Origin of the sequence: Stenotrophomonas sp. Pemsol, from assembly GCF_003586545.1 — a bacterium.
Lineage (GTDB): Bacteria > Pseudomonadota > Gammaproteobacteria > Xanthomonadales > Xanthomonadaceae > Stenotrophomonas > Stenotrophomonas sepilia.
Map to the genome: position 1 here is coordinate 2,477,552 of NZ_CP025780.1, position 173,394 is coordinate 2,650,945.

At 67.4% G+C, this 173,394-nt stretch carries 150 protein-coding genes, 1 tRNA gene and 2 pseudogenes; 65 read left to right on the forward strand and 88 right to left on the reverse strand.

The window, feature by feature from the left end; all coding sequences use genetic code 11:
• Positions 1–244 precede the first annotated feature (244 nt).
• Positions 245–1,222 carry a 2-oxoglutarate and iron-dependent oxygenase domain-containing protein gene (locus PEM_RS11580; RefSeq protein WP_049414703.1) on the reverse strand — a complete coding sequence of 326 codons (978 nt, stop codon included), beginning with the start codon at positions 1,220–1,222 and terminating at the stop codon, positions 245–247.
• A gap of 149 nt (positions 1,223–1,371) precedes the next feature.
• Between PEM_RS11580 and PEM_RS11585 the strand changes: the two genes are divergently transcribed.
• Genes PEM_RS11585 through PEM_RS11595 form a run of 3 tightly spaced genes read left to right on the forward strand, consistent with a single transcriptional unit; the run spans position 1,372 to position 5,265 of the window.
• The gene (locus tag PEM_RS11585) at positions 1,372–3,249 is read left to right on the forward strand and encodes a sulfatase-like hydrolase/transferase (protein ID WP_111126948.1); all 1,878 of its coding nucleotides are present in this window, start codon (positions 1,372–1,374) and stop codon (positions 3,247–3,249) included.
• 20 nt (positions 3,250–3,269) lie between these two features.
• On the forward strand, positions 3,270–4,415 hold the full coding sequence (locus PEM_RS11590) for a glycosyltransferase family 4 protein (protein ID WP_111126950.1): 1,146 nt from the start codon (positions 3,270–3,272) through the stop codon (positions 4,413–4,415).
• The gene (locus tag PEM_RS11595; protein WP_111126952.1) at positions 4,408–5,265 is read left to right on the forward strand and encodes a polysaccharide deacetylase family protein; all 858 of its coding nucleotides are present in this window, start codon (positions 4,408–4,410) and stop codon (positions 5,263–5,265) included. The genes PEM_RS11590 and PEM_RS11595 overlap by 8 nt, the downstream gene beginning before the upstream one ends.
• Positions 5,266–5,343: 78 nt before the next feature.
• On the opposite strand, the gene glmM is transcribed toward PEM_RS11595, so the two are convergent.
• The 5 genes from glmM to trpB form a co-directional block, all read right to left on the reverse strand.
• Positions 5,344–6,705 (reverse strand): phosphoglucosamine mutase, encoded by a 1,362-nt coding sequence (gene glmM, locus PEM_RS11600; RefSeq protein WP_053500704.1) that lies wholly within the window; start codon positions 6,703–6,705, stop codon positions 5,344–5,346.
• The gene (gene accD / locus PEM_RS11605) at positions 6,705–7,580 is read right to left on the reverse strand and encodes an acetyl-CoA carboxylase, carboxyltransferase subunit beta (RefSeq protein WP_005417947.1); all 876 of its coding nucleotides are present in this window, start codon (positions 7,578–7,580) and stop codon (positions 6,705–6,707) included. The genes glmM and accD overlap by 1 nt, the downstream gene beginning before the upstream one ends.
• Before the next feature lie 215 nt (positions 7,581–7,795).
• Positions 7,796–8,605 carry a tryptophan synthase subunit alpha gene (gene trpA, locus PEM_RS11610; protein ID WP_005417949.1) on the reverse strand — a complete coding sequence of 270 codons (810 nt, stop codon included), beginning with the start codon at positions 8,603–8,605 and terminating at the stop codon, positions 7,796–7,798.
• A gap of 1 nt (position 8,606) precedes the next feature.
• Entirely contained in the window at positions 8,607–9,287 is a 681-nt protein-coding gene (locus PEM_RS11615) for a hypothetical protein (RefSeq protein WP_005417951.1), read from the reverse strand.
• Entirely contained in the window at positions 9,284–10,501 is a 1,218-nt protein-coding gene (gene trpB / locus PEM_RS11620; RefSeq protein ID WP_005417953.1) for a tryptophan synthase subunit beta, read from the reverse strand. Before trpB ends, PEM_RS11615 begins: the two co-directional genes overlap by 4 nt.
• 97 nt (positions 10,502–10,598) lie before the next feature.
• Between trpB and PEM_RS11625 the strand changes: the two genes are divergently transcribed.
• Positions 10,599–11,486, forward strand: coding sequence for a LysR family transcriptional regulator (locus PEM_RS11625; RefSeq protein ID WP_005417955.1), 888 nt, complete (start codon positions 10,599–10,601; stop codon positions 11,484–11,486).
• A gap of 71 nt (positions 11,487–11,557) precedes the next feature.
• Here the strand turns inward: PEM_RS11625 and PEM_RS11630 are convergent, their stop codons facing one another.
• From PEM_RS11630 to prmB, 13 genes are all read right to left on the reverse strand, one after another.
• Positions 11,558–12,667, reverse strand: coding sequence for a toxic anion resistance protein (locus PEM_RS11630; protein WP_005417957.1), 1,110 nt, complete (start codon positions 12,665–12,667; stop codon positions 11,558–11,560).
• Positions 12,668–12,711: 44 nt separating this feature from the next.
• The gene (locus tag PEM_RS11635; RefSeq protein ID WP_005417958.1) at positions 12,712–13,419 is read right to left on the reverse strand and encodes a hypothetical protein; all 708 of its coding nucleotides are present in this window, start codon (positions 13,417–13,419) and stop codon (positions 12,712–12,714) included.
• Entirely contained in the window at positions 13,416–18,803 is a 5,388-nt protein-coding gene (locus tag PEM_RS11640) for a DNA repair ATPase (RefSeq protein WP_119706105.1), read from the reverse strand. Before PEM_RS11640 ends, PEM_RS11635 begins: the two co-directional genes overlap by 4 nt.
• Before the next feature lie 82 nt (positions 18,804–18,885).
• Positions 18,886–20,904: a hypothetical protein gene (locus PEM_RS11645; protein ID WP_005417967.1), complete on the reverse strand. Its 2,019-nt coding sequence runs from the start codon at positions 20,902–20,904 to the stop codon at positions 18,886–18,888.
• Positions 20,904–21,578: an OB-fold-containig protein gene (locus tag PEM_RS11650; RefSeq protein WP_065179159.1), complete on the reverse strand. Its 675-nt coding sequence runs from the start codon at positions 21,576–21,578 to the stop codon at positions 20,904–20,906. The genes PEM_RS11645 and PEM_RS11650 overlap by 1 nt, the downstream gene beginning before the upstream one ends.
• A gap of 168 nt (positions 21,579–21,746) precedes the next feature.
• Entirely contained in the window at positions 21,747–22,403 is a 657-nt protein-coding gene (locus PEM_RS11655; protein ID WP_053500245.1) for a phosphoribosylanthranilate isomerase, read from the reverse strand.
• Positions 22,400–23,170, reverse strand: coding sequence for a tRNA pseudouridine(38-40) synthase TruA (truA, locus tag PEM_RS11660; protein WP_049414719.1), 771 nt, complete (start codon positions 23,168–23,170; stop codon positions 22,400–22,402). Before truA ends, PEM_RS11655 begins: the two co-directional genes overlap by 4 nt.
• Positions 23,171–23,203: 33 nt before the next feature.
• Positions 23,204–23,566, reverse strand: coding sequence for a VOC family protein (locus tag PEM_RS11665; protein WP_005417973.1), 363 nt, complete (start codon positions 23,564–23,566; stop codon positions 23,204–23,206).
• Between the two features lie 26 nt (positions 23,567–23,592).
• Positions 23,593–25,623, reverse strand: a complete 2,031-nt coding sequence (locus PEM_RS11670; RefSeq protein WP_111126956.1) for a FimV/HubP family polar landmark protein — start codon at positions 25,621–25,623, stop codon at positions 23,593–23,595.
• A gap of 144 nt (positions 25,624–25,767) precedes the next feature.
• Complete coding sequence (locus tag PEM_RS11675) at positions 25,768–26,796, reverse strand: aspartate-semialdehyde dehydrogenase (RefSeq protein WP_005417977.1); 1,029 nt, start codon at positions 26,794–26,796, stop codon at positions 25,768–25,770.
• 89 nt (positions 26,797–26,885) lie between these two features.
• The gene (locus tag PEM_RS11680; protein ID WP_005417979.1) at positions 26,886–27,923 is read right to left on the reverse strand and encodes a D-glycerate dehydrogenase; all 1,038 of its coding nucleotides are present in this window, start codon (positions 27,921–27,923) and stop codon (positions 26,886–26,888) included.
• Positions 27,916–29,019: a chorismate synthase gene (aroC, locus tag PEM_RS11685; protein ID WP_005417989.1), complete on the reverse strand. Its 1,104-nt coding sequence runs from the start codon at positions 29,017–29,019 to the stop codon at positions 27,916–27,918. The genes PEM_RS11680 and aroC overlap by 8 nt, the downstream gene beginning before the upstream one ends.
• Positions 29,016–29,945 (reverse strand): 50S ribosomal protein L3 N(5)-glutamine methyltransferase, encoded by a 930-nt coding sequence (gene prmB / locus PEM_RS11690; protein WP_005417990.1) that lies wholly within the window; start codon positions 29,943–29,945, stop codon positions 29,016–29,018. Before prmB ends, aroC begins: the two co-directional genes overlap by 4 nt.
• 122 nt (positions 29,946–30,067) lie before the next feature.
• On the opposite strand from prmB, the gene PEM_RS11695 reads away from it, so the two are divergent.
• A complete protein-coding gene (locus PEM_RS11695; RefSeq protein ID WP_005417991.1) occupies positions 30,068–30,718 on the forward strand; it encodes an SCO family protein in 651 nt (216 codons plus the stop codon).
• Complete coding sequence (asd, locus tag PEM_RS11700) at positions 30,715–31,557, forward strand: archaetidylserine decarboxylase (RefSeq protein ID WP_053501139.1); 843 nt, start codon at positions 30,715–30,717, stop codon at positions 31,555–31,557. Before PEM_RS11695 ends, asd begins: the two co-directional genes overlap by 4 nt.
• A gap of 109 nt (positions 31,558–31,666) precedes the next feature.
• On the opposite strand, the gene PEM_RS11705 is transcribed toward asd, so the two are convergent.
• The gene (locus PEM_RS11705; protein ID WP_005417993.1) at positions 31,667–32,014 is read right to left on the reverse strand and encodes a ribonuclease E inhibitor RraB; all 348 of its coding nucleotides are present in this window, start codon (positions 32,012–32,014) and stop codon (positions 31,667–31,669) included.
• Between the two features lie 23 nt (positions 32,015–32,037).
• Entirely contained in the window at positions 32,038–33,648 is a 1,611-nt protein-coding gene (locus tag PEM_RS11710) for a transglycosylase SLT domain-containing protein (protein WP_111126958.1), read from the reverse strand.
• Between the two features lie 121 nt (positions 33,649–33,769).
• On the opposite strand from PEM_RS11710, the gene PEM_RS11715 reads away from it, so the two are divergent.
• Entirely contained in the window at positions 33,770–35,275 is a 1,506-nt protein-coding gene (locus PEM_RS11715) for a helicase HerA-like domain-containing protein (RefSeq protein ID WP_111126960.1), read from the forward strand.
• Positions 35,276–35,363: 88 nt separating this feature from the next.
• Positions 35,364–35,870, forward strand: a complete 507-nt coding sequence (greB, locus tag PEM_RS11720) for a transcription elongation factor GreB (RefSeq protein ID WP_005418006.1) — start codon at positions 35,364–35,366, stop codon at positions 35,868–35,870.
• 86 nt (positions 35,871–35,956) lie between these two features.
• On the opposite strand, the gene PEM_RS11725 is transcribed toward greB, so the two are convergent.
• Both PEM_RS11725 and rimO read right to left on the reverse strand, forming a co-directional pair.
• The gene (locus PEM_RS11725; RefSeq protein WP_111126962.1) at positions 35,957–36,781 is read right to left on the reverse strand and encodes a DUF3025 domain-containing protein; all 825 of its coding nucleotides are present in this window, start codon (positions 36,779–36,781) and stop codon (positions 35,957–35,959) included.
• Positions 36,778–38,139 (reverse strand): 30S ribosomal protein S12 methylthiotransferase RimO, encoded by a 1,362-nt coding sequence (rimO, locus tag PEM_RS11730; RefSeq protein WP_111126964.1) that lies wholly within the window; start codon positions 38,137–38,139, stop codon positions 36,778–36,780. Before rimO ends, PEM_RS11725 begins: the two co-directional genes overlap by 4 nt.
• Positions 38,140–38,342: 203 nt before the next feature.
• Between rimO and PEM_RS11735 the strand changes: the two genes are divergently transcribed.
• The 3 genes from PEM_RS11735 to PEM_RS20295 are packed head-to-tail and all read left to right on the forward strand — an operon-like array spanning position 38,343 to position 39,616.
• Entirely contained in the window at positions 38,343–39,014 is a 672-nt protein-coding gene (locus PEM_RS11735) for a dienelactone hydrolase family protein (RefSeq protein ID WP_111126966.1), read from the forward strand.
• Positions 39,011–39,433 carry an HIT family protein gene (locus tag PEM_RS11740; protein ID WP_005418010.1) on the forward strand — a complete coding sequence of 141 codons (423 nt, stop codon included), beginning with the start codon at positions 39,011–39,013 and terminating at the stop codon, positions 39,431–39,433. The genes PEM_RS11735 and PEM_RS11740 overlap by 4 nt, the downstream gene beginning before the upstream one ends.
• A gap of 15 nt (positions 39,434–39,448) precedes the next feature.
• On the forward strand, positions 39,449–39,616 hold the full coding sequence (locus PEM_RS20295) for a DUF5668 domain-containing protein (RefSeq protein ID WP_005418011.1): 168 nt from the start codon (positions 39,449–39,451) through the stop codon (positions 39,614–39,616).
• A 106-nt stretch (positions 39,617–39,722) separates the two neighbouring features.
• Here the strand turns inward: PEM_RS20295 and dcd are convergent, their stop codons facing one another.
• Together dcd and apbC are read right to left on the reverse strand one after the other, a co-directional pair.
• A complete protein-coding gene (dcd, locus tag PEM_RS11745; protein ID WP_005418012.1) occupies positions 39,723–40,295 on the reverse strand; it encodes a dCTP deaminase in 573 nt (190 codons plus the stop codon).
• A gap of 78 nt (positions 40,296–40,373) precedes the next feature.
• Complete coding sequence (apbC, locus tag PEM_RS11750) at positions 40,374–41,228, reverse strand: iron-sulfur cluster carrier protein ApbC (protein ID WP_005418013.1); 855 nt, start codon at positions 41,226–41,228, stop codon at positions 40,374–40,376.
• A 214-nt stretch (positions 41,229–41,442) separates the two neighbouring features.
• Between apbC and PEM_RS11755 the strand changes: the two genes are divergently transcribed.
• From PEM_RS11755 to PEM_RS11785, 7 genes are all read left to right on the forward strand, one after another.
• The gene (locus tag PEM_RS11755; protein ID WP_072168514.1) at positions 41,443–44,232 is read left to right on the forward strand and encodes a TonB-dependent receptor; all 2,790 of its coding nucleotides are present in this window, start codon (positions 41,443–41,445) and stop codon (positions 44,230–44,232) included.
• A gap of 386 nt (positions 44,233–44,618) precedes the next feature.
• Entirely contained in the window at positions 44,619–47,594 is a 2,976-nt protein-coding gene (locus tag PEM_RS11760) for a TonB-dependent receptor (protein WP_005418015.1), read from the forward strand.
• Positions 47,595–47,688: 94 nt separating this feature from the next.
• Positions 47,689–49,716 carry a prolyl oligopeptidase family serine peptidase gene (locus PEM_RS11765; RefSeq protein WP_057495920.1) on the forward strand — a complete coding sequence of 676 codons (2,028 nt, stop codon included), beginning with the start codon at positions 47,689–47,691 and terminating at the stop codon, positions 49,714–49,716.
• Between the two features lie 169 nt (positions 49,717–49,885).
• Positions 49,886–51,988: a M13-type metalloendopeptidase gene (locus PEM_RS11770; RefSeq protein ID WP_111127003.1), complete on the forward strand. Its 2,103-nt coding sequence runs from the start codon at positions 49,886–49,888 to the stop codon at positions 51,986–51,988.
• 216 nt (positions 51,989–52,204) lie between these two features.
• Complete coding sequence (locus tag PEM_RS11775; RefSeq protein ID WP_005418018.1) at positions 52,205–54,214, forward strand: M13 family metallopeptidase; 2,010 nt, start codon at positions 52,205–52,207, stop codon at positions 54,212–54,214.
• Positions 54,215–54,337: 123 nt separating this feature from the next.
• Positions 54,338–54,832 (forward strand): VOC family protein, encoded by a 495-nt coding sequence (locus PEM_RS11780; RefSeq protein ID WP_111126968.1) that lies wholly within the window; start codon positions 54,338–54,340, stop codon positions 54,830–54,832.
• A gap of 73 nt (positions 54,833–54,905) precedes the next feature.
• A complete protein-coding gene (locus tag PEM_RS11785) occupies positions 54,906–56,489 on the forward strand; it encodes an NAD(P)/FAD-dependent oxidoreductase (RefSeq protein ID WP_111127005.1) in 1,584 nt (527 codons plus the stop codon).
• A 91-nt stretch (positions 56,490–56,580) separates the two neighbouring features.
• On the opposite strand, the gene PEM_RS11790 is transcribed toward PEM_RS11785, so the two are convergent.
• From PEM_RS11790 to PEM_RS11820, 7 genes and pseudogenes are all read right to left on the reverse strand, one after another.
• Positions 56,581–57,255 (reverse strand): rhomboid family intramembrane serine protease, encoded by a 675-nt coding sequence (locus tag PEM_RS11790; RefSeq protein WP_065179176.1) that lies wholly within the window; start codon positions 57,253–57,255, stop codon positions 56,581–56,583.
• A gap of 93 nt (positions 57,256–57,348) precedes the next feature.
• Positions 57,349–57,687 (reverse strand): MGMT family protein, encoded by a 339-nt coding sequence (locus tag PEM_RS11795; protein WP_231109047.1) that lies wholly within the window; start codon positions 57,685–57,687, stop codon positions 57,349–57,351.
• Positions 57,684–58,604, reverse strand: coding sequence for a DMT family transporter (locus tag PEM_RS11800; protein ID WP_005418025.1), 921 nt, complete (start codon positions 58,602–58,604; stop codon positions 57,684–57,686). The genes PEM_RS11795 and PEM_RS11800 overlap by 4 nt, the downstream gene beginning before the upstream one ends.
• 159 nt (positions 58,605–58,763) lie before the next feature.
• Entirely contained in the window at positions 58,764–60,122 is a 1,359-nt protein-coding gene (gorA, locus tag PEM_RS11805; protein WP_111126970.1) for a glutathione-disulfide reductase, read from the reverse strand.
• Positions 60,119–60,280, reverse strand: a pseudogene (locus PEM_RS11810) (amino acid dehydrogenase); the annotation flags it as partial. The gene gorA and the pseudogene PEM_RS11810, both read right to left, overlap by 4 nt.
• A 26-nt stretch (positions 60,281–60,306) precedes the next feature.
• Positions 60,307–61,551, reverse strand: coding sequence for a DUF418 domain-containing protein (locus tag PEM_RS11815; protein ID WP_005418032.1), 1,245 nt, complete (start codon positions 61,549–61,551; stop codon positions 60,307–60,309).
• Positions 61,552–61,650: 99 nt separating this feature from the next.
• Positions 61,651–62,133 (reverse strand): peptidylprolyl isomerase, encoded by a 483-nt coding sequence (locus PEM_RS11820; protein WP_005418041.1) that lies wholly within the window; start codon positions 62,131–62,133, stop codon positions 61,651–61,653.
• Between the two features lie 111 nt (positions 62,134–62,244).
• Between PEM_RS11820 and PEM_RS11825 the strand changes: the two genes are divergently transcribed.
• Complete coding sequence (locus PEM_RS11825) at positions 62,245–62,784, forward strand: C40 family peptidase (RefSeq protein ID WP_111127007.1); 540 nt, start codon at positions 62,245–62,247, stop codon at positions 62,782–62,784.
• 197 nt (positions 62,785–62,981) lie between these two features.
• Positions 62,982–63,689 carry a C40 family peptidase gene (locus PEM_RS11830; RefSeq protein WP_227836959.1) on the forward strand — a complete coding sequence of 236 codons (708 nt, stop codon included), beginning with the start codon at positions 62,982–62,984 and terminating at the stop codon, positions 63,687–63,689.
• Positions 63,690–63,942: 253 nt separating this feature from the next.
• Here PEM_RS11830 and PEM_RS11835 read toward each other — a convergent pair whose 3' ends face one another.
• Positions 63,943–65,277, reverse strand: a complete 1,335-nt coding sequence (locus PEM_RS11835; RefSeq protein WP_065179181.1) for a dicarboxylate/amino acid:cation symporter — start codon at positions 65,275–65,277, stop codon at positions 63,943–63,945.
• A gap of 154 nt (positions 65,278–65,431) precedes the next feature.
• On the opposite strand from PEM_RS11835, the gene PEM_RS11840 reads away from it, so the two are divergent.
• From PEM_RS11840 to PEM_RS11860, 5 genes are all read left to right on the forward strand, one after another.
• Positions 65,432–67,138 carry an alkaline phosphatase gene (locus tag PEM_RS11840; protein WP_032954372.1) on the forward strand — a complete coding sequence of 569 codons (1,707 nt, stop codon included), beginning with the start codon at positions 65,432–65,434 and terminating at the stop codon, positions 67,136–67,138.
• Positions 67,135–67,680, forward strand: a complete 546-nt coding sequence (locus tag PEM_RS11845) for a WG repeat-containing protein (RefSeq protein WP_111126972.1) — start codon at positions 67,135–67,137, stop codon at positions 67,678–67,680. Before PEM_RS11840 ends, PEM_RS11845 begins: the two co-directional genes overlap by 4 nt.
• Before the next feature lie 546 nt (positions 67,681–68,226).
• A complete protein-coding gene (gene tilS, locus PEM_RS11850) occupies positions 68,227–69,513 on the forward strand; it encodes a tRNA lysidine(34) synthetase TilS (RefSeq protein WP_162911593.1) in 1,287 nt (428 codons plus the stop codon).
• A gap of 36 nt (positions 69,514–69,549) precedes the next feature.
• Complete coding sequence (locus tag PEM_RS11855) at positions 69,550–69,810, forward strand: exodeoxyribonuclease VII small subunit (RefSeq protein ID WP_111126999.1); 261 nt, start codon at positions 69,550–69,552, stop codon at positions 69,808–69,810.
• Positions 69,800–70,678 carry a farnesyl diphosphate synthase gene (locus tag PEM_RS11860; RefSeq protein WP_119706106.1) on the forward strand — a complete coding sequence of 293 codons (879 nt, stop codon included), beginning with the start codon at positions 69,800–69,802 and terminating at the stop codon, positions 70,676–70,678. The genes PEM_RS11855 and PEM_RS11860 overlap by 11 nt, the downstream gene beginning before the upstream one ends.
• A gap of 75 nt (positions 70,679–70,753) precedes the next feature.
• Here the strand turns inward: PEM_RS11860 and PEM_RS11865 are convergent, their stop codons facing one another.
• Complete coding sequence (locus tag PEM_RS11865) at positions 70,754–71,125, reverse strand: DUF4870 domain-containing protein (RefSeq protein ID WP_065179227.1); 372 nt, start codon at positions 71,123–71,125, stop codon at positions 70,754–70,756.
• An 87-nt stretch (positions 71,126–71,212) separates the two neighbouring features.
• Complete coding sequence (gene pmbA / locus PEM_RS11870) at positions 71,213–72,580, reverse strand: metalloprotease PmbA (RefSeq protein WP_111126995.1); 1,368 nt, start codon at positions 72,578–72,580, stop codon at positions 71,213–71,215.
• Between the two features lie 68 nt (positions 72,581–72,648).
• Here pmbA and yjgA point away from each other — a divergent pair, with 68 nt between their 5' ends.
• Positions 72,649–73,236, forward strand: coding sequence for a ribosome biogenesis factor YjgA (gene yjgA / locus PEM_RS11875; RefSeq protein ID WP_111126993.1), 588 nt, complete (start codon positions 72,649–72,651; stop codon positions 73,234–73,236).
• 41 nt (positions 73,237–73,277) lie between these two features.
• On the opposite strand, the gene tldD is transcribed toward yjgA, so the two are convergent.
• The 4 genes from tldD to PEM_RS11895 are packed head-to-tail and all read right to left on the reverse strand — an operon-like array spanning position 73,278 to position 80,758.
• Positions 73,278–74,723 (reverse strand): metalloprotease TldD, encoded by a 1,446-nt coding sequence (gene tldD / locus PEM_RS11880; RefSeq protein ID WP_005418077.1) that lies wholly within the window; start codon positions 74,721–74,723, stop codon positions 73,278–73,280.
• Between the two features lie 58 nt (positions 74,724–74,781).
• Positions 74,782–78,639, reverse strand: coding sequence for a YhdP family protein (locus PEM_RS11885; protein ID WP_111126991.1), 3,858 nt, complete (start codon positions 78,637–78,639; stop codon positions 74,782–74,784).
• Positions 78,640–78,669: 30 nt separating this feature from the next.
• Positions 78,670–80,157 (reverse strand): ribonuclease G, encoded by a 1,488-nt coding sequence (rng, locus tag PEM_RS11890; protein WP_005418079.1) that lies wholly within the window; start codon positions 80,155–80,157, stop codon positions 78,670–78,672.
• Complete coding sequence (locus PEM_RS11895; protein ID WP_065179231.1) at positions 80,150–80,758, reverse strand: Maf family nucleotide pyrophosphatase; 609 nt, start codon at positions 80,756–80,758, stop codon at positions 80,150–80,152. The genes rng and PEM_RS11895 overlap by 8 nt, the downstream gene beginning before the upstream one ends.
• A gap of 130 nt (positions 80,759–80,888) precedes the next feature.
• Between PEM_RS11895 and PEM_RS11900 the strand changes: the two genes are divergently transcribed.
• The 3 genes from PEM_RS11900 to PEM_RS11910 all read left to right on the forward strand — a co-directional run bounded on the left by PEM_RS11900 (position 80,889) and on the right by PEM_RS11910 (position 85,477).
• Entirely contained in the window at positions 80,889–81,626 is a 738-nt protein-coding gene (locus PEM_RS11900; RefSeq protein WP_111126989.1) for an SIMPL domain-containing protein, read from the forward strand.
• 215 nt (positions 81,627–81,841) lie between these two features.
• Positions 81,842–82,492, forward strand: coding sequence for an energy transducer TonB (locus PEM_RS11905; RefSeq protein ID WP_111126987.1), 651 nt, complete (start codon positions 81,842–81,844; stop codon positions 82,490–82,492).
• Positions 82,493–82,681: 189 nt separating this feature from the next.
• The gene (locus tag PEM_RS11910) at positions 82,682–85,477 is read left to right on the forward strand and encodes a TonB-dependent receptor (RefSeq protein WP_005418098.1); all 2,796 of its coding nucleotides are present in this window, start codon (positions 82,682–82,684) and stop codon (positions 85,475–85,477) included.
• A gap of 85 nt (positions 85,478–85,562) precedes the next feature.
• On the opposite strand, the gene PEM_RS11915 is transcribed toward PEM_RS11910, so the two are convergent.
• A complete protein-coding gene (locus PEM_RS11915; protein WP_146256547.1) occupies positions 85,563–86,615 on the reverse strand; it encodes a hypothetical protein in 1,053 nt (350 codons plus the stop codon).
• Between the two features lie 140 nt (positions 86,616–86,755).
• Here PEM_RS11915 and PEM_RS11920 point away from each other — a divergent pair, with 140 nt between their 5' ends.
• Positions 86,756–88,177: a basic amino acid/polyamine antiporter gene (locus PEM_RS11920; protein ID WP_095377648.1), complete on the forward strand. Its 1,422-nt coding sequence runs from the start codon at positions 86,756–86,758 to the stop codon at positions 88,175–88,177.
• Between the two features lie 101 nt (positions 88,178–88,278).
• Here PEM_RS11920 and PEM_RS11925 read toward each other — a convergent pair.
• The 9 genes and pseudogenes from PEM_RS11925 to PEM_RS20300 form a co-directional block, all read right to left on the reverse strand.
• A tRNA-Asn gene (locus PEM_RS11925) sits at positions 88,279–88,355 on the reverse strand.
• Between the two features lie 22 nt (positions 88,356–88,377).
• Complete coding sequence (rlmH, locus tag PEM_RS11930) at positions 88,378–88,848, reverse strand: 23S rRNA (pseudouridine(1915)-N(3))-methyltransferase RlmH (RefSeq protein ID WP_005418108.1); 471 nt, start codon at positions 88,846–88,848, stop codon at positions 88,378–88,380.
• A 64-nt stretch (positions 88,849–88,912) separates the two neighbouring features.
• Complete coding sequence (gene rsfS, locus PEM_RS11935) at positions 88,913–89,323, reverse strand: ribosome silencing factor (protein WP_005418109.1); 411 nt, start codon at positions 89,321–89,323, stop codon at positions 88,913–88,915.
• Positions 89,324–89,381: 58 nt separating this feature from the next.
• Positions 89,382–90,047: a nicotinate-nucleotide adenylyltransferase gene (gene nadD / locus PEM_RS11940; protein ID WP_005418110.1), complete on the reverse strand. Its 666-nt coding sequence runs from the start codon at positions 90,045–90,047 to the stop codon at positions 89,382–89,384.
• A gap of 3 nt (positions 90,048–90,050) precedes the next feature.
• Complete coding sequence (holA, locus tag PEM_RS11945; RefSeq protein WP_111126983.1) at positions 90,051–91,088, reverse strand: DNA polymerase III subunit delta; 1,038 nt, start codon at positions 91,086–91,088, stop codon at positions 90,051–90,053.
• Between the two features lie 90 nt (positions 91,089–91,178).
• Positions 91,179–91,685: pseudogene (lptE, locus tag PEM_RS11950) on the reverse strand (LPS assembly lipoprotein LptE); the annotation flags it as partial.
• 137 nt (positions 91,686–91,822) lie between these two features.
• A complete protein-coding gene (gene leuS / locus PEM_RS11955) occupies positions 91,823–94,465 on the reverse strand; it encodes a leucine--tRNA ligase (protein WP_005418117.1) in 2,643 nt (880 codons plus the stop codon).
• 106 nt (positions 94,466–94,571) lie between these two features.
• Complete coding sequence (locus PEM_RS11960) at positions 94,572–95,171, reverse strand: DUF998 domain-containing protein (protein WP_111126981.1); 600 nt, start codon at positions 95,169–95,171, stop codon at positions 94,572–94,574.
• Positions 95,172–95,199: 28 nt separating this feature from the next.
• Positions 95,200–95,379 (reverse strand): hypothetical protein, encoded by a 180-nt coding sequence (locus PEM_RS20300; RefSeq protein WP_134956368.1) that lies wholly within the window; start codon positions 95,377–95,379, stop codon positions 95,200–95,202.
• A 49-nt stretch (positions 95,380–95,428) separates the two neighbouring features.
• Here PEM_RS20300 and trxA point away from each other — a divergent pair, with 49 nt between their 5' ends.
• From trxA to PEM_RS11980, 4 genes are all read left to right on the forward strand, one after another.
• Positions 95,429–96,286, forward strand: coding sequence for a thioredoxin (trxA, locus tag PEM_RS11965; RefSeq protein WP_111126979.1), 858 nt, complete (start codon positions 95,429–95,431; stop codon positions 96,284–96,286).
• Positions 96,287–96,393: 107 nt separating this feature from the next.
• Positions 96,394–98,094 (forward strand): FecR domain-containing protein, encoded by a 1,701-nt coding sequence (locus tag PEM_RS11970; RefSeq protein ID WP_111174791.1) that lies wholly within the window; start codon positions 96,394–96,396, stop codon positions 98,092–98,094.
• Positions 98,091–99,713 (forward strand): CHASE2 domain-containing protein, encoded by a 1,623-nt coding sequence (locus PEM_RS11975; protein ID WP_065179242.1) that lies wholly within the window; start codon positions 98,091–98,093, stop codon positions 99,711–99,713. The genes PEM_RS11970 and PEM_RS11975 overlap by 4 nt, the downstream gene beginning before the upstream one ends.
• 97 nt (positions 99,714–99,810) lie before the next feature.
• On the forward strand, positions 99,811–100,263 hold the full coding sequence (locus tag PEM_RS11980) for a DUF4442 domain-containing protein (RefSeq protein ID WP_061479664.1): 453 nt from the start codon (positions 99,811–99,813) through the stop codon (positions 100,261–100,263).
• Positions 100,264–100,398: 135 nt separating this feature from the next.
• Here PEM_RS11980 and PEM_RS11985 read toward each other — a convergent pair whose 3' ends face one another.
• Positions 100,399–101,715, reverse strand: a complete 1,317-nt coding sequence (locus PEM_RS11985) for a hypothetical protein (protein WP_111126974.1) — start codon at positions 101,713–101,715, stop codon at positions 100,399–100,401.
• A gap of 76 nt (positions 101,716–101,791) precedes the next feature.
• Here PEM_RS11985 and PEM_RS11990 point away from each other — a divergent pair, with 76 nt between their 5' ends.
• The 5 genes from PEM_RS11990 to PEM_RS12010 all read left to right on the forward strand — a co-directional run bounded on the left by PEM_RS11990 (position 101,792) and on the right by PEM_RS12010 (position 106,783).
• On the forward strand, positions 101,792–102,475 hold the full coding sequence (locus tag PEM_RS11990; RefSeq protein WP_005418129.1) for a DUF502 domain-containing protein: 684 nt from the start codon (positions 101,792–101,794) through the stop codon (positions 102,473–102,475).
• Positions 102,472–103,260 (forward strand): queuosine precursor transporter, encoded by a 789-nt coding sequence (locus PEM_RS11995; RefSeq protein ID WP_065185485.1) that lies wholly within the window; start codon positions 102,472–102,474, stop codon positions 103,258–103,260. The genes PEM_RS11990 and PEM_RS11995 overlap by 4 nt, the downstream gene beginning before the upstream one ends.
• 94 nt (positions 103,261–103,354) lie before the next feature.
• A complete protein-coding gene (locus PEM_RS12000; protein ID WP_065196955.1) occupies positions 103,355–105,295 on the forward strand; it encodes a DUF885 family protein in 1,941 nt (646 codons plus the stop codon).
• A 16-nt stretch (positions 105,296–105,311) separates the two neighbouring features.
• Complete coding sequence (locus tag PEM_RS12005; protein ID WP_053498963.1) at positions 105,312–106,382, forward strand: serine hydrolase domain-containing protein; 1,071 nt, start codon at positions 105,312–105,314, stop codon at positions 106,380–106,382.
• Positions 106,379–106,783, forward strand: a complete 405-nt coding sequence (locus tag PEM_RS12010; protein ID WP_053498965.1) for a VOC family protein — start codon at positions 106,379–106,381, stop codon at positions 106,781–106,783. The genes PEM_RS12005 and PEM_RS12010 overlap by 4 nt, the downstream gene beginning before the upstream one ends.
• Before the next feature lie 342 nt (positions 106,784–107,125).
• Here the strand turns inward: PEM_RS12010 and PEM_RS12020 are convergent, their stop codons facing one another.
• Positions 107,126–108,109 carry a LysR family transcriptional regulator gene (locus PEM_RS12020; RefSeq protein ID WP_111128035.1) on the reverse strand — a complete coding sequence of 328 codons (984 nt, stop codon included), beginning with the start codon at positions 108,107–108,109 and terminating at the stop codon, positions 107,126–107,128.
• Positions 108,110–108,318: 209 nt separating this feature from the next.
• Here PEM_RS12020 and cysK point away from each other — a divergent pair, with 209 nt between their 5' ends.
• Entirely contained in the window at positions 108,319–109,278 is a 960-nt protein-coding gene (gene cysK / locus PEM_RS12025) for a cysteine synthase A (RefSeq protein WP_061479314.1), read from the forward strand.
• A 210-nt stretch (positions 109,279–109,488) separates the two neighbouring features.
• Complete coding sequence (locus tag PEM_RS12030; protein WP_111128037.1) at positions 109,489–110,088, forward strand: O-acetyl-ADP-ribose deacetylase; 600 nt, start codon at positions 109,489–109,491, stop codon at positions 110,086–110,088.
• Positions 110,089–110,180: 92 nt separating this feature from the next.
• Here the strand turns inward: PEM_RS12030 and PEM_RS12035 are convergent, their stop codons facing one another.
• The 5 genes from PEM_RS12035 to PEM_RS12055 form a co-directional block, all read right to left on the reverse strand.
• The gene (locus tag PEM_RS12035; RefSeq protein ID WP_005418859.1) at positions 110,181–111,323 is read right to left on the reverse strand and encodes a hypothetical protein; all 1,143 of its coding nucleotides are present in this window, start codon (positions 111,321–111,323) and stop codon (positions 110,181–110,183) included.
• Between the two features lie 129 nt (positions 111,324–111,452).
• Positions 111,453–112,457, reverse strand: a complete 1,005-nt coding sequence (locus PEM_RS12040; protein WP_019660018.1) for a class I fructose-bisphosphate aldolase — start codon at positions 112,455–112,457, stop codon at positions 111,453–111,455.
• Between the two features lie 224 nt (positions 112,458–112,681).
• The gene (gene pyk, locus PEM_RS12045; RefSeq protein ID WP_005418863.1) at positions 112,682–114,148 is read right to left on the reverse strand and encodes a pyruvate kinase; all 1,467 of its coding nucleotides are present in this window, start codon (positions 114,146–114,148) and stop codon (positions 112,682–112,684) included.
• 178 nt (positions 114,149–114,326) lie between these two features.
• The gene (locus PEM_RS12050; protein ID WP_065179512.1) at positions 114,327–114,980 is read right to left on the reverse strand and encodes an HAD hydrolase-like protein; all 654 of its coding nucleotides are present in this window, start codon (positions 114,978–114,980) and stop codon (positions 114,327–114,329) included.
• A complete protein-coding gene (locus PEM_RS12055) occupies positions 114,977–116,152 on the reverse strand; it encodes a phosphoglycerate kinase (protein ID WP_111128039.1) in 1,176 nt (391 codons plus the stop codon). The genes PEM_RS12050 and PEM_RS12055 overlap by 4 nt, the downstream gene beginning before the upstream one ends.
• Before the next feature lie 763 nt (positions 116,153–116,915).
• On the opposite strand from PEM_RS12055, the gene PEM_RS12065 reads away from it, so the two are divergent.
• The 4 genes from PEM_RS12065 to rnfB all read left to right on the forward strand — a co-directional run bounded on the left by PEM_RS12065 (position 116,916) and on the right by rnfB (position 120,638).
• The gene (locus PEM_RS12065; RefSeq protein ID WP_065179246.1) at positions 116,916–117,359 is read left to right on the forward strand and encodes a DUF2147 domain-containing protein; all 444 of its coding nucleotides are present in this window, start codon (positions 116,916–116,918) and stop codon (positions 117,357–117,359) included.
• Positions 117,360–117,458: 99 nt separating this feature from the next.
• A complete protein-coding gene (metG, locus tag PEM_RS12070) occupies positions 117,459–119,531 on the forward strand; it encodes a methionine--tRNA ligase (RefSeq protein ID WP_065179247.1) in 2,073 nt (690 codons plus the stop codon).
• A gap of 78 nt (positions 119,532–119,609) precedes the next feature.
• Positions 119,610–120,200, forward strand: a complete 591-nt coding sequence (locus tag PEM_RS12075; protein ID WP_005418147.1) for an HAD family hydrolase — start codon at positions 119,610–119,612, stop codon at positions 120,198–120,200.
• Positions 120,201–120,224: 24 nt separating this feature from the next.
• Positions 120,225–120,638, forward strand: coding sequence for an Rnf electron transport complex subunit RnfB (rnfB, locus tag PEM_RS12080; RefSeq protein WP_005418154.1), 414 nt, complete (start codon positions 120,225–120,227; stop codon positions 120,636–120,638).
• 50 nt (positions 120,639–120,688) lie between these two features.
• Here the strand turns inward: rnfB and PEM_RS12085 are convergent, their stop codons facing one another.
• Positions 120,689–121,036 carry a RidA family protein gene (locus PEM_RS12085; RefSeq protein ID WP_005418155.1) on the reverse strand — a complete coding sequence of 116 codons (348 nt, stop codon included), beginning with the start codon at positions 121,034–121,036 and terminating at the stop codon, positions 120,689–120,691.
• A 193-nt stretch (positions 121,037–121,229) separates the two neighbouring features.
• On the opposite strand from PEM_RS12085, the gene mprF reads away from it, so the two are divergent.
• Complete coding sequence (gene mprF, locus PEM_RS12090; protein ID WP_005418156.1) at positions 121,230–123,794, forward strand: bifunctional lysylphosphatidylglycerol flippase/synthetase MprF; 2,565 nt, start codon at positions 121,230–121,232, stop codon at positions 123,792–123,794.
• Between the two features lie 71 nt (positions 123,795–123,865).
• Here mprF and PEM_RS12095 read toward each other — a convergent pair whose 3' ends face one another.
• The 4 genes from PEM_RS12095 to PEM_RS12110 all read right to left on the reverse strand — a co-directional run bounded on the left by PEM_RS12095 (position 123,866) and on the right by PEM_RS12110 (position 126,730).
• Positions 123,866–125,212 carry an AcvB/VirJ family lysyl-phosphatidylglycerol hydrolase gene (locus PEM_RS12095; protein ID WP_069139619.1) on the reverse strand — a complete coding sequence of 449 codons (1,347 nt, stop codon included), beginning with the start codon at positions 125,210–125,212 and terminating at the stop codon, positions 123,866–123,868.
• A 78-nt stretch (positions 125,213–125,290) separates the two neighbouring features.
• On the reverse strand, positions 125,291–125,908 hold the full coding sequence (locus tag PEM_RS12100) for a DUF998 domain-containing protein (protein WP_005418159.1): 618 nt from the start codon (positions 125,906–125,908) through the stop codon (positions 125,291–125,293).
• Positions 125,905–126,078 (reverse strand): oxidoreductase-like domain-containing protein, encoded by a 174-nt coding sequence (locus PEM_RS12105; protein ID WP_049415754.1) that lies wholly within the window; start codon positions 126,076–126,078, stop codon positions 125,905–125,907. Before PEM_RS12105 ends, PEM_RS12100 begins: the two co-directional genes overlap by 4 nt.
• Positions 126,079–126,127: 49 nt before the next feature.
• Positions 126,128–126,730 carry a hypothetical protein gene (locus PEM_RS12110; RefSeq protein WP_005418163.1) on the reverse strand — a complete coding sequence of 201 codons (603 nt, stop codon included), beginning with the start codon at positions 126,728–126,730 and terminating at the stop codon, positions 126,128–126,130.
• Between the two features lie 229 nt (positions 126,731–126,959).
• Between PEM_RS12110 and PEM_RS12115 the strand changes: the two genes are divergently transcribed.
• Positions 126,960–128,111, forward strand: coding sequence for a transglutaminase-like domain-containing protein (locus PEM_RS12115; RefSeq protein WP_065179251.1), 1,152 nt, complete (start codon positions 126,960–126,962; stop codon positions 128,109–128,111).
• A 7-nt stretch (positions 128,112–128,118) separates the two neighbouring features.
• Here the strand turns inward: PEM_RS12115 and PEM_RS12120 are convergent, their stop codons facing one another.
• Positions 128,119–128,454 (reverse strand): zinc ribbon domain-containing protein YjdM, encoded by a 336-nt coding sequence (locus PEM_RS12120; RefSeq protein WP_010482882.1) that lies wholly within the window; start codon positions 128,452–128,454, stop codon positions 128,119–128,121.
• Between the two features lie 179 nt (positions 128,455–128,633).
• On the opposite strand from PEM_RS12120, the gene PEM_RS12125 reads away from it, so the two are divergent.
• The 3 genes from PEM_RS12125 (at position 128,634) to PEM_RS12135 (ending at position 130,712) form a co-directional block, all read left to right on the forward strand.
• Complete coding sequence (locus tag PEM_RS12125; RefSeq protein WP_111129550.1) at positions 128,634–129,995, forward strand: Hsp70 family protein; 1,362 nt, start codon at positions 128,634–128,636, stop codon at positions 129,993–129,995.
• Positions 129,996–130,224: 229 nt separating this feature from the next.
• The gene (locus PEM_RS12130; RefSeq protein ID WP_080104338.1) at positions 130,225–130,518 is read left to right on the forward strand and encodes a YkgJ family cysteine cluster protein; all 294 of its coding nucleotides are present in this window, start codon (positions 130,225–130,227) and stop codon (positions 130,516–130,518) included.
• An 11-nt stretch (positions 130,519–130,529) separates the two neighbouring features.
• Positions 130,530–130,712, forward strand: a complete 183-nt coding sequence (locus tag PEM_RS12135) for a hypothetical protein (RefSeq protein ID WP_005410566.1) — start codon at positions 130,530–130,532, stop codon at positions 130,710–130,712.
• 49 nt (positions 130,713–130,761) lie between these two features.
• Here PEM_RS12135 and PEM_RS12140 read toward each other — a convergent pair whose 3' ends face one another.
• The 3 genes from PEM_RS12140 to PEM_RS12150 are packed head-to-tail and all read right to left on the reverse strand — an operon-like array spanning position 130,762 to position 132,763.
• Positions 130,762–131,643, reverse strand: coding sequence for a DUF4097 family beta strand repeat-containing protein (locus PEM_RS12140; protein ID WP_111129552.1), 882 nt, complete (start codon positions 131,641–131,643; stop codon positions 130,762–130,764).
• Between the two features lie 11 nt (positions 131,644–131,654).
• Entirely contained in the window at positions 131,655–132,188 is a 534-nt protein-coding gene (locus PEM_RS12145) for a hypothetical protein (protein ID WP_111129554.1), read from the reverse strand.
• Positions 132,185–132,763, reverse strand: a complete 579-nt coding sequence (locus PEM_RS12150; RefSeq protein WP_005418173.1) for a sigma-70 family RNA polymerase sigma factor — start codon at positions 132,761–132,763, stop codon at positions 132,185–132,187. The genes PEM_RS12145 and PEM_RS12150 overlap by 4 nt, the downstream gene beginning before the upstream one ends.
• Before the next feature lie 126 nt (positions 132,764–132,889).
• Between PEM_RS12150 and PEM_RS12155 the strand changes: the two genes are divergently transcribed.
• Both PEM_RS12155 and PEM_RS12160 read left to right on the forward strand, forming a co-directional pair.
• A complete protein-coding gene (locus PEM_RS12155) occupies positions 132,890–133,069 on the forward strand; it encodes a hypothetical protein (protein ID WP_005418175.1) in 180 nt (59 codons plus the stop codon).
• 35 nt (positions 133,070–133,104) lie between these two features.
• A complete protein-coding gene (locus PEM_RS12160) occupies positions 133,105–133,698 on the forward strand; it encodes a mechanosensitive ion channel family protein (RefSeq protein ID WP_005418176.1) in 594 nt (197 codons plus the stop codon).
• A 417-nt stretch (positions 133,699–134,115) separates the two neighbouring features.
• On the opposite strand, the gene PEM_RS12165 is transcribed toward PEM_RS12160, so the two are convergent.
• Positions 134,116–134,382: a DksA/TraR family C4-type zinc finger protein gene (locus PEM_RS12165; protein ID WP_065197353.1), complete on the reverse strand. Its 267-nt coding sequence runs from the start codon at positions 134,380–134,382 to the stop codon at positions 134,116–134,118.
• 170 nt (positions 134,383–134,552) lie between these two features.
• Positions 134,553–135,110, reverse strand: coding sequence for a DUF2058 domain-containing protein (locus tag PEM_RS12170; RefSeq protein ID WP_005418186.1), 558 nt, complete (start codon positions 135,108–135,110; stop codon positions 134,553–134,555).
• Between the two features lie 63 nt (positions 135,111–135,173).
• On the opposite strand from PEM_RS12170, the gene PEM_RS12175 reads away from it, so the two are divergent.
• The 3 genes from PEM_RS12175 (at position 135,174) to PEM_RS12185 (ending at position 138,142) form a co-directional block, all read left to right on the forward strand.
• The gene (locus PEM_RS12175; protein ID WP_111126902.1) at positions 135,174–135,674 is read left to right on the forward strand and encodes a M48 family metallopeptidase; all 501 of its coding nucleotides are present in this window, start codon (positions 135,174–135,176) and stop codon (positions 135,672–135,674) included.
• Between the two features lie 47 nt (positions 135,675–135,721).
• On the forward strand, positions 135,722–136,420 hold the full coding sequence (locus PEM_RS12180; RefSeq protein WP_111126900.1) for an RNA pseudouridine synthase: 699 nt from the start codon (positions 135,722–135,724) through the stop codon (positions 136,418–136,420).
• Between the two features lie 165 nt (positions 136,421–136,585).
• Complete coding sequence (locus tag PEM_RS12185; RefSeq protein WP_240431546.1) at positions 136,586–138,142, forward strand: phospholipase D family protein; 1,557 nt, start codon at positions 136,586–136,588, stop codon at positions 138,140–138,142.
• 3 nt (positions 138,143–138,145) lie between these two features.
• Here PEM_RS12185 and PEM_RS12190 read toward each other — a convergent pair whose 3' ends face one another.
• Complete coding sequence (locus PEM_RS12190; protein ID WP_111126896.1) at positions 138,146–139,222, reverse strand: HDOD domain-containing protein; 1,077 nt, start codon at positions 139,220–139,222, stop codon at positions 138,146–138,148.
• 277 nt (positions 139,223–139,499) lie between these two features.
• Here PEM_RS12190 and PEM_RS12195 point away from each other — a divergent pair, with 277 nt between their 5' ends.
• A complete protein-coding gene (locus PEM_RS12195; RefSeq protein WP_004153019.1) occupies positions 139,500–140,597 on the forward strand; it encodes a Glu/Leu/Phe/Val dehydrogenase dimerization domain-containing protein in 1,098 nt (365 codons plus the stop codon).
• Between the two features lie 47 nt (positions 140,598–140,644).
• On the opposite strand, the gene PEM_RS12200 is transcribed toward PEM_RS12195, so the two are convergent.
• Positions 140,645–143,488: an autotransporter serine protease gene (locus PEM_RS12200; protein ID WP_119706109.1), complete on the reverse strand. Its 2,844-nt coding sequence runs from the start codon at positions 143,486–143,488 to the stop codon at positions 140,645–140,647.
• A 182-nt stretch (positions 143,489–143,670) separates the two neighbouring features.
• Here PEM_RS12200 and PEM_RS12205 point away from each other — a divergent pair, with 182 nt between their 5' ends.
• The 3 genes from PEM_RS12205 to PEM_RS12215 all read left to right on the forward strand — a co-directional run bounded on the left by PEM_RS12205 (position 143,671) and on the right by PEM_RS12215 (position 145,877).
• Entirely contained in the window at positions 143,671–144,846 is a 1,176-nt protein-coding gene (locus PEM_RS12205; RefSeq protein ID WP_119706110.1) for a thiolase family protein, read from the forward strand.
• Between the two features lie 124 nt (positions 144,847–144,970).
• Positions 144,971–145,312 carry a hypothetical protein gene (locus tag PEM_RS12210; protein ID WP_005418203.1) on the forward strand — a complete coding sequence of 114 codons (342 nt, stop codon included), beginning with the start codon at positions 144,971–144,973 and terminating at the stop codon, positions 145,310–145,312.
• Between the two features lie 154 nt (positions 145,313–145,466).
• Positions 145,467–145,877 (forward strand): hypothetical protein, encoded by a 411-nt coding sequence (locus PEM_RS12215; protein ID WP_111129624.1) that lies wholly within the window; start codon positions 145,467–145,469, stop codon positions 145,875–145,877.
• A gap of 180 nt (positions 145,878–146,057) precedes the next feature.
• Here the strand turns inward: PEM_RS12215 and PEM_RS12220 are convergent, their stop codons facing one another.
• Positions 146,058–147,695, reverse strand: a complete 1,638-nt coding sequence (locus tag PEM_RS12220) for an acyl-CoA dehydrogenase family protein (protein ID WP_111129623.1) — start codon at positions 147,693–147,695, stop codon at positions 146,058–146,060.
• 113 nt (positions 147,696–147,808) lie between these two features.
• Here PEM_RS12220 and PEM_RS12225 point away from each other — a divergent pair, with 113 nt between their 5' ends.
• Genes PEM_RS12225 through pdeM form a run of 4 tightly spaced genes read left to right on the forward strand, consistent with a single transcriptional unit; the run spans position 147,809 to position 153,498 of the window.
• The gene (locus tag PEM_RS12225; protein WP_005418210.1) at positions 147,809–148,807 is read left to right on the forward strand and encodes a ligase-associated DNA damage response exonuclease; all 999 of its coding nucleotides are present in this window, start codon (positions 147,809–147,811) and stop codon (positions 148,805–148,807) included.
• Entirely contained in the window at positions 148,804–150,411 is a 1,608-nt protein-coding gene (locus PEM_RS12230; RefSeq protein WP_111129622.1) for an ATP-dependent DNA ligase, read from the forward strand. The genes PEM_RS12225 and PEM_RS12230 overlap by 4 nt, the downstream gene beginning before the upstream one ends.
• Positions 150,408–152,867, forward strand: coding sequence for a ligase-associated DNA damage response DEXH box helicase (locus PEM_RS12235; RefSeq protein WP_053500353.1), 2,460 nt, complete (start codon positions 150,408–150,410; stop codon positions 152,865–152,867). The genes PEM_RS12230 and PEM_RS12235 overlap by 4 nt, the downstream gene beginning before the upstream one ends.
• Positions 152,857–153,498, forward strand: coding sequence for a ligase-associated DNA damage response endonuclease PdeM (gene pdeM / locus PEM_RS12240; RefSeq protein WP_111126867.1), 642 nt, complete (start codon positions 152,857–152,859; stop codon positions 153,496–153,498). The genes PEM_RS12235 and pdeM overlap by 11 nt, the downstream gene beginning before the upstream one ends.
• Position 153,499: 1 nt before the next feature.
• Here the strand turns inward: pdeM and PEM_RS12245 are convergent, their stop codons facing one another.
• From PEM_RS12245 to rlmD, 9 genes are all read right to left on the reverse strand, one after another.
• Positions 153,500–153,769 carry a hypothetical protein gene (locus tag PEM_RS12245; RefSeq protein ID WP_005418216.1) on the reverse strand — a complete coding sequence of 90 codons (270 nt, stop codon included), beginning with the start codon at positions 153,767–153,769 and terminating at the stop codon, positions 153,500–153,502.
• 180 nt (positions 153,770–153,949) lie between these two features.
• On the reverse strand, positions 153,950–155,218 hold the full coding sequence (locus PEM_RS12250; RefSeq protein WP_111126865.1) for an NAD(P)/FAD-dependent oxidoreductase: 1,269 nt from the start codon (positions 155,216–155,218) through the stop codon (positions 153,950–153,952).
• Between the two features lie 125 nt (positions 155,219–155,343).
• Positions 155,344–155,550, reverse strand: coding sequence for a cold-shock protein (locus PEM_RS12255; RefSeq protein WP_005410590.1), 207 nt, complete (start codon positions 155,548–155,550; stop codon positions 155,344–155,346).
• Between the two features lie 88 nt (positions 155,551–155,638).
• Positions 155,639–156,385, reverse strand: coding sequence for an S-methyl-5'-thioinosine phosphorylase (locus tag PEM_RS12260; protein ID WP_005418222.1), 747 nt, complete (start codon positions 156,383–156,385; stop codon positions 155,639–155,641).
• Between the two features lie 81 nt (positions 156,386–156,466).
• Complete coding sequence (locus PEM_RS12265; RefSeq protein ID WP_005418223.1) at positions 156,467–157,021, reverse strand: hypoxanthine-guanine phosphoribosyltransferase; 555 nt, start codon at positions 157,019–157,021, stop codon at positions 156,467–156,469.
• A complete protein-coding gene (gene nagZ / locus PEM_RS12270) occupies positions 157,021–158,028 on the reverse strand; it encodes a beta-N-acetylhexosaminidase (RefSeq protein ID WP_005418224.1) in 1,008 nt (335 codons plus the stop codon). Before nagZ ends, PEM_RS12265 begins: the two co-directional genes overlap by 1 nt.
• 164 nt (positions 158,029–158,192) lie before the next feature.
• Positions 158,193–158,888: a DsbA family oxidoreductase gene (locus tag PEM_RS12275; RefSeq protein ID WP_111126863.1), complete on the reverse strand. Its 696-nt coding sequence runs from the start codon at positions 158,886–158,888 to the stop codon at positions 158,193–158,195.
• Between the two features lie 113 nt (positions 158,889–159,001).
• Positions 159,002–159,487, reverse strand: coding sequence for a CYTH domain-containing protein (locus PEM_RS12280; RefSeq protein ID WP_111126861.1), 486 nt, complete (start codon positions 159,485–159,487; stop codon positions 159,002–159,004).
• Between the two features lie 34 nt (positions 159,488–159,521).
• Entirely contained in the window at positions 159,522–160,856 is a 1,335-nt protein-coding gene (gene rlmD, locus PEM_RS12285; protein WP_065179469.1) for a 23S rRNA (uracil(1939)-C(5))-methyltransferase RlmD, read from the reverse strand.
• Positions 160,857–160,983: 127 nt separating this feature from the next.
• On the opposite strand from rlmD, the gene PEM_RS12290 reads away from it, so the two are divergent.
• The gene (locus tag PEM_RS12290; RefSeq protein ID WP_005418228.1) at positions 160,984–161,712 is read left to right on the forward strand and encodes a response regulator; all 729 of its coding nucleotides are present in this window, start codon (positions 160,984–160,986) and stop codon (positions 161,710–161,712) included.
• A gap of 539 nt (positions 161,713–162,251) precedes the next feature.
• Here PEM_RS12290 and recO read toward each other — a convergent pair.
• From recO to rpoE, 9 genes are all read right to left on the reverse strand, one after another.
• A complete protein-coding gene (recO, locus tag PEM_RS12295) occupies positions 162,252–162,971 on the reverse strand; it encodes a DNA repair protein RecO (protein WP_049447075.1) in 720 nt (239 codons plus the stop codon).
• Between the two features lie 18 nt (positions 162,972–162,989).
• Positions 162,990–163,886 carry a GTPase Era gene (era, locus tag PEM_RS12300; RefSeq protein ID WP_005410599.1) on the reverse strand — a complete coding sequence of 299 codons (897 nt, stop codon included), beginning with the start codon at positions 163,884–163,886 and terminating at the stop codon, positions 162,990–162,992.
• Complete coding sequence (rnc, locus tag PEM_RS12305) at positions 163,883–164,563, reverse strand: ribonuclease III (RefSeq protein WP_005418230.1); 681 nt, start codon at positions 164,561–164,563, stop codon at positions 163,883–163,885. The genes era and rnc overlap by 4 nt, the downstream gene beginning before the upstream one ends.
• The gene (locus PEM_RS12310; protein WP_032954392.1) at positions 164,553–164,936 is read right to left on the reverse strand and encodes a DUF4845 domain-containing protein; all 384 of its coding nucleotides are present in this window, start codon (positions 164,934–164,936) and stop codon (positions 164,553–164,555) included. Before PEM_RS12310 ends, rnc begins: the two co-directional genes overlap by 11 nt.
• Positions 164,937–164,973: 37 nt before the next feature.
• Positions 164,974–165,768: a signal peptidase I gene (lepB, locus tag PEM_RS12315; protein WP_005418234.1), complete on the reverse strand. Its 795-nt coding sequence runs from the start codon at positions 165,766–165,768 to the stop codon at positions 164,974–164,976.
• A 54-nt stretch (positions 165,769–165,822) separates the two neighbouring features.
• Positions 165,823–167,616 carry a translation elongation factor 4 gene (gene lepA, locus PEM_RS12320; protein ID WP_005418237.1) on the reverse strand — a complete coding sequence of 598 codons (1,794 nt, stop codon included), beginning with the start codon at positions 167,614–167,616 and terminating at the stop codon, positions 165,823–165,825.
• Positions 167,617–167,796: 180 nt separating this feature from the next.
• On the reverse strand, positions 167,797–169,329 hold the full coding sequence (locus tag PEM_RS12325) for a DegQ family serine endoprotease (RefSeq protein WP_065185459.1): 1,533 nt from the start codon (positions 169,327–169,329) through the stop codon (positions 167,797–167,799).
• A 74-nt stretch (positions 169,330–169,403) separates the two neighbouring features.
• Positions 169,404–170,285, reverse strand: a complete 882-nt coding sequence (locus PEM_RS12330) for a sigma-E factor negative regulatory protein (protein WP_065179471.1) — start codon at positions 170,283–170,285, stop codon at positions 169,404–169,406.
• Complete coding sequence (rpoE, locus tag PEM_RS12335) at positions 170,282–170,902, reverse strand: RNA polymerase sigma factor RpoE (protein ID WP_005418256.1); 621 nt, start codon at positions 170,900–170,902, stop codon at positions 170,282–170,284. The genes PEM_RS12330 and rpoE overlap by 4 nt, the downstream gene beginning before the upstream one ends.
• Before the next feature lie 235 nt (positions 170,903–171,137).
• Between rpoE and PEM_RS12340 the strand changes: the two genes are divergently transcribed.
• Positions 171,138–173,201, forward strand: coding sequence for a 3-hydroxyacyl-CoA dehydrogenase NAD-binding domain-containing protein (locus PEM_RS12340; RefSeq protein ID WP_005418265.1), 2,064 nt, complete (start codon positions 171,138–171,140; stop codon positions 173,199–173,201).
• Positions 173,202–173,394 lie beyond the last annotated feature (193 nt).

The window sequence follows — 173,394 nt, forward strand, 5'->3', positions numbered from 1 at the left end:
CATGGGTGAGGGCGCTTTGCTTGCGAAGCACTGCTTCGCAAGCGCCCGAACGCACAGCCGCCAGCGGCTGGGCCGGTCTGGGGGTTTACGGCGTGTCCTGCCAACCCACACCGCCCCGCCCAACACGCAGAAACCCAGAGCCGCTTTGGCTTTGGCTTTGGCTTTGGCTTTGGCATTGGCCTCTGCGGGTGCAGGGCGCAGCCCTGCAAAGAAAAAGGCCGCCTTTCGGCGGCCTCACTTTTCTTTACTTCAGCTTGATCTCGCGCAGGCGCTCCTCGAGGAAGCCGTGGGCGGTGATCGGCTCCGGGTACCGGCTCGGGTTCTCCGGGGTGATGCACGAGGGCAGCACGTCGATCAGGAAGTCCGGGTTCGGGTGCAGGAAGAACGGCACCGAGTAGCGCGGCTGGCGCGCCAGCTCGCCCGGAGGATTGACCACGCGGTGGATGGTCGACGGATAAACATGGTTGGTCAGGCGCTGCAGCATGTCGCCGATGTTGACCACGATCGTGTCCGCGTCCGAGGTGAACGGCACCCACTCACCGTCGTGCGACTGCACTTCCAGGCCCGCGGCACTGGCACCCACCAGCAGGGTGATGAAGTTGATGTCGCCATGGGCACCGGCACGAACGTTCGGGATGTCGTCGGTGGTGATCGGCGGGTAGTGGATCGGGCGCAGGATCGAATTGCCGAAGTTGGTCTTGTCGGCGAAGAAATTCTCCGGCAGGCCGATGTGCAGGGCGAGCGCCGACAGCACGCGCGACCCCAGGTTGTCCAGCGCCTGGTACAGGCCGTACCCCCGCTCGCGGAAGCCCTCGACTTCGGTCGGCCACAGGTTCGGCGCCATCACGTCACGGTACTTGGAGTCGTCGGCGATCTCGCGGCCGATGTGCCAGAACTCCTTCAGGTCGAAGTGCTTGGAGCCCTTGGCGGTCTCCACGCCGAAGGGGGTATAGCCACGGGCGCCGCCGCTGCCAGGCACGTGGTACTTGCGCTTGACCTCTTCCGGCAGGGCGAAGAAGGCCTTGAAGGCATCGTAGGCCGCGTCGATGTCGGCCTGCGGGATGCCGTGGTTGCGGATGCCCGCGAATCCCCATTGGCGATAGGCCGCGCCCAGCTCGGCCACGAAGGCCTCGCGGTCGCTGTCGAAACGGGTGATGTCGAGGGTGGGGATCTGGCTCACAGCGGTTCCTGGCTTGTCATTGGGTCTGGGGGGCCAGCGCATTCATGGCCCGCCTGAACATTGTGACAGATCGCCCGGGGGACGCCACTCGATACGAAGAAACAAACCGATACAATGCGCGACCCGCGCGCGGATTAACGCTTCCGTCACGTTGGGCCCGCCCCTTTGCCGCTCCCTGAATCCGCACCGCCATGTCCGCAGCCGCCCCTGCCGCACCCGCCCTTGAAGGTTCCACCCGGCGTTGGCGCCGGCTGGCCTGGTGGTCGCTGTTCGTCGCCGGCAATGCGGCCCTGGCTGCGGCGATCGCACTGGGCAACGTGCCGCTGCGGGACAATCCAGGCGGCAGCGCGGGCCTGGCCTACCTCGCCATCGCCCTGCCCGGCCACCTGCTCGCGTTCGGTGCGCTGGCCGGCCTGCTGCCGTTGCTGCTGGGGCTATGGCCACGCACTGCCCGTACGCTGAGCATCAGCGCCGTTCTCCTGCAGGGCCTGTGGCTGTGCCTGCTGCTGGTCGACGCCAAGGTGTTCACCCTGTACCGCTTCCACCTCAACGCCATGGTCGTGAACATGGTGTTCGGCGGCGCCCTGCAGGACCAGGTCGCCCTGTCCTGGAAGACCTGGCTGCAGGTCGCGCTGCTGGTCGCCGCGGTCTTCGCCGCCGAAGGCCTGCTGGCCTGGGCGTGCTGGAAGCTGTTGCCGGCAGCGCCGCGCCGGCGACGGGTGCTGCAGGCGTGGGCAGCGGTCGCGCTTCTGATGGCCGGCGGCCAGGTCGCCACCGCCTACTACGACGCCCGTGGCGACCGCGATGTGATCGCGCAGTGGAACTACCTGCCGTGGGCGCAACCGATCACCGCCAAGAGCTTCATGCGGCGCTTGGGCGTGGTCAGCCAGCAGCAGGCCGGCCTGCCCGACCCGCGCCATGCGCAGCTGCAGTACCCACTGCACCCGCTGCGCTGCCAGAACCCGCATCGCCCCAATGTGCTGATGGTGGTGCTGGAATCGCTGCGCCAGGACGTGCTGACACCGCAGCTGATGCCCAACACGTCGGCGCTGGCGCAGGACGCGCGCGTGTTCGACCAGCACTTCAGCACCGGCAATGCCACCCGCTACGGCCTGTTCGGGCTGCTGTACGGCCTGCCCGGTGGCTACTGGCCAAGCATGCTCGACGAGCAGCGCGGCTCGCAGCTGTTCCAGGTGCTGGGCCAGCAGGGCTACGACCTGCACCTGTACGGCAGTGCGCCGTTGTACAGCCCGGAGTTCGATCGCACGGCTTTCGCCGATGTGCGCGACCAGCTGCACCAGGGCCCATCGGCACTGAAGTCCGACGGCCGCGACCGCGCGATCATCAGTGCACTGCAGCAGGACATCCGCGCCAGCCAGGCGGCGCAGCGCCCGTGGTTCGGCTTCGTGTTCCTCGACTCCACCCACGCGCCCTATTACATGCCCGATGGTTACCCGCCCGTGGCGACGCCGATGGCTGCGGACATCGACTTCCTCAAATTCGGCCCGGAGCACGACCCGACGCCGGAACTCAACCGCTACCGCACCGCCGTGCACTACGCAGACAGCCTGATCGGCTCGCTGCTGGACGACCTGCGCGCACAGGGCCTGGCCGAGGACACCATCGTGCTGGTCACCGGCGACCATGCCGAAGAGTTCAACGACCTCAAGCTGAACTATTGGGGCCACAACGGCAACTTCTCCGACTACCAGCTGCAGGTCCCGTTCGTGCTGCATTGGCCAGGCAGGGCCGCTGGCCGCGACGCCCGCACCAGCTCGCACGAAGACTGGGTACCTACACTGATGCGCCACGCGCTGGGTTGCGAGAACGCACTGACCGATTACAGCACCGGCCAGGACCTGCTGGCCGAACCGCAGGGCCCGCGTGCGCTGGTGGTCGAAAGCTGGTCGCAGCGCGCGATACGCCATGGCGATGCCATCTACGTGTTCGACAAGTTCGGCAACGCCACCGCTCTGGACCTGCGCTACCGGCCGCTGTCACAGCAGGCGCCCGACGCGGCCGCCGTACGCACTGCATGGGAAGCGCTGACCCGCTTCCGCAACCGCTGACCCTCAAGGATCGATCCTGCATGAACCGTCCGCTGCGCATCCTGCACACCGAAGCCGCCAAGGGAATGGGTGGGCAGGAGATCTACATCTTCCGCCACATGCAGGTGATGCGCGCGCGTGGCCACGAGGTGGCGCTGCTGTGCCAGCCCGAAGCGCGACTGGCCAAGCTGGCACGCGACGACGGTTTCACCGTGCACACCCTGCGCATGGGCGGCCTGCTGCGCCTGCTCCGCGGCATCTGGTCGGTCTCGCGCCTGGTGCGCCGCGAACGCTATGACGTGGTCAACACCACCAGCCGCCGTGACGCGCTGATCGCCGCCGCCGGCGCACGCCTGGGCGGCACGCCGCTGGTTGTGCGCTCGCGCCACCTGATGAGCCCGGTCAACTCGCTGCTGACCTATACCGGCCTGCCGCACCGGGTGCTGACCGTCAGCAGCTTCGTCAAGCAGTTGCTGGCCGAGCGCGGCATTCCGGCCGAACACATCGGTATCGTGCCGCCCATCGCGGTCCCGCCGCGCTGGAGCGAGATCCGCAAGGACGACCCCTGGCAATGCCTGCAGGAGGTACGCGCGGAAGTGCGCGCCGAGCTCGGCTTCGGCGAACAGGACATCGTGGTCGGTTGCGTGGCGGTGCTGCGCGAACCCAAGGGCCACGCCGACCTGCTGCAGGCGATGGTGCCGCTGTGCAGGACGCACCCGAACCTGCACCTGGTGGTGGTCGGCGATGGCCAGCCGGTCATGGATCGACTGCAGGCGCTGCGCGACGAGCACGGGCTGCAGCAGCAGGTCCACCTGCTCGGCTATCGTGACGGCGCGTGCCGGCTGATGGCCGGCTTCGACATCTTCGCGCTGGCTTCGCACAAGGAAGCGGCCGGTACCGTGTTCCTGGAGGCCGCCTATGTCGGGGTGCCGATCGTGGCCACGCGCGTGGGTGGCGTGCCGGAAATGGTGGTCGATGGCAGCAATGCCATCCTCACCCGATTGGGCGACAATGCAGCCCTGACAGGCGCCCTGCGCCTGCTGGTGGACGATCCGGAACGGCGGCGGCAGATGGGCCGCGCCGGGTGGGACTGGATGCACGGCGCGCACCGGTTCACCCCCGATGGCCACGGTGAGACCACCGAACACTACTACCGCCAGTGGCTGAAGGAGCTGGGACATGGCTGATGCCCGAACCGTACCGGTACTCATGCACCACCACGTCAGTCCGTCGCCGGGCATGATCACCGTGTCACCGGAGAATTTCGAAAGCCAGATCGCTTGGTTGGCCGGCAACGGCTGGACTTCGCTGACACTGGACCAGTACGCCGGCTTCCTGGCCGGCAGGCCGGTGCCGCGCAAGTCGATCGTGATCACCTTCGACGATGGCTACCTGGACAACTGGGTGTATGCGCACCCGATCCTGCAGAAGTACGGCATGCACGCAGTGGTGTTCGTGGTCACCGGCTGGATGGGCGAAGGCCCGGAGCGGCCCCATGCGGGGCTTGCCGGGGCAGTGCTGCCTGCCACGCCGGACCATCGCGGCTGCGAAGCGGCGATCTACGAGCAGAACCGCAGCGACGACGTGATGATGCGCTGGAGCGAAGCGCGCGCGGCCATCGCCGCCGGCACCTTCGAAGTGCATTGCCACACCCATACCCACACCCGCTGGCTGCGCCGCGACGACCTGGACCGCGCACAGCGCCGTGCCGGCCTGAGCCACGATCTGGCAGTCTCGCGCGAAGTCCTGCGGGACAAGCTCGGCGAGGTGTCCGATACGCTGTGCTGGCCTTACGGCGATTTCGACCAGGACCACATCGAGGTGGCGCGCGAGCACGGCTTCCGCTACCTGCACACCACCCACCCGTTCGGCCGCAACGTGGTCGGCGGCGATCCGGAACGCATCTACCGCTTCGCGATCCGCAACCGCCCGGCGAGCTGGTTGCGCAAGCGCATCGCCCAGAGCTACACCCCCCTGATCGCGCCGCTGTTCAATGGCTTCAAGGCACGCCAGAAGAAGATGGTGCCGGGGCCGTAGGCGGCCCAACGCCCTGCCCCTTCAACGAAAACGCCCCGGCATTCCGGGGCGTTTTCGTTGGGCGGATGTGCAGCGGCCTCAGGCGGCGGCTTCACGTACCGCCGCGGACAGTCGATCCAGCGTGTCCTGCATCAGCGTCGCATCATCGGCCTCGACCGTGACCCGCACCACCGGCTCGGTACCGGACGGGCGCAGGAACGCACGGCCACGGCCGGCCACCGACTGCTGCGCGTCGGCCAGCGCGGCCTGCACACTGTCGGCCTGCACCGTTGCCTTGGCCGAGACATTGCCCAGCCGCACGTTGACCGTCTTCTGCGGCACCCGCACCAGTCCCTTCAATGCCTGGCGCAGGGTCTGCCCGCTGTTGCGCAACGCCACCAGCACCTGCAGCGCACTGACGATGCCGTCACCGGTGGTGGCCCGATCCAGGCACAGCAGGTGGCCGGAGGCTTCGCCGCCGAGCACCCCACCGCCTTCGATCAGCGCCTGGTGCACATAGCGATCACCGACGTTGCTGCGCACGAACGGAATCTGCAGATCGGCGAAGGCCTTCTCCACGCCGTAGTTGCTCATCAGCGTGCCGACCACCGGGCCGCGCAGGCGGCCTTCGGCTTTCCATGCGCGGGCCAGGATGTAAAGCAGGTCATCGCCGTCGACCGGGTTGCCCTGGTCGTCGGCCATCAGCACGCGGTCGCCGTCGCCGTCGAAGGCAATGCCGAGATCAGCGCGGGTTTCGCGGACCTTGGCCGCGAGATTGTCGATATGGGTGGAGCCCACGCCGGCGTTGATGTTGACGCCGTTGGGCTCGGCGCCAATGCCGATCACCTCGGCACCCAGCTCGCGGAACAGCAGCGGTGCGATCTGGTAGGTGGCGCCGTGCGCGCAGTCCAGCACCAGGCGTACGCCACGCAGGTCGAACGCGCGCGGCACGCTGGCCTTGCAGAACTCGATGTAGCGGCCGACCGCCTCGCGGCCACGCGATGCCTTGCCCAGCTTCTCCGATTCGGCGGTGGTGAACGGAACGTCCAGCGCCGCTTCGAGGGCAAGCTCGGTGGCATCGTCGAGCTTCTCGCCCTGGGCGGAGAAGAACTTGATGCCGTTGTCGTAGTGCGGGTTGTGCGAGGCGCTGATGACGATGCCGGCATCCACGCCCAGCGTACGGGTCAGGAACGCCACCGCCGGAGTCGGCATCGGCCCCAGCAGCTGCACGTCGGCACCGGCGGCCACCAGGCCGGCTTCCAGTGCCGCCTCGAACATGTAGCCGGAAATGCGGGTGTCCTTGCCGATCACCACAATCGGCCGGCGCCCGTCCTGGCCGCGCTGGGCGACCAGTACACGGCCCAGGGCGTTGCCCAGGCGCAGCACGAAGTCGGCCGAGATCACGCCCTGGCCGACCCGGCCACGGATGCCATCAGTACCGAAGTACTTGCGGCCTCCCATCATGCCACCTCCGGCGCCGGCTGACGGCCCAGCATCGCCAGCAGGTCGGACAGGCGGTCACGCAGCTCGCGGCGGTCGCAGATCTGGTCGATGGCACCGTGCTCCAGCAGGAACTCCGAGCGCTGGAAGCCTTCCGGCAGCTTCTCGCGCACGGTCTGCTCGATCACGCGCGGGCCGGCGAAGCCGATCAGCGCCTGCGGTTCGGCGATGTTGATGTCGCCCAGCATCGCAAAGGAGGCCGAGACACCACCGGTGGTCGGATGGGTCAGCACCGAGATGTACGGCAGCCCGGCTTCACGCAGCTTGCCCAGCGCGGCCGAGGTCTTGGCCATCTGCATCAGCGAGAACAGGCCTTCCTGCATGCGGGCGCCACCGCTCTGCGAGAAGCACACGTAGGGCGCACCGATCTCGACCGCGGTTTCTGCGGCCAGTGCGAAGCGCTCGCCGACCACCGAGCCCATCGAGCCGCCCATGAAGGCGAAGTCGAAGGACGATGCCACCAGCGCACGGCCCTTGAGCAGGCCGCGCATGGCGATCAGCGCGTCGTACTCGCCGGTGTTCTTCTGCGCGATCTTGATGCGCTCGCTGTACTTCTTCTGGTCCTTGAACTTGAGCAGGTCGGTCGGCCCCAGGCGCGCACCGATCTCGGTGGTGCTGTCGGCGTCGAACAGGGCGGCCAGGCGCGCGCGCGCGCGGATCGCCATGTGATGGCCGCACTTCGGGCAGACTTCCAGGTTCTCTTCCAGTTCCGGACGGTACAACGCGCTGCCGCAGTTGCTGCACTTTTCCCACAGGCCCTCGGGGACACTGCGCTTCTTGCTGGGGGTGTTGTCGGTGCGGATGCCGGACGGCATCAACTTGCTGAGCCAACTCATGCGGGAGGACACTTCCGTTCAGGGCGGCCCAGGGGCCGCAAAGGCGGACAGTCTAGCTCCGCTTTCCCCGCCCGTGCACCCCCTTCCCAGCTGCGGGGCAGCCGGAAAAAACCATGCTGGGACGTACGTTTAGGTGCTGGGCGGTACCCGCCGCTGGCCGGCAGCCCTTGCACGCGAGCCATCAGGAGGAGGCCGGCCAGCGGCCGGCAGTCCTGTTACGCGTCCAGCGCCTGCCGCAGCGGGGCGAGGAAGGCCCGGGCGCGCTGCACCGCGTCTTCCGCCGAGCCCGCTTCTGCCAGCGCCGCCACCAGCGCGCTTCCGACCACCACGCCATCGGCCTGGCGGGCCATGGCCGCGGCACTGGCGGCATCCTTGATACCGAAGCCCGCCACCACCGGCACCGATGCGCGCGCGCGCAACGCCTGCAGTCGGGTACTGGCGGCATCGCTGTCCAGGCGCTCGGACGCGCCGGTGACACCGGCAAAGCTGACGTAGTAGAGATAGCCACGGGCCAGCGCCAGCAGCTTGTCGGCTCGCGCCTCGCTGGTGGTCGGCGACGCCAGCAGGACCAGCGCAAGGCCGGCTGCGTCGAACGCCTGCTGGGCGTCGCCCGCTTCTTCCGGCGGCAGGTCGACCAGCAGCACGCCGTCCACGCCGGCGTCGACGGCGGCCTTGGCGAAGGCCGCGTAGCCATGGATCTCCACCGGGTTGAGGTAGCCCATCAGCACCACGGGGGTCTGCGCATCGCGTTCGCGGAACTGCGCCACGGCCTGCAGGACGTAGCGGCTGCCGGCGCCGCGCGCCAGCGCGCGCTCGGAGCTGCGCTGGATGGTCGGGCCATCGGCCATCGGGTCGGAAAACGGCACGCCCAGTTCGATCACGTCGGCGCCGGCCTCGACCAGTGCGTGCATGACCGGCACGGTCGCCTCCAGCGAGGGATCACCGGCGGTGACGAAGGGAATCAGCGCCTTGCGCTGCTGTTCGCGCAGACGCAGGAAACAGGCATCGAGTCGGGATACGGGCATTTCAGGCACATCCTTCAATCAGTTCAATCGCATCGCTGGTTCCCCAGTACATCCGGGTGACCTTCCCTTCAAACAGTTCCAGGCGGATACCCAGGTCCGAACCCGGGTCCTGCCAGGTGAGGTACTCGCCCTGGTCACCGTCGTAGGCATGCGGGCTGGATACCGGCGGCTTCGGGAACTGCGCCATGGCCTGGGCACGGGTCATGCCGATGCGCAGGCCGAATGGACCGGGCTGTTCAACCGGCAGCTCCGGGTCGTCGCCCGGCTTCAGATCAAAACGGACCACGCGGTCGTCGTCGGTCATCATCGACACGCCCGGCGGCAACCCCCTGCCGTCGTAGTACTCGCAGTCGCCTTCGAAGAACTCTTTCGCGCCCTGTGCCTTCCAGGGCCCCAGTGACTTCAGGTCCCCCATGTGCTGGCCGACCAGCACTTCGCCGGCATGGTCCAGTGCCACCGAGGCGACGGCGGGGGCGTTGTCGCCGTTGCTCTCTTCCGCAGACGGCGGATCGACGATCGGCGTACGCGCCATCGGGTCGAGGTCATCGTTGGCGGCCGGCTGCTGTGCGGGCTGCGCGGTGGCTTTGGCAGCCGGCGCAAGCACTGGCGGTTCCGGCGGCTGGCACGCGGCCAGGCCCAGCACCAGCAGAAGCACCCCGCTGTTCCGCAGCAGCGCGCTCACAGCACCAGCCCTTCGCGCGCGGCGATGGTGTGCACGTCCTTGTCGCCACGGCCGGACAGGTTGCACAGCACGATCTGGTCACGCGGACGCTCACGCGCCAGCTTGATCGCCTGTGCCAGTGCGTGGCTGGACTCCAGTGCCGGCAGGATACCCTCGGTATGCGCCAGCAGGTGGAAGGCCTGCAGCGCTTCTTCATCGGTGATGCCGAGGTAGCGCGCACGGCCGGTATCGGCCAGGAAAGCATGCTCCGGGCCGACGCCCGGATAGTCCAGGCCGGCCGACACCGAGTGGGTCTCGATGATTTGGCCGTCGTCGTCGCACAGCACATAGGTGCGGTTGCCATGCAGCACGCCCGGCCGACCGGCGGCGATCGATGCGGCGTGGCGGCCGGTGCCGATGCCGTCGCCGGCGGCTTCGGCGCCGACGATCTCGACCTGGCGATCGTTGAGGAAGGCGTGGAACAGGCCGATGGCGTTGCTGCCGCCGCCAACGCAGGCGGTGATCGCATCGGGCAGGCGGCCATACTCGGCCAGCATCTGCTCGCGCGCCTCGCGGCCAACGATGGCGTTGAAGTCACGGACCATGCGCGGATACGGATCCGGGCCGGCCACGGTGCCGATGATGTAGAAGGTGTCCTGCACGTTGGTCACCCAGTCGCGCATCGCTTCGTTGAGCGCGTCCTTCAGGGTGGCCGAGCCGGAGGTGACCGGCACCACCGTCGCGCCCAGCAGCTTCATGCGGTAGACGTTGATCTTCTGCCGCTCGATGTCGGTGGCGCCCATGTACACCACGCATTCCAGGCCCAGGCGGGCGGCAACGGTGGCACTGGCAACACCGTGCTGGCCGGCACCGGTCTCGGCGATGATGCGCTTCTTGCCCATCCGCGCGGCCAGCAGCGCCTGGCCGATGGTGTTGTTGATCTTGTGCGCGCCGGTGTGGTTCAGGTCTTCACGCTTGAGCAGGATCTGCGCGCCGCCGACATGGTCGCTCAGGCGCTGGGCGTGGTAGATCGGGCTCGGCCGGCCCACGTAATGGGCCAGGTCGCGGTCGTAGGCAGCCTGGAATGCCGGGTCCTGACGGGCCTGGTCATAGGCCTGGGCCAGTTCCTGCAGCGGACCCACCAGGGTTTCGGCAACAAAGCTGCCGCCGTAGCGGCCGAAATGGCCCTGGGCATCCGGGAAGGCGTGGTAGTCGGCAATGGGGGAGGCAGACATGGAAGCGACCGCTGGTTCGAGACAGGTGGATACTGTAGCGCACGGGTCTTGACCGGAAAATGGATATTATCTGGCGCATATCGTCAGGAAATCTCACATGAGCCGTTCCCTGCTGCCGCCGCTCAATGCGCTGCGTGCGTTCGAGGCCACCGCCCGTCTCGGCGGCGTTGGCCGCGCCGCACACGACCTGCATGTCACCCATGGTGCGGTCAGCCGGCAGCTGAAGCTGCTGGAAGACCATCTCGGCCTGGCGCTGTTCCAGCGTGCCGGTCGCGGCCTGCGCCTGACCGCTGCGGGCACGCGGCTGCAGGCAGCGTGCAGCGAGGCCTTCGGCGGCATCGAAGACTGCGTGCGCGAACTGCGGCGGCCGGCGGCGGCCCCGGCGCTGGTACTGGGCTGTAGCGGCAGCGTGCTGGCGCGCTGGATGATCCCGCGCCTGCCTGCGCTGCAGGCCGCCCTGCCCGGCGTGCGCCTGCAATGGTCAGCGCTGGATGGCAGCTTCACCGAGGCACAGGCGGCACTGGATGCGGTATTGCTGCTGGCGCAGGGGCCGTGGCCCCGCGGCTGGCAGGTGCGTGAGCTGGCCCCGGAACGGGTCGGCGTGGTGGTGGCCCCCTCGCATCCGGCCGCGCAGCGACTGCGGCATGTACCGCCCTCGGCGCTGCTGCAGGAAACGCTGCTGCACACCAGCTCACGGCCGCAGGCGTGGCCGGCGTGGGCGCAGGCGCACGCTCTGGACCCCGCGAAGCTGCAGCTGGGTACGGCCTTCGAGCATCTGTACTACCTGCTGGAGGCAGCGGTGGCCGGGCTGGGCCCGGCGATCGCACCCGAGCCACTGGTGGCCGAGGACCTGGCCGCCGGGCGACTGGTCGCGCCGTGGGGGTTTGCCGCCACCGGTGGTTTCTGGGTGCTGGCGCGACCGGACGGACCACCTGATGCGCGCGTGGATGCGCTCGCCGACTGGCTGGGCCAGCAACTCCGCTGACAACAAAAAGGGGACGGAGGGAATTAAGTCGCAAGTGGCACAAACGACTTAATTCCCTCCGTCCCCTTTTTTCAGCTGGCGGTCGGTGTGGCCAGGCGCTGCTGCAGGTCTTCGCGCAGGCGCGACAGCTCGACTTCGGCCTGCTGCCGCTGCTGCATCCCTTCGCGATGGATGCTGCGCACTTCTTCCACCGTGGCGATCAGCTGGTCGTGCACATGGCGCAGCGTGGCCACGTCGATCACGCCGCGCTGGTTGCTGCGCGCGGTATCCACCGAGGCCTGACGCAGCAGGTCGGCATTGCGACGCATCAGTTCGTTGGTGGCGTCATCGATGGCCGTGGACAGTTCGACCGCAGCCTTCTGTTCGCCCAGCGAGAGCTGGATGGCGAACTGGCGCTTCCACGACGGAATGGTGATGTCGCGGACGGTGTTGAACTTCTCGATCAGCTGCAGTGCGTTGGCCTGGATCAGGCGGATCATCGGCAGCGACTGGTCGGCGGCGTGCTGCATCAGCTGCAGGTCGGACACGCGCTTCTCGATCAACCGGATCGCATTGTCGATCTCGCCCTGGCGGATGCGCTGCTGGGGGTCCTCGCTGCCCTGCCCGGCCAGCTGTTCGGCCTGCAGTTCGGCCAGCCGCTGCTTGCCCGCTGCCGCATACAGTCCGAGCGCACGACGTTCTTCGCGGACGATATCGTGCATGCGGTCGAACTCCCCCACGCGCTTTCCCATCAACGCCTGCTGCACGCCGACGTCGGCCAGCAGCTGTTCGATCTGCGCATTGGTGTCGCTGAACTTCTGCACCAGCTCGCCCTTGGAGGCGCGCATGCGATCAATCAGGCCACCGATCACCGGCACCTTCGATCGCTGCGCGAAGCCATCCAGCTTCAGGCTGCGCGCGATGCGCACCACTTCGCCCAGCTTTTCGCCACTGGCATCCAGGTCACGATTGCGCACCTGGTCCAGCAACTGGCTGGAGAACGCTGCGGTGCGCGTGGCCGCTTCGCGGCCGAACACCTGCAGGTTGCCCGGGCGCAGATCGTCCAGTTCCAGACGGATCTCGGCGATGCGCGGCAGATCCTCGCGTACCAGTCCCAGCGCCTGCAGCGCACCTTCATCGAGCGCAGTGGCGGTGGTCGTGCCGGGTACGAGGGCACCGGGGGTCTGGCTGTCCTGGGTCATCGGGCAGTCTCCTTGCAGTTGGGTAAGCGGCAGCGGCGGCCGGCTCAAGGCAGTCTAGCCTGAGCCGCGGCCACCTCGTCATCGATCTGTGCGTGCAACGTGGCAGCCTTGCCAGCCAACGCAGCGCCCGCAGCGGCCTGGCCCGCCAGTACAGCCTGCCGCCAGGCCGGCAGCAGCACGTCATGGATGCGCGCGAAGCGTTGCAGCAGCATGTTGTCCTGGTCCTGCAGCAGCTGCCATTGACCGGCTTCCAGGCGGCGCAGCGAGGCCAGCCGGCGAAGATGGTCCAGCCGATGCGACAGCGCGGCCTGACCGGCGCTATCCAGCGTCGTCAGCCGCGACGCAGCCAGTTCGGCCCAGCCGTCCAGCGCCGCGGCCGCCGCGGAATGCTCAACGATGGCCATGGCCCGCAGCTGCATGTGCTGCTGCAGGTGCTGGGCCTGCTCACGCGCCTGCAGGGCCAGTACGCCCAGCTGCGACTGCAGCGCGTGCCCTTCTGCTTCGCGAGCGACATCGCGCCCCAGCAGCCGTCCCCACCAGCCTTCCTGCTGCCGGATCTGCGCCGGGTTGCCGGCCTGCAGGGCCAGCGCGATGCGCGCAAGCGCAGCCACCAGGCGCTCGCCCGCATCCGGTGGCAACGGCGTTTCGCGCCGCGCCAGCGCCTGCAGCAACGGCGCACCATAGTCGGCCAGCGCAGCGACATCGACCGTATCCGGCAGCATCGGTGGCGGCAGTGGCACGCGCGTGGTCACGGCAGCGGCGGCGGCTTCGGCGTGGATGCCGGCATGCCATCGCCGTCTTCCGGTGGCAATGACTCGCCGTAGAAGTGGCGCATCAGCGCCTCATCCAGCGCCCGCTCCTCCGGCGTCGCGGCGCGGCGCACGCGCGCGCGCTGCGCCACCACAGCGCTCGGCGTGCCCCGCTCGACCTGCTGTCGCGCCCAGCCGGCGAACGCGGCCAGGGTCTGCGACACCTGCACCTGCTGCGCCTGCGATGCCGCCAGCAGCTCCACCAGCGGCGCCAGGCCCGCCTGCAGGTCTTCGGCCAGGGCCGTGGCCGGCACGCTGGGGGCTGCCACGACCGGCGCCGGCGCGGCGGCGGGACGCGCCTCTGAAAGGCGATGCAGGGCCTCCAGCAGCGCCGGCCACGGCGCCGGGTCCGCAACGGGGATCGCTTCCGGCGCGGGCGATGGCAGCTGCAGCGCGGTGGCGATATCGGCCAGCTGCGCCACCACGCGCCCGCCGACATCGCTGTCGTCGGCACCCATGGCCTTGTTGCGCAGGAAGTCGCGCTTGATCTGCGCCCAGCGCTGCGCCTGCGTGTCATCCAGTACGCCGCGCAGTTCGGCCAGCTTCAACAGGTTCTCTTCGGCGCCGGTGGTCAGCAGCTGCGCCTCGCCCAGGTAGTGGTCGGAGATCAACTGCTGCAGTTCGTCCTCGTTCATCACCGGGGAGATCTTCTCGGCCAGCTTGTTCATGTTGCGGTAGCTGCCCTGCAGGCGGAACGGCGGCTCGGTGCGGTAGCGGTCGTCCTGTGCGGCGCTGGCGATGTACTGCTGGTTGACCCGGTAGACCACGTCGCGCACACGCAGCATGCGCTGCAGGGTGGCAGTGATCTCGTTGATCTCCGCGCTGCTGTAGGCGTGGCTGAGGCTGTTGGTCGAGACCTCCTTGCCCATCGCGCGGTCGACCAGCACATACAGGTCGGCCATGTCGCGCGTGGCCAGCGGCGCCAGCACCGGATTGGAGGTCAGGCTGTTCTCGATGTAGCTGAGGGTGAAGGCGGCCTCCATGCCACCGAGCACGTCACCGAGGTTGTAGATGTCGGCACGGTTGGCCAGCATGTCCGGAATCTTGAACACCTCGCCGGACTCGGTGTACGGGTTGCCGGCCATCACCACGCAGAACTTCTTGCCGCGCATGTCGTAGGTGCGTGTGCGACCGCGCCACACACCCTCGATACGGCGGGTGCCATCGCACAGCGAGATGAACTTCTGCAGGAACTCGGGATGGGTGTGCTGGATGTCGTCCACATACAGCATGGTGTTGTTGCCCATTTCCAGCGCCAGGTTGAGCTTCTCCAGCTCCTGCCGCGAGGTCGCGTCCGGTGCCTGGGCCGGGTCCAGCGAGCGCACCTCGTGGCCCAGCGCCGGGCCGTTGATCTTCATGAAGACCAGGCCCAGCCGGTGCGCCACGTATTCCATCAGCGTGGTCTTGCCATAGCCCGGGGGCGAAATCATCATCAGCAGGCCCATCAGATCGCTGCGCTTGTTCTCGCCGACCGTGCCCATCTGCTTGGCCAGGTTGTCACCGATCACGCCCAGGTAGACATCGTTGATCAACTTGTTGCGTACGAACGAGGACAGCGGCCGCGCCTTGAACTCGGAAAGCCGTAGGGTCTCGCGCTCGCGACCGATGATGCCCTGGCGCAGCGCCTGGTAGGCATGGAACGCTGGCACGAAATGACGCAGGTGCTGCTGCAGGCGCGCCAGGAAATCATCCAGCGATACCACCAGCGTGCCATTGCTGATGCGTGCGTGTTCACCCAGCAGGCCATTGACCTCCGCCTGCAGTGCGGCATCGCTGGTACGGGTGCGCAACTGGCGCTGCACCAGCAGCAACGCGGCGGCTTCGTCGACATAGCCGGCATGCTGGGCATGCGCCGGCATCCGCGCCACTGCGCGCAGCCAATGCCCAGCCAATGACCAACGCGTAGCCAGTGGATCCTGGCCGCGCTGCAGGGCACGCTCGACCGCCTCACGCTGCCCCGCCTGCTCCAGCTGCTGGGCCAATGCCTCCAGCAGCGCCACCGCGTGGCGGCTGCTGCTGAACACCGGATCGCCCGCCGCCAGTTCTTCGCCCAGATAGGCGGATGCAGCCTCCGCGGCATCGGCATCGAACGGCAACGCGTGGGACTGCGCATACGCCAGCAGCGTCTCGGCCATTTCTGTGCGCAACGCCAGACGCCCTTCGTCGGACCCCAGCAGGCGTGCCAGCGCCTCGGCGCCCACCTGCCGCGCCGGCCATTGCGCCACCGCTTCGCGCCGCTGCTCGGCGGCCCAGAACAGCAACGCCAGCGCACGCACCCGCGGTGCATGGCGCAGGCTGCCGGCCGCCTGCTGCAAAGGCAGTAGCGCACGCAGGATCAGTGCCGCATCGTGGTCATGGATGCCGCGCTCGTAGCCTTCGCGATAGCGTGGTGCGGCAAACGCACGCACGCGCTGATCCAGCGCTTCCGGGTTCGCGACGTCGTGCTGCAGCGCAGCCAGATCGAGGCCGTCGCGCCCCTCCTGCGCGGCCAGCAGCAGGCTGCCGGCCAGGTACTCGCCGCGATACAGCGTGGGCGATTCCGAGTCCAGGGTGACCGGCCAGAACGGCTTGAGTGCGTCCAGCTCCGGGTCGTGCAGGGTCTCCAGGAAGTCGGTGCCGGTCAGATGGATGGCCAACGTATCGCCACGCGGCAACAGGGTCAGGTCCAGTGCCTGCGTATTGACGCTGAAGCGATGGCGCGGGCCCAGCCGCACCACGTTGCCGCCGGCTTCGTACAGGTCACTGCGGTCACGCAGCTGGCGCACCGCCTGGTCACGCACGCCCTTCAGCCGCGCCTCGATGTCGTCGGCCTTGACGTTGTCGTGCAGCGTGCGCAGGCGCTCGGCCAGCTCACGCAGCTTGAGGATCAGCGGATCGCCGGCAAAGAACGCGTTGAGCTCATCGGCGTTGGCGAAGCGCTCGGTGCGCCTGGCCAGGCCGTCGAGGATCCGATTGGCCGCATCCAGTACCGAACGCGCCTTGCGCTGGCGGTCATCCAGCAAGGCCTGCTTGTGCGTTTCGAAGGCCTCGACCAGCTCTTCGCGCTTGCTCAGGATGTCGCCGAGGAACTGCTCGTGTTCGCCGAACTGGCTCTCCAGTTCTTCCAGCTGGACCAGCAGGCGCGACAACTGCTCGTCGGCACGTTCGGGGTCGGTGGCCAGCGCCAGCGCGCTGGTGATCGACTGCGAGAACAGCGCGAACTGGGCGGCGAACTGCGCCACGGCCTCGGCCGAACCGAGTGACCTGCGGCGCTGGTCAGCACGCGCGCGCGCCTGGTTGAGGCGACCGTACAGCACCGAGATCGACTCGACCACGCGGGTGCGGGCAGTGGCATCGTCCACCTTCAGGCCGGCCATCAGCTCGGACAGCATGTCCAGGTCGGACGCCATGCCAAGCAGGCCTTCCAACTGCTCGTCCAGCTGGCGCGCCGTCTGTGCCTGCTGCGCGGCATCGTCCAGCGCCTGCAGGCGCGTGGCCAGCGGCGCCAGCGCCTCCTCGCCGGCGAGGAAGTCACCGGTGGCGGCGCCAACACGGTCCTGTGCCTCCACCAGTTCGACGGTCATCGTCTCGATGCGCGCGGTGTCGATGTAGCGCAGCTCGCGGAGGGTCAGCAGCCGCCCGCGCAATGCGGTGATCGCGTTGAGGGCCTCGACGAAGGCCTGCACCTCGCTCCAGTTCTGCGGTTGCAGCCGGCCCAGCAGCGCCTTGTGCGCGGCCTCGGCCTCCAGCATCGCCTGCGCCGATTGCTGACGGATCGACTGCACCTTCTCGTACTCGTCCAGCACCGATTCGCCGGTCGCGCTGATCTGCCGCAGCAGCGCCTCGGCGCCATCGCAGGCCGCGTCACCCAGCCAGTGGTGCGCATCGAACAGGCGCCGCGTATCGGCCACCAGGCGCTGGTAGCGCTGTACCGACACGTCCTGGCCATCGATCTCGCGCGCCAGGTTGAACAGGTTGGAAATGCCGCGCACCAGCTCGGCGTTGCCGATGCGGCCCATGAAGGTGTTGCCGGGCGGTCGGCTGGCGGCAAACTCGTCACTGCTGAACGGCGTCTGCCAGACCTGCATCGGATGGATGCGGGTCGGTTCGCTGCCCTCGGCATGGAACAGCACCATGCGCCCGTCCTGCATCAAGGCGTAGCCATGGCCGAACACCGGGTTCTGCAGCACGCGCTGGATGGTGTTGTAGACGAACAGCGCCGAGCGCCCGCCTTCGCGCTCGTAGAAGATGTACAGCACGTCCTCGCCGTTTGGCGAACGGATGCTGCGCTTGAACTGCATGCCGGCCATCGAGGCATCAAATGCCTTGTGCTCGCCGCCCTGCAGGTAATAGCCACCCGGGAAGATCACGCCATGGTCTTCGGGCAGCTGCACGCAGGCCTGCACGATCGCATCATTGCGCACGATGCCGCCGGTCAGCGTGTTGTAGATCAGGCCGCGCCATTCGGTCTCGCGGTACGGCAGCACCTTCAGCAATACCAGCGAGCCGACCCGGGCGAACTCGAACTGGGCGTCGTCCAGCGACTGCGTGCTGTCCTCCACGGGTTCACTGTAGATGCCCTGTCCGGTTTCGGTGTTGTTTTCGACCTTGATGGTGAGGTCGCCACCGGTGGTCTCAACGAACAGGGTGTCGAGGATGTTCAGGTGCGAGTGGCGGCCGTTGACCGCGAGGTCGCGGGTCGCCCGGGTCCATTCGAAGTCGAACGGCGGCGGCAGTGCGATATCGCGTTCACCGCGCGCATCCAGGTAAGTCAGCTCGCCCTCGCGCGACAGCGCCCAGCGGAACACGCGCACGTCGCTGCTGCGCTCGCCGATCTGGAACGAGGCCAGCAGCTTGTCGCCGACCACGATCAGCTGCAGCAGGCGCGCGTGCTTGTAGTAGGCATACAGCTCGTTGAAATCGTGCACGAAGCCGGGCTGGTCGAGGAAGCTGCCCTTCAGCTCGAGCGCAGCGACGTCGTAGCCGTCGCTGCCCTGCACCAGCCGGTACAGGCCGAACACATCTTCGATGCGGGTCTGGGTCTTCAGCCCGATGAACACGTTGTAGCCGAACAGCAGGCGGTCCGGGCCCACCTGCACGATGTCACGGCCGACGCAGTTGTTCTCGCTGCGGATGCGGAAGCGCCCGACCACCTCCAGGCGGCTGTCGCCGAACTCGGCCAGGCGCTGGCGGTTGAGCGTTTCGGCCAGGCCCTGCAGGCGCTGGCCCTGCTCGGCCAGGCGGCGGCGCAGGACTTCGTAGGCGCCGCCCTGAGCGACAGCCTGGTCGACGGTGCTACCGCCGGCCTCCGGCGCAGTGGATTCGGCGGACGGATGGGTTTCAGACATCAGCAGGTTTCCGGCTCACGGGCGGACGGCCGCGGTTGCGGCCGGCGCGGGCGGGCGATGGCGGCGGCCATCGCCCGATGCATCAACGGGCGCTGTCGACCACGGTAGCCGACACGGTCGGTACCGCTTCGGCATCCTCGGCGATCTGGCGCGGCGCCGGTTCGGCCACGGCCACGCCCAGGTAGCGCTGCATCAGCTCCTGCACGATCGGGCTCTTGCCGGCGAAGCCTTCGATCGACTTGCCCAGCGACACCGCCTTGACCAGGTTCTCGAACATGCCGCCGTCGCCACCGACCAGGTCGATATCGGCGTTGCGCAGCGCGCTGGCGATGACATTGGCGTTCTCGCGCGAGACTTCCTTGCCGGCTTCGATCGAGGCCAGCGCCTGCTTCAGGCTGTTGTCCAGCATCATGCGGAACTCTTCATGGCCACGTGCCTGGTCACTCAGCGAGGCGATGGCTTCGAACTTGCGCACCAGGCCCTCGGCCTCGGCCAGCAGCTTCTTCTGCACCACGCCGGCTTCGGCATTGCCCAGCGACTCGGTGGCGGTGGCACGGGCCAGGCCCATCTTTTCCTCGCCCTGTGCCTGCGCCTGCAGGGTCTCGGCCAGCACGCGGGCTTCGTTGCTGCCCTGCTTCAGGCTGGCTTCGGCCTTGGCTTCGATCACGCGGGCCTCGGCAATGCCGACCTTCTCGATGGCCAGCGCCGAAGCTTCACGCACCTGCGCTTCGGCCAGGCCCGGCGCTGCCTGTTCGGCACGCAGGGCATCGGCCAACAGGCGCTTGGCTTCGGCCTGCTTGCCGGCCGCTTCATGCTCGGCCTGGGCCAGCGTGGTCAGTTCCACCGCGCGATGCTTTGAAGCGGTCTCGCGCGCCTGCGCTTCCTTGACTTCGCGCACCAGCGCTTCCTGCGCCTTGGCCTCGGCTTCCAGGATCAGCACCTGCTTCTGGCGGTCGGCCTCGGAGACTTCGCGCACTTCCTTGATGCGCTCCTCTTCCTGCGCCACGGTCTTGTCGATGGAGATGCGTTCACGGGTGATGTTGGCCACGTCCATCTTGCCCTGCTCGACCACCTTGTCACGCTCCACGCCCTGCAGCTGCACTTCACGATCGGTGGTGACCTGCTCCAGCTGGCGTGCGCGCTCCACGCGCTCGGCCTCGATGGCCACGGCACGCTGGCGGTTCTGCTCGGCCACTTCCACTTCGCGCAGGCGGTTCTGGTCGCGGATCTCGATCAGCTGCTGCGCTTCGATGCGGGCGTTCTCGGACAGCTGGCGCTGCTCCTCCTGCACCTTGGCGGTCTCGGCCTCCTCGCGTGCACGGATGGTCTCGATCTCACGCTTCTGCCGCGCTTCGGCTTCGGCCTGCTGGCGTTCCAGGGCCAGCAGCGCTTCGCGCGCTTCCACGTTCTTCTTGGTGATGGCGAGCTTCTCGTTCTGCTCCAGCTCGTTGGTCACCACGTTCTGCGCGGCGGTCAATTCGGTGATCTTGCGGATGCCCTGCGCATCGAGAATGTTGAACTGGTCCAGCAGCGATTTCGGGGTCTGCTCCAGGTAGTCGATCGCCACGTCCTCAAGGACGTAGCCGTTCAGATCATTGCCGATCACCGCGATGATCTCGTCGCGGAACTCCTGGCGCTTCTCGAACAGTTCGGTGAAGTCGAACTTCTTGCCGACCGTCTTCAGCGCTTCGGAGAACTTGGCGTTGAACAGCTCGTCGACGGCATGCTTGTCCGATGCACGGTCGGCACCGATGGCCTTGGCCACCCGCAGCACGTCGGCCTGGGTCTCGTTGACCCGCAGGTAGAACGCCACGGCGATATCGGCACGCATGTTGTCGCGGCAGATCAGGCCTTCCTTGCCGCGGCGGTCGATCTGCAGCGTGATCAGGCTGATCCGCATCAGCTCGGCGCGGTACAGCACCGGGATGATCAGCGCACCGGTGAAGTGCACCTTGGGCGTGGAGCTCATGTCGTTGACGATCAGGGCCACGCCCTGGTCGACCTTGCGGTAGAAGGCCTTGAACAGGCCGGCCAGGCCGAGCAGTGCGACCAGCAGCACGGCTACGCCGATCAGGAAGGGGGCCATGGTTGCCAACGTCATCAGTGATTCTCCTTGTTGCCCGGAAGCAGGTTGTCCTGGAAGTCGAGGGCGACCGCGTCGGCGCGGACCACCCGGTAATGGTGTTGATCAGCCACGTGTTCGACCAGCACGATGCGCTCGCCACGCTGCAGTTCGATCTCGCTGCGCACCTGCAGCACCAGTCCGGCGCCGCCATCGTCGAAGGTGGCGTGACCGCTGCGGGCATCCACCTTCGGCGAGGCAACCACGCCGGTACGCCCCAGCAGCGAGGCCTGCGCCACCGGGCGCAGGCGCAGCAGGAACCTGCGGACGGGGCGCAGCAGCAGCGCGGTGAACGGCACCGCCGGCAACGGCGCCAGAAGGGCCACGACCGCACCGATCGCCCAGCGCAGCAGGTCCGGCAGCGGCAACAGCACGAACAGATGGACGAAATAGGTGACGATCCAGGCGAAGAAACCCAGCAGCGTCACCACAAGCATGAGGGGAACCCCACCCAGGCCCCAGCGCGCCAGCAGCGCGGACAGTCCCTGCAGCTCATGTGGGTCGCCATGCAGCGCCCCATCGGCGCCGGCATCGCCAAACCCGTCGTCGACCAGGCCGAAGGCCGCCAGTGCCCAATACAGCACCGCCACCGCCAGCACGATGCTGTACGGCAGGGTCGGGAAACCGAACACGACGGTGAGGAACTCCTGCATCGCTTGCCTTCCTGGGCTGTGGGCGGCGGCCGCCCGTTCGGGGCGCGCCATGCACGTCCCGTCGATCCCCGCGCCGGCCCTCATGGCAGGCGCGCTTGGGTCCATCCTATGTGAAGAGTGCGTGCAGGCTCAAATCCAGGTCCAGATCACGGCAAATAGTGACGCCAATCACTCAAGAACCGTGCAATCGGCGCGGCGCACTTCCTCGACGAAAGTACGCATCCTGTAGCCGTCCTTGATGCCCGGCTCCAGTTCGATGCCGCTGGAGACATCCACGCCCCACGGCAGGGTGGCCAGCACGGCGTCGTAGACGTTTTCCGGGTTCAGGCCGCCGGCCAGCAGGAACGGGCGATGCAGGCCGGTCGGGATCCGGCCCCAGTCGAAGGCCACGCCGGTGCCGCCACCGCCGCCCGGGGCATGGCTGTCGAACAGGAAACCGGCGGCGCTGGGATAGCGCAGCTGCAGGGTGCGGGCGTTGATCTCTTCACGCCCGCCCATGGCGATCGCCTTCAGGTAGGGCATGTTGAAGCTGCGGCAGAAGCCCTCGTCTTCCTCGCCGTGGAACTGCAGCAGGGTCGGTCGTACCGTGCGCAGCACCTCGCGCACCTCTTCCTTGCTGTTGTTGCGGAACAGCGCCACCACGTCGACCATGGGCGCGATCGCCTGGCGCATCGCGCGCGCTTCGGCCGGAGCGACCCGGCGGCTGCTTTCACGGGCAAAGATGAAACCCACCGCGTCCACGCCCAGCTCACCGGCCAGGCGGACGTCGCCGGCCCGGGTCATGCCACAGAACTTGATGCGTGTGCGGTAGTAGGAGCGGCTCATAGCGTGACCTCGGCGGGCAGGTGCCAGTTGTCGGGGTACAGGGGCCCAAGGAACACCAGGCCCTGCGGCGGTGCGGTGGGACCGGCTACGGTGCGATCGCGCCCGGCCAGCAGTTCGGCGATCCATTCCACCGGCTTCTCGCCACTGCCCACCAGGATCAGCGATCCGACGATATTGCGGACCATGTGATGAAGGAATGCATTGCCCTGCACGGCAACCTCGATCACCTCGCCCTGGCGGCTGACCTGCAGTGACTGCAGCTCACGCCGGGCGTGCAGCGCCTGGCACTGCACCGAACGGAACGCACTGAAGTCGTTCTCACCGAGCAGGGCCTGCCCGGCGGCGTGCATCAGGGTCTCGTCCAGCGCGCGGCGCTCCCAGCTCAAGGTCTGCCGGTCCAGCGCGGGCCGCACTTCGCGGTTGAGCAGGCGGTAGCGGTAGCGGCGTGCGCGCGCGGAGAAACGCGCGTGGAAATCCTCGGCCACCGGCACGCACCAGCGCACTGCGATCGAGCGCGGCAGGCGGGTGGTAGTGCCCAGCATCCACGCGCGCGGATCGCGCACCACGTCGGTATCGAAATGCACGACCTGGCACTGGCCGTGCACGCCGGCATCGGTGCGGCCGGCACAGACCACCTGCAGCGGCGAATCGGCCACCGACGACAGGGCCTGCTCAAGGCTGGCCTGCACGCTCGGGCCGCCCTCGCCCAGGTTCTGCCAGCCCCTGAAATCGCTGCCGTCGTACTCGACGCCAAGCGCGTAACGCATGTGCTACCTCAGATATTGCGGGAGGGGCGGCGCTCAGGCCGGATCGCGTTCGGACCACACCGCCAGTTCGTTGCCACCGGGCTCGACGAACTGGAAACGGCTGCCGCCGGGGAAGGAAAACACCGGCCGCACGATCTCACCGCCAGCGTCAAGCACCGCCGTTTCGATCGGTGCCAGCTGGTCAGCGTACAGCACCAGCAGTGGCGCACCGGCATCGCTGGCCCGCAGCGGCTGGCCGCGGAAGAAGCCGCCCTGCAGGCGGCCGTCGTCGAACGCGGTGTAGTCGCTGCCATAGTCTACGAACGACCAGCCGAACGCCTTCTCGAAGAAGGCGCGGCTGGCCGCAGGATCCGTGGAAGCGAATTCAACGTAGTCGATGCGGCGCTCGCGGCTCATGACGGGGTCCTTGTCGGCAGGGTCGATCACGGCAGGCGGGCCAGCAGTTCGCGGGCCTGGGCCTGGCAGTGCAGGTCGCCGCCCTCGGCCACTTCCTGCAGCAACGTACGCGCGGTCTGGGCATCGCCCAGGTCGAGGTAGGCGATGGCCAGCTCAAGGCGCTCCTGCCCGGCGCGCGGCGCCCAGCCGGCATCGCCGGCCGGCGCCGCAGTACCGTCTTCATGCGGCGCTGCGGCCAGCGCGTCGTGCGGCGCTGCGCCTGAAGCCTCGCCGTCAGGGTGCTCGGCCGGCAGGTCGAACACGCCGCGGAACTGCGGCTGCTGTTCGGCATGCAGCGCGTAGTCCGGCACTGCCACCTCGCCGGGGGCCGCCTGAGCGAGCGGCTCATCCTGCGCTGCGGCGGCCGGCGTGGGATCATCCTCCTGCGTGGGCACCGGCTCGTCCCAGCGCGGCAGGTCGGTCACTGCCTCGGGCAGCTCCACCACTTCGTCATCGCGCAGCGTCTGCGCCTGCCAGTCAGCCTGGGCGGCGACGTCGGCGACCGGTTCGGCAGCCACGTCATCCTGCCCCCCGGCTTCGCTCGCCCAAGCCGGCATCGCCGGCTCCTGGCGGCCCGCTTCGGGCACCACCGACGACCACGAGGACTGCTCGGCCAGGGTATCCAGCGCCGCGCCCGCCGGTACCGCAGCGGTCAGACCGGCGGCATCGTCTTCGTCGCGCAGCGGCGGCAGCGGCGATGGCTTGCGACGACGCAGCAGCCAGGCTGCACCGGCCGCCAGCAGCAGCACCGGCAGCCCCAGCCAGTACCACGGCGTTGCCGCATCGCGGGTATCCGGTACCTGTGCCAGGCGCTGCTGCGCGGCGGCCAGGTCGTTGTCCTTCATCGCGATCAGCGACTGCTGCTGTTCCTTGAGTTTTTCCAGGTCGGCGACGCGCTGCTTCAGCTCGCCAATCTCGGCATCGCGGGTCGCGATGTCCTCGCGTGCCTGGCGCAGTTGTTCGTTGCCCAGCATGTCACCCTCGCTGCCGGCTCCAGTGCCGGTGGTTGTGCCCGCGCGCGCGGCGTCGGAAGCCAGCGCCGGGGCGATTTCAAGTCGTGCCCCATTGGCCGCGGCCGGGGAAGAAGCGTTCGTGGTTGCCGCCGCGGCCACCGGGGCGACGGTACCCGCCGGTTGCGGCACGGTGCGCGCCTGCCGCCACTGCGCTGCATGCTCGCGCACCAGCGCTGCGGCCTCGGCGGCATCGACCGCCGCCAGTGCATCGCTGCCGGGCATGCGCAGTACGGCGCCTTGCTTGAGCAGGTTGACGTTGCCGCGGATGAAGGCCTCCGGGTTGGCCCGCAGCAGGGCGATCATCGCGCGGTCGCGGCTGACCTGGTTGCCGCGGGCCACCGCGCTGGCGATCTGCGACAGGGTCTGCCCACGCTGGACGATGACGCTGCCATCGGCTGCCTGCGCGGCAGCGGGTGCAGCCCCTGCACGCGGGCGAGCCGATGCAGGTGCCGGCGCTGCCGCAGTGGACGGCGCAGGTGCGCTTGCGCTCTCCGCAGCGGCCGGCGCCGGTGCAACGTCACGGACGATGGTGTTGGAGAGGGTACCGGCCGGCGCGACGATTTCCGGTTCGGCCACCGCCAGTGCGCTGGAGGGCGCATCGACCAGCGCCGAGTATTCGCGCACCAGGCGGCCCTGGCCCCAGTCGGCCTCGATCAGGAAGCTCAGCGACGGGGTTTCGACCGGCGTCTGCGAGGTCACCCGCACCACCGCCCTGCCCTGCGCATTGCGGGTCAGTTCGAACTGCAGCTCACTGACCAGCCCGGCCGGCCGCTGCAGGCCAACGCGTTCGAAGGTGACCGCAGAGGCCAGCGCGACGCGCAGGTTCTCCAGTTCGGATGGATCGGCCGAGACTACCGGGATTTCGGCCAGCAGGGGCTGGCCTGGCTTGGACAGGACACGGATGTCACCCAAGCCCAGGGCAAGCGCCGAACTGCTGGCCAGGGCCAGCAGCGCGGTGGAAAGATAGAGGAGCGGGCGCTTTGCGCCCCTGGCCCGTTTATTCATGGGCGACACTATAAAGCGTGCGCACCGGGGTCCGCACCCACCGAGGGGACCTTCGGTAGCGCCGGCCACTGGCCGGCAGCACCACATGCCCATCACGGCAATGCCGGCCAGCGGCCGGCACTACCGGTCAGGCAACCACGGTGATCAACGCTGTTCGGCGGCGACCAGCTCGGCCAGCTGCACGGCGTTCAGGGCAGCGCCCTTGCGCACGTTGTCCGACACGATCCACAGGTTCAGGCCACGCGGGTGCGACAGGTCCTCGCGGATGCGGCCGACGTACACCGCGTCCGTGCCCGAGGCGTGGGTGACCGGGGTTGGGTAACCACCGGCCTCGTGACGATCCACCACTTCGATGCCCGGCGACTGCTCCAGCAGCGCGCGCGCTTCAGCGACGGTGACCTTGTCGCGGGTCTCGATCGCCACCGACTCGGAGTGGCCGTAGAACACCGGCACGCGCACCGCGGTCGGGTTCACCAGGATGCTGTCGTCACCCAGGATCTTGCGGGTTTCCCAGATCAGCTTCATCTCTTCCTTGGTGAAGCCGTTGTCCTGGAAGTCATCGATGTGTGGGATCAGGTTGAAGGCGATCTGCACCGGGAAGCGCTGCGGATCGATCTCCTGGAAGCTGAGCAGCTGGCCGGTCTGCTTGCCCAGTTCCTCCATCGCCGAGCGGCCACCGCCGGACACCGACTGGTAGGTGGACACATTGATGCGCTCGATACCGTACTTGCGGTGCAGCGGCGCCAGCGCCACCAGCATCTGCATGGTCGAGCAGTTCGGGTTGGCGATGATGCCGCGCGGACGGTTGGCGACCTGTTCCGGGTTGACCTCGGACACCACCAGCGGCACGTCATCGTCGTAACGGAAGGCCGAGGAGTTGTCGATCACCACCGCACCGGCGGCGGCGAACCTCGGTGCGTATTCCTTGGACACGCTGCCGCCAGCCGAGAACAGCGCGATCTCGACACCGGTCGGATCGAAGGTGGCCAGGTCCTGGACCTTGACCTTCTGGCCGTTGAATTCAATCTCGCCACCGGCCGAACGCTCGGAGGCGAGGACGCTCAGGGTGCCGACCGGGAAATCACGCTCGGCCAGGATCGACAACATGGTCTCGCCAACGGCGCCGGTGGCACCGACGACGGCGACGTGGAAACTGCGCTGTGCATTGCTCATGGGGAACTCTCACGAAAACGGGAATGGGGGAAAACACGCACGACAGCTGGGTTCGGGGAACCTCCTCAAGCGGGGCGCGCGGAGGTTCCCTATCGTTTCCCGGTTTTTTTGCCCAGCATCACGCGCGCGGCCATCGCCACGTCAGCGTTGATCGAGCTCGGCATGCGCGACGGGCCGCCGTCCAGGCCGAGCCCGGCAGCCAGATTATCCACGGCCAGCTGTACCATCGCCGTGCGCGTGGCCAGCGAGGCGCTGCCGATATGCGGCGTGAGCACCACGTTGCGCAGCGCCAGCAGCTCCGGGCGCACCTTCGGCTCGCCCTCGTACACATCCAGGCCAGCGGCCGCCAGGTGGCCGTTGGCCAGTGCGTCGGCCAGCGCCAGTTCGTCGACGATGCCGCCGCGGGCGATGTTCACCAGGGTTGCCGTCGGCTTCATCTTCGCCAGCGCAGCTGCGTCGATGATGTGATGCGAGGCCGGCGTGTAGGGCAGCACCGTTACCAGATGGTCGGACTGTGCCAGCAGTGTATCCAGGTCCACGTAGGTCGCGCGGAGCGACGCCTCGGTGTCGGCCGGCAACCGTGAACGGTTGTGGTACAGCACCTTCATGCCGAAACCGTGCGCGCCGCGGCGGGCGATGCCCTGGCCGATGCGGCCCATGCCAAGGATGCCCAGCGTGCTGCCATGGACATCCGCGCCCAGCATGGTCTGGAACGACCACTGCTGCCACTGCCCTTCACGCAGCCAGCGCTCGGACTCGGTGATCCGGCGCGCGGTTGCCATCAGCAGCGCGAAACCGAGATCGGCGGTGGTTTCGGTCAACACGTCCGGCGTGTTGCTGGCCAGGATGCCGGCCGCGCTGAGCGCGTCGACATCCAGGTTGTTGTAGCCGACGCCGACATTGGCGATCACCTTCAGCTGCGTGGCATCGGCCACCTGCGCCGCACCGATGCGCTCGTTGAGGGTGATGATCGCGCCGTCGGCGCTGGCCAGCTGTGCAGCGATCTGGTCCGGCGACCAGGCGGTGACAGTGTCGGTGCTGCGCAGCTGCACGCGATCGCGCAGCGGCGCGATGGCCGCCTCGATCAGCGGCTGGCTCACCCACACGGTCGGCCGCGTGTCAGCCATCGATCTGCCCGGGAATGCGCGGGGTGATCGTGCCGACATCGCCGCACTGCGCGCGATGACGCAGCGCCTGGTCCATCAGCACCAGCGCCACCATCGCCTCGGCGATGGGCGTGGCGCGGATGCCGACGCAGGGATCGTGGCGGCCGGTGGTGACCACCTCGACCACGTTGCCGGCCGTATCCAGCGACGGGCCCGGCAGGCGCAGGCTGGACGTCGGCTTCAGGGCGATCGACGCGACGACCGGCTGGCCGGTGGAGATGCCACCGAGGATGCCGCCGGCATGGTTGCTGGCGAAGCCCTGCGGCGTCAGCAGGTCACGGTGCTCGGTGCCCTTCTGCGCGGCGCTGGCGAATCCGTCGCCGATCTCCACGCCCTTCACCGCATTGATGCTCATCAGCGCAGCGGCCAGTTCGCCGTCAAGCTTGCCGTAGATCGGCTCGCCCCAGCCCGGCGGCACGTTGTCGGCGACCACGTCCACGCGCGCACCGACCGAGTCGCCAGACTTGCGCAGCGCATCCATGTACGCCTCCAGCTCCGGCACCTGTGCGGCGTGCGGCCAGAAGAACGGATTGTCTTCCACCGCCGACCAGTCGAAACCGGCCGGGGTGATGTCGCCCAGCTGCGACAGGTAGCCACGCACGGTAACGCCGAAACGCTCGGCCAGCCACTTCTTGGCGACCACGCCGGCGGCCACGCGCATGGTGGTCTCGCGTGCCGAGGAACGGCCACCGCCACGCGGATCGCGGATGCCGTACTTGTGCCAGTAACTGTAGTCAGCATGGCCCGGGCGGAACTGCTGGCCGATATTGGCGTAATCCTTGCTGCGCTGGTCGGTGTTGCGGATCAGCAGCGCGATCGGGGTGCCGGTGGTCAGGCCCTCGTATACGCCGGACAGGATCTCGACCTCGTCGGCCTCGCGCCGCGCGGAAGTGTGCCGGCTCTTGCCAGTCGCACGGCGCTGCAGGTCGTGGGCGAATTCGGTCGCGTCCAGCGCCAGCCCCGGAGGGCAGCCATCAATCACGCAGCCGATGGCCGGCCCGTGCGACTCGCCGAACGTGGTGACGGTGAACAGCTTGCCGAACGAATTGGAGCTCACGGGCGCTGCGCCGCCAGTTCGGTGATGCGTGCGCTGTGGGCGATCAGCTCGCGGCATTCGACCGCGAAGATGCCCATCTGGCCGACCTTGAACTCGATCCAGGAAAAATCGACTTCCGGCAGCAGCTTGACCAGATGCTGTTCGGACTCACCCACTTCACAGATCAGCAGACCGTCTTCGCTCAGGTGCAGCGGGGCATCGCGCAGGATCTTCAGCACCAGGTCCAGGCCATCCTCACCGGCACGCAGGCCCATTTCCGGCTCGTAGGAATACTCCTGCGGGAGGGCATCAGTCTCGTCGTTGGTGACGTACGGCGGGTTGGTGACGATCAGGTCGTAGTGGCGGCCGGTCAGGCCATTGAACAGGTCCGACTTGATCAGGGTGACGTTGTGCGCCTGCAGGCGCTCCTTGTTCTCCTCGGCCAGCGACAGTGCGTCGTCACTCAGGTCGACGCCGTCCACCTCCCAGTTCGGGTAGTAGTGGCCCATGGCGATGGCGATGCAGCCCGAACCGGTGCAAAGATCCAGCGCGCGGCTGACATCGCGGCCGGCCAGCCACGGTTCGAAACCACATTCGATCAGTTCGGCGATCGGCGAGCGCGGCACCAGCGCGCGCGTGTCACTCTTGAAGCTCAGGCCGGCGAACCAGGCCTCACCGGTCAGGTAGGCAGCGGGGATGCGTTCGTCGATGCGACGCTGGAACAGTTCCAGCACGCGCAGCTTTTCGGCCCGCAGCAGGCGTGCCTGGCCGTAGGCCGGGCCGAGGTCGTGCGGCAGGTGCAGGCTGTGCAGCACCAGCTGGGTTGCCTCGTCCAGCGCATTGTCGTAGCTGTGCCCGAAGGTCAGCCCGGCTTCGTTGAAACGGCTGGTGCCGTAGCGGATCAGATCGATGATCGTGTGGAGTTCGGCGGCCGTTTCAGCGGTCATGGCGGTACTGCGGGCAAAGTGGCCCCCGATTATAGGGGCTGGCGCCCGCGGCAGCATCCGTTGCGGCGGAAACGATCGGGCCGCAGCCGGTATGATGGAGCCCATTTCGCGTGGGAGCCCCCATGTTCAATCGCAATGCCGGCATCATCCTGCTGATCGCCCTGGCGGCGGGGCTTGGCCTGCTCGCCGCCCAGCAGGTGTTCGCGCCGAAGCCGCCGGCCAACGCCCCGGCCACCGAAGCGATCACCCTGTACCCGCAGCCGCGTGAACTGCCCGACTTCAACCTGGCCCAGTCCGACGGCACCCGCCTGATCCCGGGCGAACTGAAGGGCCACTGGACCCTGGTGTTCCTGGGCTTCACCTTCTGCCCGGACGTCTGCCCGACCACCCTGGCCGAGCTGGCCGGCGCGCAGAACCAGTGGGAGGCCCTGCCCGATGGCCTGCGCCCGCGCGTGCTGTTCATCTCGGTCGACCCGGACCGCGACAGCGCCACCCGCCTGGGCGAGTACGTGCACGGCTTCCACAAGGACACCCTGGCCGCCACCGCCGATATCCCCTCGCTGGAGCGCTTCGCCACCTCGCTGGGTTTCGTGTTCCAGAAAGTGCCGGGCAAGCATTTCGACGAAAACCCCGAGGATTACACCGTCGAGCATTCGGCCAGCCTGGCCGTGCTCGACCCGCAGGGCCGCCTTGCCGGCCTGGTGCGCCCCCCGTTCAATGCGCCGGCGATCGCCCGCGACCTGCAGAAGCTGACCGAGAAAACCGCCCCATGAGCCTCACCACCGCCCTGACGTACGCCCTGCCCCATCGCCTGCTGTCCTCGATGGCACGCTCGCTGGCGTACTCGGACGATCCGCGCGTGTCGCGCTGGCTGATCGACACCGTCACCCGCAAGTTCAACGTCAACCTGGACGAAGCGGCCAACCCGGACCCGCGCAGCTATGCGACCTTCAACCAGTTCTTCACCCGCGCGCTGAAGCCGGGCGCGCGCGTGGCCGATGCCGATCCGCGCAGCCTGGTGATGCCGGCCGACGGCCGCATCAGCCAGCTGGGGAAGATCGAGGCCGGCCGCATCTTCCAGGCCAAGGGCCAGTCGTTCACCGCCGCCGAGCTGCTGGGCAGCGACGAGGATGCCAAGCCGTACAACGACGGTCTGTACGCCACCGTGTACCTGTCACCGCGCGACTACCACCGCGTGCATATGCCGTGGACCGGCACCCTGCGTGAAACCGTGCACGTGCCAGGACGCCTGTTCAGTGTCGGTCCTGCGGCCGTCAACGGGGTGCCGCGCCTGTTCGCCCGCAACGAGCGCCTGGTCTGCCACTTCGACACCAGCTTCGGCCCGATGGTCAGCGTGATGGTTGGCGCGCTGCTGGTGTCCGGCGTGGAAACCGTGTGGAGCGGCGAGGAGATCCCGGCCTACGGCGATCGCATCACCCGCAAGGACTACCGCGGCCAGGGCATCAAGCTGGAGCGTTTCGCCGAGATGGCACGCTTCAATTACGGCTCGACCGTGGTGGTGCTGCTGCCGCCGGGCGTAGCCGAATTCGCCCCGCAGCTGGGCGCCGAAAGCCCTGTGCAGCTGGGCCAGGCCCTGGCAAAGCTGCGCTGACCGTAGATCCACGCGACGCGTGGATGGATTCAACGGAATGCCGGCCAGCGGCCGGCACTACCGGGTCTGTAGAGCCGAGCACGGGCTCGGCTCTACAGTCAGAAGCGGATTACTGCAGGACCGGTGCTGGGCCGACGTCCATGCCGTCGTAGTCTTCCACTCCGTGCTCCGCGGCCAGCGCCGCGAATTCCTGGTTGCGGCCGTCCAGCGAGGCTTCGTCGTGGATTTCCACGCGCTCCACGTGCAGCACGTGGAACGGCGCGTCGCCCTCTTCCGGTTCCTGCTCGAAGAGTTCCACGAAGGTGTAGCCCTGTGCCTGCAGGTGCTGGGCCAGCGCCTGCAGCGGCTCGGCACTGGCGTGGACGAAGAAATACCCCCACAGCAACGGGCCGTTGATGTCCCAGTCGGTGTTCTCGCGGAGGTTGGCGAACAGGTTGCGGGTGGCTTCGAGGTCCATACGGATTCCAGTGGTCTTGGGAATTACTTGTCGCAGCCCTGCAGCTTCAGCGTCTGGCCCTGGCGCAGGCTGTAGGCCGGCGGCTTCAGGCCGTTGGCGCGGGCCAGGGTCGGCAGGTCGCACTGGAACTTCGCGGCGATGGCGCCCAGGGTCTCCCCCCGACCCACCTTGTGGCTGCGCGCCGGCTTCGGCCGGGCGGCCGGCGCCGGGCGCGGTGCCGCCACTGCAGCCACCGGTGCGGTCGGCACGCTGGTGGATGCAGCCGCGTCGGCCACCGGCACCACACCACCCACCGCCACGCTGCCGGTATAGCTCGCCGCGGTCGGGCGCTTGATCGCCGCGTTGAGATCAGCGGTGATCAGCGTGCGGGCGAGGTCGGCACGCGGACCACTGACACAGTTGCGCTGGTACAGGCCGGCGATGCGGGTGGTGGCGTTGATCAGCGTACCGGCCGGAATCCAGCCATCGGCCTCATAGCGCGGGTTGAGGTTGCGCAGCGCACGCATGTAGCCATCGCGGGTACCGTGGCTGCCCAGGCAGATGGTCAATTCATAGATTGTGGTGGACTTTGCCAGCCGCAGCGTGGCCGGCTGCGCGCTGATCTTCGGGAACTCCACGCCGTACTGCTGCGGGTGCAGGAAGATCCAGGCCGCGGCAATCACCATCGGCACGTAGTCCTTGGTCTCGCCCGGGAACTGGTTGTAGACACTGTCGGTCCAGAAGCTCTGGCCGGCGCTCTGCTTGAACACGCGCGCGGCACGGCCTTCGCCACCGTTGTAGGCGGCCACCGACATTTCCACGTTGTTGTTCAGTTCGCGCAGGCGCTCGTTGAGGTAGCTGGCGCTGGCTTCAGCGGCGCTGCGCGCGTCGAAGCGGGTATCGAAGCCGGTGCCGTCCGGGCCCAGGCCGAAACGGCGGCCGGTGGCCGGCATGAACTGCATCAGGCCGGCGGCGCCGGCGCGCGAGGAAGCATGCACACGGCCGTTGGATTCCTTGGCCATGATCCCGAACAGCAGCGCCTCGGGCAGGCCGCGCTTTTCCCACTCCGGCCACATCACCGCGCGCAGGTTCTGGTAATTCTCGTAGCTGGTCAGCAGCGCCGGTCGCATGTCGGTCAGCCAGCGACGGATGCCGGCCTGCACCGCCGGGTTGTACTCGACCATGCTGTCGAAGGCGTGCCGTTTGTCGTTCAACAGCGCGGCAGCGCGCGCGGCCTCGGGCACGTCGGCGGTGAGGGGGCCGATGTGGTCCGGGTCGGCTTCCAGACGGTCACCGCCCTCATCGGCCACGTCATCGCTGGCGGCGGCATCGGCGTCGTGCTTGAGCAGGCGCTTGTAGCTGGCCAGCAGGGTCCCCATCTGGCAGCCCTTCTGCTTGACGCAGTCGTTGAGGACATCTTCCATGTCCTCCAGCGCGGCATCGGCTTCGTTGCTGCCCTTGGGATCGGCGTTGGCGACCAGCAGCAGGGCATCGCCGTAGCGCTTTTCGGCGGCGGTCATGCGCTGCTGCAGCGCATCCACCTTCACCTTGTCCCGGGCCGAAACCCGCTGTGCGTGGGCGTCGGGCGCCAGGGAAACCAGGCCGGCCAGGGCCAGCAGCGGCCAACCGCGGGAAATCAGGACAGGAACGGGCATTGATGGCACTGTGTGCGAAACAGGCAGGCAGAGTAGCGGCGCCGCCAAGGTCCGGGCAAGCCGACCTTCGGACCGTCACTGCCGGCGTTAACATTGGGCTATTCATCACAAGGGCTGGACCATGGATCCGATTCTGCTCGGCAAAGGCATTACCGACGATGTTGCCGTCACCCTGCTGCCGAAACTCGGCAACCGCCACGGCCTGGTGGCCGGCGCCACCGGTACCGGCAAGACCGTGACCCTGATGACCCTGGCCGAGGGCTTCTCGCGACGGGGCGTGCCGGTGTTCCTGGCCGATGTGAAGGGCGATGTCTCCGGCCTGGCCGTGCCCGGCACCGGCGCAGAAAACCTGCTCCAGCGTGCTGCCGAGATCGGCGTGGCCGACTATGCGCCGGCCGCCAGCCCCACCATCTTCTGGGACCTGTACGGCAAACTGGGCCACCCGGTGCGCACCACGGTCAGCGAGATGGGCCCGACCCTGCTGTCGCGCATCCTCGAATTGAACGACACCCAGGCCGGGGTACTCGACATCGTATTCAAGCTGGCCGACGACCGCGGCCTGCTGCTGCTGGACATGGACGACCTGCGCGCCCTGCTCGGCCTGGTTGCCGAGGAGCGCAAGGACATTTCCACCGAGTACGGCCTGGTCAGTGCGCAGTCGATCGCGGCGATCCAGCGTTCGGTGCTGCGCCTGGCGCAGGACGGTGGCGAGAATTTCTTCGGCGAACCGGCACTTGAACTGGCCGACATCATGCGGGTCAACCACGACGGCCGCGGCATGATCGGCATCCTCGCCGCCGACCAGCTGGTGCTCAAGCCCAAGCTCTATTCCACCTTCCTGCTGTGGCTGCTGTCGGAACTGTTCGAGCAGCTGCCGGAAGTGGGCGACCTGGACAAGCCGAAGCTGGTCTTCATCTTCGACGAGGCGCACCTGCTGTTCGATGATGCACCGCCGTCGCTGGTGCAGCGCATCGAGCAGGTGGTGCGCCTGATCCGTTCCAAGGGCGTGGGCGTGTACTTCTGCTCGCAGTTCCCCGACGACGTGCCGGGCAACATTCTCGGCCAGCTGGGCAATCGCGTTCAGCACGCACTGCGTGCGTTCACCCCGCGCGACCAGAAGGCGGTGAAAACCGCGGCCGAGACGTTCGTGCCGAATCCGAAGCTGGACGTGGCCAAGGTGCTGGGCCAGCTCGGCACCGGCGAGGCACTGGTATCCACGCTGCAGGACAAGGGCGTGCCGATGCCCGTGCAGCAGACGTTGATCGCGCCGCCGCGCTGCCGGATGGGACCGATCACCGAGGCCGAGCGTGCACAGGTACGCGCCGGCAGCCCGGTCGGCAGCCGCTACGACACCGCGATCAACCGCGAATCGGCCGCCGAACTGCTGGCCCAGCGCGCGCAGAAGAGCATCGAGCAGGCACAGGCGCCGGCCGCGCGCAGCCGCGAGCAGGACGAAGCTCAGGAAGGGGGTTTCGGCCAGGCCATCAAGGACGCGATCTTCGGCACCAAGCGCCGCCAGGGCATGATCGAAACCATGGCCAAGCAGACCACGCGCACTGTCGGCACCAAACTGGGCAACCAGATCGTGCGCGGCATCCTCGGTGGCATCTTCGGCGGCAAGCGCTAGCTGCCCCTGCTGGGGTCAGAGCCCTTTCCGCTGGAAAGGGATCTGACCCTGCTCTCTCATTCGTCATCCAGAAAAGAAGTCGTATTGCATGTCCCGTTGGCGTCCCCCCGCAGAAAAAAGCACCGCCCTGATCACCGCTTCCGGGCATGCGCGACTGAAGGCCGAGCTGGATGAGCTATGGCGCGTGCGCCGCCCGGAAGTGGTGAAAGCGCTCGCCGCCGCTGCAGCAGAAGGCGACCGTTCCGAGAACGCCGAGTACACCTACCGCAAGAAGCAACTGGGCGAGATCGACCGCCGCGTGCGCTACCTGACCAAGCGGCTGGAATCGCTGCGCGTGGTCGATACGACGCCAACCGATCCGCTCGCAGTGTTCTTCGGCGCGTGGGTGGAACTGGAGAACGTGGACAGCGGCGACACCAGCCGCTATCGCATTGTCGGCCCGGATGAGACCGATGCGGGCCTGGGCTGGATCAGCATCGATTCCCCCCTGGCGCGTGCGCTGCTGAAGAAGCGGCTGGATGATGAGTTCTCGGTGGAGCTGCCCGGCGGGCAGTTCACCTTTGCAGTGATCGGCGTGGAGTACGAGCCTGTGTAGCGTCGAGCCATGCCCGACCTCGCCGCCGTTGTAGAGCCGAGCCCATGCTCGGCTGATGGGCAACGCAGCCGAGCATGGGCTCGGCTCTACAACGGTGGCGGGTACGTGCGTCCTGCGCGCAGCGGGCGGAAATAGTCGGCATTGCGGTAGAAGGCGGAATCCTGCACGTCGTGCCAGCCTGGGATTCCAGCCAACGGCAGCGGACGCAGCTGCAGCGGATCGGTCACTGCCCTGCCCTCGGCAATGGCAGCGCTCACCACGTCGATACAGGCGGCTTCGACATCGCCCTGCACCACCACGCACTTGCCGACCAGCAATCGCCCCGGCAGCAGTGCCTGTTCCATCAGCGCATGCCCGAATACCACAGTGATGGCGATGTCACCGGTCTGCCAGTTCACCGGCTCAAACAACGCGGGCCAGTCGTGTGCATCCCAGGCAGCCAGCAGTGAGTCATCGCGCACACGCACGATCACGCCGGTTTCGTCGAACTGGGTCAAGGCGGCCTGCGCGCGGTTGCGCTGGCCGGGTGGCATCGCCTCGATATGCAGGCACTGCCGCACGTTGAGCGCGCGCTTCAGCTGCGGCTGTGAGGCCCACACCAGCGCATTGAACAGGTCGTGCCAGTTGCCGGCACGGGTGGCGATGCGTCCCTGCGCGATACGCGCCTCATAATGCAGGCCATCGGCCAGCAGCGCGGCGTCCTGTTCAACCAGGCGCTTGCCAGGCACGGCCAGACGTGCATCGAGCGCCGCGATGGTCGGCCACGCGGTGCCGTCCAGCAGGTCACGGAAGTCCTGAAGTCCGGCAAACAGCGGATGCTCGAACTGCCGTGCAGCTACCGCCGCACGTGGCGGCGGTACGAAGCGTCGTGAACCGCCGCCGTTGCCAGTGGCGGCCGTCGCTGCGGTCACAGCACCTTGAGGTCGAACGCCGGACGGGGGGCGGCCGCCAGCGCGTCACCGTACAGGTCATGCTCGTCGCTCTCGGTGATCTCCACCTCGACGAATTCGCCCACGCGCAGCGGCACCTGGTCGGCATTCTGGATGTGCACCAGGCCGTCGATCTCCGGGGCATCGGCCTTGGAGCGGGCCACGGCGATGTCGCCTTCGATGGCGTCGACCAGGCACTGCTGCACGGTGCCGATCTTGGCCTCAAGGCGTGCAGCGGAAATCTGCGCCTGCTTCTCCATGAAGCGGGCCAGACGCTCCTGCTTCACTTCCTCCGGCACAGCATCGGGCAGATCGTTGGCGGTCGCGCCTTCAACCGGCGAATAGGCGAACGCACCCACGCGATCCAGCTGCGCTTCGTCAAGGAACGACAGCAGTTCCTCGAACTCGGCTTCGGTCTCGCCCGGGAAGCCGACGATGAAGGTCGAACGCACAGTGATGTCCGGCGCGATACGGCGCCAGTTCTGCACGCGCTCCAGGGTCTTCTCCACCGCGCCGGGGCGCTTCATCAGGCGCAGGATGCGGGGGCTGGCGTGCTGGAACGGAATGTCCAGGTACGGCAGGATGCGGTTTTCGGCCATCAGCGGCACCACCTCGTCCACGTGCGGGTACGGGTAGACGTAATGCATGCGCACCCATGCATCCAGCTCCGACAGGCCTTCGCACAGCGCCTTCAGGCGGGTCTGGTAGGCCTTGTTGCGCCACATCTTCTCGGCGTACTTCACGTCCACGCCGTAAGCCGAGGTGTCCTGCGACACCACCAGCAGCTCACGCACGCCGCCACGCACCAGGCGCTCGGCTTCACGCAGCACCTCGTCCACCGGGCGCGAAACCAGCTTGCCGCGCATCGACGGAATGATGCAGAAGCTGCATTTGTGGTTGCAGCCTTCGGAAATCTTCAGGTACGCGTAGTGGCGCGGGGTCAGCTTGATACCGTAGTCGGGCACCAGGTCCACGAACGGATCGTGCTTGGGCGGCAGTGCTTCATGCACCGCTTCCATCACGCTCTGGTAATCCTGCGGGCCGGACACCGCCAGCACGTTGGGGTACGCCTCGCGGATCTGCTCCGGGCGCTTGCCCAGGCAGCCGGTGACGATGACCTTGCCGTTCTGGTTCATCGCTTCGCCAATCGCGTCCAGCGACTCGGTCACCGCAGAATCGATGAAGCCGCAGGTGTTGACCACCACCACGTCGGCCGAATCGTAGGACGGGACGATGTCGTAGCCTTCCGAACGGAGCTGGGTGAGGATGCGCTCGGAATCGACGAGGGCCTTCGGGCAGCCAAGGCTGACGAAGCCGACTTTGGGGTTCAGCTGGGACATGGAATCGCGGGACTCTGGGGGCCTGGGCCCCTGCCGTCGTGGCAGGGGTTCCTGGGGGCCGGGGCCTGAAAGGGCGCCAGTATACCGGGGTTGGCGGCCGCGCTCTGAATGGCCAGCCGCCCGATCCCGCACAGCCGCTGACATCGCGCTAACCCATGCAGCACCGACAATGCCGTTCTGTTCCCCACAACGAGATGGAAACGATGGCCGAGTGGATCACCCTGGATACGCATCACGGCCCGGTACGGGCCTGGCAGGCCCTGCCGGAGGGTACCGCGCGCGGCGGCCTGGTGGTGGTGCAGGAAATCTTCGGCGCCAATCCGCATATTCGCAGCGTGGCCGAACGCTTCGCGGCGGAAGGCTATGCGGTGCTGGCGCCCTCGTTCTTTGACCTGCTCGATGGCCCCGACGCCGATCCGGACGCGCTGCCCTACGACGCCGAAGGCGTGAAGCAGGGCCTGGAACGGGTCGGCGCGCTGGGCATGGAGCGTGCGCTGGAAGTGGTCCGCGCGGCGGCGACCCGGCTGGCCCCCTACGGCAAGGTCGGCACCGTCGGCTACTGCTGGGGCGGTACGGTGGCGATGCTGTCCGCAGTGCGCCTGGGGCTGCCGTCGGTCAGTTACTACGGCGCCCGCAACGTCCAGTTCCTCGATGAGCCACCCAAGGCGCCGGTGATCTTCCACTTCGGCGCCCAGGACCGCAGCATCCCGCCAGAAGCCGTGCAGGCCCACCGCGAAAAGCTGCCGCAGATGGCCACCTACGTCTATCCGGCCGATCATGCCTTCAACCGGGAGGTCGGACATGCGTATGATCCAGACAGCGCCGCCCTGGCGCTGCAACGCACCCTGGACTTCTTCTCGGAGCATCTTGGATGAGCGAATTCGAACTCGATTCACGCCTGGCCGCCGATAGCGTGCTGGTGGCGGAAGGACCGTTGTCGCAAGTGCGGCTGATGAACGACGAACGATTCCCCTGGCTGGTGCTGGTACCGCGCCTGGCCGGGGTCACCGAGTGGATCGAGCTGGACGGCGAGCAGCAGGACAAGCTGCGCACCGAGCTCAACCGCGCCTGCAAGGCCCTGAAGGGCTCCGACGGGGTGGAAAAGATCAACATCGGGGCGCTGGGCAATATCGTGCGCCAGCTGCACTTCCATGTGATCGGCCGCCATGACGGTGATCCGGCCTGGCCGGGCCCGGTCTGGGGCAGCGGCCCGGCGCACCGCTACGAGCCGGCGGCGCTGGACCAGCATGTCGCCTACTGGAAGGAACGGCTAGGATATCCGGCCCTGTCCTGAGCCTTCGCCGACCCGATGCGATTCAACCTCGTTGCCGCCGTCCTGCTGATCCTGATCGGCCTGTTCATGCTCGCCAGCAATCTCGGCTGGACGCACCTGAACCTGTCCAAGCTGCTGCTGACCTGGTGGCCGGTGGCCCTGGTGGGTGTCGGCATCGCGATGCTGTTCGGTCGCGGCAAATAAGGAAGGCGGCGCATTGCGCCGCCTTCCTTCATGTGGAGCCGGGCCATGCTCGGCTGCCCTGCCTTGAAGCCGAGCATGGCTCGGCTCTACAGATCGCCTGCAATCTTCAGGTCCGCGGCAGGGTCACGCCGGTCTGGCCCTGGTACTTGCCGCCACGGTCGCGGTACGACGTCTCGCAGATGTCATCGGCGGCCGCCTGGAAGAACAGCATCTGCGCCACGCCTTCGTTGGCGTAGATGCGCGCCGGCAGCGGCGTGGTGTTGCTGAATTCCAGGGTGACGTGGCCTTCCCATTCCGGCTCCAGCGGCGTCACGTTGACGATGATGCCGCAGCGCGCGTAGGTGCTCTTGCCCAGGCACACCACCAGGGTATCGCGCGGAATGCGGAAGTATTCCACGGTACGCGCCAGCGCGAAGCTGTTCGGCGGGATGATGCACTCATCGCCGACGATATCCACGAAGCTGCCCGGATCGAAGTGCTTGGGATCGACGATCGTCGAGTTGATGTTGGTGAACACCTTGAACTCGCGCGAGCAGCGCACGTCATAGCCATAGCTGGACGTGCCATAGCTGACGATGCGCTGGCCGTTGGCCTGCTTGACCTGCCCGGCCTCGAACGGCTCGATCATGCCGTGCTGCTCGGACATGCGGCGGATCCAACGGTCACTCTTGATGCTCATGCTTTGTCCTGGGGGTACGAGGGGGCGCGAGGATTCTAGCAGGGGGCCGGCCTGCGCCGGCGGCCCCTGCCCCGGCACTTACAGCAGCGAGGACAGGATCGGGATCGAGGCCCGCGGGCGCTTGCCGACTTCCTCGATCAGGCGCTGCGCGGCATGGCGGTAGGCCTGGGCCGGTGCCGAATCCGGCTGGGCCACGGTGATCGGCGTGCCTGCATCGCCCTGCTCGCGGATGCCGATCTGCAGCGGCAGCGACCCCAGCAGCGGCACGCCGTACTGCGCGGCCATGCGCTCGCCGCCACCCTCGCCGAACAGGTGCTCGATGTGCCCGCAGCTGCTGCACGTGTGCACCGCCATGTTCTCGACGATGCCCAGCACCGGCACCTCGACCTTCTCGAACATCTTCAGCGCCTTCTTCGCATCCAGCGTGGCGATGTCCTGCGGCGTGGTGACGATCACTGCACCGGCCAGCGGAATCTTCTGGGTCAGGGTCAGCTGGATGTCACCCGTGCCGGGCGGCAGGTCGATCAGCAGGAAATCCAGGTCGTCCCACAGGGTATCGTTGAACAGCTGGGTCATCGCCGAGGTGGCCATCGGGCCGCGCCAGATCATCGGGGTGTCTTCTTCGATCAGGTAGCCGATCGACATGGTGTCCACGCCGAACGCACGCAGCGGCTCGATGCTCTTGTTGTCCGGGCTTTCCGGGCGGCCGGACAGCCCCAGCATGGCCGGCACGCTGGGGCCGTAGATGTCGGCGTCGAGCACGCCCACCCGCGCACCGAGCTGCTGCAGCGCCACGGCCAGGTTCACCGAGGTGGTGGACTTGCCGACGCCGCCCTTGCCCGAACCGACCGCGATGACATTGCGGATGCGGGCATGCGGCGTAAGTCCCTTCTGGACCTGGCTGGCATGGGGACGGCGGGGAGAACTGTTCACAACGAGCACCGGCGGAGTCAGGGGGATAACCCAACATCATACAAGCTGGACGTAACCTGACTGAAATTCAGGATTGCGACGGATTCGTGCACAGATTGTTAAGTTCATGTTACGTTCGATCAGCACTGTTTTGAGCTGCGGAGCCCGCTGTTCCGGCCCGCGCGATGGCGCATGCGCAGTGCCGTTTTTGTTTTTTGCTCTCCATTGGAACTACATGAAACACGTCAGCAATACCGCACGTCGCAACACGCTCGCCGTCGCCCTGATTTCCGCTCTGATGGCCGCCGCCCCGGCAATGGCCCAGGACAAGGCGACCAACCTGGACAAGATCACCGTCACCGGTTCGCTGATCCCGCAGACCCAGGTCGAAACCCAGACCCCGGTGATGTCCATCACCGCCGAAGACATCCAGACCCGCGGCTTCAGCAGTGTTGCTGAAGTGCTGCAGCAGTCATCGCTGACCACCGGCGGCCTGCAGGGTGGCCAGACCTCGGGTGCGTTCACCCAAGGCGCCGAAGCCGCCGGCATGTTCGGCCTGAATCCGGGCTACACCAAGTACCTGATCAACGGCCGCCCGATGCTCTCGTATCCGGCGCTGTACAACGGCAGCGAGTCGTTCAACAACATCAGCGGCATTCCGATCGACATCGTCGAGCGCATCGAAGTCCTGCCGGGCGGCCAGTCGTCGCTGTATGGCTCGGACGCGATCGCCGGCGTGGTCAACATCATCCTGAAGGAACGCATGGACGGCGGCACGATGTCGATCCGTGGCGGTACCTACACCGAAGGTGGTGGCAGCAACATCCGCTTCAGCGCCGCCAAGGGCTTCAACGCGTTCGACGACCGCTTCCACGCCCTGGTCAACGTGCAGATCGAAAACGGCAGCCCGATCTGGGGCTACCAGCGTGACATCACCAAGCAGAACAACCCTGTCGGTTACACCGCGCAGCTGCCGTCGAACGACTTTGCTGTCATCGGCAACGCCGACAACAAGCTGTACATGATGGACCCGACCCGCTGCGCCAACGTGGCAGGCCTGTACGACGGCACCACCACCGTCGGCAAGCGTGCATCGGGCGAATCGTGCGGCTCGGTGTACAGCGCCGGCTACAAGACCCTGAAGAACGGCAAGAACAGCGGCCAGTTCTACTCGTCGATGACCTTCGACGTGAACGACAACTTCCAGCTGTTCGCCGACGTGCTGTACAGCAAGGAAAAGACCGAATTCACCTCCGGCTCCAGCGCCCTGTGGTGGGGCACCAAGTCGGTGATGGGCGGCTTCTACGACCAGGGCCTGGGCAAGGTCGTGAACCTGCAGCGCGCCTTCGCGCCGGAAGAAATCGGCCCGGGCCACTACAACAACATCCTGAACTCCGATGAGAGCCGTTCCTACCAGGTCACCCTGGGCGGCAAGGGCATGGTCGGCGACTGGGACTACAGCGCCAGCTTCACCCGCGGCGAATACCGTCTGGACCAGAACCGCTTCGCGCGCTGGAAGGACAAGATCGAAGGCTTCTTCGGCGACACCGTGCTGGGCCCGCGCCTGGGCACCACCGCTGATGGCTTCGGCATCTACAACCCGAACTACACCGCCTTCTACTCGCCGATCACCCCGGACCAGTTCGCCAGCTTCACCGGCTATGGCACCCACCGCAGCAAGACCTGGCAGAACCTCGGTCGCGTGCAGGTGACCAACGGTTCGCTGTTCTCCCTGCCGGGCGGCGACGCCGGCCTGGCCGTCGTGCTGGAAGGCGGCAGCGAGGGTTGGGATTACTCGCCCGACCAGGCCTTCGTCGATGGCAACGCGTGGGGCGCCAGCGCCGTGGCCGGTGCCGGCCACCGCAGCAACTACGCGGTGACCAGCGAACTGCGCATGCCGGTGTTCGAGTCGCTGACCATCAGCGCCTCGGGCCGCTATGACGCCTTCAAGATCGCCGACAAGACCGTCGACAAGGCCACCTACAGCATCGGCCTGGAATACCGTCCGGTGGAAAGCCTGCTGCTGCGCGGCAAGTACGGCACCGCGTTCCGCGCGCCGACCCTGTCCGATGCCTTCCAGGGCATGAGCGGCTCGTTCGCCTCCGGCCAGAACGACTACTACCGCTGCAGCCAGATGGGTTACGCGCTGCGTGACGAAGCCTGCTCGTTCTACAAGACCACCTCGGTGTACAGCGAAAAGTCCGGCAACCCGGACCTGAAGCCGATCACCGCCGACGTGTGGAGCGCAGGCGTGGTGTGGGCCCCGGTGAGCAACTTCTCGCTGTCGGTCGACTACTACAACTGGAAGATCAAGAACGAGGTCAAGACCCTGAGCACCGACCAGCTGCTGCTGGCCGAGTACCAGTGCCACAACGGCCTGCCGAACAACACCTCGGCCAGCTGCCAGAACGTGACCGACTGGGTGACCCGCGACGCCGGTGGCAACCTGACCCGCGTGTACACCCCGAAGCTCAACGTGGCCAGCCAGAACCTGGAAGCGGTGACCGTCGGTGCCAAGTACCAGCAGGACCTGGGCCGCTTCGGTTCGCTGATGTTCTCCGGCAACTACACCAACATGCTCAAGCGTGAAGTGGTGGCCCTGCCGGGTGCGCAGAAGCTGGACCTGCTGAGCGATCCGTACAACATGTGGTACTACGACAACTTCGCCAAGGTACGCGGCGACGTGTCGGTGGGCTGGGCCATCTCCAAGTTCACCACCACCGTGTACGCGAACTACGTCGGCAGCACCCCGAACTACCTGGCCTACACCGGCCGCAGCTACGACTACGTCCACTCCTCCGGCGCCAAGGCCGGCAAGTGGGGCTCGTACACCACGTACAACATGAGCCTGAACTACCAGGCACAGGACGATCTGACCCTGTCGCTGATGGTCAACAACGTGTTCAACAAGCTGCCGGAAGGCCAGCGCTACAACTACCCGGGCAACGAATCGACCCCGTTCAACGACGGCTTCTACAGCGTCTACGGCCGTCAGATCTCGGCCCAGGTCAAGTACGACTTCTAATCCCGTCGTATTCCGGACCGCGTGTCTGGACCAGGCCCCGCTTCGGCGGGGCCTTTTTTTTTCCTACGATCAGGCCGAACCGTCCCATTCAGGAAAAAGTCACTTTCGAACGGAATGGTGACAATGCGATACAGATCAAACAGATACGTTGATTTCGACGCGCGTTCTCGCAGTCAGCGCCGCTGACGAATCACACCTCCATGACTGCATCATGAATGCTTGACAGCCTTGGTTAATGTGATGTTAATCTCGAGTCATCGGCACGTGAAGCCGGTACCAGCGCCGGGCGGCGGCACGCTGCCGACACTGGGCAAGGGACACACGGAGACGTCGACAAGGACCAGTCCCGGTGTACGACGCAATCATTCGATTCAAGGGGATTTCAGATGATCAATCGCAAGTCGCTCAGCAAGCATCCGCTGAGCTTCGCCCTCGCCTCTGCCGTGCTGCTCGCCGCAGCCGCCCCGGCGATCGCCCAGGACGCCTCCAGCACGACGCAGACTGAGGAAGCGCCCAAGTCGAAGGCCACCAACCTGGACACGGTGACCGTCACCGGTTCGCGCATCAGCCGCGACGTGTTCAACTCGGTTTCGCCGGTGCAGGTCGTCACCCGTGAAGAAACCACCCTGGCCGGCTTCAACTCGACCACCGCCGCCCTGCAGAGCACGGCGGTCACCGCCGGTGCGGCACAGATCAACAACGCCTACGGCGGCTACGTCACCGACGGCGGCCCGGGCGCCAACACCCTGGGCCTGCGCGGCCTCGGCCCGACCCGCACCCTGATCCTGCTCAACGGCCGCCGCGTATCGCCGGCCGGTACCCGCGGCTCGGTCGGCTCGACCGACCTGAACGTGCTGCCGAACTCGATCGTCGACCGCGTCGAGATCCTGAAGGACGGCGCCTCGTCCATCTACGGCTCCGACGCCGTGGCCGGCGTGATCAACATCATCACCAAGACCAAGGTCGACGGTGTCACCTTCGAAGCGCAGCACAACGCCACCGACGGTGGCGGCGGTGAAGAGCGCCGTTACTCGATCATGTTCGGTTCCACCGGCGAGCGCTCGCACTTCTCCGGTTCGTATGAGTACTACACCCGCAACGAACTGACCCTGGCCGACCGCAGTTGGGCAGGCGGCTGCCCGACCGACATGTACCGTGACATCGAGGCCGGCGACTCCTGGGGCAGCGGTGACTTCATCGATCCGCTGACCGGCAAGCCCAAGTGCTGGTCGCTCGATGCCGGCGGCACCACCCTGAACACCATCGGCACCAACACCCGTACCGGTGTGGCCGCTCCGGGCGGCGTCGGCACCCGCTTCAACCGCTGGCGCCCGAACGCGGCGATCACCACCGGCCTGGTCGGCTACGAAGGCGTGGACCTGAACACCCGCGACACCTTCGACCCGGCGATGCGCAACGAGTCGCTGATCTCGCCGACCAAGACCCACACCCTGTACTTCCAAGGCGGCTTCGACCTCAATGCACTGGGTGATGCCGAGCTGTACTACGAGTTCCTGGGCAACAAGCGCAAGTCGACCCAGACCGGTTACCGCCAGCTGACCCTGGACTACGCCGTGGGCAGCCCGCTGATCCCGGCCAACCTGCGTGACAGCGTAGCCGGCGCCCCGACCGACCAGACCAGCGGCAGGAACCTGGGCGTGCGTGCGTTCATCGGCTTCGGCAACGACACCAACAAGCAGAACGTCGACTTCCTGCGCTTCAATGCCGGCCTGCGTGGCCACCTGAGCTCGGAGTGGAACTATGACTTCAACGTCATGCACGCCCGCAGCGACGCCGACTACACCTTTGAAAGCTTCCTGACCAGCCGCCTGCGCCAGAGCCTGGACGTGGTCTCCAACGGTGCCGGTGGCTATGTCTGCCGCGACGCTTCCAACGGCTGCATCGCCGCGCCGGCGCTGAACACCAACACCATCGGCGGCAAGCTGCCGCAAGACTGGAAGGACTGGGTGTTCGTGCCGGTCACCGGCAACACGCTGTACAAGGAAACCACGGTCAACTTCAACGTCAACGGCCCGCTGTTCGACATGCCCTACGGCTCGGCCGGCGGCGCGTTCGGCGTCGAGTACCGCAAGGCACGGATCGACGACACCCCGTCGCCGTACTCGATCAATGCCGACCTGTACAACCTGACCAACGCCACCCCGACCCGCGGTTCGGACTCGGTGCTCGAGGCCTACGGCGAACTGGAACTGCCGCTGCTGTCCGGCGTCACCGCTGCCGAGGAACTGACGGTCAACCTGTCCGGCCGCTACACCGACTACAAGTCCTACGGCTCGGATGAGACCTACAAGATCGGCGCGCTGTGGACGCCGGTGAAGTGGCTGTCGTTCCGTGCTTCGTACGGCACCTCCTACCGCGCACCGGCGCTGTTCGAACAGTTCCTGGGCGGCACCACCGGCTTCCTGAGCAGCAGTGCCGACCCCTGCAACGAGTATGGTGATCGCAACCCGAGCTCGCCGCGCTACCAGAACTGCGCATCGCTGGGCCTGGCACCGGACTACCTAGCCACCCAGGGCGTGACCGTGGTCACCCAGGGTGGTGCCGAGGCCGGCCTGGAAGCCGAAACCTCCAAGGCCAAGACCCTGGGCGTGGTGATCCAGCCAGAATTCGGCAGCGGCTTCGGTGACCTGTCCTTCGCCGCCGACTACTTCGACATCGAAGTGAAGAACGGCGTCGACAGCGCGGGCGGCGCGAACATCCTGTCGCGCTGCTATGACAGCGGCAGTGCCGACTTCTCCTCCGGTTCGGGTCTGTGCCGCCTGGTGGCCCGCAACCCGGTCAACAACCAGCTGGTGGTGACCAACGGCTTCATCAACCTGTCCACCGACAAGGTCCGTGGCCTGGACTTCACCACCCGCTATGTCCGCGAAATCGGCCCGGGCACCCTGCGCACCACGCTGCAGTTCACCCACTACCTGGAACAGGCCAGCAAGGTCTTCTCCGACGACCCGCTGGTGGACTACAACGGCATGCTGTCGCGTCCGGAAAACACCGCCTCGCTGGACCTGAGCTACAAGTGGAAGAACTGGCAGGTGCGTTATGGCCTGGACTGGATCGACAAGATGGACAGCTACGCGTACTACGAGGAGCGCAACCCGGGTGACTTCGATCCGGCTACCTCGGCGTACAAGCTGTACACCCCGAACTACTTCCTGCAGGCCATCTCGGTGAAGTATGAAGCGGATAAGTGGTCGGTCACCGGTGGCGTGCGCAACTTCGCCGACCGCAAGCCGCCGACCATCTCCCAGGGTGTCTACAGCACCGTCGGCAACGCGCTGTTGTACAGCGGCTTTGACTACTTCGGTCGCAGCTACTTCCTGAACATCACGCGTTCGTTCTGATCCTGCTCCCTGCAACCGCCGCCCTTCGGGGCGGCGGTTCCATTTCAGGCACTGCCTTTTCCACAGGCAGCTGCCACTGCATTCCGAGGTTGCAATGAAGCGAACCCTGTTGCTGGCGGCCCTGGCCAGTGTTTCCCCGTCCCTGCACGCCAAGCCCGAAGCTCCGACCATTGAGCAGATGGCGGCCTTCCCCGCCATCTCCAGCCTGTCGCTATCGCCGGATGGCCAGCACATCGCCGGCCTGCGCGCCAATGGCGAAGAGCGCGTGATCGTGGTGTGGCGCACCGATGCACTGGACAAGCCGCCAACGGTGATCGGCGCCAACCGCATGAAGTTCCAGAGCGTGTCGTTCATCAAGAACGGGCAGCTGGCGGTGGTGCTGTGGCAGCCCTACGACCTGCGCGCGGACCGGGTGACCAAGACCTTCGTCAGCAAGTTCTTCATCACCGACATCGAAGGCAAGCAATGGAAGGAGCCGATCACGCCGCCACGTGCCAGCAGCCGCAGCGAGGAGCTCGAGCAGGCCCTGGCCAACGCCACGGTACTGGACACCCTGCCCAACGATCCGGACCACATCCTGGTGGTCAACGGCAGTGGCAGCAGCTCCGGTGACGTCTACAAGGTCGACCTGCGCAACTTCACCTCGCAGCGCATCCAGAAGACCGAAGAGCGCGTGGCCGGCTACATCACCGACCTCGACAGCGAGCTGCGCGCACGCCTGCGCCAGGATGTCGACGGCACCGGTGCCTACGTCGCCACCGAGTTCCGGTCGCCCGCCACCGGTACCTGGGAAGAGCACTTTCGCTCCTATGTGAAGAACCGCGACGTCAACCAGGTGATCGGCTTTGCCGACGACCCGAACATCGCCTTCGTGCTCAGCAATGTCGGCCGCGACAAGGCGATCGTGTATGAGTACGACATCAGCGCGCGCAAGCAGAAGGAAGTGCTGTTCGAGCACAAGCTGTTCAACGCCGGTTCGATGCTGATCAACCGCTTCCGCAAGGGTGCGGTGCCGTTCGGCGAGATCATGGGCATCGGCTACGCCGGTCCGCGCGGTGACGACATGCAGTGGACCTCGCCGCGCATGAAGGCGCTGGACCAGGGCCTGCGCCAGGCCCTGGGCATCACCCAGGAACCGCTGGCGATGGTCGATACCGCCAACGGCCAGCGCTTCACCGCCAACTACGATACCGGCGTGAGCCTGCGCATCGTCGACTACACGGCGGACCTTTCCAACGTGCTGGTCGTTACCTCCGGGCCTTCCAATCCGCCCGAATACCACCTGCTGCACAACGGCAAGCTGACCCTGCTGGCGAAGACCTACCCGCAGATCCAGCCTGCCGCGCTGGGCCAGACCCGGCTGGTCTACTACAAGGCACGCGACGGGCTGGACATTCCTGCATTCCTCACCACGCCCAGCACCGAGCTGTGCGGCGCCGGCCCCTGGAAGGCGGTCGTGCATCCGCACGGCGGGCCCTGGGCGCGCGATGGCATGGACTTCGATGGCTCGATGTGGGTCCCGCTGATGGCATCGCGCTGCATGGCGGTGCTGCGCCCGCAGTTCCGTGGCTCGGCCGACTGGGGCCGCAAGCTGTGGATGGCCGGTGACGCCGAGTGGGGCCAGAAGATGCAGGATGACAAGGACGACGGCGCGCAGTGGATGATCGACCAGAAGATCGCCCGCCCCGGCCACATCGCCATGTTCGGCTTCTCCTATGGCGGCTATTCGGCGTTTGCGGCCTCGGTCCGCCCCAACGGACTGTACAAATGCGCCATTGCCGGCGCCGGCGTCTCGGATATCAAGAAGATCTGGTCGCGCTTCTATACCAACCCATTCTTCCGCCAGGCCCAGGCCCCCACGGTGGCCGGCCTGAACCCGGTGGACAAGGCCGGCGAGATGAAGATCCCGTTGATGGTCTACCACGGCGATCGCGACCGCACGGTGCCGATCGAACAGTCGGAGTGGTTCGTGAACAAGGCGAAAGGTTCCGGCCAGCCGGTCGAGTTCCACGCCATCGCCGACTACGCCCACGGGCCGGCCTGGACGCGCCGCATCATGGCCGACCAGTTGCAGCTGATAGACGACTACCTGGGCAAAGGCTGCGGCGGCGGCGGCCTGTAAGCGTTACCGGCCTACAGCAGGGGCGCCCGGCGGGCGCCCTTGCACGTTCTGGCCCTTGCGCAGGGACATGACCTTCGACACCCTTGCAGGTCTGGCCAGCGGCGTATCGTTCGGCCCACGGTCGCACCTGCGGCCACTCCCTGACTCACTCGGCCTGGAGGCCATTCAAGTGACCCGTACTCCCAAGATCGTGCTGCTGACCCTGGCCGTTTCGGCCGCGCTGGTCGGCTGCGGCAAGACTGAAACCCCGGCCAAGGACGCCGCCGCCTCCGCCCCGGCCACCGCCGAAGCCACCACCTATAAGCTGGACGAGAGCAAGCTGCCGGCCTACAACGCCTTCCAGCCGAGCGACCTGGACACTACCAAGGACGCCTGCACCGCCTTTGGCGACTACGTCAACAGCAAGTGGCTGGCCGCCAACGAAATCCCGGGCGACCGCACCAGCTGGGGCGCGTTCACCATCCTCGACGAGCGTTCGGTGGCCGTGCAGCACCAGCTGGCCGAACAGGTCGCGCAGGTCAAGAATCCGAACCACATCGAGAAGATCGTCGGCGACCTGTGGGCCACTGGCATGGACGAAGCCAAGATCAACGCACAGGGCATCGAGCCGCTGAAGGCCGACCTGGCGGCGATCGACGGCCTGCAGGACAAGGCGGCGATCGCCAACTACCTGCGCACCAGCGCCGCCAAGGGTGACAACGTCCTGTTCGGCTTCGGTGCCGAAGCCGACTTCAAGAACTCGGCCATGAACATGGCCTACGCCAGCCAGGGCGGCCTGGGCCTGCCGGATACCACCTATTACACCGATGCCAAGAACGCCGACAAGCTGAAGGCCTACCAGGCGCACGTGGCCAAGGTGCTGGAGCTGTCCGGCGTCGCCGCGGCCGACGCGGCCAAGCAGGCCGAAGACGTGGTCAAGTTCGAAACCCGCCTGGCCAAGGCCTCCAAGTCGCGCGTCGAGCTGTCGCGCAACGTCGAGCTGTACTACAACCCGGTCACCCTGGCCGACGCCGACAAGCTGACTCCGAACTTCAGCTGGACCGAGTTCTTCAAGTCGCAGGGCGTGGCCGCGCCGGAGAAGTTCTCGCTGGCCATGCCGGCCTTCCATGAAGAAGTGAGCAAGGCGCTGGGCGATACCGACCCGTCGGTGTGGCGCGCCTACCTGCGCTTCCACACCGTGGACAGCGCCTCGCCGTACCTGGCTGACGCCTTCGTGCAGGAGAACTACGAGTTCTACGGCAAGACCCTCAACGGCCAGAAGGAACAGAAGCCGCGCTGGAAGCGCGTGCTGGGCACCATCGAGAACGATGCCGGTGAAGCCTTCGGCCAGCTGTACGTGAAGGTTGCCTTCTCGCCGGAAGCCAAGGCGAAGATGGAAGAGCTGGTGAAGAACCTGGCCGCCGCGCTGAAGGAACGCATCCAGGGCCTGAGCTGGATGAGCGAGGAAACCAAGGCCAAGGCCATCGCCAAGTGGGAGACCTTCACCCCGAAGATCGGTTACCCGGACAAGTGGCGCGACTGGTCGGGCCTGCAGACCCAGCGCGACAGCTTCCTCGGCAACGTGCGCGCGGCCAACGAGTTCAACTACAAGTTCAACCTGTCCAAGATCGGCAAGCCGGTGGACAAGACCGAGTGGGGCATGACCCCGCAGACCGTCAACGCCTACTACAACCCGCTGCAGAACGAGATCGTGTTCCCGGCCGCCATCCTGCAGCCGCCGTTCTTCGATCCGAAGGCCGACGATGCGCTGAACTACGGCGGCATCGGTGCGGTGATCGGCCATGAAATGACCCACGGTTACGACGACCAGGGTGCACGCTTCGGGCCGACCGGCAACATGGAAGACTGGTGGACCCCGGCCGACAAGAAGAACTTCGAAGGCCTCACCGGCAAGCTGGTCAAGCAGTTCGACCAGTACAAGGTCGACGGCCAGGCGGTGAACGGCCACCTGACCCTGGGCGAGAACATCGCCGACCTGGGCGGCCTGGCCACCGCCTACGACGCGCTGCAGAAGGCCACCGCCGGCAAGGAAGATGCGAAGGTCGATGGCTTCACCCGAGACCAGCGCTTCTTCTTCAACTGGGCCACCGTGTGGCGCACCAAGTACACCCCGGAAAACGCCAAGGTCCGCCTGGCCACCGACCCGCACGCCCCGGCGCAGTTCCGCGCCATGGGTGCGCCGTCGAACCTGCCGACCTTCGCCGCCGCGTTCCAGTGCAAGGCCGGTTCGCCGATGGCCCGCAGCGGCGAGCAGCAGGTGGTGATCTGGTAACCCACGGCTGACGTTGCGGCGTACCTGCAGAGGCCCGGGAATTCCCGGGCCTTTGTTGTTCACAGCGCCCGTCATCCACGCATGGCCCACGCCGTTGGTAGATGCCGACCTTGGTCGGCGCACGGCTCGGCGGAGCCACCGTGATGCGTGCATGCCGCGCCCATGCCCGGCTTGCTATAGTGCGCGCGCCCTCAATCCATCACGGATTCGTTCCACATGCCCAACTTCCGTCCGCTTGCCATCGCCCTGGGCATCAGCCTGGCGACTCTGGTCCCGACCCACGATGCGTTTGCCGCCGCCAAGAAGAAGGCCGCACGCGCCCCGGCCGTCAGCGCCCAGTGCAGCGACTTCTACGACGCCACCAATGCAGGCTGGCTGAAGGCCAACCCGGTGCCGCAGACCGGTGCCACTACCGCGCTCGGCCAGCTGGTCGACCGCAGCCGCCAGCAGCAGCGCGACCTGCTCGACGCCGCGATGAAGTCGCCGCAGGGCAATGTGCAGAAGCTGCTGGGTGACTTCTGGGCCAGTGGCCTTGACGAAGCCGCCGTGGAGGCGGACGGTTCCAATCCGATCGCCCCGCTGCTGACCCGCATCAACGCCATCAAGAAGGCCAAGGATGTGCCGGCGTCGATCGCCGCGCTGCACCAGGTGGGCATCCCGGTCGCCTTCAACTTCGGCCCCGACGTCGACCTGAAGGCACTGGACCGCCACATCGGTTACTTCATGCAGGGCGGCATGGGCCTGCCGGATCCTGCGTTCTATACCCGCACCGACGCCGACACCGTGGCGCTGATGGGCCGCTACCGCAACTACGTCAAGCAGATCCTGGCGCTGACCGGCACCCCGGCGGCCAAGCTGGATGCCGAATCGCAGGCGGTAATCGCGCTGGAGACCGAGCTGGCGCGCAACGCGCAGTCGCTGGCCGGCATCAACAACCCGTTCAACAACTACGCGCCGATCTCCACCAAGGAGCTCAACAGCCGCTACCGCAATCTGCAGCTGGACGCTTTCCTGAAGGCACAGGGCGTGGATGACGACCTGGTCTCGCTGGCCGATCCGGGGCTGTTCAAGCAGCTCGATGGCATGGTCACCAAGCTCAAGCCGGACCAGTGGAAGGCCTACCTGCGCTGGCGCGTGGGCGATTCGATGGCGCCGTACCTGTCCAAGGCCTACCGCGACGCCGAGTTCGAATTCCGTGGCCGCGTGCTGCGCGGCGAAACCCTGCCACCGCAGCGCTGGGAAAGCGTGCTCGATGCGATCAACGTGGCCGCCGGCCCGATGGTCGGCCGCGAATATGCCGCGCGCTACCTGTCCGCCGAAGATCGTCGCCAGGCGGCGTGGATCGTCGACAAGCTGCGCGAAGTGCAGATCGAAGCGGTCAAGAACAACAGCTGGATGAGCGCCGAAGCCAAGGCTGAAGCGCAAGCCAAGCTGGCTGCGCTGAAGATCGAGATCGGCACGCCGCTGCGCGACCTGGACTACAGCGTGCAGCCGATGGGGCGCGGCTCGTTTGGTGGCAACATGCTGATTGCTTCGACCTGGCGCCACCGCGAGGAAATGAAGCGCATCGGCAAGGGCAATGCCGACCGCCGCTGGGACGTGCTGCCGCAGCAGCCGTCGCTGGCCTACGACCTGGCGCAGAACCGCCTGATCGTCACCGCCGCGATCCTGCAGGGCCCGGTGTTCAACGCCAAGGCCGACGCCGCCGACAAGTTCGGCAGCTTCGGTGGCCTGGTCGGCCATGAGCTGACCCGTGCGATCGATGCCAAGGGCGCGCTGGTCGATGCCAAGGGTGAGCTGCGCAGCTGGTGGACACCGGCCGACAAGACCGCCTGGACCCTGCTCGGCAATCGCGTGGCCGCGCAGTACAGTGCCTACGACTTCCCGGGCGTAAAGGGTGCCAAGGTCAACGGCACGCTCACCCAGGAAGAAAACCTGGCCGACATCGCCGGCCTGGAACTGGCATGGGCGGCGTATGCCGCGCAGGAGCCCAAGGCCAAGCAGGCACAGCAGCAGGGCTTCTTCCGCGCCTGGTCGACGCTGTGGGCACAGCAGCTGTCGCCGAACGAGGCCGCACGCCGCCTGACCGCCGACATCCGCGCACCGGGCCTGTGGCGCAGCAACGGCACGCTGGCCAACCTGCCGGCGTTCGGTGCCACCTTCAGTTGCAAGGCCGGGCAGCCGATGCAGCGCAGCGAAGCCGACCAGATCAAGGTCTGGCGCTGAGCCCGCTGCCGCACTGGTAGTGCAAAGGGCGCCTTCGGGCGCCCTTTTTTTGCGGGTGCAGCACGATCCGGGGTTAACACCGGGCGTGCTATCGCTGCGGCTTCGTCCAACGTGGAGCCGGACATGGCACACAAGAACACGATCTGTATCTGGTACGACAACGGCGCGCTCGAGGCCGCCACCTTCTATGCCAGCCTCCTGCCCGACAGTGCGGTGACTGCGGTGCATCACGCACCCGGCGACTACCCCGACGGCAAGGAAGGCAACGTACTGACGGTCGAATTCACGGTCTGCGGCATCCCCTGCGTCGGCCTCAACGGCGGCACCGCGTTCAAGCACAGCGAAGCCTTCTCCTTCCAGATCCAGACCGAGGACCAGGCCGAGACTGACCGCTTGTGGGACGCCATCGTCAGCAACGGCGGACAGGAGAGCCAGTGCGGTTGGTGCAGGGACCGATGGGGCATTTCCTGGCAGATCAGCCCACGCATGTTGATCGAAGCGGTGACCAGCCAGGACAAGGCACTGGCCAAGCGCGCCTTCAATGCGATGATGCCGATGAAGAAGATCGACATCGCCACCATCGAAGCGGCAATCCAAAAAGGGGACGGAGGGGATTAAGTCGTTTCTTCCCCCCTGTGCGCAGATGCGGATTGCGACTTAGTTCCCTCCGTCCCCTTTTTTCGAGGTGCTGATGTCCTGGGATGCGATCATCATCGGTGGCGGCCACAACGGCCTGGTCTGCGCGGCCTATCTCGCACGCGCTGGCAAGAAGGTGCTGGTGCTGGAACGTCGTGGCGTTCTCGGCGGCGCGGCGGTCACCGAGGAATTCCACCCCGGGTTTCGCAACTCGGTGGCGTCCTACACGGTGTCATTGCTGCAGCCGAAGGTGATCGACGACCTGCAGCTGCATGCGCATGGGCTGCGCATCATCAATCGCCCGGCCAACAACTTCCTGCCATTGCCGGACGGCCGCTACCTGCTGTCCGCACCGGGCCGCACCCAGGCCGAGGTCGCGAAGTTTTCCGAGCGGGATGCGCAGCGGCTACCCGAATACGAAGCGCGCCTGGAGATCTTCGCTGATGTGCTGCGCGCCTGGGCCCTGCGCGCGCCCCCGGACTTGGGCGTGGCGGGTGGTTGGCGTGCGCTGCCCGCACTATGGCAGATGGGGAAGCTCGGCCGCGAACTGGCAACGCTGGACGCGCCGCATCGCCAGGAACTGCTGGACCTGTTCACGCTGTCGGCCGCCGAGTACCTGGACCGCTGGTTCGAAAGCGAGCCGATCAAGGCGCTGTTCGGCTTCGATGGCATCGTCGGCAACTACGCAAGCCCCTATACACCGGGCAGTGCCTACGTACTGCTGCACCACGTGTTCGGCCAGTGCAATGGCATGAAAGGTGCGTGGGGCCATGCGATCGGTGGCATGGGCGCGATCAGCCAGGCCATCGCCACTGCAGCGCGGGAGGCCGGGGCTGAGCTGCGCGTGGATGCCGGTGTGCAACGCCTGCTGATCGAGCAGGGTCGTGTCGTGGGCGTGGCGCTGGCCAACGGCGAAATCCTGCGCGCACGCGCGATGATCGCCAACGTCAATCCAAAGCTGCTGTACGAGCAGATGCTGGCACCGGAGCAGGTACCGGACGCAACGCGCGAACGCATGGCGAACTGGCGCTGCGGTTCGGGCACGTTCCGGATGAATGTCGCGCTGTCGCAGCTGCCGGACTTCCGCGCTCTGCCCGGTCCCGGCGATCACCTCAGCGCCGGGATCATCATGGCCCCCAGCCTGGATTACATGGACCGTGCCTGGCTGGATGCGCGTCGCAATGGCTGGTCACGCGAACCGATCGTGGAAATGCTCATTCCCAGCACGCTGGACGATTCGCTGGCGCCGCCCGGGCAGCATGTGGCCAGCCTGTTCTGCCAGCACGTGGCGCCCGTGCTTCCCGGTGGGCGTCACTGGGATGATCATCGTGAAACGGTGGCCGATCTGATGATCGCCACCGTTGAACGGTATGCGCCGGGTTTCGCTGGCAGCGTACTGGGCCGCCAGGTGCTGTCACCGCTGGATCTGGAGCGCACCTTCGGCTTGATCGGCGGCGACATCTTCCACGGAGCGCTCAGTGCCAACCAGTTGTTCTCGGCACGGCCGATGGTTGGCCAGGCTGGCTATCGTGGTGCCCTGCCCGGCCTGTATCTGTGCGGGTCGGGAACACATCCCGGGGGCGGCGTGACCGGCGCGCCAGGTCACAATGCGGCGCAGGTGGTGTTGCAGGATCTCTGAAGGCGTGCCACCCAAGGTTGGCACCTACCCCGCGTGGGAGAAGGCGTGCCGACCAACGGTCGGCACCTACAGCGTCAAATGATCCTTCGGATCATTTGACGCTGCGCAGATGGTTCGGGCGCTTCGGTGGGCCGGGCGGTCGGCGCTTGTTGAACGGCGGCTGCCCTCGCCAGTAACGGATCAGCAACCAGCCGAACAGCATGCCGCCGAGGTGCGCGAAGTGGGCCACGCCCGGCTGCAAGCCGGTCATGCCCAGCACCAGTTCGCCCACGCCGAACAGGATCACGAAGGTACGCGCCTTCATCGGGATCGGCGGGAACAGCAGCATCACCCGCTGGTTCGGGAACAGCATGCCGTAGGCCAGCAGCAGGCCGAACACGCCGCCAGAGGCCCCCAGCACCGTGGCCGGGTTCTCCAGCAGCGTACCCACCAGCAGCTGGCAGACACCGGCACCGGCCACGCAGACCAGGTAATACAGCAGGAAGCGCTTTTCGCCCCAGGTCTGCTCCAGCGGCGCGCCGAACATGAAGACCGCCAGCATGTTGAAGAACAGATGCATGAAGCTGCCATGCAGGAAACCGTAAGTCAGCAGCTGCCAAGGCTGGAAGTTGCCGCCCGGCGAGAACGCATCGAAGCCTTGCTGCAGCGGTTGCAGCATGAACGGCTCGAAGGTCTGCATGCCGAGCAGGAACGGCTGCTGCAGCAGGAACAGGATCGCGTTGGCGATCAGCAGGGCCTTGGTGACGGTTGGCAGACGCGGGAACATGGGAGCACCGGCATGGAACGGCCTCCATCATAGCCGCAGCACCGCGCCTTGTTGGCGACCGGCAGGTCCGGCCTGTTCAGTCGCCAGCGATGCTCAGCCCGGGCCCCAAACGGCAGCATCCAGCACAACCGCCGGATCGGTCGTGGGCATCCGCACCCGGCCGTTCTCAACCACCACGCCCTCGGCACGCAGCCGCTGCGACTGCTCGCGCCAGCCCGCCGACCCTTCTTCCATGGCGATGCGCCCATCCGAGCGCAGCACGCGGTGCCAGGGCAGGTCCGGGTCGTCGTTCTGGCCCAGGATGCGCGCGGTCAGGCGCGCACGCCCGGGCAGGCCCGCGCGCATCGCCACCTGGCCGTAGCCCATCACCTGCCCCGCCGGGATCGCGCGGATCACCGCCAGGATGCGCGCACGCGCCTGCTCCGGCGTCAGCGCCGCAGGCGGGTCACCAGCAGAACGCCGATCAGCACCAGCACGGTGCCGGCGATCTGTGCCGGCCCCATCGGTTCGTCGAGCAGCCATAGGCTCATCACGATGGTGGAAACAGGGCCCAGCATACCGACCTGCGCGGCCAGCGACGAACCCACGCGCTGCACCGCCAGCATGATCGCCAGCACCGGCAGCACCGTGCACACGGTGGCATTGACCAACGACAGCCACTGCACCGGTGCCGGTGCCTGCCACAGCAGTGGCAGCGGATGGGTCACCGCGAAGTGCAGCAGCACCAGCACGCTGGCCACGCAGCTGGCGTAGGCGGTCAACCGCACCGCGCCGATGCGTGCCACCACCTGCCCGCTGCCGAACAGGTACAGCGCGTAGCTGAGCGCACTGCCCAGCACCAGCAGGCTGCCGACGATGATCTGCCCACCTTCGCGCTGCAGATCGTGGCCAAAGGCCAGCAGCACGCCCAGATAGCTCAGCACCAGCGCGCCGATCTGCCAGCGGCCCGGCCGCTGCCGTGCCAGCAGCACGTTGATCAGCAACACCAGGGTCGGGTTCAAGTAAAGAATCAGCCGCTCCAGGGTCACGCTGATGTACTGCAGGCCCTGGAAATCGAGCAGGCTGGACAGGTAGTAGCCGGTGAAGCCCAGCCACAGCACGCGGGCGCGGTCGGCCCAGGACAGCGGCTCTGCCCGGCGCGCAGCCCACAGTGCCATCAGCACGAACAGCGGCAGCGCCATCAGCATGCGCAGGGCGAGCAGCGAGGTGGCATCGACGCCATGACGCAGGCCGAGCTTGACGATGATGGCCTTGCCGGAGGCGGCGATGGCGCCGATCGCGGCCAGGCCGATACCCCCCAGCGCGATGCGCGGGGAAGCCGTAGCGATGCGGGAAGCGGGAGTGGACATCAGGACGACGGCGGGCCGCGCAGAGCGCCCCGGTAAGGCGTGGGGGCGACCATTGTCGCACGGGCGCCCCCGGTGCCCTGTAGAGCCGAGCCTGCGCTCGGCTTCGCCAAGCCTGGGCGAAAAGGAGCCGAGCGTGGGCTCGGCTCTACAACTGCGGGCTCAGCGCATCAGCACCACTTCCTCGGCCGAGGTCGGGTGGATCGCCACGGTGTCGTCGAACTGGGCCTTGGTCGCGCCCATCTTCACCGCCACCGCGAAGCCCTGCAGGATCTCGTCGGCCGCTTCGCCCAGCAGATGGATGCCAACAACCCGTTCTTCCTGGCCCGCGCACACCATCTTGAACAGGCTGCGCTGGGTGCCGTTGGCCAGCGCCTGCAGCATCGGGCGGAAACGGCTGTGGTAAACGCTCACCTGGTCAAAACGCGCGCGCGCTTCTTCTTCGCTCATGCCCACTGCACCCAGCGGCGGGTGCGAGAACACCACGCTGGCCACGTTCTCGTAATCCATCTTCGATTGCGGACGTCCACCGAACAGGCGGTCCATCAGCCGCCGTGAAGCGGCCACCGCCACCGGCGTCAGGCCGACCTTGCCAGCGATGTCGCCCACCGCGTGCACGCTCGGCACAGAGGTGGTCTGCCATTCGTCCACCTCCACCTGCTGGTGCTCGCCGATGCCGATGCCGAGCGCTTCCAGGCCCAGGTCGCGACTGTTGCCGCGCCGGCCGGTGGCGAAGAACACTGCATCGAACACGCTGTCGAGCGGGCCATCATGACCGAACGCACGTACGCGTTCGCCATCGCGCTGCAGTTCGCGCAGGCGATAGCCGAAATGGATGCGCACGCCCTGCTGCTTCAGGTTCTCGGCCAGCTGATCGGTCAGCTCGTAATCGAAGCGATCCAGCAGCCGCTGGCCGCGCACCAGCAGGCTGACCTTGCTGCCCAGTGCCTGCAGCAGGCCGGCCAGCTCCACCGCGATGTAACCGCCACCGATGATCGCCACCTCGGCCGGTGCCGCACGCAGATCGAAGAAGTCATCGGAAACCAGGCCCAGTTCAGCGCCGGGAATATCCGGGCGCAGCGGATGCGCGCCGGTGGCGATCAGGATGTGCTCGGCGCTGTAATGCACGCCGTCACTGCAGGCCACGGTATGCGCATCGAGCAGACGTCCGCGCGCAGGGATGCGCACCACGCCGGTTTCATCCAGGCGCTTGCGGTAGCTGGTGTGGATGTTGGTGATGTAGGCCTGGCGATGGATCACCAGCTCCTTCCACGACAGCGCCGGGCGTGCCTCGACATCGAAGCCCATCGCATTGGCCAGGCCGATGCGCTCGTGCAGGTCGGCCGCCAGCCACATCGCCTTCTTCGGCACGCAGCCAACATTGACACAGGTTCCGCCCAGTTCGCCCGGTTCCAGCATCGCCACGCGCTTGCCATGCTGTGCTGCGCGGATGGCGCCGGCCAGGCCGGCGGAGCCGCCGCCAAGGACGATCAGGTCGTAATCATAAGGTGCAGTGCTCATCGGAATCGCTCGGGTCGGTAAGGGGCAGGATCGATCGCTGGCGTGCGGCCGCAGACGAGATCGGCGATCAGCTGGCCGGTGCCGGCGCTCATGCTGATGCCGAGCATGCCATGCCCCGCTGCAAGCCAGACGTGAGGGTGCGCGGGCGCGCGGCCGATCGGCACAGCGCATGCGTGCCCATCGCTCACCCCTGCTCCGTCCCGCGCCGCATCGATGGCCACTGCCGATAGGTCATCGCACGCCATATCCACTCGATCGGGCCGAAGCGGAAATGGCGCAGCCACAGGTGCGAGAAGACCACCTGCGCGGCAAACAGCAGCAGCGCGAACAACAGCTGCACGCTGCGCGGCATCGTCTCGAACCTGCCCAGGCCATACTGGTAGAAGGTCCAGGTACACAGCAGCGACTGGCCAAGATAGTGGGTCAGCGCCATGCGCCCGACCGGTGCCAGCCAGGCCAACCGCGCACGCCAATGCACGATCCACGCGAGGTAACCCAGGCACATCGGCAGGCCACCGATCGTCACCAGCGCCATCGCCGCCGTCGCCGGCAGGCCGTAGGCACCCGGCGCCAGATAGGGCTTCCAGGCAACACCCAGCAGCGTGACCACAAGGCCCAGCGGCAGTGCCCCCCAACGCAGCACTGCGTACAGCCGCGGAAAGCGCTCCGGCGTCGCCAACGCGCCACTGCCGGCGAACCAGCTGCCGATCAGGAACATGCCCAGCACTTCCGGGCCGGTGATCAGCAGCGCGCCCATCGAGGTGCCGAACTCGCTCAGGCGCTGCACAGTGGCCTGCGCCCAGCTGCCCTGCCCGTACACCTGCCGCTGCAGGTCGATGCTCTGCTGCGCCTCGGCAAGCATGCCCCGCACCTCTTCGGTCGAAGCCATCGACACCATCGCGCCCACCAGCAGCATCAGCGCAACGCCGCCCAGATAGACGGTCACGCCCATCCACGGCAGCCAGCTGCGCGGCGCCTCCCGGCAGGCCAGCAACGGCAACGAGACCAACGCGTACATCACAAGGATGTCGCCGGACCAGACCAGCAGCGCGTGGCACAGGCCGATCAGCAGCAAGCCAGCGCTGCGGCGCAGATAGAACGGGGTGAAGTCGCGCCCGGCGGCCTCAGCGCGCTGCGCCATCACCGCGAAGCCGGCGCCGAACAGCAGCGAGAACAGGGTGAAGAACTTGCCCTGCACGAACACGTACACAAAGGCATCGGCCCAGTAGTCGATGCCCTGCCAATGCACGTCGATGCCGGTGAAGGCCAGGTCCAGCGGTCCGCTGAAGGCCTCGATGTTCATCAGCAGGATGCCCAGCAGCGCGGCACCGCGCAGCACGTCCAGCACGGCGATGCGTTCGCCGGAAGCGACCGGCTGCAGGGAAGGAGAAGCGGCGTTCACGGGGCGTCCGTCAGGCAGGTCCGCCATTATGCCGCCGGCCCGTACGCCATGGATGGCCGCGCCGTGTTCCAGAAACGCAACGGCCCGCCGAAGCGGGCCGCTGCATCCATCACGATCGCGCTGCGATCAGTGCTGGTGACCACCGTCGCCGTGGACGTGGCCGTGGTCGATCTCTTCCTTGCCGGCTTCGCGCACGTCGACGATCTCGACGTCGAAGTGCAGGTCCTTGCCGGCCATCGGGTGGTTCAGGTCGACGTCGACGACGCTCATGCCGACCTTCTGCACGGTCACCGCACGCGGGCCGAAGTTGGTCTGCAGCACCACCTGCTGGCCCGGGGCCAGCTTGGTGTTGCCGAAGTGCTTCTTCGGCACGCGCTGGGACAGGCCTTCACGACGCTCGCCGTAGGCATCGGCCGCCTTGACGTCGACGTTGAAGGTCGCGCCGGCTTCCTTGTCCATCATGGCGTTTTCCAGGCCCGGGATGATGTTGCCGTGGCCGATCAGGATCGCCAGCGGCTCGCCGCGGTCCTTGGACGACTCGATCGGCTCCTGGCCGACTTCGGAAACGGTGTAGTGGAAGCGGACAACGCGGTCTTTTTCGATCTTCATGCGCAACTCTGTCTGGATCTGCCGGAGGCAGGCGGGTTGGGGCGGGTTGTCGCCCGGCGGGGACGCCGCCATCATGACGGCCAATCCAAGGTGGCGCATTATCCGGAGATCATGCACATCACGCCAGTTTCGTCCGGCCCGCGCCGGTTCCTCGCCCCGGCCCTGTTGCTGGCCCTGCCCGTGTTGATGACCGCCTGTGGAGGCAGCAAGTCCACCCGCCCGGCGCCGCCGCCGCCGACGGCGAACTGGCCGAAGACCGTGCCGGACAACCCCGAGGCCGCCAACTCGGTGCTGATGCGGGCCATCAGCCTGGTCGGCACGCCCTACCGCTATGGCGGCAATACCCCGGATTCGGGCTTCGACTGCAGCGGCCTGGTCGCCTATGTCTATCGGGAAATGCTGGACCTGCGACTGCCGCGCACCTCGCGCGACCTGGCCGCGGTACAGGGCCCGAAGATCGATCCGCAGCGCCTGGCCACCGGCGATCTGGTGTTCTTCGGCAGCCGCGGCAGCGTCACCCATGTCGGCATCTATGTAGGTGAGGGGCGTTTCGTGCACGCGCCGAGTACCGGCGGAACGGTACGCCTCGACTCGCTCAGCGGCCCCTACTGGAAAGACCACTACACGGGGGCGAAACGCGTCCTTCGCTAAAATGAACAGGCGATATGTTCAAAAATGTGACGAAAATCACTACCGCAATAACGTTTTACTAACGGAATTTTTAACTTATCGGCGCTTTTACAGGGCATGATGCCCCATCGTTTTTTTCCTGTGACCGACGCGTGACGACTGACGACCTGAAAAGCGAAGGCCAGACTTCCGTATCTTCACGCAGTGCCCGCCCGTTGTTGCTTGGCCTGGCACTGTGCCTGACCAGCCTTCCGGCCTGGTCGCAGACCGCTCCGAACCGTTCCGATGTGCCCCCGGCCCCGGTGGCCGAGAGCGCCGCCCGACCGGCCGCCAAGGCCGAGGCTGCCGCTCCGCAGCGCAGCCGCGTCGATGCCGCCGCCAGTGCCACACTGGCCGCCCTGCTGCCGCACCTGGCCGCCAACGACACCATTCCGCTGATGGACCGCTCGGCCGTGGTGGCCGGCGACCTCAGCCGCCTGCTCGCCAATTACGACACCAGCAGCGCCGCCAATGGCAGCGTTGTCGGTACCGCCGCCGACAACGGCAAGGTGCAGTCGCTGCTGCGCCGCGCGATGACCCTGCTGGGCACCCCGTACCGTTGGGGTGGCAGCAACCCGGACAGCGGTTTCGACTGCAGCGGCCTGGTCGGTTATGTGTTCCGTTCGGCCCTGGGCATCGAGCTGCCGCGCGTCTCGCGCGAGATGGCCCACGATGACAACGCCGAACTGATCAACGATCGCACCGCGCTGGCCGCAGGTGACCTGGTCTTCTTCGGCCGCAAGGGCCGCGTCGACCACGTCGGCATCTATGTCGGCGACGGCCGCTTCCTGCACGCACCGAGCTCCGGCAAGGACGTCCGCGTGGACACCCTGCTCAGTGGCTACTGGGGCAACAAGTTCATGCAGGCCCGCCGGGTCGACCTCTGACCCGCTGGCGCTACGGCGCCGCCTGATGCGAGAAGCCGCTGCCCCGCAGCGGCTTTTTTGTTTGCGCCCCCGGTAGGTGCCGACCTTGGTCGGCATCGCGCCGCCTGCCCTGGTGGGTGCCGACCGTTGGTCGGCACTGCCTCCATCCACGCATGGCGTGGATCTACCAGGACCCGCCTTGGCCGCCACCGCGCCAACCAGCTCCCAAACAAAAGGCCCGCCGGTCAGGCGGGCCTTTCATCTCCACGCAACCTCAGCTGCGTGGCGGGGTCGGGTCAGGATCGTCCACGCCCACATTGCTGGACGGATTGTCATACACCGCCTGGTCGAGCAACCCGGTCTCCTTGGCCACGAGCACCGGCACCAGCATCTGGCCGGTCACATTCGTCATCGTGCGCATCATGTCCAGGATGCGGTCGATGGCATACAGGTAGCCGATGGTCTCCAGCGGCAGATTGGCTGCGCTCAGCACCACCGTGGCCATGATCACCGCAGTACCCGGCACGCCGGCGGTGCCGAAGCTGCCCAGCACCGAGGCGATCAGCACCACCACGTACTGCTCCGGGGTCAGCGGCACGCCGCTGTACTGCGAAATGAACACCGCGCACAGCGCCGGATAGATCGCGCCGCAGCCGTCCATCTTGATGCTGGCGCCCAGCGGCACCGCGAACGAACCGTAGTCCTTGTTCACGCCCAGGTTGTGAGTGATCGAACGCAGCGCCACCGGCATCGCAGCGAAGCTGGACGAGCTGACGAACGCAACCTGCATGCCCGGTGCGGCGCCACGGAAGAACTTCAGCGGGTTCAGGCCATGCGCCAGCAGCAGCGCGCTGTAGACCACCACGATGTGCAGCGCACAGGCCACGTACAACGCCAGCACGAAATGGCCCAGCGGCAGCAGCTTCTCGAACCCATAGCTGCCGACCAGGCCTGCGATCAGGCCGAAGGTGCCGATCGGGGTGACTTCCAGCACGAAGCGGGTCACCTGGATCATGATGTCGCTCATCTGGCCAACCAGCTTGCGCGCCTCGGTCACCTTCTCGCCCAGCTTGACGATGGCAAAGCCCACCAGGCCGGCGAAGAAGATCACCGGCAGGATCGAGCCGCGACCCGCAGCCAGCACGGTCTCACCGGCCGCGTTGACCTTGGTGCCGATGCCGGACAGCGCATAGAAGACATTGGCAGGCACCACGTCCAGCAGCACCTGCACCACGCTGGGCACTTCGCGCGGCACGTAGTTGCTGGCCATCGACAACTGCAGGCCACCCGCGCCGGGCTGCAGCACCGTACCCACGGCCAGGCCGACACACACTGCCAGCGCAGCGGTAATCACGAACCACAGGAAGGTGCGCCCACTGAGCGCGGCCACGGACTTCTGCCCGTGCAGCGACGAGATCGCGTTGATGACCGCGAAGAACACCAGCGGCACGGCGATCATCTTGATCAGGGTGACGTACAGCTCACCGAGCGGGCCAAACCACGTTTCCGCGGCCGGGCCGAGCGCCCAGCCGGCCAGCGCGCCGAGCACGAAGCCACCGACCACGCGCTGCCAGAACGGAATCCGCAGCCAGGCAGAGACCAGCTTCATAGGCAATCCAGAGGGGAAGGAAGGGATGCTGGCACGATAGCCCAAGGCAGCCCGCAGAACGACCGCCCGGCCGGCAAATCAGTGTGTCATCGGCGTGCCTTGCTGGGGCGGGCATAATGAATGTCCCGTTACAGTTTGTGAGATCCCAGCGTCCATGCGTCGTTCCGTCTCCCTGTTGGCCGCCTGCGCCACCACCTTTCTGCTGGGCGCCTGCGCCAGCTCCGCCCCCGCGTCCGCCCCGGCCGGCCTGAAGGTCGCCGTCGATCCCGTCGCCCATCCGGCCGGCGAGACCCCGCAGTGGTGGTACCGCAGCGGGGCCGCCCAGGCTGCGGCCAATGGTGCGATGTCCGGCAAGGCCAAGAACGTCATCCTGTTCCTCGGTGACGGCATGAGCCTGACCACTGTGGCCGCCTCGCGCATCTACGAGGGCCAGCGCAAGGGCGGCTCCGGCGAGGAGAACCTGCTGTCCTGGGAACGCTTCCCGGCCACGGCGTTCAGCAAGACCTACAACACCGATTCGCAGACGCCTGATTCGGCCGGCACCATGACCGCCATCACCACCGGCGTGAAGACCCACATGGGCGCGATCGGCGTCAGTGCCGGAAGCCGCACCGACTGTGCCGACAGCCTGTCCAAGGGCCTGCTGACCTGGCTGCAGCTGGCCGACAGCGCCGGCCTGGCCACCGGCGTGGTCTCCACCGCACGCCTGACCCATGCCACCCCGGCTGCCACCTACGCGCACTCGCCCGAGCGCAACTGGGAAAACGACACCGACCTGACTGAAGCGGCCAAGGCGGCCGGCTGCAAGGACATCGCCCAGCAGCTGCTGTCGACCTCGCGCTATGGGCGCGGCCCGCTTGTCGCCCTTGGTGGCGGCCGTGGTGAGTTCACCACCGTGGAAGAGCGCGACCCGGAATACGACGACAAGGTTGGCCAGCGCCTGGACGGCCGCAGCCTGGTCCAGGAATGGCAGCAGGCGCATCCGCAGGGTGCCTATGTCTGGAACAGCAAGCAGCTGGCCGCGGCCGCCAATGCGCCGGCCATCCTTGGCCTGTTCGAACCGGACCACATGCGCTACGAGTACGAGCGCCCGCAGGATCCGGGCGGTGAGCCGAGCCTGGCCGAACTGACGGCTGCAGCGATCAAGAACCTTTCCAGGCACCCGGAAGGCTACGTGCTGATGATCGAAGGCGCGCGCATCGACCACGCCAACCACAGCGGCAATGCCTACCGTGCACTGACCGAGACCGTGGCGCTGTCCGATGCGGTGCGCGTGGCCAACGAGCTGACCTCGGCCGACGACACCCTGATCATCGTCACCGCCGACCACTCGCACACGCTGAACTTCGTCGGCTACCCGGCACGCGGCAACCCGATCCTGGGCAAGGTGAAGGACAAGGGCGGCGAAGACGGCGCCGGCAAGCTGGACTACGCCCTGGACGGCACCGGCCAGCCGTACACCACGCTGAGCTACGCCAACGGCCCAGGCCACACCGGCAGCAGCAACCAGCAGCCGGCCGGGCCGAAGCGCTACCCGCACAACCCAAGCAGCTTCGAACCGGCCAACGGTCGCCCGAACCTGCGCGAGGTCGACACCGAGCATCCGGACTACATGCAGGAAGCGCTGGTGCCGATGAAGTCCGAATCGCATGGTGGTGAGGACGTCGGCATCTGGGCACGTGGCCCGGGCAGCAAGGCGATCCGCGGCACGCTGGAACAGAACGCGATCTACCACATGATCGTGCAGGCCACCCCGGCCCTGCGCGAGCGCCTGTGCCAGGCCGGCACCTGCGATGACAAGGGCGTCCCTGTGCAGTTGCCGGCACCGACGGCCTTCGAACGCAAGGCCGAGGCCAAGTGATCGCGCGGCAGGCCCGCCCTGCCCCTGCCAGCGGCCGCTTTGCGCGGTCGCTGGCAATGCTTGGCGTGCTGGTCAGTGCCAATGCACAGGCACAGGCACCGGCATGCAAGCTGCTGACCGACGAACACGGGTTGTGGCCGCTCCCCAACTGCGAGGTGGTCGATCACCGGCTGAAGATCAGCGCCGATACGCTGAAGGACCTGAACTACGACGACCACGGCCTGGCCGTGGTGTATGCCGACCAGGGCTTCCACTACGTCGACCGCACGGGCCACAGCCTGCCGGTGCTTACCTGGGACAACGGCCCGGAAACTCCGCAGGAAGGCCTGCTGCGCGCACGCGTCGGCCACCGCGTGGGCTACTTCGACCTGAAGTTCCGCCAGGTGGTGCCCGGCACCTTCGATTTCGGGTGGCCGTTCCAGGACGGCGTGGCCGAGGTCTGCAACGGCTGCCGTCGCGGCACGCCGGATGCCGATGGCCACACGCCGATGGAAGGCGGAGAGCGGTTCCGCATCGACCGCTCGGGCCGCCGGGTGAAGTAGGGTTTCGGCAGGGCTGCGCCCTGCACCTGCCGAAGCCGAAGCCGAAGCCAAATCAAGATCAAAAGCGGCTCTGGTTTTCTGTGAGTTGGGCGGGGCGGTGTGGCTGGTCAGGACACGCCGTAAACCCGTCCTTGGGGGCTCGATGGCGCCATCCATGGCGCCAACGGTCCTGCCCACCCACACCGCCCCACCCCCGACAGATTTCCGGTGACGGTTGGACCGTCCACGCCATGCATGGATCAGATCTGTCAGATATCGAATTGAATCCGGGGGTCAGATCCGTTTTCCTGCGGAAAACGGATCTGACCCCATCAACATGTCCAACAGACCGCAGGAAACTGTCGAAGGCGGGGTGGGTCCGGTTGCGGGGGCGTGAGCCGCATGGATGCGGCGACCGAGCTACATGGACGTACTTGCAGCGTCCCCCGCAACCGGACCCACCCCGCCATCCCTCAGCAGACCAGCTGTTGCTGTTGCTGTTGCTCTGGCTCGTAGCGGGTGCAGGGCGCAGCCCTGCCAAGCAAACCCCACCCTATACTTGCCGCCGTGACTGCCTTCCCTGCCCTCGTTCCGCTGGATGCGCCGCTGCTGGTGGGTTACAGCGGCGGTGTCGACTCGACCGTGCTGCTGCACTGGCTGTGGCGCTGCGCACAGGCCTCCGGCACGGCGCTGCGTGCGGTGCACGTACACCATGGCCTGCAGGCCGATGCGGACGCCTGGGTGCTGCATTGCCAGCAGCAATGCGCGGCACTGGGCATTGAACTGGCCGTGCATCACGTGCAGGTCGACAAGCGCGCGGGCCTCGGTCTTGAAGGCGCGGCGCGGCAGGCACGACGTGCAGCGTTCGCCGCCGAACTGCGCGACGGCGAAACGCTGGCACTGGCGCAGCACCAGGACGATCAGGCCGAGACCTTCCTGCTTCGTGCCCTGCGCGGATCCGGCGTCGATGGCCTTGCCGCGATGTCCGCACACAGCCGCCTTGGCGAACAGCCTCTATGGCGGCCGCTGCTGGCGGTGCCACGCAGCGCACTGCTCGACTACGCGCGGCAGCACGCGCTGCGTTGGATCGAAGACCCCAGCAATGGCCACGACCACGCCGATCGCAACTTCCTGCGCCTGCAGGTGCTGCCGTTGCTGCGCCAGCGCTGGCCGCATGCGGCTGCGGCATTGGCGGGCAGCGCAATGCACTGCGGGCAGACCCGTGCTCTGCTGGACGAGGAAGACGCCGAGCTGATCGCGCACCTGGAAGTGGCACCACGCGTGCTTTCGCTGCAGCTGCTGCGCCAGGTGTCACCGGGGCGTGCCGCGCGCGTGCTGCGCGCCTGGGTGATCGGCCACGGTGCCGCCCCACTGCCGGCCACGGTACTGCAGCAGGGTCTGCACGAACTGCTGCCGGCCAGCAACGATCGCCAGGCGCGGCTGCGCTGGCACGAGCATGCCATCCAGCAATGGCGCGAGCACGCCTATCTGCTGCCCGCGCAGCTGCCATCGCTGCCCCGCGGATGGCAGGCCGAATGGGATGGGCGTGCCCCCCTGCCGCTGCCCGATGGTGGCCAACTGCGCCTGCAGGGCGCCGTGGCCTTCGAACGCCCGCTTCAGGTCCGTGCGCGCGTGGGCGGCGAGCGCATCGTGCTGCCCGGTCGCCCGCATTCGCATGCACTGAAGGACTGCCTGCAACGCGAGCACCTGGCCCCCTGGCGGCGCGCCCAGCTGCCGCTGATCTTCGATGGGCCACAGTTGCTCGCTGCCGGCGACGTGGTCATTGCGGCCCCTCTGCAAGCCTGGTTGCAGGCCCAGAATGCTCAGCTGCAGTGGCGTCCCGGCGGCTGGTGAATTGACCCCCGCGCGCAGCCCGTCCACACTTGCCGCATGGCCAAGAAGTCCCCCGAAAACGCCTCCCCGGTCGCCCAGTTCGAGCAGTCGCTCGAATCGCTGGAACAGCTGGTGGAGCAGATGGAAACCGGCGAGCTGAGCCTGGAAGCCTCGCTCAGTGCTTACGAACGCGGCGTCGGTCTGTACCGCCAGTGCCAGCAGGCGCTGGAACGGGCCGAACTGCGCGTGCGCCTGCTCAGCGATCCGGCGCAGCCGGAAGCATCCGAGCCTTTCGATCCGCCCAGCCATGACGGCTGAGGTTCTGTTCGCGCGCTGGCGCGACCGTATCGAAAGCCAGCTCGACGCCGCCCTGCCCTCGCCCGCCGAAGCACCGCAGCGCCTGCACCAGGCCATGCGCTATTCGGTGCTGGGCGGTGGCAAACGCATGCGACCGCTGCTTGTGTACGCCAGTGGTCATCTGTTTGGCGCGCAGCCTGAACGCCTTGACGCAGCGGCGATGGCCGTCGAGCTCATCCACGCCTATTCGCTGGTGCACGACGACCTGCCGGCCATGGACGACGACGCGCTGCGCCGCGGCAAGCCGACCACCCACATCGCCTTCGACGAAGCCACCGCGATCCTGGCCGGCGACGCCCTGCAGACCCGTGCCTTCGGCCTGCTGGCCGATGCGCCGCTGCCGGCCACGCTGCGCGTGGCCTGCCTGCAGACCCTGGCCCACGCCTCCGGTGCCTCCGGCATGTGCGGCGGCCAGGCGCTGGACATCGATGCCACCGGCCAGCAGCAGACGCTGGCGGCACTGACCCGCATGCATGCGCTGAAAACCGGCGCGCTGATCCGCGCAGCGGTGCGCATGGGGGCGCTGTGCGGCCAGGCCCACGAACCACAGCTGGCCCAGCTGGACGGCTTCGCCGACGCGCTCGGCCTGGCCTTCCAGGTCCGCGATGACATCCTCGATGTCGAAGCCAGTTCCGAACAGCTGGGCAAGACCGCCGGCAAGGACCAGGCGCAGGACAAGAGCACCTTCCCCGCGCTGCTCGGCATGGACGGTGCGAAGGCGCAGCTGCGCGAACTGGCCGCACGCATGCAGGCTACGTTGGCCGGCCATGGCGAAGAGGCCGACGCGCTGCGCGCGCTGGCCACGCTGGCGGTGGAACGCGATCACTGATCGCTGGCGTGATGCTGCCGCCAAACAGGAACGCCCGGCAATGCCGGGCGTTCCTGTTTGCGCGTGCGGCCGGAATTACTTGATCAGGCGCAGCGCGAACGGGTAGCGGTAGGCTTCGCCGTTGTTGGCCTTCACGGCGGCGATGATGCAGAACACCAGGTTCAGGATGCCGACGATCGGCGCCAGGATGCCGCCGATGATCACGATGGTCAGCACGATGCAGATCAGCATCGCGATGGTGATGGTGATCTGGAAGTTCAGCGCTTCCTTGGCCTGGTCTGTCACGAAGGACTTGCTGGCGTCATCCTTGTTGATCAGCCAGATGATCAGCGGGCCGATGAACCAGGTGAAGATGCCCAGCAGGTGCGCGGCCAGCGCCATGGTGCGCTGGTCGGCCGGGGCATTGGTGGTTGCCGGCGGCGGTGGGACGTTATCGAATTCACTCACGACAAAACTCCTTTTCATTGGGTGGTCTTGACCCACCAGCACCAAGCTGGTTGCGTCAGGCGGGCATAGCTTACGCCATCGACGCCATCAATCATTACCGGCAATGGTCATCCGCCCCAGCAGGATCGAGCCGGTCCGGATGTGCGAGCGCGGGTCGACGTCGCTGCCGACCGCCTCGATGCTGCTGAACATCTCGCGCAGGTTGCCGGCGATGGTGACGCCGTCCACCGGGTACTGGATCTCGCCGTTCTCGACACGGAAGCCGCCGGCGCCGCGCGAATAGTCGCCGGTCACCCCGTTCACACCCTGCCCCATCAGCTCGGTCACCAGCAGGCCGTCACCCATCTGTCGGGCGATCTCTTCGAGCGAGCCGGCATTGGCCGCCAGCTGCAGGTTGTGCACACCGCCAGCATTGGCGGTGGTCTGCAGGCCCAGCTTGCGCGCCGAATAGCTGCCCAGCACATAGCGCTGCAGCACGCCGTCACGGACCAGCGCCGAAGCACGGGTGGCCACGCCGTCGCCGTCGAAGGCGGCCGAGCGCAGGCCGCGGCGCAGGTGCGGCAGTTCGTCAATCTGCATCCATTCCGGGAACAGGCGCTGGCCGACGCTGTCCAGCAGGAAACTGGCCTGGCGGTACAACGCGCCGCCGGACACTGCCGACAGCAGGTGGCCGACCAGGCTGCGCGCCACTTCCGGGGCGAACAGCACCGGCATGCTGCCAGTGGCCAACGAACGCGGCTGCAGGCGGGCCACGGTGCGTTCGGCGGCGCGGCGGCCGACCAGACCCACGTCTTCCAGGTCCCCCTGCGCCAGCGCGCTGGTATACCAGCCATCGCGCTGCATGCCGTCGCCCTGCCCGGCGATCAGCGCGCAGCCGACCGAATGGTGGGTGCCTCGCTCACGACCGAAGAAGCCATGCGAATTGGCGTACACCGACAGGCTCTGCATGCTCGATACGGAAGCGCCATCGGAATTGCGGATCTGCGCATCGGCCTCGCGGCCAGCGGCCTCGCAGGCCAGGGCCAGGTCCACCGCCTCATCGGCCTGCAGCGCCCACGGGTGCCAGCCATCCAGGTCCGGGAACTCGGTGGCCATCAGCGCGGCCTCGGCCAGGCCGGCGGCCGGGTCATCCTCGGTATGCCGGGCAATCGCGCAGGCCTGCTCGACCGTAGCGGCCAGGCTGGCCTCGTTCAGGTCGCCAGTGCTGGCACTGCCCTTGCGCTGCCCGAAATAGACGGTCACGGCGATGCCACGGTCACGGGTGGACTGCACAGTCTCGACCTCGCCGAGGCGGACATTGACCTCCAGGCCCCGCTCCTCGCTGCAGCTGACCTCGGCCTGGCTGGCGCCCAGCGCGCGGGCGCGGTCGAGCAGCTGCTGGGAGAGGTCGGCCAGCCGTTCCAGCCGGGCCAGGCTGTCGTCGCCGACGGCCACTTCAGGGGCGATCACGTTCAATGCTTTATCCTGTACGGGTTGGGCCCGGCATCACGCCGGGCGACTTTTTTTGAAATCAGGTAGGGACGATGCGCGGACGCGACGAAGAAACCGGTGAATTCCACGACAAGAGCCGCAGCCAGAACCGGCGCGATGCACTCGACGTGCTGGCCCTGGGTGAGAAGCTGGTGTCGCTGACCCCGGCCCAGCTGGCGCGCCTGCCGATTCCGGAAGACCTGCTGCCGCACATCGCCGAGTGCAAGCGCATCACCGCCCACATCGCCCACAAGCGCCAACTGGCGTTCCTGGCCAAGCACATGCGCCGCGAAGAAGAGGCCACGCTGGATGCGATCCGCGATGCGCTGGACGCCAACAGCGAAACCGGCCGCCGCGAAGTGGCGATGATGCACCGCGTGGAAGACTGGCGCGACCGCCTGCTGGCCGACGGTGACAAGGCGCTGGCCGCCCTGCTCGATGACTATCCGCAGGCGGACCGCCAGCAGCTGCGCACCCTGGTACGCAACGCGCAGGCCGAAAAGGCGAAGAACAAGCCGCCGCGCGCCTACCGCGAGATCTTCCAGGTGCTGCGCGCGCTGATGCTGCCGGCGGCGCTGGGCCTGAAGGCCGGCGCCGAAGACACCGACCACATCGGGACCGGCGAAGCCGACGAGGACTGAGTCCGCGTCGGCCCGGGCGGTTGCTGTGGCCATCGCCACGCTCAGGCCTGGGTACCGCCGACGGTGATGCCCTCGATCAACAGCGAGGGCTGGCCGACACCCACGGGCACGCTCTGCCCGTCCTTGCCGCAGATGCCCACGCCCTCGTCCAGGGCCAGGTCATTGCCGACCATGCGCACCTTCTGCATGGTTTCCGGGCCGTTGCCGATCAGGGTCGCGCCCTTCACCGGCGTGGTGATGCGGCCGTCCTCGATCAGGTAGGCCTCGGTGGCCGAGAACACGTACTTGCCACTGGTGATGTCGACCTGGCCACCGCCGAAGTTGACCGCGTACAGGCCCTTCTTCACCGAACGGATCATCTCCTGCGGATCGTGCTCGCCGGCGCGCATGTAGGTGTTGGTCATGCGTGGCATGGTCAGGTGCGCGAACGATTCACGGCGCCCGTTGCCGGTCGGGGCCATGCCCATCAGCCGCGCATTGAGGCTGTCCTGCATGTAGCCGACCAGGATGCCGTCCTCGATCAGCGTGGTGCACTGGCTGGGGTGGCCTTCATCGTCGATGTTCAACGAACCGCGGCGGCCGTCGAGGGTGCCGTCGTCGACGATGGTCACCCCCGGTGCCGCCACACGCTCGCCGATGCGGCCGGCGTAGACGCTGGTGCCCTTGCGGTTGAAGTCGCCTTCCAGGCCGTGGCCGACCGCTTCGTGCAGCAGCACGCCCGGCCAACCCGGGCCGAGCACCACCGGCATCATGCCGGCCGGCGCCGGCACTGCTTCCAGGTTCACCAGCGCCTGGCGCAGCGCTTCCTGGGCGAGGGCTTCGGGGCGGCCGCTGGCAAACAGGTCTTCGTAGCCATAACGGCCACCGCCACCGGCATAGCCGGACTCGCGACGGCCGTTGTGCTCGACGATCACCTGCACATTCAGGCGTACCAGCGGACGCACATCGGCCGCCAGCACACCGTCGCTGCGGGCGATCAGCACCGTATCGACGCCGCCGGACAGGCTCACCATCACCTGCCTCACGCGCGGGTCGGCGGCACGCAGGTAACCATCCAGGCGCTTGAGCACCTCGACCTTGGCTTCGTTGCCGATACCATCGATCGGGTCCAGCGCCGGGTACAGTGCGCGCGCATTGCCGCGCAGCAGCGATCGCCCGGACTGCGCACCGCCCTCACGCGAGATCGCGCGCGCCGACTGCGCCGCCGCCAGCAGCGCGTCGGCATGGATGTCATCGGAGTACGCAAATCCGGTCTTCTCGCCGGAAATCGCACGTACGCCCACCCCCTGCTCGATGGAATGGGCACCGTCCTTGACGATGCCGTCTTCCACGCTCCAGCTCTCGCGGCGGGCGTGCTGGAAATAAAGGTCGCCGAAGTCGACACCGGGGCCGAGCAACTGGCCGAAGGTGCGCTCCAGGCCAGCGGTATCCAGGCCGCCGGGGCGAAGCAGGCGGTCTTGGGCAAGCGTCAGGGCGATATCAGTCATGGTTTCGATCTGGGGGTGCGGGGGCGCTCAGGCAAGCCCCGTGAACAGGGAACCGCGCTCAGCGCGAGCGCGGCAGGTCGGTGACGGTCGGCGGAATGGCCGGTGCAGACGCCGGCTCGGGCGGTGATGGGGACTTGTCGCGGCTGCGCTCGATCACTTCCACCTTCGGCTCCTTCCATGGACCGGTCACCTTGTAGGTTCGGGCGCCAATCTCGCCCAGCGGCTTGGACAATACCGCATTGGTGGCCGCGCCCAGCGCGGCCCCCACCGGGCCGCCGGCCACCGCACCGACCACGGTCAGCAGGTTGCCCGCGCGCGGGTTGACGTCGATGGTCTGGTCGAACCGCTGGTTGCGCAGGTCGGCCTGGCCACGGATGGTGATGTTGGCCGCCGGGCCTTCGATCAGCACCTTGTCGGTGCGCGCCATGCCCTGGCCGAACTGCATGCTGCCGTCGATCTGGTTGAACGCGAAGCCCTTGGAGAAAAAGTCGCGGAAGTCGAACATCAGGCGCCGCGGCAGCTGCGCGACGCTGAGCAGGCCCAGCACGCGGCCGGCGCCTGGCTCCAGCTCCAGCAGCTGGCCATTGCGCGCGTGCAAGTCGAGGCTGCCCTGCAGGTTGCCCAGCTGGAAGTCCGACGGGCCTCCGCTCCACGAGGCCTGCAACTGCGCCTGGCCGGAACCGCCGCGCAACTGGCCGCCGTAATCAAGATTCTGCATCAACCCACCCAGATCCTCGCTGCGCACCTGTGCGGTCAACTCGGTACGGGCACCACCGGTCCGGCCCAGCCAGCGACCGCTGATGTCGATCTCCTGGTCCGGCGCACGGAAACGCAGCGCATCCACGTTCAGGCCATTGGCCAACGGTCGCGTGCGCAGCACCGCCTGGCCCAGCACCACCTTGCCGAACTTCAGGTCGGCAATGTCCAGCGCGAACGGCGGCAGCTTGGCCGGGTCCATGTCGTTGGCACCGGCCTGTACCCGCGCCGGTGCAACCGGCGCGCCCGGTGCCGCCGGCAGTGACTGCCAGTGCACGCGGTCAAGCTGGCCACTGATCGTGCCACCGTCCGCATTGGGGACAGTCAGGCGTCCGGCCAGCGACGGGCCGTCCAGCCGCACATCCAGTGCCTGTGAGCCCGGGTGCAGCTGCAGCCGGGTCTGCTCGAACACGCCGCCGATCAGCTTCAACTGGCCAACCTGCACGTCCACCGCTCGCAGCGGCATCGCATCGTCGTCCCCGCCACCCCGCGCCAGGCCGATCCACTCCAGCGCGTCCAGCGTCGCGCTGCGGCCATTGACCGTCAGCCCGCTCGGCGGCGGCTCACGATCAACATGATCACTGCCCAGCGTGACCTGCACGCCGGTCTGGTTGTTGTGGCTGCGTGCGGCCAGGGCCAGGCGCTGGCCGAAGGCCACATCGATGCGGCCGGCGCCCATCGGCAGCTGCGCGGCCACCGTGGTCGCCAGCGGCTCGGCGGCCGGCTTGTCCAGCGGTGCCGGCAGGTCCAGCCGGGTGCCGACCAGGTCCGAACTCAACCGCAGTTCACTCGGCGGCGCGGGCGCGCCCGGGGCCACCTTGGGCAGGTTGACCGCGATGGTCCACGCAGAAGTGCCGGTGATGTAGGGCTTGAGCCAGGTCATTTCCGGTGCGCGGTCGATCAGCACGCCGGCATCAAGGCGGGCCGTCAGCTGCGATTCGAAGGCGCGCGTGCTGTCGTGCACGTAACCGCCGGCACGCAGGCTCAGCCGTCCTTCCTGGCCGAGGTGGCGCACCGCCAGGTCCTCGGCACCGAAACCGCCATTGCTGTAGCGCGCCTGCCCGTGCATGTTGTCAAAGGCCAGCTGGAAGCGCTTGTCGACCAGCTTCACGCCGGCCAGATCGACCGTGCCCTGCAGGTGGCCCTCGCCCTCGTCCTGATGCAGCGGCTGCAGCAGATCGAAAGTCACATGCGCCGGACCACTGGCGACCAGGTTGTCCAGCGTATCGCCGTAATCCTTGTGCAACGGGCTCTGGCGCAGCATCGCCAGCAGCTTGCCGGCCTCGCTCGGCGCGTCGGCGCGCACGTACAGCGGCTGATGGCCGAAGTCCGGAATGCCCGCTTCGAATTTCTGTACCGCCACGCCGGCAAGATCACCCCGTCCACGCATGTCGAAGCCAGGGCCGATGAAGGCGATGTCGGCGTCGACCTGGCTCATCAGCGGCCAGTCGTGCTGGAAGCGGATGTCGCCATTGGTGATGTGGCCGGTGGCCTCGAAGCGGCCATCATTGTTGTCGAACGGCCAGTCGTCCAGGTCACCGGTGACCAGGCCGACACCACCACGCACCTGGCCGCCGGCCAGTGCCATGTCCAGCCAGTCGGTGGCGCCCTTGCTCATCTTGGAGTGGATCCAGAAGCGCTTGGCCGCCGTCATCGGCACGTCGTCCAGCTTCGCGGCCAGCTGCAGCCACGGCCGCGTACCGTCGCCCTGGAACCAGACGCCGCCGCGCACGTCGGCCGCGTAGTCGGTGCCTTCCACGCGCATCGCCGGCGTTCCGATCCGCCAACCGCCGCCCTCGTCGCGCCACCCCACGACCTGTCCGGCCAGATGCAGGTCATGCCGCACGCCAAAGCCGGTCGGCCAATCGAACTGCAGCTGCCGTTGCGGCTGCAGCTGCAGGCTGAAGCCATCGGCGTCGCCTTCAAAGCGCCCGCCCAGGCCGCGCAGGCCGGGCGAGTTGCCCACGCTGGCGAAACCCAGCGACTGCAGTTCACCCTGCGCCCACAGGGGGCCATCGTGTTCGCCCGACAGCTGCAACGCGCGCACGTCCAGCTGCGGCCTGGACAGGAACAGCCAGCGCCGCAGACCCGGTTCAAGGAGATTGCTCAGGGCCAGCCCTCGCAGCGCGGTGCCGGCCTGCACCGCACCGGCGTTCACCCGCAGCTGCTTGCCGATCTGCAGCTGCAGGCCATCGAGCTGCTGTTCGCCATCTCCGGTCTTCAGGCGCAGGCGCGGCACCTGCAACGCCCAGCCATCGGCCTGGCGCTGCCAGCGCAGGCGGGCCTGCAGCCGCTGCAGCTGCAGCTGCGGCGCTGCCACGCCGGGCATCGGTGCACCGTCGACGCGCACGTCCCGCAGGTCCGAATCGGTGATCAGCGCGACCGGCGCGAAATCACGCAGGGTCAGCCACAGGTTCAGCTCGCCCTTGCCCTCGCGCAGGCGCACGCCGCCGGCCGCCAGCAAGGGCGACCAGGCATGGAAATCGACCGGGTCGGCGCCGAGCCAGGCCTGGCCGTTGCCACGCGCACGGTCCACGTCCAGTACCGCGGTCAACGGCAGCGCTTGTGCATCGGCCCAGGCGCGTACACCCACGCGCAGGCGATCACCATTGACCCGCATGCGCAGGTCGATGCGCGGCAGCGTGGTGTCGATGCCGATCCCCGGCGCGTGCATGCCCAGGCGGCCGCCGATCACCTGCAGCTCGCCGAGCCGGCGCAACGCATCCAGCGGATCCCCCCCGTTGTCGGATTGCGGCAACCCGCGCACCGACCAGCGTCCGTCTTCGCCCTGCTGCAGGTCCAGGGCCAGGCCACGCAGGCGCAATTCGGTCAGCGAGCGCCCGGGCAGCAGCCCGCTGTACATCGATACCAGCACCTCGGCCTCGCCGATCGCCAGGCCCTGCCCGGCACCGATGCGCAGGCCCTTCAGCTGCAGCAGCGGGCCACGACGGGTCCAGGTCGTCTGCAGCTGCTCGAAACGCACTGGCTGGCCGGCCCGCTCACTCAGCCAGGCGGCGATCCTGTCGGGATGACGCTCGGCCAGCGGCAGCAGCTGGCTGAAGGTACCCACCAGCAGTGCAAGCCCGACCAGGCCCACCGCACAGGCGGCAATGAAATGACGGCGGATCCTTCGCAGTCGCAGGCGCGGCGGCGCGCTCATCGGCCACCGCCGGCCTGCAGCCGGCGAGGATCAGAGCAGAACGACATCGAATTGCTCCTGCAGGTACTGCTCGTCCGCCTGGAAGCGGATGCTCTTGCCGAGGAACTCTTCCAGCTCGGCCACCGCCGAGGATTCCTCATCGGTGATGCGCGCGACCACCTTGGTCGATGCGATCACCAGCAGGCGCGCGGCATCGAACTGGCGCACGGCACGGGTGATCTCGCGGAAGATCTCGTAGGTCACCGTCTCGGTGGTCTTGATGCTGCCGCGGCCACTGCACTGCGGGCAGGTCTCCGACAGCTGGCGCTCCAGGCTTTCCACCGTGCGCTTGCGGGTCATTTCCACCAGGCCCAGCGGCGAGAAGTCGTACACCGTGGTCTTGGCATGGTCGCGGGCCAGCGCCTTTTCCAGCGTGCGCAGCACCTGACGGCGATGCTCTGCATCATCCATATCGATGAAGTCGATGATGATGATGCCGCCCAGGTTGCGCAGCCGCAGCTGACGCGCCACTGCCTGCGCCGCTTCCAGGTTGGTGCGGAACACCGTCTCTTCCAGGTTGCGCTGGCCGAGGAACGAGCCGGTATTGACGTCGATGGTGGTCATCGCCTCGGTCTGGTCGATCACCAGGTAGCCACCGGACTTGAGCGGCACCTGCTTGTCCAGCGCGCGGCCGATCTCGTCTTCCACGCCGAACATGTCGAAGATCGGGCGGTCGCCGGAATACAGCTCCAGCTTTTCGGCCAGCACCGGCATGTACTTGGCGACGAAAGCCTGCAACTGGCCGAACGTCTCCTTCGAGTCCACCTTCACCTTGTCCACGTCCTTGCGGATCAGGTCGCGCACGGACCGCAGCGGCAGGCTCAGGTCTTCATAGATGATGCTGCACGACGGCGCTTCGCGGCCGCGGCGCTCGACCACGTTCCACACGCGCGACAGGTAGGCGATGTCCTCGGCGATGGCCTCGGCCGGCTGCCCTTCGGCGTTGGTCCGCACGATGTAACCGTAGCCACCATGCTGCGCCGACAGTTCGGTCACCAGCGCCTTCAGGCGGGCGCGCTCGGTTTCGTCCTCGATGCGCGCCGACACGCCCACTACCTTGGACTGCGGCAGCAGCACCATGTAGCGCGAGGGAATGCTGATCTGCGTGGTCAGGCGGGCGCCCTTGGTGCCGATCGGGTCCTTCACCACCTGCACCACGATGTCCTGGCCGTCACGCAGCAGCTCGACGATCGGCACGCTGGCCGGCGGCGGCAGGGTGGTGTTCTCGGTGTCGGCGCTGGCCACCGGTGCCGGGCGCACCACGTCGTTGGCGTGCAGGAACGCGGCGCGCTCCAGGCCGACTTCGACGAAGGCGGCCTGCATGCCGGGCATGACCCGCTGCACCTTGCCCTTGTAGATGTTGCCGACCACGCCACGGCGCCAACCGCGCTCGATGTGCAGTTCCTGCAGCATGCCGTTTTCGATCACCGCGACCCGGGTCTCGCGCGGGGTCACATTGACCAGGATTTCCTCAGACATCGGCAGCCTCCCTGGCGGCATCGGCAGTGGGGACCGGCACGCCACAGCGCGCCAGCAGACGATCGGTATGCAGCAGCGGCAGCCCCATCACGCCGGAGTAGCTGCCGGAAAGATGTTCGATCCAGCGTTCGGCCCCGCCCTGGATGGCGTAGGCACCGGCCTTGTCCAGCGGCTCGCCGGTGGCGACATAGGCGGCGATGTCGGCGGCGTCGATCGGGGCGAAGGTCACTTCGGAAATGACCAGCTCGCTGTCCAGGCCGCCCGCACCGACCACCACCACGGCGGTCATCACCTGGTGGGTGCGCCCGGCCAGCCGCGCCAGCATCGCCCGCGCGTCAGCGGCATCGACCGGCTTGCCGAAGACCTCGCCATCCAGCACGACCTCGGTATCCGAACCAAGCACCCGCGCCTGCGGGTCGTCGGCCAGCACCCGGGCCAGCCCGGCGCGCGCCTTGTCGGCGGCGACCCGGCATACATACTGTTCGGCGCTTTCAGTGGCCGCGCGCTGCTCGACGACCTCCAGGTCAAGGGCCTGGAAGGGGCGTCCGAGTCGGGCCAGCAGCTGGTTGCGTCGGGGGGAGCGGGAAGCAAGATAGAGCATCGGCACAGCATAACCTGAGGCCGCCACCTGAATCGTCGGCAACCCGTTACGGAACGCGTACAACCCCGATCAGGCTCACAGCGCGTTCATCGCTACGACACCACCCTCACCGGCACAACAAGGAGATCCCATGCGCCTGACCGCCACCCCGCTGCTGCTTGCCCTGTCCCTCGCCCTTGGAACCTCGATGACTGCTCATGCCGCTCCGTCGTCGCCGTCGATCGCCGCCGCGGCCGAAGGCACCCTGCTGAACATCTCGGCCAATGCCGAGGCCACCCGCGTGCCGGACGTTGCCACCCTGTCGGCCGGTGTGGTCACCCAGGCAGCCGACGGCAACAGCGCCATGCGCCAGAACGCCCAGCAGATGGACAAGGTGCTGGCCGCGATCAAGGCCGCCGGCATCGCCGAGCGCGACGTGCAGACCAGCGGCGTCAGCCTCAACCCGCAGTACCGCTATGCCGACAATGAGGCACCGAAGATCACCGGCTACCAGGCCAGCAACACGGTCAGCCTGAAGGTCCGCGACATCGCCAAGCTCGGCAAGGTGCTCGACGCGCTGGCCGCGCAGGGGGCCAACCAGATCAACGGTCCGCAGTTTGAGATCGACCAGCCCGAACCGGTCTATGACGAAGCCCGCCTGGCCGCCCTGAAGAAGGCCCAGGCCCGCGCCCAGACCTATGCCAGGTCGCTGGGCCTGCAGGTGCGCCGCATCGTCAGCATTTCCGAGAACAGCAACGGCGGTTTCCGCCCGATGCCGATGATGCGCACCATGGCCGCCGGCGCGGCGATGGACAAGGCCACCCCGGTCGCACCGGGTGAATCGACCGTCTCGGTCAACCTGGAGGTGGTGTTCGAACTGGGCCGCTGATCGCGCCCGGCACGGCCGACACAGGCGGGTCCCGCAGGGGCCCGCCTTTTTCGTGTATTCCGGCGGCGTTGGCTGAAGGCCAGCCCAACGCGCATGCCCCTGCCTCTAGGCAGTGGCCGCCATGCCGCGCTACTGATGAACTGCCAGCCGCGTGCGGCAACCCCGCCACGGACCCTGGTGCGTTGAGGACTTCGTCACTGGCATGGAGGTGGATCATGGTTCGTACCTATCCCGTTGCATCCCCGCACTTCGACCCCGCCCGCGTCGCCGCCTGGAGTGCAGCGATCGCCCTGCACCTGCTGGCCTTCCTGTTGCTGCTCATCCCTGCGACCTACCAGGCCGTGCAGGCCCCGCGTGAAAAGACTCCGGTGCGGCTGATCGAGAAGATCCCGCCACCGCCGACGCCGCCGGCTCCAGTCCCGCCAAAAGAGATCGTCCAGGTGGTACCGAAGCCCCGGACGCAGCCGGTGGTACCGCCACTGCCCGCACCCACCGCGACCGTGGAAGAGACCCAGGGCATCGCATTGCCGGCCGCCGAACCGGCTCCGCCGCAGCTGGCGCCCAGCATCGACACTTCCACCGCGTTGGCCGGCGCCCAGCTGCAGTACCGCAGCGCTCCGCCGCCGACCTATCCGATCCAGTCCCTGCGCAACCACGAACAGGGCACGGTGCTGTTGCGGGTGGAAGTGGACACCCGTGGCCAGCCGGTCGCGGTCAGCGTCGAGCGCAGCAGCGGCTCGCGCAACCTGGACCAGGCCGCCCGCCAGCAGGTGCTCAAGCACTGGCGCTTCGAGCCTGCCCAGCGTGACGGCGTGGCGGTTCCGGCCATCGGCATGGTGCCGGTGCAGTTCTCGCTGCCGGACTGAGCGTCCCACCGGCCCGGCCTTGCGCCGGGCCGGCCACTGCCCGGCAAATGCGGACATGCCAGGGGCAAGCGTTACTGATTAAGCAAAAATTCACGACTTCGTCACCTGCTGGAAACCTAGATTGGCGCGTCCCGGTATCGATCCGGCGACAGCCCTCAACGCTACGGTTTTCCAGTTAGGAGAGAAGCTGTGAAACACCCGATCCAACGGCCCGCCAGCCGCCGCCGCACCACCCTGGCATCGTCCATCACCCACATCCTCACCGGCGGCGCCCTGCTGCTGGCCGGCGCCGTCGCTTCCTCCTCCGCCTTCGCGCAGGAAAAAGCCACCAACCTCGACCGCATCACGGTCACCGGCTCCAACATCCCCCGCACCAACACCGAGACGCCGTCCCCGGTGCAGGTGGTGAGCCGCCAGGAGATCGACCGCAGTGGCAAGGCCACGCTGGCCGAGTACCTGCAGACGATCACCGCCGATGGCGCCGGCTCCATTCCCAAGACCTTCGGCAACGGCTTCGCCGGTGGCGGCGCCGGCATCTCGCTGCGCGGCCTCGGTGCGGGCTCGACGCTGGTGCTGTTGAATGGCCGCCGCATGGCGACCTACGGCCTGGCCGACGACGGCCAGAAGGTGTTCACCGACCTCAGCACCATTCCGCTCGATGCCGTCGAGCGCGTGGAAGTGCTCAAGGACGGCGCATCGGCGATCTACGGCTCCGATGCCATCGCCGGCGTGGTGAACATCATTCTGCGCAGCGACTTCGAAGGTGCGATCCTGCGTGCGTCCTACGGCCTGTCCGGTGACAGCGACGGCGATACCAAGAAGGCCACCCTGACCGCCGGTACCGGCGACCTGTCCAAGGATGGCTGGAACGCATTCTTCAGCCTGGATGTCGGCAAGTCCGACGCGATCAAGATCAGCGACCGCAAGAACCGCAAGTGGATCGGTACCGGCGACACGCGCCAGTGGGGCTATGACGCTACCGACGCACAGTTCCTCGGCGGCGCCTACCTCAGCGGCCGTACCAACGGCGGCGTTGGCCCGAACGGCTCGGTGTTCAACAATGATGCGCCGTCGCCGCATCTGGTCGCCCTGCCGGGCTGCGCCAACCTGAGCTCCATTCCGGGCCAGACCGAGGCCTCTTCGGCGGCCCAGGGCTGCCTGTGGGATCCGGCCCAGCAGTTCCGTGACCTGACCCCCGAAGAGAAGTACATCAACGTATTCGGCCGTGCGAGCTTCGCCTTCGGTGAAGGCGGCGAGGTCTACACCGAGATCGGCTACTCGAAGAAGGAAACCATCTTCAGCAATACCCCGTCGGGTGTTTCCGGCGGCTGGGGCTTCCCCGGCGGCCCGAAGAACGCCAGCAGCGGTGACGGCGCGACGATGCTCTATGCCGGCCATCCGGACAACCCGCTGCCGTATGCGGCGCGCCTGCGCTACAGCGCGTGGGACGTCGGCCCGCGCGTGACCAACAATACCAACGAGTTCAACCGCTTCCTGGTCGGCGTCAAGGGCAACTGGGGCGACTGGAGCTATGACACCGCCTACCTGCATTCGGGCACCGATCTGGTCAACAAGCGCACCGGCTTCCTGCGTTACAGCTCGGTGCTGTGCGCGCTGGGCAACCCGAACTGCGCCGGTGGTACCTGGCGCATCGGCGACAACGCCAACCTGAACTCGCAGGCACTGTACGACTACATCTCGCCGACCATCAGCGCGCGTGCCAAGTCGAGCCTGGACATGTTCGACTTCACCGTGTCGCGCAGCCTGGCCGACCTCAAGGGGGGGCCGCTGGGCCTGGCGATCGGTACCGAGTGGCGCAAGACCAGCAACAGCCTGACCCCGCAGACCTACACCGACCAGGGTGACATCATCGGCCTGGGCTATTCGGCCTACGACGGCACCCAGAACGTGTACGCCGGCTACGTCGAACTGTCGGCACCAGTGCTGGAACAGCTGGAACTGTCCGGCGCCGTGCGTTACGACAAGTACGAAAGCGGTGAAGGCAAGGCCACGCCAAAGCTGGGCGTGAAGTGGACCCCGGCCGACTGGATCGCACTGCGCGCCAGCTACGCCGAAGGCTTCCGTGCGCCGAACCCGGCCGAGAACGGTGACGGTGGTCTGGCCGCTTTCTCCAACGCACGTGATCCGGTGCGTTGCGCCATCGATGCCGACGAGTGCACACCGCGCTCGATCGCGATCATCACCCGCCCGAACAAGGACCTGAAGCCGGAAGAGTCCAAGAGCTACTCGGTGGGCCTGGTGCTGCAGCCGACCTCGACCACCTCGATGACCGTCGATGCCTGGCAGATCAAGCGCACCAACGAGATCGTGCAGGGCAACACCGCAGCTGCCATTCTGGCCGGCAACGTGCTGCGTGACTCCAACAACATCGGTGGCGTGCCCAACTCGGGCAGCATCCTGGCCGTCAACACCGGCTACGTGAACGCCAGTTCGTCGCGAGTCCGCGGTATCGACACCGATATCCGCCAGACCTTCGATATCGGCCCGGGCCAGCTCGAACTGGACCTGCAGTGGAGCCACATCCTGAAGTTCGAGCGCACCGAAGGCGATGAGACCGTCGACTATGCCGGCACGCACGGCAACTGCGACGTGACCAACTGCATCGGTACGCCGAAGGACAAGATCAACTTCGGCACCACCTGGAAGCAGGGTGCGTGGAGCGTGAGCGGTGTTGCCAACTACATCAGCAAGATGGACAACACCGACAAGCGTGGCGGCGACTACCAGGCGTTCTACGAGGATGGCACGCCGGTGACGAAGATCTCTTCGTTCACCACCTTCGACCTGTCCGGCCGCTGGAACATCACCGACGCCTTCGAGCTCAATGCCTCGGTGGCCAACGTATTCGACCGCATCGCACCGCTCGATCCGACCACCTACGGCGGCGTGAACTACAACCCGATGCACTTCTCCGGCGCACTGGGCCGTTACTTCACCGTGGGCGCCAAGTACACGTTCAAGTAATCCTGCAGCAGCGTCACCTGCAAAGGCCCGGGCCAACACCCGGGCCTTTGCTTTTTCAATGCCACCCGGCATTGTGGAGCCAGCGTCAGCCGAACAACCATAGCCAGATCATCCAGCAGATCAGCAGAACCGCAGCGGCGATGAGGCCCCAGAAGCAACATTGGTACAGACGCCGTTCGGCGACCTCCGAATTGAGATCATCACGAGCGGACTGCAGCCCCTTCTGCAACGTCACCTTCTCCTTCCTCAGATCAGCAGCGACCCTCTGTACGCCGGCAAGCAGCTCCTCGCTCTGCTTCAGCTGGGCAGCTAGCCTGCCGTGGCTCTCTTCCAGTGCAAGACTGCGTGCACTCGCCCCTGCCACCTCGGACTGCAGCAAGGCTTCCCGCTCGCTCAACACCTGCAGTTCCTCTCGCTGGCTGCGCACCAGCGCCTCCAGATAATCGTTGCTGCTGGGATTGCTGAGGACCATCGCCTGCAGGAATCCACGCTCGCTTTCCAGCAAGCGCTTGATCCTGTCGAGGTATCGTGCTTCCTCCACATCACTGGTTTCGTCCTCGGGAATGGTGTAGCCGTAGATCGGCACCCTGCCGATATCCACTTCGATCACTGCAATGCCCAGTTGCCGGAGGCCATCCTGTTTTGCAGCATCCACAGCATGTGATCGCCTGACCTCAAGCAGGAACTTCCCGTCCCACTTGGAACCCAGATCATCCTCGCTGGTGAACTCGACATACAGATCTGCCCGATAATCCCCCCTTCCCGGCACCTGCCACTCCTGCTCCACCCGGGAGATCGAGATTCTCGATTCACGCCAGCGACGAGGCCCTTTTCCGGTAGGAAGCGAAAGAACCAGCTGCACATGGTCCAGCCGACTGAAAGCCTCCTTGAACAACAGATGCTGCAGCGATTCGCCTCCCGCTGCCGCTCCGCCCTTCACGCCGTCGATATATGCGAAGTACCACGACCGCCCCTTCATCACGTGCTTCACTGGGCGACGATGACCTGCACGATGCGTTGAGAAATAGCGATCTCCCGTGGGTTCTCCACCATAATCCCTGTTGCGACGGTGGCCCACGGCCTGCGCCGTAACGTACTCGGTTCCATCGGGAGTGAGAAAGGCCCGCGATTTGGTCATGGGGTGCGCGCTCATAAAGGGAAGCCCACTATGCCAACCTTCCATCGCACTCGATGAGATGGATAAGATCGATGACGCGAATGCAACTGCTGCAACCCCCGGCCGAAAGGCCGATGGGATGACCGCAAGGGAACCAAAGCATGCCCTCGTCCAACCAACGTCTCGGCCTGCCCGCGTTGACTGCACTGGTAGTCGGCTCGATGGTCGGCGCCGGCATCTTCTCATTGCCGCAGAACGTTGCCCGCAGTGCCGGCCCGGCCGCCGCGATGATCGGCTGGGCGCTGAGCGGTGCGGGCATGCTGATGCTGGCCTTCGTGTTCCAGGCCCTGGCCAACCGCCGCCCGGACCTGGACACCGGCATCTACGCATATGCACGCGAAGGCTTCGGCAACTACATCGGCTTCTCCGCGGCGTGGGGCTACTGGGTCGCTTCGGTACTGGGCAATGCCAGCTTCTTCGTGCTGATCTTCAGCGGCCTGGGCCATTTCATGCCGGTGTTCGGCGAAGGCAACACGCCAGCCGCCGTGGCCGCTTCGTCCGTACTGTTGTGGACCGTCCACCTGCTGGTGCTGCGCGGCCTGCGCACGGCAGCCATCGTCAACGGCCTGGTGACGGTGGCCAAGCTGCTGCCCATCGCACTGTTCCTGGTGCTGGCCGCCGGCGCGTTCCGCATGGAGGTGTTCCGCGCCGACTTCTTCGGCACGCCTGCGCTCGGCGACCTCGGCCAGCAACTGCGCGGCATGATGCTGGTCACCGTGTGGGTGTTCATCGGCATCGAAGGCGCCAGCATCTATTCGCGGCGTGCCGTGCGCCGTGCCGACGTCGGCCGTGCCACGGTGATAGGTTTCCTGGGGGTCTGGCTGCTGCTGGTCCTGGTCAGCCTGCTGTCGATGGGCGTGCTGTCGCAGGCCGAACTGGCCGGGCTGCCCAACCCGTCGATGGCCTACGTGCTGCGCGCCATCGTCGGCGAATGGGGCGCGACGGTGATCATCGCCGGTTCGATCATTTCGGTGCTGGGCGCGCTGCTGGCCTGGGTGCTGCTGTGTGCCGAAGTGCTGTATGCCGCCGCTGGCGACGGCACGATGCCCGCCTTCCTGGGACGCGAGAATGCGCGTGGCGTGCCGGCCAATGCGTTGTGGTTGAGCAACGGGCTGATCCAGCTGTTCCTGCTGCTGGTGCTGTTCAATGCGGGCAGCTACACCGGCCTGGTGCTGCTGGCCGCATCGATGAGCCTGGTGCCCTACTTCCTGTCCACCGCGTTCGGCGTGCAACTGGCCTGGCGCGGACAGTCCTACGCGGGTGAGCCACGCGTGCGCTGGCGCGATTTCGTGGTCGCGCTGCTGGCCAGCGCCTACGCGCTGTGGCTGGTGTATGCCGGCGGCCTGAACAACCTGCTGCTGTCGGTGCTGCTGTACGTGCCCGGCGTTATTCTGTTTGCGCAGACCCGGCGCCAGCGCGGCGAGCCGGTTTTCACGCGCTGGGAGTGGGCGCTGTTCGGCGCGATCCTGGCAGTAGCAATTGCCACACTGGTAGCGTTCTGGAAGGGCCGGATCACGCTGTAGCGGCGAGCGCGTGCCCGGCTTGGAGGATGCAGCCGAGCATGGGCTCGCCGCCACAACACGGCAAAAAAAAACCTGCATCTCGCGATGCAGGTTTCTCAAGGTGGCGCCCGAAGTTGGACTCGAACCAACGACCCCCTGATTAACAGTCAAGTGCTCTAACCGGCTGAGCTATTCGGGCAGACGACTAGTATAACCACTCTTCACGCGCGATGGTAGGGGTGATTGGCAATCATTGCGGCAGCCCGATACAGCTGCTCGGCCACCACCAGACGCACCAGCATGTGCGGCAGCGTCAGCGGTCCGATCGACCACTTTTCGTCGGCCAGCGCAGAGACCTCTGGCGAATGCCCTTCCGGGCCACCGATCAGGAACGCCAGGTCCCGGCCCTGCCCGCGCCAATGCTCCAGGCGTTGCGCCAGCTGCTCGGAACTCAACTGCCGCCCCGGCACGTCCAGTGCCACCACGTAAGCGTTCTTCGGTAGCGCGGCGATGACCCGCTTGCCTTCATCCTCGGTGGCACGGCGCGGATCGCGCCCCTTGCCGCGCAGGCCGGGTTCGATTTCCACCAGCTCGAACGGCAGCCAATGCGACAGCCGCTTCTGGTATTCGGCGAACCCCTGCGCGACCCAGCTGGGCGCGCGTTCACCGGTGGCGATCAGGCGGGCTTTCATCAATGGTCCTCCAAAACGTCGACGGCGCCATCGGCGCCGTCGAAGGGATGCATCAACGTGCGGCTCAGGCCACTTCGTCGTCGCTGGACGGCGGCTGGTCGCCGACGGTCCACAGGCGCTCGAGCGCGTAGAACTCACGCACGCGCGGCAGCATCACGTGGACGATCACGTCGCCCAGATCGACCAGCACCCACTCCGCTTCGCGCTCGCCTTCAACACCCAGCGGCATCACGTCGATGTTCTTGGCGAAGCGCACGACTTCATCGGCAATCGACTTGACGTGGCGGGTCGAGGTGCCCGAAACGACGATCATGTAGTCGGCAACGCTGGACCGGCCGCGCACGTCGATCTCGACCAGGTCCTTGGCCTTCAGGTCTTCGGTGGCTTGGCGGACGCTGGCCAGCAGTTCCGGCACGGACGGCGGCGGGCTGGGCAGATCGACCTTGATGGTCTGGGGCTGGGTCTGGTTGCTCAAAGTGGATCGACTCGATAAACGTGGGGGCGATTATACGGGGATGGCGCGGCCGCGCCATTCACGCCGTGGCCGGGCGGTACAGCCCGTGTGCAGCGACATAGTCGGCCACGGCCGGGGGCAGCAGTGCGCGCCAGGGACCGCCAGCGGCAATCTGCGAGCGCACTGCGCTGGCCGATTCCCCGCGTAGTGGGTGGTGCAGGCGCAGGATGCGCCCGGCCGGGCTGGCGAACAGGGCCTGCTCATTGTCGGCCCAGCGCCCTTGCAGGGCACGCCCCAGCTCGCCATCGATCGACGCCTGCAACGGACTGCCCGGCCGTTCGGCCACCACGAAGTGGGCCAGATCGAACAGGGCCTCCCATTCGTGCCAGCCGGACAGCCCCAGCAGGCTGTCGGCGCCCACCAGCCAAGCCAGCGGCCGGCTCGGGCCCAGCTCGCCACGCAGCTCGCGCAGGGTGTCGACGGTGTACGACGGGCGACCGGGGCAGCGGGTGGCACGATCCAGTTCGCGACGGTCCAGCAGCAGCCCCGGCTCGTCGCCGATGGCCAGCGACAACATCGTGCAGCGCTGCTCAGCGGTGGCGCCGGGCACCGCGCGGTGCGGCGGATCGGCGGCCGGCAGCATGCGCACGGCGACCTGCAGTTCATCACGGGCCGCGCGCGCGATCGCCAAGTGCCCGAGGTGCACCGGATCGAAGGTGCCCCCGTAGTAGATCCGCAGGCTCATCACTCAGGCCCGCGCCAGCAGGCGCACGGCACGCGGTTCGGCCACGGCCACCAGCAGGCGTTCCAGCGCCAGCCAGGCGTCGCCGTCAGCGCGCCCCTTGGCAATGCGGTCGACCAGCCCCGCCTCGGCCACGAAGCGCTCCCAGCGCTTGCCTTCCGGGTGCCGCTGCAGCGCGCGCTTGTAAGGCGCCTGCCGCGATTCCCAGATGCCGCGCGATTTCATTTCAGCGGCCAGGTTGCCACCACGCGCCTGCACGCGGGCCAGGCCTGCGCCCGCCAGCAGTTCGCGGATCACGATCGGCATCAATGCGGCCACCGCCTCCCCTTCACCGCGCAGGCCGGCCAGCATGCGCAGCACCGCCGGCGGCTGGCCGGAGAACGTCGCCTCCACCAACCGGAACACGTCGTAGCGGGCAGCGTCAGCCACCAGCGACTCCATCCGTTCCACATCCAACGGCTGGCCGTCGGCCAATAGCGCCAGCTTGTCGATTTCCTGGGCGGCGGCCAGCAGATTGCCCTCCATCCGCTCAGCCAGGCGCTGCACGGCAGCCGGGTCGGCACGCAGGCCCTTGCCGCGCAGGCGGCGCTCGATCCAGTCCGGCAGTTCGTGCGGCTTGATCGCCCATGCCACCGACAGCACGCCGATGCGGCTGACCGCCTCGGCCCACTTGCCCTGGTGGGCCTTGCTCCATTCATTGGCGGTGATCATCAACACCACGTCCGGCGCCGGGTTGGCGCAGAACTGAGTGATGACCTCGGCGCCCTCCTTGCCCGGCTTGCCGCTGGGCAGGCGCACCTCGACCAGGCGGCGGGCGCTGAACAGGCTTGGCGCATTGAAGCTGGCGTCAAGCTGGTTCCAGTCGAAATCACGCCCGTCGGCATCGAACACTTCGCGTTCGCCGATGCCCGAGGCGCGCGCACGCGCGCGGATGGCATCTGCGGCCTCCAGTACGCGCAGTGTTTCCGGGCCTGCGATCAGGTACACCGGCGCCAACGCGGTGTCAGCGCCCTGGCTGGCCAGCTGCTCCGGACGCAGTTCCATCGTCGCTGCCGCTCAGTGCTTGACGGCGGCGGCAGGCTCTGCCGGCACCGCGCCCTCGATCGGCTTGGCCTTCGGCGCGGACAGGCTGCCCCCCTTCTCGATCTCGGCGCGGACCACGCTGTCGATACGGCGGATGATCGAGGCGGACATTTCCCGGCGCAGCTCCGTGGCCAGGATTTCGCGTTCGGTGGTGGTACCGGTGGCGTCGGTCGGCGGCGACACGTAGTCGCGCGACAGTTCGATCACCTGCTGCGGCACCAGTTCGCTGCCATCCTCGCGGCGGAAGATGAAGATCACCGCATAGCGCAGGCTGTACTCCTGCGCACGACCCTGCGAGTCGATGGCGATCGGGAGGTCACCCCAGCGCTCGGACAACACCTGCAGCTGGGTACTGGGTTCCTTGCTGTCCTCATCGGCCAGCCTGGCACCAGAGGCCAGCAGGCTGCGATTGAGCAGCTTGACCAGTTCACTGTACGGGGCGGTGGATACCACCTTCACCGGGGCGGTGTCGGTCGGCAGCATCAGCTTGTTGCGCAGATGGAAGCCGCAGCCGGCGAGGCCGAGGACAAGAACGAGGGCAAGCAGGATTCGGGTCATGGAGACAGTCTGGCGGAGCCGGGCGATCACGGCAACACACAGCGTGCCCGAAGCCGCGTGAATGCAGGGCCATCAAGCACCCGGCCCTGCTTCTGGAAAGGCATCGGCCACCGCGCGGGTGGCCGGTGCGAGGTACATCAGGCGGCGACGATGTTCACGATCTTGCCCGGGACGATGATGATCTTGCGCACCGTCAGGCCTTCCATGAACCTGGCCGCGTTGGGCTCGGCCAGCGCCAGCGCCTCGACCTGCTCGCGCGCGGCATCGGCCGCCACCTCGATGGTGCCGCGCAGCTTGCCGTTGACCTGCACCGCCAGGGTCAGGGCATCGCGTACCAGCGCACTGCTGTCGGCCTGCGGGAACGGCTGGTCTTCCAGCAGCGTCTCGCCATGGCCCAGCACCTGCCAGAGCGCGTGGCTGGCATGCGGCGTGATCGGGTTCAGCAGCAGCACGACGGCCTGCAGCGCTTCCTGGCGCACCGCGCGGCCCTGCTCGCTGTCGTCCTCGAACCTGGCCAGCGCGTTCATCAGCTCCATCACCGCTGCGATGGCGGTATTGAAGCTGTGGCGGCGACCGTAGTCGTCACCGACCTTGCCGATGGTTTCATGGGTCTTGCGGCGCAGCGCCTTCTGGTTGGCATCCAGTGCTGCAACGTCCAGCGCCGGGGCGGCACCGTCGGCAGCATGCTTCTGCACCTGGGCCCACAGGCGGCGCAGGAAGCGCGCCATGCCGTCCACGCCGGCCTCGTTCCACTCCAGCGACTGCTCCGGCGGCGCGGCGAACATCGAGAACAGGCGCACGGTGTCGGCGCCGTACTTGCCGACCATCGCCTGCGGGTCCACGCCGTTGTTCTTCGACTTGGACATCTTCTCGGTGCCACCGACCACCACCGGCTGGCCGTCGGCAATCAGGGTGGCGCCGGTGATGCGGCCGCGCTCGTCACGCTGCACTTCCACATCGGCCGGGTTGATCCAGTCCTTCGAACCGTCCGGATTCGGGCGGTAGTAGGTCTCGGCGATCACCATGCCCTGGCACAGCAGGTTGCGCGCCGGCTCGTTGCTGTCCACCATCCGCGCGTCGCGCAGCAGCTTGTGGTAGAAGCGGAAATACATCAGGTGCAGGATCGCGTGCTCGATGCCACCGATGTACTGATCGACCGGCAGCCAGTAGTTGCCGCGCTTGTCGACAGCGTCACGGGCACCGGGCGAGGTGTAGCGGGCGTAGTACCAGCTCGACTCCATGAAGGTGTCGAAGGTGTCGGTCTCGCGCTCGGCGGCGCCACCGCATTCCGGGCAGGTGGTCTTGCGCCATTCCGGGTCGGTCTTGATCGGCGAACCGGTCCCGGAGAACGCCACGTCCTCCGGCAGTACCACCGGCAGCTGCTCCTCCGGCACCGGCACCGCACCGCACTTGTCGCAGTAGATCACCGGAATCGGGCAGCCCCAGTAGCGCTGGCGGCTCACGCCCCAGTCGCGCAGGCGGTAGTTGACGCGGCGCTGGCCCTGGGCCTTGCGCTCGAAACGTTCGGCCAGGGCTTCGAAGGCCCCCTGGAAATCCAGGCCGTCGAACTCGGCCGAGTTCACCAGCTCGAACGCACGGCTCTTGTCGCTGTACCAGTCCTGCCAGCGGCTACCGTCCCAGTTGCGCTCTTCGTCGGTGCGCGCATCCTTCAGCGCGATCACCTGCTTGATCGGCAGGCCGTACTTGTTGGCCACTTCGTTGTCGCGCTGGTCATGGCCCGGAACGGCCATCACCGCGCCGGTGCCGTAGCCCATCAGCACGAAGTTGGCGACCCACACCGGCACCGGCTCGCCGGTGACAGGATGCAGCGCGCGCAGGCCGGTATCCATGCCGCGCTTTTCCTGGGTTTCCAGTTCAGCCTCGGATACACCGCCCTGCTTCAGGTCGGCCAGCATCGCGGCCAGTTCCGGGTTGTTCTTCGCTGCGTGCAGCGCCAGCGGGTGTTCGGCGGCGATCGACACGAAGGTCACGCCCATCACCGTGTCCGGGCGGGTGGTGAACACGCGCAGCGGATCCAGCACGCCACCATCGACGTCGCGCACGTCGAACTGGATTTCCAGGCCCTCCGAGCGGCCGATCCAGTTGCGTTGCATGGTCTTGACCGATTCCGGCCAGCCATCCAGCTCGTCCAGGCCATCCAGCAGTTCCTGGGCGTAGTCGGTGATGCGCAGGAACCACTGCGGGATCTCACGCTTCTCCACCAGCGCACCGGAGCGCCAGCCGCGGCCGTCGATGACCTGCTCGTTGGCCAGCACGGTCTGGTCGACCGGGTCCCAGTTCACCACCGCGTTGCGGCGATAGGCCAGGCCCTTGCGCATCAGGCGGGTGAACATGCGCTGCTCGTGGACGTAATAGTCCGGACGGCAGGTGGCGAACTCGCGCGACCAGTCGATGGCATAGCCCAGCGATTTCAGCTGGCTGCGCATGTGGTCGATGTTCTTGTAGGTCCACGCTGCCGGCGCGGTCTTGTTCTTGATCGCGGCGTTCTCCGCCGGCAGGCCGAACGCGTCCCAGCCCATCGGCTGCAGCACGTTGTGGCCGGTCATGCGCTTGTAGCGGCTGATCACGTCGCCAATCGTGTAATTGCGCACGTGGCCCATATGCAGCGCACCGGACGGGTACGGAAGCATCGACAGGCAGTAGTACTTCGGCTTGTCCGAGGTCTCGTCGACCTCGAAGGCACGGGTGGCGTCCCAGTACTGCTGGGCGGCGGATTCAACCTGCTGCGGGTCGTAGGCGTTGGTTTCAGCGCTGGTCATGGAACACGCGGATGCGGCGGCAAAGCGGTACAGCGTACCGCAGTGCGGCAAACGTCTCCAATCCTGCCTGCTTGGGGGTGGGCGCCGCGATGCCCCGGGAGCCGTCTCAGCGTTGGCGCGACAGCGGCAGTGCGGCGGCCAGCCAGGCCACCCAGCAGGCGAACGCCAGCCGTTGTGCCAGCGGCGCCGGCAGGACGCCCTGCAGGGCAAACGCGGCCACCGCAGCCAGCACGCCGCAGCCCAGGGCCAAGGCGCCCAGGGCGCGGCCATGCGCCTGACGCAGCTGTGTCGTGCCCAGCAACAGGGTTCCGGCGACGAAGCCCAGCACCCAGATCATCCAGGCACTGGCATGCAGCTGGCTGGCGGGCCCATGCAGATCGTCCACGTCCAGCGGCAGCAAGCCCATCGCGGCAAAGCCCAGGCCAGCCAGCAGCAGCATCTGGCTGCCGACCCTCGGTGCCCAGCCGGCAGTGGCGGGCAGGCTGCGGCGCAGGCGCTCAGGCACCACCGCAGCGAGCACGCCGGGCAGCACGAAGCCAAGCAGATTGAAGGCCAGCGCATGCGGTACGCCCCGCGCCCCCAGCAGCGCCACCGGGTGGCGGGCCTGTGCATAGCCCTCCAGGCCGGCACCGAAGCCAGACACAGCCAGGACGAACACGACTGCAGCAAGCAGTCCCAACCAACGATCAAGCCGGACCATGGACATTGCGCGCAGTCACCCGGAAAAGAATGGATCAGCGCATTGTCGCGGCAGTGACGCAGTGCGCCAAGCGCGCGGCCGAGGCCGGGTGCTTCCGGCGCACCTCGGCCAGCACGCCGGTCAGCTCCGGAAAGCGGGTGATCCACGGGCTGTGCTGCGTGCCACGCCCCCGAGGCCGTCGCGCGCGATGTGACGGCAGGGTTGAGACGGACATCGATCGTCACCATAGAATCGGTCTCCAGATGCCAAGCGATGCTTTCCCCATGACCGAGACGACCTACGTATTCGACGCCACCACTGCGACCTTCGAGGCCGAAGTCCTGCAGAAGTCGCTGCAGACGCCGGTGCTGGTTGACTTCTGGGCCACCTGGTGCGGGCCGTGCAAGACCCTGGGCCCGATGCTGGAAAAGCTGGCTGCCGAGTACAACGGTGCGTTCGAGCTGGCCAAGGTCGATGTCGACAAGGAACAGCAGATCGCTGCGGCCTTCCAGATCCGCTCGGTGCCGACCGTGTTCCTGGTCAAGGGCGGCCAGCTGGTGGACGGCTTCCCCGGCGCCATTCCGGAAGGCCAGCTGCGTGAGTTCCTGGCCCAGCACGGCATCGTACCGGCCGATGTGGGCGATGCTGCCCCCGAAGATGACACCCCGCTGGATCCGCAGGCGCAGGTCGATGTGCTGCGTGCGCAGATCGCCGCCGAGCCGGACAAGGATGAACTGAAGCTCGACCTGGCCCTGGCCCTGCTGCAGATCGGTGGCGTGGACGAGGCAGGCACCCTGATCGACGGCCTGCCTGCCAATCTGGCCACCGACGACCGTGCCGTGCGTGCCCGCGCCCGCCTGGCCTTCGCCGCCGCGCTGAAAGATGCCCCGGCCGCCGAGGTGCTGGAGGCACGCATCGCCGCTGACGGCAAGGACCTCAAGGCCCGCCACCTGCGTGGCGTGCAACTGCTGCTCGGCGGTCATGACGAGGCCGCGCTGGCCCAGTTCCTGGAAATGCTGCGGATCGACCGCGGATTCGAGGAAGGCCTGCCGCGCAAGGCCCTGATCGACGCCTTCAATGTGATCTCCGACGAGGACCTGGTCGGCCAGTACCGCCGCAGGATGGCGTCGCTGCTGTTCTGAACGGGAACCCGCTCCGTTCAGAATTCCTGCACTGAACGCGGGCAATAATGCCCGCGCTGGTGGCCACGCGGTCGCCACGATCCGTTCGGGGGGATGAGGTCGGGGCCATGGGGTCTTGCAGCTGCACCCCCGCATTGCCGGGATTGCAAACTGTGACCGTCGTCCGCTCTCTGTCGTTCGCCATGCATTTAACGGGCGCTCTGCTCTGCGCCCTCTTCCTGATGCCCGCCATTGCCGGCGCCCAGGACTGGAACTATCGGGTCCGGCCCGGCGATACCCTGTGGGATCTGGGCGGGCTCTACCTGAAGCCCTCGGTACGCTGGCAGCAGCTGCAGCAGCACAACCGCATCGACAACCCTTACCAGTTGCCGCCGGGCCAGCTGCTGCGCTTCCCGATCAGCTGGCTGCGCACCGAACCGGCGCCGGCCCGGGTGCTGTCCGTGCGCGGCAAGGTCGCGCTGGCAGGCGCCGATGGCACGGCGACCCGCGCGCTCCAGGCCGGCGAACAGCTGCATATCGGTGACACCGTGGAGACCGAAGGCGACTCCAGCATCACCCTGGAATTCGCCGATGCCTCGCGCCTGCAGCTGCGCGAGTACTCGCGCCTGCGCCTGGATCAGCTGAGCCGTTACGGCCACACCGGCATGGTCGACACCCGACTGCGCCTGCAGCAGGGGCGAGCCAGCAACCGGGTGACGCCGGCGCGCGGTCCCGCCTCGCGTTACATCATCGATGCGCCCACCGCGACCAGCAGCGTGCGCGGCACGGTGTTCCGGGTCAGCGCCGGGGATGACGGGCACGTCGGTGCCACCGAGGTCCTGCAGGGCAAGGTGCAGGTCGGCAACTCCCATGGCCAGCGCCTGGTCCGGCCGGGCCAGGCCACCCGCAGCAGCAGTGCCGATGCGGCGCCCGCTGCGGTCTCTGCACTGCTGCCGGCGCCGGCGCTGCGCAATGACGCGCTGCGCCTGGCGCCGCTGCCGACCCTGCTTGCCTGGGAACCGGTCAATGGCGCCGATCATTACCGGGTGGAAGTGGTGCAGGCGGCAACGCCGGAGATCCTCCTGTTCGCCGCCACCACCGCCGACACCCGGCTGGCGATCGGCGACCTGCCGCCTGGCCAGCTGCGCATCCTGTTGCGCGCGGTCGACGCCCAGGGGGTCGAAGGCCTGGATGCCAGCGCCGATTTCGAGCTCGGTGACCAGCCACCGCCGCCGCTGACCGTATCGCCGCTGCATGGGCAGACGATCAACAGCGACCGCCCGCGTTTCCGCTGGAGCCAGGCCCCCGGTGCGCGCAGCAGCGTCCTGCAGATCGCCACCGAACCCAGCTTCCTGCAGCCCCTGCAGGAGCAGGCCACCCATGCGACCGACCTGCGCCTGGCGCAACCGCTGCCGCCCGGCCGGTACTACTGGCGCGTGGCCTCGCGCGATGGCGAAGGCCGACAGGGCCGCTATGGCCAGGCGTTGCCGCTGCAACTGAGCAATGAACCGGTGGACCCGGCCCTGCAACCACCCGAGGCCGCACACGGCGAGTTGACGCTGCGCTGGCAGGCCGGCAGCGAGGGCCAGCGCTACCGGGTGCAGGTGGATCGCCGCGGCGACTTCAAGGCACCGCTGGTCGACGAAACCGTGGACCAGCCGCAGGTGAGCTTCAAGCGCCCGTGGAGCGGCACCCTGCATGTACGCGTGCAGTACATCGACGATGACGGCCACGCCAGCGCGTTCTCGCCTGCCCAGCAGGTCCCGCTGCCGTGCCGCCTGTGCTACGGCGCGGGTGGCGGCGCCCTGCTGCTCTGGTTGTTGTTGTGAGGCGCTCGCCGCTGCCATGGTCGAAGCGGATCCTGCTGGCCCTGCTGGCCGGCGTGCTGACCATCGTGGCCAGCCAGGGACAGTGGCTGTGGCGGCAGGACGAGGCGGCCTATGACGCGCTGGTCGGCAACTGGGAGTACCGCCCCGATCCCAGCGTGCTGATCGTCGCCATCGACGAAGGCAGCCTGCAGCGCATCGGCCAGTGGCCCTGGCCACGCTCGGTGCATGCACGCCTGCTTGACCGCCTGACCGATGCCGGCGCCGAACGCGTCGCGCTGGACCTGATGCTGTCCGAACCGGATCGCCGTGACAGCCGACAGGATGATCAACTGGCGGCCGCCATCCGACGCAATGGCCGGGTGGTGCTGCCGGTGCTGGCCGCACCGGCGGCCGGCGACCGCATGGCCGAGGAAATGCTGCCGATCCCACAGATCGCTGCCAGTGCGGCCGCCATTGGCCACACCGATGTCGAGGTGGATGGCGACGGCGTCGCCCGTGGCGTCTATCTGCACGCAGGTATCGGCCAGCCGCACTGGCCGGCACTGGGCCTGGCACTGGCCGACCTGCCTGCCGGTGCCGTACGCGGCCTGCCCGATCCCGACCCGGAACTGGGCTCGCCCTATCAATGGCGTCGCGACGATTACGTTCGCGTGCGCTACGCCGGCCCCCCCGAGCGGCTGCCACAGGTGTCCTATGCGGACGTTCTCGATGGCCACGTGGACATGGCGATGCTGCATGGCCGCCGCATCGTAGTTGGCATGACGGCCAGCGGCATCGCGCCCCGCCTGCTGACCCCGACCACCCGCGAGTTCTGGATGAGCGGCAGCGAGTACCAGGCCAACATCACCTCGATGCTGCTGCAGCACAAGCAGATCGATGTTCTACCGCATGCCTGGCAGCACGCCATCAGCGGTGTGCTGGTGGCGCTGTGCGTGATCCTGCTCGGCCTGCGCCTGCCCTGGCTGGTCGCGCTGTGTTCGTTGCCGATGCCTGCCCTGCTGAGCTGGCTGCTGCTGCGCACGAGCGACCTGTGGTGGGCGCCGGCCAGCGCGATGCTGGGCGTGACGCTGGCACTGCTGGTCTGGGCGGTGTGGCGGATCTCGGCCTGGCACCGCCAGGCCAACCGCGACGCCCTTACCGGCCTGGGCAACCGCCTCCGCTTCGAGCAGTCGCTGCAGCAGGAATGCGATGCAGCGCGGCGCAGCGGCAAGCCATTGAGCCTGGCGTTGATCGACGTCGACCACTTCAAGCGCCATAACGATCGCCACGGGCACCAGGTGGGCGACCGCGTGCTGCGTGATGTCGCCCGCCTGATCGGCGCCCATGCGCGCCGCCCGCGCGACATGGCGGCACGCTACGGTGGCGACGAATTCGCGCTGGTGCTGCCGGATACACCGGCCGAGGGCGCACGCCAGGTGATTGAGGACCTGATTGCCTGCGTGCGCGCATTGCCGGCGCCGGGCGATGGCAGCGACGATACCGTCACGCTCACCATCGGCGTATTCACCCGCGTGCCCGACGGCGAACTGCAGCCCCACCATTTCGTGGAAGGCGCCGACACCGCCCTTTATCAGGCCAAGGCCAACGGCCGCGACGGGTACATGATCGACGGCCCATGAGGCAGGACATGCACGCCGCCGTTGGACACACGCCCGGGGTGCAACATACGCATGCGAATGGCTAGACTGGGCACCTCGCCTCGCGCCCCGGACCCGCATGAACGCCCGCCTGTTCCGCTTCGGCATCAACCTGTGGCCACCGTTCCTGTTCACCGGCATCCATGTCACCCGCATCACGCCCGATTACCGGCAGATCGACGTCGAGCTGCGGCTGCGGCCGTGGAACCGCAACTACGTCGGCACGCATTTCGGCGGCAGCCTGTTCGCGATGACCGACCCGTTCTGGATGCTGGGCCTGCTGCACATCCTCGGCCGTGACTACTACGTGTGGGACCGGGCCGGTGCGATCGATTTCCTCAAGCCTGGCCGGGGCACGGTGCGCACCTCGTTCCGCATCGACGATGCGCTGCTGGCCGAACTGCGTGCCGAAGCGGCGGGCGGCGAGAAAGTGCTGCGCTGGTTCAGCAACGACGTCGTCGACGAAAGCGGCGAGGTGGTCGCCCAGGTGCGCAAGCAGGTCTATCTGCGGTTGAAGCCACACGCGCGCTGATCCGGCGCGGGCGCTGTCCTCTGCTGCCCTGGCAGGGAGGCTCCGATGCGCGCGTATGCGCGTGCACCTGCGGTGCGACGCGGAGCGAAGGCAGCCGCGAGGATGACGAGGACAGCGCGCACTGGCCGCCGCTGCTCAGTCGCGCGCGGCGGCGGCCGGGGCGTCCCCTGCCACCAGCGATACCGACAACCATGGGCTCTCGTCGGTGCTGCGCGGCGCTGTGCGCCGCGGTACCTGCAGGCGGCGGCCATCGGCCGACAACTGCGGTGTCCGCACCTGCGAGCGGAACTGGGCAGGCAAGCGCTTCAGCGCATCCACAGGGTCCTCGGCCTGCTGTCGCAGCCAGCGTTGCGCACCGATCAGCCGCACCATCGCGGCGGCATCCTGGGGCCGTGACGAATACGCGGGATAGGCCGGGCCCGCGATATCGGCCAGCACGCACCCCATGACGTTCGACAGGCAGCCGAAGTCATGCTGCGGCGGTGCCGGCACCGGCAGCGGGCGATCCGCCTCCAGCGCGGTCATCGCCGCCGCGCCACAGGCCCAGCCCAGGTTGCCCGCCACTCGCGCCAGGGTGCTGCTGCGATCGAGTACCAGCACGCCACCGAACTCCTGCGCCGAGGTTTCGATCGCAGCCCTGCTCATCGCATACTCGCCCTGCATCGCACGGCACAGGCTCTGTTCGGCGGCCCGCATCGGCTTCATCGCCTGCTCGCATTCCGCTGGCAGCGGTTGGTCGGCCGGCAGTTCGACCAGCATGTCGGCCAGCAGCTGGGCATTGGCCTGCACCAGGCTGGCACCGATGATGCTCTCCACCAGGTAGTTGCCGCCCGTCACCAGCCGGCGGCCCAGCTGCAGCCCCCGGCAACTGCCACGCAGCGCACCGTCGATATCACCCTGCACATACGCCAGCGCGCGTGCGCTGGTGGCGTCGATCACCAAACCATAGGCCGGCATCGGCACCAGGATGCCTTCCCCTTTTGGCCGGAACGGCGACACGAAGTGATCCGCATCGGCCAGCTGGTCCAGGCGCGCATGCAGCTGCTGGTGGCCAGCGTGGGCATCGACGAAGCGCTGCGGGTCCGCACGCACCTGGCCGAGGCAGTCACTGGCGGTCGGTCCGCAGCTGGCCGAAGGCCGTGAATGCAGCTCGACGTGGTCTTCTGCCAGCTGCGGACGGGCGCCGCCATTGCCGCGCGGATCCGCCTCCCAGCGCTGTACATCCCGGGCCAACGCCTGATCGCGCTGGTCCGGGTCGAGATCGTCGAACGCGAGTGTCCACAGCAGCGCAAAGCCGTTGCGGCCATCAGCGGGCAGGCGGGCCTGCAACCGCTGCTGGGCCTGCAGCCGTGATTCCGGCACCGGCCACATGCGCGAGGCGCACCACACCACGATGGCCAGCACCAGCAGTCCTGCCAGGGCCCAGCCCAGTCCGCGCAGAATCTTCAACACAGCTTCCCTTCCATGCATCGTTGCCGCAGTCGATCCCCCAGCGTAATCGACCGGCCGTGGCCGCTACAATGCGCGCATGTCGCTCGAAGCCCCCGCCCTGGTCCCCCGCCCCTCCCTGCAGCGCCTGTTCCTGACCGGCCTGCTGACCCTGCTGCCGATCTGGCTGACCTGGGTCGTGGTCAAGTTCGTGTTCGTGCTGCTTTCGGGCATTTCCAGCCCATTGGTGGTGCCGCTTTCCGAGCAGATCGCGACAAGCTTCCCGCATTACCTCGGTTGGGTCCGTGCCGAGTGGATCCAGAACACCATCGCCCTGCTGGCCACCCTGCTGGTGATCCTGGCGGTGGGCGTGGCCAGCCGCCGTGTGCTCGGCCAGCGCCTGCTGCGCTGGGTCGGCGCGGTGATCAAGCGCATTCCGTTGGCCAGCATCATCTACGACAGCGCCAAGAAGCTGCTGGACATGTTGCAGACCGAACCGGGCAGCACCCAGCGCGTGGTGCTGATCGACTTCCCGCACCGCGACATGAAGTCGGTCGGGCTGGTCACCCGCGTGATCAAGGAGCACGGCACCGACCGTGAACTGGCCGCGGTGTACGTGCCAACCACACCGAACCCGACCTCGGGTTACCTGGAGATCGTGCCGGTGGAGCTGCTGACCCCGACCGACTGGACCGTCGACCAGGCCATGAGCTTCATCATTTCCGGCGGTGCCGTCGCACCGTCCAGCGTTCCGTTCACGCGCGCAGGCGAACGCAGCGAATGACAACCGCGGCGCCGATCGAGCGCCCGCTGCAGGACCGCGCGGTCCTGCTGTTCATCGTGCTGGCCGCGTTCTTCTGCGGCAACGCCGTGCTGGCCGAACTGATCGGGGTGAAGATCTTCGCGCTGGAAGACACCCTCGGCATCGATCCGCTGAACTGGAACCTGTTTGGCCAGACCGGTTCGCTCAGCTTCACCGCCGGTACCCTGCTGTGGCCGGTGGTGTTCATCATGACCGACACGATCAACGAGTTTTTCGGCAAGCGCGGCGTGCGCTTCATCTCGTGGTTGGCCGTGGTGCTGATCGCCTATGGCTTCCTGTTCGCCTTCGCAGCGATCTCGCTGGCTCCGGCCAGCTGGTGGGTCACCTCGATGGACGGCCACGGCGTGCCGGACTACCAGGCGGCATTCGCCGCGGTGTTCGGCCAGGGCATGTGGACCATCGCCGGTTCGCTGGTGGCCTTCCTGCTCGGCCAGCTGATCGACGTGGCCGTGTTCCATCGCATCCGCCAGGCCACCGGCGAGCGCCACGTGTGGCTGCGTGCGACCGGATCCACCGCGATCTCCCAGGTGGTGGACAGCTTCGTGGTGATCTGGATCGCCTTCGTGCTCGGCCCGCAGCACTGGCCGACGTCGCTGTTCCTGGCCGTCAGCAGCGTCAACTACATCTACAAGATGGGCTTTGCGATCGCATTGATCCCGTTGCTGTACCTGATGCGGCGCGCGATCACCCGCTACCTGGGCGCCGACAGGGCCGCCGCCCTGCGCGCCGCGGCCGCGGCTGACTGAAGCCCCAGCGGCAAAAAGCTGACTGCGCCTTCACGCTGGCCGTACGCGGCCGGATCGTGCAAGCTCCACGGTCTGTGTTCCACGGAAGCTCCTGATGCCGCATCCCACCCGCGCCCTGGCCGCCGCCATTGCCGCGTTGTTCCTGTTCAGTGCCATGCCGTCGGCCGAAGCAGCGAAGAAAAAGGCCAGCCGCCCTGCCGCTGCGCAGACCCGCCAGGCTGCCAAGCCCAAGGCCAGGCCCGCCCGCGCCACCGCGCCGGCGCGTGGCAGCTCGGCGCGCCGCGCCGCGCCCCGCCCGGTCGCCCCGGCCCGGGCCGTACCCAAGCAGGTGCAGCTGGAGCGCCTGTACGACGAATACTGGGATGCCTCGATGCGGTTGAATCCACTGCAGGCGACCTTCCAGGGCGAGGCCCGCTACAACGACCAGCTGCCCAACATCCTGTCCGCCGCCTGGCGCCAGCAGTCGCACGACTTCACCACGCAATGGCTGGGCAAGGTCGAGAAGCTCGGCAGTGACGGCCTGCAGGGCCAGGACCTGCTCAGCTACGAGATCTTCGTGCGCGACGCGCGCGCATCGCTGGCCGCCGAGCGCTACCCGAGCTGGATGATGCCGATCAGCCAGTACTACAACATCGGCAGCATCATGGCGATCCTCGGCTCCGGTGCGGGCGCGCAGCCATTCAACACCGTGCAGGACTACGACACCTGGTCACGCCGTTCGCTGGGCATTCCCGAGCTGTTCGACCAGGCCATCGACAACATGCGCCAGGGCATGAAGGCCGGCGTGGTGCAACCACGCGACCTGATGGAAAAAGTGCTGCCGCAGCTGGATGCGGTGATCAAGCCGACCGCCGAGGAGAGCATTTTCTGGTCGCCGATCCGCACCATGCCGAACACCATCCCGGCTGAGGACAAGGCGCGCATCAGCGCCGAATACAAGCGCATGATCGAGCTGCGCATCATGCCGGCCTACCGCGCCCTGCGCGGCTTCATCGCCACCGAATACCTGCCGGCCACACGCACCAGCAGCGGCCTGGGCGCATTGCCCGATGGCCAGGCCTGGTACGCCAACCTGATCGTGCAGACCACCGCCAGCGACCAGACCGCCGCACAACTGCATGCGCTGGGCGAACAGCGCGTGCAGGAACTGCAGGCGCAGATCGCCACGGTGATGAAGGACGCCAAGCTGCGCGGCTCTCCCACCAAGCTGCTGCGCAGCATGCGCAACGACCGCCAGTTCCAGTACGGCGACGCCAACACGCTGATCAACCGCTACCGCCAGGTGCAGCAGCAGGTCAGCGCACGCCTGCCGCAGGTGCTGGATACCTTGCCGAAGGCACCGCTGGAGGTCCGTGCGGTGGAGCCGGAGCGCGCACTGACCGCCGCCGCTGCCGCCTATCAGCCGTCGGCGGCCGGGCAACCGGGCGTGCTGTACATCAACACCCGCGACCTGCCCAGCCGCAAGCGCTGGAACGTGCCGGTGCAGTACCTGCATGAAGGGATCCCGGGCCACCACGTCCAGCTGGGCCTGCAGCAGGAGCTGGCCAAGCTGCCACGCTTCCGCCGCCTCGGTGGCGATCTCGCCTTCGTCGAAGGCTGGGGCCTGTACGCCGAAACGCTGGGCGAGGACCTGGGCATCTACACCGATCCCTACGACCGCATCGGCTACCTGTACTCGCGCCTGCTGCGCGCCGCCCGCGTGGTAGCCGATACCGGCGTGAACGCCCAGGGCTGGAGCAAGCAGCAGGCCGTCAGCTACCTGCAGAAGACCGTGGACATGAGCAGTGACGACGCCAACGCCGAGGTGGAGCGGATCATGGCCCAGCCCGGCCAGGCACTATCGAACGTCGCCGGCCTGACCACCATCGTTGCCCTGCGCGACAAGGCCAAGGCGCGCCAGGGCGCCGCCTTCGACCTGCGCCGCTTCCACGCCGAACTGCTGAAGGACGGCTCGATGCCGCTGGACGTGCTTGACCGCAAGATGGAACGCTGGATGGTGCAGCCGGCCAGCACTACGCCCACGCCTTCACCTTGACCCCTCCGGAGCCGTCATGCGCCCTGCCGTCGCCCTGTTCGCCGTCGTGCTGGGCCTGCTGCCTTCCACGGGTATCGCCGCACCGGTGCTGAAACCACCGGATGCGGGCATCGACGGCCTGATGCAGGCCTACGACGGCCAGGTACCCGGCGCTGCAGTCCTGGTGCTGCACGACGGGCAAGCGGTGTTCCGCCGTGGCTACGGCCTGGCGGTGGTGGAGGACGGCACCGCCGTCACCCCGGCCAGCAACTTCCGGCTGGCCTCGGTCAGCAAGCAGTTCACCGCTGCGGCGGTGCTGCTGCTGGTGGAGGATGGCCGGCTTGGGCTGGATCAACCTGCCCGGCAGTGGCTGCCCGAACTGCCCCCGGCTGCCGCGGCCATCACGATCCGCCAGCTGCTATCGCACACCGGCGGCCTGCTCGACTACGAAGACCTGATGGATCCGGCTGACACTCGGCAGGTGCATGACGCCGATGTGCTGACCCTGCTGTCGCGCCAGGACCGGCTGAACTTCGCGCCGGGCACGCAGTACCACTACAGCAACAGCGGCTATGCGCTGCTGGCACTGATCGTCGGCCGCGCCTCCGGCCTGGATTTCGCAGCCTTCCTGCAACAGCGCATCTTCCGCCCGCTAGGCATGGCCCACACCGTGGCCCATCAGGACGGCATCGATACCATCGCCGCACGCGCCTATGGCTACAGCTGGATCGATGGCCGCTGGCAGCGCACCGACCAGAGCGCCACCAGTGCCGTGCTCGGCGATGGCGGGATCTACTCCTCGCTGGACGACCTCGCCCGCTGGGATGCGGCGCTGTACGACGACCGCCTGCTGTCGAAGGCCTCGCGCCGCGCGATGTTCAGCCCGGCCACATCGACATCCGAACCGGATGTGCCGCACTACGGCTTCGGATGGCGCCTGAACGGCCCGGTGCAATGGCACAGCGGCGAAAGCATCGGCTTCCGAAATGTGATCGTGCGATACCCGGAAAAGCACTTGACCGTGATCGTGCTGACCAATCGCAACGATCCCGAACCGTACCCGCTGGCGCAGAAGATCGCCCAGCGCTGGCTGGACACCCTGCAATGAACACCGGTTCCGACGCCCTGCTGGGCATCCACCACGCGGCACTGATCTGCAGCGATTATGCGTGTTCAAAAGACTTCTACGTCCGTATCCTCGGCCTGCGCGTACTGGCCGAGAACCACCGCGCCGCGCGAGACTCCTGGAAGCTGGATCTGGCCCTGCCCGACGGCAGCCAGCTGGAACTGTTCTCGTTCCCCTCGCCACCGCCCCGCCCCAGCCGCCCGGAGGCCCAGGGCCTGCGCCACCTCGCGTTCCGGGTCGCTGCGCTGGAGCCGTTCATCGAACGTCTGGCCAGCCACGGCGTGGACTGCGAACCGATCCGCGTGGACGAATACACCGGCCGCCGCTTCACCTTCTTCGCCGACCCGGATGGCCTGCCGCTGGAGCTGTACGAAGTCGGTTGAGGCCCCGGGGGTCAGATCCCTTTTCCGACGGAAAAGGGATCTGACCCCATCGCCGACCCATCGCCGCCACCGGAAACATCATCCACGCATGGCGTGGATCTACCGTGTCGACCAAGGTCGACACCTACCAACAGCCGAAGGAATTTGTCAGAGGTGGGGCGGTGTGGGTGGGCAGGACCGTTGGCGCCATGGATGGCGCCATCGAGCCCCCAGGGATGGGTTTACGGCGTGTCCTGCCTGCCCACACCGCCCCGCCGCCCCACGGAAGCCAGCAGTTGCTGTTGCTTCGGCTTTTGCCTTTGATTCGGCAGGTGCAGGGCTGCACGCCCTGCTCGACCCACCTCACACCGTGATGGTCTGGGTCAGCGACTCCCAGGTCGGTGGCACCGGCCACGCTGCGGCCTGGTTGCCATCCAGCACCCGCCGCAGGTCGCGCGGATCAATCTGTGGGGCCAGCACGTGCACCAGCTCCAGCGCGTAATCACGCAGCACGCGGTCGCGCGGCAACACCGCCCAGGCGATGCACTCGCTGATCGGATCCGGCGCCGGCCACGACCTCAGGTCTTCGTCATTGGAACTGACCGCCATCTCGGCCAGCAGGCCTACGCCCAGGCCGGTGCGCACGTAGGTCTTGATCAGGTCGGCATCGAGCGCGGTCAGCGCCAGGTCGGGCACCAGCCCATTGGCGGCGAAGGCGCGTTGCAGGGAAGAGTTCGGTCGGGTCGAGGATTCGTAGCTGATCAAAGGCTGGCGGGCCAGCGCGGCCAGGTCCGGTGCGCGGCCGGTGCGGTCCAACGGGTGGCCCTTGGGTACCACCACCAGGCGCCGCCAGCGGAACAGCGGCACTGCGATGCCGTCGGTTGGCTCACCGCCTGCGGTGCTGATGATGGCGATATCGGCGTCACCCTGGTTCAAGCGGTCCAGCGCGTCGGTTTCACCGGCCTGCTGCAGGTGCACGCTGACCTGCGGATAGGCCTGCTTGATCGCCGCCACCGCCGGCGGCAACACGAAGCGCGCCTGGGTGTGCGTGGTGGTCAGGATCAGCTGGCCCTGGCTTTCGCGCCGCTGGTTTGCCGCGTACGTACGGATGTTGTTGGCTTCGGCCAGCACTGCGCGGGCACGCGCGATGACTTCGGTTCCGGCCGGGGTAACCGACTCCAGGCTGCGCCCCTTGCGCACGAACAGCAGGAAGCCGAGCTCGTCCTCCAGCTGCTTGAGCTGCTTGGACAGGCCGGGCTGGGTGGCGTGCACGCGCGAGGCGGCCAGCGTGATGTTCAGCTCGGCGTCGGCGATGGCTACCAGGTAGCGCAGCTGGGTCAGCGTCATGGGCAGGCAGGTGGCATGGGGCGGAAGTCCACTCTAGGGTCAATTGCCGTCACCAGCTTATAACCAAAGGTTGTTTAAGAAAGGTATCTGGTCATTTCCGGGCGTCATATGCCGGCGCTACGGTCAGCCGGCAGCCGCTGGCCTGAACGGCCAGCCCTCCCCCCTTCGCCCGCCGTGACCCGTCGCGGCCCCGTTTCCGGAGCGCTCCCATGGCCCTGTACGACTCCATCCTCGATACCGTCGGCAACACCCCCATCGTCAGGCTGCAGCGCCTGGCGCCGCCACAGGTCAGCGTCTACGCCAAGGTCGAGTCGTTCAACCCGGGCGGCTCGGTGAAGGACCGCCTGGCGCTGGCGATCATCCTCGATGCCGAAGCACGCGGCCTGCTCAAGCCGGGCGACACGATCGTGGAGGCCACCTCGGGCAACACCGGCGTGGCACTGGCGATGGTCGCCGCCGCGCGCGGCTACAAGTTCGTGGCCACCATGGTCGAAACCTTCTCGGTCGAGCGCCGCAAGCTGATGCGTGCCTACGGCGCCAAGGTGATCCTGACGCCGGCCGCCGAGCGCGGCAGCGGCATGGTGCGCAGGGCGGCCGAGCTGGCCGAGCAGCACGGCTGGTTCCTGGCCAGCCAGTTCGCCAATCCGGCCAACCCGGCGTATCACCGCAACACCACCGCTGCCGAGATCCTGCGCGACTTCGCCGGCAAGCGGCTCGACTACTTCGTCAGCGGCTGGGGCACCGGCGGCACGCTCACTGGCGTAGGCGAAGTGCTGAAGGTGGCACGCCCGCAGACCCGCATCATCGCCACCGAACCGGCCGGCGCCGCCCTGCTCAAGGGGGATGACTGGAAGCCGCACAAGATCCAGGGCTGGACCCCGGACTTCGTGCCGGACGTGCTCAACCGCGACGTGGTGGATGAACTGGTCTCGGTCGAAGACGATCGTGCGATCGCCACCGCGCGTCGCCTGGCCGCCGAGGAAGGCATCTTCGTCGGCATCTCCGCCGGCGCCACCGTGGCCAGCGCGCTGGACATCGCTGCCCGCGCTGAACCGGGCTCGGTGATCCTTGCGATGCTGCCGGACACCGGTGAACGTTACTTCTCCACGCCGCTGTTCGCCGATGTGAACGAAGGATCCGACGACGACTGGCTGGCCGGCCTGCCGTAACAGCAGGGGTCAGAGCCTTTTCCGTGCGGAAAAGGATCCGCCCCCTTCCCGCTTCAGCCTGCGTGAAGGCGTCGCCCGCCATCGTGCGCGAAGGCCGTTGGATCGCAGCGCGTGAGACGGTCATGACGCAGCATCGATGCCCTGTCCCCTACCGTGGGAACAGCCGGCGCAGATGCTGCGCGGATCACCTCACAGGCAGGAGACGGACGCATGAAGATCGAGGTTTGGCAGGGCGACATCACGACCCTGGCGGTGGATGCGATCGTCAACGCGGCCAATGAAACGCTGCTCGGTGGCGGCGGTGTCGACGGCGCGATCCATCGTGCGGCCGGCCCCGCCTTGCGGGCAGAGTGCGAGCGGTTGCCGGAGCTGCGCCCGGGCGTGCGTTGCCCGACGGGTGAAGTGCGCGCCACCGGTGCCCATGCGTTGCCGGCGCGCCATGTACTGCACACGGTAGGCCCGGTCTGGCACGACGGCCAGCGCGATGAACCGGCGTTGCTGGCCAACTGCTACTGGAAGTCACTGCAGCTGGCCGAATCACTGGGCGTGCACTCCATCGCCTTCCCGGCGATCAGCTGCGGCGTGTATGGCTATCCGTTGTACCAGGCCGCGCAGATCGCTGTCACCGAAACACTGGCCTGGCAGCGCAGCCATGCGCAACCGATGCGCATCGTGCTGGTGGCGTTCAATACCGCGACGGCCAAGGCCTACCAGCAGGCGTTGAGCGCCGCCGGGCAAAGCGCGGACAGCGAACCGCGCGGGTCGCTGCTGCCGCCGCTGGGGGATGCGGGCCTTGCCGCCGCGCACTGAACCGTGGTGCTTCAGGTAAAAGAAAAGGCCGGGCATTGCCCGGCCTTTTCCGTTGCAGCGTAGTGCTCTTCCACGCACGGCGTGGATCACACTCAGCGACTGGAGGCTTCCACCGCGGCGGCATCATCGGCCACGGCGGCTGCGTCGGCTGCGGCACGTGCCGCCGAGGCTGCGGCCCCGTCGGCGCTCGCGCCATCCACCTGCACGCGCACTTCCACCATGCCTGCGCCATTGTTCAGGCTGGACACATCGACGGTGTAGTGACCGGCCGGCAGGGTTTCTTCCAGGCGTGAATTGGTACCGTTGCCGCCGTCGTCGTCGGTCAGCTCGACATCGCCGCCAACCACGCGCAGCAGGGTATCGACCTGGCTGGAGATCGCATCCAGGCGCACATCGGCCGGGCGGTCCAGGGACAGCAGGAAGCGGCGGCGGCCATCGTTGTCGAGCATCGTGTACACGCTCCCCGACTTCGGCAGCGCCGTACCATCGCGCTCGACCAGATTGCCGGGCAGCTCGATGCGGGTGGCCGACAGGGTGAACATGCCGCTGACGCCGTCGCCCAGGCCACGCGCGGTCAGGGTGTACTTGCCCGGCTTCAGCGACAGGGTCAGGCGCGAGTTGGTGCTGTCACCGCCGTCGTCATTCTCGGCATCCACGCCCTGGCCCGACAGCTTCAGCACAGGATCGAAGACCTCCGACACCAGGCGGATCTCGTACAGGCCGGCCTTGTCCACCTGCAGGGTGTAGTCCTGGGAACCACCGGCCAGCATGTCGACGATCTCGCCGCTGCCCGCCAGCGGCTTGCCGTCGTACGGCACCAGCTTCTCGGCACGCAGGCGGTACGGACCATAGTCGGTCGAGCCGTTGGCGTTGACCGCCACCTGGTAGATGCCGCCACCGTTGGCACGGAAGGCCAGCGAGACGTCGCCTTCGCGCTCGTAGCCGGTGTTGCTGCTGGCCACCAGGCTGCCGTTGTTGAACACGGCAATCGAGCCACTCAACGAACCGGTCAGCTTCAGTCCGACCAGTTGCTTGTCTTCCAGCTTGATCTGGTAGAGCTGGTGGTGGCTGCCGTCGTTGTAGTTGATGCCGCTGCGCGAGGTGATCTCGCCGGATACCGGCTTGTCGAAATCGAGCGACGCGGCCTTGCCCGCATCCGCGCCGCCGCCGATGCGGTTGCAACCGCCGGCGACCAGGACCGTGGCTACGGCCAGTGTGATTGCTGCCAAACGCATGTTGTTTCTCCTTGGCCTTCCATGTGGTTCCCACGCACCGGCCAGGCGCATGGGGGCGGAAAAGATACCCGCAAAAGCAAACGCCGGCGTGATGCCGGCGCTGCCTTGTTCATCCAGCGATGGGACGGATCAACCGTTCCACTTGCCCAGCGCCGCCAGGCCGTTGTCCCTGGCGCGCTCGTACACGGTCTTCTGGGCAGCAGCGTAGTTGCCCTTCATGTCCTTGGCCCACAGCTTCAACGCGGCCTGCTGCATGGCGCGGCCGTAGGAGAAGCTCAGCGGCCACGGCAGGTTGCCCAGCTGGTTCATCGCGTTCAGGTGCTCGGTGGACTGCTCGTCGCTCTGGCCACCGGACAGGAACACGACGCCCGGCAGGATCGCCGGCACGGTGCTCTTCAGGCACATCACGGTCGACTCGGCCACTTCCTCGACATCGGCCTGCTCTTCACAGTCCTTGCCGGAGATGACCATCGACGCCTTCAGGATGGTGCCTTCCAGCAGCACGTTCTGCTGGTACAGGGCGTCGAACAGCGAACGCAGGGTGGCTTCGGTGACTTCGTAGCAGGTCTCGATGTCATGATCGCCGTCCATGATCACTTCCGGCTCGACCATCGGCACCAGGCCGCATTCCTGGCACAGCGCTGCATAGCGGGCCAGCGCATGGGCGTTGGATTCGATGCAGGTACCCGACGGGATGCTCTCGCCGATGTTGATGACGGCACGCCACTTGGCGAAGCGCGCGCCCAGCTTGTAGTACTCCTGCAGTCGCTCACGCAGGCCATCGAGGCCTTCGGTCACCAGCTCGCCCGGGCAGCCGGCCAGCGGGTGCGCCCCCTTGTCCACCTTGATGCCCGGAATCATGCCGTGGTCGGCCATGTACTTGGCGAACGGCACGCCGTCCTTGGTCGACTGGCGGATGGTTTCGTCAAACAGGATGGCGCCGGAAATGTGCTCGTTGAGCTTCGGCGTGGTCAGCAGCAGCTCGCGGTAGGCGCGACGGTTCTCCTCGGTGTTCTCGATACCGACGCCGGCGAAACGCTTGGCGATGGTAGCGGTGGATTCGTCGATCGCGATGATGCCCTTGCCCGGGGCGACCATGGCCTGGGCGGTTTCAGCCAGCTGTTCGATGCTCATGTATTTCCTGTGGCGGGTGCGGGAAAAACACAAGTATAGCCCCGCGGCCCGTTGCCTCGCCGTGGAGGACAGGATGGAAACGCTTCCACGTCTACGCAGGACAAAGGATGTCCTGCGGCATGGGGTCAGAGCCCCCTCGGGGATCTGACCCCTGGTCAGTACGGGGTCAGATCCCCGCAGGGGCTCTGACCCCAGATCGGCAGCGCCGACCCGACCGTCAAGGCTTACAGGTCGCCCAGGCCGATGGCGCGGCCGTCCTCACCCACTTCCAGCAGGCGCAGGGTATTGGTGGCACCGTGGGTTTCCATGTGCTCGCCACTGGTGAACACGACGCGATCACCGGCCTGCAGCAGTTCCGATTCCACCAGCAGGCGGATGCTGCCGCGCGCGGCTTCACGCGGGGTCAGGCCGCGGCTGTCGAAGTTGATCGGGAACACATCGCGCATCAGCGCCATCTGCCGGCGCGCACCGTCATGGCGGGTCACCGCGAACACCGGCGCCTTGGCCCTGAAACGCGACAGGTAACGTGCGGTGCCACCGGATTCGGTCATCGCCACGATCGCGCGCACGCCCACGTGCTGCGACAGGAACATGGTGGCCATGGCAATCGCCTGGTCGGCACGTTCCAGGTTGCGCGGCGACGCGTTGAAGTCGGTCTCGGTCTGGAACTGGCGCTCGGCACCCAGGCAGATGCGTGCCATCGCCTCCACGGCCTTGACCGGGTAGGCGCCAGCGGCAGTTTCCGCCGACAGCATCACTGCGTCGGTGCCGTCGATGACCGAGTTGGCCACGTCCAGTACTTCGGCGCGGGTCGGGATCGGGCTTTCCACCATCGACTGCAGCATCTGCGTGGCGGTGATCACCACCTTGTTCTGCGCCAGCGACGCCTTGATGATCTTCTTCTGCAGGCCCGGCAGCTCGGCATCGCCGATTTCCACGCCCAGGTCGCCACGGGCGACCATCACCACGTCGCTGGCCTCGACGATTTCTTCCAGGTTCTCGATTGCCTCGGTGCGCTCGATCTTCGACACCAGCGCGGCATCACAGCCGTGCGAACGGGCGATGTCGCGCGCATCGTTCATGTCCTGCGCATTGCGGCAGAACGACACGGCGATGAAGTCCACGCCAATCTTGGCAACGATGCCGATCAGCTCCTTGTCGCGCTCGGTCAGCGCACCCAGCGAGAGGCCGCCGCCCTGCTTGTTCAGGCCCTTGCGGTCGGACAACACACCATCGTTGAGCACGGTGTTGACGATACGGTCGCCCTGTACTTCCACCACCTGCAACTGCATCAGGCCGTCGTCGAGCAGCAGCACATCACCCGGGCCGACGTCCTGCGGCAGGCCGAGGTAGCTCACGCCCACCTCGCTGGCAGTGCCCGGGCCGGCGTTCTCGCTGGCGATCAGGTCGAAGCGGTCGCCCGCCTTCAGCTGCACCTTGCCTTCGGCGAAGCGCTCGATGCGGATCTTCGGGCCCGGCAGGTCGGCCAGGATGCCCACTTCCACGCCCACGCGGGCCGCAGCGGCACGCACTTCGGCGGCACGCTTGGCCTGGCCGGACGGATCGCCATGGCTGAAGTTCAGGCGCACCACGTTGACGCCGGCGCGGAACAGATCCTCCAGCACGCCCGGCGGGTCAGTGGCCGGACCGAGGGTGGCAAGGATCTTGGTGCGACGCTGACGCTCGAACATGGTGGATGGGCCTCTCCCGATAAAGAACGGAAATTAGCACATCCTTCACGCCGCATGTATACGGTTACAGCCTTGTGCCGCCTGACTTCGCGGGTCATGGAATGGACATCATCCGGACATACGCTGGCGCAGGGGGGCGGTTCTGTGGAGCCGAGCATGGGCTCGGCTCCACAGGAAGCTAGGCCAGCAGCGCTTCCAGCTGCGCCGGCTCACGTGCCAGTTGGCTGGCACCGGCTTCGGTCAATTCCGCCTCTCCGCCAAAGCCCCACAGCACGCCGACACTACGCAGGCCGTGGTGGCGCGCGCCTTCGATGTCCATGCGCCGGTCGCCGATCATCCAGCACTGTGCAGGCTGCACCTGCAGCCGGCGCAGTGCCTCGCCGACCAGTTCCGGCTTGTGGCTGCGCGAGCCATCCAGGGTTGAACCGACGATCTCCTCGAACAGCCCACCGAACGGCAGGTGGGCGAGGATGCGGCGCGCGTGCGGCTCGTTCTTGGCAGTGACCACCGCCAGCCGGTGTCCACGGCCATGCAGCGTGCGCAGCGTGCCTTCCACCTGCGGGTACACCGTGTGCTCGCGCCAGCCTTCGACGTCGAAGCGCTCCCGGTAGTAGCCCACGGCCTGTTCCACCCGCGCCGGTTCGACGAACAACGGCGCGAAGGTGGTGCGCAGCGAAGGACCGATCCAGCCCAGCAGGGTTTCCTGCGGCGGCACCGGATGGTCCATCTTCTGCAGCGCATAGGCGATGCAGGCGGTGATGCCCACCTGCGAATCGATCAGCGTGCCGTCGAGATCGAAGAACAGCACATCCTTGCCGCGCTCGGCGCTCATGCGCCGCGCGCGTCGAGTGCCGCCACTGCCGGCAGGGTCTTGCCTTCCAGGAACTCCAGGAACGCACCACCACCAGTGGAGATGTAGCTGACGTCGCCGGCGATATCGAACTTGTCGACTGCGGCCAGGGTGTCGCCACCGCCGGCGATGGAGAACGCCTTCGAGCTGGCGATCGCGCGGGCCAGCGCTTCGGTACCCTTGCTGAAGGACTCGAACTCGAACACGCCGACCGGGCCGTTCCAGACCACGGTGCCGGCCTTCTCGATCAGCTGCGCGTACTGCGCGGCGGTCTGCGGGCCGATGTCCAGGATCAGGTCGTCTTCGGCAACGGCATCGACCGCCTTCACTTCCGCGGCAGCGTCGGGCAGGAACTGCTTGGCGGTGACCACGTCAACCGGCAGCGGAATGTCGGCGCCGCGTGCCTTGGCATCGGCCACGATCTTCTTCGCGGTATCCAGCAGGTCCGGCTCGTACAGGGACTTGCCGACGTTGTAGCCAGCTGCGGCGATGAAGGTGTTGGCGATGCCGCCACCGACGATCAGCTGGTCGACCTTGCCAACCAGATTGGCCAGCAACTCCAGCTTGGTGCTGACCTTGCTGCCGGCGACGATGGCCAGCAGCGGCTTGGCCGGTGCATCCAGCGCCTGCGCCAGCGCGTCCAGCTCGGCCATCAGCAGCGGGCCACCGGCCGCGACCGGTGCGAAGCGGATGACACCATGGGTGGAGGCCTGCGCACGGTGCGCGGTACCGAAGGCATCCATCACGAACACGTCGCACAGGGCGGCGTACTTCTTCGACAGGGCCTCGGCATCCTTGCCCTCGCCGACGTTCATGCGGCAGTTTTCCAGCAGCACCAGCTGGCCCGGCTGCACGTCGACGCCGTCGACCCAGTCGCGCACCAGCGGAACGTCGCGGCCCAGCAGTTCGGACAGGCGCTGGGCGACCGGTGCCAGCGAATCGGCCTCGCTCCACACGCCTTCCTTCGGGCGCCCCAGGTGCGAGGTGACCATCACCGCCGCGCCCTGCTCCAGCGCGCGCTTGAGCGTCGGCAACGAAGCGGTGATGCGCTGTTCGGAGGTGATGCGGCCATTCTCGATCGGCACGTTCAGATCCTGGCGGATCAGCACGCGCTTGCCGGAGAGGTCGAGGTCGGTCATGCGGACAATGGACATGGGCAACTCTTTGGCTCGGGGACGGGATGCCGGTCTGCGGCAGACGGCCATTGTATCGGGTGCGGCTGGTGGGAGGGCCGATGCCTGCGGCAGGCAGAGGCGCGGGGCAAATGCAACAGCAACGGCAACGGCCAAAGCGCTGGCGCTTCGTGGTGCTGTGAGTGGGCCGGGGTGGTGTGGGCTGGCAGGGGACGCCGTGAATCCATCCCTGGAGGCTTGGCAGCCGCATCCATGCGGCTGACACCCCTGCCAGCCCACACCGCCCCGGCCTCGACAGGCACCTGAGGTGATGCAGATGGCAAAGGCAAAAGCGGTTTCTGGTGTCGGAGAAAAATGTAGAGCCGAGCCCGTGCTCGGCTGGGTCTATCGCGAACAGCAGCCGAGCATGGGTTCGGCTCTACAAAGAGCGCCCTGCCAAGCAGCTTTTGCTCTTCTTTTTTTCTTTCCGTGGGTGGACGCACACGGAAATTGTCAGAGGCCGGGCGGGTAGGCGGGGCAGGGGTATCTGATCTGGCCCCCCGTCAGCGGACGCCAAGAAGCGATACTTTGATCGCACTTGGAGGTCCCTTATGTCCCGTATCACCCGCCACCCACACCGCCCCGCCATCCCAAGGAATCCCGCCGTTGAGGTTGCCGGCCAGCGGCCGGCACTACCGCGGGTGCAGGGCGCAACCCTGCAACGCCCCCTTCCCCATACTCCGCCGAATGGGTATACAGTCGACCCATGCCGGCACCGTGCCGGAATGAACCCTGGGAGGGGACCATGCGCAAGACCTTCAAGACCCTGCTGCTGGCATTGCCGATGTGCCTGGCCGCACTCTCGGCGCAGGCCGCCGACGGCGCCGCCGGCCGCTGGAAGACCATCGACGACAAGACCGGCAAGGTGAAGTCGATCGTCGAGATCACCCAGGCCCCCAACGGCACGCTGACCGGCAAGGTGGTCGACATCCTGCACTCGGACAAGGGCCCGAACCCGGTCTGTGACGGCTGTGAAGGCGCCAACAGGAACAAGCCGGTGAAGGGCATGACCATCCTCTGGAACCTGAAGGCCGACGGCGCCAACAAGTGGTCCGGCGGCACCATCCTCGACCCGGCCAACGGCAAGACCTACAAGTCGAAGATGGAACTGCAGCCCGGCGGCACCCGGCTGGACGTGTCCGGCTGCATCGCCTTCATCTGCCGCGCGCAGACCTGGCAGCGCGAATAAGCGCCCCGCACCTCCGTCAACCCGTGACCCGGCCCCGGCCGGGTCACGTCGTTGCGGGCATGCGATAATCTGCGGTTCCCCTCGGATCCACCCGCGACCATGACCCGTACCGCGCTCGTCACCACCGCCCTGCCCTACGCCAACGGCCCGCTGCACCTGGGCCACCTGGTCGGCTACATCCAGGCTGACATCTGGGTACGTGCGCGGCGAATGAGCGGCGGCAGGACCTGGTTCGTCTGCGCCGATGACACCCACGGCACACCGATCATGCTGGCCGCGGAAAAGGCCGGGGTCACCCCGGAAACCTTCATCGCCAACATCCAGGCCAGCCACGAACGTGACTTCGCCGCCTTCGGCGTGGCCTTCGACCACTACGACTCGACCAATTCGGCGGCCAACAAGGCGTTGACCGAGCAGTTCTACCTGAAGCTGGAAGCGGCCGGCCACATCAGCCGCCGTTCGGTCGCGCAGTTCTACGACCCGGCCAAGGGCATGTTCCTGCCCGACCGCTACGTCAAGGGCATCTGTCCGAACTGCGGCAGTCCCGACCAGTACGGCGACAACTGCGAAGTCTGCGGCGCGACCTACGCACCGACCGACCTGAAGGAACCGCGTTCGGTCATCTCCGGTGCCACGCCGGAAATGCGCGATTCGGAGCACTTCTTCTTCGAGGTGGGTCACTTCGATGCGTTCCTGCGCGAATGGCTGGCCGGCGATGTCGCCCTGCCGGGCGTGAAGGCCAAGCTGGGCGAGTGGCTCAATGCCGAGGGTGGCCTGCGCGCGTGGGACATCTCGCGCGATGCGCCGTACTTCGGCTTCCAGATTCCCGGCCAGCCGGGCAAGTACTTCTATGTCTGGCTGGATGCACCGATCGGCTACCTGTCCAGCTTCCAGACCCTGTGCGGCAGGATCGGTGAGGACTTCGAAGCGCACCTGCGTGCCGGCACCGCCACCGAACTGCACCACTTCATCGGCAAGGACATCGTCAACTTCCATGGCCTGTTCTGGCCGGCGGTACTGCACGGAACCGGCCACCGCGCGCCGACCCGCCTGCACGTCAACGGCTACCTGACCGTGGACGGCGCCAAGATGAGCAAGTCGCGCGGCACCTTCGTGATGGCCCGTACCTTCCTCGATGCCGGCCTGGAGCCGGAAGCGCTGCGCTACTACTACGCCGCCAAGTCCGGCGGTGGCGTCGACGATCTCGACCTGAACCTGGGCGACTTCATCGCCCGCGTCAACGCCGACCTGGTCGGCAAGTTCGTCAACCTGGCCAGCCGCTGCGCCGGCTTCATCAGCAAGCGCTTCGACGGCCAGCTGGCCGCGCAGCTGCCCGACGCGGCGCAGTACCAGCGCTTCGTCGATGGGCTGGCGCCGATCCGTGAAGCCTACGAGCGCAACGACCCGGCTGCGGCGATCCGCTTGACCATGACCCTGGCCGACGAAGCCAACCGCTACATCGACGACGTCAAGCCGTGGGTCATCGCCAAGCAGGAAGGCGCCGATGCGCAGCTGCAGGCCGTGTGCAGCCAGGGCCTGAACCTGTTCCGCGTGCTGGTCACCGCCCTGAAGCCGGTGCTGCCGGCCACCGCCGCGCAGGCCGAGGCCTTCCTGGCCGCGCCGGTGAACGACTGGACCGAGCTGGCGCAACCGCTGCTGGGACACCGCATCACCGAGTACACCCCGCTGTTCACCCGTATTGACCCGAAGAAGATTGACGCCATGATCGACGCCTCCAAGGACACCCTGCAGCCGGCGGCTGCCGCTGCCCCCGCTGCCAAGCCGGCCGCCCCGGCCCCGGCCCCGGCCAAGGACGAAGCAAAGAGCGCCGACGCGCCGGCCTACATCGGCATCGACGATTTCGCCAAGCTCGACCTGCGCATCGGCAAGGTGCTGGTCTGCGAGTTCGTGGAAGGTTCGGACAAGCTGCTGCGCTTCGAACTGGACGCCGGCGAGCTGGGCAAGCGTCAGATCTTCTCCGGCATCCGTGGCAGCTACGGCGAACCGGAGAAGCTGGTGGGTCGCAGCGTGGTATTCATCGCCAACCTGGCCCCGCGCAAGATGCGCTTCGGCCTGAGCGAAGGCATGATCCTGTCGGCCGGCTTCGACGGTGGCGCACTGGCGCTGCTGGACGCCGACAGCGGCGCGCAGCCGGGCATGCCGGTTCGCTGATGTCTGCAGCGGGCGTGGTTACGGCCGCGCCCGTCGGCAGCTCCGGCCCCGGGAGGCAACGCGATGGGAAGCAACGCAATGGAACTGGCGCTGTTCGACTTCGACCACACCGTGACCACCTGCGATACCTATGGCCGCTTCCTGCGCCGCGTGGCCACCGCCGAACAGCTGGCACAGGCATGGTGGAAAGTCGGGCCGTGGCTGGCCGCGTACAGGTTGAAGCTGATCTCGGCCGAACGCATCCGTGCACGCGTCACCCGCCTGACCTTCAGTGACCGCCACAGCGATGACATCGCCACGCTGGCCGCAGGCTTCTCGCGCGAGTTCCTGCCCGACGTGGTGCGCCCGGAAATGCTGGAGCAGATCCGTTGGCACAAGGAACAGCAGCACACCGTCGTGATCGTGTCCGGCTCGCTGGACCTGTACCTGCGGCCGTGGTGCGAGCAGCTGGGCCTGCAGCTGATCTGCAACCGGCTGGAAAGCCAGGACGGCCGCCTGACCGGCCGTTACGCTGGTGGCGACTGCGGCCCGCGCAAGGTCGAGCACATCCGCCGCCAGTTCGATCTGTCGCGCTACGTGCGCATCCATGCCTATGGTGACAGTTCCGAAGACAAGCCGATGCTGGCGCTGGCCCACGAGCGCTGGTTCCGCGGCAAGCCCCTGAAATAACCCAACGCGCAGCCTTCGCCACGCATGAGCCTGATCCCGCCCCTGACCGAACGCCTCGACCGCCTGCTGCCGCAGACCCAATGCGGGCAATGCGGCTATGACGGCTGCCGCCCGTACGCGCAGGCAATGGCACGTGGCGAGGCCGGTGTGGACCGCTGCCCGCCGGGTGGCGACGCCGGTGCACGGGCGCTGGCACAGGTGCTCGGCGTACCGGCGATTCCGTTCGATCGTTCGCGCGGCGAGCACAAGGCGGCCCAGGTGGCGTTGATCGTCGAAGCCGACTGCATCGGCTGCACCAAGTGCATCCAGGCCTGCCCGGTGGACGCCATCGTCGGCGGCGCCAAATACATGCACACGGTCATTGCCGACCTGTGCACCGGCTGCGAGCTGTGCATCCCCCCGTGCCCGGTGGATTGCATCGAGCTGGTGCGCCTGTAACAGGGGTCAGATCCCTTTCCGCAGGAAAGGGATCTGACCCCATCCCGCAGTTACGGCACCGCTGCCGTCACCACGATCTCGACCTTCCACTCGGCGTGGGCGAGCTTGGCTTCGAAGGTTGCGCGGGCCGGAGTCGCGCCCTCGACCACCCACTCGTCCCACGCCTTGTTCATGCCGTCGAAGTCGGCGATGTCGGCCAGGAACACTTCCGCACGCAGCACGTGCTGGCGATCACTGGCGACCAGCGCCAGCAGCTTGTCGATCTCCGCCAGCACCTGCCGGGTCTGGCCGGTGATGTCCTGGCTGGTGTCTTCCGGAATCTGGCCGGAGAGGTAGGCGACCTTGTTGTACACGGTCATTTCGGACATGCGCGGTCCGACGTCGTAACGCTCCATCATGGGCGTGGCTCCTGCGGGTGATCAGGCCCGCATTGTCCTCCAATCCGGTCAACGGTGGGTGCACGGGTCCCCCGCGCGACGCGTCACTACCGGGCTCCGACACATCTGCTGGTCAAATGGCGGCGACAGGCGCACGATGCGCCACGCCCCGCGTTGACACCGCACTCGCCCCTCCTGACGCACCCTTGCGCCGATGACCGCAGCCACCAACCCCGCCGCCGCTTCCTCCACCCCGGCATGGAAGCGGGTCCTCACCATTGTCGTTCCCCTGCTGATCCTCTCGCTGGCCCTGCATGGCCTGGCCAGTGAATTCGATGAGCACGGCTACCGCGCCATCCGCCAGGCGTTCCGCCAGCTCAGTGGCCTGCAGATCACGCTCACCGTGATGCTCGGCCTGGCCAGCTACGCCTGCCTGATCGGCTTCGATGCCATCGGCCTGCGCCGCAGCGGCATCCGCGTGCATCCGGCACGCATCGGCATTACCGCCTTCCTTGCGCATACGCTGGGCCAGACGGTGGGCTTTGCCGCGTTGACCGGTGGCGCAGTGCGCCTGCGTGGCTACCGCAGCGCCGGCCTGGACCTGGCGCAGATCGGCCAGGTGGTGCTGATGAGCACGCTCGGTTTCGTGTTCGGTGCGTGGCTGTTGATCAGCGTGGCGCTCTGCATGGAACCGGCGGCAGCGGCGTTGGCATTGCCACTGAATCCCGATGCCGTGCGCATCGTCGGCATCGTCGCCCTGCTCGCCTATCTGGGTACCGTGCTGCTGGTCGGTCGCGATGGACGGCAGTTCAGCGTGTTCGGCCATGCGTTGTGGCTACCCGACCGCCGCACCATGCTCGGCGTCACCGTGCTCAGCGTGATCGAGCTGGTGCTGGCCAGCGCCGCGTTCTATGTGCTGCTGCCGGACTCGACGCCCACCGGCCTGCCCGGCTTCGTCGGCCTGTACCTCGTCGCGGTACTGGCCGGCCTGGTCTCGACCGTGCCGGCCGGCCTGGGCGTGTTCGAATGGAGCCTGTTGAAGCTGTTGCCCCAGGTGGCACCGGCGGCGGTGCTGGCGGCCGCCTTGATCTACCGCGTGACCTATTACGTACTACCGCTGGTGCTGGCCACGTTGCTCGCCCTTGCGCCCGCGCTGCGCCAGCCGCTGCAGGCCAGTGCCGGGGCAACCCGCGCTGGCTGGAACGCACTGCGCCCATGGTTGCCGCAGATCATCGCGCTGGCGGTGTTCAGCATCGGCGCCGCGCTGGTCATCGACGGCACGCTGCCCACGCCACGCCGGCACCTGGTGAATGCCTCGCTGCCGATCCTGGAAACCTCGCACCTGATCGGCAGCCTCAGTGGTGTCGCGCTGCTGCTGATCGGGCAGGGCCTGGCCCGGCGCAGCCACGCGGCGTGGATGCTGGCGATGGCGGTGTGCGTGGTCACCCCGCTGCCGCTGTGGCTGCGCGGTGGCCAACCGTTGATCGCCGTCTCGGCGGTGCTGGTGGCGATGGCGCTGTGGGCCGCGCGCCGCGAGTTCTACCGCCAGGGTGCGCTGCTGGATGAAGCCTGGTCCTGGCCGTGGCTGCGCAACCTGGGCCTGGTGCTGGTGGCGGTGACCTGGCTGCTGTTCTTCACCTACAGCCATGTCGAATACCAGAACGAGCTGTGGTGGCAGTTCGCGGTCTCCGGCAACGCACCGCGCGCGTTGCGCGCGTTGCTGGTGGTGGCCATCGCGCTGGTGATGTTCGGCCTGGCGCGGCTGCTGCACAGCACGCGTAGCCCGCTGCCCGCCGCCGATGAAGCGACGCTGCAATCGCTGGCGCCGGTCCTGGCCGGTGCCACCGACACCCAGGCCTGCCTGGTGCTGACCGCTGACAAGGCAGTGCTGCGCGATGAAGCGAAACTCGGCTTCGTGATGATGCAGCGCTATGGGGGTTCGCTGATCGCGATGGGCGACCCGGTCGGCCCGCCGGACGTCGCCCGCGCATTGATCTGGCGCTTCCGCGAGGAAGCCGACCGCCTCGGCCTGCGCCCCGTCTTCTACCAGGTCGGCGAGACTTACTGGCAGACCTATCTCGACCTTGGCCTGGGGCTGGTCAAGCTGGGCGAAGAAGCGATGGTGCCGCTGCATGATTTCGGCCTGGAAGGGCGCGAGCGCGCCGACCTGCGCCAGGCCTGGAACCGGGGCAAGCGGGGTGGCCTGTCCTTCCGCGTGGCGCCCGTGGAGGAAATTCCCAGCCTGCTGCCGCGCCTGCACGCGATCTCCAACGCATGGCTGGAAGACAAGGCCGGCGACGAAAAGGGCTTCTCGCTCGGCAGCTACGACCCGGATTACCTGGTGCGCTTCCCGGTGGCGCTGGTCGAGGCCGAAGGCCAGATCGTGGCCTTCGCCAATCTTTGGCAGGCACCGGCCGGCGCCGAGCTGTCGGTGGACCTGATGCGCCACGTCAGCGAAGCACCGAAGGGCACGATGGACTTCCTCTTCATCGAGCTGTTCCTGTGGGGCCGCGCACAGGGCTATGCACGTTTCTCGCTGGGCATGGCGCCGCTTTCCGGGCTGGCACAGCATCGTCTGGCTGGCCGCTGGAACCGGCTGGCCGGCCTGCTGGCGCGGCATGGCGAACGTTTCTACGGGTTCAGTGGCCTGCGCCGCTTCAAGTCGAAGTTCGATCCGCAGTGGCGGCCGCGCTATCTCGCCGCGCCCGGCGGCATGCACCTGCCGGCGGCGCTGCTGGACGCCACGCGCCTGATCTCTCTGGACCCGCGGCGCAACTGACGACCCGCGCCACCCGGCAGGTGTCGACCTTGGTCGACACGGCGGCGACAGTGGTCGGGCATGGCTTGACGCTACGCCCCGCCCTTGAGGATCACCTCGGCCAGCCGATCATAGTCACCGCCGAAATGGTGGTCGCCCGGCAGCTTCACCCGCTTCACGCCGTCATTGGCCGGCAGGTCCGGGCACAGTGCGTCCTCGTCCTTGTCGCCATATACGCACAGGGTTCTTTCCGCCGGCAGCCTGGCCACTTCCGGAGCGATCGGCAGGCCATCGCCGCCACCGCCCAGCCAGTTGCTGACGTGGAATTCAAAGTCGGCCTTCCTGCCTACCGACAGCAGCACGATACGATCCAGCGCTGCGCGGGTATCGGCATCGAGCTGGTTGATGGTCGCCGGCAGCACGTCGGCGCCCTGCGAGAAACCGATCAGCATCACCTTGTCGCGGTGCCACTGCTGGCGGTAGTGGTCGATGATCTTCTGCAGGTCAGCGGCGAAGCCCTTCGGCGTGCGCTCGCTCCAGAAGTAGCGCAACGAGTCGATGCCGACCACGGCCACGCCGTGCTCGTTGAGCGACGACGCCACGTCCTTGTCCAGGCCGGCCCAGCCACCATCGCCGGAAACGAATACCGCCAGCGTATCGCCGCTACCGGTCGCCGGTACTTCCACCACCGGCAGGCCTTTCAGCGCGGCCGGCGGCGGTGCCAGACTGACCCCGGCCTGCGCGCCGATCACCCGCGCCGCGGCCACCAGACCGGGTGAGGCATCACCGCGCGCGGTTCGCTTGAATTCGCGTGCCATGGCGACCTGCTGAACGAACCGACTGGCCTCGCCCACCTTGCAGCCGTGATCGCCAGCGGCACTCAACCACGGAAAATTCAGTTCGGCGGGCTGCAGCGTGTTGTGCTTCACACCATCGCCGCAGACCATGCGCTCATGGTTGTGGTCCGGGCAGAAGCCGGTGGTCAGCAGGCCGGCAAACACCTGGGTGTCGGCCTGCGCCGCGAGCGAATAGGCCATCTCGGCACCCTCGCCGTCACCGCCGACCAGCGGCAGGTGGTAGCCGGGCAGATGCAGGGACGCCTGCAGCCAGCGCGAGAAGTTCTCGACGTCACCGGCGCCGAACGAGCAGGTCGGATCACCCTCGCGCTTGAGCACCCCGCGCAGGTGCGCGATGTCCACAGCGGCAACGATGGCGCCGTCGGCACGCAGGGCTTCGATCGGCAGGCGGCTGGTGTCACCCCCTGGGGTGGGCTCGTGGAACCAGATCACCACCCGCTGCGGCGTGCCGGCCGGCATGTGCACCGGAATCTGCTCGAACCGCCCGTGGCTGAACTGCTGCACGTTGGCCGCCGCCATTGCCGGCAGCGCCGCCAGCGCCAGAACCACACCCATTGCCCTGCCCAGCCCTGCACGCTTCATATCGCATCCCCGATGGAATGCGCACACGATACGCCGCCACCGCGTGCACGGCACGTACCGGTGCAGGCCGTTGGCGATTCAGTCGGCCGTGGTACGCCGACTGCGCCGGTACAGTGCCAGCGCCAGGTACAGCAGCCAGCCTACGATCACCACGATCACGACCTTCTGGCCCAGCCCGCGCGGCGGACCGGCGCGCCACAACACATGCAGCCACAACAGTACGAACGCCAGCCAGGCCCAGCCCCAGAGCAGGCTCGCGGCGGACTGCCAACCCGGTTCGCGGCGCAGGTACCAGGCCTGCAGCAGCATGCCGACGCTGGCACACAGGAACGCCGTGTTGGCCGCCAGCCCATGGATGAACGGTGCCAGCAGCGGCGTCGCTTCCGGCAGCCAGCTGTCACCGATGGCGACCGTGGCCAGGCCCAGTGCCGAGACAGTGAACAGCAGCGGCGCCGCCGCGCTGCGCCGCGGGCCGACGCTGCCCCGGTAGAGGCTGATGCCGAGCAGGGCGATCGCCAATGCCAGCAGGCAGTAGGCCGCGCGCAATGCCAGCCCCCACGGCCCGTGCAGATAGAGGCTGAGCGTGGCCCGCACCCAGTCCAGATCGGTGCGTGCGAACTGGGTCCACAGCGCGGTGGCCACGAACAGCAGCAGCGCCGCCAGCGCCAGCAGTGCCGCTGGGCGCGCGCGGCTCATGTGGACGCCTCCGGGTGCCGCGCCAGCCATTCGGCCAACGCCTTGCGATAGCGCTGCAGCTCGTCGGCATACAGGTCCAGCACACATAGCGGGCAACCGCTGCCGCAACATTCGTTCGGACCGGGCTCTTCCGGCGGCAGCGGACGGGGATCGGGATCAGGGACGGACACGGTTGGAAGCGGCAATCGATGGAAACGGGCCCCAGTGTACCGGGCTGGTTCAGCGGCCCAGCTGCCGGCGCAGGTTGTCGCGCGCGGCAGAGTCGAGGCGCTGGTGGAAGAATTCGCTGAGGAAGATGCGCGGTGCACGCAGCAGGCCCTGCAGGAAACGGCGGCGGCCGGCGCGATACAGGAAGCCTGGCACCACGCCCTTGTACTCTTCGGCCACGCCGCGGTCATAGGCGCTGAACACCGGCTCCGGCGCGGCCAGGATCGCCATGTCGCAGTCCAGGAACAACGCGGCCTCGGCATCGACATCGTCCGGGGCGAGCTCGCCATGGCGGGCAGTCAGCAGGATCAGCTGCTCGACCCGGGCCGCGTCGACCATGGCAAGTTCCGGCGCCTGTGCGATCGCCTGCAGGGCCAGCTGCGCCGAACGCGCTTCGTTGTCCTTTCGCCCCGCCACATAGATCGCATCGTGGTAGAGCGCGGCCAGGTAGACCTCGGCCGGCTGCTGCCAGCCTGGACCGTCGGCAACCTCCTGGCAGTGCTGCAGCACCGCACGCACGTGGCCGAAGTGATGGTAGGCACGTGGTGGCGTTGCATAGCTGTCCTGCAGCGCCTGCCACTGCGCCGGAGCGAGCGTCAGCGGGGAGAAGTCCATGACCGGATCATCCCGCCTGCGCCGGTAGCGGGCAAGCCGGCCATTTTTTCACCACACCCTCACAACGCTCTCCGCACGGGGCCCCAACGCGGTTGTCCACAGCTTTGTCGAGCGCTGGTCCACACCGGCTGTGGATGAACGCGCGGACCGACCAGCGGTCACTGCAGGGGTGCGCGCACAGGTCTACACTCGCCTCAGGCGGGAGCGCCCGCCGCTGCCGGGAGCCGTCATGTACCGTCCTGCCGCCCGATCCGTTCTGCTCGCATTGGCCGCATTGGCGGCACCCTCCGCGATCGCACTGAACCCTGACGCGAGCGAAGCCCCTGCGGTCGCTGCCAGCACCACCGCGCCGACGATTCCAACACCGCAGCAGGTGTTCGCGATTCCACCGGCCATGCTCGATATGCTGCACACCCAGGTGACCCGTCGCAGCTATTCGCGCGAGCAGCGCCTGCAGGCGCTGGTGGAGATGATCTTCGACCGCCATGGCATGGACCTGCAGTACGACGCCGACGCGACCCTTACTGTCAGCGAGATCTGGCAGCAGCGACGCGCCAACTGCCTGGCCTTTACCCTGATGTTCGTCGCACTGGCACGCGAAGCCGGCATCCAGGCGCGCGTGCAGGAAGTTGGCCAGGTGGTGTCGTGGTACCAGGACCAGGCCCAGGGCCTGGTCTACAGCGTAGGCCACGTCAATGCCGGGGTCGGCTTTGCCGGCCGCTTCGCCACCGTCGATCTGGATCGCAATGTGCTGTACGACCGCCGCGGGCCGCTGCCGATCAGCCAGGCGCGGGCGTTGGCGCACTTCTACAACAATCGCGGTGCCGAACGCATGGCCAGCGGCGACCTGGCGGGCGCACGTACCTTCTTCGATACCGCGCTGGCGCAGGACGGCAGCTTCGCTGCCACCTGGAACAACCTGGGCGTGCTGGAAAACCGCACGGGCGATACCGCCGCTGCACGCCGGGCTCTGGAAAGGGCGCTGCGACTGGACGGCCGCCAGGATGCTGCACTCACCAACGCCAGCGCCCTCTACCGCAAGCTCGGCATGATTGCGCAGGCCCAGGCGCTGGAGCAGCGGTTGCAATCGGTGCAGCGCGAAGACCCATTCGCGCAGTACATGCTCGGTGCCGAGGCCGAACGCGCCGGGCAACTGCAGCAGGCGATCCGCTATTACCGGCAGGCCGTGCGCCTGTACGACACCGCGCACCAGTTCCACTTCGGGCTGGCGCGGGTCTATTTCCTGGCGGGCCAGCTCAAGCACGCCGATCGTGAGCTGCTGCGTGCACAGGAACTGGGCGGGGCGCCGCAGCAGGCGCGCTACCAGGCCAAGCTGGACAGCCTGGCCCGCTGGCGCGCACAGCAGCAGGCCCGGCGCTGAAGGCCGGTCAGGCCTTCTTGAGGAAGCAGGTCTTCAGGACCAGGCCCTTGATCTTGTCCGAATTGCCTTCGATGTGCTCGGCATCGTCCTCGACCAGGCGGATGTTGCGGATCACGGTGCCCTGCTTGAGCGGGATCGAGGAGCCCTTCACCTTCAGGTCCTTGATCACGGTGACGGTGTCACCGGCCTGCAGGGTATTGCCGTTGCTGTCACGCACGACCAGGGTCGAACCGGCACTTTCCTCGGCGGTCCATTCGAAGCCGCAGTCGGCGCAGATCCACAGCGCGCCATCGGCGTAGGTGTTTTCCAAGGTGCACTGCGGGCAGGCAGGGGCAGAAGACATCAGCAAGTACCTCAAAGTGAATCAACAGCTGCCATTGTAACCGCCCGGCTCCCCCGGCATTTTCCGGGCAGTACGCCGCGACCTCCTTGACCCGGCCCGGAACAGGAAACCGCGGGACCTTGCAGTCAGCGGCGAACTGCAGCAGAGTGCGCGGCCCCTGATCGCCCCCGGAACTCCCCATGCGCCTCGGCATCGACTTCGGTACCAGCAACTCCGCCGCCGCCATCGTGCATGAAGGGAAACTGCTACCGATCCGCTTCGGCGACGCCGAGCAGTTCCGTACCAGCGTGTACTTCCCCGGCGTGGTGCCCGACCCGGATGACTTCCAGCTCGATGACGGCCAGGAGCACCAGCTGCAGCAGATGATCGACAGCGCTGCGCGTGCGGCGCGCGCCGCCGGCCAGCAACGCACGCCGCAGGCGCTGCGCCGCGAAGCCCTGCGCGCGCTGCGCCGGGAATGGATGGAAGCCCGTGCCGGCAAGGAACGCAGTGCCAGCGACCTGCTGCAGAATGCGGTCTACGGTGACGAAGCGCTGGAAGCCTATTTCGAGGAACACGAAGGCAACCTGGTGCAGAGCCCGAAATCGATGCTCGGCTACAACCTGCACCCGCGCGCCAAGCAGACCATCACCGGCATCGCCGCGCACATCCTCGAACACATCCGCCTGACCGCCAGCGCCCAGCTCGGCCAGCCGCTGCGAGCGGCCCTGCTTGGGCGTCCGGTGCAGTTCCGCAGCTCGATCGGTGCGGCCGGCAATGACCAGGCGCTGGACATCCTGCGCGAAGCCGCCAGCCAGGCCGGTTTCGACCAGATCGATTTCCTCGAGGAACCGGCCGCGGCGGCCATGCACTATCACGCAGAAAGCCGCGAACGGCACCAGGCCGTGATCGTCGACATCGGCGGCGGTACCACCGATATCGCCCACGCCGAAGTCGGCGGCGACGACGCCCCGCGCATCCACCGCGCCTGGGGCATCGCCCGCGGCGGTACCGACATCGACCTGGCGCTGAGCCTGTCCAGCTACATGCCGCTGTTCGGCCGCGGCATCACCCGCGTGCCCGCCCACCACTATGTGGAAGCGGCCACCGTGCAGGACATGACCCGCCAGCGCGACTTCCGCCAGCACAAGTATGACCATGTCGACAATCCGTGGGGCGCGCGCCTGCAGGCCCTGCAGGACACCGGCAATACCGCCCGCCTGTACCGCGACGTCGAGCGCGCCAAGATCGCCCTCAGCGCCGCCAGCGAACATCGCAGCACGCTGGACTACATCGCCCGCGACCTGCATGCCGACAGCAGCTCCGACGGCCTGGCCGCAGCCGCGCATGGTTATCTGGAGCAGCTCCGGGAGCTGCTGGCCCAGGTCCGCAGCGACATCGGCGGCGACCCGGACGCGGTGTTCCTGACCGGCGGCATGTCCCGCGCCGGGTATCTGCGCCAGGCCGTTGCGGAGGCCTTCCCGGGCGCCCGCATGGTCCACGGCGAGCCCTCGCTGGGCGTGGTCCAGGGCCTTGCTTTGGCGGCAGCAAGCCAGGATTAACAAAACGTTACGCGATCTAAGTTACTCTTGGCCGGCTAGAACCCTGCTGCACCTTCCACCGGCCACGCCGGTGTGTGTCCACGGTGCAGCCTGGCCCGCCCTGCGGGCCTAGCGGCCATGCCTTCCTGGCTCGTTCATGGTCCGCGCACCACCGGAGCCGCCATCGAGACCCGCTTTGGGCACCCGCCAGGCCCCTGAGGCCTTACAACCTGACGCAGCACATGCACCCATCGACTGCCGCCGTTGTGACGCGGTCTGTTGCCGGCTGCCCGTGTTGCTGCAGCCCGGCGACCACGTGCCCGGCCAGTTCCTGTCACGCGACACCCACGGCCGTGCCGTGATGGCGCGCAACGAGGAAGGCTGGTGTGCGGCGATCGATCCCTATCACCTGCGCTGCACGATCTATTCGCAGCGCCCGGCGATCTGCCGCCAGTTCTCGATGGGCGGCAGTGACTGCCGCCGTGAGCGGCAGGACTACCTGCGCCAGGCCGATGCCTGGGCGCTTTCCTCCCCTTCCACCTGACAGGAGCAACCATGCCCCGCAAGGCAAAGACCCCCGCGAAGGCCAGCAACAGCATCCGCAGCGAACGCAAGGGCGCGGCCGCCAGCACCGTGGTCAGCAGCGATTCGATCGCTTCGGACCTGGCAGCGTTCCGCAAGGCCGGTGGCAAGATCGAAGTCCTCGGCACCACCTGGGCGCTGAAGAAAGCCAGCTGACCCAGTACCGACCGCGGCGGCGCTGCCGCCGCGGCCTGCCGGATCGCGCTCAGCGATCCAGGCTTACCCGAACACTGCCCGAATGCGACTGGATGCGGATATCACCGTCGCCGCTGCCCAGCCGCGTATCAAGATGGCTGCCGGGGCCGTAGCGCGGCCGCTCCACCTGGCCGGCATCGCTGTTGATCGACCCGCTGAAGCTGTTCACCGACAGCTGCGCCGAAACCGAGCGTGGCAGGCGCAGGTTGACCGACGCACTCACCGATTCGACATTGATCCGGCCCCCCGGCGCCAGCCCGGCCGCCGACAGATCGATGCTGCCCGATACGGTTTCCACCGCCAACCGCTGCACCCGCCCGGCATCGACCTCGACCCGGCCGGATACCGTCTGTGCACCGATGTCACCGGACACGCCGCCACCGGCTTCGATCCGGCCGCTGACCGTGTTCACATCCAGCTTCGGGGTCTGCAGGCGCGCGCTGACACCGCCACTGACCGTATTGAGCTTGCTGTCGCCGCTGCGACCGGAGGCGCTCAGGCTGCCGCTGACCGTGTCGGCCTGCAGGCGACGCACATCGATGCCGCTGATGTCCTGGTTGGCACTGACCGTGCTCAGCAGCAGTTCCACCGAACGCGGCACGTTCAGCACCAGCGTTGCGCCACCGTTGTTGTTGCGACGCGGATACTCGATTTCCCAGCGTACGCGGTTGGCACTCTTCTCCTGGCGCAGCTGGAGACCATCGCTGAGCGTACCGGTGAGCTGCACGTCGTTGCGGTCCCAGCCACGCACGGTCACTTTGCCGGCCACGTTGCTCAGTTCGATGCGGCCGCCGGCGGCCAGGTTGTGGCGCTCGTCGATCCGGGTGTCAGCCAGGGCCACTGCGGGCAGCAGCAACAGCGCGCAGCAGCAGGTCATCAGGGTTCGTGTCATCGGGGGTCTCCTCAGGTCGTCAGGCCGGACTCGGCGGCATAGGCCGCCTGCCGGGTCAGTTCCAGCCGCAGCGCATAGGTGCGCTTGAGCTGGCCAAGCAGGTGAGGCGCACGTGGATCCTGCGCCAGCGCGGCCTGGATCTGTGCCGCGCTTTCATCCAGTTCGTGCAGGGCCGGCTGCCATTCCGGTGCCCGGCCTGCGGGCAGCGAGGCCACCGCCTGCCGGTACTGCTCGGTCATCGCCGCAGCCTGCAACTGCAGGGTAGACGGCACCGGCGCATCCGGCTGCACGTGGCGCCATGGCGCCACCGCGTACAGCGCCAGGCTGGCCGCCAAGACAGCGCCGGCCGGCAACCACCAGCGGCGCCGCGAACGCGCTGGCAGCACCACCACGTTGTCGGCCGGCACAGGCGCCGCCTGCGGCTCGCGCGGCGGCAGCTGCGCCGACAGGCGCGCCCAGCCATCGGCGGGAACATCTCGCTCGCTGGGCAACGCGCGCAGCCGGGCCAGCAGATCGTGATCGGAATCGTGTTCGTGTGTACTCATGTCATGTCTCCCAGCCGTGCGCGCAGCAGGCCGCGCGCACGATGCAGCTGTGCCTTTGAACTGCCGACGGCCATCTGCAGCTGCTCGGCGATTTCCTGGTGCTTCCAGCCTTCGATGTCGTGCAGTACCAGTACCGCACGCGCCCTCGGAGGCAGCGTCGCGAGTGCGCGCTCCAGGTCGCGCTCGGTACCGGCACAACGGTCGTGCACCGCCAGCTCCTGCAGGCCGCCGTCGACCTCCTCCAGACTGTCGTGGTCCTGCCCGGCGGCGCGCCCGCGCAGTTCCATCAGTGCAGCGTTGACGCCCAACCGGTGCAACCAGGTCGACAGGCTGCTTTCGAACCGGAACCCCGGCAGCGCCTTCCATGCCTGCAGGAACGCTTCCTGCAGGGCATCCTCGGCACGCGCCTGCTGGCCCCCGCACAGGCGCCACAGTACGGCGAACACGCGCGGCGCATGGCGCCGGTACAGCAGTTCGTAGGCCGCAGTGTCACCGGCGGCGGCCGCCCGCACCAGGGCGGGTTCGTCGACAGGGGCGTGGGCGGCAGGCGGCGCTGGCATGGTGGTGTCGAGCATATCGCTTGGATGCGGCGACCCGGAAAAAGGTTTAGAGCCGATCGCCGATCAAGGCCATGCAACCTTTTCGACGATGGCTGCATCCATGGAAGGTCATTCGAGAGAACACCTCCAGGGAGTTCCGCCATGTCCAGCTCGTCCTGCGCCGCCCTGCTGGTAATCGTCGCTTGCGTCGTGCTGCAGGCATCGGGCCTGTCCTTGCGGTTGTGCCCCGACAACGGCCGCGCCTGCCTGCAGCAGCATCGACAGGAGCTGGTCTGCCTGGCGTGGTCGCCGATGGTCGAAACCCCGGCACGCGCCGGGTAACATCGAGGCCGTTCCCACCACCTGTTTTCGCCCCCATGATGTTGTCGCTGAAGGATCACCTGCCGGCCTGGAGCCACCCATGGCTGAACTACGCGGGCGTGGCCCTGCAGATCGTGCTGGTGCTGCTGGTCGCCTGGCTGCTGCGGGTACTGGCCCGTCGCCTGATCCGGCGCTTTGCCGAGCACTACACGCTGCCACCTGAAATGGTGATGGGCGCGCGCCGGATCACCAGTTTCGTGGTCTATTTCAGCGCCCTGCTGTATATCCTCAGCCTGCTCGGCGCGAAGCCTTCAGTGCTGTGGACCGCGTTCACCGGCTTCGCCGCCGTGGGCGCAGTGGCCTTCTTCGCGGCCTGGAGCGTGCTCTCCAACATCTTCTGCACGTTGCTGATCTTCACCACTCGCCCGTTCCGCCTGCATGACTACATCGAAGTGCTGGAGAACGGCGAGAAGCCGGGCCTGAAGGGGCGGGTGATCGACGTGAACCTGATCTACACCACGCTGCAGGAAACCGGCGACGGCCATGAGGGTACGGTGCTGCAGCTGCCGAACAACCTGTTTTTCCAGCGCACGGTGCGCCGCTGGCGCGACCCGGCGCAGGCACCCGGCGGCATCCAGGGCGACGGCTGAGGGTGGGGTTTTCGGCAGGGCTGCGCCCTGCACCTGCAGAGGCCGAAGCCGAAGCAAGATCAAGAGCGGCATTCCGTGGGATGGCGGGGCGGTGTGGGTGGTCAGGACACGCCGTAAACCCATCCATGGGGGCTCGATGGCGCCATCCATGGCGCCACGGGTGATACGGGACATAAGGGACCTCCAAGTGCGATCAAAGTATCGCTTCTTGGCGTCCGCTGACGGGGGGCCAGATCAGTGAGCCGCATGGATGCGGCGACCGAGCTTACATGGACGTACTTGCAGCGTCCCCCTCAATCGGCCCCACCCCGCCATCCCACGGATAGCACGCTTTTGCCGTTGCCGTTGCCGTTGCCGTTGCCGTTGCCGTTGCCGTTGCTCTAAGCAGGTGCAGGGCGCAGCCCTGCCGAGCACCCCTTACCTCAGCTGGCTGTCCTTGCTGCCACGCCGGTTGTAACCGGCATGCGCCTGCTCTTCTTCGTCATGCGCCTGCTGGCACGCCACGCACAGGCGAACTCCCGGCACAGCACGACGTCGCGCCAACGGAATCGGCGCTTCACATTCCTCACAGTGCTCGAGGCCCGGGCCCTGCCGCAGCTGGCGGCGCACGCGGGCGATCGCATCGTCGACGGTGGCGTCGATCTGGTCCTGGACCGCGCCATCTCCCGCCCAACCGGTGGCCATGGTCTTCCTCCGCAGGTGTGTCGCCTGATATGGGGACGATACACCCGCCCACAAAGGAGCAGGCCAGTGTTGCGCCGAGCCGTGCCCGGTGCGCCTTCAGCAAGCTGAGCAGAACGCCAACGGATCCAATCGGGGCGATCGCGACTTAATCCCCTCCGTCCCCTTTTTGCTTACCAGATCAGGTCGTCCGGCACCTGGAACTGGGCGTAGTAGGCGTCGTCCTCGGCGTTGCCGGTGGAGATCTCGGCAGTCGAGCCCGGCTGGCCGTGGTCGACGATGATCGCCTCCGGAGCCCGCTCGCGCACCTTCTCGGCGGCGGCGCGCGGCAGCAGGGCGTAACCCTCGCCATTGGCGACGATGACCAGCACGCCCACCGACAGCGCCTTGCGCAGCTTGGGGTCGATCAGCAGGGTGCGGATCGCCGCGCCATCGCTGAAGCGATACTCGTCATCGCCCTTGTGGGGTACTGCATGGGCCGCGATGATCTGCTTCGCCTGTGCCTTCTGTTCCGCCTGCCTGGCCTGGGCATTGCGCTCGGCGGCCAGCGCACGGTCGCGCTCGACCTTCTCGGCACGGGCACGTTCAGCCTCACGCTGGACCTCGGCCGAGGCCGATTCGGCCTTGCCCTGGCGGGCCTTGGCCTGCTCCCGCGCGGCGGCGCTGGCCTGCGACTTCTTGGCCAGACCTGCCTTGAGCAATTGTTCCTGCAGCGCGTTGGGCTTTGCCATGGTTGGTACATACCGCGTGTAATCTTGGATGCTTCCATTCTACCGACGCCCCGCCGCCCCTGCATGGCAGTCCTGAAGTACCTCACCGGCTACCCCGAACCCCTGGTCGCCCAGGTCAGCGAACTGCTGGCGCAGGGCAAGCTCGGCCCCTGGCTGCAGCAGCGCTATCCCGACCCGCACGAGGTGCGCAGCGACCGCCAGCTGTACGACTACACCCAGGCGCTGAAAGATCGCTACCTGCGCAAGTCGGTGCCGCTCAACAAGGTCTGCTACGACAACACCCTGGAAGTGATCAAGCACGCGCTGGGTACGCATACCGCCATTTCCCGCGTGCACGGCAGCCGCCTCAAGGCCAGCCGTGAGATCCGCATCGCTACGGTATTCCGCCAGGCGCCAGCGGCGTTCCTGCGCATGATCGTGGTGCATGAGCTGGCCCACCTGAAGGAAACCGACCACAACAAGGCCTTCTACCAGCTGTGCCAGCACATGGAACCGGATTACCTGCAGCTGGAGTTCGATACCCGTCTGTACCTGACCGAGCTGGCCAACCGCAGCCAGCGCTGACCGGCCGCAGCAGCTACACTGCGCGCCCCCTGCCCGACCTGCCCGCCATGGAACCGATCCGTCTCGACAAACGCCTGTCCGCCGTGCTCGGCATCCCCCGCGGCGAAGCGCGGCGCTATATCGAAGGCGGCTGGGTAACGGTCGACGGCGAAGTGGTGGAACAGCCACAGCGCCCGGTCGATGACAGCGTGGTGATCGTCGTGGCCGAGCAGGCCAGTGATGAAAAGGCCGAGCGGGTCAGCATGCTGCTGCACAAGCCGGCCGGCGTTGCTGCTGAGACCCTGTGTGCGCTGGTCAGCAGTGACAGCCGCAGCGAACTTGATGCCAGCGACATCCGTCCGTTGCAGCGCCATTTCCACGGCCTGCAGCTGGCCGCTGCACTTCCGGCCAGCGACAGCGGCCTGGTGGTGGTCAGCCAGGATCCGGCCACGCTGGCCCATCTACAGCGCAATCTAGGCCGCACCGAACAGGAATACCTGATCGAAGTGGCCGAAGGCGGCCCCGAGCGAGGACCGTGGCTGCTGGCGCGGCTGCAGCAGGAATCCGGCGGCGCGAAGGTCAGCTGGCAAAGCGAGCAGCGCCTGCGCTTTGCCGGCAAGGGGCTGACCGGCAAGGGGCTGCGCGTGTCGGTGACCGCCGCCGGGCTGCAGGTGCTGGCCGTGCGCCGACTGCGCATCGGCCGCGTGGCATTGGGGCCGCTGCCGCCGGCGCAGTGGCGTTACCTGGGCAGCGACGAGCGGTTCTGAGGCCTGCGGGTCAGGGCCCTTTCCTGCAGAAACGGGTCCGCCCCCCATCCGTGACGCCCGCGGGGTCGGATCCCTTGCCGAAGGCAAGGGCGCTGACGCCCTATCGATCCTGCAGGCATTCCTTCACGCAGGGCGTGGATCTACCATCGAGGCATGAGCCTGCCCATGCCCCTGTGGCGACGCCTGTTGCGCGTCGCTGCAATCATCCTCGCCGCGCTGTTGCTGCTGGTCCTGTCCGGGCTGCTGCTGGCCGACCATCTCACGCCACAGGCACAGGGCGCGCCCTCGCATGTACTGCCATTGCAGCCGGCGCAGACCCGCATCGACCAGCAGATCGTGCCGCTGCAGGACGCGCATCCCGGGCAATCAGGCGTAGCGTTCCTCAGTGATGGCATGGATGCCTTCGCAGCGCGCGCGATGATCACCGCGCACGCTGGCCGCAGCCTGGACCTGCAGTACTACATCTGGCACGACGACCTGATCGGCCACCTGATGGCCAAGGCGCTGCATGACGCCGCCGAGCGCGGTGTGCGCGTGCGCATCCTGCTCGATGACATGAACGCCAAGGACAAGGACGCGCTGATGATGGCGCTGGACCGGCACCCCAACATTGAAATCCGCCTCTACAACCCGTTCCGCAACCGGACCGGCATCCTGCGCGTGGTGGAGATGGTGCAACGCTTCTTCAGCGTGAACCACCGCATGCACAACAAGAGCTGGATCGCCGATGGCCGCGTCGCGATCGTCGGCGGCCGCAACATCGGCGAGGAGTACTTCAGCGCGCGCACCGATGTGAACTTCCAGGATCTGGACCTGCTAGTCGCCGGCCCTGCCGTGGAGCAGGCCAACCGGATCTTCGACGACTACTGGAACAGCGAGGCCGCCATTCCGGTATCCGCGCTTGCCTTCCATACCGATGCACAGCTGCGCCTGCTGGTGCGCGAATCGGATCATGAGGCGCAGCGGGACGTGGCCCGGCCCTACCTTGCGCGCGTGGCCGAATCGCGCCAGCGGCAGCGCCCGAGTCCCGAGCCATTGCACTGGAGCAGTGCAGTGCGCATCGTCTCGGACCCGCCGATGAAGCATCGCAGGGATGATCGCGCTGCCTGGCTGGTGTCGACACTGATCAGCGAGCTGCAGGCCGCCCGGCACAAAACGTTGTTGATCTCACCCTACTTCGTGCCAGGCAACGAAGGCCTGGATGGCTTTTCGGCCATGGCCGGGCGGGACGTGCAGGTCGGCGTGGTGACCAACTCACTGGCTGCCAACGACGTCGCCGCCGTGCACGGCGGCTACATGAGCTACCGCGTGCCGTTGCTCGAAGCGGGCGTCCACCTGTACGAACTGAAGGCGCAGGGGCAGTCCGGCGATGCCGGCATGTTCGGCAGCAGCGGCGCGAGCCTGCACACCAAGGCGTTCGTGGTCGACGACCGCCGCGGCTTCGTCGGCTCGTTCAACCTCGACCCGCGCTCGGCCTACCTCAACACCGAAATGGGCGTACTGTTCGACGACCCGGTGCTGGGGGCGCAGCTGCGCGATGAGTACCTGCGCCTGGCGGACCCCAGGCACAGCTGGTGGCTGGCGCTGGACGACCGAGGCCGGCTACGCTGGCTGGAGCGTGAACCGCCACCGCACTGGGTGGAGGCCGAACCCGGCGCGAGCCTGGGCAAGCGCTGGACCGCGCGGGCCATCAGCTGGCTGCCGGTCGAATCGCAGCTGTAGTACTCAGGCCGCCGGGCCGGCCTGGTCCTGTCCGGCCTCATCCAGCGTTTCCACGCTGCGCCCATGCAGGCGCCGCCAGATCCAGCGCAATGCATGCGGCGGGGCTGAAGGCAGCTGCTCCAGCAGCGCCAGCATGCGGCTCTGGCTGGCATGCCCATGGCGGCACAACAGGCTGGCCGCTGCGGCGGCGGTGGCCAGGCGCAGGCTGTCGGCCAGCGCCCCTTCTGCATCCACCGCCAGGGCCTGGTGAACCGGCTCAGGCAGCTCCCATGCGGCGGCGACGCGCTGCGCCAACGGCAACGACCACTGCTGCAACATCTGCAGGGCCAACGCCGGCTCCACGGCCTCGCCGCGGGCCTGCGCTTCCTGCAGCAGCTGGCGCATTACCAGTGACGCGCCCAGTCCCTGCACCAGGCCCAGCCACTGCGCGGCGAAAGCATCACCGAAGGTAACCGTGCGTGCGTGGTCTGCAGCCGCGCGCGAGGCCAGCAATGCGTGCTCCCAGATGATCGTGCTGAACTGCGGGAACACTTCGCACTGCACCTGCATCACCGGCTGCACCAGTACCGCGCTGATGATCTGCCGCACGCCTTCGGTACCCACCAGTGTCACCGCCCGCTGCAGGCTTTCGACCGGGCGCTCATGCACCTTGTAGGCCGGGCTGTTGGCGATGCGCAGCAGGTTGCCGGTCAGTACCGGGTCCTGACCGATGATCGCGGCCATCACCCGCGCTGAGGCGGCATCGTCGTTGACGGTCTGGATCAGCTGCGGCAGCAGTTGCGGCCGGCGGGGCAGCTGCCTGGCCGCCCAGTTGCGGTCCTGCAGCGCGCGCGCCACCGCCTCGCCCAGCCCTGCGGCCTGCACCGGCGTGGATTCACCGGCCAGACGCGGGTACAGGGCCAGCGCATGCAGGCCACGTTGCAGATGTGCAGCGATCTCGGCCGGGGGCAGCGCCTCGCCCTGCAGGCTCGCCGCTGCGGCGGCCACCGCCTGGCGGGACGCAGCAACCAGCCGCGACGGTGCCGCCCCGGTCGAACGCGCCAGCCAGCCGCGCAGCGATCGCCACCAGGCCGCTGTCATCGCCGCCCGCCCTGTCGTTGCAATGTCCTTGCCGTCACTGACCGCCCGCCTCTTCATGCCAATCCGGCCACCCGCCGTCGTCGCAGCATCGGCCGCACTTTCATCTTCTTTAACCGGAAGGCATGCGATGTCGACGGCACCGGCCAGGGGAATGGACTAGAATGGCGCCGCGCGACCCGTCCCCCAGCCATGACGACGTCGCTTTTTTTGTTTTGGGACCCTACCGTTCACTGGCCGTTCGCTGCAGTTCGCCGCTGATCGCGCCATCGGAGACGCCATGCTATTCGAAACCCTCGCCACCACCGGCCACGAACAAGTGGTGTTCTGCCACAACCACGATGCCGGCCTGCAGGCGATCATCGCCATCCACAACACCACCCTGGGCCCGGCCCTGGGTGGCGTGCGCATGCGTCCGTATGCCAGCACCGACGAGGCGCTGGCCGACGTGCTGCGGCTGAGCCGGACGATGACCTACAAGAATGCGCTGGCCGGCCTCAACGTCGGTGGTGGCAAGGCGGTGATCATCGGCGACCCGAAAGTGGACAAGACTGAAGTACTGTTCCGCGCCTTCGGCCGTTATGTCGACTCGCTGGGAGGGCGCTACATCACCGCCGAGGACGTCGGTACCGACGTCAACGACATGGAGAACATCTACCTGGAGAGCCAGTTCGTGACCGGCGTGCACCAGGTCCATGGCGGCTCCGGCGATCCGGCCCCGTTCACCGCCTACGGTGCGCTGCAGGCGCTGATGGCGGCGATGCGCTTCAAGTTCGGCCATGAGGAAGTGGGCAAGACCAGCATCGCAGTGCAGGGCCTGGGCCACATCGGCATGGAGCTGGTCAAGCTGCTGCGCGATCGCGGCGCCAAACTGTATGTCACCGACCTGGACAGCGCGCTGGTTGATCGCGCGGTCAGCGATTTCGGCGCCGAAGCGGTCAAGCCGGACGAGATCCACGAAGTGAACGCCGATGTGTTCGCACCGTGCGCGCTGGAAGGCGCGATCAACGCCGACACCCTGCCGCGGATCAAGGCGAAGATCATCTGCGGTACCGCCAACAACCAGCTGTCGAGCCTGGAAATCGGCGATGAACTGCATGCGCGCGGCATCCTGTATGCACCTGACTACGCGGTCAACGCGGGCGGCGTGATGAACGTGTCGCTGGAGATCGATGGCTACAACCGCGAACGCGCGATGCGCCTGATCCGCAGCATCTACCACAACCTCACCCGCATCTTCGAACTGTCGCAACGCGAGAACATCGCGCCGCAGCGGGCAGCCGACCGCATCGCCGAAAGCCGTATCCTGTCGATCGGCAAGCTGAAGATGCCGCTGGGTCGCAGCACCCCGCGCCTGGGCAACCTGCGCGGCGGCTGAGCCTGCCGATGTCGCGCCGGGCCTTTCGACCCGGCGCGACCGCCCGTTCAGAACCCGGTGCTGTAGCGCAACGCCGCCTGGCGCGCGCCTTCGCCGCCGACGCGCTGGTCGAAGCCCAGGCTCAGGCGGCCGTTGCGACCCCACCACGACTCCAGCGCCACGCCGAACAGCGCACTGCCGCGCGGCGCGTTCCAGCCCGCCAGTGGCGCCCATGCATCAACGCCGACGAAACTGGCCTGCCAGTCCGCATCGGCACCATCGAGCCGCTGCTGCCATTCGGCATGCCCGCGCAGGGTCCAGCGCCCCCAGCCACGTTCGCCGCGGATACCGGCCAGCATCTGGCTGCGCTGTACGCGGTTGGCATCGCCACGCAGGCCGAAGCCGAACCCGCCCAGTTCGTTGAAGGCATCGGTATCCACGCGCGTGCTGCTGGCGCCCACGTAGGGTGTGAACGACGCACCCGCGCGGCCGAAACGATAGCCGCCTTCGACACTGGCGCTGCTGAAACGTCCGCCGTAACGTGCAGAGACACCGTAGGCGCCGGCGCCCAGCAGCAACTGGCGATCCAGCGCCCGGGTGAACTGGCCGCTGCCGACCTGCGCCAGCGCATAGCCCCGGCCCAGGTTCCAGCCGGCATACAGCTGCGCCTGCGTCTGGCGATCACGCCCACGATCACCACCGACGCTGCTGCCACCATTGCTGCGGGTTTCGCCAAAGGCCACGCCCATCAGCCCATTGCTGCCCAGTGGCAGGTCCTGGCCGGCCATCCAACCGCGGCTGTCGGCGGCATTGCCGGCGAAACTGCCCTGCCCGGCTTCGCCGAGCGCGCTCTGCCAGGCCCCGCGCAGGCGCGGCGCCGTCTGCACGCGATCAAAGCGCTCGGCGATCGCGCGGCGTGACATGTCGATGCTGTCGAAGGTGGCCGACTCGGCCCGCGCATGCGCCTGTCCGGACAGGCTCTGCAAACTGGCCTCGAGGCCTTTGCTGCCACCGCCGGTCCACTGCAGCGCACCGGCGGCCGTACCGAAGGCCGAGCCCTGCAGCGTCGTATCGCCATCAAGCGCGCTGAACGCACTGTCCACGCGTCGCGCAGCCGACTGCGCCGAGGCCGTGAGCCCGGTCGCGGCCGCCGTGACGCTGACCTGGGTCAGGTTCAACCAAGCGTTGTTGCTGTCATATCCATAGCTGCTCTGCAGCAGCGACAGGCCCTGCAGGCCGCTGGAGGTGGCCGGGCTGCTGAAGGTGCCGCTGAGGCCGGCGGCGGCGTGGATCAGGTCCTGGCGGCTGCCGTTCTGCGGCACATAGCCGGAGACGAAGCCGTGCACGCGCACGCCCCCGTTGATCGTGGCGTTGCCGGTGACCTGCAGCGCATTGGCACCGAGCGCGATCATCAGCTGCGCGCCGGCCTGCTGGGTGTAGTTGCCCTCGATGGTGCCGGTGGTGTTGCCGGTGGTCAGGAACACGCTGCTGCCGTTGACCACATTGCCGATCACGCGCGGCGTACCGCCATTGAACTGCAGGCCGGTCGAATCCGGATCGGGCTGCGCCAGGATCGTCACGTTGGAGCGGATCACGCTGCCGTTCTGCAGTGACAGGATGCCGCGCTCGATGCGGGTGGCACCGCTGTAGCTGTTGTTGCCCCCCAGCACCAGGGTTCCCCCGCCCTGCTTGACCAGGCCACCGCTGCCGACGATGTCATTGCTCCACAGCGAGCCACTCGATGGCGCATCGACATTGGCCACCACATCGCCCCAGTCGAAGCGCCCCGGCCCCTTGATCGCCCGCGAGATGTCGAGCAGGCCGTAGCCGAACACCGCATCCACGCCGGGCGCACCGATGTCCTTGGCGGTGCCCAGCAGGGTCTGCCGCACCAGGTTGTTGTCGAAGTACGGGTAGCGCTGCCAGACCAGGGCGGCGGCGCCGGAAATCAGCGGGGCGGCGAAGGACGTGCCGTAGTTCCAGTAATAGCTGCCGCCGTTGGCATCGGGATAGACCGCGCTGCCCGGCGCCGCCAGGCAGTAGCGCGCGGCTTGGCCGCAGGCATTGGCGTAGCTGGCCAGCGTGCCCGGTGCATACGGATCCACCGCAGTGGCCACCAGCCAGCCGCGCTCCAGATCGGCCGCCGGCAGCGAGCCGGCAACGCCCAGCTGGCTGGGCAGCGCGGCCAGGCTGCTCGGCTCGGGGCGCGCATCGTTGCCGGCCGCGAACACCACCAGGCCGCCATGGTTGATGACGAACGGCCGGTACTCGGCCGCCACCTGCGCGGTGGTCGGCAGGTCGGTCCAGTACAGGCCGCCCCACGAATTGTTCATCACCTTCACGTTGTAGCTGATCAGGTCCTGGTGGACCTGCGCCACGCCCAGTGGGCCGCTGAAGGAATTGCCCTTGCCGCTGCCGTCATCGACGGGCGGCTTGTCGGCGATGATCCGCGCCGAAACGATCTGTGCGCCGGGGGCGATGCCGCCCGGCCAGGACCCCACCGAAGCACCCGCGGCCAGGCTGGCCACCGCCGTGCCGTGGCCCACCACGTCGTCCACCTGCAGGTTGTTGCGGGCGGGGTCGATGTAGTTGAGGTTGGCGACCACGCGCCCGTTCAGCGCCACTGCGTTGCGCTGCACGCCCGAATCGACGATGCCGATGCGCACCCCCTGCCCGGTCAGGCCGGCGGCCTGTGCGGCACGCGCATTGGTCACGGACAGGTGCGCGTCGAAGGCCGGCTCCTGCGGCTTGGCCGGAGGCGGTGTGGTCGGCGGGGGCGTGGTCGGGGGCGTCGGGGTGGTCGGGGGTGGATCGATGCGGACATTGCCGCCGCCTCCGCCGCCACCACATGCCGTCAATGCCATCGCCAGCGCCGACGCCAGCGCCGACCTCACCATCATCGTGCGTTCCATCGATTCCTTCCCATGAACGTTGGCCTGCCTACATCCCGGCAGGCGTGCGGTGCCGCCCAGCGGCGGCCCTCCCCGACCCTCTATACTTGGGTCGACCCCCACGCAGTCTGCCGGGAAATCGCGGCGCTTCCAACGTCCTCGGTCTCCTTTCCGAACATTGCTTACGCATCAACGAGATTGCCATGTCCAACATCGTCATCGCCGCCGCCAAGCGCACCGCCATCGGCTCCTTCCTCGGCCAGTTCAACGGCGTGCCGACCCCGACCCTCGGCGCGGCCGCCATCGCGGCCGCCCTGGAACAATCGGGCGTGCCGGCCAGCGACGTCTCTGAAGTCCTCATGGGCTGCGTGCTGCCGGCCAACCTCGGCCAGGCGCCCGCCCGCCAGGCGGCGATCGCCGCCGGCATTCCGCTGTCGACCGGTGCCACCACCCTCAACAAGGTGTGCGGCTCGGGCATGAAGACCATCATGCTCGGCCATGACCTGATCAAGGCCGGTTCGGCCAGCATCGTGGTCGCCGGTGGCATGGAATCGATGTCCAACGCCCCGCACCTGCTGCCCAACTCGCGCACGGGCAACCGCTTCGGCAACTTCCAGGCGGTCGACCACATGGCCCACGACGGCCTGGTCAACGCCTACGACGGCAAGGCCATGGGCGAGTTCGCCGAATGCGCCGTGGACAAGTACCAGTTCAGCCGCGAGGAACAGGACGCCTACGCGATCGAATCGGTCAAGCGCGCACAGGCCGCACAGGCCAATGGGGCATTCGCCGATGAGATCGTCGCGGTGAAGGTGGCCACCCGCAAGGGTGAGGTCGAGGTCGCCACCGATGAGCAACCCGGCCGCTCCGACATCGCCAAGATCCCGACCCTGCGCCCGGCCTTCAAGAAGGACGGCAGCGTCACCGCCGCCAGCTCCTCCAGCATCTCCGACGGCGCCGCTGCGGTGGTCCTGCTGACCGAGGAAGACGCCAACGCACGTGGCATTACCCCGCTGGCGCGCATCGTCGGCCACGCCACCCATTCGCAGGAACCGGAATGGTTCACCACCGCCCCGATCGGCGCGATCCACACACTGCTGGCCAAGACCGGATGGTCGCTGGACCAGATCGACCTGTTCGAAATCAATGAGGCCTTCGCCGTGGTGGCGATGGCACCGATGCGTGAACTGGGCATCCCGCACGACAAGCTCAACGTGAATGGCGGGGCCTGCGCACTGGGCCATCCCATCGGTGCCTCCGGTGCACGCCTGGTGGTGACCTTGGTCAACGCCCTGCGCACGCGCGGTGGCAAGCGCGGCATTGCCACCCTGTGCATCGGTGGTGGTGAAGCAACAGCCATCGCCATCGAATTGATTTAAAAAGATTTAACGACGATTTCGCAAAAATGAATGCGGGATCGCTTGACACCCAATCTTGGCTTGTCATCATGTTGTCGGCGCGCAGCATGCGCGTTGCCTAATTCTAACGACGAGGATTTACACAATGAGCATCAACAAGCTGCTGGTCGCGATGTCCCTGGCTCTGGCCCTGGCCGCCTGCTCGAAGCAGGAAGCTGCCCAGGACGCCGCTGCTTCGGCCAACGAAGCCGCCACCGAAGCCCAGGCTGCTGCCGACCAGGCCGCCGCTGCCGGCGCCCAGACCGCCGACGCTGCCCAGCAGGCTGCCAACACCGCCGCCACCGCTGCTGACGCTGCGACCGACGCTGCTGCCAACACCGCTGCTGCCGCGACCGACGCTGCTGCTGGCGAAGCCAAGGACGCTGCCAAGGCTGCCGAAGCTACCGCTGAGCAGGCCAAGGACGCTGCTGAAGAAGCCAAGAAGTAATAACTTCTTTCTTCAGGCTGTTCTGGAAAAGCCGCTGGTTCGCCAGCGGCTTTTTCTTTGGCCTGCTGTCTGCGCGCGCCTCGGATCGCGACCCCGTCTTCACAACGGCATGAATAGGCTGGCGTCCCCATCCATTGCAGTACCGGAGACCGCCATGAAGATTCGCCCGATCACCACCACGCTGCTGGCCGCCTCCCTGCTGCTGGCCCTGGCCGCCTGCAAGGGTCCGGAAGCCGAACAGGCCAAGCAGGACGCGCAGCAGGCCGCCGACAGCGCCGGCGCTGCCGCCCGTGACGCCGTGGACAGGGCCGCCGAAGCCACCCGCAACGCTGCCGACAAGACCGCTGCCGCGTCCGAGCAGGCCGCCGCCGATACCCAGCAGGCACTGGACAAGGCCGCAGACGCCACCGCAAACGCCGCAGACAAGGCCAAGGTTGCGGCCACCGACGCCGCTGCACATGCCAGCCACGCCACTGCGGACGCCGCACAGAAGGTTGCTGACAAGGCCCGTGATGTCGCCAATGACGCCAAGGCCAACGCCGCCAAGGAAGAAGCCAAGCACTAAGGCCTACCGGCAGCCGGGCATCGTCTCGGCGCTACAGGAAAAGCCGCGGCACTGCCGCGGCTTTTCTGCTTTTCGCTCTCTGCTCTTTCTGTTGATTCCGTGCTGGACGCGTACGGAAAGTGTCCAAGGACGCGCAGGTAGGTTGCGCAGGGGCGTAAGCGCCATCGCCGTTGGCCGCCCCTAAGGCAGCGCGCGCGCCAGCATTGCCGACAGATCCACACCCGCCGGCAGCGTCCCGAACACCAGCCCATGCTCCCCTTCCAGCCGGCTGCGCACGAACGCTTCAGCCATTGGACTGCCCGCCCGCAACATCAACGCTGCCTGCAACAGCAGCGCAGTGCGCTCGCAGAAAAGCCTCGCCTGCGACTCATCCGGTGCCGGTGCCGCTGCCCAACGCTGCAGCGCCGCCGCGTAGCGCGCATCATGATCGGCCACCGCTGCCAGCTCGGCGCGCAGCGCCGCCAGTGCCTCCGGTTCACGTGCCAGCGCGCGCAGTACGTCCAGGCACTGGATGTTGCCACTGCCTTCCCAGATCGAATTCAACGGCGCCTGCCGGTACAGCCGCGGCAGCATCGATTCCTCCACATAGCCTGCGCCGCCGAGGCATTCCTGCGCTTCGTTGACGAAGGCCGGCGCGCGCTTGCACAGCCAGTACTTGCCCAGCGCCGTTCCCACCCGTGCCAGCGCAGCTTCGTTGGCATCCACGGCGGCGCGATCCACCGCGCGTGCGATGCGCATCGAAAGTACCGTGGCCGCTTCCGATTCCAGTGCCAGGTCGGCCAGCACATTGGTCATCAACGGGTGCTCGACCAGCAGCTTGCCGAAGGTGCGGCGATGGCGTGCGTGGTGCAACGCCTGCGCCAACGCCATGCGCATTTCCGCCGCTGCGCCCAGCATGCAATCCAGGCGGGTCATCATCACCATGCCGATGATGGTGGCCACGCCACGCCCCTCCTCGCCCACCCGCCATGCCTGCGCGCCGCAGAACTCGACTTCGCTGGAGGCATTGGCCCAGTCGCCAAGCTTGTCCTTCAACCGCATCAACCGGAATGCGTTGCGGTCACCGTCGGCCAGCCGGCGCGGCATCAGCAGGCAGGTCAGTCCTCCCGGCGCCTGCGCCAGCACCAGGAAGCCATCGCACATCGGTGCGGAAAAGAACCACTTGTGGCCGACAAGGCGATAGCGCTCACCATCGATCGGTTCGGCGCGCGTACTGTTGGAGCGCACATCCGAGCCGCCCTGCTTCTCGGTCATGCCCATGCCCAGGGTGATGCCGGCCTTGTCAGCCACCGGCACGTCGCGCGCGTCATAGACCGGCGCTGCGGCCTTGCGTGCCCACTCGGCCAGATGCGGCTGCGTGTGCAGCACCGCTACTGCTGCATGGGTCATCGTCAACGGGCAACTGGTGCCGGCCTCGGCCTGGTGGTGCAGGTAGCTCAACACCGCACGCGCGACATGCGCGCCGGGTTGCGGTTCATGCCAGGACAAGCCGGCGACACCGTGCGATTTCGCCGTCTCCATCAACTGGTGATAGGCCGGGTGGAACTCCACCGTATCGATGCGATGACCCTGCGCATCATGCGTGCGCAGGCGTGGGCGATCGCGGTTGGCATCGAAGCCGAGCCGGTACAGCTCGTCGCCGGCCAGCGCGCCATAGACCGCCAGGCGTGGCGCGAAGCTGCCAGCGCCTTCGCGTTGCACGGCTTCCATCAGCGCCACGTCGTCGGTCCACAACTGGCGCCCCGCGAACGGTGGCGGCTGGTTCAACACCACATGGGTTTCGTAGGGCGCGTCGCTGCTGAAGCTTGGTCCACTCATCCGGTCCATCCTGGCGGCAAGAGGTATGCGGTCCGATTGTGCCGCATGACTTGCCAAGCCCGTGTTCAGGCCGGTTCTCACCGTCTGCACGAGCAGCAGGCCACAGTGATCGCATGGCAGCCAACGACGATCTGGTGGTGCTGCGCCCGGAAGGGCTGTACTGCGCCGCCGGCGATTTCCACATTGATCCCTGGCGACCGGTAGCGCGCGCGGTCATCACGCATGGCCACGGGGATCACGCCCGCCCGGGCATGGGCGAGTACCACTGCAGCGAGGGCAGCCTGCCGATCCTGCGCTGGCGCCTGGGCGATGTTCCGGTGCAGGCGCACGTCGAGGGCGTGCCGTTCCGCCTGGGCCGGGTACAGGTATCGCTGCATCCAGCCGGTCACGTCCTGGGATCTTCGCAGGTGCGCATCGACGACGGGCGGCAGGTCTGGGTCGCCTCCGGCGACTACAAGCGGCAGCCTGACCCAACCTGTGCGCCGTTCGAAGTGGTGCCCTGCGATACCTTCATCACCGAAGCCACCTTCGCCCTGCCGATCTACCGCTGGCCGGACACTTCGGCCGTCGCTGCCGAAATCGTGGCGTGGCGCCGCGAATGCGAACAACGCGGCGAGGCTGCGATCCTGCTGTGCTATGCGCTGGGCAAGGCACAGCGGGTGCTGGCAGAGCTGCGGCCACTGGACGATCGGCCGGCCTGGCTGCATGGCGCCATCGCCAATGGCGTGGCGGTGTACCGGCAGGCCGGCGTACCGATGCTGGAGACGCTCACCGTGGCCGAACAGGGCCGCCAGCCCGATGCCGCCGGCCAGTTGATCCTGGCCCCGCCCTCGGCTGCGGGCACGCCCTGGATGCGCCGCTTCGGCCGTCACCAGCTGGGCTTCGCCTCGGGCTGGATGCAACTGCGCGGCAACCGTCGCCGCCGCAACGTCGATCGAGGCTTCGTCATTTCCGACCACGCCGATTGGCCAGCACTGCTGCAAACGATCCAACAGACCGGCGCGCAGCGGGTGATCGCCACCCATGGCAATACCGATGCGTTGATTCCGTTCCTGCGCGAGCGCGGCGTGGCTGCCGAAGCCTTCCGTACCGATTTCGGGAGCGAGGAATGAAGTCCTTCGCAGCGCTCTACCAACGCCTGGACCGCAGCACTGCCACGCTGGACAAGCGCGCAGCGCTGGTCGACTACTTCCGCCAGGCAGGCGCACACGATGCGGCGTGGGCGCTGTACCTGCTCAGTGGTGGCAAGGTGGGTGGCGCGCGCAGGAAGATCGCCGCCAGTGGCGAACTGCGCGCGTGGATCGCCGAGCAATCAGGGTTGCCACCGTGGCTGGTGGAAGACAGCTATGCGCAGGTGGGTGACCTGGCCGAAACGCTGACCCTGCTGTTGGACGACCCACCACACCCCTCGCCTGACCGGCCCCTGGCCGAATGGATCGAACAGCACCTGCTGGCGGTCGCCAACCAACCCGAGGCGGTGCGTCGCGCGGCGATCGTCGCCGGCTGGCAGCAACTGTGCAGCGGCGAACGCCTGGTATTCAACAAGCTGCTGACCGGCGCCCTGCGCGTTGGCGTGTCGCAGCGACTGGTGCAGCAGGCGCTGGCCGAGTGGTCCGGCCTGGACATCGCACGCATCGCCCAGCGCATGCTGGGCGAGTGGGTGCCCTCGCCCGGGCTGCTGACCCAGCTGCTGTCGCCGGATGAGCTGCCGCTGGACCGGCAGCAGCCCTATCCGTTCTTCCTGGCCTCGCCACTGGAGGGATCCCCTGCCGAACGACTCGGCCCGATCGATGACTGGCTGCTGGAATGGAAGTGGGATGGCATCCGCCTGCAGCTGCTGCGCCGGCGCGGCGAGGTCGCCTTGTGGTCACGCGGCGAAGAGCGGCTGGATGGCCGCTTCCCCGAGATCGAACAGGCAGCGATGGCGCTTCCCGATGGCTGCGTGCTGGACGGCGAGCTGCTGGCCTGGGACGAAGCCGCGGACCTGCCGCGTGCCTTCACTGCGCTGCAGACGCGCATCCAGCGCCGAAAACCCGGTGCGGCCACCCTGCGCAACACGCCGGTGCGGGTGCTCGCCTATGACCTGCTTGAACTCGATGGCGTAGACCTGCGCGAACGTCCGCTGCAGCAGCGGCGCGCGCGTCTCGCCGAGGTCGTCGGTGCACTGAACGATGCACGGATCCAGCTCTCACCGGGCGTTGACGCCGACGACTGGCTCCAGGCGGCGGCAATGCGCGACGTGGCACGCGAACGCGGCGTGGAAGGACTGATGCTGAAACGGCATGCCTCGCCCTACCAGGCCGGACGCCGCCGCGGTGACTGGTGGAAATGGAAGCTCGATCCGCTCACCATCGATGCGGTGCTCCTGTACGCGCAGGCCGGCCATGGGCGGCGCAGCACGCTGTACACCGACTACACCTTCGGCGTCTGGGACGGCGACACGCTGGTACCGGTCGCCAAGGCCTATTCGGGCCTGGATGACAAGGAAATCCTCGCGCTTGATCGCTGGATCCGCGCCAACACCCGCGAGCGCTTCGGCCCGGTGCGCAGCGTTCGCGCCGAACACGTCTTCGAGCTGGGCTTCGAGGCAGTCAACCGCAGCAGCCGGCACAAGTCGGGCATCGCCGTGCGTTTTCCGCGCATCCTGCGCTGGCGCCACGACAAGCCCGCCAGCGAAGCCGATCAGTTGGCCACGCTGCAGGCGTTGGCACGATGAACCGCAGCCAGGCACTGCGCCGGCTGGAAGACTGGTTCGCGTCCAGAGGCTGGCGCTCACTGCCGTTCCAGCGCGCGATGTGGCGTCACTATCTCGCCGGCGAATCCGGGCTGCTGCATACACCCACAGGCAGCGGCAAGACACTGGCGATGTTCGGCGGGCCGCTGCTGCAGGCCATGATCGACCCGCCACCCTCCCCCCGCCGCGCCAGCGCGGTCCGCCCGCTGCAGGTGCTGTGGGTGACCCCCTTGCGCGCGTTGGCCAGCGACACCGCGCGCGCGCTGCAGACCGTGGTCGATGGGCTGGGGCTGGGTTGGCGTGTCGGCCTGCGCAGTGGTGACGCCAGCAACCGCGAGCGGCGCCAGGCGCGCGAGGGCCGCATCGACGTACTGGTGACCACGCCGGAATCACTGGCGCTGCTGCTGAGCTATCCGGATACGCTGCCGCGCATGCAGCGGCTGCGCTGCATGGTGGTGGACGAATGGCACGAACTGCTGGGCAACAAGCGCGGTGTGCTGCTGCAGTTGAACCTGGCAGTGTTGCGCCAGGCCGCGCCTGCATCGCAGCTGTGGGGACTGTCGGCTACGCTGGGCAATCTGGATGAGGCGCGCGATGTACTGCTGCCCGGGCAACCGGATGCACCGATCGTGCAGGGCGTACGCCCTCGCGCAGTGAGCGTGCGCAGCGTGCTGCCGGACCCTGGCGAACATTTCCCCTGGGCCGGGCATCTGGGCCTGGCGCAGCTGCCACGCGTGCTGGATGCACTGATGCAGGCACGCAGCAGCCTGCTGTTCACCAATACGCGCGCGCAAGCTGAATTGTGGCATCAGGCGCTGGCCGCAGTCTGGCCGGAAGAACCGGACACGCTTGCGCTGCACCACGGCTCGCTGGACCCGGTGCTGCGCCAGCAGGTGGAGGATGGCCTGCGCGCGGGCGCGCTGCGCTGCGTGGTTGCCACCTCCAGCCTCGACCTCGGCGTCGACTTCCCCGAGGTTGAGCAGGTACTGCAGCTGGGCAGCCCGAAGGGCGTGGCGCGCCTGCGCCAGCGCGCCGGACGCGCACGGCACCGCCCGGGTGCCAGCGGTTCCATCCTGTGCGTGCCCAGCCATGCGCTGGAACTGGCCGAGTACGCCGCCGTGCGCCGTGCGTTGGCCGGGAACGTGGTCGAAGCGCGCAGGCCGCCGACGCTGCCGCTGGATGTGCTGGCCCAGCATGCGGTCAGCCGCGCTCTGGCGGGCGGCTTCGACAGCGCCGACCTGCTGGCGCAGGTGCGGCGTACCCATGCCTTCGCGTCGCTCGGCGACGACCAGTGGCAGGCCGTGCTCACATTCGTCGTGCAGGGTGGCCAAGCGCTGGCCCAGTACCCCGATTTCCACAAGGTCGTGCGTGATGCCGATGGGTGGTACCGCATGCACGACCGTCGCCAGGCGCTGCGTCATCGGCTGTCGATCGGCACCATCAGCAGCGATGGCAGCGTGCGCGTGCAGTTCCTGCGCGGCGGCAGCCTGGGCGCCGTGGAGGAACAGTTCGCCAGCCGCCTGCGCCGTGGCGACCGCTTCCAGTTCGCCGGGCGCCTGCTGGAGCTGGTGCAGCTGCGCGACATGACTGCCTTCGTCCGGTTGGCACGAGGACGCGGTGAGGGGATCGTGCCGCGCTGGCAGGGCGGCCAGTTGCCGCTGTCGATGCCGCTGGGCCGCGAGCTGGAGTGGGTACTGTCCGGTGCTGACGACAGCGCCGAGTCACGCTGGCTGTCACCCCTGCTGGCACTGCAGCAGCGGTTGTCGGCGCTTCCCGGCCCAGCCCATCTGCTGGTGGAGGATGTGCGTCGTCGCGAAGGCCAGTTCCTGTTCGTCTATCCCTTTGCCGGCCGCCACGTGCATGAGGCGCTGGCCGCCCTGCTGGCGCTGCGCTGTACCCGCCGGCAGCGCAACAGCATCGGCTATGCGGTGAACGATCACGGCCTGGTGCTGGCACCGGCACAGGCCATCGATCTGGATGCGGCGCAATGGCGGGCGCTGTTCTCCACCGATCAGCTGCTGGATGATCTGCGTGCTGCAGTGAACCTGGGCGAGCTGGCGCGTCGCCAGTTCCGCGGCATCGCACGCGTCGCCGGCCTGCTGGTCCCCAGCCTGCCCGGTGGCATGCCACGGGCACTGCGCCAGCTGCAGGCATCCGCGGGACTGCTCTACGACGTACTGCGCGAGCACGACCCGGATCACCTGCTGCTGGCGCTGGCGGAACAGGAAGTGCTGAATGACAGCCTCGACATGCCGGGGCTGCAACAGGTACTGGCCAGGATTCGGATGCAGACCCTCTCGGTGCAGCGCCCGGCGTCACTCACGCCGTTGGGTTTCCCGCTGTGGGCCGAACGCCTGCGCGGGCAGTTCAGCAACGAAGACTGGCGTACCCGGGTACAACGCGCGGCCCAGCAGCTGGAGCGTCGGCATGGCCGATGAACTGCCACTGCCGCGCGCAGGCGAGTCGCTGGTTCTGCTTGGCGCGCGTGCACTCTACTGGCCCGCGCGGCAGGCACTGCTGCTCGCCGACCTGCACCTGGGCAAGGCCGATGTATTCCGCCGCGCAGGCATCGCGCTGCCCAGCGGCGGTACCGGCAAGGACCTGAAACGCCTGCAGGGGCTGCTGGACAGGCATGCCTGCCGCGAGCTGTGGATCCTGGGCGACATCCTGCATGGCCCGGCGCATCGCGCTGCGTGGTACCAGCAATGGTTGGCATGGCGCGAACGCAATGCCGCACTGGACGTGCATGTCCTGCGCGGAAATCATGACCGGCAGCTGCCGCATGCCGAGCTGCAGGTGCAGATACACGACGAGGTACGGTTGCCACCGTTCCTGCTTCGGCATGAGCCGGTGCCCGATGCGGAGCTGCATGTGATCGCCGGGCATCTGCATCCACAGATCGCTTTGCCTGCGTTGCGGCGGCGCTTCCCCGCATTCTGGCTGCGTGACAGGATGACGCTCCTGCCGGCCTTCTCCGCGTTCACCGCCGGAATCGTTCCTGTTCCCGCTGCCGGCGAGCAGATGGTCGCCTGCGTGGACAACGGCCTGGTGGTGCTGCCCCTGGCTTGAATCAGGCCGGACGGATATCCAGCTGCGGCATCAGCTGGAACTCAGGCGTGTCCTCTTCCCGTCGCCGCGGCAGGGCCTGGATCGCCGCCAGCATCTCCTGCGCGCAAATGCGGATGCGCGTGTGATGCTCCGGCGACGCATGACTGATCAGGCTGCCGACATGGAACTCGAACACGTCCTCCAGTACGTCGGGCTGGTCCTCGTGCAGCATCTGCAACAGACCGCGCAGCTTGCAGATTTCCGATTCCAGCTCCTCGACCGCGAACAACATGGCATCCTCCTCTTCGACAACAGGCGGCACATCCGGGCCGCAACAGGCGGCGACGGCAGCGCCTCCCGGGCCACGCGCGATGTTGATCACGGAAAGGAAAACGGGCGACGCGCAATCGCGTGCAACCTACTTCTCGCATATGCGCAGTGAGGCAACCGTTAATTCACGTGACGACGCATTTCACGCAGTGGCCGTGATCGCGTTGATGCGAGGCACCTGCGCCGCAGTGGCCAGCGCGTCGACGAAAGCCGGATCCAGCGCGAGCGAACCGAACCAGCCATGCTGGGTACCGCTGAGCACACGCAGCATGTGACCACGCCCACCCGGCAGGCGCCCCATCGGGCCGAGCAGCACGTCGCGCGCTTTGGCCCAGGCATCGCGATCAGACTGGAACAGCGGCGTCAGCCAACGGCTCCAGCGCTGGTAGACCGCAACGTGCGCCCTGCGCTGCGCCTGGTAGGCCTGCAATGCCGCGGCACCGCCACCATGCGCGCGCAAGGCATCGCGCAGCGCCAGCGCATCGAGCAGCGCCATGTTCACGCCCTGGCCCAGCTGTGGGCTCATCGCATGCGCGGCATCGCCGGCCAGCACCATGCGGCCGTGATACCAGCGCGTCATCACCGCGTCGCGGTAGACGGCCCGTGCCAGCTGGCCGGCGTCACGCAGATGCGCGAAGCGTGCACTGGCCTGCGGCCACAGCGCATGCAGTTCGTCCAGCCATGGCGCCATGCCGTCGGCCTGCCAACGTTCGAAATCGTCGCGTGGCAGGCTCCAGAAAAAGCTCAGGCGCGGCGTGTCATCACCGGGCCGCGTACCGACCGGCAACAGCCCGATCATCTTGCGTGCGGCCACGTAGCGCTGCCGCAGCTCCTGCAGGTGTGGCCAGTCTTCGGCTGGCAACAGGCACCACAGCGCACCCCACGGATACACGCGATCCAGTCCGTTACCGTCTTTGATCGTGCCGCGCAGCGTCGAGGCCGCACCATCGGCGGCCACCACGAGGTCGAACGCACCGTGCAGGCGCCCTTCGCTGTCACGCAGGCGGCCCTGCTCGGCATCCACTGCAGCGATGCTGACGCCGGCATGCAGCTGGCCCGCACCAGCACGCGCATCATCCAGCAACGAGAACAGGGCGCCGCGCTGCATGCCAAGGCCGTGCAGGCGCGCGTCCAGGCCGGCGTAGCGCATGTCCATCACTGCGCGTTCGCACGGCGTATCGCCGTACAGGCGATGCACCGGCGCGGCATGCGCGCGCACGGCGTCAAGCAGGCCCATCTGCCACAGCACCTGCAGGCCGCTGGGCTGCAGCAGGAAACCGGCGCCAACCGGTCCCGGCGTGGGCACACGTTCGAAGATCTCCACCTCGTGGCCATCACGGGAGAGCAGGATGGACAATGCCTGTCCAGCGGTGCCGTAGCCGATCACGGCGATGCGCAGTCGTTCCTTCATGGAGGCATTGTGCCCGAGCGCAAATCCGGATGCCCAGCGGGGCCTCCGCCCACGGCAGCGCAATTCTTGTCGCAGCGCAAAAAAAACCCCGCCGGAGCGGGGTTTTCAACGCACTGTCGAGTGGATCACTCGGCCGGCGTGATGTTCGAAGCCTGGGCGCCCTTCGGGCCCTGGGTCACGTCATAGGTGACACGCTGGCCTTCCTGCAGGCTGCGGAAGCCCTTGGAGTTGATGGCGGAGAAGTGCGCGAACACGTCGGCGCTGCCATCCTCCGGCGAGATGAAGCCAAATCCCTTGGCGTCGTTGAACCACTTGACGGTACCGTTCGGCATGGTGATGCGAGACCTTATGCAATGAATGGGTGGTGTACGCTGAACCCGCGCACAAGCTGAGTATGCAAAGCTTGCTCAGGGAAGACAATCACCCCCGCGCCAATTCGCCCACCAGTTCCGGAAGTCCGTTGCTGGCCGCCTGCACATTGGCCAGCACTTCGGCCATCGTAATCTCCTCGCCATCACCGCAGCCGGCGGCCCAGTTGGCGATGATCGCCAGGCAGGCATAATCCAACCCCAGCTCCCGCGCCAGTGCGGCTTCCGGCATGCCGGTCATGCCCACCAGATCGCAACCGTCGCGGCGCATGCGGGCGATTTCGGCGATGGTTTCCAGGCGCGGGCCCTGCGTTGCGCCATAGCAGCCACCGTCATGGACCGTGACACCGGTCACTTTGGCTGCCGCCAGGATCTTGCTGCGCAGCATCGGCGTGTACGGATGGCCGAAATCGACGTGGACCACGTCGGAGCCTTCTTCTTCACAGATCGTGCTGATGCGGCCCCAGGTGTAGTCGATGATCTGGTCCGGGCAGGCGAGCACGCGCGGACCGAAGTTCTCGGTGATGCCCCCCACCGTGTTCAATGCCAGCACCCGCTGCGCGCCCAGCTGCTGCAGCGCAGCCAGGTTGGCGCGGTAGTTGATCTTGTGCGGCGGCAGCGAATGCCCCTCGCCATGCCGCGCCAGGAACGCCACGCGATGGCCGAGCAGCGTGCCCACGCGCACCGGGCCCGATGGGCGGCCGAAGCGGGTGTCGACCTCGTGGGTCTGCACGTCGTCAAGCTTGGCCAGGTTGTAGACACCGGTACCGCCGATCACGGCCAGGGCGATCTGTTGCATTGGAAGCACTCCATGAAAAGACGAACGCCGGCACCCGAGGATGCCGGCGATGGAAAAGACGCGCCGCGGGCGGCCGCGCCGTTATTCCTTCATTGCGTAGATGGCCGGCACGCAGCGCAGGGTCTCGTTGACGTCCATGCCGAAGCCGAACACGTAGCGGTCCGGCAGCTCGATGCCCGCGTAATCGGCGGTCACATCGGGCAGCGCACGGTCGTGCTTCTTCACGGTCATCGCAGCGATGCGCACATCGGTCGCGCCCTGTTCCAGGCACCAGGTGCGAACGCCCTGCAGGGTGTAGCCCTCGTCGAGGATGTCGTCGACCAGCAGCACGCGGCGGCCGAACAGCGAGGTGGCCGGCTTGTGCTTCCAGACCAGGTCACCGCCGGTGGTTTCGCCGCGGTAGCGGGTGGCGTGCAGGTAATCGAACTGCACGTCCTGGCCGCGCGCGCCCAGTTCCAGCGCGAGCTGGCCGGCGAACGGCAGCGCACCATGCATGATCGACAGGAACAACGGCACCTCGCCCTTGTAATCGCGCGCGATGGCGTCGGCGATTGCAGCGATGGCCTTGTCGATGGTGGGGCGGTCGACCAGCAGGTCAGCCTGGGCCAGGGCCTGGGAAATGGTGAGGTTGGGCATCAGACGGTTCTTCCAAGGGTTTCAAGCAGACGGGATTGGGTGTCGCCATGGCGGGCATCGGCCAGCAGGCCGTCCCAGCCGAGCGCGCCGCGGCCGAGCAGGCCCAGCAGCGCAGCAGTATTGAGGGAACGTCCCTGCACCGCATGCAGGGCTTCATCGACCAGTTCCGGATGGCAGACCAGCACCACGTCGCAACCGGCGTCCAGGTGCGCGTGCACGCGTGCCGGCACGCCGCCGGCGCTGTGCGAGGCGGCCATGCCGATGTCATCGGAGAACACCACGCCGCGGAAGCCGAGTTCGCCGCGCAGGACGTCCTGGATCCAGCGTGGGGAATAGCCGGCGGGCTCCGCTGCCACCTGCGGATAGATCACGTGCGCCATCATCACCGCATCGGCACCGGCGGCGATGCCGGCCTGGAACGGCACCAGGTCCTGCGCGCGCAGTTCGTCCAGCGCGCGTGGATCGATCGCGGTATCGACGTGGGTGTCTTCCAGCACGGTGCCGTGACCAGGAAAATGCTTGAGCGTGGCGGCCATGCCGACCGCGTGCATGCCGCGCACATAGGCTGCAGTGAACGCGGCCACGACCTGCGGGTCTTCACTGAAGGCGCGGTTGCCGATGGCGCGGTTGCCGCGGCCAAGGTCGACCACCGGGGCGAAGCTGAGATCCAGGCCGCTGGCGCGGACTTCACTGGCCATCAGCCAGGCGTGCTGCTCGGCCAGCGCCAGGGCCCGCTGCGGGTCGGTGGCGTACAGGGCACCAATGTCCTGCAGCGGCGGAAGATCGCTGTAACCCTCGCGGAAGCGCTGCACACGGCCGCCTTCCTGGTCCACGCAGATCAGCTGCGGGCGCGGGGCAGCGGCACGGATGGCCGCGCTCAGATCGGTCACCTGCTGGCGCGAGGCGAAGTTGCGCTTGAACAGCACTACTCCGGCCACGGCGTCGTGCTGCAGCCAGTCACGTTCCTGGGCGGTCAGTTCGGTGCCGGCAACGCCGATCAGCAGCATGGTCGATCTCCACAACGCGCGCCCGCATGGCGCAGTGCCGCATTGTCGCAGAACCGGCCGACAGGCGCAGTGGTCAGAAAAAGGGGACGGAGGGGATTAAGGCGCAATCGGCCCCAAGGGGCTGGATACGTCTTAATCCCCTCCGTCCCCTTTTGAGGAGCCGGTCAGACCTTGCAGCTGTCCGGGCCGCAGGCCTCGTCGCCGTCAGCCGGGGTAGCCGGGGCGCCCTGTTCTGCCGCGATCTGCCGCAGGGCCTGGGCGAACGCCTCGGGTGGCTGCGCCCCGGAAATCGCCCACTTCCCATCGATCACGAAGGTCGGCACCGAAGAAATGCCCAGTGCATGGGCCTGCGCCAGCTTGGCTTCGACCTCGGCCAGGCCGCGGTCGGAGGCCAGCATCTGCGCGATTTCACCACCGTCCAGGCCGCCCGCCACGCCGGCCTTCACCAGTACAGCGTTGTCGGCCAAGTTCTGGCCATGTTCGAAGTGGGCGCGGAACAGCGCTTCACCCACCGCATCCTGCACGCCATGCTGGCCGGCCAGCCACAACACCCGATGCGCCGGCAGTGTGGTCACCCGCACCTGGCCCTGGTTGAAATCCATCGGCAGCCCCTCCGCGCGCGCGGTGGTCTGGGTCTGGCCGAGGATCTGCTCGGTGCGCTCGACGCCCCCGAACTTGCGCGCATAGGCCTCGCGCAGCGACACCGGGGTGTCGTCCGCATCCGGGTCCAGCTGGAACGGCTGCCAGTGGATATCGAGTTCAGGCGCATTGGCGCCCAGCAACTGCACGCCCTGCTGGAAACGATGCTTGCCGATCCAGCACCAGGGGCAGACCACGTCGGAGTAGATGTCGATTCTCATGTCCACGACATGGGGACCGCCTTCCTCGATAAAAGGGGACGGAGGGGATTAAGTCGCTTTCCGCACGGGCGGGGTAAAGACGACTTAATCCCCTCCGTCCCCTTTTTGGGGGTTCACCACTGTGAATACGGGCGGCTGGCCAGGGCAACGTTGTAGTAGCGGGCGTCATCGGTCACTTCGGCGCCGACCCAGCCCGGCAGGTCGATGGCCTGATCGGCGCTTTCCAGTTCGACTTCGGCCACCACCAGACCGGCGTTGTCACCGAGGAATTCGTCCACTTCCCAGGTCAGGCCGGCGTGTTCGACCAGATGGCGGCGCTTGTCGATCAGGCCGCCGACACACAGCCCCAGCAGTGCGCGCGCGTCCTCCACCGGGATCGGGTAGTCGAACTCCTGCCGGGTATGGCCGAGGGTGCGCGACTTCAGGTTCAGCGCGGCGTGGTCGCCTTCGATGCGTACGCGCACCGAGGCGTTCTGGGTGCCGCGGTCGAGCGCGCCCATGTCGTTGATGTAGCCCTGCGCCATCGGGATCACCCGATGCGCGGCGGTGCGCCAGCCATCGCTGCTGACCAGGAATTTGCGTTCGATTTCGATGCCCATGGCGCAATTATGCGCCACGGGTGATGACAGCTGCTCAGCGCTTTTCGAATACCGCGATGCTTTCCACGTGCGCGGTGTGCGGGAACATGTCCATGGCACCGGCGCTGACCAGGGTGAAGCCCTGTTCGTTGACCAGATAGCCGGCATCGCGCGCCAGCGAGCCCGGGTGGCAGCTGACGTAGACGATGCGCTTGAACTGCTTCAGCGGCAGCTGCTGCAGCACTTCGATCGCACCCGAGCGCGGCGGATCCAGCAGCAGCTTGTCGAAGCCCTGGCGCATCCACGCCGTGCTGCGCTGGTCCTGGGTCAGGTCGGCGCTGAAGAACTGCGCGTTCGCCAGGCCGTTGCGCTCCGCGTTCTCACGCGCACGCGCGACGAGGCCGGCATCGCCTTCCACACCCACCACTTCACGCACACGGCGGGCCAACGGCAGGGTGAAGTTGCCCAGGCCGCAGAACAGGTCCAGCACGCGCTCGTCCTCACCCGGCTGCAGCAGGTCCAGGGCGTGGGCGATCATCTTCTCGTTGAGCTTGGCATTGACCTGGATGAAATCCAGCGGGCGGAACGCCAGCTCGACATCCCACGGCGCCAGCCGGAACGACAGCGCCACGCCCTGCCCGTCCAGCGGCTGCACGGTGTCCACGCCACCGGACTGCAGGTAGATCACGAAGCCATGCTGCTGGCCGAAGGCGGCCCAGGCCGCGCGGTCGGCATCGCTGAGTGGCTGCAGGTGGCGCACGGTCAGGACCACGGCCTGGTCACCGGCGATGAATTCGATCTGAGGGATGTCACGCTTGCCATCGAGCGTTTCGATGAAGGTGGACAACGCCTCGACCTTGGTGCCGATCTCCGGAATCACGGTCAGGCACTGGCTGAGGTCGGCGACGAAACGCGGATCCTGTTCACGGAAGCCAACCAGGGTCTTGTCCTTCTTCTCGACCCGGCGCACCGAGAAGCGGCCCTTGCGGCGGTAGCCCCAGCTCTCGCCGACCAGCGGCGCAAGCACGGTGCCCGGCTTCACATGGCCAATCCGCTCCAGGTTATCCATCAGCACGCGCTGCTTGGCGACGATCTGCTGGTCTTCGTCCAGGTGCTGCAGCACGCAGCCGGCGCAGGTACCGAAATGGGGGCACTTGGGGATCACCCGCTGCGGCGAGGCCTGCAGCACCTCCAGCGTGCGCGCCTCGTCGAAATGGCGGCTGCGGGCAGTCTGTTCAGCCATCACCACCTCACCGGGCAGGGCGCCGCTGACGAAGGTGACCTTGCCGCCCTCGCCTTCACGGCGGGCGACACCGCGACCATCATGGCTGAGGTCGAGGATCTCGGTCTGGAACGGGGTACGGTCGGTGCGGGAGCGGGATCGGGCCACGTGGCAACAGGCTGCGGGCAAAAATGGGGGCGTATTGTCGCAGATCCTGACCGATGGGGCCCGGACCCGCTTGCGCCCGTGGCCGCCGTGCTTGATGATTGGGCCAGCTGACATGGAGGCAGCCCTGATGCAGATGACCCCGCGGGCCGCACGGCCCCGCTTCCTGCTTGTCGAGGACGACATCATCAGCCGCGGTTTTTTCAAGGCGGCGTTGGAAACGTTACCGGCGGATGTGGACACCGCAGATTCACTGGCCAGTGCCCTGGCCAGTGCCGAGCCCGGCTCGCATGACCTGTGGCTGATCGACGTCAACCTGCCGGACGGCAATGGCGCGCAGCTGTTGCGTGAGTTGCGCCGTTCACATCCCGACACGCCGGCGCTGGCACATACCGCCGACGGCGATGCCTCCATTCACGCCCGCCTGCGCGAAGCTGGTTTCAGCGACACCCTGGTCAAGCCACTGGGCCGCGACCAGCTGCTGAAGGCCGTGCGCCGAGCGCTGGTCAACAGCCCGGCGGGGATCTTCGTGGCACAGGCCCCGGCCGCGGTCGAACTGGCCGTACAGGACTGGGACGAGACCGCAGCCCTGGCAGCCCTCAATGGCCAGCGCAACCACCTGATCGCACTGCGCGAACTGTTCCTGGCCGAGTTGCCGGGCGTGCGCGACGCGGTCGAGCAGGCGGTCGACCAGCACGACGAGCGCCAGTTGCGCAGCCAGTTGCACCGATTGCAGGCCAGCTGTGGCTTCGTGGGGGCGGCACGGTTGGGACGGGCGGTGCGCCAGCTGCATCATGCGCCCGAGTCCGGGCAGGCCCAGGCGGGGTTCCGCGACGCGGTGGCTGCCCTGCTGCACTGAGGGTTGCTCGGCAGGGCTGCGCCCTGCACCCGCAGATGCTTCAAGCCAGAGCAACACCAAAGGCCAGAGCCAGAGCGGCTCTGGCCTTCTGCTTGTTGGGCGGGCCGGTGCGGGTTGGCAGGATACGCCGTAAACCCGTCCATGGGGGCTCGATGGCGCCATCCATGGCGCCAACGGTCCTGCCAACCCACACCGCCCCACCCCCGACAGATTCCCGGTGACGGCTGGTAGATCCACGCCATGCGTGGATGAATTTCTGTCAGATGTCGAAATCAATCTGGGGTCAGATCCGTTTTCCGAAGGAAAACGGATCTGACCCCGTCGGCATGTCCGACAGCTCGCAAGAATCTGTCGAAGGCGGGGTGGGTCCGGTTGCGGGAGTGTCCGCGGCATGGATGCCGCGGCCAAGCCCCCAAGGACGGGTTTACGGCGTCTCCCGCAACCGGACCCACCCCGCCAACCCACGGATAACCAGCTTTTGCTTTTGACGTTGACGTTGATTAGGCAGGTGCAGGGCTGCAAGCCCTGCTCAACACCCCCTACCTGCGGGGCGCCAGCTGCTCGAGCATTTCCCAGGACTTCAGGCCGCGCGGCCCCAGGTGATGGGCCAGCACCCGCCGCATCGGCAGGCGCAGGCTGGCCAGATCGGCGGCATCCGGCTCTTCGTCGGCCGCCAGCGCCAACAGCGCCGACCCGGTGGCGGCTGCCCGGCGCTCCCCGCCGCGCTCGCTCAGCAGGCGCTGCGCACCCTCCTGCGGGTCCAGTTCGTAGCGCGCCGCCGGATCGATCGGCTGGCCATCGCTGGCGCTGTCCAGCTCGAAACCCAGGCCCAGCGCAGACAGCAGCTCGCGTTCGAAACGGCGCAGGGTCCAGGCCAGGCCAGCGCCCACCGCCAGCCGCGCACGCGCCTCGCCGTAGGCGAGGTACAGCTCCGGCAGCGGGTCCTGGCGCGGGGCCAGGCGCAGGGTCAGTTCGCTCAGGTAGAAACCGGCCAGCATGGCCTGCCCGACCAGGCGTGGCGCGGCATCCAGCGCCTCGGCGCCACGCAGCTGGGCCAACTCACCCCGCTGCTGGGCACTGAAGCGGATCCACTGCAACGGCTGCAGGGCGGCGCGCAGCACCTGGCCCTTGGCAGTGGACACGCCACGCGCAAGGAGGCCGATACGGCCATGCTGCGCGCTCAACACTTCGACCAGCAGGCTGGTCTCGCGGTAGGCCCGTGCGTGCAGCACGAAGCCGGTGTCGTCCTCGATCATCATCGAAGCGACTACAACGCCTTACTCGTAACCGAAGGCCTTCAGCGCGGCCTCGTCGTCGGACCAGCCTTCACGCACGCGCACCCAGGTTTCCAGGAACACCTTGGCCCCGAACAGACGCTCCATCTGCAGGCGGGACTTGGCGCCGATCTCCTTCAGGCGGGCGCCGCCCTTGCCGATCACGATGGCCTTCTGGCCTTCACGCTCGACCCAGATCACCGCACCGATGCGCAGCAGGTTGCCGTCCTCGGTGAAGCGCTCGATCTCGACAGTGGTGGCGTAGGGCAGTTCCTCGCCGAGCTGGCGCATCAGCTGCTCACGCACCAGTTCACCGGCCAGGAAACGCTGGCTGCGGTCGGTGATCTCATCCTCGCCGAACATCGGCGGGGCTTCCGGCAGCAGCTTCAGCACGTCGCGCACCAGCGCTTCCAGGCCATTGCGCTTCTGCGCGGAGATCGGATGCACGGCGGCGAAGTCGCGACCCTCTGTCACCTGCTGCAGGAACGGCAGCAACGCGCCCTTTTCCTTCAGGCGATCGATCTTGTTGACCACCAGCACCACCGGGATGCCGGCGTCGCGCAGCACGTTGAACGCCAGGCTGTCCTCTTCATCCCAGCGACCGGCTTCGATCACCAGCAGGCCGGCATCGACGCCTTCCAGCGAGCCACGCGCGGCGCGGTTCATCACCCGGTTCATCGCCCGCTTCTGCACCTTGTGCAGGCCGGGGGTGTCGACCAGCACCAGCTGGCCTTCCGGATAGGTAGCGATGCCCAGCAGGCGATGGCGCGTGGTCTGCGGACGGTTGGAGACGATGCTGACCTTGGCGCCGACCAGAGCATTGGTCAGGGTCGACTTGCCCACGTTCGGGCGGCCGATGACGGCCACGCTGCCGCAATGATGGGGAGTTTGTTCGCTCACTTGGAATCCAGTTGTTCTAGGACGGCCGCAGCCGCCTGTTGTTCGGCAAGCCGCCGCGAGGCGCCTTCGCCCTCGGTGCTGGCGGCCGGGTCGGCTACGTTGCAGCGTACCCGGAAGTGCTTGGCGTGGTCGTCACCGGATTCTGACACCAGTTCATACTGCGGCAACGCCTTCTGTCGGGCCTGCAGCCATTCCTGCAGGCGGGTCTTGGGGTCCTTCTCGGGCCGGCCGGAGGCCGGCAGTGCCTCGATCGAAGCGCTGAACCAGGGCAGTACCACCGCCCGGCAGGCCTCGAAACCGGCATCCAGGTAGATCGCAGCCACCACGGCTTCCACCGCGTCGGCCAGGATCGAATCACGACGGTGGCCACCGGACTTCATTTCGCCCGGGCCCAGGATCAGCCGCTCGCCCAGCTCCAGGCTACGTCCAATCACCGCCAGCGCGCCCTCACGCACCAGCTCGGCGCGGGCACGGGTCATCGCGCCCTCGTCGGCCTTGGGCCAGCGTCGGTACAACGCCTCGGCCGCCATCATGTTGACGATGCTGTCGCCCAGGAACTCCAGGCGCTCGTTGTGTGGCGCACCGGCACTGCGATGCGTCAGCGCCTGCTTCAGCAGCGCCGGGTCGCGGAAGGGATGACCGATCAGGTCACCACGTTGGAAAGGTTTATTCGGCACCGCTTCGGGTCAGGTCCTGGGATGAATCGAATTTGCCAACCACGTCCAGGTTGCCGACCAGCGGACGGCGCACTTCGTAGTTGACCTTGAGGGTCCAGCCATTGTCGCGACGGTCGAACTTCACGTTGGCCGGCTTCACGTTTTCCGAGTAATTGATGTACAGGCGCTTGAAGAACAGATCCTGGATCCGGGCCGGCTCCATGCTGCCCACGCCCGGCTCCCTGGCCAGGCTCTTCATCGCCGAGCGCACCGCGTAATACTCCTGGTACATCGGGAACAGCTTCATGCCGATGTAAAGGAAGAAACCCACCACGATCAGGACCGCCAGGAACGAGGTCAGGGTCATGCCACGCTGCGTGTTCATCGTCTTCATTGCGTTCTCCCCAGATACGCGTTGGATGTGAAGGTACTCAGTTGATGCTCGAGCCGATCCGCGACGGCTCGAAGCCATCCTTGCAGAACCAGCCCTGGCAGTTCAGCCAGATCAGGAAGGCCTTGCCGCGCAGGTTTTCTTCCGGCAGCAGGCCCCAGAAGCGGCCATCGTCGCTATTGTCACGATTGTCGCCCATCACCAGGTACTTGCCGGCCGGTACGGTCCACTGGCCCTGGCCACGCGGATAGTCGGTCTCCAGCACGGTATGGGTACGGCCCGGCAGGTGCTCGACCAGCAGGTTGGCGCCCTCGCCCTGGCCCTTGTGGCCGGCATAGATGCCCTTGTTGTCGTACTTCAGCGGTTCGCCATTGAGGATCACGCCGTCGCCTTCGAAGACCACGGTGTCACCCGGCACGCCGATCACGCGCTTGATGAAGTTCTCGCCCTTGGCCGGATCGTTGTCGCTGTGGCCGGGGAAGTGGAACACCACCACGTCGCCGCGCGACGGCTCGCCGAAGGGGACGATCTTGGTGTTGCTGATCGGCAGGCGCAGGCCGTAGGAAAACTTGTTGACCAGGATGAAATCGCCGATCAGCAGGTTCGGCATCATCGAGCTGGACGGGATCTTGTACGGCTCGGCAATGAAACTGCGCACGATCAGCACGATCGCCAGCACCGGGAAGAATGCACGCGAGTAGTCCACCAGCACCGGCTCGGTGTCGAGCAGGCCCGCGCGCTGGGCGCGGCGCTTGGCGAGGTACAGCTTGTCGGCGAGCAGGATCAGGCCCGAGGCCAGGGTCAGCACGACCAGGAGGATCTCAAACAGTTTCATTCAGGGTCCTTTGCAACGTCACCAGACGACCGGCCCCGCGAGGCCGGTGCGGGCTTACTTGTTGTCCATCTGCAGCACGGCCAGGAACGCTTCCTGCGGGATCTCCACGCGGCCGACCTGCTTCATGCGCTTCTTGCCTTCCTTCTGCTTTTCCAGAAGCTTCTTCTTGCGCGAGACGTCGCCACCATAGCACTTGGCCAGCACGTTCTTGCGCATCGCCTTGACCGTGGTGCGGGCGATGATCTGCGAGCCGACGGCAGCCTGGATGGCCACGTCGAACATCTGGCGGGGGATCAGGTCCTTCATCTTCTCGCACAGCTCGCGGCCGCGGCGGTCGGCGTGGCTGCGGTGCACGATCAGCGACAGTGCGTCGACCTTGTCACCGTTGATCAGCACGTCAACGCGCACGAACGGGCCCGCGTCGAAGCGCACGAAGTGGTAATCCAGCGAGGCATAGCCACGGCTGACCGACTTGAGCTTGTCGAAGAAGTCCAGTACCACCTCGGCCATCGGCAGCTCGTAGCTGATCTGCACCTGGCTGCCCAGGTAGTTGATGCCGATCTGGCTTCCGCGCTTTTCTTCGCACAGCTTGATGATGTTGCCGATGTACTCCTCGGGAGTGAGCACGTTGGCGCGGATGATCGGCTCGCGGATCTCCTCGACCTGGTTCACCGGCGGCAGCTTGGCCGGGTTGTCCATGTTGATGACCGAGCCGTCGGTCTTCAGGACCTCATACACCACCGTCGGCGCGGTGCTGATCAGGTCCAGGTTGTATTCGCGTTCCAGGCGCTCCTGCACGATCTCCATGTGCAGCATGCCCAGGAAGCCACAGCGGAAGCCGAAGCCCATTGCTTCGGAGCTTTCCGGCTCGAAACGCAGCGCGGCATCGTTCAGGCGCAGCTTGTCCAGCGCTTCGCGCAGGTCCGGATAGTCCTCGGCATCGACCGGGAACAGGCCGGCGAACACGCGCGGCTGCATTTCCTGGAAGCCCGGCAGCGGCTTCGGCGCCGGATCGCCGGCCAGGGTGAGGGTGTCGCCGACCGGCGCACCATGCACGTCCTTGATGCTGGCGGTGACCCAGCCCACTTCACCGGCACGCAGCGCCGGCAGCACCTTGCGCTTGGGAGTGAACACGCCGACGTTGTCGACCTGGTGGTTGCGGCCGGTCGACATCACCTGCAGCTTGTCACCGGCCTTGATCTCGCCCTGCATCACGCGCACCAGCGAGACCACGCCCAGGTAGTTGTCGAACCACGAGTCGATGATCAGCGCCTGCAGCTTGTCGGTGTCGCGCGGCACCGGCGGCGGGATGCGATGGACGATCGCCTCCAGCACGTCCTGCACGTTGAGGCCGGTCTTGGCACTGACCGGCACGGCGTCGGAGGCGTCGATGCCGATCACGGCCTCGATCTCGGCCTTGGCGCGCTCGATGTCGGCGGTGGGCAGGTCGATCTTGTTGATCACCGGCACCACTTCCAGGCCCTGCTCCACTGCGGTATAGCAGTTGGCCACCGACTGCGCTTCCACGCCCTGGGCCGCGTCGACCACCAGCAGCGCGCCTTCGCAGGCGGCCAGCGAGCGGCTGACTTCATAGGAGAAGTCGACGTGGCCGGGGGTGTCGATGAAGTTCAGGTGGTAGGTCTGCCCGTCCTTGGCCAGGTACGGCAGTGACACCGATTGCGCCTTGATCGTGATGCCACGCTCGCGCTCGATCGGATTGGAGTCGAGCACCTGCGCTTCCATCTCGCGGGCCTGCAGGCCACCACAGAGCTGGATGATGCGGTCGGCCAGCGTGGACTTGCCGTGGTCGACATGGGCGATGATGGAGAAGTTGCGGATGTTCCGCATCGAATCAGAAGACATAGGTGGCGGCGGCGCGCGGCGTCGTCAGGGTAACGGTCGATTATCGCACGCCCGGCGCCCGGCCGCGAAAACTGCCTCATCGGGCCGGACGCTGAACGACCAAAGCCCCGCCGGGGCGGGGCTTCGGGGGAGACGCAGGGGCCGCCGGAGCGACCCCGGCAGGCCTTACTGGCCCGCCTTGACCGCCACGAAGGCGCTGTTGCCGTTGGCCGTGCGGACCAGCAGCATCACCACGTCGTCCTTCTTGAAGCTGGACAACGCCCGGTTCAGGGCATCCACGCTGCCGACCGCAGTGCGGCCGACCTGCAGGATCACCATGCCCGGCGACAGGCCGGCATCGCGTGCTGCCTGGCCCTTGACCCCGGTGATGCGCACGCCTTCATTGCCGTTGAGCCCCAACTGCTTGCGCTGGGCCGCGTTCAGGTCGCTGACGTCCAGCCCCAGCAGGGCGTTGGCACCGGTCTGCGGAGCCGCCTCGCCAGCGCCAGCCGACGGCCCGCGGGCATTGCCCTGCCCGTCCTCGCTCAGTGCGGTCAGCGTGGCACTGAGCTCATGCGGCTTGCCGTCGCGGTAAACCACCAGGTTCACCTTGCTGCCCGGCGCCATCGCACCGATCAGCGGCGGCAGGTCGGACCAGCTGTTGACCGCGCTGCCGTTGACCGAGCGGATGACATCGCCCACCTGCACGCCGGCCTTGGCGGCCGCACTGCCGGCCACGATCTGGTTGACCAGCGCGCCGCGGCTGTCCGGCAGGCCCAGTCCCTGCGCCTTCAGCGAATCGATCGGTTCGACCACCGCGCCGAGCTGGCCGCGGGTGACCTTGCCGCTCTTCTTGATCTGCTCGACCGCGCTCATCGCCAGGTCGATCGGGATCGCGAAGCTGATGCCCATGTAGCCGCCGGAGGCCGAGAAGATCTGCGAGTTGATGCCGACCACTTCGCCGCGGGTGTTCAGCAGCGGACCGCCGGAATTGCCCTGGTTGATCGCCACGTCGGTCTGGATGAACGGCACGTAGCGCTGGTCAGGCCCCCCCGTACTGCGACCGACGGCGCTGACCACGCCGGCGGTAACGGAATGGTCGAGGCCGAACGGCGAGCCGATCGCGACAACCCATTGGCCCGGCTTCAGGGTGTTGGAATCACCCACGCGCACGGTGGGCAGGTTCTTGCCATCGATCTTGAGCAGGGCCACGTCGTACTGCTGGTCGCTGCCCACCACCTTGGCGGTGAACTCGCGGCTGTCGCCCAGCTTGACCTTCACCTCGCTGGCGTCGGCCACCACGTGGTAGTTGGTCAGTACATAGCCATCGGGCGAGATGATGAAGCCCGATCCCATGCCACGCCCCTTGATGCTGGGACCGCCATCCTGCCCACCCGGCCCCTGCCCCGGCATCGGGAAGTCAGGGCCGAAGAAGCGGCGGAAGAACTCGGGCATGTCATCGTCGCCCATCGGGCCGCGCGAGGCCTGGCGGTTGTTGCGGACGATGGTGGTGTCGACGTTGACCACGCCCGGGCCGACCTGTTCGACCAGGTTGGTGAAGTCGGGCAGGCCGCTGACCAGCGGTTGTGCAGGCGCCCGCGGCGCCGCGGCCGGCGCAGGCTGGGCCGGGGCGGCAGGCGCCGGCGCCTGCGCGCAGGCCACCAGGGGAAGGGTCAGGGCCAGCAGGCCAATGGCCTGCGTGCGAAGTCGGGGAGTCATCGGACGGCAACCTCCGGGTCGGATGGAAAGAGGAATACGGGCCCCGCCGACGGCGGGGCGTGAAGGCGCCCGGCTCAGTCGCGCGGGCGCGGCGGCACCGGCAGGTCGTCCTGCAGGCGCGGCTCGAACGGGTAGAACGCGGCACCGCCGGCGCGGGCCGGGAAACTGGCATTGAGCGCGCCACCTGCGGTCGGCGCCAGGCTGGAGCGCGGCCACGGCCGGGCCTGCAGCCCGCCGACCTCGCCGAATGGCAGGTTGCGGTTGGCGTTGGCCGGTACGGTCGGAGCCAGCGGTGCCTGCACGGCGGCGATGGCGCGCTGCGGAGCGTCATCGCGCTGGGCGGCACGCGCAGCCTGCTGGCTGCGGGTTGCACTGGCGCGGCGGGCGTCCTGGCGACGGCTGGTAGCAGCCATCGCCACAGCCGGCGCCGCCGCCACGGCCATCGCGGCGGTATCCACCGATGCTTCGGTCACCGGGGCCGGCGAGGTCGGCGCCGGCGGCAGTTCCGCCTGGCTGGCGATCACCTGGGGGGCCAATGGCTCGCCGGGAGTGGCCTCCTTCAGCTTCTCGCCCCCCATGAACAGGGCGACCGCAGCAACCGATGCGGCCAGAGCCGCGCCGCCGCCCCAGGCCCGCCAGCCACTGCGACGTACCTGGCGACGCGGCTCGGCCTGCGGCGTCGGCTCGGCCGCGATGGCGGCAGCCACGGCGGCACTGAACCCGGCCGGAGCCAGTGCCGACGCCTGCCCGCGCATCACGTCGCCCAGCAGCTGCCAGCGCTCCTGGCAACCGGCCAGCTCGGGGTCGTGCTCCATCCGGCGCAGCAGGAAACGCGCTTCATCGGCGCCCAGCTCGCCATCGACCAGGGCCGACAGCTGCTCGCGATGGCGCTGGTCCAGGCGCTGCCCGGCGGGCGATTGATGGTTCTGCGATTCGTTGAACGGGTTACTGGTCATACGCGGCTCTTCTCACGGGTGGCGCTGCCGATGTCCAGCAGCGGCCGGAGTTCGGTGTCGATCGCCTCGCGCGCCCGGAAGATCCGTGAACGCACCGTGCCGATCGGGCACCCCATCTTCTGCGCGATATCCTCGTAGCTCAGGCCTTCCACCTCGCGCAGGGTGATCGCTGACCGGAGTTCTTCCGGCAGCGCGTTGACGGCCTTCATCACCGTCTGTTCCAGCTCCTGGCGCATCAACTCGCGTTCGGGCGTGTCGGTGTCACGCAGGCGCGTACCACTGTCGAACTGTTCGGCGTCGCCGATGTCGATGTCATCGGTCGGCGGCCGTCGATTGTGTGAAGCCAGGTAGTTTTTGGCGGTATTCACGGCGATTCGATGCAACCAGGTTGAGAACTGGGCATCGCCACGGAAACTCCCGATCGCGCGGTAGGCACGGATGAAAGTGTCCTGGGCGACGTCCTGACATTCGCTCCAGTCGGCGATGTAGCGACCGACGAGGGCCACCACCCGATGCTGGTACTTGCGCACCAGGACATCGAAGGCGGCACTCTCGCCGTGCTGCACGCGCCGGACCAGTTCCAGATCCAGCTCCTGTGGTGTATCAACCTCGGCCATGAGGGGCCGCACTCCTGTCAGCCCAACCGACGTCGGGCAATGAGACTGCCAATCCCGGGAAAAGTTCAGTCGCCGATCACCTGGCGCCGCACCAGCTTTTAACCACCGTTCCGTTAGCGTCCCGGTCCACGGCCATGGATCCGGGGGCGCCACTCCCCTGCTATTGGGATTTGACGCGAGGGAAACAACCTCTGGATCATAGCCGCTTCTCCATACACAACCGGATGGAACGTCCATGCTTTCAGGCTTCGATGGTCTCCGCTTCAGCCACTGGCACCCCGAGATCCGCGACGACGGCGTGGTGGTTCTCTCCCTGGATCGTCAGGACAGCAGCGTCAACGCGATGTCGCAGGACGTGCTGCTGGAGCTGGGCGACCTGCTTGAGCGCATCGCGCTGGACCCACCCAAGGGCGTGGTGGTCCAGTCGCTGAAGAAGGCCGGCTTCATTGCCGGTGCCGACCTGAAGGAGTTCCAGGAATTCGACCGTCGCGGCACCGTCAATGACGCGATCCGTCGTGGCCAGGCCACCTATCAGAAGCTGGCCGAGCTGCCCTGCCCCACCGTTGCGGCGATCCACGGCCACTGCCTGGGAGGCGGCACCGAACTGGCGCTGGCCTGCCGCTACCGCGTGGCGTCCAATGACAGCAGCACCCGCATCGGCCTGCCGGAAACCCAGCTTGGCATCTTCCCGGGCTGGGGCGGCAGCGCCCGCCTGCCGCAGTTGGTGGGCGCGCCGGCGGCAATGGACTTGATGCTGACCGGCCGCACCCTGTCGGCCTCGGCCGCGCGTGGCATCGGCCTGGTCGACAAGGTGGTGGCGCCAGCGGTGGTGCTCGACACCGCCGTCGCGCTGGCGCTGTCCGGCACCACCCGCCCGTTCAAGCAGCGCGCGACGGCATGGGCCACCAACACCTGGCTGGCACGCAGGCTGTTGGCGCCGCAGATGGTCAAGCAGGTCGCACGCAAGGCGAAGAAGGACCAGTACCCGGCGCCGTACGCGCTGATCAGCACCTGGCAACGCAGTGGCGGCAAGCCCATCCAGGCCCGCCTGGACGCCGAGCGGCGCGCCGTGGTCAAGCTGGCCAGTACACCGACCGCGCGCAATCTGATCCGTATCTTCTTCCTCACCGAGCGACTGAAGGGCCTGGGCAGTGGTGATTCCGGCATCCGTCACGTGCACGTGGTCGGCGCCGGCGTGATGGGCGGCGACATCGCCGCGTGGGCCGCTTACAAGGGCTTCGAGGTGACCCTGCAGGACCGCGAGCAGCGCTTCATCGACCCGGCCATGGAACGCGCGCAGGCGCTGTTCGCCAAGAAGGTGCGCGACGAAAGCAAGCGCCCCGCCGTGGCCGCACGCCTGCGTGCCGACCTGGAAGGCAATGGGGTTGCCGAAGCGGATCTGGTGATCGAGGCGATCATCGAGAACCCGGAAGCCAAGCGTGCGCTGTACCAGACGCTGGAACCGAAGATGAAGCAGGACGCCCTGCTGACCACCAATACCTCGTCGATCCCACTGGTGGAACTGCGCGATCACATCCAGCGCCCGGCGCAGTTCGCCGGCCTGCACTACTTCAACCCGGTAGCGCAGATGCCGCTGGTGGAAATCATCCACCACGATGGCATGGCGCCGGAGACCGAGCGCCGCCTGGCCGCGTTCTGCAAGGCGCTGGGCAAGTTCCCGGTGCCGGTGGCCGGCAGTCCGGGCTTCCTGGTCAACCGCGTGCTGTTCCCGTACATGCTGGAAGCGGCCACCGCCTACGCCGAAGGCGTCCCGGGCCCGGTGATCGACAAGGCCGCAGTGAAGTTCGGCATGCCGATGGGCCCGATCGAACTGATCGATACCGTCGGCCTGGACGTGGCCGCCGGAGTCGGCCGCGAACTGGCACCGTTCCTGGGCCTGCAGATTCCGGCCGCGCTGCAGACGGTGGAACCGGACAAGCGTGGCAAGAAGGATGGCCAGGGCATCTACACCTGGGAAAACGGCAAGCCGAAGAAGCCGGACGTGGCCAGCGACTACCAGGCCCCGGCCGACCTGGAAGACCGCCTGATCCTGCCGCTGTTGAACGAGGCCGTGGCGTGCCTGCACGAAGGCGTGGTGGCCGATGCGGACCTGCTGGATGCCGGCGTGATCTTCGGCACCGGTTTCGCCCCGTTCCGCGGCGGTCCGATCCAGCACATCCGTGCGGTCGGTGCCGATGCGATCGTCGAGCGGTTGAAGGCGCTGCAGCAGCGCCACGGCGACCGTTTCGCCCCGCGCCCGGGCTGGGACAACCCCGCCCTGCGCGAACCGGTGGTTTGAGTTGATCTGCCGGGCCTGCGGCCCGGCACCCGCAGAGGCAACCGCCGAAGCAAAAGCCAAACCCAGAGCCAGAGCCAGAGCCAGAGCAACAGCCGGCTCTGGCTTTTCTGTTTGTTGGGCGGGGCGGTGTCGGGTTGCGGGGACGCCGTAAACCCGTCCTTGGGGGCTTGGCCGCGGCATCCATGCCGCGGAC

Bases quoted from the DNA above. Each gene is read 5' to 3' on its own strand.
- mprF (WP_005418156.1), top strand. From the start codon at position 121,230: ATGACCGCAGCCACCAACCCCGCCGCCGCTTCCTCCACCCCGGCATGG.
- PEM_RS12180 (WP_111126900.1), top strand. From the start codon at position 135,722: ATGGAACCGATCCGTCTCGACAAACGCCTGTCCGCCGTGCTCGGCATC.
- PEM_RS11735 (WP_111126966.1), top strand. From the start codon at position 38,343: ATGGCCGAGTGGATCACCCTGGATACGCATCACGGCCCGGTACGGGCC.
- prmB (WP_005417990.1), bottom strand. From the start codon at position 29,945: ATGACCGCTGAAACGGCCGCCGAACTCCACACGATCATCGATCTGATC.
- metG (WP_065179247.1), top strand. From the start codon at position 117,459: ATGACCCGTACCGCGCTCGTCACCACCGCCCTGCCCTACGCCAACGGC.
- PEM_RS12145 (WP_111129554.1), bottom strand. From the start codon at position 132,188: ATGAGTACACACGAACACGATTCCGATCACGATCTGCTGGCCCGGCTG.
- gorA (WP_111126970.1), bottom strand. From the start codon at position 60,122: ATGAGCACTGCACCTTATGATTACGACCTGATCGTCCTTGGCGGCGGC.
- PEM_RS12030 (WP_111128037.1), top strand. From the start codon at position 109,489: ATGAAGATCGAGGTTTGGCAGGGCGACATCACGACCCTGGCGGTGGAT.
- trxA (WP_111126979.1), top strand. From the start codon at position 95,429: ATGACCGAGACGACCTACGTATTCGACGCCACCACTGCGACCTTCGAG.
- PEM_RS12035 (WP_005418859.1), bottom strand. From the start codon at position 111,323: ATGCGTTTGGCAGCAATCACACTGGCCGTAGCCACGGTCCTGGTCGCC.
- trpB (WP_005417953.1), bottom strand. From the start codon at position 10,501: ATGTCTGCCTCCCCCATTGCCGACTACCACGCCTTCCCGGATGCCCAG.
- PEM_RS12000 (WP_065196955.1), top strand. From the start codon at position 103,355: ATGCCGCATCCCACCCGCGCCCTGGCCGCCGCCATTGCCGCGTTGTTC.
- asd (WP_053501139.1), top strand. From the start codon at position 30,715: ATGAGCCTCACCACCGCCCTGACGTACGCCCTGCCCCATCGCCTGCTG.
- PEM_RS12340 (WP_005418265.1), top strand. From the start codon at position 171,138: ATGCTTTCAGGCTTCGATGGTCTCCGCTTCAGCCACTGGCACCCCGAG.
- rnfB (WP_005418154.1), top strand. From the start codon at position 120,225: ATGAGCCTGATCCCGCCCCTGACCGAACGCCTCGACCGCCTGCTGCCG.
- PEM_RS12280 (WP_111126861.1), bottom strand. From the start codon at position 159,487: ATGGGCATCGAAATCGAACGCAAATTCCTGGTCAGCAGCGATGGCTGG.
- greB (WP_005418006.1), top strand. From the start codon at position 35,364: ATGTCCCGTTGGCGTCCCCCCGCAGAAAAAAGCACCGCCCTGATCACC.
- rpoE (WP_005418256.1), bottom strand. From the start codon at position 170,902: ATGGCCGAGGTTGATACACCACAGGAGCTGGATCTGGAACTGGTCCGG.
- PEM_RS12215 (WP_111129624.1), top strand. From the start codon at position 145,467: ATGAAGATTCGCCCGATCACCACCACGCTGCTGGCCGCCTCCCTGCTG.
- PEM_RS11590 (WP_111126950.1), top strand. From the start codon at position 3,270: ATGAACCGTCCGCTGCGCATCCTGCACACCGAAGCCGCCAAGGGAATG.
- dcd (WP_005418012.1), bottom strand. From the start codon at position 40,295: ATGAGCATCAAGAGTGACCGTTGGATCCGCCGCATGTCCGAGCAGCAC.
- PEM_RS12085 (WP_005418155.1), bottom strand. From the start codon at position 121,036: ATGATGGAGCGTTACGACGTCGGACCGCGCATGTCCGAAATGACCGTG.
- PEM_RS12120 (WP_010482882.1), bottom strand. From the start codon at position 128,454: ATGTCTTCTGCCCCTGCCTGCCCGCAGTGCACCTTGGAAAACACCTAC.
- PEM_RS11885 (WP_111126991.1), bottom strand. From the start codon at position 78,639: ATGAGCGCGCCGCCGCGCCTGCGACTGCGAAGGATCCGCCGTCATTTC.
- PEM_RS11585 (WP_111126948.1), top strand. From the start codon at position 1,372: ATGTCCGCAGCCGCCCCTGCCGCACCCGCCCTTGAAGGTTCCACCCGG.
- PEM_RS12100 (WP_005418159.1), bottom strand. From the start codon at position 125,908: ATGAGCCGCGCGCGCCCAGCGGCACTGCTGGCGCTGGCGGCGCTGCTG.
- cysK (WP_061479314.1), top strand. From the start codon at position 108,319: ATGGCCCTGTACGACTCCATCCTCGATACCGTCGGCAACACCCCCATC.
- PEM_RS12190 (WP_111126896.1), bottom strand. From the start codon at position 139,222: ATGACAGCGGCCTGGTGGCGATCGCTGCGCGGCTGGCTGGCGCGTTCG.
- PEM_RS12075 (WP_005418147.1), top strand. From the start codon at position 119,610: ATGGAACTGGCGCTGTTCGACTTCGACCACACCGTGACCACCTGCGAT.
- truA (WP_049414719.1), bottom strand. From the start codon at position 23,170: ATGCGTTACGCGCTTGGCGTCGAGTACGACGGCAGCGATTTCAGGGGC.
- PEM_RS12115 (WP_065179251.1), top strand. From the start codon at position 126,960: ATGTACCGTCCTGCCGCCCGATCCGTTCTGCTCGCATTGGCCGCATTG.
- PEM_RS11705 (WP_005417993.1), bottom strand. From the start codon at position 32,014: ATGGACCTCGAAGCCACCCGCAACCTGTTCGCCAACCTCCGCGAGAAC.
- PEM_RS11710 (WP_111126958.1), bottom strand. From the start codon at position 33,648: ATGCCCGTTCCTGTCCTGATTTCCCGCGGTTGGCCGCTGCTGGCCCTG.
- PEM_RS11580 (WP_049414703.1), bottom strand. From the start codon at position 1,222: ATGCGCTGGCCCCCCAGACCCAATGACAAGCCAGGAACCGCTGTGAGC.
- accD (WP_005417947.1), bottom strand. From the start codon at position 7,580: ATGAGTTGGCTCAGCAAGTTGATGCCGTCCGGCATCCGCACCGACAAC.
- PEM_RS11715 (WP_111126960.1), top strand. From the start codon at position 33,770: ATGGATCCGATTCTGCTCGGCAAAGGCATTACCGACGATGTTGCCGTC.
- PEM_RS12235 (WP_053500353.1), top strand. From the start codon at position 150,408: ATGAACCGCAGCCAGGCACTGCGCCGGCTGGAAGACTGGTTCGCGTCC.
- PEM_RS11825 (WP_111127007.1), top strand. From the start codon at position 62,245: ATGCACATCACGCCAGTTTCGTCCGGCCCGCGCCGGTTCCTCGCCCCG.
- PEM_RS12165 (WP_065197353.1), bottom strand. From the start codon at position 134,382: ATGGCCACCGGTTGGGCGGGAGATGGCGCGGTCCAGGACCAGATCGAC.
- PEM_RS12175 (WP_111126902.1), top strand. From the start codon at position 135,174: ATGGCAGTCCTGAAGTACCTCACCGGCTACCCCGAACCCCTGGTCGCC.
- pyk (WP_005418863.1), bottom strand. From the start codon at position 114,148: ATGTTCGAGCGTCAGCGTCGCACCAAGATCCTTGCCACCCTCGGTCCG.
- rng (WP_005418079.1), bottom strand. From the start codon at position 80,157: ATGTCTGAGGAAATCCTGGTCAATGTGACCCCGCGCGAGACCCGGGTC.
- rimO (WP_111126964.1), bottom strand. From the start codon at position 38,139: ATGTCCCAGCTGAACCCCAAAGTCGGCTTCGTCAGCCTTGGCTGCCCG.
- PEM_RS12205 (WP_119706110.1), top strand. From the start codon at position 143,671: ATGTCCAACATCGTCATCGCCGCCGCCAAGCGCACCGCCATCGGCTCC.
- PEM_RS12150 (WP_005418173.1), bottom strand. From the start codon at position 132,763: ATGCTCGACACCACCATGCCAGCGCCGCCTGCCGCCCACGCCCCTGTC.
- tldD (WP_005418077.1), bottom strand. From the start codon at position 74,723: ATGACTGATATCGCCCTGACGCTTGCCCAAGACCGCCTGCTTCGCCCC.
- PEM_RS12170 (WP_005418186.1), bottom strand. From the start codon at position 135,110: ATGGCAAAGCCCAACGCGCTGCAGGAACAATTGCTCAAGGCAGGTCTG.
- nadD (WP_005418110.1), bottom strand. From the start codon at position 90,047: ATGAGCCTGCGGATCTACTACGGGGGCACCTTCGATCCGGTGCACCTC.
- PEM_RS12010 (WP_053498965.1), top strand. From the start codon at position 106,379: ATGAACACCGGTTCCGACGCCCTGCTGGGCATCCACCACGCGGCACTG.
- PEM_RS12020 (WP_111128035.1), bottom strand. From the start codon at position 108,109: ATGACGCTGACCCAGCTGCGCTACCTGGTAGCCATCGCCGACGCCGAG.
- PEM_RS12160 (WP_005418176.1), top strand. From the start codon at position 133,105: ATGATGTTGTCGCTGAAGGATCACCTGCCGGCCTGGAGCCACCCATGG.
- PEM_RS11995 (WP_065185485.1), top strand. From the start codon at position 102,472: ATGACAACCGCGGCGCCGATCGAGCGCCCGCTGCAGGACCGCGCGGTC.
- holA (WP_111126983.1), bottom strand. From the start codon at position 91,088: ATGGAACTGCGTCCGGAGCAGCTGGCCAGCCAGGGCGCTGACACCGCG.
- rlmH (WP_005418108.1), bottom strand. From the start codon at position 88,848: ATGAAAGCCCGCCTGATCGCCACCGGTGAACGCGCGCCCAGCTGGGTC.
- PEM_RS11760 (WP_005418015.1), top strand. From the start codon at position 44,619: ATGATCAATCGCAAGTCGCTCAGCAAGCATCCGCTGAGCTTCGCCCTC.
- PEM_RS11920 (WP_095377648.1), top strand. From the start codon at position 86,756: ATGCCCTCGTCCAACCAACGTCTCGGCCTGCCCGCGTTGACTGCACTG.
- yjgA (WP_111126993.1), top strand. From the start codon at position 72,649: ATGCGCGGACGCGACGAAGAAACCGGTGAATTCCACGACAAGAGCCGC.
- PEM_RS11625 (WP_005417955.1), top strand. From the start codon at position 10,599: ATGAGCCGTTCCCTGCTGCCGCCGCTCAATGCGCTGCGTGCGTTCGAG.
- PEM_RS11855 (WP_111126999.1), top strand. From the start codon at position 69,550: ATGGCCAAGAAGTCCCCCGAAAACGCCTCCCCGGTCGCCCAGTTCGAG.
- PEM_RS11960 (WP_111126981.1), bottom strand. From the start codon at position 95,171: ATGTCCATGGTCCGGCTTGATCGTTGGTTGGGACTGCTTGCTGCAGTC.
- PEM_RS11900 (WP_111126989.1), top strand. From the start codon at position 80,889: ATGCGCCTGACCGCCACCCCGCTGCTGCTTGCCCTGTCCCTCGCCCTT.
- PEM_RS11775 (WP_005418018.1), top strand. From the start codon at position 52,205: ATGCCCAACTTCCGTCCGCTTGCCATCGCCCTGGGCATCAGCCTGGCG.
- PEM_RS11820 (WP_005418041.1), bottom strand. From the start codon at position 62,133: ATGAAGATCGAAAAAGACCGCGTTGTCCGCTTCCACTACACCGTTTCC.
- PEM_RS11990 (WP_005418129.1), top strand. From the start codon at position 101,792: ATGTCGCTCGAAGCCCCCGCCCTGGTCCCCCGCCCCTCCCTGCAGCGC.
- PEM_RS11655 (WP_053500245.1), bottom strand. From the start codon at position 22,403: ATGAGCCGCTCCTACTACCGCACACGCATCAAGTTCTGTGGCATGACC.
- PEM_RS12140 (WP_111129552.1), bottom strand. From the start codon at position 131,643: ATGACACGAACCCTGATGACCTGCTGCTGCGCGCTGTTGCTGCTGCCC.
- PEM_RS11675 (WP_005417977.1), bottom strand. From the start codon at position 26,796: ATGAGCAATGCACAGCGCAGTTTCCACGTCGCCGTCGTCGGTGCCACC.
- PEM_RS11895 (WP_065179231.1), bottom strand. From the start codon at position 80,758: ATGCTCTATCTTGCTTCCCGCTCCCCCCGACGCAACCAGCTGCTGGCC.
- PEM_RS12055 (WP_111128039.1), bottom strand. From the start codon at position 116,152: ATGTCCATTGTCCGCATGACCGACCTCGACCTCTCCGGCAAGCGCGTG.
- PEM_RS11860 (WP_119706106.1), top strand. From the start codon at position 69,800: ATGACGGCTGAGGTTCTGTTCGCGCGCTGGCGCGACCGTATCGAAAGC.
- PEM_RS12110 (WP_005418163.1), bottom strand. From the start codon at position 126,730: ATGGACTTCTCCCCGCTGACGCTCGCTCCGGCGCAGTGGCAGGCGCTG.
- PEM_RS12155 (WP_005418175.1), top strand. From the start codon at position 132,890: ATGTCCAGCTCGTCCTGCGCCGCCCTGCTGGTAATCGTCGCTTGCGTC.
- PEM_RS11785 (WP_111127005.1), top strand. From the start codon at position 54,906: ATGTCCTGGGATGCGATCATCATCGGTGGCGGCCACAACGGCCTGGTC.
- PEM_RS11640 (WP_119706105.1), bottom strand. From the start codon at position 18,803: ATGTCTGAAACCCATCCGTCCGCCGAATCCACTGCGCCGGAGGCCGGC.
- PEM_RS12290 (WP_005418228.1), top strand. From the start codon at position 160,984: ATGCAGATGACCCCGCGGGCCGCACGGCCCCGCTTCCTGCTTGTCGAG.
- PEM_RS11765 (WP_057495920.1), top strand. From the start codon at position 47,689: ATGAAGCGAACCCTGTTGCTGGCGGCCCTGGCCAGTGTTTCCCCGTCC.
- PEM_RS12195 (WP_004153019.1), top strand. From the start codon at position 139,500: ATGCTATTCGAAACCCTCGCCACCACCGGCCACGAACAAGTGGTGTTC.
- PEM_RS12005 (WP_053498963.1), top strand. From the start codon at position 105,312: ATGCGCCCTGCCGTCGCCCTGTTCGCCGTCGTGCTGGGCCTGCTGCCT.
- PEM_RS12135 (WP_005410566.1), top strand. From the start codon at position 130,530: ATGCCCCGCAAGGCAAAGACCCCCGCGAAGGCCAGCAACAGCATCCGC.
- PEM_RS12275 (WP_111126863.1), bottom strand. From the start codon at position 158,888: ATGAGAATCGACATCTACTCCGACGTGGTCTGCCCCTGGTGCTGGATC.
- PEM_RS11665 (WP_005417973.1), bottom strand. From the start codon at position 23,566: ATGAGCCGCGAGCGCCGCATCGACTACGTTGAATTCGCTTCCACGGAT.
- glmM (WP_053500704.1), bottom strand. From the start codon at position 6,705: ATGGGAGGCCGCAAGTACTTCGGTACTGATGGCATCCGTGGCCGGGTC.
- PEM_RS12325 (WP_065185459.1), bottom strand. From the start codon at position 169,329: ATGACTCCCCGACTTCGCACGCAGGCCATTGGCCTGCTGGCCCTGACC.
- PEM_RS11670 (WP_111126956.1), bottom strand. From the start codon at position 25,623: ATGAATAAACGGGCCAGGGGCGCAAAGCGCCCGCTCCTCTATCTTTCC.
- PEM_RS12260 (WP_005418222.1), bottom strand. From the start codon at position 156,385: ATGCAACAGATCGCCCTGGCCGTGATCGGCGGTACCGGTGTCTACAAC.
- PEM_RS11645 (WP_005417967.1), bottom strand. From the start codon at position 20,904: ATGACGTTGGCAACCATGGCCCCCTTCCTGATCGGCGTAGCCGTGCTG.
- PEM_RS11840 (WP_032954372.1), top strand. From the start codon at position 65,432: ATGCGTCGTTCCGTCTCCCTGTTGGCCGCCTGCGCCACCACCTTTCTG.
- PEM_RS11595 (WP_111126952.1), top strand. From the start codon at position 4,408: ATGGCTGATGCCCGAACCGTACCGGTACTCATGCACCACCACGTCAGT.
- PEM_RS11790 (WP_065179176.1), bottom strand. From the start codon at position 57,255: ATGTTCCCGCGTCTGCCAACCGTCACCAAGGCCCTGCTGATCGCCAAC.
- PEM_RS12310 (WP_032954392.1), bottom strand. From the start codon at position 164,936: ATGAAGACGATGAACACGCAGCGTGGCATGACCCTGACCTCGTTCCTG.
- PEM_RS12095 (WP_069139619.1), bottom strand. From the start codon at position 125,212: ATGAAGCGTGCAGGGCTGGGCAGGGCAATGGGTGTGGTTCTGGCGCTG.
- PEM_RS12255 (WP_005410590.1), bottom strand. From the start codon at position 155,550: ATGCCGAACGGTACCGTCAAGTGGTTCAACGACGCCAAGGGATTTGGC.
- PEM_RS11650 (WP_065179159.1), bottom strand. From the start codon at position 21,578: ATGCAGGAGTTCCTCACCGTCGTGTTCGGTTTCCCGACCCTGCCGTAC.
- PEM_RS12200 (WP_119706109.1), bottom strand. From the start codon at position 143,488: ATGGAACGCACGATGATGGTGAGGTCGGCGCTGGCGTCGGCGCTGGCG.
- PEM_RS11835 (WP_065179181.1), bottom strand. From the start codon at position 65,277: ATGAAGCTGGTCTCTGCCTGGCTGCGGATTCCGTTCTGGCAGCGCGTG.
- PEM_RS12225 (WP_005418210.1), top strand. From the start codon at position 147,809: ATGGCAGCCAACGACGATCTGGTGGTGCTGCGCCCGGAAGGGCTGTAC.
- PEM_RS12220 (WP_111129623.1), bottom strand. From the start codon at position 147,695: ATGAGTGGACCAAGCTTCAGCAGCGACGCGCCCTACGAAACCCATGTG.
- PEM_RS12250 (WP_111126865.1), bottom strand. From the start codon at position 155,218: ATGAAGGAACGACTGCGCATCGCCGTGATCGGCTACGGCACCGCTGGA.
- PEM_RS20300 (WP_134956368.1), bottom strand. From the start codon at position 95,379: ATGTCCGTCTCAACCCTGCCGTCACATCGCGCGCGACGGCCTCGGGGG.
- leuS (WP_005418117.1), bottom strand. From the start codon at position 94,465: ATGACCAGCGCTGAAACCAACGCCTACGACCCGCAGCAGGTTGAATCC.
- PEM_RS12210 (WP_005418203.1), top strand. From the start codon at position 144,971: ATGAGCATCAACAAGCTGCTGGTCGCGATGTCCCTGGCTCTGGCCCTG.
- lepA (WP_005418237.1), bottom strand. From the start codon at position 167,616: ATGCGGAACATCCGCAACTTCTCCATCATCGCCCATGTCGACCACGGC.
- PEM_RS12245 (WP_005418216.1), bottom strand. From the start codon at position 153,769: ATGTTGTTCGCGGTCGAGGAGCTGGAATCGGAAATCTGCAAGCTGCGC.
- PEM_RS12040 (WP_019660018.1), bottom strand. From the start codon at position 112,457: ATGAGCATCGAACAGCTGGCTGAAACCGCCCAGGCCATGGTCGCCCCG.
- PEM_RS12125 (WP_111129550.1), top strand. From the start codon at position 128,634: ATGCGCCTCGGCATCGACTTCGGTACCAGCAACTCCGCCGCCGCCATC.
- PEM_RS12265 (WP_005418223.1), bottom strand. From the start codon at position 157,021: ATGCCCAACCTCACCATTTCCCAGGCCCTGGCCCAGGCTGACCTGCTG.
- trpA (WP_005417949.1), bottom strand. From the start codon at position 8,605: ATGCCCGTATCCCGACTCGATGCCTGTTTCCTGCGTCTGCGCGAACAG.
- recO (WP_049447075.1), bottom strand. From the start codon at position 162,971: ATGATGATCGAGGACGACACCGGCTTCGTGCTGCACGCACGGGCCTAC.
- pdeM (WP_111126867.1), top strand. From the start codon at position 152,857: ATGGCCGATGAACTGCCACTGCCGCGCGCAGGCGAGTCGCTGGTTCTG.
- PEM_RS12230 (WP_111129622.1), top strand. From the start codon at position 148,804: ATGAAGTCCTTCGCAGCGCTCTACCAACGCCTGGACCGCAGCACTGCC.
- PEM_RS11680 (WP_005417979.1), bottom strand. From the start codon at position 27,923: ATGGCTGACACGCGGCCGACCGTGTGGGTGAGCCAGCCGCTGATCGAG.
- PEM_RS20295 (WP_005418011.1), top strand. From the start codon at position 39,449: ATGCGATTCAACCTCGTTGCCGCCGTCCTGCTGATCCTGATCGGCCTG.
- PEM_RS12050 (WP_065179512.1), bottom strand. From the start codon at position 114,980: ATGAGCGCCGAGCGCGGCAAGGATGTGCTGTTCTTCGATCTCGACGGC.
- PEM_RS12185 (WP_240431546.1), top strand. From the start codon at position 136,586: ATGCCCCTGTGGCGACGCCTGTTGCGCGTCGCTGCAATCATCCTCGCC.
- PEM_RS11800 (WP_005418025.1), bottom strand. From the start codon at position 58,604: ATGTCCACTCCCGCTTCCCGCATCGCTACGGCTTCCCCGCGCATCGCG.
- PEM_RS11980 (WP_061479664.1), top strand. From the start codon at position 99,811: ATGAACGCCCGCCTGTTCCGCTTCGGCATCAACCTGTGGCCACCGTTC.
- PEM_RS11915 (WP_146256547.1), bottom strand. From the start codon at position 86,615: ATGACCAAATCGCGGGCCTTTCTCACTCCCGATGGAACCGAGTACGTT.
- PEM_RS12065 (WP_065179246.1), top strand. From the start codon at position 116,916: ATGCGCAAGACCTTCAAGACCCTGCTGCTGGCATTGCCGATGTGCCTG.
- PEM_RS12330 (WP_065179471.1), bottom strand. From the start codon at position 170,285: ATGACCAGTAACCCGTTCAACGAATCGCAGAACCATCAATCGCCCGCC.
- PEM_RS11970 (WP_111174791.1), top strand. From the start codon at position 96,394: ATGGGGTCTTGCAGCTGCACCCCCGCATTGCCGGGATTGCAAACTGTG.
- lepB (WP_005418234.1), bottom strand. From the start codon at position 165,768: ATGAAACTGTTTGAGATCCTCCTGGTCGTGCTGACCCTGGCCTCGGGC.
- PEM_RS11815 (WP_005418032.1), bottom strand. From the start codon at position 61,551: ATGGCGGACCTGCCTGACGGACGCCCCGTGAACGCCGCTTCTCCTTCC.
- PEM_RS11740 (WP_005418010.1), top strand. From the start codon at position 39,011: ATGAGCGAATTCGAACTCGATTCACGCCTGGCCGCCGATAGCGTGCTG.
- PEM_RS11630 (WP_005417957.1), bottom strand. From the start codon at position 12,667: ATGACCCAGGACAGCCAGACCCCCGGTGCCCTCGTACCCGGCACGACC.
- PEM_RS11755 (WP_072168514.1), top strand. From the start codon at position 41,443: ATGAAACACGTCAGCAATACCGCACGTCGCAACACGCTCGCCGTCGCC.
- PEM_RS11780 (WP_111126968.1), top strand. From the start codon at position 54,338: ATGGCACACAAGAACACGATCTGTATCTGGTACGACAACGGCGCGCTC.
- PEM_RS11905 (WP_111126987.1), top strand. From the start codon at position 81,842: ATGGTTCGTACCTATCCCGTTGCATCCCCGCACTTCGACCCCGCCCGC.
- PEM_RS11695 (WP_005417991.1), top strand. From the start codon at position 30,068: ATGTTCAATCGCAATGCCGGCATCATCCTGCTGATCGCCCTGGCGGCG.
- nagZ (WP_005418224.1), bottom strand. From the start codon at position 158,028: ATGCTGCTGATCGGCGTTGCCGGCACCGAACTGACCGCCCAGGAACGT.